General features: G+C 64.6%; 202 protein-coding genes, 4 tRNA genes and 3 rRNA genes (2 of these 209 running past the window's edge). 135 read left to right on the forward strand and 74 right to left on the reverse strand.

Annotated features, from left to right (window positions below):
• From sdhC to N0B28_RS08860, 12 genes are all read left to right on the forward strand, one after another.
• Nucleotides 1-290 carry the 3' portion of a succinate dehydrogenase, cytochrome b556 subunit gene (gene sdhC, locus N0B28_RS08805; protein WP_088515660.1) on the forward strand. It extends 97 nt beyond the left edge of the window, so the window shows 290 of its 387 coding nt (coding positions 98-387); the start codon falls outside the window, past its left edge; the stop codon is at nucleotides 288-290.
• On the forward strand, nucleotides 284-652 hold the full coding sequence (gene sdhD, locus N0B28_RS08810) for a succinate dehydrogenase, hydrophobic membrane anchor protein (RefSeq protein WP_043863140.1): 369 nt from the start codon (nucleotides 284-286) through the stop codon (nucleotides 650-652). The genes sdhC and sdhD overlap by 7 nt, the downstream gene beginning before the upstream one ends.
• Before the next feature lie 3 nt (nucleotides 653-655).
• Nucleotides 656-2,428: a succinate dehydrogenase flavoprotein subunit gene (gene sdhA / locus N0B28_RS08815; protein ID WP_043863139.1), complete on the forward strand. Its 1,773-nt coding sequence runs from the start codon at nucleotides 656-658 to the stop codon at nucleotides 2,426-2,428.
• Between the two features lie 11 nt (nucleotides 2,429-2,439).
• Nucleotides 2,440-3,144, forward strand: a complete 705-nt coding sequence (locus tag N0B28_RS08820; RefSeq protein ID WP_043863138.1) for a succinate dehydrogenase iron-sulfur subunit — start codon at nucleotides 2,440-2,442, stop codon at nucleotides 3,142-3,144.
• Nucleotides 3,145-3,388: 244 nt separating this feature from the next.
• Entirely contained in the window at nucleotides 3,389-6,220 is a 2,832-nt protein-coding gene (locus N0B28_RS08825; RefSeq protein WP_043863137.1) for a 2-oxoglutarate dehydrogenase E1 component, read from the forward strand.
• Nucleotides 6,221-6,262: 42 nt separating this feature from the next.
• Nucleotides 6,263-7,480 carry a 2-oxoglutarate dehydrogenase complex dihydrolipoyllysine-residue succinyltransferase gene (gene odhB / locus N0B28_RS08830; RefSeq protein ID WP_054915668.1) on the forward strand — a complete coding sequence of 406 codons (1,218 nt, stop codon included), beginning with the start codon at nucleotides 6,263-6,265 and terminating at the stop codon, nucleotides 7,478-7,480.
• A gap of 94 nt (nucleotides 7,481-7,574) precedes the next feature.
• The gene (gene lpdA, locus N0B28_RS08835; protein WP_043863135.1) at nucleotides 7,575-9,011 is read left to right on the forward strand and encodes a dihydrolipoyl dehydrogenase; all 1,437 of its coding nucleotides are present in this window, start codon (nucleotides 7,575-7,577) and stop codon (nucleotides 9,009-9,011) included.
• Nucleotides 9,012-9,186: 175 nt separating this feature from the next.
• Nucleotides 9,187-10,353, forward strand: coding sequence for an ADP-forming succinate--CoA ligase subunit beta (sucC, locus tag N0B28_RS08840; protein WP_043863134.1), 1,167 nt, complete (start codon nucleotides 9,187-9,189; stop codon nucleotides 10,351-10,353).
• A complete protein-coding gene (gene sucD / locus N0B28_RS08845) occupies nucleotides 10,353-11,237 on the forward strand; it encodes a succinate--CoA ligase subunit alpha (protein ID WP_038613108.1) in 885 nt (294 codons plus the stop codon). The genes sucC and sucD overlap by 1 nt, the downstream gene beginning before the upstream one ends.
• A 348-nt stretch (nucleotides 11,238-11,585) precedes the next feature.
• A complete protein-coding gene (brnQ, locus tag N0B28_RS08850; protein ID WP_043863133.1) occupies nucleotides 11,586-12,899 on the forward strand; it encodes a branched-chain amino acid transport system II carrier protein in 1,314 nt (437 codons plus the stop codon).
• Between the two features lie 178 nt (nucleotides 12,900-13,077).
• Complete coding sequence (locus tag N0B28_RS08855) at nucleotides 13,078-13,818, forward strand: DUF599 family protein (RefSeq protein ID WP_054915669.1); 741 nt, start codon at nucleotides 13,078-13,080, stop codon at nucleotides 13,816-13,818.
• The gene (locus tag N0B28_RS08860) at nucleotides 13,815-14,216 is read left to right on the forward strand and encodes an MAPEG family protein (RefSeq protein WP_275731521.1); all 402 of its coding nucleotides are present in this window, start codon (nucleotides 13,815-13,817) and stop codon (nucleotides 14,214-14,216) included. Before N0B28_RS08855 ends, N0B28_RS08860 begins: the two co-directional genes overlap by 4 nt.
• 49 nt (nucleotides 14,217-14,265) lie before the next feature.
• Here the strand turns inward: N0B28_RS08860 and N0B28_RS08865 are convergent, their stop codons facing one another.
• A complete protein-coding gene (locus N0B28_RS08865) occupies nucleotides 14,266-14,547 on the reverse strand; it encodes a hypothetical protein (protein ID WP_043863130.1) in 282 nt (93 codons plus the stop codon).
• A gap of 177 nt (nucleotides 14,548-14,724) precedes the next feature.
• Between N0B28_RS08865 and N0B28_RS08870 the strand changes: the two genes are divergently transcribed.
• The 4 genes from N0B28_RS08870 (at nucleotide 14,725) to N0B28_RS08885 (ending at nucleotide 18,437) form a co-directional block, all read left to right on the forward strand.
• Complete coding sequence (locus N0B28_RS08870; protein ID WP_275732041.1) at nucleotides 14,725-15,183, forward strand: PaaI family thioesterase; 459 nt, start codon at nucleotides 14,725-14,727, stop codon at nucleotides 15,181-15,183.
• Nucleotides 15,180-15,641, forward strand: a complete 462-nt coding sequence (locus N0B28_RS08875) for a PaaI family thioesterase (protein ID WP_043863128.1) — start codon at nucleotides 15,180-15,182, stop codon at nucleotides 15,639-15,641. The genes N0B28_RS08870 and N0B28_RS08875 overlap by 4 nt, the downstream gene beginning before the upstream one ends.
• Before the next feature lie 109 nt (nucleotides 15,642-15,750).
• Nucleotides 15,751-17,655, forward strand: coding sequence for a molecular chaperone HtpG (gene htpG, locus N0B28_RS08880; RefSeq protein ID WP_054915672.1), 1,905 nt, complete (start codon nucleotides 15,751-15,753; stop codon nucleotides 17,653-17,655).
• A gap of 56 nt (nucleotides 17,656-17,711) precedes the next feature.
• Nucleotides 17,712-18,437, forward strand: coding sequence for a dienelactone hydrolase family protein (locus N0B28_RS08885; RefSeq protein ID WP_043863126.1), 726 nt, complete (start codon nucleotides 17,712-17,714; stop codon nucleotides 18,435-18,437).
• Nucleotides 18,438-18,497: 60 nt separating this feature from the next.
• Here the strand turns inward: N0B28_RS08885 and N0B28_RS08890 are convergent, their stop codons facing one another.
• Entirely contained in the window at nucleotides 18,498-19,358 is an 861-nt protein-coding gene (locus tag N0B28_RS08890) for a pirin family protein (RefSeq protein WP_054915674.1), read from the reverse strand.
• A gap of 113 nt (nucleotides 19,359-19,471) precedes the next feature.
• On the opposite strand from N0B28_RS08890, the gene N0B28_RS08895 reads away from it, so the two are divergent.
• From N0B28_RS08895 to N0B28_RS08905, 3 genes are all read left to right on the forward strand, one after another.
• Nucleotides 19,472-20,476 carry an amidohydrolase family protein gene (locus tag N0B28_RS08895; RefSeq protein ID WP_104572267.1) on the forward strand — a complete coding sequence of 335 codons (1,005 nt, stop codon included), beginning with the start codon at nucleotides 19,472-19,474 and terminating at the stop codon, nucleotides 20,474-20,476.
• Between the two features lie 60 nt (nucleotides 20,477-20,536).
• Entirely contained in the window at nucleotides 20,537-21,001 is a 465-nt protein-coding gene (locus N0B28_RS08900) for a DUF3859 domain-containing protein (protein WP_253087366.1), read from the forward strand.
• A gap of 140 nt (nucleotides 21,002-21,141) precedes the next feature.
• Nucleotides 21,142-22,767, forward strand: a complete 1,626-nt coding sequence (locus N0B28_RS08905; protein WP_275731523.1) for a methyl-accepting chemotaxis protein — start codon at nucleotides 21,142-21,144, stop codon at nucleotides 22,765-22,767.
• Between the two features lie 141 nt (nucleotides 22,768-22,908).
• Here N0B28_RS08905 and fabB read toward each other — a convergent pair whose 3' ends face one another.
• The 5 genes from fabB to N0B28_RS08930 form a co-directional block, all read right to left on the reverse strand.
• The gene (gene fabB / locus N0B28_RS08910) at nucleotides 22,909-24,129 is read right to left on the reverse strand and encodes a beta-ketoacyl-ACP synthase I (RefSeq protein ID WP_054915677.1); all 1,221 of its coding nucleotides are present in this window, start codon (nucleotides 24,127-24,129) and stop codon (nucleotides 22,909-22,911) included.
• 11 nt (nucleotides 24,130-24,140) lie between these two features.
• On the reverse strand, nucleotides 24,141-24,656 hold the full coding sequence (fabA, locus tag N0B28_RS08915) for a 3-hydroxyacyl-[acyl-carrier-protein] dehydratase FabA (RefSeq protein ID WP_043863120.1): 516 nt from the start codon (nucleotides 24,654-24,656) through the stop codon (nucleotides 24,141-24,143).
• A gap of 205 nt (nucleotides 24,657-24,861) precedes the next feature.
• Nucleotides 24,862-26,787 (reverse strand): ATP-binding protein, encoded by a 1,926-nt coding sequence (locus N0B28_RS08920; RefSeq protein WP_236176406.1) that lies wholly within the window; start codon nucleotides 26,785-26,787, stop codon nucleotides 24,862-24,864.
• Nucleotides 26,784-27,677 carry an ABC transporter substrate binding protein gene (locus tag N0B28_RS08925; protein ID WP_275731526.1) on the reverse strand — a complete coding sequence of 298 codons (894 nt, stop codon included), beginning with the start codon at nucleotides 27,675-27,677 and terminating at the stop codon, nucleotides 26,784-26,786. Before N0B28_RS08925 ends, N0B28_RS08920 begins: the two co-directional genes overlap by 4 nt.
• Nucleotides 27,677-29,788 carry a TonB-dependent receptor gene (locus N0B28_RS08930; RefSeq protein WP_275731528.1) on the reverse strand — a complete coding sequence of 704 codons (2,112 nt, stop codon included), beginning with the start codon at nucleotides 29,786-29,788 and terminating at the stop codon, nucleotides 27,677-27,679. Before N0B28_RS08930 ends, N0B28_RS08925 begins: the two co-directional genes overlap by 1 nt.
• 170 nt (nucleotides 29,789-29,958) lie before the next feature.
• Here N0B28_RS08930 and N0B28_RS08935 point away from each other — a divergent pair, with 170 nt between their 5' ends.
• The 15 genes from N0B28_RS08935 to N0B28_RS09005 all read left to right on the forward strand — a co-directional run bounded on the left by N0B28_RS08935 (nucleotide 29,959) and on the right by N0B28_RS09005 (nucleotide 44,411).
• Nucleotides 29,959-30,984: an NAD(P)H-dependent glycerol-3-phosphate dehydrogenase gene (locus tag N0B28_RS08935; protein WP_043863116.1), complete on the forward strand. Its 1,026-nt coding sequence runs from the start codon at nucleotides 29,959-29,961 to the stop codon at nucleotides 30,982-30,984.
• A 16-nt stretch (nucleotides 30,985-31,000) separates the two neighbouring features.
• Complete coding sequence (locus N0B28_RS08940) at nucleotides 31,001-31,348, forward strand: DUF4389 domain-containing protein (protein ID WP_078480467.1); 348 nt, start codon at nucleotides 31,001-31,003, stop codon at nucleotides 31,346-31,348.
• Complete coding sequence (gene sixA, locus N0B28_RS08945; protein ID WP_275731530.1) at nucleotides 31,345-31,800, forward strand: phosphohistidine phosphatase SixA; 456 nt, start codon at nucleotides 31,345-31,347, stop codon at nucleotides 31,798-31,800. The genes N0B28_RS08940 and sixA overlap by 4 nt, the downstream gene beginning before the upstream one ends.
• 26 nt (nucleotides 31,801-31,826) lie before the next feature.
• Nucleotides 31,827-32,270, forward strand: a complete 444-nt coding sequence (locus N0B28_RS08950) for a hotdog fold thioesterase (RefSeq protein WP_043863113.1) — start codon at nucleotides 31,827-31,829, stop codon at nucleotides 32,268-32,270.
• Nucleotides 32,271-32,351: 81 nt separating this feature from the next.
• On the forward strand, nucleotides 32,352-32,699 hold the full coding sequence (locus N0B28_RS08955; RefSeq protein WP_043863112.1) for a hypothetical protein: 348 nt from the start codon (nucleotides 32,352-32,354) through the stop codon (nucleotides 32,697-32,699).
• Between the two features lie 92 nt (nucleotides 32,700-32,791).
• Nucleotides 32,792-33,586: an alpha/beta hydrolase gene (locus N0B28_RS08960; RefSeq protein ID WP_054915681.1), complete on the forward strand. Its 795-nt coding sequence runs from the start codon at nucleotides 32,792-32,794 to the stop codon at nucleotides 33,584-33,586.
• Complete coding sequence (locus N0B28_RS08965) at nucleotides 33,583-34,434, forward strand: alpha/beta hydrolase (protein WP_054915682.1); 852 nt, start codon at nucleotides 33,583-33,585, stop codon at nucleotides 34,432-34,434. Before N0B28_RS08960 ends, N0B28_RS08965 begins: the two co-directional genes overlap by 4 nt.
• Before the next feature lie 115 nt (nucleotides 34,435-34,549).
• Complete coding sequence (locus tag N0B28_RS08970) at nucleotides 34,550-35,359, forward strand: DUF4892 domain-containing protein (RefSeq protein ID WP_123752246.1); 810 nt, start codon at nucleotides 34,550-34,552, stop codon at nucleotides 35,357-35,359.
• 11 nt (nucleotides 35,360-35,370) lie between these two features.
• Nucleotides 35,371-36,423: an AI-2E family transporter gene (locus tag N0B28_RS08975; RefSeq protein ID WP_043863108.1), complete on the forward strand. Its 1,053-nt coding sequence runs from the start codon at nucleotides 35,371-35,373 to the stop codon at nucleotides 36,421-36,423.
• Between the two features lie 193 nt (nucleotides 36,424-36,616).
• Nucleotides 36,617-36,706: a K(+)-transporting ATPase subunit F gene (gene kdpF / locus N0B28_RS08980; protein ID WP_043863107.1), complete on the forward strand. Its 90-nt coding sequence runs from the start codon at nucleotides 36,617-36,619 to the stop codon at nucleotides 36,704-36,706.
• Between the two features lie 8 nt (nucleotides 36,707-36,714).
• Nucleotides 36,715-38,409, forward strand: a complete 1,695-nt coding sequence (kdpA, locus tag N0B28_RS08985; protein WP_054915683.1) for a potassium-transporting ATPase subunit KdpA — start codon at nucleotides 36,715-36,717, stop codon at nucleotides 38,407-38,409.
• Between the two features lie 10 nt (nucleotides 38,410-38,419).
• Entirely contained in the window at nucleotides 38,420-40,471 is a 2,052-nt protein-coding gene (kdpB, locus tag N0B28_RS08990) for a potassium-transporting ATPase subunit KdpB (RefSeq protein WP_043863105.1), read from the forward strand.
• Nucleotides 40,472-40,485: 14 nt separating this feature from the next.
• A complete protein-coding gene (gene kdpC / locus N0B28_RS08995; RefSeq protein WP_275731533.1) occupies nucleotides 40,486-41,046 on the forward strand; it encodes a potassium-transporting ATPase subunit KdpC in 561 nt (186 codons plus the stop codon).
• Between the two features lie 15 nt (nucleotides 41,047-41,061).
• Complete coding sequence (locus N0B28_RS09000) at nucleotides 41,062-43,716, forward strand: sensor histidine kinase KdpD (protein WP_043863104.1); 2,655 nt, start codon at nucleotides 41,062-41,064, stop codon at nucleotides 43,714-43,716.
• Nucleotides 43,713-44,411, forward strand: a complete 699-nt coding sequence (locus N0B28_RS09005) for a response regulator (RefSeq protein WP_043863103.1) — start codon at nucleotides 43,713-43,715, stop codon at nucleotides 44,409-44,411. The genes N0B28_RS09000 and N0B28_RS09005 overlap by 4 nt, the downstream gene beginning before the upstream one ends.
• A 16-nt stretch (nucleotides 44,412-44,427) precedes the next feature.
• On the opposite strand, the gene N0B28_RS09010 is transcribed toward N0B28_RS09005, so the two are convergent.
• Complete coding sequence (locus N0B28_RS09010) at nucleotides 44,428-45,447, reverse strand: patatin-like phospholipase family protein (RefSeq protein WP_078480475.1); 1,020 nt, start codon at nucleotides 45,445-45,447, stop codon at nucleotides 44,428-44,430.
• Between the two features lie 160 nt (nucleotides 45,448-45,607).
• Between N0B28_RS09010 and N0B28_RS09015 the strand changes: the two genes are divergently transcribed.
• From N0B28_RS09015 to N0B28_RS09025, 3 genes are all read left to right on the forward strand, one after another.
• Nucleotides 45,608-45,886 carry a hypothetical protein gene (locus N0B28_RS09015; protein WP_043863101.1) on the forward strand — a complete coding sequence of 93 codons (279 nt, stop codon included), beginning with the start codon at nucleotides 45,608-45,610 and terminating at the stop codon, nucleotides 45,884-45,886.
• A gap of 14 nt (nucleotides 45,887-45,900) precedes the next feature.
• Nucleotides 45,901-46,668 carry a CHAD domain-containing protein gene (locus tag N0B28_RS09020; protein ID WP_100634710.1) on the forward strand — a complete coding sequence of 256 codons (768 nt, stop codon included), beginning with the start codon at nucleotides 45,901-45,903 and terminating at the stop codon, nucleotides 46,666-46,668.
• A gap of 84 nt (nucleotides 46,669-46,752) precedes the next feature.
• The gene (locus N0B28_RS09025; RefSeq protein ID WP_275731536.1) at nucleotides 46,753-47,556 is read left to right on the forward strand and encodes a thioesterase family protein; all 804 of its coding nucleotides are present in this window, start codon (nucleotides 46,753-46,755) and stop codon (nucleotides 47,554-47,556) included.
• Between the two features lies 1 nt (nucleotide 47,557).
• Here the strand turns inward: N0B28_RS09025 and N0B28_RS09030 are convergent, their stop codons facing one another.
• The 3 genes from N0B28_RS09030 to N0B28_RS09040 form a co-directional block, all read right to left on the reverse strand.
• Entirely contained in the window at nucleotides 47,558-47,764 is a 207-nt protein-coding gene (locus N0B28_RS09030) for a hypothetical protein (RefSeq protein ID WP_229590391.1), read from the reverse strand.
• An 84-nt stretch (nucleotides 47,765-47,848) separates the two neighbouring features.
• A complete protein-coding gene (locus N0B28_RS09035; protein ID WP_054915686.1) occupies nucleotides 47,849-49,327 on the reverse strand; it encodes a methyl-accepting chemotaxis protein in 1,479 nt (492 codons plus the stop codon).
• An 86-nt stretch (nucleotides 49,328-49,413) separates the two neighbouring features.
• Complete coding sequence (locus tag N0B28_RS09040; protein WP_043863097.1) at nucleotides 49,414-50,220, reverse strand: TatD family hydrolase; 807 nt, start codon at nucleotides 50,218-50,220, stop codon at nucleotides 49,414-49,416.
• Nucleotides 50,221-50,384: 164 nt separating this feature from the next.
• Between N0B28_RS09040 and N0B28_RS09045 the strand changes: the two genes are divergently transcribed.
• From N0B28_RS09045 to N0B28_RS09055, 3 genes are all read left to right on the forward strand, one after another.
• On the forward strand, nucleotides 50,385-51,806 hold the full coding sequence (locus N0B28_RS09045; protein WP_275731538.1) for a transglycosylase SLT domain-containing protein: 1,422 nt from the start codon (nucleotides 50,385-50,387) through the stop codon (nucleotides 51,804-51,806).
• Nucleotides 51,807-51,912: 106 nt separating this feature from the next.
• Nucleotides 51,913-52,344, forward strand: coding sequence for a DoxX family protein (locus N0B28_RS09050; protein WP_043863095.1), 432 nt, complete (start codon nucleotides 51,913-51,915; stop codon nucleotides 52,342-52,344).
• Nucleotides 52,345-52,706: 362 nt separating this feature from the next.
• Complete coding sequence (locus N0B28_RS09055; RefSeq protein WP_054915688.1) at nucleotides 52,707-53,015, forward strand: hypothetical protein; 309 nt, start codon at nucleotides 52,707-52,709, stop codon at nucleotides 53,013-53,015.
• Between the two features lie 4 nt (nucleotides 53,016-53,019).
• Here the strand turns inward: N0B28_RS09055 and greB are convergent, their stop codons facing one another.
• From greB to N0B28_RS09070, 3 genes are read right to left on the reverse strand one after another with little or no spacing between them, the layout of a single operon-like run.
• Nucleotides 53,020-53,517, reverse strand: a complete 498-nt coding sequence (gene greB / locus N0B28_RS09060; protein WP_043863093.1) for a transcription elongation factor GreB — start codon at nucleotides 53,515-53,517, stop codon at nucleotides 53,020-53,022.
• A gap of 36 nt (nucleotides 53,518-53,553) precedes the next feature.
• A complete protein-coding gene (locus N0B28_RS09065) occupies nucleotides 53,554-56,061 on the reverse strand; it encodes an ABC transporter permease (RefSeq protein ID WP_054915689.1) in 2,508 nt (835 codons plus the stop codon).
• On the reverse strand, nucleotides 56,062-56,745 hold the full coding sequence (locus tag N0B28_RS09070; protein ID WP_043863091.1) for an ABC transporter ATP-binding protein: 684 nt from the start codon (nucleotides 56,743-56,745) through the stop codon (nucleotides 56,062-56,064).
• A gap of 10 nt (nucleotides 56,746-56,755) precedes the next feature.
• On the opposite strand from N0B28_RS09070, the gene N0B28_RS09075 reads away from it, so the two are divergent.
• The 3 genes from N0B28_RS09075 to N0B28_RS09085 all read left to right on the forward strand — a co-directional run bounded on the left by N0B28_RS09075 (nucleotide 56,756) and on the right by N0B28_RS09085 (nucleotide 58,790).
• Nucleotides 56,756-57,361, forward strand: a complete 606-nt coding sequence (locus N0B28_RS09075) for an arylesterase (RefSeq protein WP_043863090.1) — start codon at nucleotides 56,756-56,758, stop codon at nucleotides 57,359-57,361.
• Nucleotides 57,362-57,417: 56 nt separating this feature from the next.
• Nucleotides 57,418-57,705, forward strand: coding sequence for a hypothetical protein (locus tag N0B28_RS09080; protein ID WP_275731541.1), 288 nt, complete (start codon nucleotides 57,418-57,420; stop codon nucleotides 57,703-57,705).
• Between the two features lie 113 nt (nucleotides 57,706-57,818).
• Nucleotides 57,819-58,790 carry a L,D-transpeptidase family protein gene (locus tag N0B28_RS09085; RefSeq protein WP_275731543.1) on the forward strand — a complete coding sequence of 324 codons (972 nt, stop codon included), beginning with the start codon at nucleotides 57,819-57,821 and terminating at the stop codon, nucleotides 58,788-58,790.
• Between the two features lie 122 nt (nucleotides 58,791-58,912).
• Here the strand turns inward: N0B28_RS09085 and oprI are convergent, their stop codons facing one another.
• Complete coding sequence (gene oprI / locus N0B28_RS09090) at nucleotides 58,913-59,164, reverse strand: outer membrane lipoprotei OprI (RefSeq protein ID WP_037058464.1); 252 nt, start codon at nucleotides 59,162-59,164, stop codon at nucleotides 58,913-58,915.
• 509 nt (nucleotides 59,165-59,673) lie between these two features.
• Here oprI and N0B28_RS09095 point away from each other — a divergent pair.
• The gene (locus tag N0B28_RS09095) at nucleotides 59,674-59,955 is read left to right on the forward strand and encodes a GNAT family N-acetyltransferase (protein WP_043863087.1); all 282 of its coding nucleotides are present in this window, start codon (nucleotides 59,674-59,676) and stop codon (nucleotides 59,953-59,955) included.
• 64 nt (nucleotides 59,956-60,019) lie between these two features.
• Here N0B28_RS09095 and N0B28_RS09100 read toward each other — a convergent pair whose 3' ends face one another.
• A complete protein-coding gene (locus tag N0B28_RS09100) occupies nucleotides 60,020-61,096 on the reverse strand; it encodes a 3-deoxy-7-phosphoheptulonate synthase (protein ID WP_043863086.1) in 1,077 nt (358 codons plus the stop codon).
• 283 nt (nucleotides 61,097-61,379) lie between these two features.
• Here N0B28_RS09100 and N0B28_RS09105 point away from each other — a divergent pair, with 283 nt between their 5' ends.
• The 3 genes from N0B28_RS09105 (at nucleotide 61,380) to cysB (ending at nucleotide 63,976) form a co-directional block, all read left to right on the forward strand.
• Nucleotides 61,380-62,288, forward strand: a complete 909-nt coding sequence (locus tag N0B28_RS09105) for a 5'-nucleotidase (RefSeq protein ID WP_275731546.1) — start codon at nucleotides 61,380-61,382, stop codon at nucleotides 62,286-62,288.
• 91 nt (nucleotides 62,289-62,379) lie between these two features.
• Nucleotides 62,380-62,877, forward strand: a complete 498-nt coding sequence (locus tag N0B28_RS09110; RefSeq protein WP_043863084.1) for a universal stress protein — start codon at nucleotides 62,380-62,382, stop codon at nucleotides 62,875-62,877.
• Nucleotides 62,878-63,001: 124 nt separating this feature from the next.
• Nucleotides 63,002-63,976 (forward strand): HTH-type transcriptional regulator CysB, encoded by a 975-nt coding sequence (gene cysB / locus N0B28_RS09115; RefSeq protein WP_043863083.1) that lies wholly within the window; start codon nucleotides 63,002-63,004, stop codon nucleotides 63,974-63,976.
• A 156-nt stretch (nucleotides 63,977-64,132) separates the two neighbouring features.
• Here cysB and N0B28_RS09120 read toward each other — a convergent pair whose 3' ends face one another.
• Nucleotides 64,133-64,867, reverse strand: a complete 735-nt coding sequence (locus N0B28_RS09120; RefSeq protein ID WP_054915690.1) for a phosphoadenylyl-sulfate reductase — start codon at nucleotides 64,865-64,867, stop codon at nucleotides 64,133-64,135.
• A 128-nt stretch (nucleotides 64,868-64,995) separates the two neighbouring features.
• Between N0B28_RS09120 and thrH the strand changes: the two genes are divergently transcribed.
• Nucleotides 64,996-65,613 carry a bifunctional phosphoserine phosphatase/homoserine phosphotransferase ThrH gene (thrH, locus tag N0B28_RS09125; RefSeq protein ID WP_043863081.1) on the forward strand — a complete coding sequence of 206 codons (618 nt, stop codon included), beginning with the start codon at nucleotides 64,996-64,998 and terminating at the stop codon, nucleotides 65,611-65,613.
• A gap of 65 nt (nucleotides 65,614-65,678) precedes the next feature.
• Here the strand turns inward: thrH and pabB are convergent, their stop codons facing one another.
• From pabB to N0B28_RS09145, 4 genes are all read right to left on the reverse strand, one after another.
• Nucleotides 65,679-67,022 (reverse strand): aminodeoxychorismate synthase component I, encoded by a 1,344-nt coding sequence (gene pabB, locus N0B28_RS09130; protein ID WP_123752240.1) that lies wholly within the window; start codon nucleotides 67,020-67,022, stop codon nucleotides 65,679-65,681.
• A gap of 108 nt (nucleotides 67,023-67,130) precedes the next feature.
• On the reverse strand, nucleotides 67,131-68,111 hold the full coding sequence (locus tag N0B28_RS09135; protein ID WP_043863079.1) for an alpha-L-glutamate ligase-like protein: 981 nt from the start codon (nucleotides 68,109-68,111) through the stop codon (nucleotides 67,131-67,133).
• Nucleotides 68,111-69,643, reverse strand: coding sequence for an inactive transglutaminase family protein (locus N0B28_RS09140; RefSeq protein WP_043863078.1), 1,533 nt, complete (start codon nucleotides 69,641-69,643; stop codon nucleotides 68,111-68,113). Before N0B28_RS09140 ends, N0B28_RS09135 begins: the two co-directional genes overlap by 1 nt.
• A gap of 5 nt (nucleotides 69,644-69,648) precedes the next feature.
• The gene (locus N0B28_RS09145) at nucleotides 69,649-70,185 is read right to left on the reverse strand and encodes an ATP-dependent zinc protease (RefSeq protein ID WP_043863077.1); all 537 of its coding nucleotides are present in this window, start codon (nucleotides 70,183-70,185) and stop codon (nucleotides 69,649-69,651) included.
• Between the two features lie 210 nt (nucleotides 70,186-70,395).
• On the opposite strand from N0B28_RS09145, the gene N0B28_RS09150 reads away from it, so the two are divergent.
• The 6 genes from N0B28_RS09150 to prpD all read left to right on the forward strand — a co-directional run bounded on the left by N0B28_RS09150 (nucleotide 70,396) and on the right by prpD (nucleotide 78,829).
• Nucleotides 70,396-71,112: a GntR family transcriptional regulator gene (locus N0B28_RS09150; protein WP_043863076.1), complete on the forward strand. Its 717-nt coding sequence runs from the start codon at nucleotides 70,396-70,398 to the stop codon at nucleotides 71,110-71,112.
• A complete protein-coding gene (gene prpB, locus N0B28_RS09155; protein ID WP_043863075.1) occupies nucleotides 71,109-71,999 on the forward strand; it encodes a methylisocitrate lyase in 891 nt (296 codons plus the stop codon). The genes N0B28_RS09150 and prpB overlap by 4 nt, the downstream gene beginning before the upstream one ends.
• Nucleotides 72,000-72,057: 58 nt before the next feature.
• Nucleotides 72,058-73,185, forward strand: a complete 1,128-nt coding sequence (gene prpC / locus N0B28_RS09160; RefSeq protein WP_043863074.1) for a 2-methylcitrate synthase — start codon at nucleotides 72,058-72,060, stop codon at nucleotides 73,183-73,185.
• Between the two features lie 194 nt (nucleotides 73,186-73,379).
• Nucleotides 73,380-75,968, forward strand: a complete 2,589-nt coding sequence (gene acnD, locus N0B28_RS09165; protein ID WP_100634720.1) for a Fe/S-dependent 2-methylisocitrate dehydratase AcnD — start codon at nucleotides 73,380-73,382, stop codon at nucleotides 75,966-75,968.
• A gap of 134 nt (nucleotides 75,969-76,102) precedes the next feature.
• Nucleotides 76,103-77,293: a 2-methylaconitate cis-trans isomerase PrpF gene (gene prpF, locus N0B28_RS09170; protein WP_275731549.1), complete on the forward strand. Its 1,191-nt coding sequence runs from the start codon at nucleotides 76,103-76,105 to the stop codon at nucleotides 77,291-77,293.
• Nucleotides 77,294-77,344: 51 nt separating this feature from the next.
• Complete coding sequence (prpD, locus tag N0B28_RS09175) at nucleotides 77,345-78,829, forward strand: 2-methylcitrate dehydratase (RefSeq protein WP_078480487.1); 1,485 nt, start codon at nucleotides 77,345-77,347, stop codon at nucleotides 78,827-78,829.
• Nucleotides 78,830-78,900: 71 nt separating this feature from the next.
• On the opposite strand, the gene acnB is transcribed toward prpD, so the two are convergent.
• Nucleotides 78,901-81,510, reverse strand: coding sequence for a bifunctional aconitate hydratase 2/2-methylisocitrate dehydratase (acnB, locus tag N0B28_RS09180; protein WP_054915695.1), 2,610 nt, complete (start codon nucleotides 81,508-81,510; stop codon nucleotides 78,901-78,903).
• A 406-nt stretch (nucleotides 81,511-81,916) separates the two neighbouring features.
• Here acnB and N0B28_RS09185 point away from each other — a divergent pair, with 406 nt between their 5' ends.
• Entirely contained in the window at nucleotides 81,917-82,384 is a 468-nt protein-coding gene (locus tag N0B28_RS09185) for a DUF1289 domain-containing protein (protein WP_043863069.1), read from the forward strand.
• Nucleotides 82,385-82,468: 84 nt separating this feature from the next.
• On the opposite strand, the gene N0B28_RS09190 is transcribed toward N0B28_RS09185, so the two are convergent.
• Complete coding sequence (locus N0B28_RS09190; RefSeq protein ID WP_043863068.1) at nucleotides 82,469-83,335, reverse strand: universal stress protein; 867 nt, start codon at nucleotides 83,333-83,335, stop codon at nucleotides 82,469-82,471.
• Nucleotides 83,336-83,494: 159 nt separating this feature from the next.
• Between N0B28_RS09190 and miaE the strand changes: the two genes are divergently transcribed.
• The 5 genes from miaE (at nucleotide 83,495) to N0B28_RS09215 (ending at nucleotide 88,975) form a co-directional block, all read left to right on the forward strand.
• Nucleotides 83,495-84,100, forward strand: coding sequence for a tRNA isopentenyl-2-thiomethyl-A-37 hydroxylase MiaE (gene miaE / locus N0B28_RS09195; protein ID WP_043863067.1), 606 nt, complete (start codon nucleotides 83,495-83,497; stop codon nucleotides 84,098-84,100).
• Nucleotides 84,101-84,291: 191 nt separating this feature from the next.
• Nucleotides 84,292-84,765, forward strand: a complete 474-nt coding sequence (locus N0B28_RS09200; RefSeq protein WP_043863066.1) for a MarR family transcriptional regulator — start codon at nucleotides 84,292-84,294, stop codon at nucleotides 84,763-84,765.
• Nucleotides 84,762-86,228, forward strand: coding sequence for an efflux transporter outer membrane subunit (locus N0B28_RS09205; protein ID WP_088515681.1), 1,467 nt, complete (start codon nucleotides 84,762-84,764; stop codon nucleotides 86,226-86,228). The genes N0B28_RS09200 and N0B28_RS09205 overlap by 4 nt, the downstream gene beginning before the upstream one ends.
• Before the next feature lie 18 nt (nucleotides 86,229-86,246).
• The gene (locus N0B28_RS09210; RefSeq protein WP_043863064.1) at nucleotides 86,247-87,449 is read left to right on the forward strand and encodes an HlyD family efflux transporter periplasmic adaptor subunit; all 1,203 of its coding nucleotides are present in this window, start codon (nucleotides 86,247-86,249) and stop codon (nucleotides 87,447-87,449) included.
• Nucleotides 87,446-88,975: a DHA2 family efflux MFS transporter permease subunit gene (locus N0B28_RS09215; protein WP_275731550.1), complete on the forward strand. Its 1,530-nt coding sequence runs from the start codon at nucleotides 87,446-87,448 to the stop codon at nucleotides 88,973-88,975. The genes N0B28_RS09210 and N0B28_RS09215 overlap by 4 nt, the downstream gene beginning before the upstream one ends.
• A 76-nt stretch (nucleotides 88,976-89,051) precedes the next feature.
• Here N0B28_RS09215 and lpxH read toward each other — a convergent pair whose 3' ends face one another.
• Together lpxH and N0B28_RS09225 are read right to left on the reverse strand one after the other, a co-directional pair.
• Nucleotides 89,052-89,774 (reverse strand): UDP-2,3-diacylglucosamine diphosphatase, encoded by a 723-nt coding sequence (lpxH, locus tag N0B28_RS09220; protein ID WP_043863062.1) that lies wholly within the window; start codon nucleotides 89,772-89,774, stop codon nucleotides 89,052-89,054.
• A complete protein-coding gene (locus tag N0B28_RS09225) occupies nucleotides 89,771-90,274 on the reverse strand; it encodes a peptidylprolyl isomerase (protein ID WP_043863061.1) in 504 nt (167 codons plus the stop codon). Before N0B28_RS09225 ends, lpxH begins: the two co-directional genes overlap by 4 nt.
• Before the next feature lie 236 nt (nucleotides 90,275-90,510).
• On the opposite strand from N0B28_RS09225, the gene N0B28_RS09230 reads away from it, so the two are divergent.
• Nucleotides 90,511-92,214 (forward strand): glutamine--tRNA ligase/YqeY domain fusion protein, encoded by a 1,704-nt coding sequence (locus tag N0B28_RS09230; protein ID WP_043863060.1) that lies wholly within the window; start codon nucleotides 90,511-90,513, stop codon nucleotides 92,212-92,214.
• Between the two features lie 10 nt (nucleotides 92,215-92,224).
• The gene (cysS, locus tag N0B28_RS09235; RefSeq protein ID WP_058541885.1) at nucleotides 92,225-93,607 is read left to right on the forward strand and encodes a cysteine--tRNA ligase; all 1,383 of its coding nucleotides are present in this window, start codon (nucleotides 92,225-92,227) and stop codon (nucleotides 93,605-93,607) included.
• Nucleotides 93,608-93,710: 103 nt separating this feature from the next.
• Here the strand turns inward: cysS and N0B28_RS09240 are convergent, their stop codons facing one another.
• The 3 genes from N0B28_RS09240 to N0B28_RS09250 form a co-directional block, all read right to left on the reverse strand.
• Nucleotides 93,711-95,099 carry a HAMP domain-containing sensor histidine kinase gene (locus tag N0B28_RS09240; RefSeq protein ID WP_054915700.1) on the reverse strand — a complete coding sequence of 463 codons (1,389 nt, stop codon included), beginning with the start codon at nucleotides 95,097-95,099 and terminating at the stop codon, nucleotides 93,711-93,713.
• Nucleotides 95,077-95,757, reverse strand: a complete 681-nt coding sequence (locus N0B28_RS09245; RefSeq protein ID WP_043863057.1) for a response regulator transcription factor — start codon at nucleotides 95,755-95,757, stop codon at nucleotides 95,077-95,079. The genes N0B28_RS09240 and N0B28_RS09245 overlap by 23 nt, the downstream gene beginning before the upstream one ends.
• Before the next feature lie 170 nt (nucleotides 95,758-95,927).
• Nucleotides 95,928-96,947, reverse strand: a complete 1,020-nt coding sequence (locus tag N0B28_RS09250) for a branched-chain amino acid aminotransferase (protein ID WP_043863056.1) — start codon at nucleotides 96,945-96,947, stop codon at nucleotides 95,928-95,930.
• Nucleotides 96,948-97,322: 375 nt separating this feature from the next.
• On the opposite strand from N0B28_RS09250, the gene N0B28_RS09255 reads away from it, so the two are divergent.
• On the forward strand, nucleotides 97,323-97,853 hold the full coding sequence (locus tag N0B28_RS09255; RefSeq protein ID WP_043863055.1) for a cysteine hydrolase family protein: 531 nt from the start codon (nucleotides 97,323-97,325) through the stop codon (nucleotides 97,851-97,853).
• On the opposite strand, the gene N0B28_RS09260 is transcribed toward N0B28_RS09255, so the two are convergent.
• The 5 genes from N0B28_RS09260 to N0B28_RS09280 all read right to left on the reverse strand — a co-directional run bounded on the left by N0B28_RS09260 (nucleotide 97,764) and on the right by N0B28_RS09280 (nucleotide 103,365).
• Nucleotides 97,764-99,437 carry an ABC-F family ATP-binding cassette domain-containing protein gene (locus N0B28_RS09260; protein ID WP_275731556.1) on the reverse strand — a complete coding sequence of 558 codons (1,674 nt, stop codon included), beginning with the start codon at nucleotides 99,435-99,437 and terminating at the stop codon, nucleotides 97,764-97,766. The genes N0B28_RS09255 and N0B28_RS09260 overlap by 90 nt on opposite strands.
• 165 nt (nucleotides 99,438-99,602) lie before the next feature.
• Nucleotides 99,603-100,685, reverse strand: a complete 1,083-nt coding sequence (locus N0B28_RS09265) for a hypothetical protein (protein WP_104572286.1) — start codon at nucleotides 100,683-100,685, stop codon at nucleotides 99,603-99,605.
• A gap of 151 nt (nucleotides 100,686-100,836) precedes the next feature.
• On the reverse strand, nucleotides 100,837-101,682 hold the full coding sequence (locus N0B28_RS09270) for a proline/glycine betaine ABC transporter permease (protein ID WP_043863053.1): 846 nt from the start codon (nucleotides 101,680-101,682) through the stop codon (nucleotides 100,837-100,839).
• A complete protein-coding gene (locus tag N0B28_RS09275) occupies nucleotides 101,679-102,689 on the reverse strand; it encodes an ABC transporter substrate-binding protein (RefSeq protein ID WP_275731557.1) in 1,011 nt (336 codons plus the stop codon). Before N0B28_RS09275 ends, N0B28_RS09270 begins: the two co-directional genes overlap by 4 nt.
• Before the next feature lie 61 nt (nucleotides 102,690-102,750).
• Nucleotides 102,751-103,365, reverse strand: a complete 615-nt coding sequence (locus N0B28_RS09280; protein ID WP_043863051.1) for a LysE family transporter — start codon at nucleotides 103,363-103,365, stop codon at nucleotides 102,751-102,753.
• Between the two features lie 247 nt (nucleotides 103,366-103,612).
• Between N0B28_RS09280 and N0B28_RS09285 the strand changes: the two genes are divergently transcribed.
• The 8 genes from N0B28_RS09285 to N0B28_RS09320 all read left to right on the forward strand — a co-directional run bounded on the left by N0B28_RS09285 (nucleotide 103,613) and on the right by N0B28_RS09320 (nucleotide 109,976).
• Nucleotides 103,613-104,467: a hypothetical protein gene (locus tag N0B28_RS09285; protein ID WP_078480494.1), complete on the forward strand. Its 855-nt coding sequence runs from the start codon at nucleotides 103,613-103,615 to the stop codon at nucleotides 104,465-104,467.
• Between the two features lie 18 nt (nucleotides 104,468-104,485).
• Nucleotides 104,486-105,832, forward strand: a complete 1,347-nt coding sequence (locus tag N0B28_RS09290; protein WP_275731559.1) for an endonuclease/exonuclease/phosphatase family protein — start codon at nucleotides 104,486-104,488, stop codon at nucleotides 105,830-105,832.
• Between the two features lie 122 nt (nucleotides 105,833-105,954).
• Nucleotides 105,955-106,179 carry an MbtH family protein gene (locus N0B28_RS09295; protein WP_043863048.1) on the forward strand — a complete coding sequence of 75 codons (225 nt, stop codon included), beginning with the start codon at nucleotides 105,955-105,957 and terminating at the stop codon, nucleotides 106,177-106,179.
• 10 nt (nucleotides 106,180-106,189) lie between these two features.
• The gene (locus tag N0B28_RS09300; protein ID WP_043863047.1) at nucleotides 106,190-106,909 is read left to right on the forward strand and encodes an alpha/beta fold hydrolase; all 720 of its coding nucleotides are present in this window, start codon (nucleotides 106,190-106,192) and stop codon (nucleotides 106,907-106,909) included.
• 117 nt (nucleotides 106,910-107,026) lie between these two features.
• Entirely contained in the window at nucleotides 107,027-107,578 is a 552-nt protein-coding gene (locus N0B28_RS09305; RefSeq protein WP_043863046.1) for a hydrolase, read from the forward strand.
• 13 nt (nucleotides 107,579-107,591) lie between these two features.
• Nucleotides 107,592-108,086: a DUF1543 domain-containing protein gene (locus N0B28_RS09310; RefSeq protein ID WP_054915705.1), complete on the forward strand. Its 495-nt coding sequence runs from the start codon at nucleotides 107,592-107,594 to the stop codon at nucleotides 108,084-108,086.
• A 78-nt stretch (nucleotides 108,087-108,164) separates the two neighbouring features.
• The gene (locus tag N0B28_RS09315; RefSeq protein ID WP_054915706.1) at nucleotides 108,165-108,833 is read left to right on the forward strand and encodes a hypothetical protein; all 669 of its coding nucleotides are present in this window, start codon (nucleotides 108,165-108,167) and stop codon (nucleotides 108,831-108,833) included.
• Nucleotides 108,834-108,896: 63 nt separating this feature from the next.
• Nucleotides 108,897-109,976 (forward strand): DUF1615 domain-containing protein, encoded by a 1,080-nt coding sequence (locus tag N0B28_RS09320; RefSeq protein WP_043863043.1) that lies wholly within the window; start codon nucleotides 108,897-108,899, stop codon nucleotides 109,974-109,976.
• A 15-nt stretch (nucleotides 109,977-109,991) separates the two neighbouring features.
• Here the strand turns inward: N0B28_RS09320 and N0B28_RS09325 are convergent, their stop codons facing one another.
• From N0B28_RS09325 to N0B28_RS09340, 4 genes are all read right to left on the reverse strand, one after another.
• Nucleotides 109,992-111,326 (reverse strand): SidA/IucD/PvdA family monooxygenase, encoded by a 1,335-nt coding sequence (locus N0B28_RS09325; protein WP_043863042.1) that lies wholly within the window; start codon nucleotides 111,324-111,326, stop codon nucleotides 109,992-109,994.
• A gap of 228 nt (nucleotides 111,327-111,554) precedes the next feature.
• The gene (pbpG, locus tag N0B28_RS09330) at nucleotides 111,555-112,478 is read right to left on the reverse strand and encodes a D-alanyl-D-alanine endopeptidase (RefSeq protein ID WP_275731563.1); all 924 of its coding nucleotides are present in this window, start codon (nucleotides 112,476-112,478) and stop codon (nucleotides 111,555-111,557) included.
• A 191-nt stretch (nucleotides 112,479-112,669) separates the two neighbouring features.
• Entirely contained in the window at nucleotides 112,670-112,858 is a 189-nt protein-coding gene (locus N0B28_RS09335) for a hypothetical protein (protein WP_043863041.1), read from the reverse strand.
• A 121-nt stretch (nucleotides 112,859-112,979) separates the two neighbouring features.
• Nucleotides 112,980-113,345 (reverse strand): hypothetical protein, encoded by a 366-nt coding sequence (locus N0B28_RS09340; protein ID WP_054915708.1) that lies wholly within the window; start codon nucleotides 113,343-113,345, stop codon nucleotides 112,980-112,982.
• A gap of 191 nt (nucleotides 113,346-113,536) precedes the next feature.
• Between N0B28_RS09340 and N0B28_RS09345 the strand changes: the two genes are divergently transcribed.
• Nucleotides 113,537-114,352, forward strand: a complete 816-nt coding sequence (locus tag N0B28_RS09345) for a shikimate 5-dehydrogenase (protein WP_043863039.1) — start codon at nucleotides 113,537-113,539, stop codon at nucleotides 114,350-114,352.
• Nucleotides 114,353-114,439: 87 nt separating this feature from the next.
• Here the strand turns inward: N0B28_RS09345 and N0B28_RS09350 are convergent, their stop codons facing one another.
• On the reverse strand, nucleotides 114,440-115,084 hold the full coding sequence (locus tag N0B28_RS09350; protein ID WP_043863038.1) for a DUF480 domain-containing protein: 645 nt from the start codon (nucleotides 115,082-115,084) through the stop codon (nucleotides 114,440-114,442).
• A 124-nt stretch (nucleotides 115,085-115,208) separates the two neighbouring features.
• On the opposite strand from N0B28_RS09350, the gene N0B28_RS09355 reads away from it, so the two are divergent.
• Nucleotides 115,209-115,718 carry a DUF1993 domain-containing protein gene (locus N0B28_RS09355; protein ID WP_043863037.1) on the forward strand — a complete coding sequence of 170 codons (510 nt, stop codon included), beginning with the start codon at nucleotides 115,209-115,211 and terminating at the stop codon, nucleotides 115,716-115,718.
• A gap of 66 nt (nucleotides 115,719-115,784) precedes the next feature.
• On the opposite strand, the gene sstT is transcribed toward N0B28_RS09355, so the two are convergent.
• A complete protein-coding gene (sstT, locus tag N0B28_RS09360; protein WP_275731564.1) occupies nucleotides 115,785-116,996 on the reverse strand; it encodes a serine/threonine transporter SstT in 1,212 nt (403 codons plus the stop codon).
• Nucleotides 116,997-117,238: 242 nt separating this feature from the next.
• Nucleotides 117,239-118,144 (reverse strand): transcriptional activator NhaR, encoded by a 906-nt coding sequence (gene nhaR, locus N0B28_RS09365; protein ID WP_043863167.1) that lies wholly within the window; start codon nucleotides 118,142-118,144, stop codon nucleotides 117,239-117,241.
• 115 nt (nucleotides 118,145-118,259) lie between these two features.
• Between nhaR and N0B28_RS09370 the strand changes: the two genes are divergently transcribed.
• Both N0B28_RS09370 and N0B28_RS09375 read left to right on the forward strand, forming a co-directional pair.
• Nucleotides 118,260-118,514 (forward strand): hypothetical protein, encoded by a 255-nt coding sequence (locus N0B28_RS09370; RefSeq protein WP_078480500.1) that lies wholly within the window; start codon nucleotides 118,260-118,262, stop codon nucleotides 118,512-118,514.
• A gap of 31 nt (nucleotides 118,515-118,545) precedes the next feature.
• Nucleotides 118,546-119,304 (forward strand): TerC family protein, encoded by a 759-nt coding sequence (locus tag N0B28_RS09375; protein WP_043863034.1) that lies wholly within the window; start codon nucleotides 118,546-118,548, stop codon nucleotides 119,302-119,304.
• 82 nt (nucleotides 119,305-119,386) lie between these two features.
• Here N0B28_RS09375 and N0B28_RS09380 read toward each other — a convergent pair whose 3' ends face one another.
• Nucleotides 119,387-119,560 (reverse strand): hypothetical protein, encoded by a 174-nt coding sequence (locus N0B28_RS09380; protein WP_167400240.1) that lies wholly within the window; start codon nucleotides 119,558-119,560, stop codon nucleotides 119,387-119,389.
• A gap of 156 nt (nucleotides 119,561-119,716) precedes the next feature.
• On the opposite strand from N0B28_RS09380, the gene N0B28_RS09385 reads away from it, so the two are divergent.
• Entirely contained in the window at nucleotides 119,717-120,454 is a 738-nt protein-coding gene (locus N0B28_RS09385; protein ID WP_275731568.1) for a peptidase C39 family protein, read from the forward strand.
• A gap of 18 nt (nucleotides 120,455-120,472) precedes the next feature.
• Here the strand turns inward: N0B28_RS09385 and N0B28_RS09390 are convergent, their stop codons facing one another.
• The gene (locus N0B28_RS09390) at nucleotides 120,473-121,756 is read right to left on the reverse strand and encodes an FAD-binding oxidoreductase (protein WP_043863032.1); all 1,284 of its coding nucleotides are present in this window, start codon (nucleotides 121,754-121,756) and stop codon (nucleotides 120,473-120,475) included.
• A 204-nt stretch (nucleotides 121,757-121,960) separates the two neighbouring features.
• On the opposite strand from N0B28_RS09390, the gene N0B28_RS09395 reads away from it, so the two are divergent.
• Nucleotides 121,961-122,037, forward strand: a tRNA-Val gene (locus tag N0B28_RS09395).
• Between the two features lie 157 nt (nucleotides 122,038-122,194).
• A tRNA-Val gene (locus tag N0B28_RS09400) sits at nucleotides 122,195-122,271 on the forward strand.
• Nucleotides 122,272-122,382: 111 nt separating this feature from the next.
• On the opposite strand, the gene N0B28_RS09405 is transcribed toward N0B28_RS09400, so the two are convergent.
• Nucleotides 122,383-122,601 (reverse strand): hypothetical protein, encoded by a 219-nt coding sequence (locus tag N0B28_RS09405; RefSeq protein WP_043859680.1) that lies wholly within the window; start codon nucleotides 122,599-122,601, stop codon nucleotides 122,383-122,385.
• A gap of 147 nt (nucleotides 122,602-122,748) precedes the next feature.
• Between N0B28_RS09405 and N0B28_RS09410 the strand changes: the two genes are divergently transcribed.
• On the forward strand, nucleotides 122,749-123,303 hold the full coding sequence (locus N0B28_RS09410; RefSeq protein ID WP_078480502.1) for an NAD(P)H-dependent oxidoreductase: 555 nt from the start codon (nucleotides 122,749-122,751) through the stop codon (nucleotides 123,301-123,303).
• 101 nt (nucleotides 123,304-123,404) lie between these two features.
• On the opposite strand, the gene phnX is transcribed toward N0B28_RS09410, so the two are convergent.
• Together phnX and N0B28_RS09420 are read right to left on the reverse strand one after the other, a co-directional pair.
• Nucleotides 123,405-124,232, reverse strand: coding sequence for a phosphonoacetaldehyde hydrolase (phnX, locus tag N0B28_RS09415; protein ID WP_054915714.1), 828 nt, complete (start codon nucleotides 124,230-124,232; stop codon nucleotides 123,405-123,407).
• Between the two features lie 49 nt (nucleotides 124,233-124,281).
• Nucleotides 124,282-125,388 carry a 2-aminoethylphosphonate--pyruvate transaminase gene (locus N0B28_RS09420; RefSeq protein WP_275731571.1) on the reverse strand — a complete coding sequence of 369 codons (1,107 nt, stop codon included), beginning with the start codon at nucleotides 125,386-125,388 and terminating at the stop codon, nucleotides 124,282-124,284.
• Nucleotides 125,389-125,500: 112 nt separating this feature from the next.
• Here N0B28_RS09420 and N0B28_RS09425 point away from each other — a divergent pair, with 112 nt between their 5' ends.
• From N0B28_RS09425 to N0B28_RS09510, 18 genes are all read left to right on the forward strand, one after another.
• Entirely contained in the window at nucleotides 125,501-126,361 is an 861-nt protein-coding gene (locus N0B28_RS09425; RefSeq protein WP_116053428.1) for a LysR substrate-binding domain-containing protein, read from the forward strand.
• 73 nt (nucleotides 126,362-126,434) lie between these two features.
• A complete protein-coding gene (locus N0B28_RS09430) occupies nucleotides 126,435-127,448 on the forward strand; it encodes an AraC family transcriptional regulator (RefSeq protein ID WP_043859675.1) in 1,014 nt (337 codons plus the stop codon).
• A gap of 82 nt (nucleotides 127,449-127,530) precedes the next feature.
• Complete coding sequence (locus N0B28_RS09435) at nucleotides 127,531-132,099, forward strand: NEL-type E3 ubiquitin ligase domain-containing protein (RefSeq protein WP_275731573.1); 4,569 nt, start codon at nucleotides 127,531-127,533, stop codon at nucleotides 132,097-132,099.
• A 136-nt stretch (nucleotides 132,100-132,235) separates the two neighbouring features.
• Complete coding sequence (locus N0B28_RS09440) at nucleotides 132,236-133,888, forward strand: AMP-binding protein (protein WP_275731575.1); 1,653 nt, start codon at nucleotides 132,236-132,238, stop codon at nucleotides 133,886-133,888.
• A gap of 9 nt (nucleotides 133,889-133,897) precedes the next feature.
• Nucleotides 133,898-134,665, forward strand: a complete 768-nt coding sequence (locus N0B28_RS09445; RefSeq protein WP_058541897.1) for an SDR family NAD(P)-dependent oxidoreductase — start codon at nucleotides 133,898-133,900, stop codon at nucleotides 134,663-134,665.
• A 14-nt stretch (nucleotides 134,666-134,679) separates the two neighbouring features.
• Nucleotides 134,680-135,873, forward strand: a complete 1,194-nt coding sequence (locus N0B28_RS09450; RefSeq protein ID WP_058541898.1) for an acetyl-CoA C-acyltransferase — start codon at nucleotides 134,680-134,682, stop codon at nucleotides 135,871-135,873.
• 8 nt (nucleotides 135,874-135,881) lie between these two features.
• Nucleotides 135,882-137,009 (forward strand): acyl-CoA dehydrogenase, encoded by a 1,128-nt coding sequence (locus N0B28_RS09455; protein ID WP_043860115.1) that lies wholly within the window; start codon nucleotides 135,882-135,884, stop codon nucleotides 137,007-137,009.
• A 14-nt stretch (nucleotides 137,010-137,023) separates the two neighbouring features.
• Nucleotides 137,024-137,797, forward strand: a complete 774-nt coding sequence (locus N0B28_RS09460) for an enoyl-CoA hydratase (RefSeq protein ID WP_043860114.1) — start codon at nucleotides 137,024-137,026, stop codon at nucleotides 137,795-137,797.
• A 72-nt stretch (nucleotides 137,798-137,869) separates the two neighbouring features.
• The gene (locus N0B28_RS09465) at nucleotides 137,870-142,447 is read left to right on the forward strand and encodes a hypothetical protein (protein WP_275731578.1); all 4,578 of its coding nucleotides are present in this window, start codon (nucleotides 137,870-137,872) and stop codon (nucleotides 142,445-142,447) included.
• A 130-nt stretch (nucleotides 142,448-142,577) separates the two neighbouring features.
• Complete coding sequence (locus N0B28_RS09470) at nucleotides 142,578-144,098, forward strand: aldehyde dehydrogenase family protein (RefSeq protein WP_043860112.1); 1,521 nt, start codon at nucleotides 142,578-142,580, stop codon at nucleotides 144,096-144,098.
• A 109-nt stretch (nucleotides 144,099-144,207) separates the two neighbouring features.
• A complete protein-coding gene (gene pqqA, locus N0B28_RS09475) occupies nucleotides 144,208-144,279 on the forward strand; it encodes a pyrroloquinoline quinone precursor peptide PqqA (RefSeq protein WP_020289857.1) in 72 nt (23 codons plus the stop codon).
• 122 nt (nucleotides 144,280-144,401) lie between these two features.
• Nucleotides 144,402-145,565, forward strand: coding sequence for an alcohol dehydrogenase-like regulatory protein ErcA (gene ercA, locus N0B28_RS09480; protein ID WP_043860111.1), 1,164 nt, complete (start codon nucleotides 144,402-144,404; stop codon nucleotides 145,563-145,565).
• A complete protein-coding gene (locus N0B28_RS09485) occupies nucleotides 145,549-147,231 on the forward strand; it encodes a NahK/ErcS family hybrid sensor histidine kinase/response regulator (protein ID WP_275731581.1) in 1,683 nt (560 codons plus the stop codon). The genes ercA and N0B28_RS09485 overlap by 17 nt, the downstream gene beginning before the upstream one ends.
• Nucleotides 147,232-147,481: 250 nt before the next feature.
• Nucleotides 147,482-147,886, forward strand: coding sequence for a TraR/DksA C4-type zinc finger protein (locus N0B28_RS09490; protein WP_043860109.1), 405 nt, complete (start codon nucleotides 147,482-147,484; stop codon nucleotides 147,884-147,886).
• 162 nt (nucleotides 147,887-148,048) lie between these two features.
• Nucleotides 148,049-149,656 (forward strand): methyl-accepting chemotaxis protein, encoded by a 1,608-nt coding sequence (locus N0B28_RS09495; protein ID WP_043860108.1) that lies wholly within the window; start codon nucleotides 148,049-148,051, stop codon nucleotides 149,654-149,656.
• Between the two features lie 117 nt (nucleotides 149,657-149,773).
• Nucleotides 149,774-149,983 (forward strand): hypothetical protein, encoded by a 210-nt coding sequence (locus N0B28_RS09500; RefSeq protein WP_058540601.1) that lies wholly within the window; start codon nucleotides 149,774-149,776, stop codon nucleotides 149,981-149,983.
• 535 nt (nucleotides 149,984-150,518) lie between these two features.
• Nucleotides 150,519-150,986: a hypothetical protein gene (locus N0B28_RS09505; RefSeq protein WP_043860106.1), complete on the forward strand. Its 468-nt coding sequence runs from the start codon at nucleotides 150,519-150,521 to the stop codon at nucleotides 150,984-150,986.
• Nucleotides 150,983-151,192 carry a hypothetical protein gene (locus tag N0B28_RS09510; RefSeq protein ID WP_235384112.1) on the forward strand — a complete coding sequence of 70 codons (210 nt, stop codon included), beginning with the start codon at nucleotides 150,983-150,985 and terminating at the stop codon, nucleotides 151,190-151,192. The genes N0B28_RS09505 and N0B28_RS09510 overlap by 4 nt, the downstream gene beginning before the upstream one ends.
• A gap of 9 nt (nucleotides 151,193-151,201) precedes the next feature.
• On the opposite strand, the gene N0B28_RS09515 is transcribed toward N0B28_RS09510, so the two are convergent.
• The 7 genes from N0B28_RS09515 to N0B28_RS09545 all read right to left on the reverse strand — a co-directional run bounded on the left by N0B28_RS09515 (nucleotide 151,202) and on the right by N0B28_RS09545 (nucleotide 158,371).
• Nucleotides 151,202-151,573, reverse strand: a complete 372-nt coding sequence (locus N0B28_RS09515) for a Na+/H+ antiporter subunit G (protein WP_043860104.1) — start codon at nucleotides 151,571-151,573, stop codon at nucleotides 151,202-151,204.
• Nucleotides 151,570-151,848 carry a K+/H+ antiporter subunit F gene (locus tag N0B28_RS09520; protein ID WP_043860103.1) on the reverse strand — a complete coding sequence of 93 codons (279 nt, stop codon included), beginning with the start codon at nucleotides 151,846-151,848 and terminating at the stop codon, nucleotides 151,570-151,572. Before N0B28_RS09520 ends, N0B28_RS09515 begins: the two co-directional genes overlap by 4 nt.
• The gene (locus N0B28_RS09525; RefSeq protein ID WP_043860102.1) at nucleotides 151,845-152,333 is read right to left on the reverse strand and encodes a Na+/H+ antiporter subunit E; all 489 of its coding nucleotides are present in this window, start codon (nucleotides 152,331-152,333) and stop codon (nucleotides 151,845-151,847) included. The genes N0B28_RS09520 and N0B28_RS09525 overlap by 4 nt, the downstream gene beginning before the upstream one ends.
• Nucleotides 152,330-154,015: a monovalent cation/H+ antiporter subunit D gene (locus N0B28_RS09530; protein WP_043860101.1), complete on the reverse strand. Its 1,686-nt coding sequence runs from the start codon at nucleotides 154,013-154,015 to the stop codon at nucleotides 152,330-152,332. The genes N0B28_RS09525 and N0B28_RS09530 overlap by 4 nt, the downstream gene beginning before the upstream one ends.
• Nucleotides 154,012-154,356 (reverse strand): Na+/H+ antiporter subunit C, encoded by a 345-nt coding sequence (locus N0B28_RS09535; protein WP_007986256.1) that lies wholly within the window; start codon nucleotides 154,354-154,356, stop codon nucleotides 154,012-154,014. Before N0B28_RS09535 ends, N0B28_RS09530 begins: the two co-directional genes overlap by 4 nt.
• On the reverse strand, nucleotides 154,356-157,274 hold the full coding sequence (locus N0B28_RS09540) for a monovalent cation/H+ antiporter subunit A (protein WP_054915726.1): 2,919 nt from the start codon (nucleotides 157,272-157,274) through the stop codon (nucleotides 154,356-154,358). Before N0B28_RS09540 ends, N0B28_RS09535 begins: the two co-directional genes overlap by 1 nt.
• Nucleotides 157,275-157,423: 149 nt before the next feature.
• On the reverse strand, nucleotides 157,424-158,371 hold the full coding sequence (locus tag N0B28_RS09545) for a DMT family transporter (protein WP_078480523.1): 948 nt from the start codon (nucleotides 158,369-158,371) through the stop codon (nucleotides 157,424-157,426).
• A gap of 84 nt (nucleotides 158,372-158,455) precedes the next feature.
• Between N0B28_RS09545 and N0B28_RS09550 the strand changes: the two genes are divergently transcribed.
• Entirely contained in the window at nucleotides 158,456-159,019 is a 564-nt protein-coding gene (locus N0B28_RS09550; RefSeq protein WP_058540604.1) for an XRE family transcriptional regulator, read from the forward strand.
• Nucleotides 159,020-159,026: 7 nt separating this feature from the next.
• Here N0B28_RS09550 and N0B28_RS09555 read toward each other — a convergent pair whose 3' ends face one another.
• Entirely contained in the window at nucleotides 159,027-159,584 is a 558-nt protein-coding gene (locus N0B28_RS09555) for a cysteine hydrolase family protein (protein ID WP_054915728.1), read from the reverse strand.
• A gap of 104 nt (nucleotides 159,585-159,688) precedes the next feature.
• Between N0B28_RS09555 and N0B28_RS09560 the strand changes: the two genes are divergently transcribed.
• The 4 genes from N0B28_RS09560 (at nucleotide 159,689) to N0B28_RS09575 (ending at nucleotide 165,315) form a co-directional block, all read left to right on the forward strand.
• On the forward strand, nucleotides 159,689-160,669 hold the full coding sequence (locus tag N0B28_RS09560; RefSeq protein ID WP_058540605.1) for a GlxA family transcriptional regulator: 981 nt from the start codon (nucleotides 159,689-159,691) through the stop codon (nucleotides 160,667-160,669).
• Nucleotides 160,670-160,746: 77 nt separating this feature from the next.
• Complete coding sequence (locus N0B28_RS09565) at nucleotides 160,747-162,186, forward strand: FAD/NAD(P)-binding protein (protein WP_104571782.1); 1,440 nt, start codon at nucleotides 160,747-160,749, stop codon at nucleotides 162,184-162,186.
• Nucleotides 162,187-162,291: 105 nt separating this feature from the next.
• Nucleotides 162,292-163,452 (forward strand): aminotransferase class V-fold PLP-dependent enzyme, encoded by a 1,161-nt coding sequence (locus tag N0B28_RS09570; RefSeq protein WP_078480526.1) that lies wholly within the window; start codon nucleotides 162,292-162,294, stop codon nucleotides 163,450-163,452.
• 54 nt (nucleotides 163,453-163,506) lie between these two features.
• Entirely contained in the window at nucleotides 163,507-165,315 is a 1,809-nt protein-coding gene (locus N0B28_RS09575; RefSeq protein ID WP_104571781.1) for an aminopeptidase P family protein, read from the forward strand.
• Nucleotides 165,316-165,358: 43 nt separating this feature from the next.
• On the opposite strand, the gene N0B28_RS09580 is transcribed toward N0B28_RS09575, so the two are convergent.
• A complete protein-coding gene (locus N0B28_RS09580) occupies nucleotides 165,359-165,640 on the reverse strand; it encodes a hypothetical protein (protein WP_043859840.1) in 282 nt (93 codons plus the stop codon).
• 181 nt (nucleotides 165,641-165,821) lie between these two features.
• Complete coding sequence (rhtA, locus tag N0B28_RS09585) at nucleotides 165,822-166,709, reverse strand: threonine/homoserine exporter RhtA (RefSeq protein ID WP_275731592.1); 888 nt, start codon at nucleotides 166,707-166,709, stop codon at nucleotides 165,822-165,824.
• 602 nt (nucleotides 166,710-167,311) lie between these two features.
• Between rhtA and N0B28_RS09590 the strand changes: the two genes are divergently transcribed.
• From N0B28_RS09590 to rrf, 5 genes are all read left to right on the forward strand, one after another.
• Nucleotides 167,312-168,848 (forward strand): 16S ribosomal RNA (locus N0B28_RS09590).
• Nucleotides 168,849-168,932: 84 nt separating this feature from the next.
• A tRNA-Ile gene (locus N0B28_RS09595) sits at nucleotides 168,933-169,009 on the forward strand.
• Between the two features lie 7 nt (nucleotides 169,010-169,016).
• A tRNA-Ala gene (locus tag N0B28_RS09600) sits at nucleotides 169,017-169,092 on the forward strand.
• A 224-nt stretch (nucleotides 169,093-169,316) separates the two neighbouring features.
• Nucleotides 169,317-172,207 (forward strand): 23S ribosomal RNA (locus N0B28_RS09605).
• Nucleotides 172,208-172,345: 138 nt separating this feature from the next.
• Nucleotides 172,346-172,461, forward strand: a 5S ribosomal RNA gene (rrf, locus tag N0B28_RS09610).
• Together the 16S, 23S and 5S rRNA genes with 2 tRNA genes alongside form the textbook arrangement of a ribosomal RNA operon.
• Before the next feature lie 125 nt (nucleotides 172,462-172,586).
• On the opposite strand, the gene queD is transcribed toward rrf, so the two are convergent.
• Nucleotides 172,587-172,943: a 6-carboxytetrahydropterin synthase QueD gene (queD, locus tag N0B28_RS09615; protein WP_043861143.1), complete on the reverse strand. Its 357-nt coding sequence runs from the start codon at nucleotides 172,941-172,943 to the stop codon at nucleotides 172,587-172,589.
• 51 nt (nucleotides 172,944-172,994) lie between these two features.
• A complete protein-coding gene (locus N0B28_RS09620) occupies nucleotides 172,995-174,077 on the reverse strand; it encodes a patatin-like phospholipase family protein (protein WP_043861142.1) in 1,083 nt (360 codons plus the stop codon).
• Nucleotides 174,078-174,233: 156 nt separating this feature from the next.
• On the opposite strand from N0B28_RS09620, the gene N0B28_RS09625 reads away from it, so the two are divergent.
• The 4 genes from N0B28_RS09625 to N0B28_RS09640 are packed head-to-tail and all read left to right on the forward strand — an operon-like array spanning nucleotide 174,234 to nucleotide 176,843.
• Nucleotides 174,234-174,542, forward strand: coding sequence for a PepSY domain-containing protein (locus N0B28_RS09625; protein ID WP_043861141.1), 309 nt, complete (start codon nucleotides 174,234-174,236; stop codon nucleotides 174,540-174,542).
• Entirely contained in the window at nucleotides 174,542-174,856 is a 315-nt protein-coding gene (locus N0B28_RS09630; protein ID WP_043861140.1) for a PepSY domain-containing protein, read from the forward strand. The genes N0B28_RS09625 and N0B28_RS09630 overlap by 1 nt, the downstream gene beginning before the upstream one ends.
• Nucleotides 174,856-175,524, forward strand: a complete 669-nt coding sequence (locus N0B28_RS09635) for a response regulator transcription factor (protein ID WP_043861139.1) — start codon at nucleotides 174,856-174,858, stop codon at nucleotides 175,522-175,524. Before N0B28_RS09630 ends, N0B28_RS09635 begins: the two co-directional genes overlap by 1 nt.
• Nucleotides 175,521-176,843, forward strand: coding sequence for a sensor histidine kinase (locus N0B28_RS09640; protein WP_043861138.1), 1,323 nt, complete (start codon nucleotides 175,521-175,523; stop codon nucleotides 176,841-176,843). The genes N0B28_RS09635 and N0B28_RS09640 overlap by 4 nt, the downstream gene beginning before the upstream one ends.
• 5 nt (nucleotides 176,844-176,848) lie before the next feature.
• Here N0B28_RS09640 and N0B28_RS09645 read toward each other — a convergent pair whose 3' ends face one another.
• The gene (locus N0B28_RS09645) at nucleotides 176,849-178,996 is read right to left on the reverse strand and encodes a methyl-accepting chemotaxis protein (protein ID WP_275731596.1); all 2,148 of its coding nucleotides are present in this window, start codon (nucleotides 178,994-178,996) and stop codon (nucleotides 176,849-176,851) included.
• Between the two features lie 265 nt (nucleotides 178,997-179,261).
• On the opposite strand from N0B28_RS09645, the gene N0B28_RS09650 reads away from it, so the two are divergent.
• Nucleotides 179,262-180,581 (forward strand): Na+/H+ antiporter NhaC family protein, encoded by a 1,320-nt coding sequence (locus tag N0B28_RS09650; RefSeq protein ID WP_054916515.1) that lies wholly within the window; start codon nucleotides 179,262-179,264, stop codon nucleotides 180,579-180,581.
• 30 nt (nucleotides 180,582-180,611) lie between these two features.
• On the opposite strand, the gene N0B28_RS09655 is transcribed toward N0B28_RS09650, so the two are convergent.
• From N0B28_RS09655 to N0B28_RS09665, 3 genes are all read right to left on the reverse strand, one after another.
• Entirely contained in the window at nucleotides 180,612-181,616 is a 1,005-nt protein-coding gene (locus tag N0B28_RS09655) for a FecR family protein (RefSeq protein WP_043861136.1), read from the reverse strand.
• A gap of 156 nt (nucleotides 181,617-181,772) precedes the next feature.
• Nucleotides 181,773-183,542, reverse strand: coding sequence for an acyl-CoA dehydrogenase C-terminal domain-containing protein (locus N0B28_RS09660; RefSeq protein WP_058540428.1), 1,770 nt, complete (start codon nucleotides 183,540-183,542; stop codon nucleotides 181,773-181,775).
• Between the two features lie 29 nt (nucleotides 183,543-183,571).
• Nucleotides 183,572-185,194 (reverse strand): acyl-CoA synthetase, encoded by a 1,623-nt coding sequence (locus N0B28_RS09665; protein WP_088514884.1) that lies wholly within the window; start codon nucleotides 185,192-185,194, stop codon nucleotides 183,572-183,574.
• Nucleotides 185,195-185,392: 198 nt separating this feature from the next.
• Here N0B28_RS09665 and N0B28_RS09670 point away from each other — a divergent pair, with 198 nt between their 5' ends.
• Both N0B28_RS09670 and N0B28_RS09675 read left to right on the forward strand, forming a co-directional pair.
• Nucleotides 185,393-187,192: a PAS domain S-box protein gene (locus tag N0B28_RS09670; RefSeq protein ID WP_275731599.1), complete on the forward strand. Its 1,800-nt coding sequence runs from the start codon at nucleotides 185,393-185,395 to the stop codon at nucleotides 187,190-187,192.
• Between the two features lie 14 nt (nucleotides 187,193-187,206).
• The gene (locus N0B28_RS09675) at nucleotides 187,207-187,833 is read left to right on the forward strand and encodes a response regulator (protein WP_088514900.1); all 627 of its coding nucleotides are present in this window, start codon (nucleotides 187,207-187,209) and stop codon (nucleotides 187,831-187,833) included.
• A 75-nt stretch (nucleotides 187,834-187,908) separates the two neighbouring features.
• On the opposite strand, the gene N0B28_RS09680 is transcribed toward N0B28_RS09675, so the two are convergent.
• Nucleotides 187,909-188,229, reverse strand: a complete 321-nt coding sequence (locus tag N0B28_RS09680; protein ID WP_043861132.1) for a DUF883 family protein — start codon at nucleotides 188,227-188,229, stop codon at nucleotides 187,909-187,911.
• A gap of 130 nt (nucleotides 188,230-188,359) precedes the next feature.
• Between N0B28_RS09680 and N0B28_RS09685 the strand changes: the two genes are divergently transcribed.
• Nucleotides 188,360-188,614 carry a hypothetical protein gene (locus tag N0B28_RS09685; protein WP_043861131.1) on the forward strand — a complete coding sequence of 85 codons (255 nt, stop codon included), beginning with the start codon at nucleotides 188,360-188,362 and terminating at the stop codon, nucleotides 188,612-188,614.
• A 13-nt stretch (nucleotides 188,615-188,627) separates the two neighbouring features.
• On the opposite strand, the gene N0B28_RS09690 is transcribed toward N0B28_RS09685, so the two are convergent.
• The gene (locus tag N0B28_RS09690) at nucleotides 188,628-189,116 is read right to left on the reverse strand and encodes an LEA type 2 family protein (RefSeq protein WP_123753239.1); all 489 of its coding nucleotides are present in this window, start codon (nucleotides 189,114-189,116) and stop codon (nucleotides 188,628-188,630) included.
• A 235-nt stretch (nucleotides 189,117-189,351) separates the two neighbouring features.
• Between N0B28_RS09690 and N0B28_RS09695 the strand changes: the two genes are divergently transcribed.
• The 3 genes from N0B28_RS09695 (at nucleotide 189,352) to zapE (ending at nucleotide 191,988) form a co-directional block, all read left to right on the forward strand.
• Nucleotides 189,352-189,597, forward strand: a complete 246-nt coding sequence (locus N0B28_RS09695; protein ID WP_229590274.1) for a hypothetical protein — start codon at nucleotides 189,352-189,354, stop codon at nucleotides 189,595-189,597.
• A gap of 28 nt (nucleotides 189,598-189,625) precedes the next feature.
• A complete protein-coding gene (locus tag N0B28_RS09700) occupies nucleotides 189,626-190,774 on the forward strand; it encodes a PQQ-dependent sugar dehydrogenase (RefSeq protein ID WP_043861128.1) in 1,149 nt (382 codons plus the stop codon).
• Nucleotides 190,775-190,878: 104 nt separating this feature from the next.
• Nucleotides 190,879-191,988, forward strand: a complete 1,110-nt coding sequence (gene zapE / locus N0B28_RS09705; protein ID WP_236176063.1) for a cell division protein ZapE — start codon at nucleotides 190,879-190,881, stop codon at nucleotides 191,986-191,988.
• Between the two features lie 6 nt (nucleotides 191,989-191,994).
• Here the strand turns inward: zapE and N0B28_RS09710 are convergent, their stop codons facing one another.
• Nucleotides 191,995-192,429, reverse strand: coding sequence for a YqaA family protein (locus tag N0B28_RS09710; protein WP_043861126.1), 435 nt, complete (start codon nucleotides 192,427-192,429; stop codon nucleotides 191,995-191,997).
• A gap of 10 nt (nucleotides 192,430-192,439) precedes the next feature.
• Complete coding sequence (locus N0B28_RS09715; RefSeq protein WP_043861125.1) at nucleotides 192,440-192,871, reverse strand: DUF411 domain-containing protein; 432 nt, start codon at nucleotides 192,869-192,871, stop codon at nucleotides 192,440-192,442.
• Nucleotides 192,872-193,139: 268 nt separating this feature from the next.
• Here N0B28_RS09715 and N0B28_RS09720 point away from each other — a divergent pair, with 268 nt between their 5' ends.
• The 3 genes from N0B28_RS09720 to N0B28_RS09730 all read left to right on the forward strand — a co-directional run bounded on the left by N0B28_RS09720 (nucleotide 193,140) and on the right by N0B28_RS09730 (nucleotide 195,288).
• Nucleotides 193,140-194,276, forward strand: coding sequence for a sterol desaturase family protein (locus tag N0B28_RS09720; RefSeq protein WP_043861124.1), 1,137 nt, complete (start codon nucleotides 193,140-193,142; stop codon nucleotides 194,274-194,276).
• Nucleotides 194,277-194,346: 70 nt separating this feature from the next.
• The gene (locus N0B28_RS09725; protein WP_043861123.1) at nucleotides 194,347-195,093 is read left to right on the forward strand and encodes an SDR family oxidoreductase; all 747 of its coding nucleotides are present in this window, start codon (nucleotides 194,347-194,349) and stop codon (nucleotides 195,091-195,093) included.
• 9 nt (nucleotides 195,094-195,102) lie between these two features.
• Complete coding sequence (locus N0B28_RS09730) at nucleotides 195,103-195,288, forward strand: DUF1289 domain-containing protein (protein ID WP_043861122.1); 186 nt, start codon at nucleotides 195,103-195,105, stop codon at nucleotides 195,286-195,288.
• A gap of 41 nt (nucleotides 195,289-195,329) precedes the next feature.
• On the opposite strand, the gene ppk2 is transcribed toward N0B28_RS09730, so the two are convergent.
• The 4 genes from ppk2 to N0B28_RS09750 form a co-directional block, all read right to left on the reverse strand.
• On the reverse strand, nucleotides 195,330-196,364 hold the full coding sequence (gene ppk2, locus N0B28_RS09735) for a polyphosphate kinase 2 (protein ID WP_043861121.1): 1,035 nt from the start codon (nucleotides 196,362-196,364) through the stop codon (nucleotides 195,330-195,332).
• A gap of 205 nt (nucleotides 196,365-196,569) precedes the next feature.
• On the reverse strand, nucleotides 196,570-197,931 hold the full coding sequence (locus N0B28_RS09740) for an LLM class flavin-dependent oxidoreductase (RefSeq protein ID WP_104572613.1): 1,362 nt from the start codon (nucleotides 197,929-197,931) through the stop codon (nucleotides 196,570-196,572).
• Nucleotides 197,932-197,948: 17 nt separating this feature from the next.
• Nucleotides 197,949-198,929 (reverse strand): aliphatic sulfonate ABC transporter substrate-binding protein, encoded by a 981-nt coding sequence (locus tag N0B28_RS09745; RefSeq protein WP_100632474.1) that lies wholly within the window; start codon nucleotides 198,927-198,929, stop codon nucleotides 197,949-197,951.
• Nucleotides 198,930-199,212: 283 nt separating this feature from the next.
• Nucleotides 199,213-200,136 carry a membrane protein gene (locus tag N0B28_RS09750; RefSeq protein WP_043861118.1) on the reverse strand — a complete coding sequence of 308 codons (924 nt, stop codon included), beginning with the start codon at nucleotides 200,134-200,136 and terminating at the stop codon, nucleotides 199,213-199,215.
• Between the two features lie 268 nt (nucleotides 200,137-200,404).
• Between N0B28_RS09750 and N0B28_RS09755 the strand changes: the two genes are divergently transcribed.
• A complete protein-coding gene (locus tag N0B28_RS09755) occupies nucleotides 200,405-200,692 on the forward strand; it encodes a hypothetical protein (protein ID WP_043861117.1) in 288 nt (95 codons plus the stop codon).
• Nucleotides 200,693-200,959: 267 nt separating this feature from the next.
• Nucleotides 200,960-202,156 carry an HPP family protein gene (locus tag N0B28_RS09760; RefSeq protein WP_043861116.1) on the forward strand — a complete coding sequence of 399 codons (1,197 nt, stop codon included), beginning with the start codon at nucleotides 200,960-200,962 and terminating at the stop codon, nucleotides 202,154-202,156.
• Here N0B28_RS09760 and N0B28_RS09765 read toward each other — a convergent pair.
• On the reverse strand, nucleotides 202,097-202,960 hold the full coding sequence (locus N0B28_RS09765) for a LysR family transcriptional regulator (RefSeq protein ID WP_054916507.1): 864 nt from the start codon (nucleotides 202,958-202,960) through the stop codon (nucleotides 202,097-202,099). The two genes, N0B28_RS09760 and N0B28_RS09765, sit on opposite strands and share 60 nt — an antisense overlap.
• 144 nt (nucleotides 202,961-203,104) lie before the next feature.
• Here N0B28_RS09765 and N0B28_RS09770 point away from each other — a divergent pair, with 144 nt between their 5' ends.
• The 4 genes from N0B28_RS09770 (at nucleotide 203,105) to N0B28_RS09785 (ending at nucleotide 207,930) form a co-directional block, all read left to right on the forward strand.
• Nucleotides 203,105-204,049 (forward strand): LysR family transcriptional regulator, encoded by a 945-nt coding sequence (locus N0B28_RS09770; RefSeq protein WP_043861114.1) that lies wholly within the window; start codon nucleotides 203,105-203,107, stop codon nucleotides 204,047-204,049.
• Nucleotides 204,050-204,134: 85 nt separating this feature from the next.
• Nucleotides 204,135-205,547 (forward strand): DOPA decarboxylase, encoded by a 1,413-nt coding sequence (locus N0B28_RS09775; RefSeq protein WP_275731603.1) that lies wholly within the window; start codon nucleotides 204,135-204,137, stop codon nucleotides 205,545-205,547.
• 206 nt (nucleotides 205,548-205,753) lie between these two features.
• A complete protein-coding gene (locus N0B28_RS09780) occupies nucleotides 205,754-206,923 on the forward strand; it encodes a p-hydroxyphenylacetate 3-hydroxylase oxygenase component (RefSeq protein ID WP_275731604.1) in 1,170 nt (389 codons plus the stop codon).
• A 62-nt stretch (nucleotides 206,924-206,985) separates the two neighbouring features.
• Nucleotides 206,986-207,930, forward strand: coding sequence for a p-hydroxyphenylacetate 3-hydroxylase reductase component (locus tag N0B28_RS09785; protein ID WP_043861111.1), 945 nt, complete (start codon nucleotides 206,986-206,988; stop codon nucleotides 207,928-207,930).
• Between the two features lie 58 nt (nucleotides 207,931-207,988).
• On the opposite strand, the gene N0B28_RS09790 is transcribed toward N0B28_RS09785, so the two are convergent.
• The 3 genes from N0B28_RS09790 to N0B28_RS09800 form a co-directional block, all read right to left on the reverse strand.
• A complete protein-coding gene (locus N0B28_RS09790) occupies nucleotides 207,989-208,378 on the reverse strand; it encodes a VOC family protein (RefSeq protein ID WP_275731605.1) in 390 nt (129 codons plus the stop codon).
• A 63-nt stretch (nucleotides 208,379-208,441) separates the two neighbouring features.
• Entirely contained in the window at nucleotides 208,442-210,388 is a 1,947-nt protein-coding gene (locus tag N0B28_RS09795) for a DNA topoisomerase III (RefSeq protein ID WP_275731606.1), read from the reverse strand.
• 123 nt (nucleotides 210,389-210,511) lie between these two features.
• A complete protein-coding gene (locus N0B28_RS09800) occupies nucleotides 210,512-211,789 on the reverse strand; it encodes a bifunctional O-acetylhomoserine aminocarboxypropyltransferase/cysteine synthase (protein WP_054916502.1) in 1,278 nt (425 codons plus the stop codon).
• Nucleotides 211,790-211,929: 140 nt separating this feature from the next.
• Here N0B28_RS09800 and N0B28_RS09805 point away from each other — a divergent pair, with 140 nt between their 5' ends.
• From N0B28_RS09805 to N0B28_RS09840, 8 genes are all read left to right on the forward strand, one after another.
• Complete coding sequence (locus tag N0B28_RS09805; protein ID WP_100632479.1) at nucleotides 211,930-213,693, forward strand: S8/S53 family peptidase; 1,764 nt, start codon at nucleotides 211,930-211,932, stop codon at nucleotides 213,691-213,693.
• Between the two features lie 169 nt (nucleotides 213,694-213,862).
• Nucleotides 213,863-215,332, forward strand: a complete 1,470-nt coding sequence (locus N0B28_RS09810; protein ID WP_043861106.1) for a SulP family inorganic anion transporter — start codon at nucleotides 213,863-213,865, stop codon at nucleotides 215,330-215,332.
• A gap of 164 nt (nucleotides 215,333-215,496) precedes the next feature.
• On the forward strand, nucleotides 215,497-216,300 hold the full coding sequence (locus N0B28_RS09815) for an EAL domain-containing protein (protein WP_100632481.1): 804 nt from the start codon (nucleotides 215,497-215,499) through the stop codon (nucleotides 216,298-216,300).
• Between the two features lie 201 nt (nucleotides 216,301-216,501).
• The gene (locus tag N0B28_RS09820; protein ID WP_043861104.1) at nucleotides 216,502-218,127 is read left to right on the forward strand and encodes a methyl-accepting chemotaxis protein; all 1,626 of its coding nucleotides are present in this window, start codon (nucleotides 216,502-216,504) and stop codon (nucleotides 218,125-218,127) included.
• A gap of 139 nt (nucleotides 218,128-218,266) precedes the next feature.
• On the forward strand, nucleotides 218,267-221,068 hold the full coding sequence (locus N0B28_RS09825; protein ID WP_275731607.1) for an ATP-binding protein: 2,802 nt from the start codon (nucleotides 218,267-218,269) through the stop codon (nucleotides 221,066-221,068).
• 5 nt (nucleotides 221,069-221,073) lie between these two features.
• A complete protein-coding gene (locus tag N0B28_RS09830; RefSeq protein ID WP_275731608.1) occupies nucleotides 221,074-223,446 on the forward strand; it encodes an ATP-binding protein in 2,373 nt (790 codons plus the stop codon).
• A 43-nt stretch (nucleotides 223,447-223,489) separates the two neighbouring features.
• Entirely contained in the window at nucleotides 223,490-224,137 is a 648-nt protein-coding gene (locus tag N0B28_RS09835; RefSeq protein ID WP_043861102.1) for a response regulator, read from the forward strand.
• A gap of 94 nt (nucleotides 224,138-224,231) precedes the next feature.
• Nucleotides 224,232-224,567 (forward strand): hypothetical protein, encoded by a 336-nt coding sequence (locus N0B28_RS09840; RefSeq protein WP_275731609.1) that lies wholly within the window; start codon nucleotides 224,232-224,234, stop codon nucleotides 224,565-224,567.
• Between the two features lie 12 nt (nucleotides 224,568-224,579).
• Here the strand turns inward: N0B28_RS09840 and fusA are convergent, their stop codons facing one another.
• Nucleotides 224,580-225,283, reverse strand: the 3' portion of a protein-coding gene (gene fusA, locus N0B28_RS09845) for an elongation factor G (RefSeq protein ID WP_078481078.1). It continues 1,402 nt past the right edge of the window; 704 of the gene's 2,106 nt are visible here — the last part of the coding sequence; its start codon lies beyond the right edge, outside the window — the gene reads right to left on this strand; it ends in the stop codon at nucleotides 224,580-224,582.

Raw genomic sequence — 225,283 nt, forward strand, 5'->3', positions numbered from 1 at the left:
CCGGCATCATCCTCTTTCTGGGCCTGGGCATCATGCTGTACGCATTGAGCCAATCCCTGAGTTCCGAGGAAGGTTTTGCCGAGGTGAAGGCATGCCTGACCAGTCCGCTGGCCAAATTCGTGGCGTGGGGCCTTCTGTCCGCCTTGCTGTATCACCTGGTTGCCGGTGTGCGCCATCTGATTATGGACATGGGCATCGGTGAGACGCTGGAAGGCGGCAAACTGGGCTCGAAAATCGTTATCGCCATTTCCGTGGTGGTGATCGTTCTGGCGGGAGTTTGGATATGGTAACTAATGTCACGAACCTGTCGCGTTCGGGCCTCTATGACTGGATGGCGCAGCGCGTTTCTGCGGTCGTTCTCGCGGCTTACTTCATTTTTCTGATCGGCTACCTGGTGGCGCACCCTGGCATCGACTATGCCCAGTGGCACGCCCTGTTCTCCCATAACGCGATGCGGATCTTCAGTCTGCTGGCCCTCGTTGCCCTGGGCGCTCACGCCTGGGTCGGCATGTGGACCATTGCCACCGACTACCTGACGCCGATGGCGCTGGGCAAGTCGGCGACTGCAGTTCGTTTCCTGTTCCAGGCGGTATGTGGTGTCGCGATGTTCGCGTACTTCGTCTGGGGTGTGCAGATTCTCTGGGGTATCTGATTCATGGCTAACATTCCAACGATTTCCTTCGACGCCATCATCATTGGTGGTGGCGGTGCCGGCATGCGCGCTGCGCTGCAGCTGGCTCAAGGCGGCCACAAGACCGCCGTGATCACCAAGGTGTTCCCGACCCGTTCGCACACCGTATCGGCCCAGGGTGGCATCACCTGCGCCATCGCTTCGGCCGACCCGAACGATGACTGGCGCTGGCACATGTACGATACCGTCAAGGGTTCCGACTACATCGGTGACCAGGACGCTATCGAATACATGTGTCAGGAAGGCCCGGCTGCGGTGTTCGAGCTGGACCACATGGGTCTGCCGTTCTCGCGTACCGAAACCGGCCGTATCTACCAGCGTCCGTTCGGTGGCCAGTCCAAGGACTACGGTAAAGGTGGCCAGGCCGCCCGTACCTGCGCCGCTTCCGACCGTACCGGTCACGCGCTGCTGCACACCCTCTATCAGGGCAACCTGAAAGCCGGCACCACCTTCCTCAACGAGTGGTACGCGGTTGACCTGGTCAAGAACCAGGACGGCGCCTTCGTCGGCGTGATCGCGATCTGCATCGAAACCGGCGAGACCGTCTACATTCGCGCCAAGGCCACCGTACTGGCCACCGGCGGTGCAGGGCGTATCTACGCCTCCACCACCAACGCCCTGATCAATACCGGCGACGGTATCGGCATGGCCCTGCGTGCCGGTGTGCCGGTGCAGGACATCGAGATGTGGCAGTTCCACCCGACCGGCATCGCCGGCGCAGGTGTACTGGTTACCGAAGGCTGCCGTGGTGAAGGTGGTTACCTGATCAACAAGCACGGCGAGCGTTTCATGGAGCGCTACGCGCCAAACGCCAAGGACCTCGCCGGTCGCGACGTTGTGGCCCGCTCCATGGTCAAGGAGATCATCGCCGGCAACGGCTGTGGCCCGAACGGCGACCACGTGATGCTCAAGCTCGACCACCTGGGCGAGGAAGTGCTGCACAGCCGCCTGCCAGGCATCTGCGAGCTGTCCAAGACCTTCGCGCACGTCGACCCGGTCGTTGCACCCGTACCCGTCGTTCCAACCTGCCACTACATGATGGGCGGCGTTGCCACCAACATTCATGGCCAGGCGATCTCGCAGAACGCCGACGGCGAAGACACCATCATCGAAGGGCTGTTCGCGGTCGGTGAAGTGGCTTGCGTATCGGTTCACGGCGCCAACCGCCTGGGCGGCAACTCGCTGCTCGACCTGGTGGTGTTCGGCCGTGCGGCCGGCCTGCACCTGGAAAAGGCCCTGAGCGACGGTATCGAATACCGCGACGCCAGCGACACCGATGTGGAAGTCGCGCTGAACCGTCTGAACAAGCTCAACGAGCGTACCGACGGCGAAGACGTGGCAACCCTGCGTCGCGAGCTGCAAAGCTGCATGCAGAACTACTTCGGCGTGTTCCGCACCGGCGAATACATGCAGAAGGGTATCGAACAGCTGGCTGGCCTGCGCGAGCGTATCGCCAACGTCAAGATCAACGACAAGTCCCAGGCCTTCAACACCGCGCGTATCGAAGCGCTGGAGCTGCAGAACCTGCTGGAAGTCGCTGAAGCCACTGCAATCGCTGCTGAAGTGCGCAAAGAGTCCCGCGGTGCCCACGCCCGTGAAGACTTCGAAGACCGTGACGACGAAAACTGGCTGTGCCACACCCTGTACTTCCCGGGTGAAAAGCGGGTTGCCAAGCGTGCAGTCAACTTCTCGCCGAAAACCGTTCCGACGTTCGAGCCTAAAGTCCGGACTTACTAAGGGTGGCCACTATGTTGAAAGTCGAAGTTTATCGCTACAACCCCGACACCGACTCGGCACCTAAGACCCAGGTGTTCGAAGTCGATACCGGCGGCAAGGACCTGATGGTTCTGGATGTGCTGGCACTGATCAAGGAACAGGACGAAGGCTTCTCCTATCGTCGTTCGTGCCGCGAAGGCGTGTGCGGTTCCGATGGCATGAACATCAACGGCAAGAACGGCCTGGCCTGCATCACCCCGCTGTCGGCGGTGGTGAAGAAGAACAAGCTGGTCGTGCGTCCGCTGCCCGGCTTGCCGGTCATCCGTGACCTGGTCGTTGATATGAGCATCTTCTACAAGCAGTACGAGAAGGTGAAGCCGTTCCTGCAGAACGATACCCCGGCGCCGGCGATCGAACGCCTGCAGTCCCCGGAAGAACGCGAGAAGCTGGACGGTCTGTACGAGTGCATCCTGTGCGCTTGCTGCTCGACTTCCTGCCCGTCGTTCTGGTGGAACCCGGACAAGTTCCTGGGCCCGGCCGCTCTGCTTCAAGCTTATCGCTTCCTGGCCGATAGCCGTGACACCAAGACCCAGGAGCGCCTGGCGTCCTTGGATGACCCGTTCAGCGTATTCCGCTGCCGCGGGATCATGAACTGCGTAAACGTTTGCCCCAAAGGTCTGAACCCGACCAAGGCAATCGGCCACGTACGTAACATGCTGCTGCAAAGCGGCACCTGATTCAAAAGTGTTGTACCCGTAGCACACCGAAGTGCGGGCCCTTGCCCGCACCGAGGTGCAACTTGAGCAAAGGCCAAAAGCCCGAGCTTTTACCTATGAAGATATGAGACCAGCAGGGGCGTCCGGGCTGGTACCCGGTAAATCTGCGGAACTCTCGGTGGCTTGGTTCAGTCGCTGCATACGGACTCAACTCAGCTTGCTGTGGTTCTTGCCGATCGAGGCCCCTAACCGAGGGTGACCAAGCATGCAAGAAAGCGTGATGCAGCGCATGTGGAACAGCGCCCACCTTTCAGGTGGTAACGCTGCCTATGTGGAAGAGCTCTACGAGCTCTACCTGCACGACCCTAACGCTGTGCCAGAAGAGTGGCGCACTTACTTTCAGAAGTTGCCCGCCGAAGGCAGCACTGCCACCGATGTATCGCACTCGACGATCCGCGACCATTTCGTACTGCTGGCAAAGAACCAGCGCCGCGCCCAACCGGTTTCCGCCGGTAGCGTGAGCAGTGAACACGAGAAGAAGCAGGTTGAAGTGCTGCGACTGATCCAGGCCTACCGTATGCGCGGCCACCAAGCCGCGAAGCTCGACCCCCTGGGGTTGTGGCAGCGCCCTGCGCCAGTAGACCTGTCGATCAATCATTACGGCTTGACCAATGCCGATCTTGATACGACCTTCCGTGCCGGCGACCTGTTCATCGGCAAAGAGGAAGCGAGCCTACGCGAAATCTTCGAGGCGTTGCAGCAGACATATTGCCGCACCATCGGCGCCGAGTTCACCCACATCGTCGACTCCGAGCAGCGCAGCTGGTTCCAGCAGCGTCTGGAGAGCGTGCGTGGGCGTCCTGAATTTTCCGCAGACATCCAGAGCCACCTGCTCGAGCGCGTTACCGCGGCAGAAGGCCTGGAGAAATACCTGGGTACCAAATACCCGGGCACCAAACGTTTCGGCCTGGAAGGCGGCGAAAGCCTGATTCCGATGCTGGACGAGCTGATCCAGCGCTCCGGTTCCTACGGTACCAAGGAAGTCGTGATCGGCATGGCCCACCGTGGTCGCCTGAACGTACTGGTCAACACCTTCGGCAAGAACCCGCGCGAGCTGTTCGACGAGTTCGAAGGCAAGAAGAAGGTCGAGCTGGGTTCCGGTGACGTGAAGTATCACCAGGGCTTCTCGTCCAACGTGATGACCGCCGGCGGTGAAGTTCACCTGGCCATGGCGTTCAACCCTTCGCACCTGGAAATCGTCTCGCCAGTGGTGGAAGGTTCGGTGCGTGCCCGTCAGGACCGCCGCAACGACAGCGTTGGCGACAAGGTACTGCCGATCTCGATCCACGGCGACGCGGCCTTCGCTGGCCAGGGCGTGGTCATGGAAACCTTCCAGATGTCGCAGACCCGCGGTTTCAAGACCGGCGGCACCGTGCACATCGTGATCAACAACCAGGTTGGTTTCACCATCAGCAACCCGCTGGACTCGCGTTCCACCGAGTACTGCACCGACGTCGCCAAGATGATCCAGGCGCCGATCCTGCACGTCAACGGCGACGATCCGGAAGCGGTGCTGTTCGTGACCCAGCTGGCGGTCGACTACCGCATGCAGTTCAAGCGTGACGTGGTCATCGACCTGGTCTGCTACCGTCGTCGCGGCCACAACGAGGCCGACGAGCCGAACGGCACCCAGCCGCTGATGTACCAGCAGATCAGCAAGCAGCGCACCACCCGTGAGCTGTACGCCGATGCGCTGACCCAGGCCGGTCGTCTGGATGCCGAGCGCGTCCAGGCCAAGGTCGACGAGTACCGCAATGCGCTGGACAACGGCCTGCATGTTGTGAAAAGCCTGGTCAAGGAGCCGAACAAGGAGCTGTTCGTCGACTGGCGTCCATACCTGGGCCACGCCTGGACCGCGCGTCACGACACCCGCTTCGACCTCAAGACCCTGCAGGAGCTCTCGGCCAAGTTGCTGGAGCTGCCGGAAGGCTTCGTGGTTCAGCGCCAGGTCTCGAAGATCTACGAAGATCGCCAGAAGATGCAGGCCGGTGGCTTGCCGATCAACTGGGGCTACGCCGAAACCATGGCGTACGCCACCCTGGCCTTCGAAGGTCACCCGATCCGCATGACGGGTCAGGATATCGGTCGCGGCACCTTCTCTCACCGCCATGCGGTGTTGCACAACCAGAAGGACGCCAGCACCTATATCCCGCTGCAGAACCTGTTCCCGGGCCAGCCACGTTTCGACCTGTACGATTCGTTCCTGTCCGAAGAGGCGGTACTGGCGTTCGAATACGGCTACTCGACCACCCAGCCCAATGCGCTGGTGATCTGGGAAGCCCAGTTCGGCGACTTCGCCAACGGTGCCCAGGTGGTTGTCGACCAGTTCATCACCAGCGGCGAGCACAAGTGGGGCCGTCTGTGCGGTCTGACCATGCTGCTGCCACACGGTTATGAAGGGCAGGGGCCTGAGCACTCCTCGGCGCGTCTGGAGCGTTACCTGCAACTGTGTGCCGAGCACAACGTTCAGGTCTGCGTACCTACCACGCCGGCTCAGATCTACCACCTGCTGCGTCGTCAGGTCATCCGTCCGCTGCGCAAGCCGCTGATCGTGCTGACACCCAAGTCGCTGCTGCGCCACAAGCTGGCCATCTCGACCCTGGAAGAACTGGCCGAAGGCTCGTTCCAGACCGTCATTCCGGAAATCGACAGCCTCGATCCGGCCAAGGTGACGCGCCTGGTGCTGTGCAGCGGCAAGGTCTACTACGATCTGCTGGAAAAACGCCGTGCCGAAGGCCGTGAAGACATCGCTATCGTGCGTATCGAGCAACTGTATCCGTTCCCTGAAGACGATCTGGTTGAAATCCTTGCGCCTTACACCGGTCTGAAGGACGTGGTGTGGTGTCAGGAAGAGCCGATGAACCAGGGCGCGTGGTACAGCAGCCAGCACCACATGCGTCGCATCCTGAGCCGTCACAACAAGGACCTAGTCCTTGAGTACGCCGGTCGTGACGCCTCGGCAGCACCTGCCTGTGGTTACGCTTCGATGCACGCCGAACAGCAGGAAAAACTGCTGCAAGCTGCCTTCACCGTTTAATGCCATCGCGCACCAGAAACCGAATTTAAGGAACCACTGATAATGGCTATCGAGATCAAAGCCCCTACTTTCCCGGAATCGGTTGCCGATGGCACCGTTGCCACCTGGCACAAGAAACCGGGCGAAGCCGTCAAGCGTGACGAGCTGATCGTCGACATCGAGACCGACAAGGTCGTCCTGGAAGTGCTGGCCACCGCCGATGGCGTGCTGGGCGACATCGTCAAGGGCGAAGGCGAGACCGTGCTGTCCGACGAAGTGCTGGGTTCGATCAATGAAGGCGCTGCACCAGCTGCTGCTCCGGCCGCCGCTGCCGCCGCACCTGCCCAGGCTGCCGCTCCGGCCGACGCTGGCGAAGACGACCCGATTGCTGCGCCTGCCGCACGCAAGCTGGCCGAAGAAAACGCCATCGACCTGGCCAGCGTCGCTGGCACCGGTAAAGGCGGTCGCATCACCAAGGAAGACGTCGTCGCTGCCGTCGCCAACAAGAAGGCCGCTCCGGCTGCCGCTGCTGCCAAGCCGGCCGCTGCTGCCGCTGCCCCGGTTGTCGCCACTGGCGACCGTACCGAGAAGCGTGTGCCGATGACCCGCGTGCGTGCCACCGTGGCCAAGCGTCTGGTCGAAGCACAGTCGAACATGGCGATGCTGACCACCTTCAACGAAGTCGACATGACCGAAGTCATGGCACTGCGTTCGAAGTACAAGGACCTGTTCGAGAAGTCCCACAACGGCGTGCGCCTGGGCTTCATGTCGTTCTTCGTCAAGGCTGCCACCGAAGCGCTGAAACGCTTCCCGGCTGTCAACGCCTCGATCGACGGCAGCGACATCGTCTACCACGGCTACGCCGACATCGGTGTTGCCGTGTCCAGCGACCGCGGCCTGGTGGTACCGGTACTGCGTAACGCCGAGCAGATGAGCCTGGCCGAAATCGAAGGCGGCATCGCCACCTTCGGCAAGAAGGCCCGTGACGGCAAACTGTCGATCGACGAGATGACCGGCGGTACCTTCACCATCACCAACGGTGGTACCTTCGGTTCGATGATGTCGACCCCGATCGTCAACCCGCCGCAGGCTGCAATCTTGGGCATGCACAACATCATCCAGCGTCCGATGGCCGTCAACGGCCAGGTCGTGATCCGTCCGATGATGTACCTGGCACTGTCCTACGATCACCGCCTGATCGATGGCAAAGAAGCCGTGACGTTCCTGGTGACCATCAAGAACCTGCTGGAAGACCCGGCTCGTCTGCTGCTGGACATCTGATAAACAGCTGCAGGCTGCAAGCGACAAGCTTCGAGCAGAAGCGTGTTCGCCTTGCCGCCTGCAGCTTGCCGCTTGACGCTAAAAGGAATCTTTTATGACCCAGAAATTCGACGTGGTAGTGATTGGTGCAGGTCCTGGCGGCTATGTAGCCGCGATCAAGGCTGCCCAGCTCGGCCTGAGCACTGCCTGTATCGAGAAGTACGTTGACGGCGAAGGCAAACTGGCCCTCGGCGGTACCTGCCTGAACGTGGGTTGCATTCCGTCCAAGGCGCTGCTGGACAGCTCCTGGAAGTACAAGGAAGCCAAAGAGAGCTTCAACGTGCACGGCATCTCCACTGGCGAAGTGAAGATGGACGTGGCTGCGATGGTTGGCCGCAAGGCTGGCATCGTCAAGAACCTGACCGGCGGCGTTGCCACCCTGTTCAAGGCCAACGGCGTCACTTCGATCCAGGGCCACGGCAAACTGCTGGCCGGCAAGAAAGTCGAAGTCACCAAGCCTGACGGCAGCACCGAAATCATCGAAGCCGAGAACGTGATCCTGGCCTCCGGTTCGCGTCCGATCGACATTCCGCCGGCTCCGGTCGACCAGAAAGTCATCGTCGACTCCACCGGCGCCCTGGAATTCCAGACCGTGCCAAAACGCCTGGGCGTGATCGGCGCCGGCGTCATCGGCCTGGAGCTGGGTTCGGTATGGTCGCGCCTGGGTGCCCAGGTGACCGTGCTCGAAGCCCTGGACACCTTCCTGATGGCAGCCGACACCGCTGTTGCCAAGGAAGGCCTGAAGACCCTGACCAAGCAAGGTCTGGACATCAAGCTGGGCGCTCGCGTGACCGGCTCGAAGGTCAACGGCGACGAAGTCGAAGTGACCTACACCGACGCCAACGGCGAGCAGAAGATCACCTTCGACAGGCTGATCGTTGCAGTCGGCCGTCGCCCTGTGACCACCGACCTGCTGGCTGCCGACAGCGGCGTGACCATCGACGAGCGCGGTTTCGTGTTCGTTGACGACTACTGCGCTACCAGCGTACCGGGCGTCTACGCCATCGGTGACGTGGTACGTGGCATGATGCTGGCGCACAAGGCCTCGGAAGAGGGCATCATGGTCGTCGAGCGCATCAAGGGCCACAAGGCCCAGATGAACTACGACCTGATCCCATCGGTTATCTACACCCACCCGGAAATGGCCTGGGTCGGTAAAACCGAGCAAGCCTTGAAGGCTGAAGGCGTTGAGGTTAACGTGGGCACCTTCCCGTTCGCGGCCAGCGGCCGTGCGATGGCGGCCAACGACACCGGTGGTTTCGTCAAGGTCATCGCCGATGCCAAGACCGACCGCGTTCTGGGTGTACACGTCATTGGCCCAAGCGCTGCCGAACTGGTGCAGCAGGGTGCAATCGCAATGGAATTCGGCTCCAGCGCCGAAGACCTGGGCATGATGGTCTTCTCCCATCCGACCTTGTCTGAAGCGCTGCACGAAGCCGCTCTGGCCGTGAATGGCGGTGCCATCCACGTAGCCAACCGCAAGAAGCGTTAAACAATAAGAAACCACGGCGGACGGCCCGTCGTGAGTCTTGCGTGCATGGCTCACCGCGGAAAGTCCGCCGGACTCGAACTCCCGGAGCATACCGGGGGCAAGCGGTCACAGGTGGCGCGGCACTCCACAGGAGCGCAGCGCCGAAGCGCAGTACCTAACGAAGACGGTAAAAAGCATGAATCTTCACGAGTATCAGGGTAAGCAGCTGTTCGCTGAATACGGCCTGCCAGTTTCCAAGGGTTTCGCAGTCGACACCCCTGAAGCTGCAGCAGAAGCCTGCGACAAGATCGGTGGCACCGAGTGGGTTGTAAAAGCCCAGGTTCACGCCGGTGGTCGCGGTAAAGCGGGCGGCGTAAAGCTGGTTCGCAGCAAAGAAGACGCCAAGGCGTTCGCTGCCCAGTGGTTGGGCAAGCGTCTGGTTACCTACCAGACCGATGCCAATGGTCAGCCAGTCACCAAGATCCTGGTTGAATCGTGCACTGATATCGCTAAAGAGCTGTACCTGGGCGCTGTCGTTGACCGTTCGAGCCGTCGTATCGTGTTCATGGCCTCCACCGAAGGTGGCGTGGACATCGAGAAAGTCGCTCACGACACTCCGGAAAAAATCATCAAGGCCACTATCGATCCACTGGTTGGCGCTCAGCCATTCCAGGGTCGCGAGCTGGCATTCCAGCTGGGTCTGGAAGGCAAGCAGGTTGCTCAGTTCGCCAAGATCTTCGTCGGTCTGGCCAAGCTGTTCAAAGAGCACGACCTGGCACTGCTGGAAGTGAACCCGCTGGTGATCAAGGCCGACGGCGATCTGCACTGCCTCGATGCCAAGATCAACATCGACGCCAACGCCATGTACCGTCAGCCCAAGCTGAAAACCTTCCACGACCCGTCGCAGGACGATCCTCGTGAAGCCCACGCTGCCAGCTTCGAGCTGAACTACGTGGCCCTGGAAGGCAACATCGGCTGCATGGTAAACGGTGCCGGCCTGGCCATGGGTACCATGGACATCGTCAACCTGCACGGCGGCAAGCCAGCCAACTTCCTCGACGTAGGTGGTGGCGCTACCAAAGAGCGCGTGACCGAAGCGTTCAAGATCATCCTGTCCGACAGCAATGTCGCGGCCGTACTGGTCAACATCTTCGGCGGCATCGTTCGTTGCGACATGATTGCCGAAGGCATCATCGGTGCAGTGAAAGAAGTTGGCGTTAAAGTGCCGGTTGTTGTTCGTCTGGAAGGCAACAACGCTGAACTGGGCGCCAAAGTACTGGCAGAAAGCGGTTTGAACATCATTGCGGCAACCAGCCTGACCGACGCTGCTCAACAAGTTGTCAAAGCTGCGGAGGGCAAGTAATGAGCGTCCTGATCAATAAAGACACCAAAGTCATCTGCCAGGGCTTCACCGGCTCGCAGGGTACCTTCCACTCCGAGCAAGCCATCGCCTACGGCACCAAGATGGTTGGCGGCGTGACCCCAGGCAAAGGCGGCACCACTCACCTGGGCCTGCCGGTGTTCAACACCGTGAAAGAAGCAGTAGCTGCTACCGGCGCCGACGCGTCGGTCATCTACGTACCGGCTCCTTTCTGCAAGGACTCGATCCTGGAAGCAGCGTTCGGCGGCATCAAGCTGATCGTGTGCATCACCGAAGGCATTCCTACCCTGGACATGCTCGATGCCAAGGTCAAGTGCGACGAGCTGGGTGTTACCCTGATCGGCCCTAACTGCCCAGGCGTCATCACCCCGGGCGAGTGCAAGATCGGCATCATGCCAGGTCACATCCACTTGCCAGGCAAGGTCGGTATCGTGTCGCGTTCCGGCACCCTGACCTATGAAGCCGTGAAGCAGACCACTGACGCCGGTTTCGGTCAGTCCACCTGCGTCGGTATCGGTGGCGACCCGATCCCGGGTTCGAACTTCATCGACATCCTGAAGCTGTTCCAGGAAGACCCGAAGACCGAGGCGATCGTGATGATCGGCGAGATCGGCGGTTCGGCTGAAGAAGAAGCGGCTGCCTACATCAAGGCAAACGTCACCAAGCCAGTGGTTTCCTACATCGCCGGTGTGACTGCCCCAGCGGGCAAGCGCATGGGCCATGCTGGCGCCATCATTTCGGGCGGCAAGGGTACTGCAGACGAGAAGTTCGCAGCCCTGCAGGACGCCGGTGTAAAAACCGTGCGTTCGCTGGCCGACATCGGCAAGGCCCTGGCCGAGCTGACCGGTTGGGAAGTGAAGAAGTAAGCTGCGGCTGACCTTCCACGCTTCGGCAAAGGCCACCCTCGGGTGGCCTTTGTGCTTTCTGGTGTACGCTGCCCCCTGTAGGAGCCGGCCTTGCCGGCGAAGCAGACAGCGCGTTCTTGCATAAAAGTCGGTCATCCACGCGACATGCATATTCGCTCATCGGACAAGCACCCCTCTGGCAGTGCGTTTTGCGGCCAGATTCGTTAACCTGTGCCCTCATTTTGTGCCAGCACCCCAAAAGGGAGCTACACGCTAAACGGGTCTGCTCCATCCGGGCAGGCAGCATTTCCCTCACCCAAGGGGAAGTCCCTCTCTAAATCCCGATTTCAGAAGTGTGGTATTTCCTTAATGAAAGTCTTGAAAGGCCAGGACATCCTGGCGCTTGGTTTTATGACGTTCGCGTTATTCGTGGGCGCAGGCAACATCATTTTCCCGCCTATCGTCGGCCTGCAATCGGGCCCCTACGTCTGGTTGGCCGCCCTGGGCTTTCTGGTCACTGCCGTGGGCCTGCCCGTGATCACCGTGGTGGCACTGGCCAAGGTCGGTGGCGGCATGGACGCGCTGAGCAGCCCGATCGGCAAGGTGGCCGGTGGCCTGCTGGCGGCTGCCGCGTACCTGGCCGTAGGCCCGCTGTTCGCCACCCCGCGTACCGCGACCGTGTCCTTCGAGGTAGGTGTGGCACCGCTGACCGGCGAGAGCCCGACCGCGTTGTTCATCTATAGCCTGGTGTACTTTGCCGTGGTGCTGGCCGTGTCCATGTACCCGGGCAAGCTGCTCGATACTGTCGGGCGCTTCCTGGCCCCGCTGAAGATCATCGCGCTGGCCGCGCTGGGCATCGCCGCGTTCATGCTGCCGGCCGGGACCATGGGGGTGGCGCAACCTGAATATGTCGCCGCGCCGTTCTCCCAGGGCTTCATCAATGGCTACCTGACCATGGATACCCTGGGCGCGCTGGTGTTCGGTATCGTCATCGTCAACGCGATCCGCTCGCGTGGCGTCGACTCGCCGCAACTGATCACCCGCTATGCCATCATCGCCGGCCTGATTGCCGGTGTCGGCCTGGCGCTGGTGTACATCAGCCTGTTCCGCCTGGGTGCGGGCAGCCACGAGATCGCCGCCGGTGCGAGCAATGGCGCGGCGGTGCTGCATGCCTATGTACAGCACACTTTCGGTTCGCTGGGCAGTGGCTTCCTGGCTGTACTGATCGCGCTGGCCTGCCTGGTCACCGCCGTGGGCCTGACCTGCGCCTGCGCCGAGTACTTCAGCCAGGTACTGCCGTTGTCGTACCGTATGCTGGTGGTGCTGCTGGCCGGCTTCTCGCTGGTGGTGTCGAACCTGGGCCTGACCAAGCTGATCGCGTTCTCGATCCCGGTGCTGACGGCAATCTACCCGCCCTGCATCGTGCTGGTGGCGCTGAGTTTCTGCGGCAACCTGTGGAACTCCCAGACCCGCATCATGGCCCCGGTCATGGCGGTGTCGCTGCTGTTCGGCGTGATCGACGCGCTCAAGGGCGCCAACCTCGCTGGCTGGCTGCCGGAGTCGCTGGCGCACCTGCCGCTGAGCGAGCAGGGCCTGGCCTGGCTGGTGCCTTCGGTGGCGATGCTGGCTGTTGCCGTGGTGCTTGACCGCATGCTCGGCAAGCCGCGCGAAGCGGTCGCCTGAGTGTCGGCCGCGGCAGGCGAGGGCCACAAGCCATGATCGCCTGCCGGGCCAGCCTCTGAAGAGCCCCGCATCCATTCGGATGCGGGGCTTTTTCGTCTCGGGGCCACGTGTCTTTTTGCCGCTGGCAGCGTCGAAAGGCGGACAATGCACCATCCTGTGCCATTTCTTCGGGAGCGCCATGAGCTTCATCCAGAACAACCTGATCAACCTGTTTGCCGCCTGCTGGTTCGTTGCCTGCTGGGGCGGCTACACCCGCTACGCCAGCTGGAAGGCCCGTGATACCGCCTGCCTGGCCAGCGTCATGCACCTGTACCGCGAGGACTGGATGCGCCGCATGCTGCTGCGCGACAACCGCATCGCCGACGCCAGCGTGATCGGCAACCTGGAGCGCAACGCATCGTTCTTCGCCTCCAGCACCCTGATCATCCTGGCCGGTATCCTCACCGTGCTGGGCGCCTCGGACCGCGCCTGGTCGCTGCTGGCCGACCTGCCGCTGGTACAGCAGACATCCCAGGGCATGTCCGAAATCAAACTGTTATGCCTGGCGATGGTTTTCGTGTACGCCTTCTTCACCTTCAGCTGGTGCATGCGCCAGTACAACTTCGCCGCCGTGCTGGTGGGCTCGGCACCGATGATCGGCGAGCGTCAGGTCAGCGAGCAGGAGCGCAAGGCCTTCGCTCTGCGCGGGGCGCGGGTTATCTCGCTGGCGGCCAACCAGTTCAACTTCGGGCTGCGCTCGTACTATTTCGGCATGGCCTTGCTCAGCTGGTTCATCAGCCCCTGGCTGCTGGTGCTGATGAGCACCGGGGTAGTACTGGTGCTGTACCGCCGCGAGTTTCATTCCGACGTGCTCGACGTGATGGTCTATACCCCTACAGAGGCGCCATTGCCTGAGCCGAACAAGGAACCGGTCGCATGAGTATTCCGTTCTGGTGTGTGTTGATCAGCGCACTGCTGATCTATGTGGCGCGGGTGCCGGTGGCGCGTGCGATGAAGCAACAGGGCAGCTACGACAACCACCTGCCGCGCAGCCAGCAGGCGCAACTGACCGGCATGGGCGCCCGGGCGGTGGCGGCGCACCAGAACAGTTTCGAAGCATTCATGTTGTTCGCCGTAGGTGTATTGATGGCGCACACCACCCAGACCCAGGGTTTTCTGATCGATACCCTGGCGATCATCTTCGTGATCGCGCGGAGCATCTACCTGCCGCTGTATTGGTATGACTTTGCGTGGCAGCGCAGCCTGGTCTGGTCGATCGGGCTGATCTGTTCATTGTTGCTGATGCTCAGCCCGACCTTTCGCCAACTTCTGGCCTGACATGAAAAAACCCGACCTGAGTCGGGTTTTTTCATTAAAGCGCAGTTGCTTACTTGGCAGGTTCTGCCGGGGCGGCTTCTGGTGCTGGCGTCACAGGAGCGGCCTGGTTGTTTTCTTCTGCACGCTTTTGTTCGGCTTCAGCACTGTCTTTGGCGGCTTCGGCGTTTTCTTTGGCGGCGTCGTTCATCTTATCCTGAGCGTCGTCCATTTTCTTCTGGGCTTGCTCGGCATGTTCTTGAGCGTCCTGGGCTTTGTTTTCGCTGGCTTTATCGCAAGCAGCGAGGCCCAGGGCGGCGGCCAGCATAACGGCAAAGGCAATGGGTTTACGCATGGGGTGTTTCTCCTTGTGGAATAGAGTTGCTTGAATTATCTGAGTTCAAGTAAGCGACATAAGTTCCGCGTCGTTTGCACATATATAAGTGCCGGATCCATATAGACTTTCCCTCAGGCTTATGCAGCACCTGAGTTATTGCACAAGGAGCTGACCGTGAATGAACCGTCACCGTTGATGGCCCAGGCCGAACGTTTTCTTTCGGCGCTGCGCCATTGCCAGTTGTTGAAGATGCGCGTAGAGCGCGCCGATGCCGACGGCATCACGCTGTGCCTGCCGTACTCGCCGCAGATCGTGGGCAACCCGCAGAGCGGCGAGATCCATGGCGGTGCAATCACCACGCTGATGGACACTGCGCTGGGCATGGCCACCCTGTGCGCCCTGGCCGAGTTCGAGGTGTGCCCGACCCTGGACTTGCGCATCGACTACATGCACCCGGGGCAGGCCGACAAGGCGGTGTATGGGCAGGCGCAGTGCTACCGGGTCACCCGCGACGTGATCTTCATCCGCGGCTGCGCCTACCAGGACGACCCCGACCAGCCGATTGCCCAGGTGGTGGGCACCTACATGCGTCTGGGCAAGGACATCAAGGGCGGCCTGGGCTTTGGCCGGCAGCTCAAGGCGGTGGCGCAATGATTCCCGCGGACGTGCATGCACAGCTGCGCCAGGCGCATGCCCAGGGCAACTACGCGCCATTGCTGCAACTGATCCCCTACGCCAGCCTGATCGGCATCCAGTGCAGCCGTGACGGCGACGACCTGCTGTTCTGCCTGCCGGCCAGTGCCGACAATATCGGCAACCCGTTGCTGCCGGCGATCCATGGGGGGGTGATCGCCGGGTTCATGGAACTGTCGGCGGCGCTGTACCTGCTGATTTTCAGCGAAAGCGCGAGCATTCCCAGGATCATCGACTTTTCCATCGATTACCTGCGCGCCGGCCTGTACCGCGATACCTATGCGCGGTGCCAGCTGTGGCGCCAGGGGCGGCGGGTGACCAACGTCGCGATCACCGCCTGGCAGGGCGACCCGGACCAGCCCATCGCCACGGCCCGTGCGCATTTCAAGATCAAAGAACTGCCCGTGCCCTTGAAATAGATATGCCAGCCCCCATCTGCTGTTCATCCCGCCACGAAAGGCCGGACGCTGCCCCGCGGGGGCCGTCGGCCCGAGTGACTACTGCCATCAGATCGGAGTGTTGAAGACCATGAGTGTGGAAACTCAAAAAGAAACCCTGGGCTTCCAGACCGAGGTGAAGCAGCTGCTGCACCTCATGATCCATTCGCTGTACTCGAACAAGGAAATCTTCCTTCGCGAATTGATTTCCAACGCCTCCGACGCCGTCGACAAACTGCGCTTCGAAGCCCTGGCCAAGCCCGAGCTGCTCGAGGGCGGCAGCGACCTGAAGATTCGCGTGAGCTTCGACAAGGCGGCCAACACCGTCACCCTGGAAGACAACGGCATCGGCATGAACCGCGATGACGTGATCACCCACCTGGGCACCATCGCCAAGTCCGGCACTGCCGACTTCATGAAGAACCTCACCGGTGACCAGAAGAAAGACTCGCACCTGATCGGCCAGTTCGGTGTGGGCTTCTACTCGGCGTTCATCGTCGCCGACCAGGTCGATGTCTACAGCCGCCGCGCCGGTACTCCGGCGAGCGAGGGCGTGCACTGGTCGTCCAAGGGCGAGGGCGAGTTCGAAGTCGCCACCGTGGACAAGGCCGAGCGCGGTACGCGCATCGTGCTGCACCTGAAAAAAGGTGAAGACGAATTCGCCGATGGCTGGCGCCTGCGCAACATCATCAAGAAGTACTCCGACCATATCGCCCTGCCGATCGAACTGCCCAAGGAAGCGACTGCCGCCGAAGGCGAAGAGCAGCCGGCCGTGGAGTGGGAAACCGTCAACCGTGCCAGCGCGCTGTGGACCCGTCCGCGTACCGAGATCAAGGACGAGGAATACCAGGAGTTCTACAAGCACATCGGCCACGATTTCGAAAACCCGCTGGCCTGGAGCCACAACAAGGTCGAAGGCAAGCTGGAGTACACCTCGCTGCTGTACGTGCCGGCCCGTGCGCCGTTCGACCTGTACCAGCGTGAAGCGCCACGCGGCCTGAAGCTGTACGTGCAGCGCGTGTTCGTGATGGACCAGGCCGAATCGTTCCTGCCCTTGTACCTGCGCTTCATCAAGGGTGTGGTCGACTCCAACGACCTGTCGCTGAACGTGTCGCGCGAGATTCTGCAGAAAGACCCGATCATCGATTCGATGAAGTCGGCGCTGACCAAGCGCGTGCTGGACATGCTCGAGAAGCTGGCCAAGAACGAGCCCGAGCAGTACAAGGGCTTCTGGAAGAACTTTGGCCAGGTGCTCAAGGAAGGCCCGGCGGAAGACTTCGCCAACAAGGAGAAGATCGCCGGCCTGCTGCGCTTTGCCTCCACCCATGACGACAGCGGCGAGCAGAGCGTGTCCCTGGCCGACTACCTGGCACGTGCCAAGGAAGGTCAGGACAAGATCTATTTCCTCACCGGCGAGTCCTACGCGCAGGTACGCAACAGCCCGCACCTGGAAGTCTTCCGCAAGAAAGGCATCGAAGTGCTGCTGCTGACCGACCGCATCGACGAGTGGCTGATGAGCTACCTGAGCGAGTTCGACGGCAAGGGCTTCGTCGACGTGGCCCGTGGCGACCTGGACCTGGGCAAGCTGGACTCCGAGGAGGACAAGAAGGCTCAGGAAGAAGTGGCCAAGGACAAGGAAGGCCTGGTCGAGCGTCTGAAAGCTGCGCTGGGCGATACCGTCAGTGAAGTGCGCGTGTCGCACCGCCTGACCGATTCGCCGGCGATCCTGGCCATCGGTGAACAGGACATGGGCCTGCAGATGCGCCAGATCCTCGAAGCCAGCGGGCAGAAGGTGCCGGACTCCAAGCCGATCTTCGAATTCAACCCGGGTCACCCGCTGATCGAGAAGCTGGACAACGAGCAGAGCGAAGACCGTTTCGCCGACTTCTCGCATATCCTCTTCGATCAGGCCGCCCTGGCGGCGGGCGACAGCCTCAAGGATCCGGCGGCGTATGTGCGTCGACTGAACAAGCTGCTGGTCGAACTGTCGGCGTAAGCAGTTGCAGGAAAGCCCGCTTCGGCGGGCTTTTTTCATTGTGCAAGGAGGGGTTCATGAGCAACGTGACGATCGAGTCGCTGGTGTACAAGCTTGACGGCAAGGTGTACGAAAGCCGCCTGGTGTATACCCACGGCGCCAAGGAACAGCCGGGCCTGGTGATGGCGCCGAACTGGATGGGCATCGGCGAGGGCGCCGAGCGCATTGCCAGGGAGGTGGCGGCCCAGGGCTATGTGGTGCTGCTGGCTGACCTGTATGGGCAGACGCTGCGCCCATCCAACATGGATGAAGCGGGGGCGGCGATGATGCCGCTGAAAAATGATCGGGTCGAGCTGCGCAAACGCATGAAGGCGGCGCTGGATCAGTTGCTGGGGCAATCGAAGGCAGTGCTTGCGCCGGGCAAGCTGGCCACCTTCGGCTTCTGCTTCGGCGGTTGCTGCGCACTGGAGCTGGCCCGTGAAGACCAGCGTCTGCGCGCTGCGGTGTCGTTCCACGGTACGCTGGACACGCCGCTGCCGGCCCAGGAGGGCAAGGTGTCGGCAGCGTTGCTGGTGTTGCACGGTGCAGCCGACCCGCTCGTGCCGCGCGAGCAACTGCCTGCCTTCGAGGCCGAGATGGATGCGGCCAAGGCTGACTGGCAGCTGGTGAGCTACGGAGGCGCGGTGCATTCGTTCACCGACCCCGCAGCGAACGTGCCAGGCAAGATGAAGTACGACGCCAGGACGTCCAAGCGCGCGTTCCAGGCGATGCACACCCTGCTGCGGGAAGTGTTCCAGGCCTGATGGCCTCTTCGCTGGCAAGCCCGCTCCTGCCTCTGTAGGAGCCGGCCTTGCCGGCGAATCTCAAGGCAACTCGATTCGCCCGATCTCGCCCGGTACCACCGGCCAATCCCCGGCCGCCCAGCGTGCCCGTGCCTGCTCGATCAGCGCCGGGTCACTGGCGACGAAGTTCCAGTTCATCCGCCGCGGCCCGTCCAGTGCGTCGCCGCCAATGATCACCAGGTGGCATTCGCTGTCGGCGTACAGGCTCATCGCTTCGCCTTCGGGCAGCACCACCAGGCTGCACGGCTCCAGTGGCTGATCATCAAGGCTCGCCTCACCGTCGAGTACATAAACCGCCCGTTCAGCGTGTTCGGCGGGAATCAGCAGCGTGCTCGCCGCTTGCATGCGCACCTCGGCATACAGGGTCGCTGACAACACCGGCACTGGCGAGGTCAGGCAAAACCCCGTGCCCGCGATCATGCGGATACTCACCCCCAGCGCATCGCTGCTCGGCAAGCTGGCCGCCGGGTGATGGCTGTAGTGCCCCGGCCCCTGTTCGTGATCCTTTGGCGAGGCCAGCCACACCTGCAGCCCGTGCAGGCGCTTGGGCTGACCCAGCAGCTCCGGCGGGGTGCGCTCGATATGCGCCACGGCGCTGCCGGCGGTCATCCAGCTCACCTCGCCGGCACTCACGCGCTGATCCGAGCCCAGGCTGTCCTTGTGCTGCAACTGGCCTTCGAACAGGTAGGTGAGGGTGGACAGGCCGATGTGCGGGTGCTGGCGAATGTCCATGCCACGCCCGGGCGGGTAGTCGGTCGCCAGCATGTGATCGAAGAACACGAACGGCCCGACGCTGCGCCGCCGTGCCGAAGGCAGCGGGCGCAGGATGGGTTGGCCTTCGACGGATTCGGCGCGCGGGCGGATTACCAGGGGAGGGTTCATCAGGGGCACCAGGGCGATGGAAATAATTGGAAGCATAACCTGCCCGGTGCCCGGGCTGAACCGTTGCGCCCGGCGGCAGGTCTACCCTGGGTCAATTGCACAAGGGGATTGCGATGTGGGCCAGGACGCTGGGGTGCCTGTTGCTGTCGGTGACGCTGTCGGGCATGGCCCAGGCGCGGGAGTACCGCTACAGCGACGCGCACCTGCATTATGTCGATTTCTTTCAGGAAAGCGCCGGCATGGACGAGTTGCTCAAGGCCATGGATGCGGCGCGTATCGATCAGTCGATGATCTCGGGTGTGGCGGTGGCCAAGAAATGGCATGAAGACGAGCCCAAGCGCCCGCGCTACTACGCCGGCGATGATGCCGCAGCCTACTGGTACAGCGCCACCGACATCTATGTGGCAGCGGCGCTGCAACAGTTGCCCGAGCAGCAGCGCCAGCGCTTTCACCCGTTTCTGACCGGCTTCAACCCGGTGGACAAGAACGCGGCCACCCATATCGAGCGCATGCTCGAGCTGTTTCCCGGCCTGTGGCAGGGCATCGGCGAAGTCTTCACCCGCCACGACGACCTGACGGCGTTGACCAGCGGCGACACGCCACGGGCCAACAACGAAGCGCTGGGCCTCATCTATCAGCTGGCGGCCAGGCACGACATGCCGGTGCTGATCCACTCCAACATCACCTCCAAGCGCGAACGCAACCCACTGTACCTGGAAGAGATCGAGCAGCCCCTGCGCGAGCACCCCGATACCCGTTTCATCTGGGCCCACGCCGGCACCAGCATGGAGATTCACCGCCACCAGACCCAGCTGGACTTTCTGCTGCCGACCCTGACGCGCATGCTCGAGCGTTATTCGAACCTGTACATCGACCTGTCGTGGAGCGTGCTCGAACCCTACCTGCTGGACGACAAGGGCGTGCCACGGCCCGAATGGGTTGCGCTGGTGGAGCGCTTCCCCGAACGTTTCATGCTCGGTTCCGATGTGGTCGGCCGCTTCGCCAGCCTGGGCGAGCAACTGCACGGGTTCGACCGGTTCCTGGATGCCTTGCCCGAGGCCGTGGCGCACAAGGTGGCCAAGGACAACTTTCTCGCGGTACTGCCCAGGTCACGCTGATGTCATCAGCCTGTCATGCAAGCCCCATAGCCTGCCGCCATCAACCTGATGGAGAGCAGTATGTCGAAGAGTCGTTTGGGCGCCCTGGCCGCGCTGATGCTGGTGAGTGCGGTGGCCGGTGCAGAGGTGCGGGTGCAGGGGCCGGTGGAGTACGGCGTGTTCCAGACCCGCCACCAGGACTTCCAGCCCGGTGAACGGGTATTGACCCAGACCAACCAGACCCTGGAGCACACCGACCGGGTGCCGGCCCGTCTTGGCAGCAAGTTCGGCCTGCGCTATCGCCTTGAAGGCAAGGTGGCCGAAGATACGCCCCTGACGCTGCTGTACCTGACCCCCGGGGTGATCACCCCCGACGGTCAGCGCCACGACAAGTTCGAGGTGGTGCAGAAACTGGTGCCGGGGGCCGCGCAGGATGTCATGGCCTATGAATTTACCGAGCACCACGAAGTGGTACCGGGCCAGTGGCACTTCATGGTGTTCCAGGGGGACCGCCTGCTGGCCGAGCAGCGCTTCATCGTGCAATGAGGCATGCGCCGCCTGCGCTCGCAATGACAAGGCGTTTTGATATCACTTTTTCGTCTTACGCAAAAATCTCAAGGGCCGATACCTTCTAATAAGCACGTCAGCTGCATGACCGATGCAGCGCTTTTGGAGGGAACCGGAAGATGAGCTTGAGACGTTTGAACATTGCGCCGCGGGCAGGTCTGGGGTTTGGTCTGGTAGCGTTGCTGGTGTTTGCATTGGGGGCCTTCTCGCTCCTGCAGATGAGCAGCATGCGCCAGCAGTCCGAACAGATCGACAGCAACTGGCTGCCCAGTGTGATCTCTGTGGGGCAGATCAGCCAGGACATGTTCCGGATACGGGCGCTGACCCTGCGCCTGCTGCTCAACAGCGACAACGCCGCGCAGCAGCAGACCCATTCACGCATCGAGCAGATCAAGGGCGAACTGGGCAAGGAACAGCAACGCTACCAGGCCCTGATTGCATTGCCCGAGGAGCAGGCGCTGTTCGACCGCTACCTCAAGCTCGAGCAGCAGTACCTGGGCTATCAGGCACGGGTAGCGCAGATGGCCCTGCAGGGCCAGACAACGGAGGCGGTGGCGCTGGTCAACGGTGAGATGAACCAGCTGGCCGATCAGCTCACCACCACCCTCAACGAGCTGATCGCCCTCAACAACCATCACGCCAACATGGCCACCGAGCTTGCCGGCACGGTGTATGAGCGTGCCCGCCTGTGGGTGGTCGGCCTGCTGGTGGCCGCACTGGTGCTCACCGTTGTGCTGGCGCTGACGTTGACCCGCAGTATCGTGCGCCCGCTGGCGCAATCGCTGCAGGTGGCCGAGGTGGTCGCCACCGGCGACCTGACCCCGCAGATCAACGTGGAGGGCAGTGACGAGCCGGCGCGCTTGCAGGCGGCCCTCAAGCAGATGCAGCAGAGCCTGCGCGATACCATCGGGCGTATTTCCGATTCGTCCAACCAGCTGGCCTCGGCGTCCGAAGAGCTCAGCGCAGTGACCGAGGACGCTACCCGCGGCCTGCACCAGCAGACCCAGGAAATCGAGCAGGCCGCCACCGCCGTGAACCAGATGACCGCCGCGGTGGAAGAGGTGGCGAGCAATGCGGTGGCCACCTCCCAGGCCTCGACCAAGTCCGATCGCATTGCCCGTCAGGGGCGCGAGCAGGTGCGCCTGACGGTGGCGTCGATCGAGGCGCTGGCCGATGGCGTTACCGCCAATGCCGCGGAAGTCGGGCAGTTGGCCGAGCAGGTGCACGGCATCACCAAGGTGCTGGATGTGATCGGTTCGATCGCCGAGCAGACCAACCTGCTGGCCCTGAACGCGGCCATCGAGGCGGCGCGGGCGGGGGACGCCGGGCGCGGTTTTGCAGTGGTGGCCGACGAGGTACGGGCACTGGCCCATCGTACCCAGCAGTCGACACGGGAAATCGAACAGATGATCGGTGGCATCCAGGAGGGTACCGACCGGGCGGTGGAGGGCATGCAGCAGACCAACCAGCGTGCCCAGGGCACCCTGGATGGCGCGCATGCGGCGGGTACGGCGCTGGAAGAGATTGCCACGGCCATCAGCCTGATCAACGAGCGCAACCTGGTGATCGCCAGTGCGTCCGAGCAGCAGGCACAGGTGGCGCGGGAGGTGGACCGCAACCTGACCAACATCCGCGACCTGGCGCTGCAGAGCTCGGCGGGGGCCAACCAGACCAGCGCGGCGAGCCAGGCGTTGTCGCAGCTGGCCATCGAGCTCAATACGCTGGTGGGCAGGTTTTCGGTGTAACGCCTTTGGCCGGCAAGGCCGGCCCCTACAGGCATCGCGTGCCCTGTAGGAGCCGGCCTTGCCGGCCAATTGCCCCGAAAGCCGCAAACAAAAACGCCCCGAACCTGTCGGGGCGTTTCTACAGCAGGGGCGAGCCCTTGCTTACTTGCCAGCCCAGCGCTTGAGCACCAGGGTGGCATTGGTGCCGCCGAAACCGAAGCTGTTGCTCATCACGGTGTCGATCTTGGCATTTTCGCGGGTTTCGCGCAGAACTGGCAGGTCGGCCACTTCCGGGTCCAGCTCGTCGATGTTGGCGGAGCCGGCAATGAAGTTGCCTTCCATCATCAGCATGCAGTAGATCGCCTCGTGAACGCCGGCAGCGCCCAGCGAGTGGCCCGACAGGCTCTTGGTGGAGCTGATGGCCGGGGCCTTGTCGCCGAACACTTCACGCACACCCTTCATTTCGGCAACGTCACCGACCGGGGTCGAGGTGCCGTGGGTGTTCAGGTAGTCGATCGGGGTGTCGACGGTGGACAGCGCCTGCTGCATGCAGCGGATCGCGCCTTCGCCACTTGGGGCAACCATGTCGTAACCGTCGGAGGTCGCGCCGTAGCCAACGATTTCGGCGTAGATCTTCGCGCCACGGGCCAGAGCGTGCTCCAGCTCTTCGACCACTACCATGCCGCCACCGCCGGCGATGACGAAACCGTCACGGTCGGCATCGTAGGCGCGCGAGGCTTTTTCCGGGGTGTCGTTGCGCTTGCTGGACAGTGCGCCCATGGCGTCGAACAGGAACGACTGGCTCCAGTGCTCTTCTTCACCGCCACCGGCGAACACCACGTCCTGCTTGCCCATCTGGATCTGTTCCATCGCGGTACCGATGCAGTGCGCGCTGGTGGCGCACGCCGAGGCGATGGAGTAGTTCAGGCCCTTGATCTTGAACGGGGTGGCCAGGCACGCCGACACGGTGCTGCTCATGGTGCGGGTAACGCGGTATGGGCCGACGCGCTTGACGCCTTTTTCGCGCAGGATGTCCAGCGCTTCCATCTGGTTCAGGGTCGAGGCGCCGCCGGAACCGGCGATCAGACCGGTGCGCGGGTTGGACACCTGCTCTTCGCTCAGGCCCGAGTCCTTGATCGCGTCCTGCATCGCCAGGTAGGCGTAGGCGGCTGCGTGGCCGACGAAGCGATAGACCTTGCGGTCGATCAGCTCTTCGAGGTTGAGGTCGATGGAACCGGAAACCTGGCTGCGCAGCCCCATTTCCTTGTATTCCGGGTTGAAACGGATGCCCGGACGGCTTTTACGCAGGTTTTCGGAGACGGTCTCTTTGTCATTGCCCAGGCACGATACGATGCCCAGACCTGTGATTACGACGCGGCGCATGCGAATAACCCTTAGAAATTTTCAGTGGAGGTAAATACACCGACCCGAAGGCCTTCGGCGGTGTAGATCTCGCGGCCGTCGACGCTGACCGAGCCATCGGCGATGGCCATGTTCAGCTTGCCTTTCAGGACGCGCTTGATGTGGATGTTATAGGTGACTTTCTTGGCGGTCGGCAGTACCTGACCGAAGAACTTCACTTCGCCCGAACCCAGGGCCCGGCCACGGCCTGGCAGGCCTTGCCAGCCCAGGAAGAATCCGACCAGCTGCCACATGGCATCCAGGCCCAGGCAGCCTGGCATCACCGGGTCGCCTTCGAAATGGCAGGCGAAGAACCACAGGTCTGGACTGATATCCAGCTCGGCGACCAACTCACCTTTGCCGTACTTGCCACCCTCTTGGCTGATGTGCGTGATGCGATCCACCATCAGCATGTTAGGGGCGGGCAGTTGCGCGTTACCTGGGCCGAACAGCTCACCGCGACTGCAGCGCAGCAGGTCTTCCCGGGTAAAGGCGTTTTGTTTGGTCATGCGAGCTCCTCAATAGTCACCGTGCGGCACGGGGTAGATCTTCCCGACCGACCCAAAAGCCTCAGGCTTGGGGCGGCAGCCTACACATAGACTATTGCGTTGTAGTGAAAGTCACAGCACAGGGGACGAAGATGTACACTTGTGCACTGAAATTTTTATGACAAGCCCGGCAAGGGCCCGGTTCAGTCTGTAAGACTGCCGCACTTTAGCATTTATCGCCAGTCACAGATGCCTGTGCGGGCAGCCAGCGTTGCAGAATCTGCTGCAGATCAATGCGTTTGAACGGCTTGGTCAGGTAGTCGTTCATGCCGGCGGCCAGGCAGCGTTCGCGATCGCCCTGCAGCGCGTTGGCAGTCAGGGCGATGATCGGCATGGCTGCGGCATGGGGGATCTGGCGGATGCGCCGGGTGGCCTCGTAGCCGTCGATGACCGGCAGGCGGCAATCCATCAGCGTGGCGGCAAAGCGCTGGCGGCTGGCCAGCGCCACCGCCTGGGCGCCATCGGCGGCCAGGCACACCTCGAACCCCAGGCTGCGCAGCATGGCCTGGGTCACGGCCTGGTTCACCGGGTTGTCCTCCACCAGCAGGATGCGCCGGCCCTGGCCAGGGTCACTGTTGTCGGCCCTGGGCGCAGGCAGCGTGGGGTTCTGCTGCATGCATAGCGCCAGCGGCATTTCCAGGGTAAAGGTCGAGCCCCTGCCTTCACGGCTTTCGGCACGCAGCGTGCCGCCCATGCGCTCGGTCAGGGTGCGGGCGATAGACAGCCCCAGGCCGGTACCGCCGTAACGTCGTGAAATAGAACTGTCGGCCTGCTGGAAGGCAACGAACATGGTTTCCAGGCGCTCGCTGTCGATACCGATGCCGGTATCGCGCACCGCACAGGTGAACCAGATCAGTTGTCGGTCCAGTACCTGCCAGCGCGGTTCGATCTGCACGCTGCCGTGTTCGGTGAACTTCAGCGCGTTGCCGATCAGGTTCACCAGCACCTGGCGGATGCGGGTCGGGTCGCCGGCCACGCGCAACTGTTCCATGCCCGGCGGCAGTGGCGCCAGCAGCAGCAATCCGCGCTGCTGGGCGACATGCTGGAACGACTGCGTGCAACTGCCCAGCAGCTCGGCCAGGTTGAACTCGATGTGCTCCAGCTCCAGCGTCGTGCGCTCGATCCGCGAGAAGTCGAGGATGTCGTTGATCACCTTGAGCAGATGGCCGGTGGACTCGCTGGCCACGGCCGCGTACTCGCTCTGTTCTTCGCTCAGCGCGGTGGTCTGCAGCAGTTGCAGCATGCCCAGCACCCCGTTCATGGGGGTGCGCAGCTCGTGGCTCATCATCGCCAGGAAGTCCGACTTGGCCTTGTTCGCCTGTTCCGCTTCCTCGCGGGCCTGGATCAGCTGGGCGATGGCCTGTTGCTGCTCGTGGCTGGCCTGTGCCAGGCCGCTGGCCAGGTTGTTGATGTGGCGGGCCAGGTGGCCCAACTCGCTGTCGTCGACCACCGGCAGCGGCGCATTGAAGTCGCCTTTCTGGATGGCCTTGACCGCGTGCCCCATGTCGCTGATCGGACGCGACAGGCTGCGCGCCAGGCGCCGTGCGAGGATGAAGGTGAACAGCAGGGCGAACAGGGCCAGGATCGCGGCCTTGATCACGATTTCCTGCTGGCGCTGGTTGAAGGCGTCATCGGACATGCCCACGATCACCCGGCCCAGGTAATCGTCCTTGCGGGTCGAGGCCGAGCCGCCGTTGTGCAGGAAATCGCTGTCCAGAAAGATCCGCTGCAGGCGGATAGGCGCCTGGAACACCTCGACCTGCTGGGGGCGGTTCTCGTGCTCGTCGGCCTGCTCGACATACACCAGGATGTGGTTTTCGCTGTCCTGCACTTCGAGAAAGCGCACATGCGGGATGGTCAGGGTGGCGCGCATCAGGCTCTCGAGCACTTCGTCATTGCCCGAAATGACCCCGTACTCCGAGGCCGGTGCCAACTGGTTGGCGATCAGCTGGCCGGTATGGTTGAGCTCCTGGCGCAAGTCCTGGATGCGTACGAAGGTGAAGAAGCTGATCAGCAGCAACGTCAGCAGCAGGGCCGGCCCCAGGCTGATGATCTGGGTGCGGGTACTGATATCCCAGGTCAGTTTTTTCATCGGTGCTTCTCTCCTGCGGCCACGGCCTGCTGTGCGGCCACCGGGTCTACCGCCTCGATGCCCAGGGCTCGGGCCACCTGCTGGTTGCCGGCCACGCGAAATCGCTCGGGGTACAACGTCCGCGGCCAGGCCGCCGGCGGCTGGTCGAGCAGGCGGTCGAGCACCGCCAGCCAGTCATGCTGGTCGCTCAGGGTACTGGCCAGCCCGCCGGCGCGCACGAACCCGGCATTCGGACCGATCAGCGGGACCTGGCGTGCATAGCTGCTCAGCAGCAGGTGCTTGGCCGTGGTGGCGTTGTACAGCAGTGGGTCGTCCAGGCCCAGTAGCACATCGCTGTTTTTGAGCACGGCCTGCAGCGGCCGATTGTCACGCGGGTCGGGCCAGGCCTGGGCGATGATCTCAAGGCGCAGCGCCTTGGCCGCCTGGCGCAGCTCGTCGAGCAGGAACCGGCTGTTCTCGGTATATAGCACACCAATGCGCCTGGCCTGGGGCAGCAGGTAGTGGGCCAGGCGCAACTGGCGCGCGGGCGGCGGGTCGCTCCACAGCAGGCTCAGGTAGGACGGGCGTCGGTCGCCCAGGTGCCGGCTGGCCTGTACTCGGCTGACCCGCAAGGCCAGCGTCGGCGGGCCTTCGGCCTGTTTCAGGCGCCAGTCCAGTGCGGCCAGGTCGAGCAGAATCAGGCGCGTGCCCGGCTTGAGCCTGTGCCCGGCAGGCAGTTCTGACACGGCGGTGAAGCGCACGTGATCGGTGGGGCGCTGCGCGCGCAGGGCGGTGACGAAGTCGCGCACGCCTGCATTGCCCTGGGCGGCGGTAACCAGAATGTCTGCGGCCGCCAGTGCGCTCAGCGGCCACGCCAGCATCAGCACCAGGCAAGCGTGCAGCAGGCGCATCAGAACTCCAGCTCCGCGCTCAGGTACAGCACCTGCCGGCTGTCGTAGCGGTTCTGCCAGTTGCTGGTGGGCTCGTCATCCAGGCGTTGCTGAAGCATCCCGGCCAGCTCCAGGCTGGCGTTGCGGATGGGGATGCGCCTGGCCACGCGCAGGTCGATACGCTCGAAGCGGTACTGGTTGAGGGCGTCGTCGCCGTAGTAGAACACTGCGCTCGACCAGCCTCGGCCCCAGTCGCGCAGCCAGCCGGCCGAGCCGCTGTTGCGTGCGCTGAGGTGGCGGTCATCGGGGTTGCTGGCCCAGGCATCCACATAGGCGTAGGTCAGGCGCAGGCGGTCGGCACTGCGCAGTTGCCAGTCCAGTTGCGCCTCGCTGCCGGTGAAACGCGCCTTGTTGGCGTTGCTGGCGATGGGCCGGTTGTTGCGCAGCGGTTCGCTGACCATGCCGGTGAGCTGGTCATGGAACAGCTTGATGTCCAGTCTCAGGCCGATTTCGCTGAAAAAGCCGTTGTAGCCCAGCTCCTGCGAGCGCATGCGTTCCTGGTCGAGGTCGCCCGGGCCGCGGGTGGTGACGAAGTACTCGGCGTGGCGCTGGCCGAAGGCGGCCGGGCGCAGGTTGTCGACGCGGTAGCTCCAGTTGACGTTGTTCTCGAACATGTCCGGCGAGCGTACCGCCTCCGAGTACACCGCACGCAGGCCGTGGCGCGGGGTGATCAGGTAGTTCACGGCCAGGCGCGGGGCCAGCGAGCTGCCCGCCAGCCGGGTATCCTCGAACATAGCGCCGCCCTGCACGATCCAGTGTTCGTCGGCGCGCCACTCGAGCTGGCCGAACAGGCGCCAGGTGGTGTCGTCGAGGCTGCCATCGTAGTAGGTCTGCGAGTCGGCCCGGTCGTAGCGGTAGGCGACGCCGCTGACCAGGCGCAGGCTGTCGCTCAGGCTCAGGGTGTCCTGCAGCTCCAGGTCCAGGCGGCTTTCGCGGGTACTCTGGTCGATGTCGCCGCACACCGGGTTGGCACCGCCGTTGTGCCACTGCTGGCGGACCTCGCGGGCCAGCGCCTGCTCCTGGTCGCTGCCGGGAGGAATCGGCGCGTCGATGTTGCGGGCCAGGCGTTCGGTATAGCCCGGGTTGAGCCGCCACAGCTGCGCCAGTTGCGGGCTGAAGGCGATGGCCGCATCGCACGCGCGCCACACCTGCTGGCGATCCCAGTGCAGCGCCGAACCCTGCAGGTACAGGCTGTGCCGCGGGTCCAGGTCGATGTTCCAGCGTACCGAGGCGGCGTAGTCCTTGGCATTCACGTCGGCGTTCGCCCCTGCGCCGCTAACGCCGGGGAACACCGGGGTATAGGCATAGGGGCGCTGCTCGCTGCCTTCCTTGGCGGAAAACTGCCAGTCCAGGCTCTGCTCGGCGTTCAGCGCATGGCTGGCGCTCAGGCTCAGGCGGGTCAGGCGGCGGCCATCGCGGTAGTGCTGGCCCTGCGCGTTGTGGTCAAAGCCGTCGTCCTGCTGGCCCGACAGCGACAGGCGCAGGTCGCCGCCTTCCCAGCCCAGGCCCTGGCTGGCGTACCAGTCGTCGATGCCGCGCTGGCCGCGGATCACCTTGAGCCGCGTGCCATGGCTGTCGGCCGGGCTGCGGGTGAGGATGTTGACCACCGCCATCAGTGCATTGGCGCCATAGCTGACGGTGTTGGGCCCGCGGAACACCTCGATGCGCTCGATATCCTCCAGTGCCAGCGGGATATCGCCCCAGTCCACCGTCGCCAGCCCCGCGCGGTACACCGAACGGCCATCGACCAGCACCTGCATGCGCCGCGCATCGTTGACGCTGCTGCCGTGGTAGTTGGCCGCCGGCTGGTTGCCCGCGCCGTAGCCGACCATCATGCCGGGCACCAGGCGCAGCAGTTCGGGTACGTTGCGCGCGCCGCTGGCGCGGATCAGCTCACTGTCGAGCACGCTCATGCTGCCGGGCACCGCCGCCGGCGACTGCCTGAGGCGGGTGGCGGTCAGGATCTGCGGCAGCGCCTGGCTGTCGACGAACAGGTCGTCCGCCACCGCCGGACCGCCCAGCAGGGCAGTCAGCAGAACCAGCGGGCGCGAGGGGGGAGGGCCAAGATGCACGGCGCGGCCTTGATGGCGGGTATCGAGCGGGCATGTTAACCGAGTAGCCGGCTTTTTCCAGCGATCAAACCCGCATTGCTGCGGTCCAATCGCACATCTGGCGCTGGCCGTGGCCTTAACGCTCCGTATAATGCGGGGGTCGCCACTTTATTGGTTTTAACGGATTGGATATGACTGAACAGCAGCCTGTTGCAGTTCTTGGAGGCGGGAGCTTTGGTACCGCCGTGGCGAACCTGCTGGCCGAGAATGGTGTCGAGGTACGGCAGTGGATGCGCGACCCCGAGCAAGCCGAGGCCATGCGCAACAACCGCGAAAACCCGCGCTACCTCAAGGGCGTGAAGATCCACCCGGGCGTCGAGCCGGTCAACGACCTGCTGGCCACCCTGCAGGCCTGCGAGCTGATCTTCGTCGCCTTGCCGTCCAGCGCCCTGCGCAGCGTGCTGGCGCCCCATGCCGAGCTGCTGAGCAACAAGCTGCTGGTGAGCCTGACCAAGGGCATCGAGGCGCACACCTTCAAGCTGATGAGCCAGATTCTAGAAGAGATCGCCCCACAGGCGCGCATCGGCGTGCTCTCCGGGCCCAACCTGGCCCGCGAGGTGGCCGAGCACGCGCTGACCGCCACCGTGGTCGCCAGCGAGGACGAGCAGCTGTGCCAGCGGGTCCAGGCCGTGCTGCACGGGCGTACCTTCCGTGTCTATGCCAGCAACGACCGCTTTGGCGTCGAGCTGGGCGGCGCCCTGAAGAACGTCTATGCCATCATCGCCGGCATGGCGGTGGCGCTGGGCATGGGCGAGAACACCAAGAGCATGCTGATCACCCGCGCGCTGGCCGAGATGACCCGCTTCGCGGTCAGCCAGGGCGCCAACCCGATGACGTTCCTGGGCCTGGCCGGTGTCGGCGACCTGATCGTCACCTGCTCCTCGCCCAAGAGCCGCAACTACCAGGTCGGCCATGCCCTGGGCCAGGGGCTGAGCCTGGACGAGGCGGTCAACCGCCTGGGCGAGGTGGCCGAAGGGGTCAACACCCTCAAGGTGCTCAAGGCCAAGGCCGAGCAAGTGCAGGTGTACATGCCGCTGGTAGCCGGCCTGCATGCCATCCTGTTCGAAGGCCGGACCCTGAGCCAGGTGATCGAGCTGCTGATGCGCGGCGAGCCGAAAACCGACGTCGACTTCATTTCCACCAGCGGTTTCAACTGAATTACAGGAGCAGGGCATGAACGAGTCCCCAAAACAGGCGCAGCGCGAATCGATCATCTTGCGTGTGCTGTGGATGCTGGTGTTCCTACTGGTATGGCAACTGGCCGAGCTGCTGCTGGGTGGCCTGGTGGTGGTGCAACTGGTGTACCGGCTGATCTACGGCGCACCCAGTGCCAGCCTGATGAACTTCGGCGACAGCCTGAGCCAGTTTCTGGCCCAGATCGGTCGCTTCGGCAGTTTCCACACCGACCAGAAGCCCTGGCCGTTCGCCGACTGGCCCACCCCGCGCGCGCCGGAAGGCGAAACCGCCCACAGCGTGCCGCCTGCGCCACACCCGGCGCGTGACGAAGAGCCCAAGCTGTGAGGCTGTGGGTACTGCGCCACGGTGAAGCCGAGCCCCGCGCCAACAGCGACGCCGAACGCCGGCTGACCGACCACGGTCGCGAGCAGGTGCTGCGCAGTGCCGCCCAGTTGCTCGGCTGCGCGCCGCAGGTGATCCTGGCCAGCCCCTATGTACGCGCGCAGCAGACCGCTGCGCTGGTCCACGAGGCGCTGGGTTTGGACAAGCCGGTGCAGACCGTGCCCTGGCTCACTCCCGAAAGCGACCCGCAGCAGGTCATCGCCGAGCTGGGCAGGCTGGGGGTGGAGCAGGTGCTGCTGGTCAGCCATCAACCGCTGGTGGGCACGCTGGTGTGCCTGCTCGAGCATGGCCACCGCAAGGACCCCGCACCCATGGGCACCGCCAGCCTGGCCGAACTCGACGGCGACCACCCCCTGGCCGGGCTGATGACACTGCGCAGTCTCACTCCCACCTGATCGCCAACCACGACAAGGAATGCTGCATGAGCCTCTGGAAAACCCAACCCGATATCGACCAGCTCAACGCCCGCCAGAAAGGCACCATCGGCGAAGTGCTGGATATTCGCTTCGAAGGCTTCACCGACGACTCCCTGAGCGCCAGCATGGTCGTCGACCAGCGCACCCACCAGCCGTTCGGCCTGCTGCACGGCGGCGCCTCGGTGGTGCTGGCCGAGAGCGTCGGCTCCATGGCCAGCTACCTGTGCATCGACACCACGCGGTTCTATTGCGTGGGCCTGGAGATCAACGCCAACCACCTGCGCGGTGTGCGCAGCGGGCGCGTCACGGCCACTGCCCGGCCCGTGCACATTGGCCGCAGCACTCATGTGTGGGACATCCGCCTGAGCACCGAAGACGGCAAGCTCAACTGCATCTCGCGCCTGACCATCGCCGTCATCGCGCTGGGCGACAACCCACCGGCGACCTGATATTTCTACCAGTTGTTGCCCATGCCCTGCCTTGCTAGCGTGCCCCCAGGACCCATCGGGGGCGCGAACAGGAGTTTGGCGATGAACACACCGGATCCGGAAATGGCAGGCTCGGCCTACTTCTACGACATCGTGCGCCAGGTCGAGCGTGCCCAGGCGCTGGATTTTGCCGAGTACAACGTGCTCAAGGACAGCGCCGAGGCCAAGCTCGACGAGTTGATGCGACGCCTGGAGGGGCTGCGCGAGCTCAGGCAATTGCGCGAGACGGGCCGCCTGATGGGGCATCAGTTGCAGGCCACCTGCCTGGCACTGCGCCGGGCCGAACTGAGCCGCGAGCACAAGCGCAAGGCACGCGATGCGCTCGAGTACCAGTTGCTGTACCTGCAGGCCTGCCTGCGCCGTTCGATCGCCAGCTTCGACGCGAATTGACCTGATCGTCGTGCTCCCTGGCCTGTACGGATGTTGCCGGGTGTTGCCGCGGCGGGGAAAATGGCCCGATTCCCCTTCGCGGACAGGCGACCATGACGCAGCAGATCTTCTTCGCCCATGCCAACGGCTTCCCCTCGGCCACCTACGGCAAGCTGTTCGCTGCGCTGGCCCCCGATTATCACGTCACCCACCTGCCGCAGCACGCGCACGACCCGCGCTTTCCGGTCAACGACAACTGGCAGAACCTGGTCGATGAACTGATCCATCACCTGGAGCAGCAGCCCGAGCCGGTGTGGGGGGTAGGGCACTCGCTGGGCGGGGTGCTGCACCTGCACGCGGCGATGCGCTGCCCGCAGTACTACCGTGGGGTGGTGATGCTCGATTCGCCGGTGCTGACCCGAGCCGACGAGTGGCTGATCCAGCTGGCCAAGCGCTTTGGCTTCATTGACCGCATCACCCCGGCCGGCCGCACCCTGGGACGCCGCGAGGCGTTCGCCGACCGCGAGAGCGCCCGGGCCTACTTCACCGGCAAGGCGCTGTTTCGCCAGTTCGACCCCGACTGCTTCGAGGCTTATCTGGAACATGGCCTGCAGGACGAGGGCGAGCAGTTGCGCCTGCGCTTCGACCCGGCCACCGAGATCAGCATCTATCGCAGCCTGCCCCACGTAAGCCCCGGCCCGGCCCGCCAGCTGACGCTGCCGCTGGCGATGGTGCGTGGCAGCCAGAGCCGCGTGGTACGCCGCCACCACGCGTATGCCGTGCGCAGCATGCCCAGGGGCGAGTTCCACAGCCTGCCGGGTGGGCACATGTTTCCGCTGGAGCGCCCGCATGACACCGCGAGCCTGATCAAGGGCCTGTTCGATCGCTGGCAGGAGGCGGTGCAATGAGTGGCGTGGAGGAAGTGCGCCTGAACCTGGGGCACATCGAACTGGCAGCGCACCTGTTCGGCCCGCAGCAGGGCATCCCGGTTATCGCCCTGCATGGCTGGCTCGACAACGCCAACACCTTCGCGCGCCTGGCGCCCCGGCTGCATGGGCTGCGCATCGTGGCGCTGGACCTGGCCGGGCATGGCTATTCAGACCATCGGCCGGTGGGCGCCGGCTACGCGCTGTGGGACTACGCCCACGACGTGCTGCGGGTAGCCGAGCAACTGGGCTGGCAACGGTTTGCCCTGCTCGGGCACTCGCTGGGGGCGATCATCTCGGTGATCCTGGCCGGTGCCTTGCCCGAGCGGATCACCCGCCTGGCGCTGATCGACGGGGTGATCCCGCCCGGCGCCGGCCCCCAGGACACGGCCGAGCGCATGGGCATGGCCTTGCAGGCGCAGTTGCGCCAGGGCGGCAAGGGCAAGACCGTCTACCCGACCCTGGAGCTGGCGGTGCAGGCGCGCATGCAGGGCATGGTCGCGGTCACCCGCGAGGCCGCCGAGCTGCTGGCCCAGCGCGGCCTGATGCCGGTGCCGGGTGGCTACACCTGGCGCAGCGACAGCCGCCTGACCCTGCCGTCGCCGCTGCGCATGAGCGAAGAACAGGCGCTGACCTTCGTGCGCCGCATCGCCTGTCCGACCCAATTGGTGGTGGCCGCCGACGGCATGCTGGCGCGCAACACCCCCCTGCTCGAGCAGCTACCCTTCAAGCTGGAACAGCTGCCGGGCGGGCACCACCTGCACCTGAACGACGAGTCGGGCGCCAGCCTTGTTGCAGACTGTTTCAATCGCTTCTTTGCCATTTCTTGACTTGCGGCGGGCAACTGTCGAGGCTTGGCGGGTTGAACAGGGAGACAACCATGACCAAGCGCGACACCGTTGCACCTTTTTTCGCCATCGAGGCCCTTAGCGCCATGGCCCGCCAATGAGTATTTCGCGTCTGATTCGAACAGGCCTTGCCGGCCTGGCCGTGCTTGCCAGCACACCACTGATGGCCGATCAACTGCCGATTCCGGTGGATGCCAAGGTAGTGGGCCAGACCAGTGCGCAGGAACTGGAGCAGGAACAGGAGCGGGTGTACCCCCTCGGTTCGCTGCGCAAGATCAGCAATGTGGTACGCATGGAGGGCAAGGTCGAGGGCCGCGGCAAGGTCAGCTATGCCACCTACCAGCTGCCGGCCGAGCGCAGTGCCAACGAAGCCTTTACCGCCGCCCGCGAATCCTTGCAGACCGCAGGTGGCTATCCGCTGTTCTGGTGCCAGGGGCAGGACTGCGGTGAAAGCAGCCTGTGGTCGGCGCAGCTGGCCGGGCGATTCAACCTGACCGGTGCCGACAATCAGCAGGCGTTCATTCTGTTGCGCCGCTCCGGCGCCTCCAGCGACACCCTGGTTGCGCTGTACAGCATCACCAAGGGCAATCGGCGCGCGTACCTGCATGTCGAGGAGTTTGTGGCCAACGCACCGCTGGGCGAGGTGTTGCCCACGCCGGCCACCGTGCAGCGCGAACTGCTGAGCACCGGCAAGCTCGACTATGCCGACCTCAAGGGCGAACCGCAGCCGGCCTGGGTCAACCTGCTGTCGCGCAGCCTCAACCTGAACAGTACCTTGCGCGTGACCCTGACCGGCGCCCAGGCCGAGGCCTGGCGCGAGCAACTGGTCAAGGCCGGGGTGCGCGCAGCACGGCTTGAAGTGGGTACGCAGCCGGCTGCCGGGCTGCATGTCGAACTGATCCGCTGACCGGGGCCGCTATGCTCAACAACGATCGCCTGCTGGTGCAGATCATCCTTATCGGCCTGCTGGGGGCCGGTCTGTGGGTCATGGCCCCGTTCATTTCCGCGCTGCTGTGGGGGGCGATCCTGGCCTATGCCAGCTGGCCGCTGATGCGCCTGCTCACGCGCGTGCTCGGCGGGCGCGAAACCCTCGCGGCGAGCGTACTGACGGGCGTATGGATGCTGCTGGTGGCATTGCCGCTGGTGTGGCTGGGCTTCAACCTGGCCGACCATATTCGTGATGCCACCGCGTTCGTGCGCGACGTGCAGGTCGACGGCCTGCCCGATGCGCCTGCCTGGCTGGGCGGCATACCCTTCGTGGGGGAGCGCCTGGTCGGCTTCTGGGACACCCTCGACCAGCAGGGCGCGGCCATGCTGGCGGCGATCAAGCCACACCTGGGGCAGGTGGGCAACTGGTTGCTGGCCCGCAGTGCGCAGATCGGCGGCGGGATTCTCGAACTGACCCTGAGCCTGGTGTTCGTGTTCTTCTTCTACCGTGACGGGCCGCGGCTGTCGGCCTTCGTGCTGCGCCTGCTGAACCGCCTGATCGGCGAGCGCGCCGAATACTACCTGGACCTGGTGGCTGGCACCGTGCAACGGGTGGTCAACGGCGTGATCGGCACCGCAGCGGCGCAAGCCCTGCTGGCGCTGATCGGCTTCCTGATCGCCGGGGTGCCGGGCGCGCTGGTGCTGGGCCTGGTGACCTTCCTGCTCAGCCTGATCCCCATGGGGCCGCCGCTGGCCTGGGTGCCGGCCACCGCATGGCTGGCGTGGCAGGGCCAGTACGGCATGGCGGTGTTCCTGGGGATCTGGGGCACGTTCATCATCAGTGGCGTGGACAACGTGCTCAAGCCCTACCTGATCAGCCGGGGCGGCAACCTGCCGCTGGTGATCGTGCTGCTGGGGGTGTTTGGCGGGTTGCTGGCGTTCGGCTTCATCGGCCTGTTCATCGGCCCCACGCTGCTGGCAGTGGCCTACAGCCTGCTGCTGGACTGGACCCGCAGCGAGCCGCAGCACCCGCCGCGGGCCTGATCGCACCGGCCTGGCTGGCCGGGCCGCCCTTGCCAGGCGCCGGCCCTGCCGGCCAACGGGGCGTCCCAGCCATGCCGATTCGCTCTCTTTACGCATTCTTTATACCCAACCCTCGCTAGCCCTCTCGCCCCTTTACGCCCCCCCTCCCGACAATCACCGTCAGCGGCACCGTGCCGCGGGACGGAGATTCTTCATGAGCATTCTGGACGGGGTGTCACTGCTGCTGGCAGTGGCGTTGTTTGTGTACCTGATGGCCGCGCTGCTGCGCGCCGATCGCGGTTAGGAGCAGCCATGCACAGTTACGATTACGCATTGCTGCTGGCCTTTTTCGCCCTGGTGCTGCTGCCGGCGCCCTGGCTGGGCCGCTTCTACTACAAGGTGATGGAAGGCCAGCGCACCTGGCTGAGCCCGCTGCTGGGGCCGGTGGAGCGAGGCTGCTACCGGCTGGCCGGGGTCGACCCTGCCACCGAGCAGAGCTGGAAGACGTACGCCCTGGCGCTGCTTGCCTTCAACCTTGCAGGCTTCGGGCTGCTGTTTGCCGTATTGCTGCTGCAAGGGCACCTGCCGCTGAACCCGCAGCACCTGCCCGGCCAGGAGTGGTCGCTGGCGTTCAACACCGCCGTCAGCTTCATGACCAACACCAACTGGCAGTCCTACAGCGGCGAAGCCTCGCTCAGCTACCTGAGCCAGATGCTCGGCCTCACCGTGCAGAACTTCGTCAGCGCCGCCACCGGCCTTGCCGTGCTGGTCGCGTTGTGTCGTGGCATTGCCCGACGCTCGGCCAGCACCCTGGGCAACTTCTGGGTCGACATGACCCGCGCCACCCTCTACGGGCTGCTGCCGCTGTGCCTGCTGCTGGCGCTGCTGCTGGTATGGCAGGGCGTGCCGCAGACCTTCACCGATTATGTGCATGCACTGACCCTGCAGGGCGCCGACCAGGTGATCCCGCTGGGCCCGGCTGCCAGCCAGATCGCGATCAAGCAGCTGGGCACCAACGGCGGCGGCTTTTTCGGGGTGAACTCGGCGCACCCGTTCGAGAACCCCAGCGCCTGGAGCAACCTGTTCGAGGTGGCCTCGATCATCCTGATTCCGGTGGCCCTGGTGTTCACCTTCGGCCACTACGTCAAGGACCTGCGCCAGAGCCGCGCGATCATCGCCTGCATGCTTGCGCTGTTCGTGATCGGCGGCGCCACCGCGCTGTGGTCGGAGTACCAGCCCAACCCCACCCTGAACAGCCCGCTGGTGGAACAGACCGCCCCCCTGGAAGGCAAGGAGAGCCGCTTCGGCACCACCGCCAGCGTGCTCTGGAGCGTGACCACCACCGCGGCCTCCAACGGCTCGGTGAACAACATGCACGACAGCCTCAACCCGCTCAGCGGCATGGTCGCGCTGGTCAACATGATGGTCGGCGAGGTGATTTTCGGCGGCGTCGGCGCCGGGCTCTACGGCATGCTGCTCAACGTGCTGATCGCGGTGTTCCTGGCCGGGCTGATGATCGGTCGTACCCCTGAATACCTGGGCAAGAAGCTGCAGGCCCGCGAGGTGCAACTACTGGTCGCCACGCTGCTGGTGATGCCGGTGGGCGTGTTGGTGCTCGGCGCGCTGGCCACCAGCCTGCCGGGGCCTGCCGCCGCGGTCAGCAACCCGGGCCCGCACGGCTTCAGCCAGTTGCTGTACGCCTACACCTCGGCCAGTGCCAATAACGGCTCGGCGTTTGCCGGGCTGGGCGCCAACACCACCTTCCACAACCTGATGATCGGCCTGGGTATGTTGATCGGGCGCTTCGGCTACATCCTGCCGGTGCTGGCCCTGGCCGGCAGCCTGGCGCTGAAGAAGAGCGCGCCGGTGGGCCAGAACAGCTTCCCGACCCATGGCCCGCTGTTCGTCACGCTGTTGCTGGTGACCATCCTGCTGATCGGTGGCCTGACCTTCCTGCCGGCCCTGGCCCTGGGCCCGGTTGCTGAATACCTGAGCCTGGGCTTGTGAGGAGCCGACCATGAACCTGCCTGTTTCCGAAGTGAAGGCGGCCCCGTCCGCCACTGCCCGCACCACCTTCGCCGCGCTCTGGCGTCCGGCCCTGGTGCAGGCATTCGTCAAGCTCGACCCGCGCCAGCTCAAGCGCGCCCCGGTGATGCTGGTGGTGGAACTGACCGCTATCTTCACCACCCTGCTGTGCCTGCTGCCCAGCGACGTACCCACCGGCGTATCGGTGCAGATCGCCGTGTGGCTGTGGTTCACCGTGCTGTTCGCCAACTTCGCCGAGGCCCTGGCCGAAGGCCGTGGCAAGGCCCGCGCCGACAGCCTCAAGGCCGGCAGCCAGGGCCTGAACGCGCGGCGGCGCATGGCCTCGGGCGAGTTCGAGGTGGTGCCGGCCAGTGACCTGCGCAAAGGCGATGTGGTGCGTGTGGATGCCGGGGAGATGATCCCCGGTGACGGCGAGGTGATCGAAGGGATCGCCGCGGTCAACGAGGCGGCGATCACCGGCGAGTCCGCACCGGTGATCCGCGAGTCTGGCGGCGACCGCTCTGCGGTCACCGGCAACACCCGGCTGGTGTCCGACTGGCTGCTGGTGCAGATCACCAGCAACCCGGGCGAGTCGACCCTGGACCGCATGATCGCCCTGGTCGAGGGCGCCAAACGCCAGAAGACGCCCAACGAGGTGGCCCTGGACATCCTGCTGATCGGCCTGACGCTGATCTTCCTGGTGGTAGTGGTCACGCTGCAGCCCTTCGCGCACTTTGCCGGCGGCAGCATCCCGATGGTGTTTCTGGTGGCCTTGCTGGTGACCCTGATCCCCACCACCATCGGCGGCCTGCTGTCGGCCATCGGCATCGCCGGCATGGACCGCCTGGTGCGGCTCAACGTGATTGCCCGTTCGGGGCGTGCAGTGGAAGCGGCCGGCGATGTGCACGTGCTGCTGCTGGACAAGACCGGCACCATCACCTTCGGCAACCGCCGTTGCAGTGCGGTGCACGCCGCCCCCGGCATCACTGCCCGCGAGCTGGGCGAGGGCGCCTTGCTGGCCTCGCTGGCCGACGACACCGCCGAAGGCAAGTCGATCGTCGACTACCTGCGCCAGTTGCATGACTTCACCCCACCCGACGCTGCACACCTGGTGCCGGTGGCCTTCAGCGCCGAAACCCGCCTGTCGGGCGTCGACTTCGGCGCCCAGCGCTACCGCAAGGGCGCGGTGGATTCGGTACTGGCGTTCGTCGGCATGCAGCGCCTGGACCTGCCGGCCGCCCTGGCCCGTGAAGTCGACCGCATTGCCCAGAGCGGCGGTACACCGTTGCTGGTGTGCGTGGACAAACGCCTGCTGGGCGTTATCCACCTCAAGGACGTGGTCAAGCCCGGCATTCGCGAGCGCTTCGCCGAGCTGCGCAAACTGGGCATTCGCACCGTGATGGTGACCGGCGACAACCCGCTGACCGCGGCGGCGATTGCCGCCGAGGCCGGGGTCGACGACGTGCTGGCCGAGGCCACGCCGGAGAAGAAGCTGGCACGCATTCGCCAGGAACAGAACGACGGGCGCCTGGTAGCCATGTGCGGCGACGGCGCCAACGACGCCCCGGCGCTGGCCCAGGCGGATGTCGGCATGGCCATGAATGACGGCACCCAGGCGGCCCGCGAGGCGGCCAACATGGTCGACCTGGACAGCGACCCGACCAAGTTGCTGGATGTGGTACAGGTGGGCAAGGAGCTGCTGGTGACCCGTGGCGCGCTCACCACCTTTTCCATTGCCAACGACGTGGCCAAGTACTTCGCCATCCTGCCGGCGCTGTTCGCTGCGATCTACCCGCAGCTGGGCGTGCTCAACCTGATGCAACTGGCCAGCCCGCAGAGCGCCATCGTCTCGGCGATCGTGTTCAACGCGCTGATCATCGTGGTGCTGATCCCGCTGGCGCTGCGCGGGGTACGGGTGCAGGCCGCCAGCGCTGCCCACCTGCTGCGGCGCAACCTGCTGATCTACGGTCTGGGCGGGCTGCTGGTGCCGTTCGTGGGGATCAAGCTGATCGATCTGGCGCTCAATGCGCTGCACCTTGTGTGAACTGGGAGATGAACATGACGACGCTAGTACGCCCGGCCCTGAGCCTGATTGTGCTGATGACCCTGATCACCGGCGCGGTGTACCCGCTGGTGGTCACCGGGGTCGCCCAGGTGGCGTTCCCCGAGCAGGCCAACGGCAGCCTGCTGCGCGACGACAGTGGCCAGGTGCGCGGCTCGCGCCTGCTGGCCCAGCCGTTCAGTGGCGCGGGCTGGTTTCAGCCGCGGCCCTCGGCGGCCGACTATGCCACGGTGTCCAGCGGTGCCAGCAACCTGGCGCCGAGCAACCCGGCGTTGGCCAAACGCGTGGGCGAGCAGGCCCAGGCGCTGTATGTGCCGGCACAAGGCCCGGTGCCGCTGGCGCTGCTGACCACCTCCGGCAGCGGCCTGGACCCGCACCTGCCGCCAGCAGCCGTGGCCTATCAGCTGGCGCGGGTGGCAGCGGCGCGGCAATTGCCGCTGCCCACCTTGCAAGCCCTGGTGGAGCAGTCCACCCTGCACCCACTGGTGGGGCCGCCGGTGGTCAATATCCAGGCCCTGAATGCGGCCCTCGACCAGCTCGCACCTGCTTCGAAATAAGGACGTGTGTCGACCATGAGTGATTCTGAACGCGCCGATGCGTTGTTGGCCGAGTTGCCGCGCGAGGGGCGCGGCCGGCTCAAGGTGTTCCTGGGCGCAGCGCCCGGCGTAGGCAAGACCTACGCCATGCTGCAGGCCGCCCATGCGCAGTTGCGCCAGGGGGTGAGGGTGCTGGCGGGCATCGTCGAAACCCATGGGCGCAGCGAAACCGAGGCGCTGCTGGGCGGTTTGCCGCAACAGCCGCTGGTGCGCTCCGAGTACCGTGGCGTGCAGTTGGAGGAAATGGACCTGGACGGCCTGCTCAAGGCCGCCCCGCAACTGGCGCTGGTGGACGAGCTGGCCCACAGCAACGCACCCGGCAGCCGCCACGCCAAGCGTTGGCAGGACGTGCAGGAGCTGCTGTCGGCCGGTATCGACGTGTACACCACGGTCAACGTGCAGCACCTGGAAAGCCTCAATGACCATGTGCGCGGCATCACCGGCGTGCAGGTGCGCGAAACGCTGCCCGACTGGGTGCTGCAGGAAGCCTTCGAACTGGTGCTGATCGACCTGCCGCCGCGCGAGCTGCTCGAACGCCTGCGCGACGGCAAGGTGTACGTGCCGGAGCAGGCGCGGGCGGCGATCGATGCGTTCTTCACCCAGACCAACCTGACGGCCCTGCGCGAGCTGGCGATGCAGACCGCCGCCGCCCAGGTCGATGCCGACCTCGCCCACGGCTACCGCAGCCTGGGCCAGGATGCGCCGGCGCTGCGTGGGCGCCTGCTGGTGGGGGTGGATGGCGATGCCCAGGCCGAGCGCCTGGTACGTCATGCCAGCCGCGTGGCACAGCGCCGCCACCTGCCCTGGAGCCTGGTGCACGTGGACAACGGCCGCCTGCGCGACGAAACCGCACGCCAGCGCCTGCAGGCCGCCCAGCAGCTGGCCGAGCGGCTGGGCGGCGAAGTGGTGGTGCTGCGCGCCGGCGAGGTGGCCAACACCTTGATCCAGCATGCGCTGGAGCGGCGTGCGAGCCTGGTGCTGGTGGGCCAGTCGCGTGATCGGCTGCGTCGGCGCTGGTTCGGTGCCGGTGTGGCGGCGCGCCTGTTGCGCGAGGCCCACGGGCTGGAAATCAACGTGCTCGACCGCGACGCACAGCCAGAACCGGTCAGCGCGCCGGTGGCGCGAGCCTGGGCCTGGCGCCACTACCTGCTGGCGCTGCTTGCCACCGTGCTGGCCAGTGCACTGGCCTGGGGCGTGGCCGGGGTGCTGGCGCTGCCCAACATCTCGCTGGTGTTTCTGGCAGCAGTGCTGCTGGTGGCGGTGCGCAGCAGCTTGGGCCCGGCGCTGGTGTGCGCCGCGCTGTCGTTTCTGGCCTACGACTTTCTGTTCATACCGCCGAATTTCTCGCTGAGCATCCAGCGCGAGGAGGACGTGCTGACCCTGGTGTTCTTTCTGCTGATGGCCGCCCTGACCGGCAACCTGGCGGCGCGCCAGCGGCGTCAGTTGCAGGCGCTGCGCGAAACCCAGGAGCAGACCGGCCAATTGCTGGACCTGACCCGCCGGCTGACCGCGGCCACCGACCGCCAGGCGGTGTTCAATGCCGCCAGCCACCACCTGGAGGGCTGGACGGACGTGCAGATGTGCCTGCTCGAACGCGATGCCGAAGGTCGCCTGCAGGTGGCCAGCGGCGGTGCCCTGCAGTTCAACGACACCGAGCGGGCGGCCGCCGACTGGGCCTGGCAGCATGACCAGGCCGCCGGCCTTGGCAGCGACACCTTGCCCAACGGGCGCTGGTGGTGGTGGCCGCTGTCGGTGGAGGAAGGCCCGCTGGCCCTGCTGGGGGTACGCCCGCGCGAGGGCCAGGTGCTGACGGCCCAGCGCCGGCGCCTGCTCAAGGCCCTCAGCCAGCCATTGGCCCAGGCCCTGGCCCGGGCGCGGCTGGCCGATCAGCTGGAGGCGGCGCGCCTGCACGGCGAAACCGAACAGTTGCGCAGTGCCTTGCTGGCCTCGGTGTCCCACGACCTGCGCACCCCGTTGACTGCCATGCGCGGCAGCATCGACAGCCTGCTGGCACTGGGTGAGGCAATCAGTCAGCACGACCGTCGCGAGCTGCTCGAAGGCACCCGCGACGAGGCCGAGCGCCTGGACCGTTACATCCAGAACCTGCTCGACATGACCCGCCTGGGGCATGGCGGGCTCAAGCTCGCGCGCGACTGGGTGGCGCCGACCGACATCGTCGGCAGCGCCCTGAGCCGCCTGCGAGTGGTGCTGGCCCCGTTGCAGTTGCGCACCGAGGTGCCGGCAGAGCTGCCGCTGCTGTTCGTGCATGCCGCACTGATCGAGCAGGCCCTGATCAATGTGCTGGAGAACGCGGCGCGCTTCTCGCCGGCCCACGGGCGCCTCGAACTGCGGGTGAGTGTGGAAGGCGAGCAGCTGTGCCTGGCCGTCGCCGACGAGGGCCCGGGGATTGCGCCGCAGGACCGGGCGCGCATCTTCGACATGTTCTACACCGCTGCGCGCGGGGACCGGGGCGGGCAGGGCACGGGGCTGGGGCTGGCGATCTGCCAGGGCATGATCGGCGCCCATGGCGGGCAGATCCGTGTAGAGGACGGCATCGATGGCCGTGGCACCTGCATCACACTATGCTTGCCGCTTCCGGCCCAACCTGAACTGGACAGCGAGACCCCATGAGCCAGACCGCGACCGTGCTGGTCATCGACGACGAACCGCAGATCCGCAAGTTCCTGCGCATCAGCCTTGGCTCGCAGGGCTACAAGGTGCTGGAGGCGGGCACCGGTGCCGAGGGCCTGAGCCAGGCGGCGCTGGGTCGGCCGGAGCTGGTGGTGCTCGATCTGGGGTTGCCCGACATGGACGGGCAGCAGGTGCTGCGCGAACTGCGCGAATGGAGCCAGGTGCCGGTGCTGGTGTTGTCGGTGCGGGCCAGCGAAGTGCAGAAGGTCGAGGCGCTGGACGGCGGGGCCAATGACTACGTGACCAAGCCGTTCGGCATCCAGGAGTTTCTGGCGCGGGTGCGCGCGTTGCTGCGCCAGGTGCCCCAGGCGGTGGCCGAAGAGTCGGCGCCGCGCTTCGGCCCGTTGACCGTGGACCTTGCCTACCGGCGCGTGACCCTGGCGGGCGAGGAGGTGGCGCTGACCCGCAAGGAGTATGCGTTGCTGGCGCAACTGGCGCGTCACCCGGGGCGGGTGATCACCCAGCAGCAGTTGCTCAAGGATATCTGGGGCCCCACCCATGTGGAGGACAGCCACTACCTGCGCATCGTGGTGGCGCATGTGCGGCAGAAACTGGGGGACGACCCGACGGCGCCGCGGTTCATCGTGACCGAGCCGGGGGTGGGGTATCGGTTGATCGGGCCGGAGCAGGCTTGAGGGCCTCTTCGCCGGCCTAGCGCCTTTCGGCCTCATAGTTGTCCAGCGTATCGCGTGCAATCTCGCGTCCCAGCGCGATCAGCTCCGGCGCCTTGTAGAACTCGAAGAACCGGCACACCCGCTTGGGCACGTTGATCAGTACATCCGGCGGGTAGCCGGCGATCTTGTACTGCGCCAGCGACGTCTGCATCACCTCGAAGCTCTGGTTGATCAGGTCCAGCAGCGAAGCCGGGCCCACGTTGTCGACAATGAACGAGCCGGCCGCCGATTTCGGCGCGCCGTCAGTCTCGGGCGCCGCCGAGGGCTGCTGCGCCTCGGGCTCGGCCGCATCGCTGAGCCACGGGTTGGGCGCCGCCTGCTCGATGCGGATCAGCCCTTCGGCGGCCTTGCGCCGGAACGGCAGGTGCGAGCCCAGCGAGTTGATCAGGTTGTCGAAGCGCAACTTGAACGCCGCCGGCCGCTCGATCACCGGCAACTGGTAATGCTTCTGGTTGGTGGAGTTGAGATTCACCGCCACGATCAGGTCGCAGTGGCTGGACACCACCGGGATGATCGGCAACGGGTTGAGGATGCCGCCATCGACCAGCATGCGGTTGCCCTGCACCACCGGGGTGAACAGGCTGGGGATCGCCGCCGAGGCGCGCATGGCCTGGTGCAGGCAGCCTTCCTGGAACCAGATCTCCTGCTGGTTGGTGAGGTCGGCCGCCACTGCGGTGTAGGGGATGCGCAGGTTCTCGATGTTGACCTCGCCGACGATCTTGCGGATCTGCCCGAACACCTTCTCGCCGCGAATCGCGCCCAGTCTGAAACTCACGTCCACCAGGCGCAGCACATCCAGGTAATCCAGGCTCTCGATCCAGCGTCGGTAGTCGTCGAGCTTGCCGGCGGCGTAGATGCCGCCGATCACTGCGCCCATCGAACAGCCGGCAATGCAGGCGATGTCGTAGCCGCGCCGCTCCAGCTCCTCGATCACGCCGATGTGTGCATACCCTCGGGCGCCCCCCGACCCCAGCACCAGTGCTACGCGTTTGCTCATGGTCGTTCCTTGCGGCTGTTCTGCTCGTGGGCCTAACAATGCACCCATTCAGGGCTGTGCTTCAATCGTGACAAGCGCTGGGCTACGCTGAGCAGGGCACTTTTCAGCGTGCGTGCCGTCGAAGTGCCACCCCGAACATTTTCCTTTTGAGGTAACACCGATGAAAGCCTGGATCTGCCTGCCCCTGATTGCCCTGGTACTGAGCGGCTGCGCCGGCAAGACGGCGTACCGGGACAGCTGCGCCAATCAGCTGGATTCGGCCTGGAAGGAGCTGGACCTGGCCAAGGCCGAGGGCTTCGCCGGCACGGTCAGCTATTCCAAGGCCCTGTCGCTGCTGACCGGCGCCAAGACCCAGCAGCAGTTCGAAGCCTTCGAAGGCTGCAGCAACAAGGCCGAGAAGGCACGCTTCTACATCCGTGAATCGCGCGCCGGGCGCTGAGGGAGGACCAGGCCATGTCGGCAATGCTCGACCATGTGATCGCCCAGGTGCTGACCCTGCACGTGCGCCTGCTGGCCTGTCAGGCACGCCTGGCGGCCCATACCGACAGTGAGGCGCTGCATGACCTGCGTACCAGCGTGCGTCGCCTGCGCAGCCTGCTGCGGCCCCTGCGCGGGCTGCCGGGGGTGGACAAGCTGGAGGATGCTGCCGCCGAGCTGGGGCGCCTGACCACGCCGCTGCGCGATCGCGAGGTGCTGGCCGCGCAGTTGCTCGAACGCGGGCTGCCCGAGGTGGCCCGCCAGCAGCTTGGCGACCCGGCCCGCACCTTTGCCCGGGTGGCGGCCAGCGCCGAGCTTGCGCGGCTGCTGGCGATCATCGATGCCTTCCCGATGTTCCTGCGCGCGGCTCAGCGCCAGGGCCTGGTACGCCGCCTGGAGGCGCGGGTGGGCAAGCGCCTGCACAAGCAGTGGCGCAACCTGCAGGCTGCCATGAACGACCCGGCGCACGACCGCCACCGCCTGCGCCTGCTGATCAAGCGGGTGCGTTATGGCGCCGAGGCCTATCCACAGCTCGAACGCCTGCGCCCGGCCCTGCGCCGCGGGCTCAAGCGCGCCCAGGGCGATCTGGGCGACTGGCACGACCTGTTGCAGTGGCTGTTGCAGGCCGAGCAGCAGCCTGGCCTGGCGCCCTGCGTGGCGCACTGGCAGGCGCAACAGGCGGCGGCCGAGCAACGTGCCGACCGCACGCTGGAGACACTGCTGAGCGAAATCCAACGTCGATAAGTCGCGTGTTTGGCGCAAATGCGGCCTGTGCGCGGCGCGGCGGCTGGTTAACATCGCCACATTTGCCCACTGGTCGAGGTCCCGATGAATTTTTCCCAACTGCTCACCGCCGTGCGCCTGCAGCCCCAGGCGGTGACCATCCCGGCCGAATGGGCCCAGGGGCGTGCCTGTTTCGGCGGGCTGATGGCGGCGCTGGTGTACGAGGCCATGCACGCCAAGGTCGCCCCGGACCGTCCGGTGCGCTCGCTGGCCATCACCTTCGTAGGGCCGGCCGAGCCTGGGGTGCCGATCCGTTTCGAGGTGGAGCTGTTGCGTGACGGCAAGGCGGTCAGCTCGCTGCTGGGGCGCGCGGTACAGAATGGCCAGGTGGTGACCCTGGTACAGGGCAGTTTCGGTGCCGGGCGCGATTCGGTGGTGCAGGTGTCAGGGCTGGCGCCGGTGCCGATGAAAAGCCTTGGCGAGTCCAGCCCCGAGTTGCCCTTCATCAAGGGCGTGACCCCCGAGTTCATTCGCCACCTGGCCATGCGCTGGGGCATTGGCGGCTTGCCGTTCAGCGATAGCCGGTCGCGCGAAATGGGCGGCTGGGTGCGCCTGCGCGGTGAGGATGTGGTCGAGGAGCCGGTGACCGAAGCCCACCTGCTGGCGCTGGTCGATGCCTGGCCACCGGCGTTGATGCCGCACCTGAGCAAGCCCGCTGCCGGCAGCACCCTGACCTGGACCATCGAGTTCGTGCAGCCGGTGGCCAGCCTGACCACCCTGGACTGGTGCCAGTACTGCGCCCAGATCGACTACGCGCGTGACGGCTACGGCCATGTGGCGGCCGCCTTGTGGAACGGGGCCGGTGATTTGCTTGCCATCAGCCGCCAGACGGTGACCGTGTTCGCCTGAATCACTGGCGCTGGCGCTCCACCGCCACACCGGCCAGCATGCCGATGACGCCGACGGCCAGGGTGCCCAGGTCGGCGTCGAGCGCGCCGCTCAATACCAGCAGCGCGCCGATGGCCAGCAGCGGCAGTGCAATCAGCTGCAGCGCGATGTTGGTGGGGGTACGAGGGGCGTGATGCCAGTGGGGCAGGTGAAACAGGTGCTTGTTCATCACGGTTCTCCTCAAGGTGCAAAACGGATAACCCAAGCGTAGTTTGGCCCCCGCCAGGGGGCCAATTGCGCGCGGCTATCGGGTTTATAGCTTGAGTTGACCGATGGCCTTGTTCAGCTCGCCGGCCAGGGTGGCCAGTTCGCTGCTGGTGGTGGCCGAGTCGACGGTCTGCTGCACGGTCTCTTCGGTCACGTCGCGGATGCTCACCACTGCGCGGTTCATCTCTTCGGCCACCTGGCTCTGCTGTTCGGCCGCCACGGCGATCTGGGTATTGCTCTCGCGCATCTGCGCCACCGCGCCGGTGATCTCCGCCAGAGCCTCGCCGGCTTCCTGGGCCTGCTTGACGCAGTCGTCGGCCTTGAACGAGCTCTCGGTCATGAACTCCACCGCATCGCGGGTGCCGGCCTGCAGGGCAGAGACCATGGTGGTGATTTCATCGGTGGAGCTCTGCACGCGCTTGGCCAGGTTGCGCACCTCGTCCGCCACCACCGCGAAACCGCGGCCCAGGTCGCCGGCACGGGCCGCCTCGATCGCCGCGTTGAGGGCCAGCAGGTTGGTCTGTTCGGCGATGCTGTGAATCACCCCGACCACGCTGTTGATCTTCTGGCTGTCCTCGGCCAGTTGACGAATCATCTCGGCTGTCTGCTGCACGCCGGTGGAGAGCCCCGAGATCGACGACTGCACGCGGCTGACCACGTCCTTGCCGCTGCCGGCCAGGGTGTCGGCGCTTTGCGACAGGTCGCGTGTGGCACCGGCATGCTGGGCGATGTGGTAGACGGTGGCGGTCATTTCGTTGATGGCGGTGGCGGCCTGGTCGGTTTCGCTCTGCTGGCCGAGCATGCCGTGGCGCACCTCGTTCATGCTGGCGGCCAGGCGCGCGGCGCCGGCATCCAGCTGCGCGGCGGTTCGCGCCACGGTGTTGACCACGCGGTGGTAGGTGGTCTGCATGGCGTTGAAGGCGCTGGCCATCTGGCCGATCTCGTCGCCGCAGGACAGCGGCACCCGTGCCGACAGGTCACCGGTCTTCTCGACGTGCAGCATCACGTCCTTGAGGATGTTGAGCTGGCTGAGCAGGAAGCGGATCAGCAACTGCGAGGCGCACAGCATGGCCAGCATCAGGATCAGTACGCACACCGCATAGTTGACGAAGCGGTCGGTGAACACCTGCGCCATGCTCGGGGCCTGGGCCAGTACCGCGATCTGCTGGCCATCGCGCTGGATGACCTGCGCGCCGATCAGCGGGTCGCTGCCCAGCAGCGGCATGCCGTTCAGCTCGACCCAGCCCTGGGCAGTGGCCAGGGCCGGCAACGCCTGGCCATCGAAGGTGGGCGCCTGCCCGGGTGTGAAGCTGACCCAGGTGGCGTTCTGCGGCAAGGCCTGGCCGGCGGGCCAGGCGGCCAGCAGGCGGGCTTCGGATTGCACACGGGCCTGGGCCGTCTCGGCCCTGGCGCGGGTTTCCAGGTGCACCGCATACAGCACCACGAACAGGGTTGTGACGAAGGCGACTGCGTTCACCGCCCAGAACTTGTACTTCAGTGAGATATTGCTGAGCCAGGCACCCATGGATAGGTCTTCTCTGATTGAGCGGAAACAATTTGGCAAGGTGCCATCAGTGTGCCAGCCAATTCAAAGACAAATCTTGATATGCGTCAAACTATGTCGGGGAGCCCGAAGAAGCGCCGGGCGCAGTCGCTGGTGTGCGCAGCCACTTGCTCGGGTGTCTCGCCCCGGTGCAGGGCCACTTCGCGCAGCACTTCGGGCAGGTAGGCCGGTTCGTTGCGACCGCTTTTGGGTTTGGGGCGCAGGGTCCGGGGCAGCAGGTAGGGGGCGTCGCTCTCCAGCATCAGGCGGCCAGTGGGGATGCTGGCAACCAGCGGGTGCAGGTGGGTGCCGCGACGTTCGTCGCAGATCCAGCCGGTGATGCCGATGTGCAGGTCCAGGTCCAGGTAGCTGAACAGGGCGCTGCGCTCGCCGGTAAAGCAGTGCACCACGGCGGCGGGCAGGCGGTCGCGGTAGTCCTTGAGAATCTGCAACAGGCGTTCGTTGGCATCACGCTCGTGCAGAAACACCGGCATCTGCAGCTGCACCGCCAGTGCCAGTTGTTCTTCCAGGGCCTTTTCCTGTTGCGGGCGCGGCGAGAAGTCGCGGTTGAAGTCCAACCCGCATTCACCCACCGCGTGCACCCGTGGCTGTTCGAGCAGCGCGCGCAGATGGCGCGCGGTGTCGCTGTTCCAGCTGCTGGCATCGTGGGGGTGTACACCGGCCGTGCTGAACAGGCGCCGGGCCTGCGGGTCGAGTTGCTCGCACAGGTGTAGCGCGGCTTCGCTGCCGGCCAGGCTGGTACCGGTCACCAGCATCTGATGCACCCCGGCGGCCTCGGCACGCTGCAAGATGGCCTCGTGCTTGCCGTCGAAACTTGGGTTGGTCAGATTGACGCCGATGTCGATGAGTTGCATGGTGCTACCTCAGGTTGTGCGGCAAAAGCGCTTGGCAGCGCCGAAAAATACCAATAACGCCAAGAACTTCAAGAAGTTGTCGCGGTCTTTTGCGGTCAATTGTCACGGACCGACCGCTCATTATGGCGTCAAATACTCAATCGCGGCCCTTTGCCGGAGACCGGATGACGCGATCACTTTGGCTTTTTTTGCTGTGTGTGGGCCTGCTGTGCGCCGGCCCGGCCCACGCACGCCTGCCTGGCCCGCAGCAGGCGGTGCCTGCGGCCAAGGTGCGCGACCTGGCGCAGATCCGTGAAAGCCGGGTGTTGCGCGTGCTGGTCAACCAGAGCCGCAACAGCTCCGGCGAGGTCAAGGGCCAGCCGGTGGGCATCGAATACCATCGGCTGATCGCCTTCGAGCACTACCTCAACGGGCGTGCCCGTGACGGTCAGCAGATCCGCCTGAAGATCATCCCCAAGGCCAAGGACCAGTTGATCGGCGCATTGCAGCGTGGCGAGGGCGATCTGGTGGCGCCCGGCGAGCTGATCGATTTGAGTTCCACCCGCGGGGTGATGGCCAGCGACCCGGTGCTGGAGAATGTGCCGCTGGTGCTGGTGGGGCGCAAGGGCGAACGGACCTACCAGCGCGTCGAGCAGCTTGCCGGCCGCACCGTGACCCTGACCAGTTCGAGTGCGGCAGGCGATACCCTCCACGAAATCAACCAGCGCCTGGCCCTGCGCAAGCTGGCGCCGCTCAAGGTGGAATGGGCGGACCCCAGCCTTGCGGTGGAGGATGTGCTGGAAATGGTGCAGGCCGGCATCTTCCACCTGACCGTGGTCGAACAGCCGATTGCCCGGCGCTGGGCGCAGGTGATGCCCAAGCTGCTGGTGCAGCGCAAGGTGCAGCTGGCCCAGCCCGCGGCGATGCATTGGTACGTGCGCCGCGACGCGGCGATGCTGCACGCCAGTGTCGATCGCTTCCTCAAGGGGTATCACGCCCCGGCCGATCAGGATGTGGCGTTCGAGCGTATCTACCGGCGCCTGTACAAGGTGCATTACCCGCTGGCCCAGGCCAACCGCCAGCGCCTGGAAAAACTGCGGCCGGTGCTGCAGCGTCACGCCCAGGCCCAGAACCTGGATTGGCTGAACCTGGCGGCACTGGCGTTCAAGGAGTCGGCCCTCGACCCGGCGGCCAGGGGCGCAGGTGGCGCCCATGGGCTGATGCAGATCACCCCCGGTGCGGCGCAGCGGGTGGGGATCAGCGATATCGACAATGTCGATGGCAATGTACAGGCCAGCGCGCGCTACCTGGCACTGATCCGGCGCAAGTTCTTTTCCAGCAACCAGCTCAACGAACGCGAGCGCATGGCGTTCGTGCTGGCCGGCTACAACCTGGGGCCGGAGCGGGTTCAGGCCATGCGGGCCGAGGCGCGGCGACGCGGCCTGAACCCCAACCAGTGGTTCTTTCAGGTAGAGCGTGTGGCGCTCGAGCAGGTGGGAATGGGGCCGGTCAGCTATGTTAATAGCGTCAACAAGTACTTTCTGGCATTCGACCGCGAACGCGACGCGCTGGAAGCCCGGGGACGAAAAGTGGCCTCACGCAAGTAATCGAAAATTACGATTGGTATGTGCAGATAATCGCGATTTTAACATTTGAAAATATGATTAAGATGGCGACCTCTACCACACACCTGCATCGCTTAAGGAAGACAGCATGAACGCCATCAACTCCGTATTGTTCACCCGCGCCGGCTGGGGCATTACCGTACTGCGCATCTTCATCGGCATCATTTTCATGGCCCATGGCTCGCAGAAGCTGTTCGGCCTGTTTGGTGGCGGTGGGCTGGCAGGCACCGCGCAGTACATGGAAAGCCTGGGGCTGACCCCGCCGACACTGATGGCGGCGCTGTCCGGTGGTGCCGAGTTCTTCGGCGGGCTGGCACTGGTCATCGGCCTGCTGGCACGCCCGGCGGCCCTGGCGCTGGTGGGGTTGCTGCTGGTGGCGATTTTCTCGGTGCACATCGGCAACGGTCTGTTCATGGCCAACAACGGCTATGAGTTCGCCCTGGCGCTGCTGGGTGGCGCGATTGCGGTACTGGTGGAAGGGGCGGGCAGGGCGTCGGTGGACCGCATGATCGCCAAGTGAGCCTTGGCGTTGTGGCACAAAAAAGGGCCTGCATTGCAGGCCCTTTTTTGTGCCCGACCCGGCTGCTTGCTTCTGCGGCAACGCAGGCGCCTTCAGGGGCGCCGGCAAGTGCAGGAACCGGCGTCGCCGTCGAATGCGAGAAACTCGCTTGTTTTTCCGGCGTCCGGGTCGTTTATCAGACGATGGCATTGTTGACAGCCGGGCCGGCGCTTCTCTAGGATGCTGGCTTGCGCCGATTTAAACAGCTACTTGCGGGGCGCAGGAAGACCACCAGCAGGTCGTCCGAATACCGCTAAAGCGCTGGTTCGGTGACGCCTCGCACCGCAGCCCAGCGGGATCTGCGAGGCACAGAGAAGTACACCATGAGTTGCCCACGTACCAGCGTTTGCCTCACCCCTCTCCCTACCAGTCAGGCGGCTCGCACGCCGCGCATTCTGCTGAGCGGCAAACACCAGCCGACCCTGCTGCGCTACCTCGATGGCTGGCCCCGCCCCAAAGGCCGCGCCACGGCGTTCCTGATCCAGTTCGCCGACTCCTGCGAAACCCTCGCCCGGTTCGGCAACGACCGTTTCGACCTGGCCGTGGTGCAGGCGCCCTCGAGGGCCGATGCCGCCGAAGTGATCCACCACTTGACCCGCGTCGCCCGCCAGGGCTTGATCACCCGCGCCTGATCGCTCAGGGGTACTCGATCTCGACGATGTACACCGTCTGTTCGCCAGTCGGTGTCTGCACCCGCACTTCAGCGTCCAGCGCCTTGCCGATCAGGGCGCGGGCCAGGGGCGAATCGATGCTGATCAGGCCCAGTTTCAAGTCCAGCTCGTCGGGCCCGACGATGCGGTAGCGCGATTGTTCGCCGTCTTCGTTCTCGACCGTGACCCAGGCCCCGAAGTACACCTTGTTCGGGTCGCTGGGCCGCTCGCTCACCACTTTCAGGTTTTCCAGGCGCTTGGTCAGGAAGCGCACGCGGCTGTCGATTTCGCGCAGCATCTTCTTGCCGTAGGTGTACTCGGCGTTTTCCGAACGGTCACCTTGCGCTGCTGCCTCACTGACCGACTGGGTCACCTGGGGCCTGCGCACATGCCACAGTTCATGCAGCTCGGCGCGCATGCGCGCCTCGCCCTGTGGGGTGATCAGTGCGGTGCCGGCAGTGCGGGGCGGGCGGTATCGGCTCATGGGCTTCCAGGCTCGGGTAGGTAGCCGCCGAGTCTATCAGCCCTCGCGAAGCACTGTCAGCGGGCTGGCATTGAGCGCCCGGCGCGTGCCGAATACCCCCGCACCCCCCACCAGCAACGCACCGATCACCGGCAACAGCAGCAGCCACGGGTGCGGGCTCCAGTGCAGGTCGAATGCGTAGCGGTACAGCAGCAGGCTGATCAGTTCGGTGCCCAGCGCCGCGAGCAGGCCGCTGGCAGCGCCCAGCAGGCCGAACTCGATGCGCCGGGCCTTGACCAGCAGGCTGCGGCTGGCGCCCAGTGCCCGCAGCAGCGCACCCTGGTGGATGCGCTCGTCCAGGGTGGCCTGCAGCCCGGCGAACAACACGGCCAGGCCCGCCGCCAGCACGAACAGCAGCACATACTGTACCGCCAGGGTCACCTGGGCCAGGATGCTGCGCAACTGCTCCAGCAGCGCATCGACCTGCAGGATGGTGGCTGCCGGGAACGCTCGCGACAGGGCCACCACCTGCTGGTCGTGGCCTGGGGCCAGGTAGAAGCTGGTGAGATAGGTGGTCGGCAGGTCCTGCAGGGTGCCGGGCTGGAAGATCATGTAGAAGTTGGGCTGGAAACTGTCCCAGTTGACCGTGCGCAGGCTGCTGACCTGTACCTGGCGCTCCAGGCCACCGATGCTGAAGGTCAGGGTGTCGCCCAGCTTGAGCTTGAGGCTCTCGGCCAGCTGCGCCTCCACCGACACGCCGGGCAAGGCATCGGCCGTTGGCTGTGCCTGCCACCACTGGCCGGCGCTCAAGGTGTTGCCCTGGGGCAGGTCGGCGGCCCAGGTCAGGCTCAGGTCGCGCTGGACGGCGCGGTCACCGGTGGATTCCTTGCTGACGATCTCGCGCACCGGCTCGCCATTGATGAGCGTCAGGCGCCCGGGAATCACCGGGAACAACGGCGCGGCATGGACCGAGAATTCGTTCAGGCGCTGGGCGAAGGTGTCCTTGTCGTCCGGCAGGATGTTGAGCACGAAATAGTTGGGAGCATCCTTGGGCAGCTGGTTCTGCCAGGTGTCGAGCAGCTCGGTGCGCAGCAGGGCGATCAGGGCCATGGCCAGCAGGATCATGCCGAAGGCCAGCGACTGGCCTGCCGCCGCCAGCGGATGCTTGAGCAGTTGCCCCAGGCCCAGGCGCCAGGCCAGCGGGGCGCCGGCCAGCAGCCGGCGCAGGCTGCGCAGGCCGAGCAGCAGCAGACCGCCCAGCACCAGCGCGGCCACCAGACCACCGCCGAGCAGGGCGAAGGTCAGCAGCAGGTCCAGGCTCAGGCGCCACATGATGAGGCCCAGGGCCAACAGCGCTGCGCCATACACCAGCCAGCTGCTTGCCGGCACCGGCAGCAGGTCGCGGCGCAGTACACGCAGCGGCGGCACCCGGCCCAGCGCTGCCAATGGCGGCAGGGCGAAGCCGGCCAGCGCCACCAGCCCGGTGGCGATCCCGGCCAGGGCCGGGGCGATGCCACCTGGCGGCACCTGCGAAGGCAGCAGGCCCTGTAGCAGGGCGAACAGACCCAGTTGCGCCAGCCAGCCGAGCAGTGCGCCCCCCAGGGCTGCCACGCTGCCCAAAATCGCCAGTTGCAGGCAGAACAGGCTCAGCGCCTGGCGCCGGGACAGGCCCAGGCAGCGCAGCAGGGCGCTGGCATCGAAGCGGCGCATGGCAAAACGGCTGGCCGACAGCGCCACGGCCACGCCGGCCAGCAGCACCGCCACCAGGCTGGCCATGTTCAGGTAGCGTTCGGCCTTGCCCAGTGCACCGCCGATCTGCTGGTTGCCGTCACGCGAGTCGCGCAGTTGCTGGTGGGCGGCAAGCCCCGCCTTGGTAGCCTGGGTGTAGCTTGCCAGGGCCTGGGGCTCGCCGCGCCACAGGTCGCGGTAGGTGACCCGGCTGCCGGGCTGCACCACGCCGGTGGCATCCAGGTCGGCCAGGTTCATCAGCACCCGCGGGGTGAGGCTGTAGAAGTTGCCGGCGCGGTCCGGCTCATAGGTCAGCACGCGGCTCAGACGCAGGGTCTTCATGCCCACGTCGACGCTGTCACCGATCTTGAGGTTCAGCGCCGCCAGCAGGCGCGACTCGACCCAGGCTTCGCCCGGCGCCGGACCACCGCCGGCCACCTCCGGCCCGTAGGCCTCGGCGGCACTGCGCAGCTCCCCGCGCAGCGGGTAACCCGTGCCGGCAGCCTTGACACTGGAGAGCTGGATACCGTTGTCGGTGGCGATCACGCTGGAGAACTCGACCACTTTCGCATGGGCCAGGCCCAGCTGTTCGCCGTTGCGGATCTGTTCCGGGGTGGCCGGGGCGCTGCCCTGCAGCACCAGGTCGGCGCCAAGGAACTCGGTGGCACGCAGCAGCATGGCGCCGTTCAGGCGGGCGCCGAAGTAGCCGATGGCGGTGCTGGCGGCCACGGCCACCAGCAGGGCGAAGAACAGCACGCGCAGTTCGCCGGCGCGTGCATCGCGCATCAGTTGACGCAACGCCAGGCGCGGCAGGCGCAGAAACGACAGGTGTGCCATCTAGGGCTCCAGCGGGGTGACCAGGTGGCCGGCTTCCAGGCGAATCAGCCGGCCGCAGCGGTGCGCCAGGCGTTCATCGTGGGTGACCAGGACGAGGGTGGTGCCGCGTTCCTTGTTCAGTTCGAACAGCAGGTCGCTGATGCGTTCACCGGTGTGGCTGTCGAGGTTGCCGGTGGGCTCGTCGGCGAACAGCACCGCAGGCTCGGCGGCAAAGGCGCGGGCAATTGCCACCCGCTGCTGCTCGCCGCCGGACAACTGGCGTGGCGAATGGCTCAGGCGCTGGCCCAGGCCGACCCGTTCGAGCAGGCTGCGGGCGTGTTCGCGGGCATCGCGGCGTCCGTCCAGCTCCAGGGGCAGCATCACGTTCTCAAGGGCATTGAGGCTGTCGAGCAGCTGGAACGACTGGAACACGAAGCCGACATGCTCGGCGCGGACCTGGGCGCGCTGGTCTTCGTCGAGCGGGCCCAGGTCGTGCCCGGCCAGTGTCACCGAGCCTGCACTGGGCAGGTCGAGGCCGGCCAGCAGGCCGAGCAGGGTGGACTTGCCCGAGCCGGAGGCGCCGACAATGGCCAGGCTGTCGCCCTGTTTCAATTCCAGGCTCAGTTCGTGCAGGATGGTCAGGTCGCCTTCCGCGCTGGGGACCACTTTGCTAAGGTTGCGCGCAGTCAAGATGCTGGGGCCCATGGAGAATCCAATGCGAGTGTGGTTATTGAGTGCAGGCCTGGCCTTGCTGTGCATGGCCCAGGGCGCATCGGCAGGAACGGTGTTGATCGTTGGGGATAGTATCAGTGCCGCTTTTGGCCTGGATACCCGTCAGGGGTGGGTTGCCCTGCTCGAACAGCGGCTCAAGGCCGAGGGTTTCGATGACAAGGTGGTCAATGCCTCGATCAGTGGCGACACCAGTGCCGGGGGCCAGGCGCGGCTGCCTGCGCTGCTTGCAGAGCACAAGCCCAGCCTGGTGGTGGTGGAGCTGGGTGGCAATGACGGGCTGCGCGGGCAGGCACCGGCGCAATTGCAACAAAATCTTGCCTCGATGATCGATCGCTCCCGTGATGCCGGTGCCAGGGTGCTGCTGCTGGGCATGCGCCTGCCACCCAACTATGGCAAGCGCTACACCGATGCGTTCGCACAGGTGTATGCCGATCTTGGCAAGGAAAAGGACGTGCCGCTGGTGCCGTTCTTTCTCGAAGGGGTAGGTGGCGTGCCCGAGCTGATGCAGGCCGATGGCATCCATCCGGGGCAGGGCGCCCAGGCGCAGTTGCTGGAAAATGCCTGGCCATCAATAAAACCGCTGCTTTGACGCTTTTATACTGATCGGCTTTCGGCTAATGTTGCGCCCCCGATTTGGAGCCCCCGATGCCGCGTCCCGCCTGGTCCCTGTATGCCTATCAATTGATCGAGCCTGACGAACAGCTTGACCTGTTCGCCTGCCAGGAGAGTCGCGTCCACCTGATCGCCCGCCAACTCGAACTGGGCGGCTCCGTCGACCGTACCCTGTGTGGCACCCTGCTGCCGGCGCAACCGCGCTGGTCGGGTGTGGAGCGCAGCATCTACAGTGACCAGCGCCTGTGCCGCCTGTGCCGGGCGATCCTCGAGGCGCAGCGGCGCGGCACGCGTCCGGTATGGCCCGAGCTGCAGGCCTGACGTCGGATCTTTTACGTTTGGCAAGGGTTCTGTGCCCGGATGCCTCCCGATCCCGCAGGGGGCGGTGTACAATTGCCCGCTTGACCCACCTGAATTAGCGAAGGATTTCCCGGATGTTGCCGCGCTTTCCCGCCGTCACCCGTTGCCTGTCCCTGGCCGCCCTGCTGGCGGCGGGCCCTGTTGCCGCTCTGGAGTTCCCCCTGCCGCCGCCGGGCGAGGATGTCATCGGCCAGGTCCAGGTGATCAAGGCCAAGTATGAGGACACCTTCGCCGACATCGGTACCGCCAACGACCTGGGCTACCTGGAAATGGTCGCGGCCAACCCGGGCGTGGACCCCTGGTTGCCAGGCGCCGGCACCGAGATCGTGCTGCCGACCCGTTTCATCCTGCCGCCGGGCCCGCGCGAAGGCATCGTGATCAACCTTGCCGAGTACCGCCTGTACTACTACCCCAAAGGCGAGAACGTGGTGCACACCTTCCCGCTGGGCATCGGCCGCGAAGGCTGGGGTTCGCCTATTGCCAACACCAAGGTCACGGCCAAGACGCCGAACCCGACCTGGACCCCACCGGCCTCGATCAAGGCCGAGCACGCCGCCGACGGTGATCCGTTGCCCAACGTGGTGCCGGCCGGCCCGGACAACCCGCTGGGCCCGTTCAAGTTCACCCTGGGCGTACCGGGCTACCTGATCCACGGTTCCAACAAGAAGTTCGGCATCGGCATGCGTACCAGCCATGGCTGTTTCCGCATGCTCAACAACAACGTGCTGCAACTGGCGAGCATGGCCCCGGTGGGGACTTCGGTGCGCATCATCAACGAGCCGTACAAGTTCGGCCTCAGTGGTGGCAAGGTCTACCTCGAGGCGCATACTCCGCTGGATGACAAGGGCGACCCGTCGGTGGTCGACAAGCACACGGCAGTGATCAATGCCCTGCTCAAGCGCGAAGACCTGGCCAACAACCTGCGCATGAACTGGGACATGGTGCGTGACGTGGTGGCGGCCGAAGATGGTATCCCGGTAGAGATCGCGGTGCCGGGTGACGCCAGTACGCCGATGGTATCGAGCGTTCCGCTCGAAATGCAGTAACCCGCCTGTGTTTGCACGAGGCCCGCTTCATGCGGGCCTCGTCGTATGCGCAGGACGGTTCTGCAGACAATAAAAAAGCCGACCCACAGGTGGGTCGGCTTTTTAACAATCCCGAGGGATTATTACTTGCGGCTGGCTTTTTCCAGCATACGCAGAGCGCGCTCGTTAGCTTCGTCAGCAGTTTGCTGAGCTTTCTGAGCGGCGGCCAGAGCGTCATCAGCCTTGCGGTAGGCTTCATCGGCACGAGCTTGTGCACGGGCTGCTGCGTCTTCGGTTGCAGTCAGACGGGCTTCGGTTTCTTTGGAGACGCTGCTGCAACCGGTGGCCAGTACTGCGGCCAGAGCCAGAGCAGAGAATTTCAGAACGTTGTTCATCGTGTTCCCCTTCAAGGACTTTCTATTAAAGAGCCATCTCTCAACAAAGAGAAACTGGCCGGCGTACATAGTACCCATTACTTGTAGTAAGTAAACTGACCGAGCGCAAGAACCGGAAAAAAATTGCGCGGTTGCGCAGGCCGCCCCGGCGGGGGTGTGAAAAGAATGCAGGCGCTTTTGTAGCGGCGCTGAAACACCGCTGTAAATGCGTCTTTGTAGTGAACTAAAAGTGACTCCAAGTGTCATTGTTCGTCTTACCACTACATCATCCGGCTACTGTTGGCAGTGTGGCTCGCTGCCGTGTTCGCATGCTGCAAGTGCAGGTTTTTTACGATCAAGTACCTTGAGCATCTGTGCACTGGGCGCCTACTATTTGTGGGTGCTCAGTTGCCAGAGAACAACCAGGCTGTTCTCGCTGTCCAAAGGGGCACGGGGTGGCGTAGAGGTTCCTTCGCCGGACAAACATCGGTAAGGTAAGGGTCTGACGAGAAGACCCGCGAGGAGTAGTGATGAGCGAGGCGTTGTCCATCCACCATGACCAGGCTGGTCATCAGTTCGAGACCAATGTGGACGGTCATCGTGCCTACCTGACCTACATGGACCTGGGTAAGCAGACATTGGATATCTACCGCACGTTCGTGCCCAATGCGCTGCGTGGGCGAGGCATCGCTGCGGCGCTGACCGAAAAGGCCCTCGCCTATGCCGAGGACATGGGCTACACCGTGATCCCCTCGTGCTCCTATGTCGAGCGCTACATGGAACGTCATCAAAAGCATTCCAACAAGGCCTGAGCCTGCTGACACCCTGTTGAAAACGAAAACGCCGGGCATTGCCCGGCGTTTTCGTTGATGGCTTTCAGCCGCGGTTGCGCTTGGGCAACACGTCCTTGAGCTTGGCGCGCATGCTGCGCACGGACTTCTCGGTGGCTTCCCAGTCGATGCAGGCATCGGTGATCGACACGCCGTACTGCAGTTCGGCAAGGTCCTTGGGGATGGCCTGGCAGCCCCAGTTGAGGTGGCTTTCGACCATCAGGCCGATGATCGACTCGTTGCCTTCGAGGATCTGGTTGGCCACGTTGTCCATCACCAGCGGTTGCAGGGCCGGGTCCTTGTTGGAATTGGCGTGGCTGCAGTCGACCATGATGTTCGGCTTGATCCTGGCCTTGGCCAGGGCCTGCTCGCACAGGGCGACGCTGACCGAATCATAGTTGGGCTTGCCGTTGCCGCCGCGCAGCACCACGTGACCGTAGGCGTTGCCCTTGGTGGTGACGATGGATACGCCACCTTCCTGGTTGATGCCCAGGAAGCGGTGCGGGCTGGAAACCGATTGCAGTGCGTTGATCGCCACGGTCAGGCCGCCGTCCGTACCGTTCTTGAAGCCGACGGCCGACGACAGGCCCGAGGCCATCTCGCGGTGGGTCTGGGATTCGGTGGTGCGCGCGCCGATCGCCGACCAACTGATCAGGTCCTGCAGGTACTGCGGGGAGATCGGGTCGAGGGCTTCGGTGGCGGTGGGCAGGCCCATTTCCGCCAGGTCCAGCAGCAGCTGGCGACCGATGTGCAGGCCGTCCTGGATCTTGAACGAGTCATCCAGGTACGGGTCGTTGATCAGGCCCTTCCAGCCCACCGTGGTGCGCGGCTTCTCGAAATACACGCGCATCACCAGATACAGGGTGTCGGCGACTTCGGCCGCCAGCACCTTCAGGCGCTCGGCGTATTCGTGTGCGGCCTTGAGGTCATGGATCGAGCAGGGGCCGATCACCACGAACAGGCGGTGGTCCTTGCCGTCGAGGATATTGCGTACCACTTCGCGGCCCGCGGTCACGGTCTGCAGGGCGGTGGCGCTGAGTGGAATGTCCTTCTTGAGCTGATCGGGGGTGATCAAGGTCTCGTTGGAGGCAACGTTAAGGTCGTCGATCGGTAAATCAGCCATCGTGTTACTCGTCAGGTCACGGGTGCCGGCCGCCAGCTACCCGCGCGGCGGAGCAGCATGATTGAACGCGGCGGGGTGCCGAACCTTAGCGCGTTACACCGTGATTCGACAATGGGCAGGGCCCGCTTTCCTGCCGCTTTGGCCCATTGGTATGGGGTTTTCTGATCAAAAGTGCCGTCACCCGACACGCTCGCAGGTTGCGGGCGGCAGCGCCCGGCCTGATAGTGTGTCGATTATTTGACCTTATGGCGCCCGATGCAGGGCAGTGCGGAGCAGAGCGGCGATGAGCAAAGGCCTTGGCGACAAACTGGTGGTAGCCATTTCATCACGGGCACTGTTCGACCTCAGCGAGAGCCATCGGCTGTTCCTGGCCGAGGGGGTCGAAGCCTACCGCCAGTACCAGATCGAGCACGAAGACGAATACCTGCAACCGGGTGATGCGTTCCCGTTGGTGGAAAAGCTGCTGGGCCTCAACGCCAGCCTCGGCCAGGCCCGGGTCGAGGTGGTGCTGGTGTCACGCAACAGCGCCGACACCGGGCTGCGGGTGTTCAATTCCATCGAGCATTATGGTCTGGGTATCTCGCGGGCAGCCTTCGTTGGCGGGCGCAGTCCGTATCCGTACCTGGCCGCCTTTGGTTGCCACCTGTTTCTGTCCACCGATGCAGAAGATGTGCGCCGCGCACTGGACGCCGGCTTTGCCGCTGCCACCATCCTTTCCGGCGGGGCACGGCGTGCGGCCAGCGCGGAGCTGCGTATCGCCTTCGATGGCGATGCAGTGGTGTTTTCCGACGAGTCCGAGCGCGTCTATCAGCTAGGCGGCCTGGAGGCGTTCCAGGCCAGCGAGCGCGAGTCGGCCCGCGAGCCGCTGCGCGACGGGCCGTTCAAGGCCTTCCTGGCGGCGCTCAACGTGCTGCAGAAAGAGTTCCCCAGTGGCGCCTGTCCGATTCGCACCGCACTGGTGACGGCGCGCTCGGCGCCGGCCCACGAGCGGGTCATCCGCACCTTGCGCGAATGGGACATTCGCCTGGACGAGTCGCTGTTTCTCGGCGGCCTGGACAAGTCGGCGTTTCTCGAGGCGTTCGCGGCCGATGTGTTCTTCGACGACCAGGCAGGGCACTGCGAACGCGCCAGTGCAGTGGTCGCCACCGGCCATGTGCCCCACGGCATCAGCAACGAACGTACCCCCGGCTAGGCCGTCTGGCAGGGCGCCGGACGGCTCTGCGCGTCGTTTCGGCGCTGCTAAGCTGAACCTTGCCCTGCCGTATCGGCAGCTAGGAGGTCAAATGATCCGTTCGATGCTGTGTGCCACCGACCTCGGTTGTTACTCCCCTTATGTCATGCAACACGCGCTGGCGCTGGCACGCAGCTTCAGCGCCGAACTGTACGTGGTCCATGCCGTGGAACCGATGGGCCAGTTCGCCGAATCGCTGCTGGAAAGCTACCTTGATGAACATACCCTGTCCCATATGCGCGGTCGGGCGCTCAATACCGTGATGGCGAACATCGAACAGCGGGTGCTGGAGAACTTTCAGGATGAACTGGGCGAGAAGGAAGACCTGGCGCTGATCCGCGCGGTGCGGGTACGCCAGGGCGACCCGGCCGACGTGATCCTGGAGCAGGCCCAGCGCCTGAGCGTCGACCTGCTGATCGTCGGCAGCCACAGCCAGGGCGCCGGTAGCGAGATCCCCTTGGGGCGCACGGCGGTACGCGTCCTTCAGCTGTCGCCGGTGCCTGTGTACATGGTGCCCCTGGCGCAGTACCTGGGGCGGCGCAAGTCATAGGGGAGGCGGTGTAGGACGTTGTAAGAAAGCTGAAGAAATAGTTCTAGATTTATTCTTCAAACCACTAATATAGTTATAACTCGTCGCTGCTGCCGGTGACGCCCAGTTGATTTGAGGGATACCTATGAAGCTTCAACAATTGCGCTACATCTGGGAAGTGGCGCACCACGACCTCAACGTCTCCGCGACAGCGCAGAGCCTGTATACCTCCCAGCCGGGGATCAGCAAGCAGATTCGCCTGTTGGAAGACGAGCTGGGTGTGGAAGTGTTCGCCCGCAGCGGCAAGCACCTGACCCGCGTGACCCCGGCAGGTGAGCGCATCATCACCACCGCCGGCGAGATTCTGCGCAAGGTCGAGAGCATCAAGCAGATCGCCCAGGAATTCTCCAACGAGAAAAAGGGCACCCTGTCGATCGCCACCACCCACACCCAGGCACGCTACGCCCTGCCGCCGGTGATCAGTTCGTTCATCAAGCAATACCCTGAAGTGGCGCTGCACATGCACCAGGGCTCGCCGATGCAGATCGCCGAGATGGCGGCTGACGGTACCGTCGACTTCGCCATCGCCACCGAGGCCCTGGAGCTGTTCGGTGATCTGGTGATGATGCCGTGCTACCGCTGGAATCGTTGCGTGGTGGTGCCGCAGGGTCACCCCCTGACCAAGCTGCCCAAGCTCACCCTGGAGGCGTTGGCCGAATACCCGATCGTGACCTATGTGTTCGGCTTCACTGGCCGCTCCAAGCTCGACGAAGCCTTCAGCCATCGCGGCCTGACCCCCAAGGTGGTGTTCACCGCGGCCGATGCCGACGTGATCAAGACTTACGTGCGCCTGGGCCTGGGCGTGGGCATCGTGGCCAAGATGGCGGTGGACACCAAGCTCGACAACGACCTGGTGGTGCTCGATGCCAGTGAGCTGTTCGAGTCCAGCATCACCAAGATCGGTTTCCGTCGTGGCACCTTCCTGCGTGGTTTCATGTGCGACTTCATCGAGAAGTTCGCGCCCCACCTGACCCGTGAAGTGATGGCCAAGGCCATCCAGTGCCACAACAAGCAGGAACTCGAAGAGCTGTTCGCTGGCGTCGAACTGCCAGTGCACTAAGCCCTTGCAGTGCCTTCAGGCCGCCAGCACGGTGGTCTGAAGGCGCTCCTGCAGATAGCCCCGCGAGCAGGTAGCCCAGCCACTGGCCACGATGCCCTTACTGCTGACGCAATGTCTGGCAGGTGGGGCCAGGTGCTGCGCTCAGGGTGTGCATGTTCAGCCCTTGGTAATCAGGTTGCCGGCGTGCAGCCCGCATTCCTTCTGAGTCGACTCCTCCCACCACCAGCGGCCTTCGCGCTCGTGCTGGTTGGGCAGTACCGGGCGCGTGCAGGGTTCGCAGCCGATGCTGATGAAGCCGCGTTCATGCAGGCTGTTGTAGGGCAGCTCGAGCATGCGGATATAGCCCCAGACTTCCTCGCTGCTCATCTGCGCCAACGGGTTGAACTTGTACAGGGTGCGCTCGGGGGTGGAGAAGGCGCTGTCGATTTCCAGCGCGGCCACCTGGCTGCGGGTGCCCGGGCTCTGGTCGCGGCGCTGGCCGGTGGCCCAGGCGCTGACGGTGCTCAGCTTGCGGCGCAGCGGCTCGATCTTGCGGATGCCGCAGCATTCGCCGTGGCCGTCCTTGTAGAAGCTGAACAGGCCCTTTTCCTTCACGAAGGGGTCGAGTGCACTGCGATCAGGGGAAAGGATCTCGATCGGCAGCTTGTACTGCTCGCGCACCTGGTCGATGAACCGGTAGGTTTCCGGATGCAGGCGGCCGGTGTCGAGGCTGAACACCTTGACGTTCTTGTTCAGCTTCCAGGCCATGTCCACCAGCACCACGTCTTCGGCGCCACTGAAGGAGATCCACAGGTCGTCGCCGAAGTGTTCGAAGGCGAGCTTGAGGATGTCCTGCGGGGACTTGTTGGCATAGGTCGCGGCGAGGGCGGCGACGTCGAAGGGTTGGCTCATCAGGCGGCTTCCGGTCATTGAATGGCGCTTGGCGCTCGTAATGGGCGAATGTTAACAAAAATTGCCGGGTTAGACGGCGCGCCTGTAGAGTGCGCCTTCCATTTTTAGCGTTGTTCGAGGAGTGAGCTGTGGAAATTGCCTGTCTCGACCTGGAAGGTGTACTGGTCCCGGAGATCTGGATCGCCTTTGCGGAAAAAACCGGAATCGAATCGTTGCGGGCCACCACCCGCGACATTCCCGATTACGACGTGCTGATGAAGCAGCGCCTGCGCATCCTGGATGAGCATGGCCTGAAGCTTTCCGACATCCAGGCAGTGATTGCCACGCTCAAGCCGCTGGACGGCGCCATCGAGTTCGTGGACTGGTTGCGCGAGCGTTTCCAGGTGGTGATCCTGTCCGACACCTTCTACGAATTCTCGCAGCCGCTGATGCGCCAGCTGGGTTTCCCGACCTTGCTGTGCCACCGCCTGATCACCGACCAGAGCGATCGTGTGACCGGCTACCAACTGCGCCAGAAAGACCCCAAGCGCCAGTCGGTGCTGGCATTCAAGAGCCTGTACTACCGGGTGATCGCGGCGGGTGACTCGTACAACGACACCACCATGCTGGGCGAGGCGGATGCAGGCATCCTGTTCCATGCGCCGGAAAACGTGATTCGCGAGTTCCCGCAGTTCCCGGCGGTGCATGATTTCGAGGCGCTGAAGAAAGAGTTCATCAAGGCCTCGAACAGGTCGTTGAGCCTGTAATACCGCCTTCGCCGGCGAGGCCGGCTCCTGCACGCTGTAGGAGCCGGCCTTGCCGGCGAAGCGTTCTAGAGGCCCTGCAGGGTCTGGAGCAACACCCTGACCTTGGTGATCGACTCCTCGTACTCCGCCTCCCACTGCGAGTCCGCCACCACCGCACCGCCCCCCCAGCAGCACACCTGGCCGTCCTTCACCAGCAGGCTGCGGATGGCGATCGAGCTGTCCATCTCCCCGCGCACGTCCACATACAGCAGCGAGCCGCAATACAGTGCACGTCGGCTCGGCTCCAGTTCGTCGATGATCTGCATCGCCCGAATCTTCGGCGCCCCGGTGATCGAGCCGCCGGGGAAGCTGCCGGCTATCAGGTCCAGCGCATCCTTGCCCGGTGCCAGGCGTCCGGTCACGCTGCTGACCATGTGGTGCACGTTGGGGTAGCTCTCCAGGCTGAACAGCTCCGGCACCTGCACCGAGCCGGTAGCGCAGCTGCGCCCCAGGTCGTTGCGCAGCAGGTCCACGATCATCAGGTTCTCGGCGCGGTCCTTGGTGCTGGCCAGCAGCTCGGCAGCATTGGCGGCATCCTGCACGGGGTCGCTGCTGCGCGCACGGGTGCCCTTGATCGGGCGGGTTTCGACCTCGCCCTGGCTGACCCTGATGAAGCGCTCGGGCGAGAAGCTCAGCAGCGCGCTGCCATCGGCCAGTACCTGATAGCCGGAGAAGGGCGTAGGGCAGGCAGCCCGCAGCGCCTGGTAGGCCGCCCACGGGTCGCCCTGGCAGGGTGCGCGAAAGCGTTGGGTAAGGTTGATCTGGTAGCAGTCGCCGGCATGGATGTACTGCTGCACCCGCTCGAACGCCTGACGGTAATCCTCGGCTGCGAGGTCGCCGCGCATTGGCGCCGCAAGCCTGAATGCGCCGGTTGCCGTCGGGGCGTCGTGCTCGAACAGTGCCACCAGGCGCTCGCGTTCGGTGGCGGGCAGCGCCGGATGAAACACCAGCTGGCTGCGCTGCAGCTGATGGTCGCTGATCAGTGCCCAGGCATACAGCCCCAGGCTTGCGTCACCCAGCCCCAGGTCGTCGCAGGCAATGGCGGGCAGGCGCTCCAGGCGCCGGCCGAAGTCGTAGCTCAGGTAGCCGATCAGGCCGCCGGCGAACGGCAGCTCGACACCTGCCGGCAAGTGCGCGCGCCCAAGCCCGGCCAGTTGCTCGCGCAGGCGCTGCAGGTAGTGCTGGCCGTCTTCTTCGGCGTCCGGGGTCAGCGTGCACAGTGGCCAGGCGCTGAGCAGGTCGAAGCGCCCACGCACGGCGCCAGGCCGCGCGCTGTCGAGCAGCACGGCGCCAGGTGCCTGGCGGATACGGGCAAAGTAGGCGGTCGGATCGGCCTGGTAGGGCAGGGGGTGAAGTGTGCAGGTCGGCATTCGGGTGAACAGCTGTCGAGGCGGGGCGAGCATTGTAGCCCTGTGCAGGCGATGCTCCTAGCGGATCGGCGACCGCCCTGTGCGCGGCTGCGCCAGGGCGGTGGCAGATTACTGCGCCGGGATGTGGCCGAACAGTTCCTGGGCGAAGCGCACGCGCTCTTCGACGCTTTCCTTGATGCCATTGCTGGCCAGTTCCTCAAGGTGTGCCTCGACGGCGTGGGTGCGCAGGGTCAGGCCGCAATCGTTGGCGATCTGGATGTTCAGGCCGGGGCGGGCGTTGAGTTCCAGGATCAGCGGGCCCTTGTCCTGGTCCAGTACCATGTCCACGCCGATGTAGCCCAGGCCGCACAGTTCATAGCAGCCGGCGGCCAGCTTCATGAAGCCGTCCCAGTTGGGCAGTTGCACGCCGTCCACCGCATTGGTGGTGTCGGGGTGCTTGCTGATGATGTTGTTCAGCCAGGTACCGCGCAGGGTCAGGCCGGTCGCCAGGTCCACACCCACGCCGATGGCGCCCTGGTGCAGGTTGGCCTTGCCGCCGGACTGGCGCGTGGGCAGGCGCAGCATGGCCATGACCGGGTAGCCCATGAGCACGATGATGCGGATGTCCGGTACGCCTTCGTAGCTGATGCTCTTGAAGATCTGGTCCGGGGTTACCCGGTACTCGATCAGCGCGCGGTCGCGATGGCCACCCAGCGAATACAGCCCGGTGAGGATGCTCGACACCTGGTGCTCGATTTCCTCGTGGGTGATGATCTTGCCGGACACCGTGCGGTAGCGGTTCTCGAAGCGGTCGGCGATCACCAGGATGCCGTCACCACCGGCGCCCTGCGCCGGCTTGATGACGAAATCGCTGCGCCCGCCGATGATCTCGTCGAGCTTGTCGATGTCCTTTTCGGTGGAGATCACCCCGTACATTTCCGGCACGTGGATGCCGGCCTTGATCGCCCGCTCCTTGGTGATGATCTTGTCGTCGACGATCGGGTACAGGTTGCGCTTGTTGTACTTGAGCACGTAGTCCGCGTTGCGCCGGTTGATACCCATGATGCCCCGGGCTTCCAGGGCCTTCCAGGTTTTCCATAGGCCGAACATCAGGCGTCAGCCTTCACGAAGGCCTTGAAGCGCACCAGCTCCGTCAGGCGGTAGCCGCGGTAGCGGCCCATCGCCAGCATGAAGCCCACCAGAATCAGCAGCACCGCCGGGAAGGTGAACACGAAGTACACCAGTTCGGGCACGCTCATCAGCAGGTGCGCGACCGAGGCGGCGAACAGGGTGCCGATGGCGACTTTCATGGCATGGCCGCCGCCGCGTTCCTCCCAGGTGATCGACAGGCGTTCGATGGTCATGGTCAGAATCACCATCGGGAACAGTGCCACCGACAGCCCGCGCTCCAGGCCCAGCTTGTGGCTGAACAGGCTGATGGCCGCGATCAGCACCACCACGAAGGTCAGTACCACCGACAGGCGCGGCAGCATCTGCAGCTTCAGGTGTTCGAGGTAGGAGCGCAGGGTCAGGCCCAGCGCGGTGATCACCGTGAACAGGGCGATACCGAAGCCCAGCTGGGTCTCACGGAAGGCCAGGGCGATCAGCACCGGGGTGAAGGTACCCAGGGTCTGCAGGCCGATCAGGTTGCGCAGCACCAGGATCACCAGCACGCCGATCGGGATCATCACCATGATCATGAAGGTCTGCTGGGTCTGCAGCGGCAGGCCGTACAGCGAGTATTCGAGGAAGTCGGCGTCGGTGTTCTCGTCGGTCAGCTTGGCCAGGCGGATGGCGTTCATCTCGCTGTTGTTCAGGCTGAAGCTGACGTTGACCTTCTTGCCGCCATCGACGGTGATCAGCGGGTCATCGCCGGTCCACCACAGCAGGCGGTCGGCCGGCAGGCCCTGCTCGCCGGTGTCCGGGTTGAAGTACAGCCAGTCGTTGCCGTTGAAGCTGCGCAGCCACAGTTCCGGGCTCTGCGGCTGGTCGGCCAGCAGGCGGATGGTGTGCACCTTCTCCACCGGTACGTGGGCGATCGACAGCAGCAGGTCGATGACCTTGGCCTTGTTCAGCGAAGAGGCATCGCCGGCCAGCAGCAGCTTGACGTTGTCGTCGTTGGGGTTGTTGACCCGCTTGATGGTCTCGCTGACGAAGGTCTCGACGTCGGCCGAGTGCTGGCGGATAGGTGCCATCAACGCTTCGGCGGCGATCTTCTCCGGCCCTTCGACCGGCTGGCTGTCACGGAAGGTCGGGCCCTTGATCTTGACCTTTTCGCTGCTGTAGCGCTTGGTCAGTACCAGGCGGTAGTAGAGGGTCTGGTTGCCCTTGGCGCGCCGCGCCGACCAGGTCACCTTGCGGTTGCCATCGACACGGTTGACGCTCACGCCGTAGTTGTTGGAGATGAAGCTCTCATTGAGGCTGACGTAGTCGTTGCTCAATGGCGGCACGAACATCTGGATCTTGATCGGGTCCTTGGGGCTGGCGACGAACTCGACCTTGGCATCGATGTTCCACAGGTCGTCGGTTTCGTCTTCGGTCACCGGGATGCCGAGCATGAAGATCTGGTACGCCGTGATCGACACACCCAGCAACACCAGGAGGGTGATCAGGACTTTCAGATGAAGGGTAAGAGAGCGCATCGAAATTACTCTGCGGTATGAGCGTCAGTGGCGCAGGCAGGTTTGCCGGCAGCGTATTTAAGGCTTGGGTCGACCAGCGCGTCGAAGTGCTTGAGCGCCTCGGAGCCGATCAGTAGCGGGTACTGGAAGGCACTGCGGTCGGTCAGGTTCACTTCGATGCTGCGCAGGGCCGTACCCATGCAGATATTCAGCGCGATCACCGGGCGGGAGGTATAGGCCTTGCCTTCGTCCGGGTTGTAGTCACCGGCGCGTCGCTTGATCTTGCTGACACGAGCCAGTGGTCGTTCTATCGGATGCGAATGGGCTGCGTCAATTGCCAGATAGAAGCGCACCCACGATTCGCCGTTGCGCTTGAAGCGCTTGATATCGCGCGCGCTCAGCGAGGCGGTCTTGGCCCCGGTGTCGAGCTTGGCCGCAACCTCGAGGTCGATATCGACAAGGCGGGCATATTCATTGAGGCCATAGACAGTCTTGTCTGCCGCCTGGCTCAGGGCAGGCAGCCCACAGAGGCTGAGTAACAGTAGAAAGGGTGTGAGTCTCATAAATCCTGACGCGATGCTGTGGGGGTTTGCCCCCTCAGAGGCGGCGGCATTCTACCACGCTGGTGTGTCGATGCCAGCGGCTGGAGTCAGACAACACCGACAGACACGAAGTTCGTTCTTAGACGATTGTCGACAATATTGAATTTGTCTTTGACTGGGGTGGCTTAATTAGCTAATTTTGGCCCTACAGATTTTCAAGGTGTCGACAATATGCTGGATGCAGCCCAAGCCTCCGCCCCCCTTCAGGAAGATTCGGAGACGCTTTCCGAAAACGTCTTCCGGCGTATCCAGGCCGCGATCGTCAAGGGCGAGATCGCCCCCGGCAGCAAGATCTCCGAGCCGGAGCTGGCGCGTACCTACGGCATCAGCCGCGGCCCGCTGCGCGAGGCCATCCACCGCCTGGAAGGCCAGCGCCTGCTGGTGCGGGTGCCGCACGTAGGGGCGCGGGTGGTGTCGCTGAGCCATGCCGAGCTGATCGAGCTGTACGAGATTCGCGAGTCCCTCGAGGGCATGGCCTGCCGCCTGGCTGCTCAACGCATGAGCGTAGCCGAGATCGACGAGTTGCGCCGGGTGCTCGACACCCATGAGCGTGATGCCGCGTTCCAGGCCGGGGTGGGCTACTACCAGCAGGAGGGCGACTTCGACTTCCACTACCGCATCATCCAGGGCAGCGGCAACCGCACCCTGGTGCAGATGCTCTGCGGCGAGCTGTACCAGCTGGTGCGCATGTACCGCATCCAGTTCTCCGCCACGCCCAACCGCCCGCACCAGGCGTTCGCCGAACACCACCGGATTCTCGATGCCATCGCCGACCGTGACGGCGAGCTGGCCGAATTACTGATGCGCCGCCACATCGGCGCATCCAAGCGCAATATCGAGCGTCATTACAAAGACGCCACCGCCCCTAGCCCACGAGGTGAGTCATGAGTCAGAAAAGCAGTCCCGGCCAGCGTTTTCGCGATGCAGTCGCCGCCGAGCACCCGCTGCAGGTCGTCGGCGCCATCAATGCCAACCATGCGCTGCTGGCCAAGCGCGCCGGGTTCAAGGCCATCTACCTCTCCGGTGGCGGTGTGGCGGCAGGCTCGCTGGGCCTGCCCGACCTGGGCATCACCGGCCTGGATGACGTGCTGACCGACGTGCGCCGCATCACCGACGTGTGTGACCTGCCGCTGCTGGTGGACGTGGACACCGGGTTCGGTTCGTCGGCGTTCAACGTGGCGCGCACGGTCCGCTCGATGATCAAGTTCGGCGCCGCCGCCATTCATATCGAGGACCAGGTGGGCGCCAAGCGCTGCGGCCATCGTCCGAACAAGGAAATCGTCTCGCAACAGGAGATGGTCGACCGCATCAAGGCGGCCGTGGACGCGCGTACCGACGACAGCTTCGTGATCATGGCGCGTACCGACGCCCTGGCGGTAGAAGGCCTGGAGGCCGCGCTGGATCGCGCTGCGGCGTGCATCGAGGCCGGTGCCGACATGATCTTCCCCGAGGCCATCACCGAGCTGTCGATGTACAAGACCTTCGCCAACCGCGTGAAGGCGCCGATCCTGGCCAACATCACCGAATTCGGCGCCACGCCGCTGTACACCACCGAAGAGCTGGCCTCGGCCGACGTGTCGCTGGCGCTGTATCCGCTGTCGGCGTTCCGCGCCATGAACAAGGCGGCCGAGAACGTCTACACCGCGCTGCGCCGCGACGGCACGCAGAAAAACGTCATCGACACCATGCAGACTCGCATGGAGCTTTACGATGCCATCGACTACCACGTGTTCGAGCAGAAGCTCGACGCACTGTTCGCTCAGAAGAAGAGCTGAACCGCAGCACACCGCAATTAGCCGATTCCCATAACAAATTCAAAAGTGGAGAAAACCAATGGCCGAAGCAAAAGTACTCAGTGGTGCCGGCCTGCGTGGTCAGGTGGCCGGGCAAACCGCACTGTCGACCGTGGGCCAGGCCGGCGCCGGCCTGACCTACCGTGGCTATGACGTTCGCGACCTGGCCGAGCACGCGCTGTTCGAAGAGGTCGCCTACCTGCTGCTGTACGGCGAGCTGCCGACCCAGGCCGAGCTGAGCGAGTACCAGCACCAGCTCAAGGCGCTGCGCGACCTGCCCCAGGCGCTCAAGGAAGTGCTCGAGCGCATTCCGGTCACCGCCCACCCGATGGATGTGATGCGTACCGCCTCCTCGGTGCTCGGCACCCTGGAGCCGGAGCTCAACTTCGGCCTGCAGCACGAGAAGACCGACCGCCTGCTGGCGCTGTTCCCGGCGGCCATGTGCTACTGGTACCGCTTCAGCCACCATGGCGTGCGCATCGACTGCACCAGCGACGAAGACACCCTGGGCGGGCACTTCCTGCACCTGCTGCACGGCAAGAAGCCGAGCGAGCTGCACGTCAAGGTGATGAACGTTTCGCTGATCCTGTACGCCGAGCACGAATTCAACGCCTCGACCTTCACTGCCCGGGTGTGTGCCTCGACCCTGTCGGACCTGTACTCGTGCGTGACGGCGGCCATCGGCTCGCTGCGCGGGCCGCTGCACGGTGGTGCCAACGAGGCCGCGATGGAAATGATCGAGCGCTTCAAGACCCCGCAGGAAGCCGTTGCCGGCACCCTCGGCATGCTCGAGCGCAAGGACAAGATCATGGGCTTCGGGCATGCCATCTACAAGGAGTCCGACCCGCGCAACGAAGTGATCAAGGGCTGGGCGAAGAAGCTCGCCGACGAGGTGGGCGACACCGTGCTGTACCCGGTGTCCGAAGCCATCGACAAGACCATGTGGGAACAGAAGAAACTGTTCCCCAATGCCGACTTCTACCATGCCTCGGCCTACCACTTCATGGGTATCCCGACCAAGCTGTTCACCCCGATCTTCGTCTGCTCGCGCCTGACCGGCTGGGCGGCGCATGTGTTCGAGCAGCGTGCCAACAACCGCATCATCCGCCCGAGCGCCGAATACACCGGCGTCGAACAGCGCAAGTTCGTGCCAATCGAACAACGCTGAGACTGGCGTGCAGTACCGATGAAGGCGCTGGCCTTGCCTTTGGAGAGGCCGGCGTTGCTGTTGTAGGAGCCGGCCTTGCCGGCGAAGGAAGCACTGCGGTGTCTCTTCTACCGTTTCGCCGGCAAGGCCGGCTCCTACAGGTTTCCCATCGTTGCTGCGCACCGCCGACTTATCCGTGATTGAGTCCCGCGTCCATGAATACTGAATTTCGCAAGCACCTGCCGGGCACCACGCTCGACTACTTCGACGCCCGCGCCGCCATCGACGCCATCAGCCCCGGCGCCTACGACAAGCTGCCCTATACCTCCCGCGTACTGGCCGAAAACCTGGTGCGCCGCTGCGACCCGGCAACCCTCGATGCCTCGCTCGGCCAACTGATCGAGCGCAAGCGCGACCTCGACTTCCCCTGGTACCCGGCCCGCGTGGTGTGCCATGACATCCTTGGCCAGACCGCACTGGTTGACCTTGCCGGCCTGCGTGACGCCATCGCCGACAAGGGCGGCGACCCGGCCCAGGTCAACCCGGTGGTGCCGGTGCAACTGATCGTCGACCACTCGCTGGCCGTGGAGTGCGGCGGCTTCGACCCGCAGGCGTTCGAGAAGAACCGCGCCATCGAAGACCGTCGCAACGAAGACCGCTTCCACTTCATCAACTGGACCAAGAAGGCGTTCAAGAACGTCGATGTGATCCAGCCCGGCAACGGCATCATGCACCAGATCAACCTGGAGAAGATGTCGCCGGTGATCCACGCCGAGCAGGGCGTGGCCTATCCCGATACCTGCGTCGGTACCGACAGCCACACCCCCCACGTGGATGCCCTGGGCGTGATCGCCATCGGCGTCGGCGGCCTGGAGGCCGAGAACGTGATGCTGGGTCGTGCGTCCTGGATGCGCCTGCCGGAAATCGTCGGCGTGCAGCTCACCGGCAAGCCGCAGCCAGGCATCACCGCCACCGACGTGGTGCTGGCGCTCACCGAGTTCCTGCGCAAGGCCAAGGTGGTAGGCGCCTACCTCGAGTTCTACGGCGAGGGCGCCCGTGCGCTGACCCTGGGCGATCGCGCGACCATCTCCAACATGGCCCCCGAATACGGCGCGACGGCGGCGATGTTCTCCATCGACCAGCAGACCATCGATTACCTCAAGCTCACCGGTCGTGAAGACGCCCAGGTCAAGCTGGTGGAAACCTACGCCAAGGTCGCCGGCCTGTGGTCCGACAGCCTGGTCAATGCCGAATACGAGCGTGGCCTGCAGTTCGACCTGTCGAGCGTGGTACGCAACATGGCCGGCCCGTCCAACCCGCATGCGCGGGTGGCCACCAGCGAGCTGGCTGCCAGGGGCATTGCCGGGCAATGGGAAGAGGTGCCGGGGCAGATGCCCGACGGCGCGGTGATCATCGCTGCCATCACCAGCTGCACCAACACCAGCAACCCGCGCAACGTGATCGCTGCCGGGCTGCTGGCGCGCAATGCCAACAGGCTGGGGCTGACGCGCAAGCCGTGGGTCAAGTCGTCGCTGGCGCCAGGCTCCAAGACCGTGGCCCTGTACCTCAAAGAGGCGGGCCTGGAGGATGAGCTGGAGCAGCTGGGTTTTGGCATCGTGGCGTTTGCCTGCACCACCTGCAACGGCATGTCCGGCGCTCTGGACCCGGTGATCCAGCAGGAAATCATCGACCGCGACCTGTACGCCACCGCCGTGCTGTCGGGCAACCGCAACTTCGACGGGCGTATCCATCCGTATGCCAAGCAGGCCTTCCTGGCCTCGCCGCCGCTGGTGGTGGCCTACGCCATTGCCGGCACCATCCGTTTCGATATCGAGAAGGACGTGCTGGCCGTGGTGGACGGCAAGGAAATCCGCCTCAAGGACATCTGGCCCAGCGACGAAGAGATCGATGCAGTGGTCAAGGCTGCGGTCAAGCCGGAGCAGTTCCGCCAGGTGTACATCCCGATGTTCGCCGTGCACGAAGACACCGGACCCAAGGTCGACCCGCTGTACGACTGGCGCGCCATGAGCACCTACATCCGTCGCCCGCCGTACTGGGAAGGCGCGCTGGCAGGCGAGCGCTCGCTCAAGGGCATGCGCCCGCTGGCGGTGCTGCCGGACAACATCACCACCGACCACCTGTCGCCGTCCAACGCGATCATGCTCGACAGCGCCGCAGGCGAGTACCTGGCGAAGATGGGCCTGCCCGAAGAGGACTTCAACTCCTACGCCACCCACCGTGGCGACCACCTGACCGCGCAGCGCGCAACCTTCGCCAACCCCAAGCTGTTCAACGAGATGGTGCAGGAGAACGGCAAGGTCAAGCAGGGTTCGCTGGCGCGTATCGAGCCGGAGGGCAAGGTGACGCGCATGTGGGAGGCCATCGAGACCTACATGCAGCGCAAGCAGCCGCTGATCATCGTGGCCGGTGCCGACTACGGCCAGGGGTCGTCACGTGACTGGGCGGCCAAGGGTGTGCGCCTGGCCGGTGTCGAGGCCATCGTGGCCGAGGGCTTCGAGCGTATCCACCGTACCAACCTGGTGGGCATGGGCGTGTTGCCGCTGGAGTTCAAGCCGGGCACCGACCGCAAGACCCTGGGTATCGATGGCAGCGAGACCTATGACGTGGTGGGGCAGCGGACACCGCGGGCCACCTTGACCCTGGTGATCACGCGGCGTGACGGCGAGCGCCTGGAGGTGCCGGTGACCTGCCGTCTGGACACGGCGGAAGAGGTGTCGATCTACGAGGCGGGCGGTGTACTGCAGCGCTTTGCCCAGGACTTCCTCGAGTCGTCGGTGGCTTGACGTACACCTGACCTGTAGGAGCCGGCTTTGCCGGCGAAGGGAGCGACGCAGGGTGCATTGATGTACCAGCCCCTTCGCCGGCAAGGCCGGCTCCTACACAGGATTGTGTTGTATTCCAGAGGACACATGTTTCCATGCCACACCTACCCCAGATCAGAATCCCCGCCACCTACATCCGTGGCGGCACCAGCAAAGGCGTGTTCTTCAACCTCGAAGACCTGCCCGAAGCCGCCCAGCTCCCCGGCGCCGCGCGCGATGCGCTGCTGCTGCGGGTTATCGGCAGCCCCGACCCCTACGGCAAGCAGATCGACGGCATGGGCGGGGCCACCTCCAGCACCAGCAAGACGGTCATCCTGTCGCGCAGCATCAAGCCCGGGCACGACGTCGACTACCTGTTCGGCCAGGTCGCCATCGACAAGGCCTTCGTCGACTGGAGCGGCAACTGCGGCAACCTCTCGGCGGCAGTCGGCTCGTTCGCCATCAGCGCCGGCCTGGTCGACGCCAGTCGCATCCCGCGCAATGGTGTGGCTGTGGTGCGCATCTGGCAGGCCAACATCGGCAAGACCATCATCGCCCACGTACCGATCACCGAAGGCGAAGTGCAGGAAACCGGCGACTTCGAACTCGACGGCGTGACCTTTCCCGCCGCCGAGGTGCAGCTCGAATTCCTCGACCCGGCCGCCGACGAAGACGGCGCGGGCGGCTCGATGTTCCCCACCGGCAACCTGGTCGACGACCTGGTGGTGCCCGGTGTCGGCACCTTCAAGGCAACCCTGATCAACGCCGGCATCCCGACCATCTTCATCGACGCCCAGGCCCTGGGCTACACCGGCACCGAGCTGCAGGACGCAATCAACGGCGACCCCGAGGCCCTGGCGCGTTTCGAAACCATTCGTGCCCACGGCGCCGTGCACATGGGCCTGATCGAGCACGTCGAGCAGGCCGCGCAGCGCCAGCACACGCCCAAGGTGGCGTTCGTGGCAGCGCCGGCCGCCTACCAGTCCTCCAGCGGCAAGTCCGTGGCAGCGAGCGATATCGACCTGCTGGTGCGTGCGTTGTCGATGGGCAAGCTGCACCACGCCATGATGGGTACGGCAGCGGTGGCCATCGGCACCGCGGCGGCCATCCCCGGCACCCTGGTCAACCTTGCTGCCGGTGGCGGCGAGCGCAGCGCCGTGCGCTTCGGTCACCCCTCGGGCACCTTGCGTGTGGGCGCCGAGGCGCGCCAGGTGAATGGCGACTGGACCGTTACCAAAGCAATCATGAGCCGCAGCGCTCGCGTGCTGATGGAGGGTTGGGTACGCGTACCTGGCGATACCTTCTAGAGGCAGCGGTGCTCGGCTCTCCTTTCACCCCATGTGAACAGAGAGACGACCATGAGTGCCAATGTTGACCTGAACGACCGCCCCGACTACGACCGGGTCCTGCAGGACATTGCCGACTATGTCCTGCACTTCAGGGCCGAGCCGGGGGAGGCGCTGGACACGGCGCGCAACTGCCTGATGGACACCCTGGGTTGCGGCCTGCTGGCGCTGCGCTTTCCCGAGTGCACCAAGCACCTGGGGCCGCTGGTGGAGGGTACCGTGGTGCCCCATGGCGCGCGGGTGCCCGGCACCGCGTACCGCCTCGACCCGGTCAAGGCGGCCTGGGACATCGGCTGCATCGTGCGCTGGCTGGACTACAACGATACCTGGCTGGCCGCAGAATGGGGTCACCCCTCCGACAACCTCGGCGGCATCCTCGCGGTGGCCGACCACCTCTCGCAAAAGCGCGTGGCCAACGGCGACGCGCCGCTGACCCTGCACACGGTGCTCGAGGCCATGATCATGGCCCACGAGATCCAGGGCGTGCTCGCGCTGGAAAACGCTTTCAACCGGGTGGGCCTGGACCACGTGTTGCTGGTCAAGGTCGCATCCACGGCGGTGTGCGCCCGGCTCATGGGCGCCAATCGCGAGCAGTTGCTGGCGGCCCTGTCCCAGGCCTTTGTCGATGGCCAGGCGCTGCGCACCTACCGCCATGCCCCCAATGCCGGCTCGCGCAAGTCGTGGGCGGCCGGTGATGCGTCGAGTCGCGGGGTGCGCCTGGCGGACATCGCCCTGCGCGGCGAGATGGGCATCCCCGGCGTGCTCACCGCGCCGCAGTGGGGCTTCTATGACGTGCTGTTCAGCCATACCAACAAGGACCTGGCGCTCAAGCCCGAGGGCAAGCGCGAGTTCAGCCTGTCGCAGCCGTTCGGCAGCTACGTGATGGAGAACATACTGTTCAAGATCAGCTTTCCGGCCGAGTTCCATGCGCAGACCGCCTGCGAGGCGGCGGTGACCCTGCATCCGCAGGTGCGCAATCGCCTGCATGAAATCGAGCGCATCGTGATCACCACCCATGAGTCGGCGATTCGCATCATTTCCAAGGTCGGCACGCTGGCCAACGCAGCGGACCGGGACCACTGCCTGCAGTACATGACGGCGGTGCCGCTGATCTTCGGCAATCTGGTGGCCGAGCATTACGAAGATGATTTCCATGCGGCGCACCCGACCATCGACCGCTTGCGCGAGAAGATGGTGATCGTCGAAGACCCGCGTTTCAGTCGCGAGTACCTGGAGGCCGACAAGCGCTCGATCGCCAACGCGGTGCAGGTGTTCTTCACCGACGGCTCGAGCACCGAGCAGGTGGTGGTGGAGTATCCCATCGGGCACCGGCGCCGACGCGCCCAGGGCATCCCGCTGCTGGAGGACAAGTTCAAGGCCAACCTGGCGACGCGGTTTACTGCGCAGCGTTCGGCCGAGATCCTTGCGTTGTGCAAGGATCAGGCGAGGCTTGAGGCGACGGCGGTGCATCGGTTCATGGATCTGTTCGTGATCTGAGGGGCGAAGCTTTTCAGAAGGCAACAAAAAGCCCCGCCAATTGGCGGGGCTTCTTTTCACGCTAAGTCAGCTTACGCTTGAACGACCGGGATATTGGCGTTCGCAGCGGCTTCACGGAACTCGGCGATCTGGTCGAAGCTCAGGTAGCGGTAGATGTCGGCAGCCATGCTGTCGATATTCGCCGCGTACTCCATGTACTCCTCGACGGTTGGCAGCTTGCCCAGGATCGAGGCAACGGCAGCCAGTTCGGCGGAGGCCAGGAACACGTTGGCACCATCGCCCAGACGGTTAGGGAAGTTACGGGTCGACGTCGATACAACGGTCGAGTTCGGCTCTACGCGTGCCTGGTTACCCATGCACAGCGAGCAGCCCGGCATTTCCATGCGCGCGCCAGCCTTGCCGTAGATGCCGTAGTAGCCTTCCTCGGTCAGCTGGTGAGCGTCCATCTTGGTCGGCGGCGACAGCCACAGACGGGTTGGCAGCTGACCCTTGACCTTGTCCAGCAGCTTGCCGGCAGCGCGGAAGTGACCGATGTTGGTCATGCACGAGCCGATGAACACTTCGTCGATCTTCTGGCCCTGGACGCTGGACAGCAGGCGAGCGTCGTCCGGGTCGTTAGGAGCGCAGAGAACCGGCTCCTTGATATCGGCCAGGTCGATCTCGATGACTTCGGCGTACTCGGCATCGGCGTCGGCCGACAGCAGCTCGGGCTTGGCCAGCCAGGCTTCCATCGCCTGTGCACGGCGCTCCATGGTGCGCGCATCGCCGTAGCCTTCGCTGATCATCCAGCGCAGCAGGGTGATGTTCGACTTCAGGTACTCGGCAATGGCTTTTTCAGGCAGCTTGATGGTGCAACCGGCAGCCGAACGTTCGGCCGAGGCGTCGGACAGTTCGAATGCCTGTTCCACGGTCAGGTCGTCCAGGCCTTCGATTTCCAGGATGCGGCCGGAGAAGGCGTTGATCTTGCCCTTCTTCTCGACGGTCAGCAGGCCTTTCTGGATGCCGTAGTAAGGGATGGCGTGAACCAGGTCACGCAGGGTGATGCCTGGGTTCAGCTTGCCCTTGAAGCGCACCAGTACCGACTCCGGCATGTCCAGTGGCATCACGCCAGTGGCAGCGGCGAAGGCGACCAGGCCGGAACCGGCCGGGAACGAGATGCCGATCGGGAAGCGGGTGTGCGAGTCACCACCGGTACCGACGGTGTCCGGCAGCAGCATGCGGTTCAGCCAGCTGTGGATGATGCCGTCGCCTGGACGCAGGGACACGCCGCCACGGGTGCGGATGAAATCCGGCAGGGTGTGGTGGGTGGTCACGTCGATCGGTTTCGGATAGGCCGCGGTGTGGCAGAACGACTGCATGACCAGGTCGGCCGAGAAGCCCAGGCACGCCAGGTCTTTCAGTTCGTCACGGGTCATCGGACCGGTGGTGTCCTGGGAGCCGACGGTGGTCATCTTCGGTTCGCAGTAGGTGCCAGGACGAACGCCCTTGCCCACTGGCAGGCCGCAGGCCTTGCCGACCATCTTCTGGGCCAGGGTGTAGCCCTTGCCGGTGTCGACAGGTGCTTCAGGCAGCTTGAACAGGTCGGTCGGGCCCAGGCCCAGCTCGGCGCGCGCCTTCTCGGTCAGGCCACGGCCGACGATCAGCGGGATACGGCCACCGGCGCGGACTTCGTCCAGCAGCACGGGGGTTTTCATCTCGAAGGTGGTGATGACTTCGTCGGTACCGTGCTTGCACACCTTGCCGGCGTGCGGGTACAGGTCGATCACGTCGCCCATGTGGATGTTCGACACGTCGAATTCGATCGGCAGGGCGCCGGCGTCTTCCATGGTGTTGTAGAAGATCGGGGCGATCTTGGAGCCGAAGCAGAAACCGCCAGCGCGCTTGTTCGGCACGTAAGGGATGTCGTCGCCGAAGAACCACAGCACCGAGTTGGTCGCCGATTTACGCGAGGAACCGGTACCGACCACGTCACCGACGTAGGCGATCGGGAAGCCTTCGTTGCGCATCTGCTCGATCTGCTTCATCGGGCCGATGGCGCCTTGTACGTCCGGCACGATGCCGTCGCGGGCCATTTTCAGCATGGCCAGGGCGTGCAGCGGGATGTCAGGGCGCGACCAGGCGTCCGGGGCAGGGGACAGGTCGTCGGTGTTGGTTTCGCCGGTGACCTTGAAGACGCGCAGGCTGATCTTGTCGGCCAGGGTCGGACGCTTCTTGAACCACTCGCCGTCAGCCCAGGACTGCAGTACCGCCTTGGCGTGAACGTTGCCGTTCTTGGCTTTTTCGGCCACGTCGTGGAAGGCGTCGAACATCAGCAGGGTGTGCTTGAGCTGTTCGGCGGCAACGGCGGCCAGTTCGGCGTCGTCCAGCAGCTCGACCAGGGTGGCGATGTTGTAGCCGCCCTGCATGGTGCCCAGCAGTTCAACGGCGCGCTGCTTGCTGATCAGCGGGGAGGTGGCTTCGCCCTTGGCGACCGCCGACAGGAAACCGGCCTTGACGTAGGCGGCTTCGTCCACTCCTGGTGGTACGCGGTTGGTGATCAGGTCGACGAGGACGGCTTCTTCGCCAGCGGGGGGATTCTTCAGCAGCTCGACCAGGCCTGCGGTTTGTTCGGCGTTAAGCGGCTGGGGCACGATACCCTGGGCGGCACGCTCTTCGATGTGTTTGCGGTAGGCTTCAAGCACAGTTATTACCCTCATCAGTGGTCCCAAATGGGTGTCCGGGACGCTCATCCAGAATGGCCGGCACCCATGCGCAATACGGCTTTTTGAGCCGCGTAGCCAGGGTTGCAGGACATCCTTACAGAAGCTGCTTTCAAAGTTTTACGCCTGTAGAACGGAGGCTGATGAGGGCTGGCGCGGTGCATTCGATGTTCGAATACCCCGAGCCAACGCCGTTCTACCGGATCAACTGTGCTCGTGACGCTTTGAAAACAGCTTCTAACGGACATTGCTGCCTTAAAAAGGCCGGATGATTCTACGGTAAAAACGCGCCAAAGGTAAGGCGATTGCAACGACTTTACGGCGTGACCCCCGTTAGACAAAGGGCTAACATGGCCGTCTGTTCCATCGCCATGCCGTTGAATCTTTCATGTCCAATCAGTCAATAAAAACGCCTTGTGTCGGCCTGTGTTCCACGGTTTACGGGGACCTGGTGTGTCGCGGGTGCAAGCGTTTTCACCATGAGGTGATCCACTGGAACGGCTACAACGACGATGAAAAGCGTGCGGTGTGGCTGCGCCTGGAACACCTGCTGGTGCAGGTGATGGCGGCCAAGCTGGAGGTGTTCGACGCCGACAAGCTGCGCGGCCAGCTGGAGCTGCGCAAGATTCGATTCGTGCCGCATCAGTCCGAGTACTGCTGGGCTTATCAGCTGATTGCGCGGGGCGCGCGGGTGATTCGCGAGCTGGAAGCGTACGGGATGGTGCTGTTGCCGGAGTTTCGCGACTGGGAGCTGCCCGAGCTGCGCGATGCCATCGATCGGGAATTCTTTCTGTTGTCCGAGGCGCACTATCAACGCTACATCGCGCCGGGCTTTCTCAAGGATGCGCTGGGTTAAGCGGTGTTCCCATCGCGGGTCACGCCCGCGCCCACTGGATCATCGCTTACCCTGTGGGCGCGGGCTTGACCCGCGATGGGGTCTTCAGCCTCTGGCCAGCTCGTCCAGGTGCTTCACCTGGTCCTCGGTCTTGAGCACCAGCACATCGCATTCCAGCGAATCGAGCACCACCTCGGCGGTGTTGCCGATCAGCGCACCGGTGATCCCGCTACGCCCCACCGTACCCATCACCGTCACCACGGCTTCGTACTTTTTAGCCGTGTGCGGAATCAGCACGTCCGCCGGGCCTTCGGCCACATGCAGGCGATCGTCGGCGATATCGAATTCGGCCTGGAACGCAGCGCATTCGTCGCGGTACTTCTTCTCGATGGTGTCCTTGAGCTGGTACACCGGGTCCGCCGCCGAGAGCATGGGCGAGGGGTGGGCGCTGATCACGTGCAGGTTGCCCTTGGCCACGCTGGCAATGGCATAGCCGTGGTCGATGATGCTGGCGTGCAGCTTGCGATGCTCCTGATCGTCGTTGCCCACGTCCACCGCCGCCAGAATCACGCCACCGGTCCAGGGGCGCTCGGTCTTGACCATCAGCACCGCGCACGGGCACTGGCGCAGCAGTTTCCAGTCCGAAGGCGTCAGCAGGAACTTCTTCAGCGCGTTTTCCGGTCGGTGTTCCTTGATCACCAGCTCACAGCCTTCGGCTTTCTGCACGTCGATGATCGACTCGTGCAGGGTGTCGTGCCAGGCCTGCTCATAGGTGACATTGTCGTAGCCATCGTCGTGCAACTGGCTGGCGAGCAGGCTGAGCAGGGCACTGTGGTCCTGCTTCTTGTCGCACATCAGCAGGTGCAGGCGTGCCTTGGTGACGCCGGCGATCAGCTTGGCGCGGGTCAGGGCCTTGCTGTGGGCGTGGTCGGGGTCGAGCACCACCAGGATGCTGCGAACTTCTAAAAGCATGAGGGAGAACTCCTTCGACAATGGCATGCGATGCCTGACTATAGTCGGCGCCCCGGATGCGGTGGATGTTGATATGCATCAAGCATAGTCACTGGTGATCGCCACTGCCGCCGGTATAATCGCCGGTCTTGTCGACACCCCATGCCCGTTTGTGAGCCTATGTCCCTTATTCCCGAAATCGAAGCCTTCCTCGCCTGCCGCACCCCGGATGCCTGGGTCGATGCCGCCCTGGCCGACCAGGAGACGATGCTGATCGACCACAAGAACTGCGAGTTCAAGGCCGCCAGCACGGCGCTGAGCCTGATTGCCAAGTACAACACGCATGTCGACCTGATCAACATGATGTCGCGCCTGGCCCGCGAGGAGCTGGTGCATCACGAGCAGGTGCTGCGCCTGATGAAGAAGCGCAAGGTGGCCTTGCGCCCATTGTCGGCAGGGCGCTATGCCTCGGGGCTGCGCAAGGTGGTGCGCGCGCACGAGCCGGTGAAGCTGGTGGACACGCTGGTGGTCGGCGCGTTCATCGAGGCGCGCAGCTGCGAGCGCTTTGCTGCGGTGGTGCCGCACCTGGACGAGGAACTGGGCAAGTTCTACCACGGGCTGCTCAAGAGCGAGGCGCGCCATTACCAGGGGTACCTGAAGCTGGCGTACCAGTATGGCGAAGCGGCGGATGTGGAGCGCACCGTGGAGCGGGTGCGCGAGGTGGAAGCCGAACTGATCACCACGCCGGACGTGGAGTTTCGCTTCCATAGCGGCGTGCCGGCCTGAAGCATCGCGGGCCAAGCCCGCTCCCACAGGCTGATGGACCCATCCTGTGGGAGCGGGCTCGACCCGCGATACGGGCGCCGCAATACCTCCTTTTGTCGACCAAATAGAAAGCAAGCTAATTAATGCTTGGCCATTCGCTGCCTGAGCAGTAATATCTGCGGCATCCACTGCCTAAGCAGGTATCTCCCTTCATGCAGCACTTCACCCCCGAAAACTTCCAGTCCTGCACCATCGGCATGCTCCTGGGGCGCGCCGCACTGGTGAAGGACCGCATTCTGGACAGCCACCTGCAGGACTTCGGCGTCACCGCCGCGCAGTTCAAGGTGCTGATCATCGTGTCCCAGTACGGGGTCGATACCCCCGCCGAACTGTGCCGTTTCCTCAGCCTGGACAGCGGGTCGATGACGCGCATGCTCGATCGCCTGGAGCAGAAGGGCCTGATCGCCCGCAGCCGCTGCCCGCAGGACCGCCGCCAGGTACGCCTGGAGCTCACCGCCGATGGCGATGTGCTGGCCGGCCAGTTGCCCCAGATCGGTGCCTCGGCGATGAACGAGCTGGTTGGCGTGCTGGCCCCGGACGAGCTCAAGACCCTGGAAAAGATCCTGACCAAGGTGCTGCTGGCGGCCGGCGATGCCGTCACCGCTCTGCGCGTGGAGGCCCAATGAAACCACGAGCCCTGCGTGCCGGTGCAAGCCTGCTGGTGCTTGCCCTGAGCCTGGCCGGTTGCGCCAACTACAGTGGCCTCGATACCCAGGGCCGGCGCCTCGGCGCCGCCGACCTGCAGGCTGGCAAGACCCTCGGCGGCGTTGCCCTGTCGCCTGCGGCCTGGCCCAAGGGCGACTGGTGGACCCGCCTTGGCGACCCGCAACTGGACAGCCTGATCGGCGAGGCCTTGCGCGACAGCCCCGACATGCAGGTTGCCAGCGCCCGTGCCCATCAGGCCAGCGCCGCAGCCTACGCTGCCGACGCCGAGCGCATGCCCACGCTGGATGCCAGCGCCGGGGTCAGCCGCTCGCGCCTGGCCCGTGACCAGGACCCGACGGGGCAGGGCGGCAGCTACTCCACCCTGCGCAGCCTGAGCGCGACCTTCAACTACACCTTCGATCTCTGGGGTGGGCAACGCGATGCCTGGGAAGCCGCCCTGGGCCAGGCCCGTGCCGCCGAGGTGGACCGCCAGGCTGCACAACTGACCCTGGCCGCCGACGTTGCCCGTGCCTACAGCCAGCTGGGCCAGGCGCACATCGTCAACGACCTGACCCAGGAAGACCTCAAGCGTACCCGCCAGATGCTCGAACTCAGCCAGCGCCGGCTGGCCTCGGGTATCGACAGCCAGTACCAGCTGCAGCAGACCGAAAGCCTGGAGGCCAGCTCCCAGGAGCAGGCCATCAATGCCCAGAAGCAGCTACGCAGCGCGCAGATCGCGCTGGCGGTGCTGCTGGGCAAGGGCCCCGACCGTGGCCAGCAGATCGCCCGCCCCAATGTGCTCAAGCCTGCTGCGGTGGCGCTGCCCTCGGTGCTGCCGGCCGAGTTGCTGGGCCGGCGTCCGGACCTGGTGGCCGCGCGCTGGCGGGTCGAGGCGGCGAGCAAGTCGATCGATGCGAGCAAGACACGCTTCTACCCCAACCTCAACCTGAGCGCCGCCGCCGGCACCCAGGCACTGCTGGGTGATGCGATTTTCGGCGCGCCGAGCCGCTTCTTCAACATCGCCCCGACCGTGTCGCTGCCGATTTTCGACGGCGGGCGCCTGCGCGCTGACCTCGATGCCCGTGATGCCGACTACGACCTGGCCGTGGCGCAATACAACAAGAGCCTGGTGCGTGCACTGGGCGAGGTCAGCGACAGCATCGACCAGCTGCATGCACTGGGCCAGCAGATTGCAGCCAAGCAACGTGCCACCGACATCGCCCAGCAGTCCTACGACACCGTGATGCAGCGCTATGGCTCCGGCATCGGCAACTACCTGGATGTGCTGAGCATCGAACAGCAGCTGCTGCAGTCGCAGCGTCAGCTGGCCGAACTGAACGCCGAACAGATCGACCTGTCGATCCAGTTGATGCAGGCGCTGGGGGGCGGCTACCAGGCCGACACCCAGGCCGCCGCATTGCCCTCGACTTCCCGCAATCAATAAAACGCCAAGGTATTTCTCATGGCCACTGCATCCTCCCCGGACACTGCCCCTACCGAGCAGGACCTCAACAATCAGCGCAAGCGCAAGACGCTGCTGCTCGGGCTGCTGGTGCTCGTACTCGTGCTTGGCGCCGGTGTGTGGGCCTGGCACGAGCTCTACGGGCGCTGGAGCGAAAACACCGACGACGCCTATGTGAACGGCAACGTGGTGGAAATCACCCCGCTGGTCACCGGCACCGTCACCAGCATCGGCGCCGACGATGGCGACCTGGTGCACGCCGGCCAGGTGCTGATCCAGTTCGACCCGAGCGACACCGAGGTCGGCCTGCAGAGCGCCGAGGCCAAGCTGGCCCGCGCCGTGCGCCAGGTGCGTGGGCTTTACAGCAACGTCGATGGGCAGAAGGCCCAGGTGGCGGCGCGCAAGGCCGAGCTGCAGAAGGCCCAGGAAAACTACAACCGACGCAAGACCCTGGCCGCCGGCGGGGCGATCTCGCAGGAGGAGCTGTCCCACGCCCGTGACGACCTGGCATCGGCACAAAGCGCGCTGAGCAATGCCCAGCAGCAGCTCAACACCACCACCGCGCTGGTCGACGACACCGTGGTCTCCTCGCACCCCGAAGTGCAGGCTGCCGCCGCCGACCTGCGCCAGGCCTACCTGGACAATGCCCGCACCACCCTGGTGGCGCCGGTCACCGGCTATGTGGCCAAGCGCACGGTGCAACTGGGCCAGCGCCTGCAGCCGGGCACCGCGACCATGGCGGTGATTCCGCTGGATCAGCTGTGGATCGACGCCAACTTCAAGGAAACCCAGCTGCGCAACATGCGTATCGGTCAGCCGGTGGACATCGTTGCCGACCTGTACGGCAGCGACGTGAAGTACAGCGGCACCATCGACAGCCTGGGCGCCGGTACCGGCAGCGCCTTCGCCCTGCTGCCGGCGCAGAACGCCACCGGCAACTGGATCAAGATCGTCCAGCGCGTGCCAGTGCGGATCCACATCAACCCCGAGCAACTGGCCGAACACCCGCTGCGGATCGGCCTGTCGACCCAGGTCGACGTCGACCTGCACGACCAGAGCGGCCCGGTGCTGGCGCAACAGCCGCCGCAGAAAGCCTCGTTCGCCACCCAGGTGTACGACCGCCAGCTGGTGGAGGCCGATACCCTGATCGCGCGCCTGATCCATGACAACAGCGCCGCCAGCGGCAAGACTGCGCAGCGATGAGCGGGCAGGCTTCGTTCACCCCGCCAAGCCTGCTGCTGACCACCATCGGCCTGTCGCTGGCGACGTTCATGCAGGTGCTCGACACCACCATCGCCAACGTCGCCCTGCCTACCATCTCCGGCAACCTGGGGGTGAGTTCGGAGCAGGGCACCTGGGTCATCACCTCGTTCGCGGTGAGCAACGCGATAGCCTTGCCGCTGACCGGCTGGCTGAGCCGGCGCTTCGGCGAGGTGAAGCTGTTCATCTGGGCCACGCTGCTGTTCGTGCTGGCGTCGTTCCTGTGCGGTATCTCGCAATCGATGCCCGAGCTGGTCGGCTTTCGCGTGTTGCAGGGCGTGGTGGCCGGGCCGTTGTACCCCATGACCCAGACCCTGCTGATTGCAGTGTACCCCCCGGCCAAGCGGGGTATGGCCCTGGCGCTGCTGGCGATGGTCACGGTGGTGGCGCCGATTGCCGGGCCGATACTCGGTGGCTGGATCACCGACAGCTACAGCTGGCCGTGGATCTTCTTCATCAACGTGCCGATCGGCCTGTTCGCTGCCGCCGTGGTGCGTCAGCAGATGCGTACCCGGCCGGTAAGCACCAGCCGCCAGCCGATGGACTACATCGGGCTGCTGAGCCTGATCGTCGGGGTGGGGGCATTGCAGATCGTGCTCGACAAGGGCAATGACCTGGACTGGTTCGAGTCCAATTTCATCGTCATCGGCAGCCTGATTTCGGTGGTGTTCCTGGCGGTGTTCATCATCTGGGAACTGACCGACAAGCACCCGGTGGTGAACCTGCGCCTGTTCGCCCACCGCAACTTTCGCATCGGCACCATTGTGCTGGTGGGCGGGTATGCGGGGTTCTTCGGCATCAACCTGATCCTGCCGCAATGGCTGCAGACCCAGATGGGCTACACCGCCACCTGGGCGGGGCTGGCGGTGGCGCCGATCGGCCTGCTGCCGGTGCTGATGTCGCCGTTCGTGGGCAAGTACGCGCACAAGTTCGACCTGCGCGTGCTGGCGGGGCTGGCGTTCGTGGCAATCGGTGCCAGCTGCTTCATGCGGGCCGGGTTCACCAACGAGGTGGACTTCCAGCACATCGCCCTGGTGCAGCTGTTCATGGGTATCGGCGTGGCGCTGTTCTTCATGCCCACCTTGAGCATCCTGCTTTCGGACCTGCCGCCGCAGCAGATCGCCGACGGCTCGGGGCTGGCGACCTTCCTGCGGACCCTGGGCGGCAGCTTTGCCGCGTCGCTGACCACCTGGATCTGGATTCGCCGGGCCGACCAGCACCATGCGTACCTGAGCGAAAGCATCAGTACCTATGAGCCGGCCACCCGTGAAATGCTCGGCCACCTGGGCGGGGCGAACGGGCAGTCGTATGCGCAGCTGGAGCAGATGCTCAACAGCCAGGCGTACATGATGTCGACGGTGGATTACTTCACGTTGATGGGCTGGGTGTTCGTCGGGCTGGTGCTGCTGGTGTGGCTGGCCAAGCCGCCGTTCGCGGCCAAGGCCGGGCCGGCGTCGGCCGGGCACTGAAAAAGGCTTCGCCGGCAAGGCCGGCTCCTACAGGATTACGCAAAACCTGTAGGAGCCGGCCTTGCCGGCGAAGGGGTCAGGCAAAGTCGAAGGGTGCCAGCTGGAACCCTTGTTCATCCACCTGCAGCGCCCACCCCTGGCGATCCCAGTCGCCCAGCACGATACGCCGCGCCGGCGCATCGCCCACCATCAGCTTGTGGATCGCCGGGCGATGGGTGTGCCCATGCACCAGGGTGCGCACGCCATGCTGCTGCATCACCCGCGGTACCTCCTCGGGCGTCACATCGACAATGTCATTGGCCTTCATGCGCGTCTGCGCGCGGCTTTCGCTGCGCAGCTTGCGCGCAAGCTTGTGCCGCGTGCGCAACGGCAGGTGGCGCAGCACCCACAGGCTCACGGGGTTGCGCAGGTAACGGCGCAGCTTCATGTAGCCTTCGTCACGGGTGCACAGGCTGTCGCCATGCATCAGCAGCACCGGTTCGCCGCCCAGCTCGACCACGCTGGGGTCGGGTAGCAGGGTGGCGCCTGCGGCCTTGCAGAACGCCTGGCCGATGAGGAAGTCGCGGTTGCCGTGCATCAGGAACACCTGGGTGCCCGTGTCGCTCAGCGCACGCAGGGCCTGGCAGATCGACGCCTGGTAGGGCGTCATGGCATCGTCGCCGATCCAGGCCTCGAAAAAGTCCCCGAGAATGTACAGCGCTTGCGCGCTGCGGGCACGGGTGGCCAGCAGATCAAGAAACGCCCGGGTAATGTCCGGGCGTTCTTCTTGCAGGTGCAGATCGGAGATCAGCAGTATCACCCAATGATCTCGGCTTTCTCGATGATCACGTCTTCGGCTGGCACGTCCTGGTGGCCGGCTTTGGAACCGGTGGCAACGGCCTTGATCTTGTCGACCACGTCGGTGCCTTCGGTGACTTTGCCGAACACTGCGTAACCCCAGCCCTGCACGTTCTTGCCGCTGTGGTTGAGGAAGCTGTTGTCGGCAACGTTGATGAAGAACTGCGCCGAGGCCGAATGCGGCTCCATGGTACGGGCCATGGCGATGGTGTACTTGTCGTTGCTCAGGCCGTTGTCGGCTTCGTTCTGGATGCTCGGGCGCTTGTCTTTCTTCTCTTTCATGCCCGGCTCGAAACCGCCGCCCTGGATCATGAAGTTGCCGATGACGCGGTGGAACACGGTGTTCTCGTAGTGACCGGCTTTGACGTACTCGATGAAGTTGGCCACGGTGATCGGGGCTTTCTCGGCGTTCAGCTCGATGACGATGTCACCGTGATTGGTGGTCAGTTTGACTTGGGTCATGCTCAAATTCTCGCTTTTCAGGCATTCAAGAAATGGGTGCGCAGGATCGCGTAGTAACCCTGACGCACAGTTTACAGGCCACGATACGCACGTCACGGCAGTTTTTTTGCCCGGCCAGCCGAATATAGCGCCAGTTTGTCGGCGCTGCCCTGTCGGCAGCTCGGGCGCTTGGGCTATGATAAGCGCTTTGATTCAGTCGGCCTACCCGGGCCGTGTACCGGTATTTCAAGGATCCTATGAGCAAGCCCACCGCTGACAACGCTCCCAACGCCGCTGCCAAAGGCGCGCCCGCCGTCCCTGTGAACTTCCTGCGTCCGATCGTGCAGGCCGACCTGGATTCGGGCAAGCACACCAGCATCGTCACCCGTTTCCCGCCGGAGCCCAACGGCTACCTGCACATTGGTCACGCCAAGTCGATCTGCGTGAACTTCGGCCTGGCCCAGGAATTCGGCGGTGCCTGTCACCTGCGCTTCGATGACACCAACCCGGCCAAAGAGGACCAGGAGTACATCGACGCCATCCAGCGTGACGTCAAGTGGCTGGGCTTCGAGTGGACCGGCCCGGTGCGCTATGCCTCCCAGTACTTCGAGCAGTTGCACGCGTGGGCGGTCGACCTGATCAAGTCGGGCAATGCCTATGTGTGCGACCTGACCCCGGAGCAGGCCCGCGAGTACCGCGGCAACCTGACCGAGCCGGGCAAGAACAGCCCGTTCCGCGAGCGCAGCGTCGAGGAAAACCTCGACCTGTTCGCGCGCATGAAGGCCGGCGAGTTCCAGGATGGCGAGCGCGTGCTGCGCGCCAAGATCGACATGGCCTCGCCGAACATGAACCTGCGCGACCCGATCCTGTACCGCATCCGCCATGCCCATCATCACCAGACCGGCGACACCTGGTGCATCTACCCGATCTACGACTTCACCCATGGCCAGTCGGACGCCATCGAGGGCATCACCCACTCGATCTGCACCCTGGAGTTCGAAAGCCATCGTCCGTTGTACGAGTGGTTCCTCGACCACCTGCCGGTGCCGTGCAAGCCGCGCCAGTACGAGTTCAGCCGCCTGAACCTGAACTACACCATCACCAGCAAGCGCAAGCTCAAGCAACTGGTGGACGAGCAGCACGTACAGGGCTGGGACGACCCGCGCATGTCCACGCTGTCGGGCTTCCGCCGTCGTGGCTACACCCCGGCGTCTATCCGCAATTTCTGCGAGATGGTCGGCACCAACCGTTCCGACGGCGTGGTCGACATGTCGATGCTCGAATTCAGCATCCGTGACGACCTGGACCGCACCGCGCCACGGGCCATGTGCGTACTGCGCCCGCTGAAGGTAGTCATCACCAACTACCCCGAAGGCCAGGTCGAGCAGCTCGAACTGCCGCGTCACCCCAAGGAAGACATGGGCGTGCGTGCACTGCCGTTCGCCCGCGAGATCTACATCGACCGCGACGACTTCATGGAAGAGCCGCCCAAGGGCTACAAGCGCCTGGAGCCGGCCGGTGAAGTGCGCCTGCGTGGCAGCTACGTGATCCGCGCCGACGAGGCGATCAAGGATGCCGAGGGCAACATCGTCGAGCTGCGCTGCTCGTACGACCCCGACACCCTGGGCAAGAACCCCGAGGGCCGCAAGGTCAAGGGTGTGATCCACTGGGTGCCGGCCGCGGCCAGCGTCGAGTGCGAAGTACGTCTGTATGACCGCCTGTTCCGTTCGGCCAACCCCGAGAAGACCGACGACGGCGGCAGCTTCCTTGACAACATCAATCCCGATTCGCTGCAGGTGCTGAGCGGTTGTCGTGCGGAACCTTCGCTGGGCCAGGCCCAGCCCGAAGACCGCTTCCAGTTCGAGCGCGAAGGCTACTTCTGCGTCGACCTGAAAGACTCCACGCCGGGTAAGCCGGTGTTCAACCGCACCGTGACCCTGCGCGATTCGTGGGGCAGCTAAGGAACTCTACGTGCTAAGCATCTACAACACCCTGAGCAAGACCAAGGAAGTTTTCGTTCCGCTCGATGGCAACAAGGTTCGCATGTACGTGTGCGGCATGACCGTGTACGACTTCTGCCACCTGGGCCATGGGCGCAGCATGGTCGCGTTCGACCTGGTCACGCGCTGGCTGCGCTACAGCGGCTACGACCTGACCTATGTGCGCAACATCACCGACATCGACGACAAGATCATCAACCGCGCCAACCAGAACGGCGAATCGTTCGAAGCGCTGACCGCGCGCATGATCGACGCGATGCACGAGGACGAGCGCCGTCTGAACATCCTGCCGCCGGACCAGGAGCCGCGTGCCACCGACCACATCGCCGGCATGCACGCGATGATCCAGACCCTGATCGACAAGGGTTATGCCTACGCGCCGGGCAACGGCGACGTGTACTACCGCGTCGGCAAGTTCGTCGGCTACGGCAAGCTGTCGCGCAAGAAGATCGAAGACCTGCGCATCGGTGCCCGCATCGAGGTCGACGAGGCCAAGCAGGACCCGCTCGACTTCGTGCTGTGGAAGGGCGTCAAGCCCGGCGAGCCGAGCTGGGAATCGCCGTGGGGCCCGGGCCGTCCGGGCTGGCACATCGAGTGCTCGGTGATGTCGACCTGCTGCCTGGGCGAGAGCTTCGACATTCATGGTGGCGGCAACGACCTGGAGTTCCCGCACCACGAGAACGAGATTGCCCAGAGCGAGGCGGCCACCGGCAAGCAGTACGCCAAGGCGTGGATGCATTGCGGCATGATCCGTATCAATGGCGAGAAGATGTCCAAGTCGTTGAACAACTTCTTCACCATTCGCGACGTGCTCGACAAGTATCACCCTGAGGTGGTGCGCTACCTGCTGGTGTCGAGCCACTACCGCAGCTCGATCAACTACTCCGAGGACAGCCTGCGCGAAGCCAAGGGCGCACTGGAGCGCTTCTACCATGCGCTGCGCGGCTTGCCGCGCGTGGCCGCGCAAGGTGGCGAGTCGTATGTCGAGCGTTTTGCCGCGGCCATGAACGACGACTTCGGCACGCCTGAAGCCTGTGCGGTGCTGTTCGACCTGGTGCGCGAGATCAATCGCGTGCGCGAGGCCGAGCCTGAGGTGGCCGCTGGCCTGGCGGGCCGTTTGCGCGAGCTGGCCGAGCTGCTGGGCGTGTTGCAGCTGGAGGCCGACGACTTCCTGCAGGCGGGCGCCGAAGGCAAGGTCGATGCGGCTGAAGTGGAGGCGTTGATCCAGGCGCGTCTGCAGGCACGTACCGACAAGAACTGGGCCGAATCGGACCGCATCCGCGACCAGCTGACCGCCATGGGCGTGGTGCTGGAAGACGGCAAGGGCACGACGACCTGGCGTCTGGCTGACTGATCGCGCTGCCCTCATCGCGGGTCGAGCCCGCTCCCACAGGTTGATCACTGATCTAGAGCACAGTGATCAACCTGTGGGAGCGGGCTCGACCCGCGATGAGGCCCTAACTGGCCACCTTCGGCCGACACTGCAACACCAGCCGCGCCCCGCCCAATTCGCTGTCTCCTACCTCCAGCTCAAACCCATGCAGGTCGACGATCGCTGCAACGATCGAAAGCCCCAGCCCGAACCCGTTGTGCCGATGACCTTCCTCGCTGCGGTAGAACCGCTTGAGCACGGCCTCGCGCTCGTCCGCCGGAATCCCCGGCCCGCTGTCCTCCACCTCGATCAGCACGCCCTGGGCGTCTTCACGGGCTCGCATCCGCACCTGACCACCGGCCGGGGTGAACTTGATGGCATTGCCCAGCAGGTTGGCCAGGGCCTCGAACAGCAGCTCGCGGTCGCCCTTGAGCGCCGGCAACTGGTCGGGCAGCACCAGGGTCAGGCGAATTTCGCCGTCCTCGGCCAGCGGCAGGTAGAAGTCATGCAGCTCTACCAGCAGGGCACGCGGGTCCAGCTCGACGAAGCCGGCACGGCGCTGGCGGTCTTCCAGTTCGCTGATGCGCAGCAACCCGCGAAAACGCGCCATCAGGGTGTCGGTTTCGCTGATGGCCTGGTCCATCTGGTCGGCCTGGATCGAGTCGTCGCCGACCTGCTGGCGGATCCGGTACAGCTGGGCCCGCAGGCGCGTCAGCGGGGTGCGCAGGTCGTGGGCAATGTTGTCGCACACGCCTTTGACCTCATGCATCAGCCGCTCGATGCGGTCGAGCATGGCGTTGACGATGGCTGCCAGCATGTCCAGTTCGTCACGGCGCGACGACAGCGGCAGACGGTGGGTGAGGTCGCCGGCCACGATCAGCTCGGCACTGGCCTGGATCGCCCTTATGCGCTTGAGCGGGCGGCGACGCAGCAGGTACCAGCCGGCGATGCCGGGAATGATGGTCAGCGACAGCCCCCACAGCAACGCATGCAGAATGATCCGCGTGACCACGAACAGCGAACCGTTGTCGCGTACCAGCACCAGCCAGCGGCCATCGCGCACCTTGAGCGCCACGGCATCACAGCTGTCTTTTGGCATGCGCGGGTCGTCGGCGTCCAGGCAGCGGCTGAGCTCGTGGATCCTGCCATCCAGGCCCAGCTCGGGCGGGATCTGGCGGATCTGCCCGCCCAGTGGGTTGAACTGCGCGTCGAACAGCCCGTAGGCATCGAAGCTGCGTTCGTCGAAGGCCTGGCTGGCGATCAGGGCGTCGTCGAGCTGCTTGCCGCTCATGTGTGCGAACAGGTGCTGGCGCTGCAACAGGGAATGGCGGGTGAGCTTGTTCAGGTAGCCGGACACCTCGAAGTACAGCACCCCCATGAGGATGCTGCTCCAGGCCACGAACAGAAAGCTGTACAGCGCCAGCAGGCGGCTGGTGGACGAACTCCAGCCCTTAGACGGGTTCGGCAATGGCATAGCCGGAGCCCCGCACGGTGCGAATCAGCGGGGTTTGCCCGGCGGCGTCGATCTTCTTGCGCAGACGCCCGATGTGCACGTCGATCAGGTTGGTGCCGGGGTCGAAGTGGTACCCCCAGACTTCCTCGAAGATCATCATGCGGGTGATGACCTGGCCGGCGTGGCGCATCAGGAATTCCAGCAGCTTGTACTCGGTGGGCAGCAGGTTGAGGGTCTGCTCGCCGCGCCGGGCCTCGTGGCTTATCAGGTCCAGCTCCAGGTCGGCGACCTGCAGGCGGGTCTGGGCCATCGGCACGCTGTTGCGGCGCAGCAGCACTTCCACGCGCGCCGCCATCTCGTCGGAGGCAAACGGCTTGGTCAGGTAGTCGTCACCACCGGCGCGCAGGCCGCGCACGCGTTCGTCGACATCGGAGAGGGCGCTGATCATCAGGATCGGCGTGGCGATCTTGAGGTTGCGCAGGGTGGTGACGATGGTCAGGCCGTCGACTTCGGGCAGCATGCGGTCGAGGGTGATCAGGTCGTAGCCGCCGGCGATTGCCTTGGCCAGGCCTTCACGACCGTTGTCGGCCCAGTCGACCTCAAGGCCGTGGCTGGAGAGTTCGGCGACGATTTCCTGGCCGGTGACGGCATCGTCTTCGATAGTCAGTACGCGGGGCATGCTCTTACCTGGGCGGCGTGTGGAGACTCGATTGTGCCAAAGAATAGGCGGTGCCCGGGTTAAAGAAAAATTCATCTTGAAAAAGGGCTGCTGCGCAGCCAGTCACGGGTCGAGCCCGCTCCCACAAGGTTGCGATGAACCTGTGGGAGCGGGCTTGACCCGCGATGCATTCAGGCGACCTTGACGATCCAGCCCGCCGGCGCTTCGACGTCACCGCTCTGGATACCGGTCAGCTCGGCGTAGAGCTTCTGGGTTACCGGACCGACTTCGGTCTCGCTGTGGAACACGTGCAGCTTGCCGTTGTACTGGATGCCGCCGATCGGGGTGATCACCGCAGCGGTGCCGCAGGCACCGGCTTCGATGAAGCGGTCCAGCTGGTTGATCAGCACGTCGCCCTCGATCACCTTCAGGCCCAGGCGCGATTCGGCCAGTTGCATCAGCGACAGGCGGGTGATGCCCGGCAGCACCGACGCGGATTTCGGGGTCACGAACTCGTTGTTGGCGGTGATGCCGAAGAAGTTGGCCGAACCCACTTCCTCGATCTTGCTGTGGGTCAGCGGGTCGAGGTAGATGCAGTCGGCAAAGCCGGCCTTCTTGGCCTCATAGCCTGGTTGCAGGCTGGCTGCGTAGTTGCCACCGACCTTGGCGGCGCCGGTGCCCTGGGGCGCGGCACGGTCGAAATCGGAGATCAGGAACTTGTGCGGGGTCATGCCGCCCTTGAAGTACGAGCCAACCGGGATGGCGAAGATCGAGAAGATGAACTCCGGCGCGGTGCGTACGCCGATGTTGTCACCCACGCCGATCACGAACGGACGCAGGTACAGGGCACCCTTGCCGTGCGGCGGTACGAAGCGTTCGTTGGCCTGGACCACCTGCTTGCAGGCCTCGATGAACTGTTCGGTCGGCACCCGCGGCATCAGCAGGCGATCGCAGCTGCGCTGCATGCGCAGGGCGTTCTGGTCGGGGCGGAACAGGTTGATCGAGCCATCCTTGCAGCGGTAGGCCTTCATGCCTTCGAAGCATTGCTGGCCGTAGTGCAGCGCGGTGGAGCCTTCGCTGATGTGCAGTACGTTGTCTTCGGTCAGGGTGCCCTTGTCCCACTCGCCATCACGGAAGTAGGAAAGGTAGCGCTTGTCGGTCTTGATGTAGTCAAAGCCCAGCTTGTCCCAGTTAATGCTCTCGTTACTCATGGCACCCTCGATCGGTTGGCAAATGCCTGTATGGTCAGGCCACGCATATTGCGCAAGCAGCCACGATAATACATCCCGTGCAGATCGGAAACGGGCAGATGCCGATTGCGCCGGTGCCCGGCCGCCAGCGCTTCAGATCCGGCGTGACGAGCGTGAGTGGTTGCGCCGCCAGGGGCTTGACCGACGCAGGGCTCGTGGAGCATTGTGCGTGACATGAATATCGACCTGTTGACCTCGACCCGCACCACCACGACCGCCATCGGCGGGCGATGGGTGGCTGTGTAAAGCGAACGCAGCAGGTCACCCAAGGCCCCGCCAGCAATGGACGGGGCCTTTTGGTTGGCGCGTCCGGCTGGCATCTTAAGGAGAGACACCATGCCCGTACGGCGCGCGTTACTGATTCTGGATATGCAGGTCGGCCTGTTCCATGGCCCCGAACAGCCCTGGCAGGGCGAGCGGATACTGGCCAACATCAACCGCCTGATCGGCACCGCACGGGCGGCCCGGGCGCCGATATTCGTCGCGCGCCACACCGGCCCGCAGGGTTCGCCGATCGAGGCCGGCAGCACACCCTGGCAACTGCTCCCGGCGCTGGAGGTAGACGAGCAATACGACCGCGTGTTCGACAAGTTCCGGCCCAGTGCCTTCTGGAACACGCCGCTGCGTGAGTGGCTGCAGCAGGCGGGCGTTGAAGAGCTGGTGGTGGTCGGCATGAAAACCCAGTACTGCGTCGATACCAATTGCCGCGTTGCTGCCGAGCTGGGCGTGCGCCCGGTACTGGTCAGCGACGCGCACACCTGCATGGATACCCCCGGCCTAGGCGCCGAGGCCATCGTCGCCCATCACAACCTCACCCTGGGCAGTGGCTTTGCCACCTTGTGCGTCACCGAAGCCGTTCAGTTCTGATTGCGGCATGCACAGCTGCCCCTGCAACTGCAGGTGTTGCAGGAACACCAGGTCATGGGACGCCACCAGCAGGGTCCCCTGATACTGGCAGAGCATCTGTTCCAGGGCCTGCAACGATGGCAGGTCGAGGTGGTTGCTGGGTTCGTCGAGCAACAGCAATTGCGCTGGCTGGTCGCTGTAGAGTACCGCGGCCAGCGCTGCCTTGAGCCGTTCGCCGCCACTGAGCAGGCCGCTGGGCAGGGTGATGCGGTCTGCATCCAGGCCCAGTTGCGCCAATCGGGTGCGCACGCTGCTCTGGTCGAGTTGACGGCACGCCTCGCGCACATGCTCCAGCACGCATACGCTCGGGTCGAGCAGGCTGCACTGCTGGTCCAGGTACGCCACGCTGGCGCGGGTCTCGCATTCACCCTTTCTGGGCGGCAGTTGCCCGGCCAGCACCTTGAGCAACGTGGATTTGCCGCTGCCGTTGGCGCCGGTGAGGGCAAGGCGCTGGCCGACGTACAGCACCAGGTCGAGCGCGTGCGGATGCTCGATGTGGGGTAGCTCAAGGTCACGCAGCCAGGCGATCTGGCTGCCTGGCGGCAACTGACGTGCCGGCGCGTGCAGTACCACCGGCTGCTGCGGGTCCAGGCGTTGAGCGGCTTCACGCACCTGGGTGTCCATGGCCTGGCGCGTGGCCAGGTGGTTGCGCTGCTGCCTGCCTGCGGTGGCCTCGCTGCGTTGCTGTTGACGGTCTAGCAGGATCTTCGCCTGGTTGCTGTGCCTGGCCTCGTGGCCGGCTCTGGCCTGGTGGCGTTCGAGGCGCTCGTGTTGACGCTGCAGGTCGCGGGCCTGGCGCTGGCGTTCGAGCTTCAGACGTTCGAGATTGCGCTCGGCCAGTTCGGTGTCGCGGGCCTTGCAAGCGGTGAATGCGCTGTAGTCGCCCCCGTAGCTGTGCAGGCCCGAGGGCGACAGCTCGACGATGCGCTGCATGCTGGCGAGCAGCGTGCGGTCGTGGCTGATGACCAGCAGCCCCTTGTTCCAGCGTTCGAGCATGATCATCAGCGCGGCGCGGCTGGGGGCGTCCAGGTGGTTGGTGGGCTCGTCGAGAATCAGGTAGTCGGCGTCGCCGAGAAACGCACCCAGCAGTGCCACGCGCATGGCCTGGCCGCCGCTCAGCGTTTCGGCGGGGCGATCCCAGCGCAGCATGCCGAGCTGCTCGCGGGCCAGGTGGCTGTGCAGTTGCTCGCGTATGTTCCAGCGTTCGCCGACAGTCTCGAAGTCGCTCGCGGCGGTACTGCCAGCCTCGATGCGTTGGAGCGCTTCTATCACCTGGCGTACCTGGGCCAGGTCGGCGACCGTGGTGCGGGAGGTGATCGGCTGTTGAGCGAGGTAGTGCACGCGCCCCTGGCGCAGGCAGCGGCCATCGCTGGGCTCGAGCTGACCGGCCATCAGGCGTGCGAGTATGGATTTGCCCACGCCGTTGCGCCCCACCAGGCCGGTGCGGCGCTGGTCGAAACGTTCGGTGAGGTTGGAAAACAGCAGCCTGCCGTCTGGCAGTGCATAGGTGACGCTGTCCAGCGTCAGGGATGACGTGTTCGTCATGCGAACCTCCAAGGATGCCTGGTGCTTCCCCCGGTGAAGGGGCTGAAGACGGGCCGTCTGAAACGACGGTGGCATCAATGGCGCATTGGACGAATACCTCGGGATGCGGGAAAAGGCCTGTAGTCTAAGGGGATAGCGGCAGTCGGTAAAGGCCCTCCAGTGCCATTACCGGTCGAGTTTTTCATAGCCTATCGCGCCCGAGACGGGTTGTGCCCGGCTGATATCGAAGGCGTGTTCGAGTAGCGGCCTGGCTTGCTCCCATTGCGCGGCGCCCGTACCGTCGCGCCCTGTTACCGAGAGTGCGATCAGCTGTGCACTGAGGTGCTTCAGATCAAGTGGCTGGGCGTCATTGGCCGTTTCCGGCAGCCTGTCTGCCACCTTGTGGCGGCTCGAGTCCTGTTTGGCATAGTTGCCGAACTGTTCGACGCCCTGCACCCCTGCCAGCCGAGAGACGTGCTCATCATGCAGGGGGAAGCGCCGTACATGGCTGTCGGAGAAGGAGTCCTGCAGCAGGTGCAGCAACGAGCCCAACGCCAGGTTCTGGATGGTGCTGGCAGCATGCTCATTGTGCGAATCGTCACAGCGCGACTCTGTCCAGCCGTGTCCTCGCAGCATTGCCTTGAGTGCGGGCATACGCGTGCAGTTCCTGCTGAAAAGGTCTTCGGGCTGCCATAGCAGCCGTCGGGTGTTGCTGTGGGTGAGCGACTGGCTGAACTGCTCGCCACCTTCGGGGCTCATCAGTTGCGGCACGCTGCGAAAGTAGCGGTTCTTGGGGATTTCTCCGGTGGAAACACGGAATGTGAATTCGGCCCACATCATGATTCTGGCGCGTGTTTGTGTCGTGGTTTCCAGAGCGCTTGAGGCCATGGCGTGAAGGTACTGCATGTCGCCGCAGTGGGTGCGATACATGAGGTCCCAGGTGGGATTGATCTGTGTTGAACGCTTGCAGGAGTCTTTGAACGACAGGTAGAAATCCACTGGTACACCCGTCTTCATGAAACCCAGCGGATCATCGTTCCAGCGTGCGCCCGCGATGAGGCTTTCGATGAAGTTCTGATCCGCTTTAAGGGCATCGGGAATCGCTGCCTGCCTGATCGATGCCAGGGTCAGGTTTTCGTGTACCGCCTCGCTGAAGACACGAGTGTAGGCACCATTGTTCACCTTGCCGTAGGGTGACAGTTGGAAAGCGCTGGCCGATGCACTGACCAGGCACAGTGTTGCGGCGGACAGGATACGGTAGGCTCGCACGCTCGAACTCCCTTTCAGTGTGCCGGCAGGCTTTTGAGCAGCGTAGACGAGTTGCGTTTAGTGCGCGCGGGCTGAACGGCCCCTTTGGTCTATCCGGCAACGAGTACTTTGAAAGGGCGGTGCAGGTCAACGCTGTTGCACCAGGAAGGCTTCACCGCGGCTTGCCATACGCCTGGGTGATGCGGTCGATCACGATCGCCAGCGCAACGATGGCCAGCCCGGCCTCGACCCCCTTGCCCACGTTCAGTGTCTGGATGCCGGCCAGCACGTCCTCACCCAGGCCGCGCGCGCCGATCATCGAGGCCACCACCACCATCGACAGCGCCATCATCACCGACTGGTTCAGGCCGGCCAGGATGCTCGGCAGCGCCAACGGCAATGCCACCCGGCGCAAGCGCTGCCAGCGGTTGGCGCCCAGCCCCTGAGCGGCCTGGGTCAGCGACGGGTCCACCTGCGACAGGCCCAGTTCGGTGAGGCGTACCAGCGGCGGCAGGGCATACACCAGGGTGGCGAAGATCGCCGGCACCTTGCCCAGCCCGAACAGCATCAGCACCGGGATCAGGTACACGAAACTGGGCAGGGTCTGCATCACGTCCAGCACCGGCATCAGCAACCGGCGTGCCAGTGGCCGGCTGGCCAGCAAGATGCCGAACGGAATGCCGATCAGGAGGCACAGGCCGGTACTCACCAGCACCAGCGCGCAGGTCTGCAGCAGCTTGTCCCACAGGCCGACCACCCCGATCAGAAACAGCAGGCCGCTCAGCAGCAGCGCCCGCCGCACACTGCGTGTGGCGTGCCAGGTCAGCAGTGCCACCAGCGCCAGCAGCAACCACCACGGCGTGGCGCGCAGCAGGTTTTCCAACCCTACCAGCAGTTGCAGCAGCCCGTCCGAGACCGCCCGAAGCTGGTCGCCGTAGGCCAGCACCAGCCAGTCGACGAAGCGATTGACGCTGTCTGCGAACGAAACGTGCAGCGCCTCGGGAAAGCCCGTACTCACAGGGCCGACTCGACCCTGGTCGCCACCTCGGCGGGCAGCCAGGCCTTCCAGATGCTCGGGTTCGCCTTCAGAAAGGCCTGCGCTGCAGCGTCCGGCGCCTGGCGCTGCTCGCTCATCGTTGCCAGGGCGCTGTTGAGGGTGGCGATCGGCAGATCGACCTTGGCGAAGAATGCCACCAGCTCCGGGTACTGCTGGCGAAACGGCGCCGATACGCCGATCGACAGCCTGGCCGGCAGCGAGCGGGTGCCTTTGGGCTCGGGGTTGCCGGGGTCGGTGAGGGTGGCCCAGGCCTGGGCGTCGAATGGCGGCTCTTCAAGGCGCACCAGCTCGTAGCGGCCCATCAGCGGGGTGGGCGACCAGTAGTAGAACAGCACCGGCTTGCCACGGCGGATGGCGGAGGTGATTTCGGCGTCCAGCGCCGCGCCCGAGCCGCTGCGAAAGTTCACGTACTGCCCGTCCAGCCCGTAGGCCTTGAGCTTCTGGCTGTTGACGGTCTCGGAGGTCCAGCCGCTGGGGCTGTTGAGAAAGCGGCCCTTGTCGGGTGACTCGGGGTCCTTGAACAGTGGGGCATGGCGCTTGAGGTCCTGGACGGAACGCAAGTCCGGGGCCAGTGCCTTGAGGCCGCGCTGTTCATCGCCCTTGATCACGTAGGCGGGCACGTACCAGCCTTCGTCGGCGCCCTTAACCGTGTCCCCGATGCTGAACACCTGGCCGGCCTGCTCGGCCCTGGTCCAGGCCGGGCTGCGGCCAGCCCACTCCTCGGCGATCACCTGGATGTCGTTGCGCGCCAGCGCCACCTCCATGCTCACGGTGCTGCCGGGCAGGGTGTCGGTGGGGTAGCCGTAGCCTTTCTCGACGATAAAGCGCAGCAGTTGCGTGGTCAGGCTGCCGCTTTCCCAGGTGATGTCGCCAAAGTGGATGGGGGCCGCAGCGGGCGCCGCCAGGCTCTGGGAGGCTAGGCCCAGTGCCAGCAGGGCGCCGCCGATCAATTGTGTCAGTCGCTTCATGTCGTCTCACTTGCCGCGCCGCTTCAAGGTCAGGCAAGTGTAGTAGACCCGCGCCAGGGGTTTAGCGCAGTACCGCCAACTTGATGCTGAAGCCCACCAGGCACATGCCGGCCAGGCGTTCGAGCAGGTTCGAGACCTTGGGGTTGGCGCGCAGGCGGGCGGCCAGGTTGTGGGTCAGCAGCACGGCCACCAGGCCATACAGGAAGGTCAGCACGGCAATGGTCACCGCCATGAAGCCGAACGTCACGAAGCCCTGATGCCGGACCGGGTCGACGAACAGCGGAAAGAACGCCATGTAGAACATGATCGCCTTGGGGTTGAGCAGGGTGATCATCATGGTCTGGCGCAGGTAGTGCTTGGACTTCATCGGCCGTACCGGCGTGCTGCCGGGTTTGGCCAGGGCCATGCGCAGGCCCAGGTAGGCCAGGTACGCTGCACCCAGCCATTGCACGGTATGGAACGCTGCCGGGTAGGTGGTGAGCAGCGCTGCCACACCGGCCACGGCCAGCCACAACAGCACCTGGTCACCCAGGATGACGCCGAAGGTGGCGCCCAGGCCGCCTTTGATGCCGCCCTTGCCGGTGGCAGTGATCAGCGCGAAATTGCCCGGCCCCGGGATCGCCAGCAGCACCAGGAAGGCAATCACGAAGGCACCGTAGTCCGTTACGCCAAGCATGGGGAAACTCCGTGTTACCTATCAGGATTCGAGTGCATACGATACGCCTGCGCTGCGCCGGTGCGAACCCCGTGTTGTGCATCTGGCCCGAACAATCGCACAGCGATGTGCGCCTGCTGCCAGCCCGGCAGGTCACACCCGGGCCCGTGCAACTTCCGGTTTCTCACGTACACGCTGGGCTTTGCCCGGCTGATCCGGCCGGGCTGCGCTGTTCTACTGGGGGCTCTTTGTACCTCTGGAGCAGGCGATGCAACTTTGTTACGCAGCCAACATGCACGGCATCTTCAACCGTGCTTTCCCTACCGAGTCGCAGCCTGTGGCTGGCGGTTGCCGGGTAGTCGTACACCGGGGCGTGCTCTATTGCGCCTACAACGCCGACGGCAACGTGGCCGAATTCGTCGCGAAAGTGAGTGGCATCGACGTATGGACGACGCCGGCGGTGCTGCCACTGATGGTGACCCCGAGCAGGTCACTGGCGCTTTTTGTGTTCAAGGACAAGGTCCATGCGTTTCGAAGCGATGACCAGGGTGAATACACCCTGGCCTCCTACAACGACACGCTCATGGGGTTCGAGCCCATGACGTTGAGTCAGCCCATGCACGGCTCGCCGTCGCTGGTGGAGTTTCAAGGGCGGTTGCATGCCTTCTATCGGCACGGCCACACGAGGCAGATCGAGTGCCTGAGCAGTGAAGACCTGGAAAACTGGGGCAATGGCCCGGTGCTCAGGGCCAGGGGGGTAGCGGTGACCACCCCCGACGACCCGATCGCCATTGTCTACCAGGGCCTGATCCACCTGTTCTACAAGGATGGCGATGGTCGGACCCTGTTGGTGAAGTACGACGGCAAGCAGGCCTGGACCGAGCCACGGGTGTTCATCGAGCAGGCCTACCCGTTCATGCCGGGTGTGACGGTTCACGCGGGGCTGCTCAAACTCGCCTTCACCCGCAGCATTGCCAATGCCGACGGTCGCGCGCTCTATCAATACGCCTATGACGGCAATGCCCTCAGCCCGGCAACGGTCAGCAGCAACCTGGCCGCTACCGAGCGGGTGGGGCTGGGCGTGCTCGATGGCGAGCTGTTTGCGCTGTTCCAGAAGGCCTGACCCGGTGGAGGTGTTCCCATGCCCGTTGACCGTGTCATTGGCCTGTACATCGACAACAACCTGGTGCCCGACATGCAGGCCGTTGCGTTCGAAGAGCAGGTCGACGTGGTGTTCATGGACGCGGTGGCGCTGCTCGCCGCCGCCAGGCCCCGGGACTGCGTGCATACCCTGGTCTACCTGAACTACATCGTTTCGGCCCGCCTGATACGCAGCAGCAACCATGAGGCACAGGCCGGCTATGGGGCATGCATGACCACCCTGTTGCGCCGCTGGTACAGCGACACCACGGTGCTGCAGCATCTTCAGGCCTCGCCAGGGCTGTATCGTCATGGCGTGATGATCGGGCTCTACCGTGTGCACCATGCCCTGGTCATGAATGGCCTAAGGAGCGTACAGGGGCCACACCTGCTGGATCCTGGCGACCCCTTGCGCATGCTCCAGCATGGGGTCATGGCCATCTTCGGCCCGTGGCATGCGCACATTCGCCTGCATGGGCGCATTCGTGATTACTACCACAGCCGATTGAACACTGCAGGGCCCTCGGCACAGATCGAAATAGGTCGCAGCGCGCGCACTGAGGTGCCGATACGGGTGGCCACCTGGAACCTGCAGGGCGCATCGGTCAGCACCGAGAGCAAATGGTTGACCGGGGTCTTGCCGCTGCTGCGCAGCAACGATGTGGTGGTTCTGCAGGAGGTCGGCGTTGCCCCGCATTCTGCGGTGTTCAGCCGCACCGAACGGGTGGCCGACCAGTTCGGCAGTCACCACGACATCCATGTCTACAGCTGGCAGGCCGGCACCCGCAGCCGGCCCGAGCGCTACCTGATCTACTTCCTCGATGTGCAGCGGTTGCGGGTGAACCTGGCGATCGTGATGCCTGACCCCGGCGAGTTCATGGTCAGCCAACTGGCCATCATCTCGGACGGGCAATTGCCGGTGGCGGGCCCGCCCCTTTACCGCCCGGCCATGGGGGTGCGTGTGAGGCGACGAGCGCTGGCGGGCAACACGCCGGAGCTGGCTATCTTCAACCTGCATGCCATTTCCGGCGGGGGCGTCAACGCCGCGCGCATGTTGAGGGAGATCAGCTGGCACACCGATACGCCGTTCGCGCTGCTGGGGGATTTCAACCGCGATCCGCGACCGACCACTCCCCCGGTGCCGACGCGTGGCAACTGGGTGTCGCCCGAAGACATCGCCCGTATCGAGCTGGCGGGCGGCAGTACCCACCCCAGCGTGGCGCCGAGCAACATGCTGGACTATGCGGTGACCAATGGCACCTCGCAGGTGCCGGCGCCGGGGAACGTCTCTGCGCCGGGGGCATCGGACCACCGCTCGGTGCATTACAACCTGACCTTCAACTGCTAGCGCCGGCAGGTGCCGCGGGATTTTCCCAGCGTCGCTAATTTATCCGCACGCCGCTTCGTCTCCTCCAGTAGCGCCCGTACGCCTCCCGCGCCACGAGCCTCATTCAACCAAGGAGACAGGCAATGACTTCCGTATTCGATCGCGACGATATCGTGTTCCAGGTTGTGGTCAACCACGAGGAACAGTACTCCATCTGGCCGGACTACAAGGCTATCCCCAACGGCTGGCGCACCGTCGGCAAGAGCGGTTTGAAGGCTGAGTGCCTGGCGTACATCGATGAGGTATGGACCGACATGCGCCCGCTGAGCCTGCGCCAGAAGATGGCCGAAACCGCTGCGGCGCAGTGAGGGGCGGCACGTGTCGTCACTGACCCTGTTGTGCCTGCCGTACTCGGGTGCCAGCGCCATGGTCTTCAGCCGCTGGCGGCGCAAGGTGCCCGCCTGGTTGAACGTGCGCCCGGTGGAGCTGCCAGGGCGGGGTGCACGCCTTGGCGAGCCGTTGTACACCGACATGCAGGCCCTGGCCCGGCAACTGGCCGCCGAACAGAGCCTTGTCGCCCACCAGCCCTACGCGGTGCTGGGGCACAGCCTGGGGGCGCTGCTGGCGTTCGAGCTGGTGCACGAGCTGCAGGCGCTGGGCTGCCCGCCACCGGTGGCGTTGTTTGCCAGCGGTACGGCGGCGCCGACCCGTCGTGAAGGCTACGACGACGAAAGCTGGCGCGAACCCAAGAGCGACCCGCAACTGATCGAAGAGTTGCGCACCCTGGGCGGTACTTCGGAGGAAGTGCTGGGCAACGAGGAACTGATGAGCCTGACCCTGCCGGTGTTGCGCGCAGACTTTCTGTTGTGCGGACGCTACGCCTATCGGCAGCGCCCGGCACTGCGTTGCCCGCTGCATGTGCTCGGGGGCGAGGAGGATCGCGCGACCCAGGAACAGTTGCTGGCCTGGCGTCAGGAGAGCCAGGGTGATTTCTCGCTGGCGCTCTTCCCCGGCGGGCACTTCTTCATCCATGAGCATGAAGAGCAGGTGCTGGGCGTGCTCAGCCAGGCCCTGGAGCCGCACCGCCTGACCGCATGAGCCTCGCGTGGTAGCATCCGACCGGGCCCGGGCAGCCATCGCGCTGCCCGGGTTTCTGTCCGCAAGCCGCCTGGCGGTGACACCCATCGCCCCGGCGCCCGCCATGGAGCGCACGCAATGCTGATCGACCCTACCCAGGCCACGCTGCTGGTCATCGACGTTCAGGAAAAACTCATCGGCGCGGTCAGCGACCCTGCCGGCACGCTGGCCCGCACCCGCTGGTTGCTGGCGGCGACGGCCGAACTGGGGTTGCCCACGGTGATTTCCGAACAATATCCCAAGGGCCTCGGGCACACCGTCGGGGCACTGCTCGAGGCGGCGCCCGCTGCCGAGGTGGTGGAAAAGGTGCACTTTTCCTGCGTGGCTGCCGACTGCCTGCCCGCCAGCCTGCTGGCCCGCCACCAGGTGATTGTGTGCGGCATGGAAACCCACGTGTGCGTGCTGCAGACAGTGCTCGGCCTGCTGGCGCTGGGCAGGCAGGTGTTCGTGGTGGAGGACGCCTGCGACAGCCGCAGCCTGCTCAGCAAGAGCGCCGGCCTGCAGCGCATGCGTGATGCCGGCGCGCAGATCGTGACTCGCGAGATGGTGCTGTTCGAGCTGCTGGGCAGCGCCGGCCACGAGAAATTTCGCCACATCAGCAAGACCTTCCTGGTCGGCGAGCAACCTTGAGGGTGGGCGGATCATGTTGTTCGTGGTGATGCTGGGGGGCAAACACCCCCGGGCCCGCATCGAAGTGCACGATGTGGTGTTCGTGGTGGCCCCGACCCTCGAAGCGGCCTACCCGCAATTGCGCGAGCAATGGTTCGGCAGCGCCAGGGGCGTGCACGTCGATTCCTGGCTGGAGGTCGACGGGGTCGACGGCTACAAGCTGCACTGGTCGGACATGCAGCCGGCTGCCGGCGAGCCACGCCTGTATTTCATCAACCTGGGCGGCTACGAGCCCGGTGCGTTCGGCGAGGCGCACCAGTACCTGTTGGTGGTGGCCACCAGCAAGGCCCAGGCCAAGGCCATCGGCAAGCAACGCATGGCACGTCACTGGAGCCAGGCGCACACCGATGCAGTGATGGACGTGGATGACTGCATCGCCATCGACCAGCTCGGTGGCCGATACGTGCGCCTGATTGCAGGCGAGCATGCCCCGCTGGTGCAGCGCAGCGACTACATCGTGCTGGGCTGATGGGCGAGCTTGATGGCTATTTGCCGTTAGCCTGGATTACAGTACGCGCTTCATTTTCTGCCCTTACAGGATGTTCCGATGCGTTCACGTGCACTGTCTGGCTTCTGCTGCGCACTCACCCTCAGCGCTCTGCCGAATCTGGCCCTGGCCCAGGCCACGGTGGCCCAGGTGTTCAATGGCGAGATGCTGGGCACCAACCTGCGTTTCTTCGAGTCGGTAGCCGGTGTTGCGCGTACCTCGTTCGGCGACACCCATACTTACAAGGTGCAAGGCTGCGAAATCACCGCCACGGCCGGCGGCGGCACGGTCAGCGAGCTGCGCATGGAGCTCTCGTCCACCTGCAAGGCAGACCTGAGCACGTTCATCGGCGACTTTGCGCCGCCGGCCGCGCAGCCCCTGACGTTCGGTGCAATGGCCGGGTCTTCGGGAGGCGGGCTGGAGTTCTACGCCAGTTGCCTGAGCATGTGCGGCAATGCCGCCGACCCGTCGGTGTACGCGCTCTGGCAAGGACCGCGGGCAGTGGGGTTTACCGAAGTGCTGCTGGAGGTGGTGCTGGTGGATGATGAGGCCAGCGCGGCGGCCGGTCACTGGAGCGAGGCCATGCAGAAGGCCAAGGGTGACGACTTTGTGGTGGACACCCGCTTCAACTGCGAGCGCACCTTCGATGAAGTGGCGCAGGCCAGCTTCGACAAGGTCAAGGTCAATGCGGTCACCATCGGCACCGAGTTGACCAAGCCGGGCTGCTGACGGTTTGCACGGGCCGGCCCCGGCTGTGTACTGTGGGGCCCTCGACCGATAGCCGGGGGCTGTATGCCTTTACGCGGATGGATGGTGCTGGCCACGCTGGCGCTGCTGTTGCAGGGGTGCGCCGGCCAGCGTGGGGCGCAACAGACCACGCCGGCCCAGGTGCGCGCCACGGTGGTTGCACTGATGCCAGCCGCCACTGGTGACCGTGAAGGGTGGGCGGCGGACATTCAGACGGCGTTTGCCGCACAGAAGCTCGACCCCAGCCGCAGCAACCTGTGCGCGGTGCTGGCGGTGACCGAGCAGGAGTCGACCTACCAGGCCGACCCGCAGGTGCCCGGCCTGGGGCGCATTGCCCGCGCCGAGATCGACCGGCGTGCGGCGCGTCTGCATGTTCCGCAGCGGCTGGTGGAGGCCGCGCTGCAAACCCACTCGCCCGATGGCAGAACCTACAGCCAGCGACTGGCGGCGGTGCGCAGCGAGAAGCAACTGAGTGCACTGTTCGACGACCTGATCGGTTCGCTGCCGCTTGGGCGTACCTTGCTCGGCGACCTGAACCCGGTGCGCACCGGGGGGCCGATGCAGGTCAGCATCGCGTTCGCCGAACGCCACGCCCAGGACTACCCCTATGCCTACAGCGGCACCCTGCGCCAGGAAGTGTTCACTCGGCGCGGCGGGCTGTACTTCGGCATCGCCCATCTGCTGGGTTACCCAGCCAGCTACGAGCAGCCGCTGTATCGGTTTGCCGACTTCAATGCAGGCTGGTACGCAAGCCGCAACGCGGCGTTCCAGCATGCGGTCAGCCAGGCGTCGGGCGTGGAACTGGCGCTGGACGGCGACCTGATCGCGCCAGGGGCGATTTTTCCGGGGGCCACCGAACAGGCGGTACGGCGCCTGGGTGACAGGCTCGGCCTGCGCAACCCGACCATTCGCAGTCAGCTGGAGGAGGGGGACAGCCTGGCATTCGAGCGCACGCGGCTGTATCAGCGGGTGTATGCACTGGCCGAGGCGGCTGCGGGCAAGCCGTTGCCGCGGGCGCAGTTGCCAGGCATCGAACTCAAGAGCCCCAAGATCACCCGAAAGCTGACCACGGCATGGTTTGCCAAACGGGTGGATGAGCGCTATCGGCGCTGCATGCAGCGCTGATAGCACGGGGCAGGTTCAGGCGCTGGCCAGGGTCGCGCTGGCGCGGGCGTTGCTGGCGCGCTGGCCCAGGCTCTGGTACAGCGACTGGCCGATCTCGGCTGCGCGCACCGGCAGTACCGACAGCAGGGTATCGCTCAGGCCGTGTGACGCTTCGCAGAAGCCCTGCAGGTAGACCGCCGCGTTGAGCTCCGGGCTGGCCAGCACGCGATAGTCGCGGTCCACTTCGAAGTCCTTGAGGTGCTGTTGCAGCGGCGCCAGCAGCTCGCGATGGGAGCGGCGCTCATAGCCGGTGGCAAGAATCACCGCGTCGTACACGTGGGTCTGCTGGATGCCGGTGGCCAGGTCGCGCAGGGTCAGCTCGATGCCCTTGTCGGTGCTGACGGCGGCCTCGATGTTGCGTCGGCACAGAACGGCGTGACGGTACTGATGGGCGACTTTCTGACGGTAGAGCATGCCGTAGATGCGTTCGATCAGGTCGATGTCCACTACCGAGTAGTTGGTGTTGTGGTACTCGGAGATCAGCTTGGCACGCTCGGCCTGGGGCTGGTTGAACACCAGGTCGGTGTAGTCGGGGGTGAAGACCTCGTTGACGAACGGGCTGTCATCGGCCGGCTTGAGTGCCGAGCCGCGCAGGATCATGTCGGCCTTGACCGACGGGTAGCTGTCGTTCAGGTCGATCAGGGCCTCGGCGGCGCTTTGCCCCGAGCCGATGATCGCGATGCGCATGGGCTTGCCCTGGGTGCACGGCAGTTGTTCCAGGCTGTTCAGGTACTGGGAGTGGTGGAACACGCGCGGATCGTCCTTGAAGGGCGCGAATACCGGCGGGATCTTCGGCGTGCCGCCGCTGCCCACCACCACCGAGCGTGCCCGGCGCAGGCGTTCATGGCCCTGGGCGCTGCGGGAGATCACGCGCAGGTGGTCGATACGCCCGTCCAGCAGTTCAGGTTCCACGCGCAGGATCTCCTCGCCATACACCGCCTGGGTGGCGAAGTGCTCGGCGGCCCAGCGCAGGTAGTCGTTGTACTCCAGGCGGCAGGGGTAGAAGGTGCCAAGGTTGATGAAGTCGGCCAGGCGCTTCTTCTGGTGCAGGTAGTTGACGAAGCTGTAGGGGCTGGTGGGGTTGCGCAGGGACACCAGGTCCTTGAGGAAGGAAATCTGCAGTTCACTCTGGGTGGCCAGGGTGTTGCCGTGCCAGCGGTAGTCGCTCTGCTTGTCGATGAACAGCGCATCGAGGGCATGGCCGTTGGTCTGGGCGAGTTCTTCCAGGGCGATGGCCAGGGCCAGGTTGGAGGGGCCGAAGCCGACGCCGATCAGGTCGTGGATTGTTTCGGATGATGCAGTCTGGCTCATGGGTGCGATTCCTTGGAGGGTCGAGTGGGGGGCGTGTGTGGCGCGCGCCCCGAATCCTGCGCAAATACACCGATAGAACGAGCTGTCAGAGCCAGAATTTACTCGACCTCTTCGGCATGCACAGGCGGTCGGCCAGTTGAAGTTCTCGCACATTGAAGCGCAGCAGGGGAGTGGGGCTTGGCAGTAAAGCCCGAAGGCTGCCGCGCAAGGCGCGGCAGCCTCGGCGGGTCAGTCGACCGCAGGGCGGTTCTGGCTGCGTTCGGCCTTGTAGCGGATCGCGACGGCCGGGGCGGGTTTGGCGTCGCCGGTTTCCAGCCATTGGCGCATGCGGCTGGCATCGGCGAAATGGGTGTACTTGCCGAAGGCATCGAGTATCACCATGGCCACCGGGCGATTGTCCATCCGCGTCAGCAGCACCAGGCAATGACCGGCCTCGTTGGTGAAGCCGGTCTTGGTCAGCTTGATGTCCCAGTTGCTCTTGTTGACCAGGTGGTCGGTGTTGCGAAAGCCCAGGGTGTAGTTGGGTTTCTTGAAGGCCACGGTCTTTTCGCGGGTGGTGCTCAGCTCGCTCAGCAGCGGGTAGCTGCGCGCGGCCAGCAGCAGCTTGCTCAGGTCGCGGGCGGTGGACACGTTGCTGGTCGACAGGCCGGTGGGTTCCACATAGCGGGTATGGCTCATGCCCAGGGCCTTGGCCTTGGCGTTCATGGCCTTGATGAAGGCGGCGTAGCCACCGGGGTAGTGGTGCGCAAGGGTCGCGGCGGCCCGGTTTTCCGAGGACATCAGGGTAATCAGCAGGGTGTCGCGACGGTTCAGCTCGCTACCCAGGCGAACCCGCGAGTACACGCCCTTCATTTCCTTGGTCTGGGCGATGGTGATGGTCAGGAGTTCGTCCATGGCCTGCTTGGCATCGAGCACCACCATCGCGGTCATCAGTTTGGTGACCGAGGCGATCGGCACCACACGGTCCGGGTTGCTCGCATAGAGCACCTTGTTGGTCTGCAGGTCGATCAGCAGTGCACTGCCCGAGGCCAGGTGCAGCTTGGCAGGGTCGCGCTGGACCTGGGGGGCCGGTTGGGCAACAGCGTTCGACGTGACGCTGGCAGTGCCAGTGAGCATCAGCAGCAGGCTGAGAATAGACAGGGAGGTTTTCACGTTGGTGCTCACTAAATGTAGGTATGTCGTTGGCTGTGCACAGGTTTTTTATTACAAGCCGTTACATTCTAGGAGTATGGTCGAGTCTGTGTCGATTGCCCCGTAAACATTGGGCGAACTATGAAATTTATTTAACCCTGGGCTTCGTTTGCAGCGGCTGGATCGGCGTGCCGAACCAGCCGAGCGGGACCTTAGCGGGACTTGAGGTAGCCGGCGGTGACGGCCTTGAGCAGCTCGTGACCTGCCTCGGCCGCCTTGGCGGGCGTCTGCGGCAGCTTGTACTGGCCGCTGAGGATGATCGCCAGGGTCATCTGCTGCGCGGCGGCAAGGGGGTGTTGGGCTGGGTCGAGCGGGGCTGGAAATCCTTTTTCAGCGGTCATGCGAACTCCTGAGTTCAGGCTGTGAGGGTATGCCAGCCTAGGCCTGAACGGCGATCAAGCCAATGCGGGCGGTTTCCCCGACAGCCAGCGCCCTGCCCGCAGGCAGGGCGCTGGGCCGGTGCTACCAGCGGGGCGGTCCGTAGTACACCGGTGGCGGGCCGTAGTAGCGCTCGCGGTAATACGGCGGCGGTACCGGTACGTAGCGCTCCACTACCGGATACGGCGGGTACGGCTGGTAGTACACCGGCGGCGGCGGGGCCTGGACATACACCGGCGGGGGACCGTAGTAGGCCGGCTGGCGCTCGACGTAGACGGTACGGTCGTGATTGCCGGACACCACCGCACCCACCACGGCACCGACGACGGCCGCGCCAAGCACCGGGCCGGCACCGCCGTGCCAGCCGCCGCCACCACCGTGGGCGGCCGCTTGCCCGCAGACGGCCAGGGCGCCAACCAGCAGGGCGATTCTCGGGATGTGACGGTTCATGAAGACTCCTCGGTTTGCAGCCCCGGCGCTGGTGCTGTCGAGACACCCAAGACGTGGCGCGGGGATACCCATAAGACCGCAGCCCCGGAAAAATGGCACGGGCGTTGAGTAAAGGTTGTGTAAGCCCCGATCAACGGTTCGGTGGGCAGTGAGTGCATACTGGTGCCCCTGCCGTTTTCAGGAGCCAATCGATGACCCCCAGCAAAGACACCGTTTTGTGCATGTCCCTGGCCGGGCGCCCCGGTACCTTCGGCGTGCGCTTTCATAACCATCTGTACCAGCAGCTGGGGCTGGATTACTACTACAAGGCCATGACCACCACCGACCTGCCGGCCGCCGTGGCCGGCATTCGCGCGCTGGGTGTGCGTGGGTGCGGTGTGTCGATGCCGTTCAAGGAGGCCTGCATCGCGTTGCTCGATGAACTGGACCCCTCGGCGGCGGCCATCGATTCGGTGAACACGCTGGTCAACACCCAGGGGCATCTCAAGGGCTTCAACACCGATTACCTGGCGGTGCGTCAACTGATCCACCAGCATCGCCTGGACCCTGCATGGAGCGTGGCGCTGCGCGGCAGCGGCGGCATGGCCAAGGCGGTGGCGTGCGCGCTGCGCGATGCCGGTTTCAGCGACGGCACGATCGTTGCGCGCAATCGCGAGGCCGGCGAGCGGCTGGCCCGCACCTGTGGCTATCGCTGGCAGGCCGAGCCACACGGTGTGCGGGCCCGGTTGCTGGTGAACGTGACGCCGATCGGCATGGCGGGCGGGGCCGAGGCGCAGCAACTGGCCTTCGAGCACGAGCAGATCGAGGCGGCGCAGGCGGTGTTCGACGTGGTGGCGATGCCGGCGCAGACGCCCTTGATCGTGGCCGCCCAGGCTGCTGGCAAACCAGTGGTTACCGGGCTGGAGGTGATTGCGCTGCAGGCGCTGGAGCAGTTCGTGCTGTATACCGGGGTGCGCCCCGATTCACGGCAGATCGCCGAAGCGGTGGCGTTTGCGCGGGGCGATTGAGCCCTGCAGGCAGGTTCGCGCCAGGCAGTGAGCGGGAGCGACTGAACGCGCTCCCGCAACGTGTTGCTCGACCCTGTGCCGAGCTGGCTACTCCAGCTGCGCCAGGCGTTCTTCCAGCGCCGCGATACGCGCCTCCAGTGCCTCGATGCGCTCGGCCGACACGCCGCCGACAGGGCGTTCCGCGCCTTGCTGGCGTGCCGCCAGAATCGCTTCGATGTCGGCCGGGTCGCCGAAGGCATGGGTGTAGCGGTCTTCGCGCTGGCCGGGCTGGCGCGGCAGGTGCAGGGCAAAGCCCCGGGCTACCAGGCGCTCCAGCTGATGCAGCACCTGTTCGGCATCCTCGAATTCATGCATGCGGTTGCTGCGCGTCAGCAGCTCGCTGACCGTCTGCGGCCCGCGCAGGAACATCAGCCCCAGCAGCACCTGTTGCGCCGGTACCAGCTCCAGCGCCTTGTCGACGCGGTGCTCCCAGCGGTCGGCCCGGCTGCCCATCTGCAGGCGCGCCAGGCCCTGGCTTTCGAGGGCACGCAGGCTCTGGCCGACCTGGCCCTGGGTCAGGTTCATCACCGGCTCGCGGCTGGTCTTCTGGTTGCAGGCCAGCACCACGGCGTTGAGGGTGAGGGGGTAGGTTTCGGGGCTGGTGGCCTGCTTTTCGATCAAGGCGCCGAGGATACGGATTTGCGTGCTGTCGAGGCGCTGCTCGTCAACGGGGGTGTCCAACTCAGTGCTCATCGCGCGTTCCCTATGCTGTGGAAGGCAACTAGCCTAATCCTTGCAGAATAAAAGACAAGCCGCCGGGCGCCGCCAAGCGTGTCTATAATCGGCCACGCTCAATCCATCACCCAGCGAGACTGTCATGACCATTTCCCTGTACGCCGCCTCTGTTCCCGTTTTCAAGCAGATGCTCAATGCCCTGAGCGATGTGCTGGGCAAGGCCCAGGCGCACGCCGAGGCGAAGAATATCGACGCCAATGTCTTCCTGCAGGCGCGCCTGTACCCCGACATGTTCCCGCTGGTTCGCCAGGTGCAGATTGCCGTGGACTTCGCCAAGGGGGTTTCGGCCCGCCTGGCCGAGGTCGAACTGCCCAAATACGACGACACTGAAACCACCTTTGCCGAGCTGCAGGCGCTGATCGCCAAGGTGTTGGCCTTCGTCGAGCAGATCGAAGCGAAGCAGATCGACGGCAAGGAAGGCATCGAGATCATCACCCGTCCGGGTACGCCGAAAGAAAAACGCTTTACCGGCCAGAGCTACCTGCTGACCTACGGCCTGCCGCAGTTCTTCTTCCACGTGACCACGGCCTACGCCATCCTGCGCCACAATGGCGTGGAAATCGGCAAGCGCGACTACATGGGCGCGTTCTGATTACCCAGGCATGAAAAAAGCCCGGCAAGGTCAACGCCTTGCCGGGCTTTTTCATGCCTGCCAGGATCAGCTCGCCTGGCGTTCCTCGGCCTCGCACGCGGCGGCCGTGAACAGCACGTCGGTGGACGAATTGAGCGCCGTTTCGGCCGAGTCCTGCAGGATGCCGATGATGAAGCCTACCGCCACCACCTGCATGGCCACCTCGCTGGGAATGCCGAACAGGCCGCACGCCAGCGGAATCAGCAGCAGCGAGCCGCCCGCCACACCCGAGGCGCCGCATGCGCACACGGCGGCGACCACGCTGAGCAGGATGGCCGTGGGCAGGTCGACGCTGATGCCCAGGGTATGCACCGCCGCCAGGGTCAGCACGGTGATGGTGATGGCCGCGCCGGCCATGTTGATGGTCGCACCCAGCGGGATCGACACCGAGTAGGTGTCTTCATGCAGCCCGAGCTTTTCGCTCAGGGCCAGGTTGACCGGAATGTTGGCGGCCGAGCTGCGGGTGAAGAACGCGGTGATTCCGCTTTCGCGCAGGCACAGCAGCGTCAGCGGGAATGGGTTGCGACGGATTTTCCAGTACACGATCAGCGGGTTCATCACCAGCGCCACGAACAGCATGCAGCCGATCAGCACCGCCAGCAGGTGCAGGTAGCCCAGCAGGGCCCCCAGGCCGGATTCGGCCAGGGTCGCCGCCACCAGGCCGAAGATCCCCAGAGGCGCGAAACGGATGACCATGCGCACGATCAGCGTTACGCCCTTGGACAGGTCGTCGACCACGGTGCGGGTGGTTTCACCGGCATGTCGGATAGCCACGCCCAGGGCGATCGCCCAGGCCAGGATGCCGATGAAGTTGGCCTCCATCAGCGCAGTCACCGGGTTGGCCACCACGCTCAGCAGCAGGCCTTGCAGCACTTCGCTGATGCCACCAGGCGGGCTCATCGCCACATCATGAGTGGCCAGCACCAGCTGGGAGGGGAACAGCATGCTGGCGACCACCGCCACTACCGCTGCGGAAAAGGTGCCGAAAAGATAGAGCACCAGAATAGGGCGGATATGGGTTTCCTGGCCGTGCCTGTGGTTGGCGATGGAAGCCATCACCAGGATGAACACCAGAATGGGTGCCACCGCCTTGAGTGCACTGACAAATATCTTGCCGATAAATGCCAGGTTCAGCGCGGCGGCTGGCCAGAGCAGCGCCACGGCAATGCCGGCCACCAGGCCGATCACGATCTGCAGTACCAGACTGGTACGGTTCAACAGGTTCAGAAGTGGGGTCATGACAGGTGTTTCTCGTTCTTGTGCAAGGTCCGGGAGGCCCGGATAGCGTAGCAAAGGCATGCCGCGGGCAAGCCCTGCGGCGAAAGGGGCGGGACTTTAGCACAGCACGCGGGCCCTGACCGCAGCACACTGCCTGGCGGTAGGTGGGGCGTGTTGTCGCGATGCGTCGGCGCGTCCTTCTATCGACGGTTCGGGCCGTGGAATGTTTAGGCCCGGGATGTGATGTCGGTGCCGTGTGTCTCTCAGGGCGCAGGCCAGTTGAACAGCTCGCGGCGGGCACCTTCGGTGATCGCGACGATGCCCGGGTGCTTGACCTTGCGCTCTACCGAAATGGCATAGAACGACTCGGTGACGGCATCGGTCTGGCCGATCAACTCCACCCCGTACTGGCGGCAGACCTCGTCGGCGATCACGCTGGGGGCGATGAAGATGCCGCTGCCCGACTGCCCGAATGCCTGCATCAGCGCACTGTCATCGAATTCGCCGACGATGCGCGGCTGCAACTGTTGCTCGGCGAACCAGCGAAGCAGCCGGCTGCGCACCACCGTCTCCTGGCCGGGAATGAGCATCGGTGCATGCTGCAGGCCGACAGGAAAGGGCGCCGGATGCAGGGCAGCCAGTGCCGGGGTGGCGAAGAAACTGATGCCGCACTCCCCGAGCTTCTGGCTGTAGCCCTTGATGTCCAGATGGCTGGGCATCGGGCTGTCGGAAATCACCATGTCCAGGCGCTGTACTGCCAAATCTGCCAGCAGGCGCTCGAGCTTGTCCTCGCGGCAGGTCAGGCGCAGCGGGTCGGGCAGCTCCATGGTCGGCGCCAGCAGCCGGTACACGATCGACTTGGGCACCACGTCGGCCACCCCCACGCGAAACAGAATCTGCTGCTCATCGGGCTGGGCGCGCAGCACTGCTTCCAGTTCGCCGCCAATCTGGAACATCTGCTCGGCGTAGGACAGGGCCTGGCGCCCGGTCTCGGTCAGTTCGAGCTGGCGTCCCACACGGCGAAACAATTCGATACCGTAGCTATGCTCAAGCAGGCTGATCTGCCCGCTGATGGTCTGCGGGGTGAGATTGAGCTGCTCGCCGGCACGCACGATGCTGCCGGTCTTGGCCACGACCCAGAAGTAATGCAGTTGTCGGTAGTTGAGCATGTGCATCTCCGATTCGTAAAAACCGAAGTATAACTGCTGAAAATACGAATTTTCCGGATGTTTCAGTCTCTTTAGAATGCGTCGCTATCAAGGCAAGACCTTCAGAGAGGAACCCATGCTGTATTTCAAATCGATTGGCACACCCCTGGTGATGGCGCTGGCGCTGCTGGCCATGAGCGGTTGCGAGCAGGCGGAAAAATCTGCCCAGCAGATGCTCAACCAGGCTGCCCAGTCGGCCAAGGAAGCGATCGACAAGACCAACGATGCCGCCCAGCAGGCGCTCAGCGACGCGACCGGTTCGCCCCTGGCGAAAAAGCCCGATGAGTCCCAGGACAAACCCGAGCGCGACGACAGCGCCCGGGAAATCTGATTTTTTACCCACACTGATTCAGGATTGATTCATGGAATACCTGTTGGAACTTGCTGCAAGCCCGACCGCCTGGGTGGCCCTGGCTACCCTGGTGGCCATGGAGATCGTGCTGGGCATCGACAACCTGATCTTCATCTCGATTCTCACCAACAAGCTGCCTGAGCAGTTCCGCTCCAAGGCACGGCGCATCGGTATCAGCATGGCGCTGGTGATGCGCCTGGGCCTGCTCAGCACCGTGGCGTGGATCGTGCAGCTTACCGAGCCGGTGGTGGACGTGTTCGGCCATGCCTTCTCGTGGAAGGACATGATCCTGATCGCCGGTGGCCTGTTCCTGCTGTGGAAGGCGACGTCCGAGATTCACCATAGCGTCGACCCGCGTGCCAAGGAAGAGACCAAGGCGTCGTCTACCGTGACCCTGGGCTTTGCCGCGGCGATCGGGCAGATCCTGGTACTGGACATCGTGTTCTCGATCGACAGCATCATCACGGCCGTGGGCATGACCGAGCACTTGCCGATCATGATCATCGCGGTGATCAGTGCGGTGATCGTGATGCTGGTGGCCGCCGACCCGCTGGCCCGGTTCATCAACGACAACCCTACCGTGGTGATGCTGGCCCTGGGCTTCCTGATCATGATCGGCATGACCCTGATCGCCGAAGGCTTCGGTGCCCACGTGCCCAAGGGTTATGTGTATGCGGCGATGGCGTTCTCCACCGCGATCGAGGTGCTCAACATCATGTCGCGCCGGGCTCGCGAGCGGCGCGAGGCGCTGCAAGCGAAACCTGACTGACCGCTTCGCCAGCGACGTCGGCTCTGCAGGACGCACCTGCAGACGCCGGCGTTGTCGGCGAAGGTTGTTATGCAGTGTCGCGTCAGTGCGCGTTGGCGTGGCGGCGAGCGTGCCGCTGTGCCTCGGATGCAGCCCTGGTCGGCTGCGGATGGTGCAGATGGTGGCGGCGCGCGATGCGCAACACCCCCCAGAGCATGGCTGCGGCTACCACCAGCCACGTGCCTATCAACAGAAAGATTCCCATCGTCAGACTCATTGCGTGCCTCCTTCGACTGGGCAAGCTGCACTCGCCATTCGGACACAAGCTCAGTCTAGCCCATCGTCTGTGACAGACGGTTGACCAGTGGTCCAGCGCCTTGGTTCAGTTCGCTCTAAGCGTGCCGCGGGCTATACCGCAGGCCTGCGCCAGCCTATGATCGCAAGCCAGGGCCGGGCGTCGTCTGCCCGGCATCAGCACAAGCGAGTGTCCATGTTGCCCACCGCCCCCAAACGTCGCGTGTCCCATCGTCTGCTGCTGGCTTGCCTGCTGGCCGCCAGCCTGGCCGGTTGCGCCAGCCAGCCTTCATCCCAGCTCAACAGCCTGCCCCAGCGCGTGGAACTGGGCGCGGTGCCGTTCTACCGTGGTAACGCCAACCAGAGCGCGCCGATGGCGCTGGCCGCGATCCTCTCGCAGCAGGGGGTGCGCATCACCCCCGGCCTGCTCAAAGGGCCCTTGCAACTGCCACAAGGTGTCGACAGGCTGCAGGCCTCGGTAGCGACCGTGGCACGCCAGTACGGCATGGTGGTGTACCCGCTCGACGGCACCCTGCCGGCGTTGCTGACTCAGGTGGCCGCGGGCAATCCGGTGCTGTTGCGCTATCAGGAAGGTTCGGCGTTCTGGAGCGAGCCGCGCTATGCCCTGCTGGTGGGCTATGACCGCTACAAGTCGCGGGTGCTGCTGCGTGCGGGCAACAATCGGCGGTTGCTGATGGACTTCGACGATTTCGCCGCAGCCTGGAAGAAGGAGGGGAGCTGGGCGGTGCTGGTGCAGCCGCCCGGCCAACTGCCGGCCCAGGTGGACCGCCAGCGCTGGCTCAAGGCCGCCAATGAACTGGCCCAGGCAGGCCAGGAGCAGGCGGCCCGCCAGGCCGTCAATGCCGTGGGGCAGTGACGGCCCGGGGTTGCCGGCTTACACGCCCAGGCGGTCGCGCAGGCTGTAGTACCACGCGCCCAGGGCACTGAACGGTACGCGCAGCATCTGGCCACCCGGGAACGGGTAGTGCGGCAGTTCGGCGAAGGCGTCGAAACGCTCGGCCTGGCCGCGCAGGGCCTCGGCCAGCACCTTGCCGGCCAGGTGGGTGTAGGTGACGCCGTGGCCGCTGCAGCCCTGGGAGTAGTAGATGTTGTCGCCCAGACGACCTACCTGCGGCAGGCGCGACAGGGTCAGCAGGAAGTTGCCGGTCCAGGCGTAGTCGATCTTCACGTCCTTGAGCTGCGGGAAGGCCTTGAGCATTTTCGGGCGGATGATCGCCTCGATGTTGGCCGGGTCACGCGCGCCGTATACCACGCCACCGCCGAAGATCAGGCGGTTGTCGCCGGTCAGGCGGTAGTAGTCGAGCAGGTAGTTGCAGTCTTCCACGCAGTAGTCCTGCGGCAGCAGGGTACGTGCCAGCTCTTCGCTCAGCGGCTCGGTGGTGATCACCTGAGTGCCGCATGGCATCGACTTGGCGGCCAGTTCCGGTACCAGGTTGCCCAGGTAGGCGTTGCCCGCCACGATGATGAACTTGGCGCGCACCTTGCCCTGCGGGGTATGCACGACCGGGTTGGCACCGCGCTCGATGCGGATGGCCGGGGACTGTTCGTAAATCTTGCCACCCAGCGATTCCACTGCGGCGGCTTCGCCCAGGGCCAGGTTGAGCGGGTGGATATGGCCGCCGCTCATGTCCAGCATGCCGCCGATGTAGCTGTCGCAGGCGACCACTTCACGGATGCGACGCTGGTCCATCAGTTCCAGCTGGGTGTGGCCGTAGCGTTCCCACAGGCGTTGCTGGGATTCCAGGTGGCCCATCTGCTTTTTGGTCAGGGCGGCGAACACGCCACCGTCCTTCAGGTCGCACTGGATGTTGTACTTGGCCACGCGCTCGCGGATGATGCGCCCGCCTTCGAAGGCCATCTGGCCGAGCAGCTGTGCCTGTTTGGGGCCGACGGTACGTTCGATCACGTCGATGTCGCGGCTGTAGCTGTTGACGATCTGACCGCCGTTGCGGCCAGAGGCACCGAAGCCGACCTTGGCGGCTTCAAGCACGGTGACGCTGAAACCGTTCTCGAGCAGGAACAGGGCACTGGACAGGCCGGTGTAACCCGCACCGATCACGCAGACGTCGGTCTGTACTTCTTCCTGCAGGCTCGGGCGCTGCGGGACGGGGTTGGCCGATGCGGCGTAATACGACTGGGGGTAGGGGGTGTTGGCCATGTGCGGGCACCTCAGGGTTTGTAGTTGTATGTTCTATATTTTTTACGATTGTGCAGATCGTATCAACAATAATAAACACCCGCCAGCCAGACGGTAAAAATCGCGCAAACCCGGGCTGGGGTAAAAAATATTAGTATTCAGTGGCTTAGCGTGAAAAAAAGTATTGACACGCTGCGTCGATTGCGTAGAATGCCGCCTCACAGCAGGCACATAGCTCAGTTGGTTAGAGCACCACCTTGACATGGTGGGGGTCGTTGGTTCGAATCCAATTGTGCCTACCAAACATCACCGCCCCTGCTGGCGGTACACGAAAAAGGCGATCCGAGAGGGTCGCCTTTTTCGTTTGGGCCGTTTTCATGGGCGCGGCAAAGCTGCTGATTTTTTTGTACATTTCGCTTTACGAGGGGGCTCGAACCTGAGTAGAATGCGCCCCGCAGCAGGCACATAGCTCAGTTGGTTAGAGCACCACCTTGACATGGTGGGGGTCGTTGGTTCGAATCCAATTGTGCCTACCAAACATCACCGCCCCTGCTGGCGGTAACACAAAAAGGGCGACCCGCAAGGGTCGCCCTTTTTGTTTGCCTGAAGCAAAGGGCGCGGCCGGATTGCTCGGGCCGCGCGGTGCATCAGGGGATACGGGTGATCTCCACGCCGCTCTGTACCAGCTCGAAGCGATCCTCGCCCAGGTGGTTGACCCGATCGCCGATGGCCAGGCGATAGCTGGTGATCGGCAAGGAGTCGGCACTTCCATCGGCCTGCAGGGTGGCTTCCTGAAATTCATGAACGGGGTAGATGCGTCCTTCAGCATCCCGAGCATGAAATTGTCCGACCAGTACTGCTGTCATTTGGCGTGTGCCCTCTGAAATGTTCTCTATGGGCCATAGACCACTGTTTTGCCTGGGAAGTTTAGTCCCCCTGGAAAAAAACCTGTGGGCCGCGCCGTAGCGTCTATAACTACCACTTCTCTATGTCGATCAGGTTGGAGCGTGGTCATGAGCCAGGTCTATTCGGTTGCGGTGTTGGTAGGCAGCTTGCGCAAGGAGTCGATCAACCGCAAGGTCGCCAGGGCGCTTGCAGAGCTGGCACCGGCCAGCCTCAAGCTGGGTATCGTCGAAATTGGCGAGCTGGCGTTGTACAACGAGGATATCGACACCGACCCGCCCGCAGCCTACAAGGCCTTTCGCGACAAGGTGCGTGCCAGCGACGCGGTGCTGTTCGTGACCCCCGAGTACAACCGCTCGGTGCCCGGGGTGCTCAAGAACGCCATCGACGTCGGCTCGCGCCCGTATGGGCAGAGCGTGTTCAGCAAGAAGCCGGGGGCGGTGATCAGTGTGTCGCCGGGGGCGGTGGGGGGCTTTGGTGCCAACCACCACCTGCGCCAGTCCCTGGTGTTTCTCGATGTGCCCTGCATGCAGCAGCCAGAGGCCTATGTGGGTGGGGCGGCGACGCTGTTCGACGAGCATGGCAAGCTTTCGGAGAAGACCCGGCCGTTTCTGCAGAGCTTCATCGACAGTTATGCGGCGTGGGTGGTGCGGCACCTGGCATAGGGCCCAGGCGCGCCCTTGGCTGGCGAGGGCGGCTCCTGGCCTGCAGGAGCCGCCTTGCCGATTGCAGGAGCCGGCATTGCCGGCGAAAGCCCCAACGCGGTCTACACCCCCTGCGGCATCTCACCCTGCGCCAAACGCCGATTGATATCCTCCACCACCTGCGGCAGGTCATTGATGGTGTCGATCAGGTAGTGCGGGCGTGACCCTTCGAACAGCGCATGAATGCGCGCACGCTCGCTGGCCAGTTGCTCGGCATCCAGCGCCAGGTAGCCTTCATGGGTCAGCCCCAGCGCGTTGCCCGAGCACACCAGCGCCACGGTCCACATGCCGGCACGACGCCCTTCCAGAATGCCCGGTACGGTGTCGTCCACCTTCACGCACGCCGCCACATCGTCGATACCCAGCGCAATCACGTTGGCCAGCGCCTGGGCCGGCCACGGGCGACCGTTGGGGGTCTGGTCGGTGGCCACCACATGGTCGGCCACATAGCCATTGCGCCCGGCCAGTTCCACCACCTTGTCCATCACCACCTTCGGATAGCCTGAGCACGAACCGATCTTCAGGCCCTGCCGGCGCAGGGCGCTGATGGTCTGCAGTGCGCCGGGGATCAGCGCCGAATGGGTGGCGATCTTTTCGATCTGCAGCGGCATGAAGCGGTTGTAGAGCGCCGTCACGTCATCATCGCTCGGCACGCGGCCGAACACCGCGCGATAGCGCTCGGCAATCTGCGGCTGGTCGCACAGCGTGCGGATATGGTCCCACTTGCCCATGCCCATGGGGCCACGGGCCTCCTCGATGGACACCTGTACATCGAATTCGGCAAAGGCCTCGACGAAGATCTGCGTGGGGGCGAACGAGCCAAAGTCGACCACGGTTCCGGCCCAGTCGAGAATGGCCGCTTGCAGTTTTGTGGGGTTGCTGTAGTTCATCATTGCGTTCCTTGTTCGGTATACCGCAGAAAAGGGGGATAAAACGGAATCAGATGTGCAGCACTTCCATTTCCCGCAGCGCATCGGCCACGGCCTGGACCGCGGCGCGCATCTCGTGGGGGCCGACGCAGCCGATGCAGCCCACGCGGAATGTCTCGACCTGGGTCAGCTTGCCGGGATAGAGGATGAACCCCTTGGCCTTGACCCGTTCGTAGAAGTCCGCGAACTGGTAGCGCGGGTCACGCGGGGCGTGGAAGGTGACGATGATCGGGGCCTGGATGGTGGCGGGCAGAAAGCTGCGCAAGCCGATGGCCGCCATGCCGTCGAGCAGGGTCTTGCAGTTGCTTGCATAGCGCTGGTGGCGCGCCGCCAGGCCGCCTTGCTCGTGGTACTGCAGCAGCGCCTCGTGCAGCGCCGCCACCACGTGGGTGGGCGGGGTGAAGCGCCACTGGCCGGTGCGGGCCATGTAGGCATGCTGGTCATGCAGGTCCAAGGCCAGCGACGGCGAGTTGCCCTCGGCGCCAGCCAGTGCGGCCTTGTCGGTGAACACGAAGCCCATGCCTGGTACGCCTTCGAGGCACTTGCCGGACGCCGCGATCAGGGCGTCAAAAGGCACCTGGGCCGCGTCGATCGGCAGGGCGCCGAACGAGCTCATGGCGTCGATGATCAGGCGCTTGCCATGATCGGCGACGACCTGGGCGATCTGCGCCAGCGGGTTGAGGATGCCGGTACTGGTTTCACAGTGAATCAGCGCCACGTGGGTAATGCTGGCATCGGCGCGGATCAGGCGTTGGACATCGGCGGCAGTAGTGGGCTGGTCTTCGGCGGTCTCGAAGGTGGTGAATGCGCGGCCCAGCACCTGGCAGATCCTGGCCAGGCGCTGCCCATAGGCGCCGTTGACCAGCACCAGCACCTTGCCGTCACGGGGCACCAGCGTGCCGATGGCCGCCTCCACGGCGAAGGTGCCGCTGCCTTGCAGGGGCACGCAATGGTGGCTGGCGTGGCCATTGACGATGCTCAGCAACTGCTGGCACAGGTTGGCGGTCAAGGTGTTGAATTCGCGGTCCCATGAGCCCCAGTCGAGCATCATCGCCTGCCGCGTGCGTGCCGAGGTGGTCAGGGGGCCTGGCGTCAGCAGGACGGGGGGGTGGGTCATGGCGATGCTCCTCGCAAGCGGTGGGCTGAAACTACGGTGCCTACGTTGCAATTGCGCGCTTCATCAATCAAATTGTTTGTCGTTATGCCAACCATAAGTCAGGCCGATAGATATGAACCTGTTCCAGCTTCGCGCTTTCGATGCGGTGGCCCGCGAGGGCAGCTTTACTCGCGCTGCCGCGCGCCTGTTCATCAGCCAGCCAGCGGTTACCGGGCACATCAAGGCACTCGAGGAGCATTACCAGATCACCCTGCTGCGGCGCACTGCGCGGCGTGTGGAGCTGACCGAGGAGGGCACCCGCCTGGCCGCCATCACCCGCGCGATGTTCGGCCTGGCCGAGGAGGCGCAGGTGATGCTCGAAGCCAACCGCCAGTTGCTTACCGGGCGCCTGGAAGTTGCCGCCGACGGGCCACACCAGGTCATGCCGATGCTGGCCCAGCTGCGCGTGCGCTACCCCGGCATCACGGTCAACCTGCGCCTGGGCAATGCCCAGGAAACCCTGGCGGCGCTGCTGTCCGAGCATGCCGACGTGGCCGTGCTGACCGAGGTCGAACCGCGCAAGGGCCTGCACCTGCAGGCCCTGGGCCCGTCGCGTATCTGTGCCTTGCTGCCGGCCGGCCATCGCTGGGCCAGCCGCCCCGAGTTGCCCCTTGCCGAACTGGACCAGCAGATCATGGTGCTGCGCGAACCCGGCTCGATCACCCGGCGCACCTTCGACCAGGCCTGTGCCCGGGCCGGGGTGCAGCCACGGGTGCTGCTGGAGCTCGACAGCCGCGAAGCGGTGACCGAGGCGGTGGCCGCGCAGCTGGGGCTGGGTATCGTCTCGTCGATGGAGACCAGCCACGATCCGCGGGTGGTGGCCCGGCCCATAGAGGGGCCAGGGCTGGTCAACCAGCACATGCTCGGTTGCCTGGAGCGGCGCCGCGAGTTGCGCCTGATCCAGGCCTTTCTCGGGCTGGCGTCATCGGCATGACACGGCGTTGGCGTTTTGCCGTCGGCCCCCTAAGATGGCCGGCACACACCACCTGCAACACGAGTGAGGGTCGATGAAGGAGAAAGACACCATCTCCATGCAACTGGTGCGCGAGGCCCTGTTGCAAAGCAGCGCACCCGGCGCGGCGGCTGCGGCGTTGCTGCAGCGGGTGGGGATCGACCCGCAGCAACTGGAGCAGCCCCAGGCCCGCGTGCCGGCCAGTGCCTATGCCCGGCTGTGGCGGCTGCTGGCGCGTCGCTGCAACGACGAGTTCTTCTGCATGGACCCGCGCGGGCTGCGCAGCGGCAGCCTGGCGTTCATCTGCCGCTCGTCCATGGCCCAGCCGACCCTGGGCGCGGGCCTGGAGTGCGCGCTGGGGTTTCTGTCGCTGATGCTCGAGCACCTGCACCCGGTGCTGGTGCGCCAGCAGAGCCTGGCTGAAATCGTGATCGGCGAACCCGCCGAGGCGCCGCGCCGACCCTTCACCTATTTCACCTTCTGGATGATCGTGCATGGTGTGGCCTGCTGGCTGGCGGGTCGGCGCATTCCGATTCTGGCCATCGAATTGCGCTGCGCCGAGCCGGACTACTGCGATGACTACCGCGTGATGTTTTCACAGAACCTGCAGTTCGAGCGCCCACGCACGCGGCTGATTTTCGCTGCCGATTGCCTGGACCTGCCGCTCAGGCGCACACCCGAAGAGCTGCAGCGTTTTCTGGCCGAGGCGCCGGCCAACATTCTGGTGAAGTACCGCGACCCCACCAGCCTGGCGCGGCGTATCCGCGACGACCTGCGCCAGTTGCCCGCCAGCCAGTGGCCGGATGCCGAGGCACTGGCCCAGCAGCTGTGCCTGTCGGCCTCCACCCTGCGTCGACGCCTGGCCGAGCAGGGCCAGACCTACCAGGCCCTCAAGGACAGCGTGCGCCGCGAGCTGGCCATCGGCTGGCTGGCCGATGCGCAGGTCAGCTACGTGGAGATCGCCGAACGCCTGGGGTTTGCCGACACCAGTTCGTTCTACAAGGCCTTTCGCAAGTGGTCGGGGTGCAACCCCGGGCATTACCGCAGCCTCGTGCTGGGTTCGGGCTGAGGCCGCGAGGCAAGCCTTCCCGCTCCCTTGCCGGCGGGGCTGTTCCTAGTCTGGGTGCCCACCCCTTGATGGAGCAGGCGCCATGAGCCCGACCTCGAGCACCCGCAAAACCACCGGCACCACAGACGATCCCACCATCCTCGATCAATTCATCGCCGAACGCCTGCCGGGTTGGCTGCGCACGGCATCCAGGGAACAGGCGCGTGCAGTGAGCGCTGCATTGATCCGGCATCAGGCGTCGCTTGAAGCGTTGACCGAGTTGTTCCAGCTCCTGCAGTCGCCCGACGTGTTCGCTGCGCCCCTGCTGGACAAGGCCTTGCGCGACACCCTGGGGCTGCAACTGGACACGCGTGCGGCGCACTGGAAGGAAGTGCGCCTGCGTCAGTACCGCCCGGGGCTTTCGGTCACGCCCATGCCTTATCTGGAGGCGATCGAGATCCAGAGCCCGCTGTTGCAGCGTGCCCTGCAGAACTTCAGCGAGACTGCCGGCGGCTACTGGGGATTCTTTCGCGGCACGGCGATCGTGTCTGCGGGTCAGGCACTGGGCGTCGCGCCCGAGCGGTTTGCCGGCCTGTGCCGCACGCTGGACCTGGGCCAGAAGTATCAGGCTCATCTGGACAGTGTGCTCGACCCGCCGGATGACGCACTCAAGCGCCAGCGCCATGCGCTGCTGGCCCGCGAACAGCGCGATCAGCTGGATGTGGCCGCCCAGGTCGGCTACCTGAAAAAGGACATCGACGAGGTGGCCTACCGCATGCTGCGCCAGGTGGTCGACGGGGCGAGCCAGGTGACCTACGCCGAGCACCCGGTAAGGGTGCGCAGCATCGAGGTGCTGGGGCAGCAGGTACAGGGCGCGGTCGCCTTTCTGGCCCGTGGCGAACCCCTGGAGGGGGCGATACGCTGGACCGAGGCCGGCCTGGTGCGCCAGGTGGTGGTGTTTCTGCCTGGCGATCCGCAGCGCCCGCTGCGTCAGTATCCGACCTGGTATGCCTGTGCAACCGATCTGGGCCTGGCCTTGAAATCGGCTGATTACCTGAGCTATTTCCAGGGCCTGATCAGCCAGCAGGAGCGTGCAGCTTTCGGCGCGGCGTGGCAGGCGCAGCGAGACGCGGCGCGCCCGGACCTGGAACTGCTCGATTACCCGCTGGCCGGAGAGTTGTTCGCCAGCCTTGCGCAATGGCGTATCGCCCGGCTCAAGGCCGACGCAGCGGTGCTTGCCGTGCCTACGGCCAGGGTCGACGATGCGCTGGCCGAAGCACGTCGCGAGGCCTACCTGGCCGCAGGTGAAACCCTGCTCGGCATAGCGGCCTCGTTCGTCCCCGGGGTTGGCCAGATCATGCTGCTCAGTAGCGTCGGGCAGTTGCTGGGCGAGGTCTACGAGGGCGCCGTCGACTGGAGCAAGGGCCAGCGCAAGGAGGCCCTGGCGCATCTGACCGGCGTGGCCGAAAACGTGCTGGCCAGCGTTGCAACAGGGGCGGGTGTGGCGGGCCTGGTGGCGGTGGCCAAACGTTCGGCCTTCGTCGACGGCCTTATGCCGATAGTGCGCAGCACGGGCCAATACAGGCTGTGGAACGAAGACCTGGCAAGCTACCGTCATGCCCACCCTTTGCCTGAAACCCTGGTGCCGCGCGGCGATGGCTTGTATGAGGATGCAGGCGCGCTGTGGCTCAGGCATGAAGGGCAGACCTATCAGGTTCAGCAGCGCGATGGGCGCTGGGTTATGGTGCACCCGCAGCGTGCCGAAGCCTACTCGCCCGGCCTGGAAACCAATGGCGAAGGCGCCTGGCGCCTGCCTGGCGAGCATGCGCTGCAGTGGGCGGGCAATGCCCTGCTGATGCGGCGCCTGGGCCCGCTGGCCGAAGGGCTGAGCGATGCGCAGATCGACCAGGTCATGGTCATTGCCGGTATGGACGAGGCGCGCCTGCGCGGCCTGCACGTGGAGAACCGGGGCATGCCGGTTCGCCTGCGCGATACCCTGGTCCGTTTCGGTATCGATACGCGCATCTCGAGATTCTTCGAGCGTCTGCACCGGCAAACCGATGCCCAGGGCCTGGACCCTGTGCTCCATGCCTTCTGCAGGGAGCATCTGCAGGGTGTCGAAGACGCGGGGCAGGACTCGGAGCTCGATCACATCTGGGAGCAGATGCCGCGCTTGCGCTTCGAACTGTTCGAGCACCTTGAGGCGGCCACGCTGACCGCTGCCGATAGCCGTGTGAGCCTGTTGCAACGTGACTTTCCCGGGCTGGCGCGACGCTATGCCCAGGCGCTGGCAGAGCAGGCCGATGCCACGCAGCGCCAGATGATGGATCAGACTCGCCGCATTCCCCTGGCGGTCGCCGAGCAGGCACGCCACACCTTGCGTGAGGCGCGATTGAGCAGGGCGCTGGAGGGGTTGTGCCTGCAGAACGTGCACAGTGACGACAGCGTGGGCCTGGCCTTCGGCTTGCTGCGACGCATGCCGGCCTGGCCCGACGGGCTGAACCTGGAGCTGCGCGAAGGTTCGTCCAGCGGGCGGGTGATCGAGCGCCAGTTGTCACTCAGCGATACCCGCCAGACCCGCGTGCTGGTGCGTCGCGACGGGCAGTTTTCGGTGTACGACACTGAAGGCTACGAGCTCGACGACGAGATCCCGGCGCCCCAGGGGCTGTTCGAGGCGATTGCCTGCTGCCTGACGCGCGAGCAGCGTCGCGCCCTGGGCTGGACGCGTCATGACAGCGCGGCACAAATGCGCGAGGCCCTGGCTGCGCGGGCCCTGGCCAATCCCTCCGAGGCCGCGCAACTGATCGGGCAGGCGCGCTCGGCCGGGCGCTTCAGCCCGCCCCAGCGCTTGCCCGACGGTCGCATCGGGTATCCGCTCAGTGGCCGGGGCAGTGCGACACGACGGTCCCTGGTCAGTGTGGTGCGTGTACTGTTCCCGGGCTATGACCAACTCCAGATCGATGTGCTTCTGACCGAACTGCAGGGGGGCTCGGTTGAACCGATGACGGCACTGATGCGCCTGCTGGACCAGTACCAGCGCCTCGATGCGAGCCTGCAGCTGTGGTGTCGGCAGGTCTTTGGCCAGTCCCGCGAGTGGCGACGCCTGGTGGCCGATGAGCTGCGCCGGTGCTGGCGACGACAGACCGATCGCGTGACCAATGGGGGTGGCACGCTGATCGGCTATCGCCTGAACCTGGTGGCGATGCCGGTGGGGCATCTGCCGCCGCTGGGGGCCGGTATCGATTTTTCCCACGTGATAGACCTGAGCCTGGTGGGCATGGGGCTGACCGAGCTGTCGAACAGCTTCCTGCAACGCTTTGTCGGCGTGCGCTGGCTCAACCTGGCCAACAACCGCTTCGGGCGCATACCGCCTGCCTTGAACGGCATGAACTGGTTGCGTGAGGTGAACCTGAACCTCAACCAGATCAACCTGCGCAACACCGGGGTCAATACCCTTGCGTCCCTGCATCGGCTTGAAGTGCTGAACCTGGACAACAATCCCATCGAGATCCTGCCGAACATGGCCGGCATGTACAACTTGCGCCACGTGTGGTTGCGCAGCACGCGCCTGCAGCTGTTCCCGACCGGGTTGCTCGAATGTCCGTTTCTGGATGTGGTCGACTTGCGCGACAACCTCATCACCCAGTTACCGGAGACGTTCTTCGTGCCCGAGTCGCTGAACATCTACCTGCTCCAGCGTAACCCCCTGCCGCAGGCCACCTGGGACCGCATCAACGATCTGCAGCAGTTGCTGCCCGTGGTGGAGGCTGCGGCCGGTGTCATGGTACGTGCTGAAACGACTGCGCAAGCCCGCGCACTGTGGCTGGAGCTGGCGAACGAGGCGCAGCTGGATGTGCGCAGCCGTTACTGGGACAGCCTGATTGCAGAGCCTGGCGCCGCAGACTTCTTCCAGTTGCTGACCGAACTGACCGGGTCGGCGGATTTCCAGCATACCCGGGCCGAACTGGACCAGCGCGTGTGGCGCATGCTCGAGGCGATGGCGCAGCACACGGCGCTGCGCGAGGAACTGTTCGAGCTGGCGGCCAGCCCGACCACGTGCGTGGACAGCGTGTCGTCCACCTACAGTGCGCTCGAAGTGCGGTTTCTGCTGTTTCAGACCGTGCGCGCAGACAGCCCGAACGAGCAGCAGGGCGAAGCGTTGCTCGCCTTCGCGCGGCGTCTGTTTCGTCTTGAACAGGTCGAACAGTTCGCGCGTGCCGACATCCAGGCCAGGACGCAGGAGGCGCGTGGGGTGGACGAGGTCGAGGTGAGCCTGGCCTATCGCACCCGTCTGGCCGCTGCACTGGACCTGCCCGGGCAACCGCGCAACATGCAGTTCGCCGAAGTGGCCGCCGTGGCACCGGCACAGATACACGAGGCCCAGCGGGTGGTGCTGGCTGCCGAGCAGACCGACCAGCTGGCAACGTTCATCAGCGGCCGGGATTTCTGGCTGGCCTACCTGCGCCAGGCTCACGAAGGCGAGTTCGAGCAGGTCGAACAACCGTTCTGGGATCGACTCGAGGTGCTGGCCGCGCAACAGGGCACGCTGCAGGAAGGGGTGTACCTGACGCGAATGAACGCATTGCGCAGCGAACGCGAGGCGGCAGTGCAGGCGCTGGCATTGCGCCTGACCCAGGCGGCGCTGGAGGCTGCCACGCCGCCTGCGGGCTAGCGCCGGGGGCTGTGCAGGCAGTGGCCAAACCAGTCATCCAGATTGACAGCTTTGGCCATTGTCGCTGCGCGCTGGTGGCGCGACTATCGTCAGATCATTCGTTCTATTCCAACAATAAGAAACGAGGAGTCTGGCAATGCGTGATTATCACGACGCGCAGCGTGCTTTCGATTACCTGCACACTGCCGATGCCGTGCTGGCGGGCAACCTGGGTGCGCTCAACGCCTGCGTCGAGTGTTGCGACCGGCACGCCGCCGAGGGCGGCGTGGCCTTGTACTGGGAGCGCCACGACGGGGCCTGCGCGCAGTACACCTTTGCCGACCTGCAGCAGCGCGCCGCACGCCTGGCCAATGTGCTCAAGGCGCAGGGCGTGGGGCCGGGCGACCGGGTGGCGGGGCTGCTGCCGCGCACCGTCGAGCTGCTGGTCACGGTGCTCGCCACCTGGCGCCTGGGGGCGGTCTACCAGCCGCTGTTCACTGCCTTCGGGCCCAAGGCCATCGAGCACCGCCTGCACAGTTCCGGCGCCCGCGTGGTGGTCACCGACCGCACCAACCGCCCGAAGCTCGACGAGGTCGAAGGCTGTGCGCGGATCATTACCGTCGATGCCCAGGCCGGCAGCGGCGACCTGGATTTTCACATTGCCCTGGACGCTGCCAGCGCCGACTGCGCGCCTGTGCTGTTGTCCGGGGAGGCCCCCTTCCTGCTGATGTTCACCTCCGGCACCACCGGCCCGGCCAAGCCGCTGGAGGTGCCGTTGCGGGCCATCGTGGCGTTTCAGGGCTACATGCGCGACGCCATCGACCTGCGCCCCGAAGACAACTTCTGGAACCTGGCCGACCCCGGCTGGGCCTACGGCCTGTACTACGCCGTCACCGGGCCGCTGGCGCTGGGCCAGGCCACCACCTTCTTCGACGGCCCGTTCAGTGTCGAAAGTACCTGCCGGGTGATCGACAAGTACGCCATCACCAACCTGGCCGGGTCGCCCACGGCCTATCGCATGCTGATCGCCGCCGGCCAGGCCTTCGCCGAGCCGATCAAGGGCCGCCTGCGGGTGGTCAGCAGCGCCGGCGAACCGCTCAACCCGGAAGTGATCCGCTGGTTCGCCGAACACCTGCAGGTGACCATCCACGATCACTATGGTCAGACCGAACTGGGCATGGTGCTGTGCAACCACCACGGCCTGCGTCACCCGGTGCACCTGGGCTCGGCCGGCTTTGCCATCCCGGGTCATCGCATCGTTGTGCTTGATGAGCAGCAGCACGAACTGCCGCCCGGCCAGCCCGGCATCCTCGCGGTGGACCGCGAGCAGTCACCGCTGTGCTGGTTCGGTGGCTACCACGGGGTGCAGACCAAGGCCTTCGTCGGCAAGTACTACCTCAGCGGCGACACGGTGGAGCTGAACCAGGACGGCAGCATCAGCTTTGTCGGGCGCAGCGACGACGTGATCACCACCTCCGGGTACCGGGTCGGGCCGTTCGATGTGGAAAGCGCGCTGATCGAGCACCCGGCGGTGATCGAGGCCGCCGTGGTCGGCAAGCCGGACCCGGAGCGCACCGAACTGATCAAGGCGTTCGTGGTGCTGGCCAGCGGCGTGGAGGGCACGCCGGAGCTGGCCGAAAACCTGCGCCAGCATGTGCGCCAGCGCCTTTATGCACATGCCTACCCGCGCGAAATCGAATTTGTCGGCGAGCTGCCCAAGACCCCGAGCGGCAAGCTGCAGCGTTTCATCCTGCGCAATCAGGAAATAGCCAAACAACACACCGCGCCGGCGCCCGTCGCCAGCGCCTGAGGACCCCTTATGCAAATTGCCAACAAGAACTTCATCGTCAGCGGCGCCGCCTCCGGGCTGGGCGCCGCCACCGCCGAGATGCTGATCGGCGCCGGTGCCCAGGTGATGCTGGTGGACCTTAACGCCGAGGCCGTTGCAGCCAAGGCGCAAGCCCTGGGTGACAAGGCCCGTTTCGCCGTGGCCGACATCAGTCAGGAAGCCCCGGCCAAGGCCGCCGTGGACGCGGCCGTCAGCGCCTTTGGCAGCCTCCACGGGCTGGTCAACTGTGCCGGCATCGTCGGCGCCGAGAAGGTCCTGGGCAGGCAGGGGCCGCACGGCCTGGACAGCTTCAGCCGGGTGATCAACGTCAACCTGATCGGCAGCTTCAACCTGCTGCGCCTGGTGGCAGCGGCCATGGCCGAGGGCGGTGCCGACGCCGACGGCGAGCGCGGGGTGATCATCAATACCGCCTCCATCGCCGCCTATGACGGGCAGATCGGCCAGGCGGCCTACGCTGCCTCCAAGGGCGCGATTGCCAGCCTGACCCTGCCGGCCGCCCGCGAACTGGCGCGCTTCGGTATCCGCGTGATGACCATCGCGCCGGGCATCTTCGAAACCCCGATGATGGCCGGCATGACCCAGGAAGTACGCGACTCGCTGGCGGCCGGCGTGCCGTTCCCGCCGCGTCTGGGCCGCCCGCAGGAGTACGCGGCGCTGGCGCGTCACATCATTGAAAACAGCATGCTCAACGGCGAGGTGATCCGCCTCGACGGTGCCTTGCGCATGGCTGCCAAGTAATTCAGGAGAACCGCATGAGCATGTCCCATGATCCCATCGTAATCGTCAGCGCCGTGCGCACGCCCATGGGCGGCCTGCAGGGCGATCTCAAAAGCCTGACTGCACCGCAACTGGGCGCTGCCGCCATTCGCGCAGCCGTCGAGCGTGCGGGCGTGGCTGCCGACAGCGTCGACCAGGTGCTGTTCGGCTGCGTGCTGCCAGCCGGTCTCGGCCAGGCCCCGGCACGCCAGGCGGCCCTGGGGGCCGGCCTGGACAAGGGCACCACCTGCACCACCCTGAACAAGATGTGCGGCTCGGGCATGCAAGCCGCGATCATGGCCCATGACCTGCTGCTGGCCGGTACTGCCGAGGTGGTGGTGGCCGGCGGCATGGAGAGCATGTCCAACGCCCCGTACCTGCTGGACAAGGCGCGCAGCGGCTACCGCATGGGCCACGGCAAGGTCATCGACCACATGTTTTTCGACGGCCTGGAAGATGCCTACGACAAGGGTCGCCTGATGGGCACCTTTGCCGAGGACTGCGCCCAGGCCCAGGGCTTCAGCCGCCAGGCTCAGGACGACTTTGCGATTGCCTCGCTGACCCGTGCGCAACAGGCGATCGAGAACGGCAGCTTTGCCGCCGAGATCGTGCCGGTGGAGGTGACCGAGGGCAGGCAGACCCGCCTGGTCAGCCACGACGAACAGCCGCCCAAGGCCCGCCTGGACAAGATCGCGCAGCTCAGGCCGGCGTTTCGCGAAGGCGGTACGGTCACGGCAGCCAACTCCAGCTCGATTTCCGACGGTGCGGCGGCGCTGGTGCTGATGCGCAGGTCCCAGGCCGAGCAGCGCGGCCTCAAGCCACTGGCGGTGATCCACGGGCATGCGGCGTTCGCCGACGAGCCTGCACTGTTCCCCACCGCGCCGATCGGCGCCATCGATGCGCTGCTCAAGCGCACCGGCTGGAGCCTGGCCGAGGTCGACCTGTTCGAAATCAACGAGGCGTTCGCGGTGGTCACCCTGGCGGCGATGAAGCAGCTGGACTTGCCTCACGACAAGGTCAACATCCACGGCGGCGCCTGCGCCCTGGGCCACCCCATCGGTGCATCGGGCGCACGTATTCTGGTGACCCTGCTTGCCGCGCTGCGCCAGAAGGGCCTGCGCCGCGGCATCGCGGCCATCTGCATCGGCGGTGGCGAAGCCACGGCCATGGCTGTCGAGTGTCTGGACTGAGGTGCACCATGCTAGTCAACGATGAACAACAGCAGATCAGCGACGCCGTTCGCCAGTTTGCCCAGGAGCGCCTGCGGCCCTTTGCCGAGCAGTGGGACCGCGAGCACCGCTTCCCGCGGGAGGCTATCGAGCAGATGGCCGAGCTGGGCCTGTTCGGCATGCTGGTGCCGGAGCAGTGGGGCGGCAGCGACACCGGCTATGTCGCCTACGCCATGGCCCTGGAGGAAATCGCCGCCGGCGATGGTGCCTGCTCGACCATCATGAGCGTGCACAACTCGGTGGGCTGCGTGCCGATCCTCAAGTTCGGCAGCGAGCAGCAGAAGCAGCAGTTTCTGACGCCGCTGGCCACGGGCGCGATGCTCGGTGCCTTTGCCCTGACCGAGCCCCAGGCGGGCTCCGATGCCAGCAGCCTGAAAACCCGTGCGCGCCTCGAGGGCGATCACTATGTGCTCAACGGCTGCAAGCAGTTCATCACCTCGGGGCAGAATGCCGGCGTGGTGATCGTGTTCGCGGTGACTGACCCGGCAGCCGGCAAGCGCGGCATCAGTGCCTTTATCGTGCCCACCGACTCGCCTGGCTACCAGGTGGCGCGGGTGGAGGACAAGCTCGGCCAGCATGCCTCCGATACCTGCCAGATCGTCTTCGAGAACGTGCGTGTGCCGCTGGCCAATCGCCTGGGCGAGGAGGGCGAGGGGTACCGGATCGCCCTGGCCAACCTGGAAGGCGGGCGCATCGGTATTGCCGCGCAATCGGTGGGCATGGCGCGGGCCGCGTTCGAGGTGGCACGTGACTATGCGCGCGAACGCGAGAGCTTCGGCAAGCCCCTGATCGAACACCAGGCGGTGGCGTTTCGCCTGGCCGACATGGCCACGCGCATCGCCGTGGCCCGGCAGATGGTGCATCATGCCGCCGCCTTGCGTGATGCCGGGCGCCCGGCGCTGGTGGAAGCCTCGATGGCCAAGCTGTTTGCTTCGGAAATGGCCGAAAAGGTCTGTTCCGATGCCTTGCAGACCCTGGGCGGTTATGGCTATCTGAGCGACTTCCCGCTGGAGCGGATCTACCGTGACGTGCGGGTTTGCCAGATCTACGAAGGCACCAGCGACATTCAGCGCATGGTCATTGCGCGCAATCTTTGAAGGGAGCAGCTTGCATGAGTTTCGAAACCATTCTGTTGGACATCCGTGGCAAGGTCGGCCTGATCACCCTCAACCGGCCCCAGGCGCTCAACGCCCTCAACGCGCAGATCGTGCGCGAGCTGAACCAGGCGCTGGACCAGCTCGAAGCCGACCCGAACATCGGCTGCGTGGTGCTGACCGGTTCGGAGAAAGCCTTCGCCGCCGGTGCCGATATCAAGGAAATGGCCGAGCTGAGCTACCCGCAGATCTACATCGACGACCTGTTCAGCGACAGCGACCGCATCGCCAACCGCCGCAAGCCGATCATCGCCGCGGTGTCCGGCTTCGCCCTGGGCGGTGGCTGCGAGCTGGCACTGATGTGCGACTTCATCCTGGCCGCCGACAATGCCAAGTTCGGTCAGCCTGAAATCAACCTGGGCGTGTTGCCGGGCATGGGCGGCACCCAGCGCCTGACCCGCGCGGTGGGCAAGGCCAAGGCCATGGAGCTGTGCCTGAGCGGGCGCATGATGGGGGCCGAGGAGGCCGAGCGTGCCGGCGTGGTGGCGCGTATCGTGCCCAAGGAGCAACTGCTCGAGGAGGCCCTCAAGGTGGCGGCACAGATCGCCAGCAAGTCGGTGCCGGTGGCGATGATGGTCAAGGAGAGCATCAACCGTGCTTTCGAGGTGAGCCTGTCCGAAGGCGTGCGTTTCGAGCGCCGGGTATTCCATGCCGCGTTTGCCACCGAAGACCAGAAGGAAGGCATGGCGGCGTTCATCGCCAAGCGCGAGGCCCAGTTCAAGGACCGCTGAGCAACATCTACCACCTGCCCGGCAGGGCGTGACGCTGTACTGCGGCTTCTTTACTCACAAGGAAGTCGCATCATGGATGCAGCAGATACGCTTTTCGGGCAGTTGGCCACACACGCTTCGCTGTGCGGCCCCATCGGCCGCCAGATGGTCACCCGGCCCTCGTTGCACGCCGTGGCTGCGCAGGTGTGCGCGCAGCAATGGCAGGTGCGCGGGATCAAGGGCCCGGCGCCATCGGCCTTGACCCTGGTCAGGGGGCGGCCGGGGCAGGGCGCGCGGCTCGATTCGCTGGCCGATGCCCTGATACGGCGCTATTGCGAACGCACCTGCCTCAACCTGGCCAGCGGGCTGGACTACCTTACCCTGCAGCGCGGCGCCGAGTATCCGCAGGCCGCCGATGTCGACCTGCACGCGGTCGAAACCCTGCTCAATGAATGCGGGCCGTTGCTGCTCGATGAATACAAGCGTGTGCTCAGCCGTTACTGGGGCCAGGCCGAGCCGGGCCAGACCGGGCGCTGGGACTGGCTGGCCGATTACCTCAAAAGCCGTTTTTCCAGCGCCTGCGAACTGGCCCGAGGGGCTGGCGTGCTGGACGGGCTGGAGCTGGCCACGGCGACGATGGTCGGCATCTATCCACGGGCGACGCAGCGCGCGCAGTTCGGCAACGGCGCGGATGTACGCGTGTCGCTGCTGTGCCTGGATGCCGAACCCGGTGGCGGGCTGGACCCTGAACTGGCCAGCGCGGTGCTGATCGAGCGCCAGGTGCTCGGCCAGTTGCGCACTGTCGTGGTGCTCTACACCCTGGCGGGTGGGCTGTATCGCTTCGATTCGCGCCACGCACTGCTGGAGGCATTGGCCAGGGGCTGGGGCGCGCAGGCTTCGGGCACCTTCAAGCTCAACCTGTACCAGACCGAACTGTCGATTTTCCAGGCCCAGGCGCGGTTGTTGTTCGAACAGCAATTGCGCCTGATCGATGCCATCGCCGCCGCACCTCTCGATTCGCAGGTCGACCCGGTGCAGACGCTGGTCGCGCGCCTGGACGAAGCCATCTCGCTGGTGCAGGTATGCGATGTGAGCGAGCGCCAGACCCTGGCCAGCCTGCGCGGGCTGTTGCCGACGTGGTTGCGCGACGCTGACGAGGCGCCGCGCCTGCAGTACACCGAGATGCTGGTGCGCCTGGCGCGGGCGCAGCAGCGCAGTGGCGGGCAGTCGTTCCTGCATGACCTGCCCGGCATGCCGGAGTACGCCTGGGCCCAGTGGCAGGCGGCGGTGCATGCCGGGCACCCGGGCTTCACCCGTGCCGAGCTGGAAGATGTCGAGCTGGTCAACCGCCAGGTGATTGCCGGCGCCGGCGGCAGTGGGGGGGATTTTGCCCCGGCGGGCAGCATTCGCGAGGTGACGCTGAACCTGGCCCAACTGGCGGTGGGCAACCTGGGGCTGCTCAGGGCAGGCAGCGTCACCTTGCGCAGCCGCAGCGGCGCAGTGCTGCCGACATGGCTGGATCTTGCATTCATCAAGGCCCAGGTCACCCGCCTGGACGTGGGCCAGACCTACCCGGACCTGTTGCAGCACAGCCTGCTGGATGACCCTGTGCAGTCGGCCAGTCGCCAGCAGCTGTTCGTCGATCAGTTGCGCGAACAACTGCCGATGCTGGTGCTGGAGTATTGCCTGCGTCAACGCGAAGGGGTCAGTGCACTGAGTGCCCGGCGTGTCACGGCACTGTGCCGTGGCGAGGAAACCGACGCGGTGCTGCGTCCGTTGGGCCTGTTGCGCGAGGCCGGTGCACACCCCGATGTCGCGCTCAATGCGTACCTGGTCGAGGGCCGCGACCCGCGCCAGGGGCCGTGCCTGCTGTATCGCCCACTGCACCGCGAGCCGCTGCAGGAGTTCAGCTCGCGCCAGGCCCTGTTCGAGCGGTTGTGCGAGCCCGGCGCGCTGCACGACGATCTGCTGGCGCGGCTGCCTGCCAAGGCACAGCCGGTGTACGCGCGTGGCGGGCTGGAGCAGCCGCATACGGTGCGCTTTCTGCCCGGCTCGGACTTCGCTCCCCTTCAGGTGCCGGCCCCGGCGTCGTTCAGCGACGCGCTGATCGACGGCGACCCGCTGGTGCATCTGTACCGTAGCTGCGCCCAGGAACTGGTGGCCCGCGCCCGGGCCGGCTCGCAGTCATCCAGCGAACAGCGCTGGGCGGCCTATGCCGAACTGGGCTGGCTGATGTTCAACACGCTGTTGCCACTGTGCAATGGCCCGGTTGCGGTGGCCGGCTGGCTGGTGCAACTGACGGTGGGCCTGCGCGATACCTTGCAGCAACACCAGAGCGAGGGTGACGGGCAGCTGGCGGGATGGTTGTTCAACCTGGCGCTGACGTTGCTGGCGAGCAGGACCGACACCACCCGGCTCAAGCTCTCAACCCCTGCGCAGAGGGGCGAGTCGCCGCTGGCCCAGGTGCTGGAGCCCGAGTTCGGCCATGCCCTCGCTTCGCCCTCGGGCCAGGCGTTGGACAGCCTGGATTTCAGCTGGGCAGCGGCGGCGGACCGACTGAGCGGCGAACAGCGCGCGCGGCTGGTGCCCCTGCAGCGCGTGCAGGGCCGCGAGGGGCTGGGAGCACCGATCAGCCACGGGCCCTGGCAGGGGTTGTACCTGCATGAGGACCGTCTGTGGGTGGGTGTCAGCGGGCAGGTCTACCCCGTGGTGGAGGAGGATGCCGGCCTGCGAATCCGCGACGCGCAACAGCGTCCCGGGCCCTGGCTGCGGCACGCCGCCGATGGCAGCTGGCAGTTCGACCTGGGCTTGCGCTTGCGTGGCGGCATGCCGCTGAATCGGCGCATCCAGCAGTTGCGCCTGGCCAACCAGGCTCGCGTGGAGGTTCTGCAGAAGGAACTGGACGACTACCAGCCGGTGCGCCAGGCCAGCGCCTTGCAGCTCAAGCGCGATCTGGACGAGGTGGTGAAACAGGAGCCGCAGCCCTCGGCCGAGCGATTGCAGCGCTATGTGGATGATCTGCGACGGCACGGGCAGGGGCTGGCCAAGGCGCGGGAAAGCCATGCGCAACTGAACCAGCTTAAAACCCTGGCAAACTTTCGCGCCCAGCAGGGCAACTACCTGTTCGAGGAGTCCAGCATTACCGTGCAGTTGCTGTACGCCTTGCGAAGCCTGTTCATGCATAACAAGGACGGCATAAACAACCTTCGCGGCGGCCAGGGTCAGGACCGTCTGCGCGAACTGGTGCTGGAAGGCACTTCGCCCACCTATCGGCAACTGGTGGTGCTGCTCGAAGGGGCCAAGACCCTGACCGAGCAGATCATCGACTGCTATCAGGCCCTCGATCGCCTGACCGGGCAGCTGCGCCAGATCCTGCCCGGCGGCCCGGCCCAGGCAAGCAGGATCGAGGCGATGCGCGGTGAAGAGCTGGCAGTCCAGGCCTGGCGTTCGTCCCAGATCAACATGCTGGGGGTGTTGGTGCTGCAGGCAGACCGCGGGCACGCCGGAGGCGAGGGTATCTACGAGACGGTGTTGTCTGCCCGATTGGGCTTGCAGCTGGAGCTCGAGATGGGCGGGGCGTTCACCGATCAGGAACGGGTGCAGATGCTCGACAGCAGTGTGCGCCACTATGCCAGTGCACTGCAGGGCACCCAGCTGTACAAGGCCTCCAGCGCGGTTTTGCAGGGGGCGGCACAGGTGGAGGAGTACCAGCAGGTGCTGCAGGCCCTGCATGATGCTGCCCAGAAGCGACTGGCCGGGCTGATTCGCGACCTGCCACGCCAACCTTCGGCGCCACCGGCCTCAGGCAGCCGCTCGCGCACGTTGATACGCACCCGCAACCGCGGCGTGGTGGTGGGGCAGCAGCGTCGGCTGGCCGGGGCCGACAGCGACGTGGTGGTGGTGATCGACCCGGTGGAACAGCGCGAGCTGGCCCGCTACGAGGAAACCGCCGAGGCCGGTATCTGGCAGCCGGTGGAGCGCCCCCGCCCAGCACCTGCGCGCGCCACCCAGGCACAGTTGCCGGGCTTGCTGGAGCGCTCCACGCGGTTGCTGAACGACTCGGCGCAGCAGCTCAGGCGCGCCGTCGCCCAGGCCAGGACCGCCATGCTTCCGGTGGAGATGGAAGAAATCCTGACGCACCAGGCGCGCCCGCTTGACGAGCTGGCCCGGCAGATCGAACAGGCATTGACTGCCGGCAACGACACCGACCGGTCTGCTGCCGGCCAGGATGCGGCGCTGCAAGCCAAGGCCCTGCTCGAGCAGGCCAAGCACCTGCGTGATGAAGGGCGGCGTCTGCGTGTGCAGATGACCCTGGCACAGTTGCCGACGGTCAGTCGGGTGGCCTACCTCAAGGCCCAGGGCGAGGTCAGCCTGCACAGGCTCCAGCCGCGCAAGCCCACGCGAAAACGCAAGGGTCATGCCCAGGATTTCCTTCAGGAGTACGAAATCCACGACAAGGCGGGGCAGTTGCTGTGGGTGGCGCACTTTCATTACGCGACCCTGGACGCAGAGCCTGGGCTGTACACCGCGGCGCATCTGAAAACCGCCGCACAGCGGTTCGAGGGGGGGCAGTACCAGTTGCCGGCAGACGCCGACAATGAGCGCGTGATCCAGATCTACCGCAGCCAGATCGACAGCCGCTCGGCCCGGGCGCTGTTCCTGGACCTGTAGCGGCGCCCGCGCCTACTACCAAATGACGAGTTGTCCTCTGCCAAAGGGCGATTCGTCAGCCGCCCCGGGCTGCCTAAGATCCGTACACCGCCTGTCGTCATGACAGGCCCGGATCAACAGAGGCCCGAACATGATCTATGCAGCTCCCGGCACCGAAGGCGCCCTTGTCAACTTCAAACCGCGTTACGGCAACTACATCGGCGGCGAGTTCGTTGCCCCGCTGAACGGCCAGTACTTCACCAACAGCTCGCCGGTGAACGCCCAGGTCATCGCCGAATTTCCACGTTCCAGCGCCGAAGACGTCGAGCGCGCCCTGGACGCCGCCCATGCCGCTGCCGATGCCTGGGGCCGTACCAGCGTGCAGGACCGCTCGCGCATCCTGCTCAAGATTGCCGACCGTATCGAGCAGAACCTCGAAGTGCTGGCCATTGCCGAAACCTGGGACAACGGCAAGGCCATTCGCGAAACCCTGAATGCCGACGTGCCGCTGGCCGCCGATCATTTCCGTTACTTCGCCGGCTGCATCCGTGCCCAGGAAGGCAGCGCCGCCGAGATCAACGAAAACACCGCCGCCTACCACTTCCATGAACCGCTGGGCGTGGTCGGGCAGATCATTCCATGGAACTTCCCGCTGCTGATGGCCGCCTGGAAGCTCGCCCCGGCCCTGGCCGCCGGCAACTGCGTGGTGCTCAAGCCGGCTGAACAGACCCCACTGTCGATCACCGTGTTCGCCGAGCTGGTGGGCGACCTGCTGCCGCCGGGCGTGCTCAACATCGTGCAGGGCTTCGGGCGCGAGGCCGGTGAAGCGCTGGCCACCAGCAAGCGCATCGCCAAGATCGCCTTCACCGGTTCCACCCCGGTGGGCTCGCACATCATGAAGTGCGCTGCCGAGAACATCATCCCCAGCACCGTGGAACTGGGCGGCAAGTCGCCGAACATCTTCTTCGAAGACATCATGCAGGCCGAGCCGAGTTTCATCGAGAAAGCCGCCGAAGGTCTGGTGCTGGCGTTCTTCAACCAGGGCGAAGTGTGCACCTGCCCATCGCGTGCGGTGATACAGGAATCGATCTACGAGCCGTTCATGGCCGTGGTGATGAAGAAGATCGCCCAGATCAAGCGTGGCAACCCGCTGGACACCGAAACCATGGTTGGTGCCCAGGCGTCCGAGCAGCAGTACGACAAGATCCTCTCGTACCTGGACATCGCCCGCGAAGAGGGTGCGCAGGTACTGACCGGTGGCGCCAGCGAGCGCCTGGCCGGCGACCTGTCGACCGGCTACTACATCCAGCCGACCCTGCTCAAGGGCCACAACAAGATGCGCGTGTTCCAGGAAGAGATCTTCGGCCCGGTGGTGGGCGTGACCACCTTCAAGGACGAGGCCGAGGCCCTGGCCATTGCCAACGACACCGAGTTCGGCCTGGGCGCCGGGCTGTGGACCCGCGACATCAACCGTGCCTACCGCATGGGCCGTGGCATCAAGGCCGGGCGCGTGTGGACCAACTGCTACCACCTGTACCCGGCGCACGCCGCGTTCGGCGGGTACAAGAAGTCCGGCGTGGGTCGTGAAACCCACAAGATGATGCTCGACCACTACCAGCAGACCAAGAACCTGCTGGTGAGCTACGACATCAATCCGCTGGGCTTCTTCTGACGCCCGATGGCTGTGGGAAAATTTGTTCCAAAGTAGCATTCGACCTGCGCCGGCAACGGTGTATTAATAGACGCACCGCAATCCTGTGGTGCCAGAAGAGGATGGACCTATGTGGAAAAAACCCGCGTTCACTGATCTGCGTATCGGCTTTGAAGTGACCATGTACTTCGCCAGCCGTTGATCCCTCTTGCGCCGGTGCCCCAAGGCACCGGCGCTGCCTTGTGCATCCCCCCTATCGTCTGATTGCAAAACCCTCCTGATGCTTTAGGCTGGCGCTACCTTAAAAGAACAAGAAGGCGTCGCATGAGCCCGAACCTGAGCCAGTTGCGTAAATTCGTCTCTCCGGAAATCATCTTCGGTGCCGGCTGTCGGCACCATGTGGCCAATTACGCCAGGACCTTCGGCGCGCGCAAGGTACTGCTGGTCAGTGACCCTGGCGTGATCGCCGCCGGCTGGGTCGGCGACATCGAGGCCAGCCTGCAGGCGCAGGGCATCGATTACTGCCTGTACAGCGACGTGTCGCCCAACCCGCGGGTCGAAGAGGTCATGGCCGGCGCCGAGCGCTATCGCAGCGAACAGTGCGACGTGATCGTGGCCGTTGGCGGCGGCAGCCCGATGGACTGCGCCAAGGGCATCGGCATCGTGGCGGCCCACGGCCGGCACATCCTGGAGTTCGAAGGGGTCGACACCATCCGAGTGCCGAGCCCGCCGCTGATCCTGATCCCGACCACCGCCGGCACCTCGGCCGACGTGTCGCAGTTCGTGATCATCTCCAACCAGCAGGAACGCATGAAGTTCTCCATCGTCAGCAAGGCGGTGGTACCCGATGTGTCGCTGATCGACCCTGAAACCACCCTGAGCATGGACCCGTTCCTGTCGGCCTGTACCGGCATCGACGCGCTGGTGCATGCCATCGAGGCGTTCGTGTCCACCGGCCATGGGCCGCTGACCGACCCCCATGCCCTGGAGGCAATGCGCCTGATCAACGGCAACCTGGTGCAGATGATCGCCAACCCGCAGGACATCGCCCTGCGCGAGAAGATCATGCTCGGCAGCATGCAGGCCGGGCTGGCCTTCTCCAATGCCATCCTCGGGGCGGTGCACGCCATGTCCCACAGCCTGGGCGGGTTTCTCGACCTGCCCCACGGTCTGTGCAATGCGGTGCTGGTCGAGCATGTGGTGGCCTTCAACTACAGCGCCGCCCCCGATCGCTTCAAGTTGATCGCGCAGACCCTGGGTATCGATTGCCGCGGGCTGAACCACAATCAGGTCCGCCAGCGCCTGGTCGAGCACCTGATCGCGCTCAAGCACGCCGTGGGCTTTCACGAAACCCTGGCCTTGCATGGGGTGGGCAGCAGCGACATTCCGTTCCTGTCGCAGCATGCGATGGACGACCCGTGCATCCTCACCAACCCGCGGACTTCGAGCCAGCGTGATGTCGAGGTGGTGTATGGCGAGGCCCTCTGAACCTGGCGCGAATGCGCTGGCCGGGCTGCTGGGGCTGAGCAACCACACTGTTCGCAAAAGCCACTACCCGGAACTGGCGGCGCGCCTGGACGAGCTGGAAACCGAGCGCAAGCGCTATTCGTGGCTGTTCGAGCATGCGGTGCACGGCATCTTCCAGGCCAGCCTCGACGATGGCCTGCGCGCCGCCAACCCGGCGCTGGCGCGCATGCTGGGGTATGCCGACCCCCAGGCGGTGCTGTTTTCCCGGCGTGACCTGGCCAGCCACCTGTTCGTGGGCGGCCAGGCCGAGTTGCAGGACATTGCCCAGGTGCTGCAGCGCGAGCAGGCCCTGCTGGGTTACGAAACCCAGCTGCGACGCAAGGACGGCAGCAGCATCGATGTGCTGATGAACCTGTTGCTGCGCCCGGACGAGGAGGGCGTGGTCGAGGGGTTCGTCGCCGACATCACCGAGCGCAAGCTGGCGCAGGAGCGTCTGCAGCAACTCAACGACGAGCTGGAGCAGCGCGTGGCCGAGCGTACCCGCCAGCTGATGGAGGCACGCGATGCGGCCCAGGCGGCCAACCGCAGCAAGGACAAGTACCTGGCCGCCGCCAGCCACGACCTGCTGCAACCGCTCAACGCTGCACGCCTGTTGATTTCGACCCTGCGCGAGCGCCAGTTGCCGCAGGCCGAGCAATTGCTGGTGGAGCGCGCGCACCAGGCGCTGGAAGGCGCCGAAGACCTGTTGAGCGATCTGCTGGATATTTCCCGGCTCGACCAGGCGGCAATCAAGCCTGACCTTGACCTGTACCTGCTGGACGATGTGCTGGCGCCGCTGGCCTCGGAGTTCCAGCCGGTGGCGGCTGCCGAGGGCCTGGGCCTGCGTTTGCGCAGCGGGCGCCAGGTGATCCGCACCGATGTGCGGCTGCTGACGCGGATCCTGCGCAACTTCCTCAGCAACGCCTGCCGCTACACCGAACAGGGGCGCATCCTGCTGGGGGCGCGGCGGCGTGGCGACTGCCTGCGCCTGGAGGTCTGGGATACCGGGCGCGGCATTGCTGCGCAGCGCCTGCAATCGATCTTTCTCGAATTCAACCAGCTCGATGTGGGCCGCGCCGCCGATCGCAAGGGGGTGGGCCTGGGCCTGGCGATCGTCGAGCGCATTGCGCGGATCCTCGATTACCCGGTACGGGTACGCTCTTGGCCGGGGCGCGGTTCGGTGTTCAGCATCGATGTGCCGCTCTCCACCGAACGTCGTTGCCCGCCGGTGCTGGCGCCAGCACCGCTGCCGAGCGTCGGCAACCCGCTGCCGGGGCGCCGCCTGCTGGTGCTGGACAACGAACTGAGCATCCTGCAGAGCATGGCCGCCCTGCTGGCCCAGTGGGGGTGCGAGGTGCTGACCGCGACCGACCGCGAGACGGCATTTCAGGTGTTGCAGGGGCGCGCGCCGGAACTGGTGCTGGCGGACTTTCACCTGGACCACGGGGTGACCGGCTGCGAAGTGGTGCGCGACCTGCGTGAGCATTTCGCGGTGACCATACCCGCCGTGATGATTACCGCCGATCGCAGCGACCAGAGCCGCCGTGCGATGCAGCGCCTGGGCGCGCCATTGCTCAACAAGCCGGTCAAGCCGGGCAAGCTGCGTGCGGTGCTGAGCCAGCTGCTGGGCGAGGCGGGCGTGCGATAAACAGCGAGACTACCCCCGCGGACGAGTTTTTTTGCTATAAAGGCCGCCCTCAGGGGAGCGTTGACGCTCGTTCGAGGGGCATTTCGGACAAAACCACCTTCATTTGTATTGCCCCTTGCGAAACTCGGCCTTAGACTGCCGCCCCCTGTAAATTGAGTGCCGGATGGTGCTTGAAGAATTGCGCCGCCGGCGAGCTGTTCGCCGGTAGCACCCGATCGCCTAAATGCACGTATTTTTTATAGAGAAATCAATGACAAAGGAAAAGTTGCTGGCCATGCCGGCCGATGACTACATGAACGCTGAGCAGCATGCCTTTTTCACCGAGCTGTTGCAGTCGATGAAAGTGGAGATCCATGAGCGCATCGAGAAAAGTCGTGTAGCCATCGAAAGCCTGGACACCCCTGCTGATCCTGCCGACGCCGCCTCGGTCGAAGAAGAGCGTCACTGGCTGGTCAACACCATCGACCGCGACCAGCGCCTGCTGCCCCAGCTGGAAATTGCCCTGGGCCGCATCAAGGACGACAGCTTCGGCTGGTGTGAAGACAGCGGCGAGCCGATCGGCCTCAAGCGCCTGCTGATCAGCCCCACCACCAAGTACTGCATCGAGGCGCAAGAGCGCCACGAGCAGCTCGACAAGCACCAGCGTCAGGCCTGACGCCCGCTGTCGTACCAGCAAGCCCCGGGTTCACAGCCCGGGGCTTTTGCGTTTCTTTGCCTTGCATCAAGCAGGAGGGTCTTACATCCAACGAAGCATGGATAATGGCCTTGTAGTGGCGTTTAATGGGGGCACAATAACGACACTGCGGGAACCATTGTTATGATGCGAGAAGGATCTCTGCCTGGCACGCTGGTGCCGCTGCAAGGTACGTCCACTGGCGCCCGGCGCTGGTCGGGCACGGCGCTGCAAAGCCTGGTGCTGGTGGTGTTGCTCAGTGCCATGGCGTTTGCCGATGTGTCCTTCTACCTGTGTCTGCCATTGGCCTTGCTGGCCCTGTGGCTGCCGTTGATGCGCAAGCGGCCGGCCGAGGTGGTGAGCGAGCAGGACCCGCTGGGCGACCTGACCCGTGACCTGGCCCAGGCCACCAGCCACAACGCGCTGTCTGCCGCTGGCGTTGCCCATGCGGTGCAGCAACTGGCCGACAAGCTGCAATCGCAACTGGTGTCGGCGGCGCAGATCGTCAGCAGTGCCGAAGTCATGATCGGTACCGAGAAAGCCACTTCGCAGCTCAGCCAGCAGGCCCTGGGTGCGGCCCGCGAGGCCCACCACAGCAGTGCTGCCGGCAGAACGGTGCTGGCCGAGTCGATCCAGCGCATGCACCAGCTCAGCGCCCGTGCCAACGACAGCCGCGAACTGATCGAGGCGCTGCACCAGCGCAGCGAAGACATCGCCCGGGTTACCCTGGTGATCCAGACCATCGCCAGCCAGACCAACCTGCTTGCATTGAACGCGGCCATCGAGGCCGCGCGCGCCGGCGAACATGGTCGTGGCTTTGCCGTGGTGGCCGATGAGGTGCGTGGCCTGGCCGGACGTACCGCCAGTGCCACCGAGGAGGTCGGCCTGATGGTGGCCGATATCCAGCAGCGTACCGCCCAGGTGGTGGAGCAGATCCGTGAGTTGTCCGATGACCTGCACCAGGGGGTGGACCAGGTCGAGCACACCGGCGAGCAACTGGACGCCATCGCCGGGCTCGCCGCTGGCGTCGAGCAGCAGATCGATGCGATCGCTGCCGGTACCGAGACCAACCGTACTCAGCTCGACAGCCTGTTCCAGGCCGTGGCGCAGATGCGCAGCGACCTGGTGGTGAGCGACCAGCAGACCCAGCGCCTGGCCCAGGCAGCCGTGCAGATGGAAGGTCAGGCCGAGCGTATCAGCGAGCGTCTGGCCGAGGTGGGGCTGGATGACTACCACCAGCGCGTATACGACCTTGCCCGCCAGGGGGCCCAGAAAATTGCCGAACGCTTCGAGGCCGACATCGCCCAGGGGCGCATCAGCGTCGATGCTCTGTTCGATCGCCAGTATCAGTTGCTGCCCGGTACCCGCCCGGCCCGTTACCGCACGCGTTTTGACGACTACACCGACCAGGTACTGCCCGCGATCCAGGAGCCGCTGCTGGCCCAGCATGAAGGCCTGGTGTTCGCCATTGCCTGTACCCAGCAGGGCTATGTGCCGACCCACAACAACGCCTTCAGCCAGCCACTGACCGGCGACGAGGCGACCGATACCGCGCACAACCGCAGCAAGCGCAAGTTCGACGACCGCACCGGTATCCGTTGCGGCAGCCATCAGCAACCGGTGCTGCTGCAGACCTATACCCGTGACACGGGCGAGTTGATGCATGACCTGTCGGTGCCGATCCAGGTACAGGGGCGCCACTGGGGTGGCTTGCGCCTGGGCTATCGACCCCAGCACAGCGTGATTTCCTGAGCCGGATTTGTTGCACTTGATGCAAAACAGCTATGCCGGGGATAGCTTTTTCCCGCAAGGGGCAGGGGTTTATCATCGCCTCATCGTTAGGCTGCTAATTAAATTCCGGAGGGAATCATGCAGTGCAAGGTCGATGTGGCGGTGATGATCGGCAGTGGCGTTCCCATTTCGCTGCGTTCGGTGGGCATGCGCGTGTGCTGGGTGGTGCTGGTCAACGGTGAGCGCAGAGGCACCGCGTTCGCCAGCCGTGACGAGGCACACGCCTGTCGCGCCGCCTGGCTGGCACAGTTCGATGTGCAGGGGCTGGACGCCTGTCAGGCCGGGTAGGCGCGGGGCCTGGCCTCGAGGGTCCTTGCCAGGGCGCAGGCCTCCCCGTGATGTCGGCGAAAGCCTTTCACCCGGCCCGTGGCAGACTCCGTGATATGGAAAAAACCGACGCCAGCCGGCACTACAATGTAGCGCGGCCGGGTTTTGCCGGATGCGCTCCCGATATTTTTTGATACTTCTAGTGTATTGCCCACTCGACGTGTTTCGGTGTTTTCGTGCATATTCGCTTCCCTGTGCAGTGAACATGTTCGTCCAGAGGTCCTTCGTTCTGGGATCTTTCTTTCAGCTATCGCATTTTTTCAGCGAGCACGCTGTCAGAGAAATCGGTTGCACTTTGGGAAATGGCTGTTTGTAGCCGCCGGTTATCAACTGGCAGGGCACGACGTGTTTTCCTTCGCAGCCTGGTGTCTGTGCGTACGAACAACCCTGGCACTGATCCACTAGTCTTTCAGACTTCAAATTGAAAACCGGGACCTTCGCGGCGCAGTGCCGCCTGCGAGGTGGCGGGGTGATGCTGGTTTTGAGGAATTAATCATTGGCAGTCAGTAATCTGGATATGCACGCCCTCTTCGTGTTGGGCGACCTGCGGGCCAAGTTGGTCAAACAGTTTCAATCGCGCTTCGTCTACGTGACCGAACAAAGTGCCGAAGGTATCTACCTTGCCGAGATCGATACCGAAGAGGCCCTGGTGGTCGATGACAAACAGCGGCTCGAACTGAAAGTGGGCGATCACTTTCGGGCGGCGGTATTGCCCAGCCGCGAAGGTGGCAAGTTGGAGATCCGCTTTCGCGACATCAAGCTGACCGTCTACGAACTGGGCGATTATGCGTTCGTGACCGTGCCCGAAGGGCATGGCATCGTGTTCCGCGAAGGGCAGACCGTGGTGATGGTGTTTGCTGCCCACGAGCAGATCAAGGAAGGCCTGACCAAGACCCTTAAGGCTGCCACGGCCAAGGCCGCCAAATGGCGCAAGGGCGAACTGACCTTCAAGGCCAGCGAGTGAGCAGTACCGCTGCGGCGTCGGGGCGTGCGCGCTTCCACGCCGAGCATCAGGCCCGCGCCCAGGCCCAGGCCCTGGAGTGGCTGGCACAACGCGCGGTGCTGCAGGGCGCCTGGTTGAACTGGGTGGCAGGGCAGCTGTATCAGCTGAGCCCGCCGGAATATGCGGCAATGGTGCGCCGCGAGCTGCAGGTGTTGGCAGCTCGATAGGGCCAGGAGTCAGTGCCCGGTATCGCGCCCGCGGCCACTGCTGACCTCTTCGGGCACGTCATCCCCGGCCATGCGCTTGCGAAACAACCCGGCCCGCGCCAGCAGCAGGGTGGTCACCGGCACGGTGATCGACAGCAGGATCGGGATCAGCCAGGCGTGCAGTACGGGCGAGTGCTTGAGGCCGGAAAAGTACAGGATCGAAGCCATGGCCACGCACCAGGTGCCGAAGGTCGACGCCAGGGCGGGCGGGTGCATGCGCTGGAAGAAGGTCTTCAGGCGCAGCAGGCCTACCGCGCCGCTCAGGGCGAACAGGCTGCTGACGACCAGCAGCACAGCCGTGACCACTTCAAGCCAGAACGGCAATTCGACGGTCGAGTTCATTCGATCACCTCGCCACGCAGCAGGAATTTGGCCAGGGCAAACGAGCCGACAAAGCCGAACAGGGCTATCAGCAGCGCACCTTCGAAGTAGGTGTCGCTGGCGTAGCGGATACCCAGCACCAGCATCATCAGCATGGCCAGAATGTACAGGTAGTCCAGCGCCAGTACCCGGTCCTGTGCCGAAGGGCCCTTGAACAGGCGCACCAGGGTCAGGGCCATGGCCAGGGCAAAGATGAACAGGCTGGCGAGAATGGCGTTGGCGAGCAGGCCAGTCATTCGAAAATCTCCATCAGCGGACGTTCGTAGGTGTGCTTGAAGTGGTCGATGAACTGCGTTTCATCGTCCAGATCGAAGACATGCAGCAGCAGGATGCTGCGGTCCAGCGCCAGCTCCGACCAGATGGTGCCGGGAATGACCGTGGTGATCATCGACAGCGCCGCCAGGCCATGGGCATCGCGCAGGTCCAGCGGAATACGGATGAAGCGCGAGCGTGGCGGCCGGCCACCGGCCTGCCATACGCTACGGGCAACCTGCAGGTTGGACATCACCACATCGCCCCCCACTCGCAGAATCAGCCGCACGATGGTGCCCGGCTTGCGTATGCGCACCGGTAGCGGACGCAGCGGCGCCATCAGGATGGGTGCCAGGATTGCCAGCAGTGCGCCAAGCAGCAGGTTGCCGGCACTCAGCGAGAGGTTGAGCAGCAACCACAACCCCCAGAGCGAAAGCGACAGCAGTGGCGCGGGAAACAGGCGCTTCATGGCTGCACCTGCCCGGCAATCGCCTCGCTGGTGGGGCCGGGCACCGGTCGCGTGCCGAGTACCGCATTGACGTAGCTGGCAGGGTCCTTGAGCCCGGCTGCCGTGTCCTGGGTGTAGCGCAGCAGTGGTTCGGCGCGCACGCTCAGCAGTACGCACAGCCCCAGCAGCAGCACGATGGGAATGCACTCATTGCGCCGTAGCAACGGCGAGGGGCGCTCCTGCGGGGTCCAGAAGCGCTGGATGCCGACACGGGTCAAGGCGATCAGCGATGCCAGGCCCGAGAGCACCAGCAAGGCCACCAGGCCCCAGCCGGCTGCGGACAGCGGCTGGTCGACCGGCACGCCCAGGCCGTTAGGGTTGAACAGGGCGCTGATCAGGCTCAGCTTGCCGATGAAACCGGACAGCGGCGGCATGCCGATGATCAGCAGCGCGCAGGCGATGAAACTCAAGCCCAGGAATGCCATGGTCCAGGGAATCACCTGGCCGATCACCGCCTTCTGTTCATCGTCCAGGTTGATGCCCTTGGGCGGCTGCAGCGATTCCAGGGGCGAGGGCAGCGCATCGGTGTCGTCTTCCAGCGGGATCTCGTTGGCCGAGCGCGAGCGCTCGATCAGCTCGGCCAGCAGGAACAGCGCGCACAAGGCCAGGGTGGAGCTCACCAGGTAGAACAGTGCGGCGGCGGTCAGCGCCGCCTGGCCGAAGCCGATGGCGGCCAGCAAGGTGCCGGCCGAGACCAGGATGCTCAGGCTGGCCATGCGCTCCAGGCGTTGCGCCGCCAGGATCGACAGCGCCGCGCAGCCCAGGGTGGCCAGGCCACCGATGACCAGCCACTCGCCGCCGAAGAACGCCGAAGCGCCGGCCTGACCGGAGAACAGCAAGGTCCACAGGCGCAGCACGGTATAGGTGCCCACCTTGGTCATGATCGCGAACAGTGCGGCAACCGGGGCGCTGGCCGACGAGTAGGCCGGGACCAGCCAGAAGTTGAGCGGCCAGATACCCGCCTTGGCCAGAAAGGCCGTGGCCAGAATCGCCGCGCCGGCATGCAGCAGGCCGCGGTCGGCCTCGGGCACCAGTGGAATCTTCAGGGCCAGGTCAGCCATGTTCAGGGTACCGGTGACCCCGTAGAGCATCGCCGCCCCCACCAGGAACAGCGAGGAAGCGAGCAGGTTGATGGCAATGTAGTGCAGGCCGGCCTTGACCCGCGCACGACCCGAGCCATGCAGGATCAGGCCGTAGGAGGCGGCCAGCAGCACTTCGAAGAACACGAACAGGTTGAACAGGTCGGCCGTCAGGAAGGCGCCGTACAGGCCCATCAGCTGGATCTGGAACAGGGCGTGGAAGCTGGCGCCTGCGCGGTCCCAGCGCGCGGTGGCGAACACCAGCGCGCTGACCCCGACGATGCCGGTGAGTACCAGCATCAGTGCCGAAAGGCGGTCGAGTACCAGCACGATGCCGAAAGGTGCCTGCCAGTTGCCCGGCAGGTACACGCCAATCGAGCTGGCCTGGCCCTGCTCCTGCACCCACAGCAGCAGGCAGATCGAAATACCCAGCCCGGCCAGGCTGGAGATCAGGTTGATGCGGGCCTTGAGCGGCCGGCGCTTTTCGCCCAGCAGCAGCATCAGTGCGGCGGTCAGCAGCGGCAGCAGAATGGGCGCGACGATCAGTTGGTTCATCACACTCATTCTTTAGGCTCCCGGCCATCCACGTGGTCGGTGCCGGTCAGCCCGCGCGAAGCCAGCAGCACCACCAGGAACAAGGCGGTCATGGCGAAGCTGATGACGATGGCCGTCAGTACCAGTGCCTGGGGCAACGGGTCGGTGTAATGGAGCAGGTCCTGGGGTACGCCGTCCTTGATGATCGGCTCCTTGCCGATGAACAGGCTGCCCATGCTGAAGATGAACAGGTTGACGCCGTACGACAGCAGACACAGGCCCATCACCACCTGGAAGGTTCGTGGGCGCAGGATCAGCCACACGCCTGACGCGGCGAGCACACCGATGGCAATTGCAATCACTTCTTCCATCAGGCGGCTCCCGGGTTGACGGTGGGTTTGGGCTGGCTGCTCGGCCGGTGGCTGCGCACCGACTGGTGGGCCAGTGCGGTGAGGATCAGCAGCGTGGACCCGACCACCACGGTAAAGATGCCCGTGTCGAAGAACAGGGCGCTGGCGACATGGATGTCGCCCAGTATCGGCAGGTCAAGGTGCGCGGTATGCGTGGTCAGGAACGGGTAGCCGAGCAGCATCGCCCCGGCCCCGGTGAGGGTTGCCAGCAGCAGGCCGGTGCCCATCCAGCGCAGCGGACGCAGGCTCATCTGGGCTTCCACCCACTGGGTGCCGGCGACCATGTACTGAAGGATGAACGCCACCGACATCACCAGGCCGGCGACGAAGCCGCCACCGGGCTGGTTGTGGCCGCGCATGAACAGGTACATCGAGATCACCAGCGCGATCGGCAGCAGCAGTCGCACCAGCGCGGCGGGCACCATCATGAAGCCCAGCGCGGTATCGGCGGCCTGACGCGGGTTGACCAGGTCGGTGACCACGTCCGGCGCCAGCAGGCGCTGCTGGGCAGGTAGCTGGATGCTCTCCTTGGGCGGGCGGAAGCGGCGCAGCAGGGCAAACACGCTCAGTGCCACGGCCACCAGTACGGTGATTTCACCCAGGGTATCGAAGCCGCGGAAGTCAACCAGCATCACGTTGACCACGTTGGTGCCGCCACCCTCGGGCAGCGCCCGGCTCAGGTAGAAGGAAGAAATCACGTTGGGTGTCGGGCGGGTCAGCATTGCGTACGACAGCAAGGCCATGCCACCGCCGACCAGCACCGCCAGCAGCAGGTCGCGCAGGCGGCGTGCCACAGCGCGCTCCTTGCTGCCGGGCAGGGGCGAGATGTCTTCGATACGCCGTGGCAGCCAGCGCAGGCCCAGCAGGATCAGCACCGTGGTGACCACTTCGACCACCAGTTGGGTGAGTGCCAGGTCCGGCGCCGAGAACCAGACGAAGGTGATGCAGGTCATCAGGCCGCAGACGCTGACCATGGTCAGGGCCGCCAGCCGGTGGTACTTGGCCTGCCACGCAGCGCCGATGGCACAGATGATCGCGATCAGCCAGAGCATCACGAATACACCTGAGCCCGGGATCTTGGGCCGGTCGCCCCAGCTCAACCCGGTTTGCAGCATGGGCAGCACGCCGGCGAGCAGGGCGATGAGCACCAGCATGAACAGCTGCTTCTGCAGGCGGCGGGTGGTGAACAGGCGCTCGAAGCGGCGCGCCACACGCATCAGCAGCACCTGGCCGTGTTCGAAGAGGCGCTTGCCATTGAACAGCTCGATCAGCGGCGGGTAGAGGAAGCGCCCGCGCTTGAGCTGATTGCGCAGCACCAGGTAGAGCACCACGCCGCCGCACATGGCGATCAGGCTCATGATCAGTGGTGCATTCCAGCCGTGCCAGATGGCCAGGCTGTACTCGGGCAGCGTGCCACCCACCACCGGCAGTGCGGCAGCGGCCAGCAGCGGGCCCACCGACTGGGCAGGGAAGATACCCACCACCAGGCAGGTCAGCACCAGCAATTCGACCGGCGCGCGCATCCAGCGCGGCGGCTCGTGGGGGGTATGGGGCAGGTCGGTGGCCGGCGGGCCGAAAAACACGTCGACGGTGAAGCGCAGCGCATAGGCGACGCTGAAGGTGCCCGCCAGGGTCGCGATGATCGGCAAGGTGGTTTCGACCCAGGCCGTGGAACTGATGAACACGGTTTCGGCGAAGAACATTTCCTTGGACAGAAAGCCGTTCATCAAGGGTACGCCGGCCATCGAGGCACTGGCGACCATGGCCAGGGTGGCGGTGAACGGGATCAGCCGGAACAGCCCGCTGAGCTTGCGGATATCGCGGGTGCCGCTTTCATGGTCGATGATGCCGGCGGCCATGAACAGCGAGGCCTTGAAGGTGGCATGGTTGAGAATGTGGAACACCGCCGCTACCGCTGCCAGCGGGCTGTTCAGGCCCAGCAGCAGGGTGATCAGGCCCAGGTGGCTGATGGTCGAGTAGGCCAGCAGGCCCTTGAGGTCGTTCTGGAACATGGCCGCATAGGCGCCCAGCAGCAGGGTGCAGGCCCCTGCGCCGCTGACGATCCAGAACCATTCTTCGCTGCCGGCCAGCGACGGCCATAGCCGGGCCAGCAGGAACACCCCGGCCTTGACCATGGTGGCCGAGTGCAGATAGGCCGAGACCGGCGTGGGCGCGGCCATGGCGTGGGGAAGCCAGAAGTGGAAGGGGAATTGAGCGCTCTTGGTCAGGGCGCCGAGCAGGATAAGGGGAAGCAGAATGGGGTAGAGGGCATGACTGCGAATCAGGTCACCGGCGGCCAGGACCTTGTCCAGGTCATAGCTGCCCACCACATGGCCGAGCAGCAGTACCCCCGCCAGCAGGCACAAGCCACCGGCCCCGGTGACCATCAGCGCCATATAGGCGCCGCGCCGTGCATCGGCACGGTGGTGCCAGTAACCGATCAGCAGGAACGAGAACAGGCTGGTCAGTTCCCAGAAGAACACCATCTGGATCAGGTTGCCAGAGATCACCAGGCCCAGCATGGCACCCATGAACGCCAGGAAAAACGCGAAGAAACGCGGAACCGGGTCCTGGGGTGACATGTAGTAGCGCGCATACAGCGACACCAGGGTGCCGATGCCCAGCACCAGCAGCGAGAACAGCCAGGCGAACCCGTCCATGCGCAGCACGAGATTGAAGCCCAGGCTCGGCAGCCACAGAAATTCTTCACGGATGACGCCGCCATCGGCAATTTGCGGGTACAGGAGTGCGACCTGCACGGTACCGACCAGCGCGACAAGGCCGGCCAGAAGTGATTCGCTGTTACGCGCGTTGTGCGGCAGTACAGCCGCCAGACAGCTGCCAACAAACGGCAGAAGCAGTAGAACTATCAAGGACATAGATTTCTAATCTGCAGAGGTTTGTAAGGGATCATACGTGGCGCCCCGTCGATCACCAACACGCAAGCTGTCGCAGAATCCTACTTTTGCGCCTCATCAACGCGTTTTTTTATAACAGTTTTTTACAAGAATTGTGCCGCTATTGCAGATTACCGGTCCGTTTGTTGCACCTGTTGATCGTCATCACTGGCGCCGAGGGGCTCGCCACGACGTTTGATCTTCAGTTCGCTGACCACCACCGCGATCACGATCAGTAGCCCGCCGAGCAGTGCGATGCCCGGCAGACGCTCGCCCGCCAGGCGGCCGACGATACCGGCCCATACCGGCTCTGCAGCGTAGATCAGCGTAGCCCGGGTGGGCGAGACTGATTGCTGGGCCCAGTTCATTGCCACCTGGATCACCGCACTCATGGCGCCCAGGCCGACGGCACTACCCAGCAGCAGCCAGGAAAAGTCCGGCAGGGCTTCCCGGGTGGGCACCACCATCATGAACGACAGCGCCGACGCGGTAGCCAGTTGCACCACGGTCACGCGGCGCACGTCGACCTTGCCGGCATAGTTGCTGATCAGAATGATCTCGGCTGCGATTGCCACGGCGCCGATCAGCGTGGCGATTTCGCCGGGGCTGAACTGCAGCGAGCTGCCACTGGGGCCGGCCACCAGCATTAGTCCGGCGAACGCCAGGCCAATGCCCAGGCTCGGCATCAGCCCCGGGCGCCGGCCCAGCACCAGCCACTGCAGCAGCGGTACAAAAGGTACGTACAAGGCGGTGATGAATGCCGACTGGCTACTGGTGATGGTTTGCAGGCCCACGGTCTGCAGGCCGTAGCCCAGCATGATCGAGGCGCCGATCAGCACGCCGGCCTTGACTTCGAACCAGGTCAGGCCGGACAGCGCACGCGCACTGAACGCTCCGACAAACAGCGCCGCCGCTGCAAAGCGCAGGCCGACGAAGAACATCGGGCCGCTGACGGTCATCACGTTATGCACCAGCAGAAAAGTGGCGCCCCAGAGCATGGTGATGAACACCAGCACCAGTTCGGCCTTGCTCAGGCGCAATGAAAGGAAGAGGGATCGGGCAGTGGTCGGCGAGGTCATGGGCTTGCACACGTGGGGCGAGCGACGCACAATGCGTCGGAAGGTGGGCAGTATACTGCGCATGCCATGTGAGTGAGCAATATAGTGCACAAAGATTCCAGTCAGCGGGCCTCCGTGCTTCAGCACGTGAGCCAGAATATCCGGCGCCTGCGCCATGCGGCAGAGCTGAGCCAGAGCGCCCTTGCAGAAAAATCCGGTGTCAGCCGACGCATGCTGGTGGCAATAGAAGCGGGTGAAAAGAATGTCAGCCTGACCACCCTCGACCTGATCGCCGAGGCCTTGTCGGTGGCGTTCAGCGACCTGATCCAGGCACCTGACAGCCGTGACCCTGATCGCATCAACGAACTGGCCTGGGCCGGTGTGCACCCCGGCAGCAAGGCCGTGTTGCTGGCAAGTTCCAGGGCCAGCCGCGAGGTGGAGTTGTGGGAGTGGCGCCTGGAGCCGGGCGAGGTGTACCCGGCCGAGGCCGATTTCGACGGCTGGAGCGAACAGATCTACGTGTTCGAGGGGCGCCTTACCCTGGTGATAGAAACGCAGGAATATGTGCTGGCGGCTGGCGATTTCTACAGCTTCGCCAGCAACCGCATGCATGCCTACCGCAACGATGGCGACGTGGCGACGCGCTTCGTGCGCAACGTGGTGATCTGAAGGCCTGTCAGCGCCGATTGGCGTCAAGCCACTCCTGGGTGGAGACCACCTGCGCGTAGGCGAAGGCCAGCGACGCCATGTACGCCGCGTGGGCCTGGGCCGCCGGTACGACCACGCCGTTGAATTCCAGGTCGCGGGTGGCGCAGGCATCGTGCACCACCGTGGTGCCATAGCCCATGTCCGAGGCGGCCCGGGCGGCGGCATCGATGCACATGTGGCTCATGCTGCCGACCAGGGTCAGGCCGGTAATCTTGTGCTGGTCGAGCAGGGCCTTGAGGTCGGTGCCCAGAAAGCTGTTGACGTTGTGCTTGAGCACCACCGGCTCGCCCTCGCGAGCGGCTGCTTTCGGATGAATCTGCGCGCCTTCGGAGCCCGGAGTGAAGAAAGGTGCATCGGCGGACTCGAACTCATGACGTACATGGACCACCAGGTCGCCGTTTTCGCGGGCGGCCTGGATGATCCGTGCGGCGTTGTCGGCGGCCGCATCGGCGCCGTGCAGCGTCCATTTGCCGCCGGGGAAGTAGTCGTTCTGGATGTCGACGATGATCAGTGCCTGTTTGCTCATGGTGCAGTCCTTCAGGAGAATGGTTGTGACGTGCTGATAGTTATAGGCTTGTGCGACAGGCTTGCGCATTGGCGCGACCGACAAATTGGCGGGAAAAACTGACAATGGATGCAATCGGCGATCAGGTCGAGATCGGTATTCTGGTTTACCCAGGTGCCCAGATGGCGGCAGTGCACGGCCTGACCGACCTGTTCGCGGTAGCCAACCGCATGGCCGCCGACCTCGGGGCGCGACGCAGCCCGCTGCTGCGGGTGTGCCACTGGGCCGAGGTGCCGGGACAGCCGCTGGCGGTGAGCTTCGACAGTCACCCGCAGGCGCATCACCGCCCACGAGTGATGATCATCCCGCCCAGCCTGACCGAGGAGCCGGGCCCCGAACTGATCGAACGTTTCTGCAACGACCTGCGTCAGTGGCACCGCGAAGGCGCGCTGCTGGTGTCGGTGTGTGTCGGGGTGTTCTTCATTGCCGCCAGCGGCCTGCTCGACGGTCGCTCCGCCACAACTCACTGGAATTTTGCCCAATCGCTGGCCGAGCGCTTTCCCCTGGTCAAGGTCGAGGCCAACCTGCCGTTGCTGGAAGATGGCGACATCATTACCTCGGCCGGATTGATGGCCTGGACCGAGTTGGGGCTCAAGCTGGTCGAGCGCTTCCAGGGGCAGACCCTGGCGGCTGAGACGGCGCGATTTCTCGCGGTGGCGCCAGTGCATGCCATGCCTGGGCCGGGCAGCGTGTTCAGCCCGCGCCTGGACCATGGCGACGAAGCGGTGCTCAAGGTGCAGCACTGGCTGCAGAGCACGGGGGCGCGGGAGGTCAACCTGGCCTTGATGGCCGACTGCGCAGGGCTCGAGCAGCGCACCTTCCTGCGGCGTTTTCGCAGCGCCACCGGCCTCAAACCCACCGAGTACTGTCAGCAGGTGAGGGTAGGGCGCGCTTGCCGGATGCTCGAGTTCACCAACCGCAGCATCGACCAGATCGCCTGGGGTGTTGGCTACCAGGACCCTGGTGCGTTTCGCAAGGTCTTCCACAAGGTCACAGGGCTTGCGCCAGGCGAGTACCGCAAGCACGTGGTCGGTCCTGCGGGCTGATCCTCCTTTGGTACCGCACCGCTGCCCTTGCGGTGGATTGCTGCTTATTATCCGGTCTCCCGGGAAAGGAGATACCGATGCACGAACAACAACCGGCACCTGCCTGCGACGACATGGCGGATGTACTGATCATCGGGGGTGGCCTGAGCGGCGCCTTGTTGGCGGCGCAATTGCTGCGTCGCCCCGGACGCCGGCGCCTGCTGGTGGTCGAGCCGCGTGGGGAGCTGGGGCGTGGCGAAGCCTACAGCGCTACCGAAAACGGTCATACCCTCAATGGCAATGCGGCGCGCATGAGCGTCGATCCGGACAATCCCGATGACCTGACCCACTGGCTGCAACAGCAGATCGATGCCGGGCAGTGGCCCGAATCCGCCGAGCAGGGCGTGCCGGTGGCCGAATTGTTCCCGCCGCGAGGTCTGTTCGGTCGCTATGCCCGCCAGCGTCTGGCAGAGGCCGAGCGTGTCGGCGCCAAGGCCGGCTCCACGCTGGAGCATGTGTGTACCGAGGTGGTTGACCTGCAGGTGCACGATGACAGGGTTCAGGCGCAATTGCAGGATGGGCGCCGGGTGCAGGCGCGCCAGGCGGTGCTGGCTACCGGCATGTTTGCCGCGGCGCGCACGGCGCAGGTGGGTGAGAACAGCCTCAACGCCGCAGCCATCGACCCCTGGGACGTGGCCGCCATGCGCACGATCGACCCGCAAGGCACAGTGTTGATCATCGGTTCCGGGCTGACCATGGTCGACACCCTGGTGTCGTTGCAACTGGCCGGGCATCGTGGGCCTGTCGAGGTATTCTCGCGCCACGGGTTGTGGCCCCACGAGCGCCGTCAGCCACCGCCCTGGGAGGATTTTCTCGAGGCGGACCCTTCGCTGCGCAGCCCGCGCCAGTTGCTGCGTGCGCTGCGCCGGCAATGCAGGCTGGCGTTGGCCCAGGGCATCGACTGGCAGGCCCCGCTGGACACTGTGCGGGTGCATATCCCCAGGCTGTGGAGCCAGGCCAGTGACCGCGAACGCCGCCAGTTCGTGCGCCATGTGCGGCCCTGGTGGGAAAGCCATCATCACCGTTCGCCGCCCCAGGGTGCAGCGCTGCTGGAGCGGTTGCGCCAGGAGGGGCGCCTGCATATTCATGCGGCCTCCCTGCAGAGGGTCGAACCGGCTACCGGAGCCGGGGTGGGGGTGCGTCTGCGGTTTCGCGGCGAGGCCCAGGCGACGCGGGTTGAGGGTGCCGCACTGGTCAACTCCACCGGTATCGAATATGACTGGCGGCGCGTGGCACGCCCGCTACCGCAAGCGTTGTTGCAGCGCAGGCTGATCCGGCCAGGGCCGCTGGCCCTTGGAATTGATGCCGACCCGCAGGGCGCAGTGGTCGATGCCGATGGCGCGGTCAGTACGCGCCTGTTTGCGATGGGCCCGCCGCTGCGTGGCCTGTGGTGGGAAAGTACTGCCGTCACCGATGTGGCGTTGCAGGCCAAGGGATTGGCTGCTCGTCTGACGCGGGAGCCTGAGTCATCACCGTAATGATATTTTTGTTATATAAATATGAAAATTGATAATTAATTGTTCTATGCGTGTTCGTGCACTATAGATGCACGACTACTCCACGCATTCAGGAAGCGCCTGGCCATGACCACACTCCCGCTGTATTTCGACTACGCCGCCACGACACCCGTCGACGAGCGAGTCATTCAGGTAATGGTGGAGTGTCTGGGGGTATCCGGGCGTTTTGGCAATCCGGCTTCCAGCTCCCATCGGTATGGTCAGCAGGCACGCCTGGCGGTCGAGCAGGCACGGTCCCAGGTCGCCGGCCTGGTAGGGGCGCGGGCCGACGAGATCATCTGGACGTCGGGTGCCACCGAATCCAACAACCTGGCCCTCAAAGGGCTGGCTCAGGGCCGCACAGGTGGGCATGTCATCACCAGCCGCATCGAGCACAAAGCCGTGCTCGATACTGCCCGACAGCTCGAGCTGGCAGGCATCGAGGTGACGTGGCTGAGCCCCGATGCCCAGGGGTTGATCACTGAACAGGCGGTATCGGCGGCGCTGCGTGACGACACCTTTCTGGTATCGCTGATGCTGGTCAACAATGAACTGGGCACCCTGAACGATGTGCAGGCCATCGGCGAGCGGGTGCGCCGCCACGGCGCATTGCTGCATGTGGATGCCGCCCAGGGGGCAGGCAAGGTGCCTATCGACCTGTCACGCTGGCCGGTGGACCTGATGTCGTTTTCGGCGCACAAGGTGTATGGGCCCAAAGGGATCGGTGCGCTCTACGTCGGCAAGCGCGCCGCGCCGCTGCTGCAGGCACAGATTCACGGTGGCGGGCACGAGAACGGATTGCGCTCGGGCACCCTGGCCACTCACCAGATTGCCGCCATGGGCGCTGCCTTCGCACTGGCCGGGCAGGTGCAGCAGCAGGAAGTTGCACGTATGCACCGGTTGCGTGAGCGGCTGCTGGAGCAGTTGGCCGATATTCCCGGCCTGGGGCTCAACGGCAGCCCTGTCCAGCGCATCCCTCATACGTTGAGCCTGACCTTTGGCGGTGACGGTATCGATCTGCAGGCGCTGGCCCGTACGCTGGCGTTTTCCTCGACGTCGGCCTGCAATTCGGCCAGCAGTGCGCCTTCGCATGTGCTGCTGGCGCTTGGGCATGACGAGCGTGCGGCACGGCAGACGTTGCGTCTGAGCCTGGGGCGCTATACCCGCGAAGAGGATATCGACGCCGCTGCCGGTGCCATCCACGCAGCGTTACACAATGTGCCTTTCTGGGCGGTTGCCCACGGTTGAGTGCTGCTTCATTATCGTCCACCAGAACATTGGTCGCGGTGGTGGCACAACATAATGAACAGTCAGCCTGGAATGCAGGAAGCAGTAACCGCGCGCGTGGCGCGCATGCGTGCAGTGATGAACCGCGAAGGGGTCGATGCACTGCTGGTGCCCTCGGCAGACCCGCACCTGTCCGAATACCTTCCAGGCTACTGGCAGGGGCGCCAATGGCTGTCCGGGTTTCATGGCTCGGTGGGTACGCTGGTGCTGACGGCCGATTTTGCCGGGCTGTGGGCCGACAGTCGTTACTGGGAGCAGGCCGAAAAGGAGCTGGCGGGTAGCGGCATCGCGTTGATGAAGCTGATGCCGGGTCAGCCGGGGGCCCTTGACTGGCTGGCAGAGCAGGCGCCCGCAGGCGGCACGGTGGCAGTAGACGGTGCGGTGATGCAACTGGCGTCGGCGCGGCAGCTGCAAGATCGCCTCAGGGTGCGCAATGTGCGCCTGCTCAGTGACAGGGACCTGCTGGCACAGGTGTGGCTGGAGCGGCCTGCGTTGCCAGGCAGCCCGGTTTACCAGCACCTGCCGCCGCACGCGAGCGTCAGCCGTGCCGACAAGCTGGCGCAACTGCGCACAACGCTCAAGGAGCGCGGCGCAGATTGGCATTTCATTGCGACGCTGGATGACATCGCTTGGCTGTTCAACCTGCGTGGCAGCGACGTTTCATACAACCCGGTATTCGTTTCCTTCGCATTGATCGGTCAGCATCAGGCCATTCTGTTCGTGGCATCGAGCAAGGTCGACAGCGCTGTGCGCGAGGCACTTGAGTCTGACGGGGTGCAACTGCGCGAGTATGAAGCAGTGGGCAGCGCGCTGGCAGGCATCGAGGCGGGCAGTGTCCTGCTGGTAGATCCGGCACGGGTGACCAGCGGGTTGCTGGCCAACCTCGGTGCCCAGGTGCAACTGCTCGAAGGCATCAATCCAAGCGTTCTGTCCAAGTCGAGAAAGAGCGAGGCGGACCTCGTTCATATCAGGCAGGTGATGGAACAGGATGGTGCGGCGTTGTGCGAGTTCTTCGCGGACTTCGAAGCCGCACTGGGGCATTCGACCCTTACCGAGGTCAGTGTTGACACCTTGCTCGGCGCAGCCCGGGCTCGACGTCCCGGTCATGTGTCCCCAAGCTTTGCCACCATTGCCGCCTTCAACAGCAATGGGGCCATGCCGCATTACCGCGCCACCGACGCCTCGCATGCGCTCATCGAAGGTGATGGGCTGTTGTTGATCGATTCAGGTGGGCAGTACCTGGGAGGGACCACCGACATTACCCGTATGGTGCCCATCGGCACGCCAAGCCTGGAACAGAAGCTGGATTGCACGCGGGTGCTCAAGGGCATGATTGCACTATCCAGGGCGCGTTTTCCGCGGGGCATTGCCTCGCCTTTGCTCGATGCGATTGCCCGAGCACCGTTATGGGCCGAGCATGTGGATTACGGGCATGGCACCGGCCACGGCGTCGGCTACTTCATGAACGTGCACGAAGGGCCACAGGTGATCGCCTATCAGGCCTCGCCTGCGCCGCACACAGCCATGCAGGCCGGCATGATCACCTCCATCGAGCCGGGCACCTATCGGCCTGGGCAGTGGGGCGTGCGCATCGAGAACCTGGTGTTCACCCGGGATTCGGGCAAGAGTGGGTTTGGTGACTTTCTTGAATTCGAAACGCTGACCTTGTGCCCTATCGACACACGATGCCTGTTGCCTGAGCAACTGGGCAGCGAAGAACGCGAATGGCTCAATGATTACCACCGCACGGTGCGTGAACGGCTTTCGCCACTGCTGGCAGGTGCTGCTCTGCACTGGCTGGAACAAAGAACCGAAGCTGTCTGATCGGGCACATGAAAAAGGGCAACCTGCGGGTTGCCCTTTTTCGTTACTTGCAGATGACGATCATGCTTCGGCTGGTGTAGCCGGCGGGGTTGAGACCGAAGGGGTAGTCCCCTGGCTCGTCTTCGCCATCGCCAGACTTGGCGACGACTTTGTAGCCTTTGGTGCCGCAGGAACTGGCGGCCTTGGCGTAGCACTTGTTCCATGAAGACGACAGGCCCGAGCAGTTGATGTGCATGCCCTTCTTGCCGTGTTTGACCTCAGTTTTGGCGTTCGCCGCACAGCCAGCAATGGCCAGAATGGCTAGGATGAGCAAAATTCGTTTCATTCCTGTCCTTACAAAGAGTGTCGGGTCTGCAAGCCCGAGACGGTTACCTGCGCCTCTTCCTGATGCCTCTCGCGTCCTTGTCTTAAGTTAAAACTTCAAGCAGTGCATTGAATTACAGCTTAAACAGGGTGCCATGGCGACACAATGACAAAAACAGGTTCAAATGGAAATATTTCTCAAATCAGTCGGCTGGGACCAGTGGTGGGCTTTCCCTGCGCATGGACAGTGTGGCACCCACCGAGGCAGCAATGATCGCGGCGATGGCCAGCCATTGCGCCATGCTCAACACTTCGTTGAGAAACAGTAGTCCCGACAATGCGCCGAATGCCGGTTCGATGCTCATCAGTGTGCCGAAGGTTCGGGCGGGCAGGCGTGTCAGGGCCACCATTTCCAGGCTGTACGGCAATGCTGTCGACAGAATGGCTACGCCAATCGCCACGGGTAGCAGGGCAGGGTTGAGCAGGGCGCTGCCGGCATGAACGATGCCGATCGGCGCAACGAACAGTGCGGCAACCATGACGCCAAGTGCGGCGGTCTGAATGCCGTGCTCGGCCCCGGCTTTCTGCCCATATAGAATGTAGAGTGCCCAGCACACGCCGGCGCCCAGTGCGTAGCCGGCGCCTACCAGGTCGATGGCCGCCCCGGTCTGCCCGATGGGTATCAGCAGCAACAGGCCGACCACTGCCAGCCCGATCCATACGAAATCCATGGCCCTGCGCGATGCGTACAATGCCACGGCCAGCGGGCCGGTGAACTCCAGGGCAACGGCGATACCCAGCGGGACACTGCGCAAGGACATATAAAAGAGAAAGTTCATGCCGCCCAATGCCAGCCCATAGATGATGACCGACTTGAGGGTGCTGGAGGTGAAGCGCGCGCGCCAGGGGCGCAGCAGCACCAGCATGATGAGGCTGGCGAAAATCAGGCGCAGCGTTGTGGTGCCTTGCGCACCTACCAGCGGGAACATGCTTTTTGCCAGCGAGGCGCCGGACTGGATGGATGCCATTGCAATTAGCAGCAGGCCAATGGGGAAGAGGCTGGAGGCCAGGCTGCGGGGGTGGGTGTTCATTGTTGGAGTTGCTTCCTTATATAGAGAGAGGCGTGTGGCCTGGCGTCTATGATGCGCAAGGAGGCGAAGATGAGCAATATAGTGCGCAACTTTCTTTGTTCATCGCATATCGCCAATTAACCCTTGACGCACGATTTAATTTCTCTATAATTCGCCCCACTTCCGGCGCAGTCGGAACGAAAAACTCCTTGAATATCAACGAGTTGGACGTTTCAGGTCAGGCTGGAGGTGCTTCGATCGAAAGATCGGCAGCGGTGAAAAAGGTGGTTGACAGCAGGTTGTAACGCTGTAGAATTCGCCTCCCGCTACGAGAGATCGAAGCGAGTCAAGTGTTTGAAGTGAAACGAAAAACTTCAAAATAAACGCTTGACAGACTCTGAGGAAAGCGTAGAATGCGCGCCTCGGTTGAGACGAAAAGTTCTTGACTAACCGCTCTTTAACAATTGAATCAAGCAATTCGTGTGGGTGCTTGTGAGCTCAGACTGATAGTCAGAAAGATTATCAGCATCACAAGTGACTGCACGAAAATCGAAAGATTTGAAAGTAAGTCATTTGAGAATGCTGAGCCAAGTTTAGGGTTTTCTCAAAACCCAAGCAGTATTGAACTGAAGAGTTTGATCATGGCTCAGATTGAACGCTGGCGGCAGGCCTAACACATGCAAGTCGAGCGGATGAGAAGAGCTTGCTCTTCGATTCAGCGGCGGACGGGTGAGTAATACCTAGGAATCTGCCTGGTAGTGGGGGACAACGTTTCGAAAGGAACGCTAATACCGCATACGTCCTACGGGAGAAAGCAGGGGACCTTCGGGCCTTGCGCTATCAGATGAGCCTAGGTCGGATTAGCTAGTTGGTGAGGTAATGGCTCACCAAGGCTACGATCCGTAACTGGTCTGAGAGGATGATCAGTCACACTGGAACTGAGACACGGTCCAGACTCCTACGGGAGGCAGCAGTGGGGAATATTGGACAATGGGCGAAAGCCTGATCCAGCCATGCCGCGTGTGTGAAGAAGGTCTTCGGATTGTAAAGCACTTTAAGTTGGGAGGAAGGGCAGTAAGCGAATACCTTGCTGTTTTGACGTTACCGACAGAATAAGCACCGGCTAACTCTGTGCCAGCAGCCGCGGTAATACAGAGGGTGCAAGCGTTAATCGGAATTACTGGGCGTAAAGCGCGCGTAGGTGGTTCGTTAAGTTGGATGTGAAATCCCCGGGCTCAACCTGGGAACTGCATCCAAAACTGGCGAGCTAGAGTAGGGCAGAGGGTGGTGGAATTTCCTGTGTAGCGGTGAAATGCGTAGATATAGGAAGGAACACCAGTGGCGAAGGCGACCACCTGGGCTCATACTGACACTGAGGTGCGAAAGCGTGGGGAGCAAACAGGATTAGATACCCTGGTAGTCCACGCCGTAAACGATGTCAACTAGCCGTTGGAATCCTTGAGATTTTAGTGGCGCAGCTAACGCATTAAGTTGACCGCCTGGGGAGTACGGCCGCAAGGTTAAAACTCAAATGAATTGACGGGGGCCCGCACAAGCGGTGGAGCATGTGGTTTAATTCGAAGCAACGCGAAGAACCTTACCAGGCCTTGACATCCAATGAACTTTCCAGAGATGGATTGGTGCCTTCGGGAACATTGAGACAGGTGCTGCATGGCTGTCGTCAGCTCGTGTCGTGAGATGTTGGGTTAAGTCCCGTAACGAGCGCAACCCTTGTCCTTAGTTACCAGCACGTTATGGTGGGCACTCTAAGGAGACTGCCGGTGACAAACCGGAGGAAGGTGGGGATGACGTCAAGTCATCATGGCCCTTACGGCCTGGGCTACACACGTGCTACAATGGTCGGTACAGAGGGTCGCCAAGCCGCGAGGTGGAGCTAATCTCACAAAACCGATCGTAGTCCGGATCGCAGTCTGCAACTCGACTGCGTGAAGTCGGAATCGCTAGTAATCGCGAATCAGAATGTCGCGGTGAATACGTTCCCGGGCCTTGTACACACCGCCCGTCACACCATGGGAGTGGGTTGCACCAGAAGTAGCTAGTCTAACCTTCGGGAGGACGGTTACCACGGTGTGATTCATGACTGGGGTGAAGTCGTAACAAGGTAGCCGTAGGGGAACCTGCGGCTGGATCACCTCCTTAATCGACGACATCAGCTGTCTCATAAGCTCCCACACGAATTGCTTGATTCATTGAAGAAGACGATTAGGTTAGCAACCTTCGATTGGGTCTGTAGCTCAGTTGGTTAGAGCGCACCCCTGATAAGGGTGAGGTCGGCAGTTCGAATCTGCCCAGACCCACCAATTTGCTGGGGCCATAGCTCAGCTGGGAGAGCGCCTGCCTTGCACGCAGGAGGTCAGCGGTTCGATCCCGCTTGGCTCCACCACCCCGCTTGCCAGTTTGTCAAAGCTTAGAAATGAATATTCGCGTCGAATATTGATTTCTGAACTTTATCAGAATCGTTCTTTAAAAATTTGGGTATGTGATAGAAAGATAGACTGGACAGCACTTTCACTGGTGTGTGTTCAGGCTAAGGTAAAATTTGTGAGTAATTACAAGTTTTCGGCGAATGTTGTCTTCACAGTATAACCAGATTGCTTGGGGTTATATGGTCAAGTGAAGAAGCGCATACGGTGGATGCCTTGGCAGTCAGAGGCGATGAAAGACGTGGTAGCCTGCGATAAGCTTCGGGGAGTCGGCAAACAGACTTTGATCCGGAGATCTCTGAATGGGGGAACCCACCTGGCATAAGTCAGGTATCTTGTACTGAATACATAGGTGCAAGAGGCGAACCAGGGGAACTGAAACATCTAAGTACCCTGAGGAAAAGAAATCAACCGAGATTCCCTTAGTAGTGGCGAGCGAACGGGGACTAGCCCTTAAGTGGCTTTGAGATTAGCGGAACGCTCTGGAAAGTGCGGCCATAGTGGGTGATAGCCCTGTACGCGAAAATCTCTTAGTCATGAAATCGAGTAGGACGGAGCACGAGAAACTTTGTCTGAATATGGGGGGACCATCCTCCAAGGCTAAATACTACTGACTGACCGATAGTGAACCAGTACCGTGAGGGAAAGGCGAAAAGAACCCCGGAGAGGGGAGTGAAATAGATCCTGAAACCGTATGCGTACAAGCAGTGGGAGCCTACTTTGTTAGGTGACTGCGTACCTTTTGTATAATGGGTCAGCGACTTATATTCAGTGGCGAGCTTAACCGAATAGGGGAGGCGTAGCGAAAGCGAGTCTTAATAGGGCGTTTAGTCGCTGGGTATAGACCCGAAACCGGGCGATCTATCCATGGGCAGGTTGAAGGTTAGGTAACACTGACTGGAGGACCGAACCGACTACCGTTGAAAAGTTAGCGGATGACCTGTGGATCGGAGTGAAAGGCTAATCAAGCTCGGAGATAGCTGGTTCTCCTCGAAAGCTATTTAGGTAGCGCCTCATGTATCACTGTAGGGGGTAGAGCACTGTTTCGGCTAGGGGGTCATCCCGACTTACCAAACCGATGCAAACTCCGAATACCTACAAGTGCCGAGCATGGGAGACACACGGCGGGTGCTAACGTCCGTCGTGAAAAGGGAAACAACCCAGACCGTCAGCTAAGGTCCCAAAGTTATGGTTAAGTGGGAAACGATGTGGGAAGGCTTAGACAGCTAGGAGGTTGGCTTAGAAGCAGCCACCCTTTAAAGAAAGCGTAATAGCTCACTAGTCGAGTCGGCCTGCGCGGAAGATGTAACGGGGCTCAAACCATACACCGAAGCTACGGGTATCACTTAGGTGATGCGGTAGAGGAGCGTTCTGTAAGCCTGTGAAGGTGAGTTGAGAAGCTTGCTGGAGGTATCAGAAGTGCGAATGCTGACATGAGTAACGACAATGGGAGTGAAAAACTCCCACGCCGAAAGACCAAGGTTTCCTGCGCAACGTTAATCGACGCAGGGTTAGTCGGTCCCTAAGGCGAGGCTGAAAAGCGTAGTCGATGGAAAACAGGTTAATATTCCTGTACTTCTGGTTATTGCGATGGAGGGACGGAGAAGGCTAGGCCAGCTTGGCGTTGGTTGTCCAAGTTTAAGGTGGTAGGCTGAGATCTTAGGTAAATCCGGGATCTTAAGGCCGAGAGCTGATGACGAGTTGCCATTAGGCGACGAAGTGGTTGATGCCATGCTTCCAAGAAAAGCTTCTAAGCTTCAGGTAACCAGGAACCGTACCCCAAACCGACACAGGTGGTTGGGTAGAGAATACCAAGGCGCTTGAGAGAACTCGGGTGAAGGAACTAGGCAAAATGGCACCGTAACTTCGGGAGAAGGTGCGCCGGTGAGGGTGAAGGACTTGCTCCGTAAGCTCATGCCGGTCGAAGATACCAGGCCGCTGCGACTGTTTATTAAAAACACAGCACTCTGCAAACACGAAAGTGGACGTATAGGGTGTGACGCCTGCCCGGTGCCGGAAGGTTAATTGATGGGGTTAGCTAACGCGAAGCTCTTGATCGAAGCCCCGGTAAACGGCGGCCGTAACTATAACGGTCCTAAGGTAGCGAAATTCCTTGTCGGGTAAGTTCCGACCTGCACGAATGGCGTAACGATGGCGGCGCTGTCTCCACCCGAGACTCAGTGAAATTGAAATCGCTGTGAAGATGCAGTGTATCCGCGGCTAGACGGAAAGACCCCGTGAACCTTTACTATAGCTTTGCACTGGACTTTGAATTTGCTTGTGTAGGATAGGTGGGAGGCTTTGAAGCGTGGACGCCAGTCTGCGTGGAGCCATCCTTGAAATACCACCCTGGCAACTTTGAGGTTCTAACTCAGGTCCGTTATCCGGATCGAGGACAGTGTATGGTGGGTAGTTTGACTGGGGCGGTCTCCTCCTAAAGAGTAACGGAGGAGTACGAAGGTGCGCTCAGACCGGTCGGAAATCGGTCGTAGAGTATAAAGGCAAAAGCGCGCTTGACTGCGAGACAGACACGTCGAGCAGGTACGAAAGTAGGTCTTAGTGATCCGGTGGTTCTGTATGGAAGGGCCATCGCTCAACGGATAAAAGGTACTCCGGGGATAACAGGCTGATACCGCCCAAGAGTTCATATCGACGGCGGTGTTTGGCACCTCGATGTCGGCTCATCACATCCTGGGGCTGAAGCCGGTCCCAAGGGTATGGCTGTTCGCCATTTAAAGTGGTACGCGAGCTGGGTTTAGAACGTCGTGAGACAGTTCGGTCCCTATCTGCCGTGGACGTTTGAGATTTGAGAGGGGCTGCTCCTAGTACGAGAGGACCGGAGTGGACGAACCTCTGGTGTTCCGGTTGTCACGCCAGTGGCATTGCCGGGTAGCTATGTTCGGAAGAGATAACCGCTGAAAGCATCTAAGCGGGAAACTTGCCTCAAGATGAGATCTCACTGGAGCCTTGAGCTCCCTGAAGGGCCGTCGAAGACTACGACGTTGATAGGTTGGGTGTGTAAGCGCTGTGAGGCGTTGAGCTAACCAATACTAATTGCCCGTGAGGCTTGACCATATAACACCCAAGCAATTTGCGTCGAACGACCAGATTGCGGTGTTGTGAAGACACAGTAAGCCGAAGATTTGTAGCTCACAAACATCACATACCCGATTCGCTGGAGTGTCTGAACAAGACCTTCTGGCAACAGAATTTCTTGACGACCATAGAGCATTGGAACCACCTGATCCCATCCCGAACTCAGTAGTGAAACGATGCATCGCCGATGGTAGTGTGGGGTTTCCCCATGTGAGAGTAGGTCATCGTCAAGATTAAATTCCGAAACCCCTATCTGCATCTGCAGGTAGGGGTTTTGTCTTTGTGGGCCGAAAGTTTCTTGCAAGGCGGGCATAAAAAAACCACCTTGGGAGGTGGTTTCAGACATGTCACTGTCAGCTCAGTCGCCGTAATACTCGCAGCCACTGGTGCAGGTCTCATGGATACGCACCTTGCTCAGTTCTGGCAGCAACGGCTTGACCTGGTCCCAGATCCATTTGGCAATCACTTCGCTGGTCGGGTTCTCCAGGCCAGGGATGTCATTGAGGTAGTTGTGGTCTAGCTGCTCGTACAGCGGCTTGAAAATCGCCTTGATCTCCGAGAAGTCGCGAATCCAGCCGGTATGCGGATCCAGCTGGCCGGTCAGGTGCAAGGCAACCTTGAAGGAGTGGCCGTGCAGGCGCCCGCATTTGTGCCCGGCGGGCACATTCGGCAAGCGGTGGGCCGATTCGAAGGTGAACTCTTTGAAAATTTCCACGGTATCTTAGAACTCTGAAAACCAATGCTGACCGGCAGTTTAACAGCAAGCCTACTTCAACGGTTGCAGATGCTGGTGCAGCTTGCCGGTTTCCACCAGTTCCAGGAACTCGTCGCCCAGCCGCTGGCTTTCGCTCATGGCGGTACGCCAGTAACGTTGGCGGTTACCGGCATCGCCCATGAAGCGCTTGAAGTCGCTGCGATCCGGCAGCTTGCCGTAGGGCAGGCGGGCCAGGTACTGCGGCGAGGGTGCCAGCAACAGCACGTTCTGCAGGTACTGCGCATTGCTGCGCCGCCAGGGCAGGGCCTTGTCGAACCACCCCGGCACCACCTTGTGGGTGAAGTGAGGGTAAAGCACGATGTCCTCGCCGCTGTAGGGCAGGTCGAGGTGATAGTCGAGCAAGCCACCATCCCGGTAGGTGCCCGCCCCGACCCCCGGAATGTCCCGCACGCCTTCCATCACCATGGGAATGGAGCCTGAAGCGAGCAGGGCATGACGCAGGTTGTCGACCGCCAGCGGCAGGCAGCGCGAAGGGAAGTCCGTGAGGGGGTTCAACGGCGGTGCGCAGCGTGCGTCATGCAGGATCACGCGTTCGAAGTGCCGGGCCAGCCGCGAACGGCTCACGAGGTTGTCGGCAATCACCGACGACAGGCCTACGCCCAGTCGGCCTCGATGATCGTGCTGAAGCAGGCCGTGGCTTCTGACCAGCATGATGTTGAGCCGATAGTGGGGGTTGTCGAGAATGCGAGCATCCTGGCCCTCCAGCAGGTCATCGAGCATGCGACGACAGCTCTGGCTGACCTGGGCCTGGGTCACGCCCTTGGCGAAATCCTGCTCGGTATACAGATGGCCCAGGCGCAGCAGGGCCTGGGCGGGGTCGGGCAGGCAGGCACTGGCGAAGCGCCAGGAGCCGATCGATGCCCCGATCAGCGAGCGCGCGCGCGGTGCTGTGGGCAGCCACTGGCCGAACAGCGCCAGGTCGATACCCTGGATACCCAGCGCCTTGGGGCCGCCTGCAGCGCCCGGTAGCACCCCCACGTCTGCAGCCTGCAGACCGCGTTCGTGTACATGGGCAAACGCCCGCGTGCCGGCCTTGAGTGTCAGCGCTGGAAACTTGATCTGGATTGAGCTCATAAGGGCCTCGTTGTCCTGGATCAACGATTATAGAGAAGCGTGGACGGAACAGGGGCGCGCCTGAGCTATCATGGCGCCAGTTGTTTTCAGTTTCAGTTAAGTTCGGTTCGGTATTCTGAACCCGTAAGCAAGATTGATCCTAAATGGAGAGACACGATGAAAACATTGACTGCCCTGTTCGCCACCGCCGCCCTTGCCCTGAGCGCCAACGTTGCGCTGGCTAAAGACATCCCCACCAATGAAGTCGTGCAGCTGGTCCAGGCCAAGACCATCCTGTCGCTGGATGACCTCAACGCAAAAGCGCTGGCCAAGCATCCGGGTGCCACCATCAAGGACTCCGAGCTCGAGGACGTGTACGGCCGTTATGTGTACAAGGTCGAACTGCGTGACGCGCAGAACGTCGAATGGGACGTGGACCTTGATGCCAAGACCGGTGAAGTACTCAAGGACGCCAAGGACACCTGATGACTGCACGCAAGCGAACGGCACCGTGGCTGTTCCTCGCATTGCTGGTCTTCTGTACGCCGGCCCTGGCCCGCGACCTCGATCAGGATGAAGCCCTGGAGCTACGTCAGAAGGGCATCATCCTGCCGCTGGAGCAATTGTTGAACTCCGCCCTGGGGCGTTACCCCGGGGCGAAGTTGCTTGAGGCGGAGCTGGAAGAGAAGCACAACCGCTACGAGTACGAAGTCGAGCTGGTCACCCCGCAAGGGGTCGTGCGTGAAATCAAGTTCGATGCACGCACGGGTGTGCTGATCAAAGATGAGGAAGATGACTGATGCGCCTGTTACTGGTCGAGGACAACGTCCCGCTGGCCGATGAACTCACCCAGAGCCTGCAGCGCCAGGGCTACGCCATCGACTGGCTGGCCGACGGCCGAGATGCGGTGTACCAGGGTAGCAGCGAGCCCTATGACCTGATTATCCTGGACCTGGGGCTGCCCGGCCTGCCCGGCCTCGAGGTGCTGGCCCAATGGCGCGCCGGCGGGCTGTCGACCCCGGTGCTGATCCTGACCGCACGGGGTTCCTGGGCCGAGCGCATCGAGGGCCTCAAGGCCGGTGCCGACGATTACCTGAGCAAACCCTTTCACCCCGAAGAGCTGCAACTGCGCATCCAGTCGCTGCTGCGCCGCGCCCGTGGCCTGGCCAACCAGCCGACCCTGCAGGCCGCCGGCCTGCACCTGGACGAAGGCCGCCAGTGCGTGAGCCGCGACGGGCAGGACGTGCAACTGACCGCCGCCGAGTTTCGCCTGCTGCGCTACTTCATGTTGCACCCGCAGCAGATCCTTTCCAAAAGCCACCTGGCCGAGCACCTCTACAACGGCGAAACCGAACGCGACTCGAATGTGCTCGAAGTACACGTCAACCACCTGCGCCGCAAGCTGGGGCGCAGCGTGATCGAAACCCATCGCGGCCAGGGCTATCGCTTTGGCGGAGTGGTCGAGTGAAGTCGATCCAGGCGCGCCTGAGCCTGGGGCTGGTCGGTGTACTGGTGGTGGTCGGCCTGGCCCTGGCGCAGATCAGCCTGTGGCTGTTCGAGGTCGGGTTGCAGCGCTACCTGGAGACGGGGTTGCGCAAGGAAAGCGAAAACCTGCTGGTGGCGCTGGTGCGCGGCCACAGCGGCCTCGAACTGGACGAGCGACGCCTGTCGTCGGCGTACCAGCGGCCGTTTTCCGGCTACTACTTCCGTATCGATTTCGAAGGGGGCAGTTGGCGTTCCCGCTCGCTCTGGGACATGGACATGCCCCGTCCGCCAACTCCCGGCCTGCACGCGGGCCTGGAGCTGGGCCCGGCTGGCCAGCAACTGCTGGTGCTGCGTGCCGACTACCGGCGCCTGGGCCAGGCGATCTCGATCAGCGTGGCGCAGGACTATACCCCCGTGCGCGACGGCTTCCGGCGCATGCAGCAGCTCGGCCTTGGCCTGGGGCTGGTGGCGCTGCTGTTGATTCTGGTGCTGCAACGCATCACGGTCACACGCTCCCTGCGCCCACTGGAACGCACGCGCGAACAGATCGCCCAACTGCAGCAGGGCAAGCGCTCGCAGCTCGACAGTGAGGTGCCTGTCGAACTTGAGCCCCTGGTGGCGCAGATCAACCACCTGCTGGCACACACCGAAGACAGCCTCAGGCGTTCACGCAACGCGCTGGGCAACCTGGGGCATGCCCTGAAGACCCCCCTGGCGGTGCTGATGAGCCTGGCGTCGAGCGAGCGCCTGAACGACCTGCCCGAGGTTCGCGCCCAGTTGCAGGCTCAGCTGGAGCAGATCCAGCAACGTCTGAGCCGCGAACTCAATCGCGCCCGGCTGGCCGGCGATGCCCTGCCGGGGGCGCATTTCGATTGCGCCACCGAACTGCCGGGCCTGCTATCGACCCTGGGCATGATTCACGGCGATCACCTGCTCATCCGCCATCAGGTGCCCGATGGGCTGTCCTTGCCCTGGGACCGCGAAGACCTGCTCGAGCTGCTGGGCAACCTGCTGGACAACGCCTGCAAGTGGGCCGACAGCGAGGTCTGCCTGAGCATCGAGCAAGAGGGCGGGGTGTATCGCTTGTGGGTGGACGATGATGGCCCGGGCATCCCCGAAAATGCCAGGGCCGGGGTGCTGGAGCGCGGTGCGCGGCTCGACGAACAGGTCGATGGCCATGGGCTTGGCCTGGGCATCGTTCGCGATATCGCCGAAGCCTGGGGTGGGCAGATGAGGTTGCTGGAAAGCCCGCTGGGCGGGCTGCGGGTGAGCATCGAGCTACCCCGCAGGGCAGCCCGATAACACCATCAGACGCGGAACTGGTCCATCAGCCCCTGCTGCTGGTTGGCCAGGCTGTTCAGCGACTGGCTGACCCGCGCCGACTCATTGGCCTGCTCCGAGAGTGACTCGGTCACATCGCGAATGGTCGCCACGTTGTTGTTGATTTCCTCGGCCACCGCGCTCTGCTCTTCGGCGGCACTGGCAATCTGCAGGTTCATGTCGCTGATCACGGTGACGGCCTCGCCGATCTGGCGCAGCGCAGTCACCGCCTGACCGACCTGGTCGACGCTACCCTGGGCCTGGCGGTGGCTGCTGTCCATGGCGCCCACCACCTCGCGGGTGCCGGCCTGCAGTTGCTCGATCACCTGACGGGTCTCCTCCACCGACTCCTGGGTGCGTCGGGCCAGGTTGCGCACCTCGTCGGCCACCACCGCAAAGCCGCGCCCGGCTTCCCCGGCACGGGCCGCCTCGATGGCGGCATTGAGCGCCAGCAGGTTGGTCTGCTCGGCGATGGAGCGGATCACTTCCAGTACCGAACCGATCTTCTCGCTGTTGTCGGCCAACCCTTCGACCTGGGCCATGGCGGTGTTCATGTCGGCTGCCAGGGTATCGATGCTGGTGGTGGTGCGGTCGATCACCGCCAGGCCCTGACGGGTCGCCTGGTCGGCGTCACGCGCCGCCTGGGCCGCTTGCGCAGCACTGCGCGCCACATCCTGGGCGGTGGCGCTCATTTCGTGGGACGCCGTGGCCACCTGGTCGACCTGACGGTACTGCTGCTCCATGCCGGCGCTGGTCTGCGAGGCAATCGCCGAGGACTGGTCGGCAGTGTCGCGCGCCGCCTGCACCGAGCGTTTGACCTCGGCGATGATCGGCTGCAGCTTGTCGAGGAAGCGGTTGAACCAGCCGGCCAGTTCCCCCAGCTCGTCGCGCTTGTCGTAGTTCAGGCGGCGGGTCAGGTCGCCTTCGCCGCTGGCGATGTCCTTGAGCATGGCGGCCACGCCCAGGATGGGGCGGGTCACACTGCGCGCCATCACCCAGATCAGCAGCAGCCCCACGATCGCGGCCAGCACACCCAGGCCAAGCTCGATCAGGGTGCCACTGGTATTGCGCTGGTCGAGCTCGTTCTTGAGGGCCTCGGCCGGGCCGGTCAGGGCACTTTGCGGCACATCCAGCAGCACGCCCCAGGGCTTGCCCCCCGGAATCGGTGCAAACGATGCCAGCACCTTCAGGCGCTCGTCCTTGTGGAGGCTCTGCAGGGGCGTGCCGCTGCTCAGCAGGCCTATCAGCTCCTTGCCGCTGGTGCTGTCGACCTGGTCGAAGCGTTGCGCCAGCTTGCCCGCATCCGGGCTGTAGCCGGCCAGCAGGCCGACCGGGCTGATGATGCCGATGCGGGTCTGGCCCTGGTACAGGTTCTGGCTGGCCTGCTGGCTCAGCGCCTGCAGGCTGTTCAGGTTGATGTCGATCGACAGGGTGGCGACCACCTTGTCGGCCACGATCAGCGGGAACACGATGCTGGTCATCAGCACCCGCTGACCGGCGATGTCATAGAAGTAGGGTTCGATCACGCAGGTCTTGCGCGTGGTACGCGGGCACACCGACCAGGTGTTGGCCGGCTCGCCGCTGGGGCCGATGCTGGTGTCGGTCATGTCCTTTTCGGGCAGCGCCATCGAGGTCAGCTTGCCGGGCGTGGGCTGCGACCAGTACAGGGCAAAGCGGCCGGCCTCGTTGCTGCCCAGCTCGGCCTGGTTGGCGAACAGGGCATCCTTGTTGTCCAGGGCGTTGGGCTCGAACACCAGCGACAGCCCCAGCAGGTCGGGGTTGGCCTGCAGCGCGGCGCGCACCTGGCGGGTCATGTCCTCGCGCAGGTCGAAGGCGTCCAGAAAGCGCTTTTCGGCCTGCTCGCGCAAAAACAGCACCTGGCGCGCAAAGCCTGCACCGTACTGGTAGGCATCCATGAACTGGCGGCGGATGCTCAAGGCCTGGACTTCGCCCTGGGACTCGATACGCGACTGGGCCGCTTCGGTCAGCATCTGCATGCTGCTGGCCTTGACCAGCTCGGAGTTGTGCTCCATGCGGTACAGCGAAAGGCCCACCAGCAGCGTAACGATGCTGGCCAGGCAGAGCCCGGCCAGCAGGGTGATTTTCCACTGGATGGAAAGTTGTCTCGACGACATGACGAAGTCCTTTGATCCAAAAAAAGATTGAGGCTGACGACTGTAACGGCCAGGCGCAGTTTTTCTTTATTCAAACGTTCAATTGAAATGCGTCGTTTTCAGTCATGCATGCGACCCGCGTGCAGCCGTCTAGCCCCGTACTTTGACAAGTGGCGGGTGCTGCTTCAGAGTGTGCGCCCTCCCATTAAAACACCTGTCGTTCGGCCACTGCGCTCGCAGTCTGTCGCCGCAGCGCAAGCTTTGTCTGGTTTCTAGAGGTCATGAAATGAATGCAGTAATTGCCGCGGTCGGCATCATGCTGATATTGAGCCTGGCCCGTGTGCACGTGGTCATCGCCCTCATCATCGGCGCGCTCGCCGGCGGCCTGGTGGGCGGCCTGGGTATCGAAGGCACGCTCAAGGCGTTCAACGGCGGCCTGGGTGGCGGTGCCACGGTGGCATTGTCGTATGCGCTGCTGGGCGCATTCGCCGTGGCCATCGCCAAGTCCGGGCTGGCCCATGCGCTGGCCGATCGCGCCCTGTCGATGTTCCATGGTCAGCGCAATGCCGAAGGCGGCAAGATCAAGTGGCTGCTGATCGGCCTGTTGCTGGTGGTGGCGATCTCGTCGCAGAACATCCTGCCCATTCATATCGCCTTCATTCCGCTGCTGGTGCCGCCGCTGCTGTACGTGCTGACTCGCCTGCAGATCGATCGGCGCCTGGTGGCCTGCGTGATGACTTTCGGCCTGATCACCCCCTACATGTTCCTGCCAGTGGGGTTCGGCAACATCTTCCTCAATCAGATCCTGCTGGCCAACGTCAGCCGTAGCGGGGTGGACGTCAGCGGCGTCAACGTGACCCAGGCCATGGCGATACCGGCGGCGGGCATGCTGTTCGGGTTGCTGCTGGCGGTGTTCTTCAGCTACCGCAAAAAGCGCGTGTACGACGTGGCAAAGATCGAGCAGGTCGAGCAGGTGGCCGTCAGCTACAACCCGTTGACGCTGATGGTGGCCGGCTGTGCGATCGCCGCGGCGTTCATCATCCAGCTGTGGCTGGACTCGATGATCATCGGTGCGATGGCGGGCTTTCTGATCTTCTCGCTGTCGGGCATCGTGCGCTGGAAGGACACCGATGACCTGTTCACCGAAGGCATGAAGATGATGGCCATGATCGGCTTCATCATGATCGCCGCGTCCGGCTTTGCCGAGGTCATGAAGGCCACCGGCGAAGTGAAGACCCTGGTGGAGGCCTCGGCCGGCTGGATCGACCACAGCAAGGCGGTCGGGGCGCTGCTGATGCTGCTGGTGGGCCTGCTGGTGACCATGGGTATCGGTTCGTCGTTCTCCACGGTGCCGATCCTGGCGGCGATCTTCGTGCCGCTGTGCGTGCAACTGGGCTTCGACCCGCTGGCCACCGTGTGCATCGTCGGCACTGCCGGCGCGTTGGGTGATGCCGGCTCACCGGCGTCGGACTCGACCCTGGGCCCGACCTCGGGCCTGAACGTCGACGGCCAGCACCATCACATCTGGGACACGGTGGTGCCGACCTTCCTGCATTACAACCTGCCGTTGCTGGCGTTCGGCTGGGTAGCGGCGATGGTGCTGTAGCGCGCCAGGGTGCAGAGCTGGGCGCGAGGCTCAGCTTTTTCGCGGGGGCGGCGAGATGCGGTTGAGCACCGTATCGCCGTTCTTGTTGCGCGTCAGGTACACCGGCAGCACCTTGGGCATGTTGCTCACCAGGCGATTGACCTCGGTGGTGTTGTAGATGCCGCTGATGCGGATGCTGCCGGTACTGGCGTCCGCCAGCAGCAACGGCGTTTCCAGGTAGCGGTTGATCAGCGGCAGGGCCTGGTCCAGTGGCAGATTGTCGAGGATCAGCTTGCCGCCGCGCCAGGCCAGGCTGGTGTCGTGGGCATAGGTCTGGCTGAGGGCCGGCTCGTAGTCGCCGCGACGGTAGCTGGCCTGCATGCCGGGGCCCAGGCGATAGCCGCTGTCCGGGTCGCTGCTGTTGCTGCTGACCAGCACCGAACCTTCCACCAGGGTGACCTTCACCTGGTCCTGATACTTCCACACGTTGAACTGGGTACCGGTCACCCGGGTCTGGCCCTTGCCGGCACGCACCACGAACGGGTGCTGGGTATCGTGCTGCACCTTGAAGAAGGCCTCGCCGTTGACCAGCGTCACCCGTCGTTCGTCCTTGTAGTTGGCGTAGCGCAGGGTGGTGTTGAGGTTCAACTCCACCTCGCTGCCATCCGGCAGCACCGCGCGGGCGATGGCATTGCCGCTTTCAACGCGCTCATAGCTGTTGGGCAGCCAGCCCTGTTCCCAGCCCACCCAGGCGCCAATCGGCAGCGCCACCAGCGCCACGGCCGCAGCCGAGGCCAGCCGACGCAGGGCGCGCCCGCGGGGCCTGGCTGACAGGGTGATTACCGGGGCAGCAGGGCGGGGCAGGTGGTCGGCGGTCTGCCAGATCTCCTGCATGGCCTGGAATTCTTGCTCGTGCAGTGGGTCGGCTGCGCGCCATTGCGCGCAGGCGGCACGTTCCTGTTCACTGCAGTCCTCAGCATGCAGGCGCATGCACCAGTGCGCAGCGGCATCGGTGATGGCATCAAGTTCGGCTGCGCTGAGGCTGGTTTGGTTCATTGATACTCCCGGTTTTGGCCATTCTACCCTTGGCAGGTGGCCAACGAGAACCGAGTTCATCGTGAATGACTATCAGTTGTAAGAAATATTTGAACGAAAAACCACGCAAATGCGTGGTTTTTATCGTTTAAGCACCCGCCTGGAGCGTTGCGCGGCTCAGAACAGCTCGGCTGGCAACTGGTACAGCGGCGCACTGCCTGCGCGGATGCTGGCCTGCAACGACAGTACCCTGGGCAGCAGGCGCTCGACGTAGAAGGTAGCCGTGGCCAGCTTGGCCTCGTAGAACGCCGGCTCCTGCTCGCGCCGTTCGCGGGCAGTGGCCGCCATGCGCGACCACATGTAGGCGTAGGCCACATAGCCGAACAGGTGCAGGTACTCCACCGACGCCGCGCCCACCGCGTTGGCATCACCGGTGGCCTGCTCGCGTACCCACTGGCTCACGCTTTCCAGCTGCGCCAGGGCATGCAGCAGCGGTTCGCACAGGGGCGGACGGGTTTCACAGAAGCTGCGGATCTCGTTGGCGAACAGCGCCAGCGACTGTCCGCCATCGGCCACCACCTTGCGCCCCAGCAGGTCCAGCGCCTGGATGCCGTTGGTGCCTTCGTAGATCTGCGCGATGCGAACATCGCGCACCAGCTGTTCCTGGCCCCATTCGCGAATGTAGCCATGCCCGCCGAACACCTGCTGGCCCAGTACGCAGCTTTCCAGGCCCATGTCGGTGAAAAACGCCTTGGCCACCGGTGTCAGCAAGGCCACCAGGCGCTGCGCGGCCTCGCGCTCCTCCGGCTGCTCGGCGTACTTGGCGATATCCAGCTGCAGGCCGACATAGGTGGCGAACGCCCGGCCGCCTTCGGTCAGGGCGCGCATGCTCAGCAGCATGCGCCGTACATCGGCATGCACGATGATCGGGTCGGCCACCTTGTCGCTGGCCAGCGGCCCGGTGGCGGCGCGGCTTTGCAGGCGGTCCCGGGCGTAGCGTGCGGCGTTCTGGTACGACGCCTCGGCGCAGCCGATGCCCTGGATGCCGATGGACAGGCGCTCGTAGTTCATCATGGTGAACATCGCCGCCAGGCCGCGGTTGGGTTCGCCCACCAGGTAGCCCACGGCGCCATCGAAGTTCATCACGCAGGTGGCCGAGGCCTTGATGCCCATCTTGTGCTCGATCGATCCACAGCTCACCGCGTTGGTTTCACCCAGGCTGCCGTCCTCGCCCACCAGGCGCTTGGGCACCAGAAACAGCGAGATGCCCTTGGGCCCGGCCGGCGCGTCGGGCAGCTTGGCCAGCACCAGGTGCACGATGTTCTCGGTCAGGTCCTGGTCGCCGCCGGTGATGAAGATCTTGGTGCCGCTGACCCGGTAGCTGCCATCGGCCTGGGGTTCGGCCTTGCTGCGGATGATCCCCAGGTCGGTACCTGCATGCGGTTCGGTCAGGCACATGGTGCCGGCCCACTGCCCGCTGTACAGCGCCGGCAGGTAGGTGGCCTTCAATGCCTCGCTGGCGTGCGCGTCGATGGCCAGGCAGCAGCCGGCGCTCAGCGCCGAATACAGGCTGAAGCTGCAGTTGGCGGCGTAGAGCATCTCCTCGAACTGCACCGCGAGCATCTTGGGCATGCCCAGGCCGCCGTACTCGGGGTTGCCCGCCAGCCCGACCCAGCCGCCTTCGCGGTAGGTCTGCCAGGCCTGCACGAACCCCTGCGCAGTGGTGACCCGACCCTGCGCGAAGTGCACGCCTTCCTCATCGCCGCTGCGGTTGAGCGGGGCGATCAGCTGGCCGGTGATCTTGGCCGCCTCTTCCAGTATCGCATCGGCGGTATCCGCGTCGACGCTGGCCGCCAGCGCCGGCAGGCGTGCCCACAGGGCCGGGCCCTGGAACACTTCGTGAAGAACAAAACGCATGTCGCGCAGCGGTGCATTGAACTCAGGCATAACGGTTTCCGAATAAAGGTGAAAAAAGGTCAGAGCGCCTTGGCCCAGTCGCGCAACAGGTACTTCTGGATCTTGCCCGTGGAGGTTTTCGGCAGTTCGCTGAACACCACGGTCTTGGGCAGCTTGAAGCCGGCCAGATGCTCGCGGCAGAAGGCGATGATGTCCGCTTCGCGGGTACCTTCGAAACCGGCCTTGAGGGTGACGTAGGCACAGGGGGTTTCGCCCCATTTTTCATCCGGGCGGGCGACCACCGCAGCCTCGAGCACGGCCGGGTGGCGGTACAGCGTGTCTTCGACCTCGATGGTCGAGATGTTCTCGCCTCCGGAAATGATGATGTCCTTGAGCCGGTCCTTGATCTCCACATAGCCGTCGGCATGCCACACTGCCAGGTCGCCGGTATGGAACCAGCCGCCTCGGAAGGCTTCGGCGGTGGCCTCGGGGTTCTTCAGGTAGCCCTTCATCACGGTGTTGCCGCGCATGAAGATCTCGCCCAGCGTGTTGCCGTCGCGGGCCACCGGTTCAAGCGTTTGCGGGTCGGCCACCATGAGCCCCTCGAGGGTAGGGTAGCGCACGCCCTGGCGCGACTTGATGCGGGCCCGCTCCTCCAGCGGCTGCGCGTCCCATTCGGCATGCCAGGCACACACCGTCACCGGGCCGTAGACCTCGGTCAGGCCGTAGACGTGGGTCACCTTGATGCCCATTTCCTCCACCGCGCCGATCACCTTGGCGGGTGGCGCCGCCCCGGCCACCATCGCGTTCACGGGGTGGTCGATGGCGGCCTTGGCCGAGTCGGGCATGTTGATCAGCGCATTGAGCACGATCGGTGCGCCGCACAGGTGGGTGACCTGGTGCTCGCGAATCAGGGTCAAGATCTTCTGCGGGTCGACCCGGCGCAGGAACACATGGGTGCCGGCCAGGGCCGTCACGGTCCACGGGTAGCACCAGCCATTGCAGTGGAACATCGGCAGGGTCCACAGGTACACCGGGTGGTTGCCCATGGCCCAGGTCATCTGGTTGCCCAGTGCGTTCAGGTAGGCGCCGCGGTGGTGGTAGACCACCCCCTTGGGGTTGCCGGTGGTGCCGGAGGTGTAGCTCAACGAGATCGCCTGCCACTCGTCCTCGGGCCAGTGCCACACGAACTCGGGGTCGCCCTCGGCCAGGAAGGCTTCGTAATCCAGGTCGCTGACGGCGCGGCCCTCGCCGTACTCCGGGTCGTCCACATCGATCACCAGCGGCGGGTGGGCCATCAGGCCCAGCGCTGCTTCGATCACCTTGTGGAATTCGCGGTCGGTGATCAGCACCTTGGCTTCACCGTGCTCGAGCATGAACGCGATGGCCTCGGCATCCAGGCGCACGTTCAGGGCGTTGAGCACCGCACCGATCATCGGCACACCGAAATGCGCCTCGAGCATGGCCGGAATGTTGGGCAGCATCACCGCCACCGTATCGCCCAGCCCGATGCCGCGGCCGGCCAGGGCGCTGGCCAGGCGGCGGGAGCGCTGGTAGGTTTCCTGCCAGTTGCGGCGGATGGCACCATGGATCACCGCCGGGTAATCGCCATAGACCGCAGCCGTGCGTTCGATGAAACTCAGCGGGGAAAGGGCGACATGGTTGACGGGGGCGGGCTGCAGGCCCTGGGAGAAGATCGACATGAACGGTTCCTGTGCAGGAGGCAGCCGCGATCAGGCGCTGGCTGAAACCTCCGATGGCTGATTGTTAGCTCTGATCAGGTTTCTGGAAGGCGGTACGCAGACCGACTTCGGTGTTTCATTTTTACGCTGTTCTCCATATTACTTGGAAGATAGACTATAGCAATATGGTATAAATACTATAAAAAGCCGGAGCCCCAAGTGACCTTTCCTCCCTCGGCCTTGCTCGACAAGGACCCGCAACCCACCGTGCTGCTCGATGCCGCCGCCCAGGTGGTGGCCGCCAACCCGGCGGTGCAGGCGTTGTTCGACACCTGGCCCAAGCCGCCCGTGGGCAGCCTGCTGCCCGCCAACTACAAGGCGCTGGTGAGCGCCTGCCTGCACCAGCAGCGGGCGATTGCCGAGGTCGAGGCCCTGGTGCACCAGCGTATCCTGTTGTGGACCTTCGTCCCGCTGGAGGGCGGCCTGCAGGTGCTGGCCCGCTGCCGCGACGCCACGGTGGAGCGCCTGGCCGAGCGCGAGGCCAGCCAGGCACGTCGGTTGTACCGCCTGATCACCGAAAACACCACCGACCTGATCTCGCGCCATACCCCCGACGGGTGTTTCCTGGATGCTTCGCCGGCCTCCTATCGCCTGCTGGGCTACTGGCCGGAAGAGCTGCGCGGGGTGGCGGTGCAGTCGCTGTTTCACCCCCAGGACCGCCAGCAATCGCTGCTGCAGGCCTCCCAGGCGCTGGAGCAGGACGGCTACCAGACCATGACCTGCCGCGTGCGCCATCGCGATGGCCGCGACCTGTGGTTCGAGATCGCCAGCCGCGCCATCCGCGAAACCTACACCGGTGCGGTGGTCGAGATCGTCAGCGTGTCACGTGACATCACCGTGCGCATCGAAGCCCAGGAAAACCGCCGGCGCCTGGCCGAGGTGGTCGAGGCCAACACCGACCTGGTGCTGTTCACCGACCCCGCGGGCCAGCTCACCTACCTCAACCGTTCCGCCCGGCGAGCACTGGGCCTGCTGGAGGTGCAGGCCGTGCCGCCCCTGCGCGAGCTGCTGGACGAAGAAGCCCTGCAACGCCTCGACGAAGAGGGCTGGGCCTGCGCCGAGCGCGAAGGGGTGTGGCAATGCGAGGCGCGGCTGGCGCCCTACAACGGCTCGGCGCCGTTCCCGGTGTCGCTGGTACTGCTGGCGCACCGGGCCGCAGGTGGCGAGCGCTACTACTCGCTGGTGGCTCGCGACATGACCGAGCGCGAGCTGCGTGAACGCCAGCAGCGCCGGCACCAGGATGAACTGGCGCACACCGCGCGGCTGGTCACCCTGGGCGAGCTGGCCTCCGGCATCGCCCACGAGATCAACCAGCCGCTGGCAGCGGTGGTCAACTATGCCAGTGCCAGCCAGCGCTACCTGCTGGCGGTGGAGCGTGACCCGCAGGCGGCCGGGCGGGTCGCCCAGGGCCTGCAGCGCATCACCGAGCAGGCCACCCATGCCGCCGAAGTGATCAAGCGCCTGCGCTCGTTCCTGCGCAAGGAGCCGCGCCGCTTGCAGGCGCTCAACGTGGCCGATGTATCGCGCGAGGCCGTGCGCCTGTGTGCCTGGGAGGCGGCGCAGGCCCAGGTGACCATCGAGCAGCACATGGTGTACAACCTGCCGCCGGTATACGCCGACCGTGTCTTGCTCGAACAGGTCCTGCTCAACCTGTTGCGCAACGCCATCGACGCCAACCGCGAGCAGCATGCCGGGGCGCCTTCGCGCGTGCTGATCAGCGCCGACCAGCAGGCCGGTTGGCTGCGTATCCAGGTGGCCGACCAGGGCCCCGGGGTGGCCGCCGAGCAGCTGGACGGTATCTTCACCCCGTTTACCACCAGCAAGCCCGAAGGGCTGGGGCTGGGCTTGAGCATGAGCCGCAGTATCGTCGAAGGGTTCGGCGGTACCTTGCAGGCGCACCCGGGTGATACCGGCGGATTGATTTTGTGCTGTCGGCTGGCGCCGGTGGCCAGTGCATGAACAAGGGGATTTCCATGCAGGAACCGAAGGTCTACGTGGTCGACGACGACCAGGGCATGCTCGACTCCACCGTCTGGCTGCTGGAGTCGGTGGGCCTGCAGGCGCTGCCGTTCACCAGTGGCCAGGCTTTTCTGGAGGCCTGCGATGCGGCGTTGCCGGCGTGCGTGCTGCTGGATGTGCGCATGCCCGGCATGGGTGGGCTGAGCGTGCAGGAAGCCTTGCGCGCCCGGGGCGTGCAGGTGCCGGTGATCTTTGTCAGCGGGCATGCCGATGTGCCGATCGTGGTACGCGCCTTCAAGGCCGGGGCCATCGATTTCATCGAGAAGCCCTACAACGACCAGTTGTTGCTCGACAGCGTGCAGGATGCCCTGGGGCGCTCGTCACGGGTTCAGGTCAGCAGTCGCCAGCGCGATGAAGTGCAGGGGCGCATCGACAGCCTCACCCCGCGTGAGCGCGACGTGTTCGTGCCCCTGGTGCAGGGCTATACCAATCGGGAGATTGCCGAGCAGTTGCAGGTCAGCGTGAAGACCGTGGACCTGTACCGTTCGCGGGTGATGAAGCGCATGCAGGCCGAACACCTGCCGGACCTGGTGGGGATGGCGATTGCGTGTGGGGTGGTGGACCCCTTGAAACTGCGTTGAATGCATCGCGGGGCAAGCCCGCTCCCACAGGTACAGTGCAAGCCTGTGGGAGCGGGCTTGACCCGCGATTGGGTGTCAGGAGCGACGTCCCAGCAACAGCCCGACCACCAGCCCGAAGCCGGCCGAAATCGCCACGGTCTGCCACGGGTGGCCGCCAATGTAATCCTCGGTGGCATCCACCGCCGGCTTGGCCTTTTCACGCACGCCGCCCACCGCATCCAGGGCCTGCTTGAGCTTGAGGCCCACCTGTGCGCGCAGGGTCTCGGCTTCTTCGCCCACCAGGGTGGAGCTGTCCTTGAGCAGCTTGTCAGACTCTTCGATCAGCGCCTGCAGCTCGCTGAAGGCCTGGTCCTTGATTTGTTCGGCATCGGCTTTAAGGGTGCTTTTCCTGGCCATGTACGCTTCCTCGTTGAATGATGGTCACTGTATCAATGGATGCCTGAGCGCGCCGAAAGTTGCAGCGCCTTGGCGGCGCTCGGTGGCTACAGTGTAAGATAACCCCCATTTTCAAGTGGCAGGAATCACCATGAGTTTCAATCTGGCCAACATGAGCTTCGCCGAGCGGGCACAGATCGAGGACGAGAAGTCGCGACTGTTCGAGCTCTGGCAATCGAACCTGGGCAAGGCCAAGGCCGAAGCCGCGCGGCTGATCAGCGAGAAGCCGCGGCGCAAGGGCAAATGGGCCGAGTGGGTGCGCGCCGAGCTCGACGGCATGTCGCCGCCGGAGTTCGCCAACATGGTGCGCAGCGAAGTCAACAAGCTGATGGCGGCTGCCAAGTAGCCGACCCCCAGCGCTACCACGCCGTATCGGTGGGCTTGGGCAGCGCCAGCCGCCCGCTGTCGGTGAAGCGCATCGTGCCGAAGGCGCCCCCGGCCAGCTTGCCGCGCAGCACATAGGGCATGCCATCCAGGTTGCTCACCCGGCTCAGGCCCACGGCCTGGCGCAGCATCGAGAAGGCGGTGATGCTCACCGGAATGCTCAGTACCGCTTCGTCATAGCGCCCGATGCTGCCGTGCTGATCGCTGACCCCGGTTGCCAGCGGCTGGCCATTGACCTCCAGGTTGAGCGCCACGCCGTTGTAGTCGATGGGCGTTTCATTGGGGTTCTGCACCCGCAGTTTCACCGCCATGCGCATTTCCAGGTCCTGGCCGGGCAGCGGCTCGATGCCGATCACGCTGATGGTCAACGGGTCGCGCCCCTGCAGCAACGCGCAGGCGCTCAGGCTCAGGGCCAGCAGCAGGCCCAGGCCGGCACGCAGGGTATGACGCAGGAAACAGGGCATGGGGCTTGGCTCCGGACAAATGTCTCTGCAGTGTGGCAAATGCCCGGCGCGGTTGAAAGTGGCGCAAGCAGCGTAACAATCTGAATCATCTCTGGCCCGGCAACGGGTTTCGTCGCGAACCTCTCGCGCCGTAGGCTATCCAACGCCTGGGGCCACTGACGTTGTGCAGGAGATGAACGCGATGAACCGATGGTTGCCGGCACTGACCGGCGCAGCACTGAGCCTGATACTGGGCATGCCTGTTCAGGCCGCCGACGCGGGCAATCCCTACAACGACCCGGTGCGCCGCGCCAACCCCAATTCCCAGCAGGGCACCGTGCGTTCCACGCCACCGCCGCGCGGGCCTTCCACCCAGCCGCTGCCGCGCCCACCCACCCTCGACAATGGCGGCATCGGCAACGGCCAGAACCTGCGCCGTGAACAGGTACCGCCGCGCCTGGACCCCTCCCGCCCGCCGCGCGAATCGACGCGTACGCCCTGATCGCTTGGCCCACTGCAAGGAACCCTGCATGTCTTCACGTACCTGGCTACTCTCCCTCTGCGCTGCGGCGCTGTTGCCGCTGACCGCCACCGCCGCCCCTGAGCGCACCTTCCCCAGCGAAGAAGGCCAGCTCACCGTCAGTACCCTGGCCGAGGGGCTGAAGAACCCCTGGGCGCTGGCGTTCCTGCCCGACGGGCAGGGCATGCTGGTGACCGAGCGCCAGGGCAACCTGCGCATCATCAGTGCCGACGGCAAGGTCGGTTCGCCGTTGAGCGGCGTGCCGCAGGTGTGGGCCAAGGGGCAGGGCGGGTTGCTCGACGTGGCGCTGTCGCCGCAGTTCGAGCAGGACCGCATGGTCTACCTCTCGTATGCCGAAGGCGGGGGTGATGGCGACACGGCCGGTACTACCGTGGGGCGCGGCCGCCTGTCGAGCGACAACCTGCGCCTGGACGACTTCAACGTGATCTTCCGCCAGCAGCCCAAGCTGTCCAGCGGCAACCACTTCGGTTCGCGGCTGGTGTTCGACCGCGACGGCTACCTGTTCATCGCCCTGGGCGAGAACAACCAGCGGCCCACCGCGCAGGACCTGGACAAGCTGCAGGGCAAGGTGGTGCGCATCCTGCCCGACGGCCAGGTGCCCAAGGACAACCCCTTTGTCGGCCAGAGCAACGTGCGCCCCGAGATCTGGTCGTATGGCCATCGCAACCAGCAGGGCGCGGCATTGAACCCGTGGACAGGCGAACTGTGGACCAACGAGCACGGGCCTCGCGGCGGCGACGAGATCAACATTCCCAAGCCGGGCAAGAACTACGGCTGGCCCCTGGCGACGCACGGCATCAACTACTCGCTGCTGCCGATACCCGAGGCCAAGGGCAAGCGCGTCGAGGGCGCGGTGGACCCGCTGCACGTGTGGGAGAAGTCCCCGGCCATCAGCGGCATGGCGTTCTACGACAACCCGCGTTTCAAGGCCTGGGACCACAACCTGTTCATCGGCGCGCTGGCCGCCCAGGAGCTGATCCGCCTGCAACTGGATGGCGACAAGGTGGTGCATGAAGAGCGCCTGCTGGGGCAGTTGAATGCGCGTATTCGCGATGTGCGGGTGGGGCCGGACGGCTTTCTCTATGTGCTGACCGACGAGAGTGACGGTGCGCTGCTGAAGGTGGGCCTGACGCAGTAAGCGGTGGCGCGTGCTTCGCCGGCAAGGCCGGCTGCTGCAGGCGAAGCACGCCCCGCAAACCTCACTGATGCTACCCTTGGCCTTTTTCCGCACAGGCCCCCGGCATGTCCAGCCTCACCCCGCTGTCGTTGTACCAGCAATCCATCGAGCTCAATGGCTTTGTCCCCGACGCTGCGCAGCAGCATGCCGTCGACTGCCTTCAAGCCTGCTTCGAGGCTCTTGAGCGCGGCGAGGTGGCGCGTGGGGTATACCTGTGGGGCCCGGTCGGGCGCGGCAAGACCTGGCTCATGGACCAGTTCCACCGCTGCCTGCAGGTGCCCGCCCGCCGCCAGCACTTTCACCACTTCATGCGCTGGGTGCATCAGCGCCTGTTCCAGCTCAACGGCACCGCCGACCCCTTGCAGGCCCTTGCCCACGGCCTGGCCGAAGAGATCCGCGTGCTGTGCTTCGACGAACTGTTCGTCAACGACATCGGTGACGCCATCATTCTCGGTCGCCTGTTCCAGGTGCTGTTCGACAGCGGCGTGGTCATCGTCGCCACCTCCAACCAGCCGCCGGCGCAGCTTTACGCCGACGGTTTCAATCGCGAACGCTTCGTGCCGGCGATTGCCGCCATCGAGCGGCACATGCACGTGGTGGCGGTGGACGGCGGCCAGGACCATCGCCTGCATCCCGGTGCCGAACTGCAACGCTACTGGGTGCGCCAGCCGGGCCAGCCCAGCGCGCTGGCCCGGGTGTTCGAGCAGTCGAGCGCGGGTGAACCGGTCACCTGCGAGGACCTGAGCCTGGGCTACCGCACGGTCAAGGTGGTGCGACGCAGCACCTCGGCGGTGTGGTGCACTTACAACGAACTGTGCGAGCAGCCCCTGGCCGCCATGGACTTCATGGCCCTGTGTGATCGCTTCAAGGTCATTCTGCTGGGCGAGGTGCCTGCACTCGGGGCCCGGCAACGACCGGGCAGAATCGCCCGCGGCACCGAGGACGGCGCCGAGCGGGTAGTGGCGGGGGATCGTGAACTGCCGCAGCTGTCGATTCACGACGACAGCGTGCGGCGCTTCATCGCGCTGGTCGATGAATGCTATGACCGCCGCGTGGCGCTGTACGTGGAGGCCGAGGTGGCACTCGAGGCGCTGTATACCGAAGGCTACCTGGAGTTCCCATTCCGTCGCACCCTCAGCCGGCTGCGCGAGATGCAACTGCAACGCTTCTGCTGAAGCCGCTCAGCTGTGCACCCAGCCCAGGGTCAGCAGCACCAGCACCAGGTAACGCCCGGCCTTGGCCACGGTCACCAGCAGCATGAAACGCCAGAATGGCTCGCGCATGATCCCGGCGATCAGCGTCAGCGGGTCGCCGATCACCGGCATCCAGCTCAACAGCAGCGACCACTGGCCATAGCGCTGGTAGCGCTGCTGGGCCCTGTCCAGCTGGGCCTGGCTGAACGGAAACCAGCGCTTGTCGCGCAAGTGCTCGATACCCCGGCCCAGCAGCCAGTTGACCACCGAGCCCAGTACATTGCCGGCGGTGGCAATCGCCAGCAGCAGCAACCAGGCATCAGGTTCGTGCAGCAGCAGCCCGACCAATACCGCCTCGGACTGCAACGGCAGCAGGGTGGCGGCGCCAAAGGCGCTGAGGAACAGCCCCCAGCCGCTCAGCATGGCGCCGTGCTCACGGGTAGTTGGCGACCACTTCGTCGGTGCCGTCGCGGGTCAGGCCGATGACCTGGTAGGCATCCTTGTGATCGCCCATTTCCATGCCTGGCGAGCCCATCGGCATGCCCGGCACGGCCAGGCCGCGCAGGTCGGGACGCTTGGCCAGCAGCTGGATCTGCTCGGCCGGCACATGGCCCTCGACGAACTTGCCGTCGATCACCCCGGTGTGGCACGACGCCAGGCGCGGCGCCACGCCCAGGCGCTGCTTGACTGCACTCATGTTCGGCTCCACATGGTCATTCACGCTAAAGCCGTTGTCGCGCAGGTGGCTGATCCATTCCTTGCAGCAACCGCAGTTGGGGTCGCGGTACACATCGATGGTCTGGCCGGCCTGGGCCAGCGCACTCATGGCCAGCAGGCCGAAGGCAACGAAATTCTTTTTCAGCATCGTGGATCTCCGGGGCCGCCGTCAGGGCAACCCGCGTCTCGAATGATCGGTGGTCGGTCAGTGCAACAGGGTAACCGGGCTCATGGCTGGAGCATAGCCGGGTGAAGCTGTCGCCAGACTGAGCGCTGCATTACAGATTTGTAAGGTAGGACACTGCCTGCGTGACCTGTGGGAGCACTCGCTCCTCTAACCCCAAACGATGGCGTCGTGCCTGGTCAGGGCGACCATCGGTGATGGAGTACCACAGTCAATCAAGGAAACATGACCCATGCAGGCACTCAAGGCCTACTTCAAGCGTCACGGGCACGAGCCGTTCCGGTTCGGTGAAGGGCGTATCAGCGGCTACCTGTCGGCCATGCTCGGCTTGCTCAGCCTGCTGGCGGTGCTGTGCTTTCTGTTCCCGCAGTGGCTGACCTTCGGCGAGTTCCGCAAGGTCTACAGCGAGCAGTTCGCCCGCACCCTGCTGCTGGCCGGGCTGGTGCTGGCGTTCAGCCTGGGCACCCTCAACATCCTGCTCAACCGGCGCAAGCGCCTGGGCTTCACCGGCATCAGCGCGGCGGGCCTGGCCGTGTTTCTGGGCGGCACCAACATTCAGACCGAAACCATCGGTCAAACCCCGTATTCCCTTGGCCTTGACTGGTTCGTGCTGGCGCTGCTGGTTTCGGCGATCATCTTCATCCCGCTGGAAAAGCTCTACGCCAAGGACCCGCAGCAGAACATCCTGCGTCCGCAATGGCGTACCGACCTGAGCTACTTCTTCGTCAGCCACATGCTGGTGCAGTTCATCCTGATCTTCGTCACCGCCTCGTCCACCTGGCTGGCCGGCTGGGTGGTGTCCGAAACGCTGCAGGCCAAGGTGCAGAGCCTGCCGATCGTGGTGCAGTTCGTGCTGGCGGTGTTCGTCGCCGACCTGGGGCAGTACTGGCTGCACCGCCTGTACCACGTGGTGCCGTGGATGTGGCGCTTCCATGCGGTGCACCATTCCAGCACCGCGATGGACTGGCTGGCCGGCTCGCGCATCCATTTCGCCGAAATCCTGCTGACCCGCACCGGCGTGCTGGTACCGCTGATCCTGCTGGGCTTCTCGCCGCAGGCGATGAATGCCTACGTGATCCTGGTGGGTGTGCAGGCGGTGCTGGCGCATGCCAACGTGCGAATCGACGGCGGCTGGCTGAACTACGTGCTGGTGATGCCGCGCTACCACCACTGGCACCATGCCCGGCACAAGGACTACATCTACAAGAACTACGCGATCCACCTGCCCCTGGTCGACATGCTGTTCGGCACCTTCAAGTTGCCGCGCAAGGAATGGCCGACCCGCTACGGCGTGTTCGGCAAGGACCTGCCCGAAGGCATCGTGCGCCAGCACCTGTACCCGCTGCAAAAGCCCGAGCCCAAGGCCTGATAGCCCTTTGCCCGCTGCCCCATGCTGCGTTAGCCTTGCCGGGTGAACGGCATTGGGGCCAGGAGTATCCATGGACAACGTGATCATCATTACCGGCGCCGGTCGCGGCATTGGCGCGGCCACTGCGCTGGCCGCTGCGCGGGCCGGCTACCGCATCTGCATCAACTACCTTGCCGATGACGCCTCGGCCCATCGCGTGCTGGAGCAGGTGCGCGCGCTGGGTGCCGAGGCGATCACGGTGCGCGCCGATGTCAGCGTCGAGGATGAAATCATCCAGCTGTTCCAGCGTGTCGACAAGGAACTGGGCCGGGTCACGGCGCTGGTCAACAACGCCGGCACCATCGGCCACCAGAGCCGGGTGGAAGAGATGTCCGAGTTTCGCCTGCTCAAGCTGATGAAAACCAACGTGGTGGGGCCGATGCTGTGCGCCAGGCATGCGCTGCAACGCATGTCGACCCGCCATGGCGGGCCGGGCGGTGCCATCGTCAACGTGTCATCGGTGGCCGCGCGGTTGGGTTCGCCCAACGAGTATGTCGACTACGCCGCCTCCAAGGGCGCGCTGGACACCTTCACCCTGGGCCTGGCCAAGGAAGTGGCGGGCGAGGGCGTGCGTGTCAATGGCGTACGGCCGGGCTACATCTTCACCGACTTCCATGCCCTCAGCGGCGATGCCGAGCGGGTCCGCAAGCTGGAACCGGGCATCCCCATGGGCCGTGGCGGGCAGGCGGCCGAAGTGGCCGAAGCGATCCTGTGGCTGCTGTCGGACAAGGCCTCCTACACCACCGGCAGCTTCATCGACCTGGGCGGTGGGCGCTGAGCGCGCAGCATGGCCAAGGATATCGACAACCCGTGCATCTCGGCGTGCAAGCTCAGCGGCGAGCTGTGCGTGAGCTGCGGGCGCAGCAAGGACGAGATCAAGCAGTGGAAGCGCATGAAGCGGCCCGAGAAAATGGCCACGGTGGAGCGGGCGGCCAAGCGCCTGAAGGCCCTGAAGAAGAAAAACAAGCGCTAGGCCGCAGGTAGCGCGCCATCCTGACGCGCGCCCAGCGGTGGTCAGTGGGTGTTGACCAGGTCCTCTTCCTCCAGCCCGCGCGAGGCGCGGCCGACCAGCAACGGGTCGGGCTGGTGCGCGACTTTCGGGTCCTTGTCGGGGTAGTCCAGCGTGTGCAGGAAGTGGCGGATGCAGTTCAGGCGCGCGCGCTTCTTGTCGTCCGACTTGATCACGGTCCACGGTGCATCGGCAGTATCGGTGTGGAAGTACATCGCCTCCTTGGCGGCGGTGTACTCGTCCCACTTGTCCAGCGACTTGATGTCGATGGGCGAGAGCTTCCAGTGCTTGAGCGGGTCGTCACGGCGCGAGATGAACCGGCGCAGTTGCTCTTCGCGGTTCACCGAGAACCAGAACTTGAACAGCAGGATGCCGCTGTTGCACAGCATGCGTTCCAGCTCCGGGGTCTGACGCATGAACTCCAGGTACTGCATCGGCGTGCAGAAGTCCATCACCCGCTCGACGCCGGCGCGGTTGTACCAGGAGCGGTCGAAGAAGACCATTTCACCGGCGGTGGGCAGGTGCTGGATGTAGCGCTGGAAGTACCACTGGCCCTTCTCCTGGTCGGAAGGTTTTTCCAGGGCCACGATACGTGCGCCACGCGGGTTCAGGTGCTCCATGAAGCGCTTGATGGTGCCGCCCTTGCCGGCGGCATCGCGGCCTTCGAACAGCACCACGATGCGCTGGCCGGTGGCTTTTACCCAGTTCTGTACCTTCAGCAGCTCTATCTGCAGCTCATGCTTGGCCTTTTCGTACTCGGCGCGGCGCATGCGGTTGCGGTAGGGGTAATTGGCGGGCAGGGCGGCAGACACGCTGTCTTCGTTGGAGCCGCGACGCGGCGCACTGGCGACCTGCAGCGCGGCAGGCTCGTGGCTGATGGCACTGATTTCGATTTCGGCAGGGATCACCTGAGCAGGCTTGCGCGGGGCGCGTGGGCGGCGCGAACGAGTGACGGCCGCTTTGGGCGTGGCCGGCGAACTGCTGTCGTTGGACGAGGCGGATGGCAGGGGCAGGGGGTGTACGGTGGATTCTTCGCTCATGGTGGGCCTGTTTTGCGTTCTGATTTCCTCTATCTAGTGTAGGAGTGTGATTTTGCGATCTGTTGATCCTGGTCAATAGCGTGGAGGCAAGTGGCCATATATCACGCGGTAACGGTGGTGCTGCAATCGCGGGTCAAGCCCGCTCCCACAGAAACCGTCGAACCTGTGGGAGCGGGCTTGACCCGCGATTGCAGACGGCACGGTCTCAGATCTGCACCAACCGCCCCGCATGCTCGGCCGGCAACCGGTCCCCACGCCCGAACAGCTTGTGGCGCAAGGTGCCCGCCTCATACTCGGTGCGATAGCGCCCGCGCCGCTGCAGTTCCGGCACCACCGTGTCGACCACCGCCTGCAGGTCATCCGGCACCACCGCGTAGGTGAGGTTGAAGCCGTCGATGCCGGTGGCATCCAGCCATTGCTCCAGCTGGTCGGCAATCTCCACCGGCGACCCCAGCAGCACCGGGCCACGCCCGCCCAGGCTGACGAACTCCGCCGCCTCGCGCACGGTCCAGCGCCGGTTCGGGTCCGACCTGGTAAAGGCGGCCAGCGCCGTGCGCCCGGCATCGTTCTCGATGTACTCGATCAGCGCATCCGGCTCCAGGTTGGAAAAATCGATGCCGGTCCAGCCCGACAGCAAGGCCAGCGCCGCCTCGATATCCACGTACTGGCGGTACTCGTCCAGCCTGGCCTGGGCCGCTTCGCGCGTGTCACCCACGATCAGCAGCGCCTGCGCGTATATCAGCACCTCGCCTTCCTGGCGCCCGGCCTCACGCGTGGCCTGGCGAATGCCGTCCACATAGCTGCGCAGTACCGTCTGGGTCGGGCCGCTGATGAACACGCATTCGGCATGGGTAGCGGCAAAGCGCTGCCCGCGTGCCGAGGCGCCGGCCTGGAACAGCACCGGGGTGCGCTGGGGCGATGGTTCGCTCAGGTGCACGCCAGGCACCTGGAAGTGCGCACCGGCATGCCCGATCGGGTGCACCCGCGCAGGCTCCACGAACACCCCGCGGGCCCGGTCGCGGACCACCGCATCGTCGTCCCAGCTCTTCTCCCACAGCTTGTAGAGCACCTGCAGGTACTCCTCGGCCAGCTCGTAACGCTCGTCGTGGGCCAGCTGCCGGGCCAGCCCCAGGTTGCGCGCGGCGCTGTCCAGGTAGCCGGTGACGATGTTCCAGCCCACCCGCCCGTCGCTCAGGTGATCGAGGGTCGACATGCGCCGGGCGAACGGGTACGGGTGCTCATAGGTGAGGCTGAAGGTGATGCCGAAGCCCAGGTGCTCGGTGACCCCGGCCATGGCCGGCACGATCAGCAACGGATCGTTCACCGGTACCTGCACGCCGCCGCGCAGGGCTGCGTCGTGGCTGCCCTGGTACACGTCGTACACGCCCAGCACATCCGCGATGAACAGCGCGTCGAAACGTCCGCGCTCCAGCAGCCTGGCCAGCCCGGTCCAGTAGCTCAGGCGATTGAAATCGCTGCTGGTGTTGCGTGGGTGGCGCCATAGCCCCGGCGACTGGTGCGTGGCGGCGTTCATGCTGAAGGCGTTGAAACGGATGGGCTTGGACATGCTCGAATCGCTCGCGGTCAAGGCAGTACGGAGACGGGGTACACGGCGTCGGCGACCTTGAGCGGCTTGGGAATCAGGCCCAGGCCCTGGAAGGTGTCCGCCAGCTTCTGCTGTTCGGCCGTGATCTCGGGGGTGATGGCCACCGCGTTGTAGTTGCGACGCTCGCTGGCCACTTCCAGCACGTCGGCGCCGATACCCAGTTGCGGAGCCAGCAGGGCCGCCACTTCCTTGGGTTTTGCGTTGGCCCAGTTGCTGACCTTGCCCAGCTCGGTGAAGAAGGTCTTGAGCACACCACGGTTCTCGTCGGCAAAGGCTGGCGAAGACAGGTAGAAGGTGCGGTTGTTGGTCAGCCCGGTGCCGTCGCGCAGGGTCTTGAGGCCGGGTTGTTTTTCCGCTGCGGCGAGGAAGGGGTCCCACAGGGTCACGGCCTTGACGCTGCCCGATTGCAGGGCGGCCACGGCATCGGCGGCGTTGTTGACGTAGGCCGGGTCGATGTCCTTGTAGCTCAGGCCGGTGTCCTGCAGGGCCACGGCCAGCAGATACTGGGCATTCCAGCCGCGACCGGTGGCCACGCGCTGGCCCTTGAGGGCGGCGATATCGGCGACCTTGTCCTGCTCGCGCACCACAATGCCGATGCCGCGCGGGTAGGGCTGTTCGGCGGCCAGGTACACCACCGACTTGCCCGACGCCTGGGCGAACACCGAGGGCGCATCGGCGGCGTGCCCCAGGTCGATGGCGCCGGTGCTCAGGGCCTCGAGCAACTGCGGGCCGGCGGCGAACTCGTACCAGCTGACCTTGATGCCTTGCGGCGCCAGGGCTTTTTCCAGGGCGCCGGAGCCCTTGAGAATGTTGACGCTGTTGAACTTCTGGTAGCCGATACGCAGGTTCTTGGTTGGCTCGGCGTAGGCGGCCGGGCCAGGCAGTACCAGGCTGGCGAGCGCGGCAAAGGCACCGCCAAGCAGCACGCGGCGCAGGGTCGAAGGAGGTTTGTTGGACATGGTGAGGGCTCCGCAGGCGGGTTCGTCAGGTGTTTTCTGGTAGGGCCTGAAAGTAAAGGCTGACGCCCGCGGAGTGCAATTTTTTTATTACTTTTAGTTAGAACAAATAGTTATTTTTATATCCTTTTTGAATTTATCGGCCGTGCCAGTCGCCCACAAAAAAGCCCCCGACGGGTCGGGGGCTTTGTGTGTGCATCAATGCATGAACAAGGCGATCAGAATGATGATCGGGATAGGCACACCGAGGAAGAACAGCAGTATCGAGCGCATGGTGAATCTCCTGTCAGAGGGTACGGGCAGTGGTGGGGTCGACGCGCACCGGGTCGGCCGTCAGGAACACGGCGGCATCACGGCGACGGCCACCCCAGATGGCGAACAGGCTGGCGAAGAACGCGCCGCACAGCAGGGCCACGAACATCCACAGCGCAGAGGCGGCAGCGGCCTTGCGTGCGGCGTCGGCCAGTTGCTTGGCCTCTTCGATGGCCTGGCGGGCTTCGGCGAACACGGTGTCGATGCGCTGTTCGGCTTCTGCCTGGCTGATCTGGGTGCGCTGGGCAATCACGTTGGCCAGGTAGGCACGGTCTTCGGCGTTCAGCTGGCCGTCGGCCAGGCCACGCACGAAGATGCGCGCGGCAATGCCGTGGGCCGCGTCATCGGTGACCGCCACCGGGCGTTCGTCACGGAACAGCATGTCGATGAAGTAGGCCGAATCGTCATTGCTCGCCTTGCTGCTGTTGGCAGCCGCGCCGGCACCAGCCGCAGCCACGCCAGAGGCCGCCATCGCGCCGGCCTGGACGCCGCCGCTCACCACCGAGCTCACCGAACCCACCACCAGCACCGCAGTTACCAGCGTGGCAAAGGCCCAGGCCAGGAAACCGTGGGCGGTATCGCGGAAATACACTTCATCGCCATGCAGGTTGGCCCATTTGACCCGCAGCCGCCCGGCGATGTAGCCGCCCAGGCCCGAGGCAATGATCTGCGTCAGCGCCAGCCACACGATGCTCGAAATACCCAGTTGCTTGGCCGTGGCGCCATCACCCGGCCACGGCGAGACAGCCGAGAACCCCAGGCCGAAGCCCAGCACGATAAGGATCAGCGACAGTGCGGCGGCACCGGTGGCACCGGCGAAGATGGCCGCCCAGGACACCCCTGAGTGGCTGGAGGTGTCCCCCGCGGGGACGGCGTAGGTATCGGCACTTGTAATCATTGTTGGTGCTCCAGTCATGAAATGGGTCTTCCCCCTCCTGTAGAGCAGTTGCTGTGCCAAATGCTACGAAATATTTATCCTTTCAAAATCAATCAGTTGTAAAACCGAACCGTCCTAAGGCCATGCAGCCTGCATGAGTGCCCGTTTTGCCTCATGCAAATTGCAACCTTGCGCCCGACGGGGATTCCCCACACCCCGCCTGGTGGCTTACCCTAGCCGCCGGTTGGCGCCAGTGGGCGTCACGCATTCCTGCCGTTGGAGCTCTAGCATGTATCAAGACACCGCCACCGTGACCGTCAGCGCCGAATACGCAGGCAAGGAGACCGAGGCCGTGGACAATGCCAATGTGTTGATCGGGTTGAAGGTCGATGGCGAAACCCGCTTCACGGTCGAGTTCAACGGCAAGCTGGACGCCCCGCAGGACCCCACCCATATCTGCGTCACCCTGAGCAACGGCCTGTCCTATCACGGCGAGATCACCGATGGCAGGGCCGATGAAGTGGGTGGCTACATCGCCTTCGACTGCGATGGCATCGACCCGGCACTGCTTGGCTGATTCGGCCGTTCAGGCCCGGTCAGCGGCAGGAGCGCAGCCTTGCGTTCCTGCCATAACCCTCCCGCCGGCTCATCCAGCAAAATAATTGCACTCAAGCTGCATTTTTTTGCGTTGGAGCCCATCCCCGCTTTTGTTCAGACTGCGCGCATCCGAACCCCCGGATTTCCATCTCCAGGGACGGAGCCCTTTGCGTATTGCCCCCTCGCGATACAAAGCCCCCTCGTCTTGGGCGGGCTTCTTTTATTTCAACAGGTACCAGGTCGTCGCATGTCCACCCGCCGTCTGAACAACTGGCTCGATCGCTTCATCCCCGCCGCGTTGCATATCCCGCCCAAAGAGTGGCTGCGGGCCGGCCTTGGCGCCGTGCTCGGCCTGCTGGTGGCCGGCGGGCTGTGCAGCGTGCTGTTCGGCAACGCCGTCACCCTGCACCTGATGGCCCCGCTGGCTGCGTCGGCGGTGCTGCTGTTCGGGGTGTCCTCGGGCGCACTGTCGCAGCCCTGGCCGCTGCTGGGCAGCTACAGCTGCGCGATGCTGGTGGGCCTGGTGCTGCACCACTGGCTGGGCGCGAGCCTGGTGGTGGTGTGCATGGCGCTGGTGCTGGTGGTGCTGCTGATGTGCCTGCTGCGCTGCCTGCACCCGCCGGGCGCGGCACTGGCGGTCAGCCTGGCGATGGCCGACCCGTCGCTGGCGAGCCTGGGTGCCCAGGTGGTCGAGCCGGTGCTGCTCAATGCCCTGTGCCTGCTGCTGGTGGCAGTGGTGTACAACCGCCTGACCGGCGTGCGCTACCCCAAGATCGTCGCCCCGCGGCCCGACCTGCACCGTACCCAGGATGCGCCCGTGAGCGAGCGGGTAGGGGTGAGTGCCGGCGACCTGGACCGCGCATTGAATGAACTGGGCGAGTTCGTCGACGTGACCCGTGATGATCTGGAGCGCATCATCCTGGCCACCGAGCGCCATGCCTTGCAGCGCAGCCTGGGCGGCATGACGGCTGCCCGGGTGATGTCGCGCGACGTGCAGTCCGCCAGCCCGGACACCACGCTTGAGCAAGCCTTCAAGATGCTGGGCGAGCATCGCCTGAAGATCCTCCCCGTGCTCGACGAGGCGCGCCAGCTGGTGGGTATCGTCAGCGTCGGCGACCTGCTCGATTCGGCAATGGCCGCACGCCGTTTCAGCTGGCGCGCGCTGTTCGGCCGGCGTCGCCCGGTGCGCCTGGAACAGGTCATGACCAAACCGGTACGCAGCGTGAACAGCGACGAACCGGCGGTGGCCCTGATCCCGCTGCTGTGCGACCAGGGCCTGCATTGCCTGCCGGTGCTCGAAGCCGGGCAACTGGTGGGGGTGGTCACCCAGACCGACCTGATCGGCGCGCTGCACCAGCAACTGCTGCAGCGCGAGCAGGCCGGTCTAGATCAGCGGGTCCCAGCGCTGGGACCAGTCACTGTCCCCCGCGACCACGCCGCGTAACAGGCCAAACGCCTGTTGTAGCGCTGCCGAGTCGCGCTCGCGGGCGTACACCAGGTAGGTCGGGTAGGTGAACTCCGGCGCCTGCAATACCCGTTCGAGCACGCCGCAGTCCAGGTAGCTCTGCACCACGCGGGCGCGAAAGTAGCCGCTGCCGCCGTGTTCGAGGATGTACTGCAAGGCCATCGGGCCGAGGTTGAAGCTCAAGGCAGGGCGCGCGTGCTCGGGCAGCGCCGCGTCATGCTGGCGGCGGAACGCCTCGCCCCAGTCGATGTAGATATACGGCTCGGGCTGGCCGGCACGGCGCACGCACACCAGCTTCTCTTCCAGCAGTTGCTCCACCTGCACCCCCGGGCCGTACCCCGGCTGGTACACCAGCGCGGCATCCAGCAGGCCCATGTCCAGTTTGCGCAGCAGCGTGTCGCTGTCGCCCACCTCGCTGCGGATGGCATGGCTGGGCACCTCCTGATGCAGTACGCGAACCCAGTCCAGCAGCAGCGGGTTGCACAGGCTGACTTCGCCGCCGATGTGCAACACCTGGTAGCCGCCGGCGGGCAACGGCAGGTCGCGCCGCGCCGCCTCCCAGGTGTGCACCAGCTGGTTGGCGTAGGCCACGAAGCCCTTGCCGTCGGCGGTCAGGCTGGCGCCGTTGCGGCTGCGCACGAACAATTGGCAGCCGAGCAACTGCTCGAGCTTCTGCACCCGTGCGCTGATCGCGGTCTGGGTCACGTGCAGGTGCTCTGCGGCGGCCACCAGGCTGCCGCTGCGCACGATTTCGATGAAGGTACGCGCCAGGTCGATATCCATGGGGGCCTCGTGTTCTACCAGCGCACAGTCTAGAGCTTTCAGTGCCCTTGTAGGAGCCGGCGTTGCCGGCGAAGGCCACGCAACGGATTTTGCGTCAGGCACAAAACCCCTTAGCCTAGGGCGACTACACCGCCGGAGCGCGCATTGAACCCCACCTTCGCCTCGTTGAGCCTTGCGCACCTGCGTACCCTCGACACACTGTTGCAGCTCAAGAACCTCAGCCATGCCGCCGAGCGCCTGGGCAGCAGCCAGTCGGTGCTCAGCCGCCAGCTGGCGCACATGCGCGAAGCCTTCGACGACCCGCTGCTGGTTCGCCAGGGCCGCGGCTATGTACTCAGCGAACGGGCCCAGGCGCTGGTGCTGCCCCTGCGCCAGGTACTGGGCGAGCTCGACGCCCTGCGCCAACCCGAGGCCTTCAGCCCGCAGCGCTGCGAGCGGCGCTTCTGTCTGGCTGCCTCCGACTACATCGCCGAACACATGCTGCCGTTGCTGGTCAGCCGCCTGGCCGAGCAGGCGCCGGGGGTGTCGATCGACTACCGCAGCTGGTCGCCGGACCAGTTCGAACGCCTGGCCAGCGGTGAAATCGACCTGGCCACCACGCTGTTCGACAGCGCCCCGGCCAACCTGCACGGGCGCATGCTCGGCGAGGATCGCGCGGTGTGCCTGATGCACCGCGAACACCCGCTGGCCCGGCACGCCGAGCTGAGCCAGGACGACTACCTGGCCTGGGGGCACGTGCGCATCTGTGGCGGCGGCGACAAGGACAGCTTCATCGACCGCCACCTGCGCGGCCAGGGCCTTGCCCGGCGCATAACCCTGCAGGTGCCGTTCTTCTCGGCGGCGGTGCAGGTGGTGTGCGCCAGCCAGACACTGGTCACCGTGCCCGAACACATCGCCCGCCAGCTCAGCCGCCTGCACCCGGTGGTGTGGTGCCCGCTGGCGTTCGTCGAACACACCCAGCGCTACTGGGTGGTGTGGCACCAGCGCCTGCAGGCTTCGGCCGAGCACCGCTGGTTTCGTGCGCAGGTGTTCGAGCTGTGGCAGCAGTCGCAGTTCGGCGTCACCGGCAGCTATGTGGATTCGCCATAGCAGCTATGCGCGGCGCGGCGTGTTTCAGCGGCCAGCCAGCGCCTAGACTCGCTGGCACTGCAATCACCCCCACAGGAGCCAGCGCGTGAGCCCAGAAGAATTTCGCCAGCAAGGTCACCAACTGATCGACCGCATCGCCGATTACCGTGCCAATGTCGCCAGCCTGCCGGTCATGGCCCAGGTCGAGCCGGGCTACCTGAAGAATGCCTTGCCCCAGGCCGCGCCACAGCAGGGCGAACCCTTCGAGCAGATCCTCGCCGACGTGGACCAGCTGGTGATGCCCGGCCTGTCGCACTGGCAGCACCCGGACTTCTTCGGCTACTTCCCCTCCAACGGCACGCTGTCTTCGGTGCTGGGCGACTTTCTCAGCACCGGCCTGGGCGTGCTCGGCCTGTCGTGGCAGTCGAGCCCGGCGCTGAGCGAGCTGGAGGAGACCACGGTCGACTGGCTGCGCCAGATGATCGGCCTGTCCGGTGCCTGGAGCGGGGTGATCCAGGACACCGCCTCCAGCAGCACGCTGGTGGCGCTGATCTGCGCCCGCGAGCGCGCCAGCGACTACGCGCTGGTCAAGGGTGGCCTGCAAGCGCAGGCCCGGCCGCTGATGATCTACACCAGCGCCCAGGCCCACAGCTCGGTAGACAAGGCCGCGCTGCTGGCCGGCTTCGGCAAGCACAACATCCGCTACATCGAAGTCGACGAAGCCTTCGCCATGCGCCCTGAAGCGCTGGCAGCGGCCATCGAGCAGGACCTTGCCGCAGGGCTGCAACCGTGCGCGGTGGTCGCCACCACCGGCACCACGGCCACCACCGCCCTCGACCCGCTCGAACCGATCGGCCGCATCGCCCGCGCCCATGGCCTGTGGCTGCATGTGGACTCGGCCATGGCCGGTTCGGCGATGATCCTGCCCGAATGCCGCTGGATGTGGACCGGCATCGAGCAGGCCGACTCCATCGTGGTCAATGCGCACAAATGGCTGGGGGTGGCGTTCGACTGCTCGCTGTATTTCGTGCGTGACCCGCAGCACCTGATCCGTGTGATGAGCACCAACCCCAGCTACCTGCAGTCGGCGGTCGATGGCGAAGTGAAGAACCTGCGCGACTGGGGCATCCCGCTGGGGCGCAGGTTTCGTGCATTGAAGCTGTGGTTCATGTTGCGCAGTGAAGGCGTGGAAGGCTTGCAGCAACGCCTGCGCCGCGACCTGGGCAATGCTCGCTGGCTTGAACAGCAGGTAGGTGCGGCCCCGGGCTGGGAGGTGCTGGCGCCGGTGCAGTTGCAGACCCTGTGCATTCGTCACCAGCCTGGCGGGCTGGAAGGCGAGGCACTGGACCGCCACACCCGCGCCTGGGCCGACCGGCTCAATGCCTCGGGCGCGGCGTATGTGACCCCGGCGACGTTGAACGGGCAGTGGATGGTGCGGGTGTCGGTGGGCGCGTTGCCCACCGAGCGCGAGCATGTGGCAAGGCTGTGGGAGCGGTTGCAGCAGGTGGTCAAGGGCTGATCCCTGCGGCCCCTTCGCTGGCAAGGCCGGCTCCTACCGATAGTAGGCGCCGGCCTTGCCGGCGAAGAGGCCCATGAAAAGTACAACCTTGCCTCTGGAAGGTGCATTTTCCCCCCGTCACACCCATCCCATACTGGCCCTGCATCCGCCGCCAGCTGCCCACCTCGCAGCCCGGCCCGGACATCCAATAATAAGCAGGGCCCTCCATGAAAAAGCCAAACCCGCTGCTTGAAGACCTCAAGCCACTGTTGCCGACAATCGCCGCCAACGCTGCCCGTGCCGAGCAGGATCGCCAGGTACCCGCCGAAAACATCGCGCTGCTCAAGGGCATCGGCCTGCACCGCGCCTTCCAGCCCAAGCTGTATGGCGGCCTGGAAATTTCCCTGCCCGAATTCGCCGACTGCATCGCCGCGCTGGCCGGTGCCTGTGCCAGTACCGCCTGGGCCATGAGCCTGCTGTGCACCCACAGCCACCAGCTGGCGATGTTCCCGGCCCGGTTGCAGGAAGAGATCTGGGGCACCGACCGCGACGCCACTGCCAGCAGCAGCATCGCGCCGTTCGGGCGTATCGAGGAGGTCGAGGGCGGCCTGCTGTTCAGCGGCGAGATGGGCTGGAGCAGCGGCAGCGACCATGCCGAATGGGCCATCGCCGGCTGCCGCCGCGCCAACGCCGAAGGCACCCAGGACTACTGCTTCGCCGTGCTGCCGCGCAGCGACTACGTGATCCGCGACGACTGGCACGCTGCGGGCATGAAGGGCAGCGGCACCAAGACCCTGCTCATCGACAAGGCCTTCGTGCCCGAGTACCGCATCCAGAAAGCCAAGGACATGATGGAAGGCAAGTCCGCCGGCTTCGGCCTGTACCCGGACAGCAAGGTGTTCTATTCGCCGTACCGGCCGTACTTCGCCAGTGGCTTTTCCACGGTCAGCCTGGGGGTGGCCGAGCGCATGCTCCAGGCCTTCCGCGAGAAGACCGCCAACCGCGTGCGCGCCTACACCGGTGCCGCGGTTGGCGCAGCCACCCCCGCATTGATGCGCCTGGCCGAGTCCACCCACCAGGTGGCCGCCGCGCGGGCCTTTCTCGAAAAAACCTGGCAGGAGCACGCCGACCACAGCGCCCGCCACCAGTACCCCAGCCGCGAGACCCTGGCGTTCTGGCGCACCAACCAGGGCTACGCGGTGAAGATGTGCATCCAGGCCGTGGATCGCCTGTTCGAAGCCGCGGGTGGCACCGCCTGGTTCGAGGCCAACGAGATGCAGCGCCTGTGGCGCGACTCGCACATGACCGGCGCCCATGCCTACACCGACTACGACGTCTGCGCGCAGATCCTCGGTCGCGAGCTGATGGGCCTGGAGCCCGACCCGAGCATGGTGTGAACACCGCGCCCTGCCCATAACAACAACGTACGGCTGCCCTGGCGGCAGCCGGGGAGTCTTGCATGTCTACTGAACCTGCCGTGGCCTTCGACAGCCGCGCGTTCCGCCGCGCCCTGGGCAACTTCGCCACCGGCGTCACCGTGGTCACCGCCGCCGATGCCGCGGGCAACAAGGTCGGGGTCACGGCCAACAGCTTCAATTCGGTCTCGCTGGACCCGCCGCTGATCCTCTGGAGCCTGGACAAGCGCTCCAGCAGCCTCGCGGTGTTCGAGGCCGCCAGCCACTTTGCGGTGAACATCCTGGCCGCCGACCAGATCGAGCTGTCGAACAACTTCGCCAAGCCACGGGAGGACCGCTTTGCCGGCATCGAGCACCGGGCGGGCGAGGGGGGCGCACCGCTGCTGGCCGATTGCGCCGCGTGCTTCCAGTGCGAACGCCATCAGCTGCTCGACGGCGGTGACCACTGGATCATGCTGGGCAAAGTGGTAGCGTTCGACGATGGCGGGCGTTCGCCGTTGCTCTACCACCAGGGTGCGTACTCGATGGTGCTGCCGCACACCCGCATGACCCGACGCGAAGAGGGTCAGGCCCCCAGCAGCCATTTTCAGGGGCGCCTGAGCCACAACCTGTACTACCTGATGACCCAGGCGCTGCGTGCCTACCAAGCCAGTTACCAGCCGCGCCAGCTGTCCAGTGGCTTGCGCACCAGCGAGGCGCGCATGCTGATGGTGCTGGAGAACGATGCGGGGTTGAACCTGGCCGACCTGCAGCGCGAGGTGGCGATGCCGGCGCGAGAGATCGACGAGGCGGTGGCCAACCTCAAGCGCAAGGGGCTGGTGTGCGACAGCGAGGCGGCCGGGCATGTGCGCCTGAGCGTGGCCGGCATCGACCAGACCGAGGCCCTGTGGACGATTGCGCGCGAGCAGCAGGACACGGTGTTTGCCGCGTTCAGCGACGAGCAGATCGAGACGTTCAAGACGGTGCTCAAGGCGGTGATTCGCGCGTGAGCCAAAGGCTTTGCCAAGGACGGCCCCTGTAGGCGCCAGCCTTGCTGGCCAAGCGCTTTCAACCCATTGGCGAGCACAGCTCCACCAGCACCCCGGCCGGGCAGCGCAAGTAGGAAACCGTCTGGCCCCAGGGCTTGCTCTGCGGCGCCCTGATTTCCTCGGCGCCGTTGACCAGGGCATTGGCGTGGGCCGCCGCGACCTTCTCGGTCACCAGCGCGATCTCCATGCCCAGGGGCTTCTGGCTGTTGCTGGCGGCAATGAAACCTTCCGGGAAATTCGACTCGCCCAGTTCCAGCGACGCGAAGGCCAGGGTGGTTGGCCCGGTGTCCAGCTCGCCGTAATCGCCGGACTCATGCAGAAAACGACGCTTCAGGCCGAAGGCATTCTCGAAGAAGCTCAACGATGCCTCGACATCGGGTACATAAACGATGGTGTAGCCCAGTTTCATACACATTCCTTGTCGGTGGTTTCTGTAGGGGCCGGCCTTGCCGGCGAAGCAGCCGGCACGGGCCTAAGCCCCGGTTTTTTTCGCCTTGGTGGCACGGGGTCGCTTGCCGGCCGTGGCGCTGCTCTTGCGCTTCTTCTTCCACGGCGCGCCGCCGCGCCCGGCCGGCACCGGCGGCCCTGAAATGCGCAGGCTCATGCCCGAGCAGCGCTCCACCTGCTTGCTCATCCACGCCGACTGCTTGGCCACGAACGCTTCCAGGCTCATTTCGCCGCTCTGCACCATGTCCAGCGCCTGCTCCCAGATCGCCGTGGTGCCAGGGTCGGCAATCGCCCTTGGCACCGCGTCGATCAGGCTGAACGCCGCCGGCGTGGCCGACAGCGCCTTGCCCTGCTTGACCAGGTAGCCCCGGTCGAGCAGGCCCTGGATGATCCCGGCGCGGGTCGCTTCGGTGCCGATGCCGGTGGTGTCCTTGAGCTTCTGCTTAAGGCGCGGGTCGTCCACCAGCTTGGCGACGTTCTTCATCGCCTTGATCAGGTCGCCTTCGGTGAAGGGCTTGGGCGGTTGGGTCCACAGGTCCTTGAGGTTGACCCCGGCCACCTCGCACAGCTGACCCTCGTGCAATGCCGGCAGCACTTGCGCCACCGGCGCTTCGCGGCCCTTGGGCGGGGTCAGGGCTTCGGGCAGCGCGCGGCGCCAGCCCGGCTCGACGATCTGCTTGCCCACCGCACGCAGCGCCTGCCCGGCGCAATCGAAGTCGGCCTGGGTGCGGTCGTATTCATGGTTGGGCAGAAACTGCGCCAGGTAGCGGGCACGAATCAGCACGTACACCGACTTGTGCTTGGGCGGCAGGCGCGCCGGGTCGAGCGCGGCGGCGGTGGGGATGATGCCGTGGTGGGCGCTGACCTTGGCGTCGTTCCACGCGCGTGAGCGGCGTTGCCCCTGCAGGTGCGGCTGCAAGGGCGCCAGGCTCGGGTCGGCGCGCCCCAGCGCGGCAAGAATCGCCGGCGCCTCGGCGTGCTGGCTCAGGGGCAGGTAGCCACAGTCGCTGCGCGGGTAGGTGATGACCTTGTGGGTTTCGTACAGCGCCTGGGCGATGTCGAGGGTTTCCTGGGCGCCCAGGCCGAATTTCTTCGAGCACAGCTCCTGCAGGGTGCCCAGGTCGAAGGGCAGCGGCGCTGCCTCGCGCACGCGCTCGGTGGTCAGCGTCAAAAGGCGCGCCGTGGGCGCCGCCTGGATGGCCGCAGCCGCCTGCTGCGCGAACGCCTGGTTCAGGCAGCGGCCCTGGTCGTCGCACAGCTCGTCGGGCGCACGCCACTGGGCATTGAACACCTCGCCGGCGCTGCGCAACTGCACATCGATGGCCCAGAACGGCACCGGCACGAAATCGGCGATGCTGCGGTCGCGGTCCACCACCAGGCGCAGTGTCGGGGTTTGCACCCGGCCCACCGGCAACACGCCCTGATAGCCGGACTGGCGGCCGAGCAGGGTGAACAGCCGGCTCATGTTCATGCCGATCAGCCAGTCGGCACGCGAGCGGCCCAGGGCCGAGTGGTACAGGTTGAAGGTGGCGGCGCCGGGCCTGAGGGCGGCCAGGGCCTTGCGGATCGAGGCGTCGTCCAGCGCCGACAGCCACAGGCGCTGGATCGGCCCGCGATAGCGGCAGTGCTCCACCAGCTCGCGGGCGATCATTTCGCCCTCGCGGTCGGCGTCGGTGGCAATCACCAGTTCGGCCGCCTCGCCGAGCAGGCGCTTGACCGCCTTGAACTGCGCGGCCGTCCTGGGTTTTACCAGCATTTTCCATTGCGCCGGAATGATCGGCAGGTCGGCCAGCGACCAGCGCTTGTAGCGGGCATCGTAGGCGTCGGGCGGGGCGGTTTCGAGCAGGTGGCCGATGCACCAGGTCACCGTGACGCCCGTGCCGACCCAGCAACCGTCGCCGCGGCGGCTGGCGCCAAGGACCTTGGCGATGTCCTTGGCCTGGGAGGGTTTTTCGCAGAGGTACAGGCGCATGGCCGGGTGAGCTCTTGGTCGGGCTGTGATGGGCCCTAGAATGCGCAGGATTGGCGATGCAGGCAAGGTTTATCTGTATGGATATACAGATGAATGTGTAGCGCTTGCCTGCCCGCCGATGCCTCAGCCGCGCGACGCTTCCAGTGCCTGGGCCAGGTCGGCCAGGATGTCGTCGCTGTGTTCGATGCCGATCGACAGGCGCACCATGTCACGCGGCACGCCGGCCTTTTCCAGCTCTTCGTCGTTCAACTGGCGATGGGTGGTGGAGGCCGGGTGGCAGGCCAGCGACTTGGCATCGCCGATGTTCACCAGGCGCACCACCAGCTTGAGTGCGTCGATGAAGCGTGCACCGGCCTCCTGGCCGCCCTTGATCCCGAACGACAGGATCGACGCCGGCTTGCCCTCGGTGTAGCGCAGCGCCAGCGCGTGCTCGGGGTGGTCCGGCAGGCCGGCGTACTTGACCCACGCCACCTGCTCGTGACCCTGCAGGTAGTGGGCCACCTTCAGGGCGTTCTCGGTGTGACGCTCCATGCGCAGGGCCAGGGTCTCCAGCCCCTGCAGGATCAGGAAGGCGTTGAACGGCGACAGCGCCGCGCCGGTGTTGCGCAGCGGCACCACGCGGCAGCGCCCGATGAACGCCGCCGGGCCGAAGGCCTCGGTGTAGGTCACGCCGTGGTAGGACGGGTCGGGGGTGTTGAGCAGGGCGAAGCGCTGCTTGTGGTCGGCCCACGGGAAGTTGCCCGAGTCGATCACGATGCCGCCGATGCTGGTGCCGTGGCCGCCGATGTACTTGGTCAGCGAGTGCACCACCACGTCGGCGCCGTGCTCGAACGGGCGGCACAGGATCGGCGTGGCCACGGTGTTGTCGACGATCAGCGGCACGCCATGGCGGTGCGCGGCATCGGCCAGCGCGCGCAGGTCGACGATGTTGCCGGCCGGGTTGCCGATCGACTCGCAGAACACCGCCTTGGTCTTGTCGTCGATCAGCGCCTCGAGGGCGGCGATGTCGTCATGGGCGGCGAAGCGGGTCTGGATGCCGAAGCGCGGCAGGGTATGGGCCAGCAGGTTGTAGGTGCCGCCATACAGCTTGGCCACCGAGACGATGTTGTCGCCGGCCTCTGCCACGGTCTGGATGGCGTAGGTGATCGCCGCCATGCCCGAGGCCACCGCCAGTGCGCCCACGCCGCCTTCCAGCGCGGCCATGCGCTGTTCCAGCACATCGTTGGTGGGGTTCATGATGCGGCTGTAGATGTTGCCGGCCACCTTGAGGTCGAACAGGTCGGCACCATGCTGGGTGTCATCGAAGGCGAACGAGGTGGTCTGGTAGATCGGCACCGCAACCGCTTTGGTGGTCGGATCGGGGCTGAAGCCCGCATGGATCGCCAAGGTTTCCAGCTTCATGATGCAGTCGTTCCTTGAAAGTCGTGGAGGCCGAAGCATGCGCGGGGCGCAAACGCGGGGTCAAGCCTTGCCCCGCTGAACGATGACCTGCGCCAGCCGGTCGGATGGTCATTGCCTGCCACCCTGCAACGGAGTCGCCCATGCTGCCCCACCTGATTGCACCCGGTTTCGCCCTGCTGGCCCTGGCCAGCACCCTGGCCATCGCCGCCGAGCCCTTGCGCATCACCGGCCTGCAGCGCTGTGGCGATGTGCTGAGCGCGGTGCAGCAGCAGTGGTGCGTGAGCACCCGCGGCCTGGCGCAGGGCACGCCCGGGGTGCATCTGGACGGGCACGTGCTGCCCGCCGCCCGTGTCACCCGCGATGGCGATACGCTGCGCCTGAACCTCGATACGGCGCGGTTGGACAGCGGCCCGTTGTGGCTGCAGGACGCGGGCGGCCAGGCCAGCAACCCGGTGTGGCTGTCGCTCAAGGCCAGCCATGTGGTGCCCGCCGGGCCGGGCGAGGTGGCGAAGAACATGGACGGCCTGACCACCTATGTCGACCTGGTCAGCCTGCTGATCGAAGAGCGCCACGACGGCCTGCAGGAGGCCCGGCGCCTGGCCGACAAGTACGGCGCCAAGGTGGTGGGGGCGATCGCGCCGCTGAACGTCTACCAGCTGCGCCTGCCGGTCAGTGACCTGGTGCAGCGCGATGCCATGGTGCTGCGCCTGGGCAGCGAGGTCAGCGTGGACGCCGTGGTGATCGAGGAGTCCGCGCCGGAAAAGGGCGAGGAGCGCGAATCCGCAGATGCGCAGGCCCGGCCCGGCGGCGAGGAGTGGGCCGCCAACCGTTTCATGGACGCGGTCAACTTCTACCAGCGGCGCATCCCTGCCCGCGATGCGGCGGTACCGGTCAGCCCGGTTCGCATCGGCGTGATCGAGCGCGACGTGGATTTCGACGCCCCCGATTTCGCCGATTACCTGGGCCCGTGCCGCGGCGAGCGACCACGCACCTGCCTGTACGCGCGTGACGCCGACAAGCCCGACGGGCATGGCAGCACGGTGGCCGGGGTGCTCGCCGCGCGCTGGGAGCAGGGCGGCAATACCGGTTTTCTGCGCGGGCTCGACCCGGCCAGCCCCGGCTTCGAGGTGATCGTGGAGCGCAATTCCGACGCCGGCATCACCGCCAACATCGCCGCCTCGGTCAACCTGGTGGAGGACGGCGTGCGGGTGTTGAACTGGAGCTGGGGCATCCACCGGGTGGGGGCGAAGAACGTCGAGGGCGACGAGGTCGACTCGCTGGTGCGCTCGGGCCTGGCCATGAGCGGCTATGAAGAGCTGCTGGAGGAGTTCTTCCTGTGGCTGCGCAAGGAGCACCCGGACGTGGTGGTGATCAACTCGGCGGGCAATGGCGCGTCGTACTCGGGTACCGACGAGTACCGCCTGCCGTCCTCGTTCGTCACCGAGCAGTTGCTGGTGGTGGGCGGGCACCAGCGCAGCGAGCGCCCGGTGGCGGTGGATGATCCGGCCTATGTGGTCAAGCGCGCCGCCTCCAACATCGACGCGCGCGTGGACATCACCGCCGCCGCCTGCGTGCAGGCGTCCACTGCGCAGGCCGACCAGCGCGGCGAGGTGCACTGCGGTACCTCCTATGCCACGCCGATGGTGGCCGGGGTGGTGGCGGCCATGCTCTCGATCAACCCGCGCCTGCAGCCCGAGCAACTGCGCCTGTTGCTGCGCCGCAGCGCCATGACCCTGGGCGGCGAGGGCGACTTCGAGCCGATGGACGCCGAAGACCTGACCGCGCCGATCCTGCCGTCCGAGCGCAACTACCAGCTCAATGACAAGGACGTCGGCCGCTCGGCGCGGCTGGACATGCACAAGGCCCTGGACCTGGCGGTGCAGAGCCGCGACCGGGTGCGATGAGGGTGTCGCCTTCATCGCGGCTCCAGCCCGCTCTGCACAGTCCTGTGGGAGCGGGCTTGCCCCGCGATGGCTGCGACGCCGTTTGTGTTTGAGGTAAGCTAGCCAACCTTTTGCACCCCCTCGATACCCTGTCACCCCCGCAGGCGATGCCCTGCCGATTGGAACCCCGATGCAGCCCACACGCAAACCCTTCCGCCTCGCCCCCGTGCGCGCCGACGTGCTCGCCGGCCTCACCACCGCCTTCGCCCTGGTGCCCGAGTGCATCGCCTTCGCCCTGGTTGCGCACCTGAACCCGCTGATGGGCCTCTACGGCGCCTTCATCATCTGCACCCTGACCGCGCTGTTCGGCGGGCGCCCGGGCATGGTTTCCGGCGCCGCCGGCTCGATGGCGGTGGTGATCGTCGCGCTGGTGGTGCAGCACGGCGTGCAATACCTGCTGGCCACGGTGCTGCTGGGCGGGCTGGTGATGCTGCTGTTCGGCCTGCTGCGCCTGGGCAAGCTGGTGCGCCTGGTGCCGTACCCGGTGATGCTCGGCTTCGTCAACGGCCTGGCCATCGTGATTGCCCTGGCCCAGCTCGAACACTTCAAGTCCGGCCAGGCCTGGCTTGCCGGCAATGCGCTGTACCTGATGCTCGGCCTGGTGGCACTGACCATGGCCATCGTCTACGTGCTGCCACGCCTGACCCGCGCCGTGCCGCCGGCGTTGGTGGCGATTCTCGGCGTGGGCCTGCTGGTGTACCTGTTCGACCTGCCCACCCGCACCCTGGGCGACATGGCGCACATTGCCGGCGGCCTGCCGGGCCTGGCCCTGCCCGAGGTGCCATGGACCCTCGACACCCTGCGCATCATCGCGCCATATGCAGTACTGATGGCCATGGTCGGCCTGCTCGAAACCCTGCTCACCCTCAACCTCACCGACGAAATCACCGAGAGCCGCGGCCACCCCGACCGCGAATGCGTGGCGCTGGGCGCGGCCAACATGGTCTCGGGCCTGTGCGGCGGCATGGGCGGCTGCGCGATGATCGGGCAGACCGTGATCAACCTCGGCTCCGGCGGGCGCGGTCGGCTGTCGGGCGTCGTGGCCGGGGTGATGATCCTGATGTTCGTGCTGTTTCTCGCGCCGCTGATCGAGCGCATTCCGCTGGCGGCACTGGTGGGGGTGATGTTCGTGGTGGCGCAGCAGACCTTCGCCTGGGCATCGCTGCGGGTGCTGCACAAGGTGCCGGTGAACGACGTGCTGACCATCGTGGCGGTCACCGTGGTCACGGTGTTCACCGACCTGGCGGCTGCCGTGATGTTCGGCATCATCATCGCCGCCCTGAACTTTGCCTGGCAGCAGGCCCGCGAGCTGTACGCCGACAGCGACGTGCACGCCGACGGCAGCAAGCTGTACCGCGTGCACGGCACCCTGTTCTTTGCGTCGGTCACCACCTTTCTGAACCAGTTCACCCCGGCCGACGACCCGGCCGAGGTGACCCTGGACTGCGCCCACCTGCGGGTGGTCGACTACTCGGCGATCGCTGCCATCAAGACCCTGCGCGAGCGCTATGCCAAGGCCGGCAAGCACCTGCGCGTGGTGCACCTGACCGAGCGCTGCAAGCAACTGCTCAGGCGTGCGGGGGAGCAGCACACCGCCTGAGCCCACGCGCATTTTTAAGGATCTGCTGATGGTCCGCGCTGCGGCATGTGCCTGAACATTGGCCTGTCACGGGAGTGACGTTCTCTGACGGCAAGCCTGTTGATTGGAGGAGTCTTTCGAAGCGGTGGATGGGCTATGGCACGCCTGCGTGGGAGGGGTGAGTGATGAATCAGTCGGCGCTTTACGTGGTCTCGACGCCCGTCGCGAGTACGTCGTTGCAGTCGGACCTCGGAAGGGCCCTGGAGCGGGATCAGTTCGAACTGCATTATCAACCGCTCTACCGCGTCGATCAGGGCCGCCCCTACATCGCGGGTGTCGAGGCGCTGCTGCGCTGGCGATCTGCCGGGCAACTGGTGCCGCCGCTGGCGTTCATCCCCACCCTTGAAGCCACCGGGCAGATCGTACCGGTTGGCGAGTGGGTGCTGCAGCGCGCCTGTCGACAGGTCCGCGACTGGCAACTGGCCGGGCAGGGGCAGCTGCACTGTTCGGTCAACGTCTCCAGCCTGCAGCTGGAGCAGGTCGGCTTCGCCGCCTCGGTGCGGCGCGTTCTGCAGGCCTGCGGGCTGCCGCCGGCGAGCCTGATCCTGGAAATCACCGAAAGCCAGTGGGTCAGCGACAGTGCCCAGGTCAAGGCCTGCCTCGATGAACTGGTGAGCCTGGGCGTGCGGCTGGCGCTGGATGACTTTGGCACCGGCTACTCAGCCCTGAGTTGCCTGCTGCGTTTTCCATTGAGCATCCTCAAGGTCGACAGGAGCTTCGTCAGCGGCCAGCCCCAGAGCGGCAAGCTGCACGCGATCTGTCGTGCAATCATCGGGCTGGGGTGCGAGCTGGGCTTCGAAGTGGTTGCCGAAGGCGTCGAGGAGGCTGACCACCTGGACTTCATCGTGGGCCAGGGCTGCCATTACGCGCAGGGTTACCTGCTCAGCCGGCCCTTGCCGCCGACGGAGTTGCAACGCCTGTTCAACTAGCGGCTGCCACCGCCACGCAAGGGGGCCTGGCCGCTCGGAGTGTGGGCGTATCTCGATCGCCGATCATCGGAGGGCGGTGTGCAGGCCCGTTTTCAGGCTTGCCTGATAGGCTATTTCAAACGCCCTCATTAAAGTCCCCACCAGCAACGACGCGGAGTCGGGTGCCTCCGATTTTCTGCTTGTTTCTATGAGGGATTGAACATGCTGCTTAGAAATTTCAGGCTGGGCCATCGAGCAATACTGGTGTTTTTCGTATTGAACGTGCTGGTCATTGTCCTGGGTGTGGTTTCCATCATGCAAATGGGCCGGGTGCGTGCCGCTGCCCTGGAAATCGAGAAGAACTGGATGGAAAGTGTGCGCCAGGGAGGCGCGATCGACGCGCTGGTGCTGCGCCTGCGGCTTGAAAGCTATCGCCTTCTCAGTACCGATGACCCAGCGATCAGGAAGATGTCCATCGAGACCATCACCGGTGCACGCAGCGAGCTCGACAAGGCGGTCACCGACTATCGTCACCAGGTGTCCAGCCCGGACGAACAAGCGGCCTACGACGATGTCAAGACAGGGATCGCCAACTACATAGGGCAACTGGACAGCTTTCTGGAACGGGTGCAGGCCGACCACGCCGCCGAAGCCACCGAGTACCTCAACCAGACGACTCGGCCGCTGGCGAACAGCCTGCAGGTCGTTATCGGCAAGATGATGGACATCAACCGCGAAGGTGCCCGCCAATCGGGGATCGAGTCCGAGGCCATCTATCAGAGCTCGGTGAAGACCGTGATCGTGATCATCAGCGTGGTCGTGGTGTTGAGCATCCTGATGGGGGTTCTGTTTGCGCGCAGCATCACCGTACCGTTGCTGGCGGTGCTGGGGATCAACCAGCGGATTGCCGAAGGCGACCTGCGCAGTGTCGTGCCGATGTCCGGCAAGGACGAGCTGACCGACCTGATGGCCTCGACCGCGAGCATGCAGGCCAGCCTGCGTGACACCATTCGTCTGATGGGCGACTCGTCGAACCAGTTGGCCGCAGCGGCCGAACAGATGCATTCGGTGGCCGAGGAATCGAGCCGCGGGCTGCAGCAGCAGAGCGATGAAATCGAACAGGCCGCCACCGCCGTGAACGAGATGACGGTTGCGGTCGAAGAGGTGGCGCGCAACGCAGCCTCCGCGTCGGAAGTCACCCAGCAATCCGCCAGTTCGACCCGCACCGGTTCCGAGCGGGTGACCCAGGCGGTTGTCGCCATCCAGAACCTGACAACGATTGTCGAGTCCACCAGCGGGGAAGTCGAAGGCCTTGCGAACAGGGCACAGAACATCAGCAAGGTGCTGGACGTGATTCGCGCGATTGCCGAGCAGACCAACCTGCTGGCCCTCAATGCTGCCATCGAGGCTGCCAGGGCCGGTGACCAGGGGCGCGGGTTCGCCGTGGTGGCCGACGAGGTGAGGGCACTGGCCCACCGTACCCAGGAGTCCACCAAGGAAATCGAGACCATGATCGCCGACATCCAGGCGGGGGCCGAGCAGGCGGTAACGGCGATGTCGCAAAGCCGCGTCAATGCACAGGACACCCTGGGGATCGCGCAGGAAGCCGGCGCCGCACTGGATGCGATTGCCCGTTCGATCACCGAGATCAACGACCGCAACTTCCTGATTGCAACCGCTTCCGAAGAGCAGGCGCAGGTGGCACGTTCGGTGGACCACAACCTGGTGAGCATTCGCGATCACTCGGTGCAGACCTCCGACGGCGCCAGCCAGACGGCCACTGCAAGCAACGAGCTGTCCAGGCTGGCGATTGCCATGGCCGACCTGACCCGGCGCTTCACCACGTGAAACCGCGCCCGTGCCCCAGCCACGGCATGCGCATTCGCGGCGGTACATCGAGCTGAGCCAAGCGCCCTGGCTGTGCTGGGGCGCATTTTTAAGGCTTGCCTGATAGTGCTGCGCAGCAAAGGGCACTTAAGCTGGCGCCATGAAATTGAAGCATTTCCTGCAACCCACCGACTCGTTCTTCTCCACCCCCAAGGCCGTGCGCCGGCTGCTGCGATTGTTCGCCCAGTTACTGGTGCTGGGCATGGTGGTGGGTGCGATCATTTCCCTGAGCTCGATTCTCAGGAACGAAGTTTCCCGTCGTCAGGGGCTCATGAGCGATGCCATCGCCAATGCACGGGTGTTCTTCACCCAGCGCGAGGCGCTGCTCAAGAGCCTCGCGCTGTCGGCGGTGGCGAAGCCACCTGGGCAACAGTTCGCGGTGGCGCAGCAGGTCGGCCACCGACAGCCCGGTGACGACCTCCGCTGGGACCTGCAGTTGTCCGGGCGCATGGTGGATTTCCTCACCACAAACCGCATCAACCTGCTGTACGTCGCCGATCAGGTGGCGGCCCGCGTGGTGTACCTGAACCGCACGGTCAGCTTCGATACGCCGATCCCTGGCGCGGTGCTGAGCCGCCTGCAGCGTATTGATCCCACCCTGCCCGAGGCGGACCAGGCGGTCTGGCTCAGCGATCAGCAGGCGTCGACGCCGCGGCTGTATCTGTTCGTGCGGGTGGATTTCCACCAGCCCCGATCGGGCTGGCTCGGCATGGAGATGGATGCCAGCGACGTGGCCAGCACGCTGCACGATGACGCGGCAGGGCAGTTCATGATGCTCAACCCCAGAGGCGATGTGATGATGCGCAGCGTGTCGAGCGTGTACCCGTCGCTGCCCTTGCCGAAGCTGGAGACAGGCCATGACTTCGGCTTCTCCGGGGAAGGCTTCTGGCCCGACCAGCTGGTGATGCGCAAGAAGCTGGGCTACTCGGATTGGAAGCTGTTCTATGCCATTGGGCTGGAGGCCTTGCTCAAGGTGTTGTGGTGGCCGTTGCTGGCTGCCAGCGCCCTGATCCTGCTGATCGGCGTGCTGGTGGGGCGCCTGGTGACGCGCGTCGAACGGCGCCTGATCACCCCGGCAACCCAGCGCATCGATGCACTGATCGAAAGTGAAGCGTTCAACCGCGCGATCATCCAGACCGCCCCGGTGGCGCTGTGCGTGCTGCGCCGCGCGGATGGCCAGGTGGTACTGGAGAACACCTTGTCGCAGCAGTGGCTGGGCGAGTGCAAGGAGCGCGAGCGCCTGTGCCATGGCTGGATCGAACAAGCCTTCAGCGACCGCGAAATCGTCCAGTCCGACGAGTTCCAGGCCGGCGACGGTCGCCACCTGCACCTGAGTTTCGTGCGCACCCGCTACAACGGCGAGGATGTGCTGTTCTGCGCCTTCAGCGATATCAGTACGCGCAAGCAGGCCGAGGCCGCGATGACCATGGCCAAGCAGATGGCCGATGCCGCCAATGAAGCCAAGACACTGTTCCTGGCGACCATGAGTCACGAGATACGCACGCCGTTGTATGGCGTGCTCGGAACCCTGGAGCTGCTGGCCCGTACCGAGCTGAGGGGGCCGCAGAAAGACTACCTGCACGCCATCGAGAGTTCCTCGGCAGCGCTGCTCAACCTGGTGTGCGATGTTCTCGATGTGGCCAAGATCGAAGCCGGTCAGTTGGCCCTGGAGGCCAGCGAGTTCTCGCCGCTGGAGCTGATCCACGACGTGACCCAGAGCTACGCCGGTGCTGCGCGCAGCAAGGGGTTGTATCTGTATGCCTTCGTCGACCCGCACATGCCGGCGCTGTTGCGCGGCGACATAACGCGCATCCGCCAGGTGCTGAACAACCTGCTCAACAATGCGGTGAAGTTCACCGAGAGCGGGCAGATCGTACTGCGTGCCAAGGTCGGCTCGATGACCGAGGAACGGGCCGACATCCTCTGGCAGGTCAGCGACAGCGGCCCGGGCATTGCCCCGGACGACCAGGCCTTGCTGTTCGAGCCGTTCTACCAGTCCTCGACCAAGACCAACGTGGTGCCCGGCACCGGCCTGGGCCTGTCCATCTGCCAGCGCCTGGCCGCCTTGATGAACGGCAGCATCCGCGTGGTCAGCGCCGTGGGCCTGGGCAGCAGTTTTACCTTGAGCATTCCGCTGGGGCGTTCGTACCCGATGCCGGCGAGCGATACACCGCGCCTGGCCGACGAGATGATCTACGTGCATTCCCCGGTGCTGGAAATGGCCGAATACGTCAGTGGCTGGCTACGGCGCTGGGGCGCGCAGACCCATATCGGGCTGCCACCCGAGATCCAGGCCGCGCATGACGTGCTGCTGGTGGAGGCCCACCCGCACACCGCGCACCCCGTCCTGCTGGAGTGGAGCGGGCCGCGTGTAGTGATCTGCCCGCAGGAGTGCGAGCCGCCGTCGCAGCAACGCTACTGGCGGGTCAAGCTCAACGACCTGAACGGGCTGCTGGCGGCCGTCAGCCAGGCCCAGGGCATCGCCCCCCCGGCGCCTGGCCGGATCGAGCACGAGATCACCCGGCAACTGGACCTGAGGGTACTGGTCGCCGAAGACAATGTGATCAACCAGCTGATCGTCAAGGACCAGCTGGAAGAGCTGGGGTGCAGCGTGGGCCTGGCCCGCGATGGGCATGAGGCCCTGGCGCTGTGGCAGAACGAGGTGTTCGACGTGGTGCTCACCGACATCAACATGCCGCGCATGAATGGCTATGACCTGGCCAAGGCCCTTCGTCGTCAAGGCTGCGTGGTGCCCATCATCGGTGCCACGGCCAATGCCATGCGCGACGAGGGCGATCGGTGCCTGGCGGTAGGCATGCAGCAGCTGCTGGTCAAACCCTTCGGCCTCGATGCGCTGTTCACCTGCCTGCAGCACTGCCAGCGTGAAGAGAGGCGAGAGTGACGTCGTTGGCCAGAAGCTCCCTACGCCTCGGTATCGGCTTGCTGCTTGGCATTGCCCTGATCTTCCTGCTGGCGATGACCCACGAGCAATGGGCAGCGCAGTACTGCGTCGATTGCGTCAGCTTCAACCGTGGGGCGAATTTACCGCTGCTGCGCATCGTGCTGGCATTCGCGTTGCTCAGTGCCCTGCTGGGGTGGCTGTACTACCACTATCGCCGGCAGGTCATCGCGCCGGCTCGCCAGGCCCGGAGCGAGCTGCTCGACAGCCAGGCGTTCAGCCTGGCGGTGATCGAAAGCGCACCTGCCGGGCTGATTGTCATCCGCCTGCACGACCACCAGGTGGTGGTGGAAAATCAGCGTGCCAAGGACAGTCGCGAAGTGGCGCAGTCCATCGTCGAGATGGCGCGCCAACCCGGCATCGAACTGTGCGGCGAGGCCAGCATGGTGCTGCAGGGTCGCTGTTTCCGGCTCAGTTTCTCCTCGACCCGCTACCAGGACCAGCAGGTGCTGCTGTGCGCGTTCACCGACGTCACCGAACACCTGGAACGCGCGGTAGCCTTGAGCCAGGCCAAGTCCATGGCCGACAAGGCCAGTGAAGCCAAGACCCTCTTCCTGGCGACCATGAGCCACGAGATCCGCACCCCGCTGTACGGCGTATTGGGCACCCTGGAGCTGCTCGGCCTGACCGGCCTCGACCAGCGCCAGATGGATTACCTCAGCATCATCCAGCGCTCGTCCTCCACATTGTTGCAACTGATCAGCGATGTGCTGGACGTGTCCAGGATCGAGTCGGGTCAACTCACCCTTGAGTCGGTGGCCTTTTCGCCATTGGGCCTGATCGAGGACGTGATGTCCGCGCACATCGCCAACGCGCGCGCCAAGGGCCTGCAGATCTATGCCTGCGTGGCACCGGAAATACCCGACCAGCTGGTAGGGGACGAGGTGCGCATCTGGCAGATCCTCAACAACCTGCTGGGCAATGCGATCAAGTTCACCGACATCGGGCGGGTTGTGCTGCGCTGTCGCGTGGCCAGGGGCGAAGGGCAAGACATCACGCTGGAGCTTCAGGTCACCGACACCGGCATCGGCATTTCCCCGGAGCAGCAGTTGCACCTGTTCGAGCCGTTCTACCAGGCCCGCGCGAACAACCTTGTCAGCGGCACCGGGCTTGGCCTGTCGATCTGCAGCCGCTTCAGTGCGTTGATGGGCGGCGAGGTGAAGGTGGTCAGCGAACAGGGGTTGGGCAGCAGTTTCACGGTGCGCCTGCCGTTCGTGCTGCCGGACACGCCGTTGCCGGCAGAACCTGGCATCGACCTCGGCGGCGTGCAGGTGTACGTGCGTGCGCCCGTGCTGGAGCTGGCCGAGAACATCGGCAGCTGGCTGCTGCGCTGGCATGCCACGGTTACGGTGCTCAGCGCCGCGCAGCACGAGGTGCACAGCGGGGCGCTGCTGGTCGAGGTACTGGGCAACGGCAAGTGGCTGCCGGACTGGAACGGCCGGCGCCTGTTGTGCGACTACGACGGCCCGCAGGTTCCCGAGCCGATGGAGGCGGGCTGGCGCGTCAGCGCCAATCATGTGCGGGCGATTGCCGGCGCCGTGCTGATGGAAAAGAACGGCGTCACCGAGCCCGCGCCGCCTGGCGCAGCCCCTGCCTTGCCGGCGCTTGGCCTGCAGGTGCTGGTGGCCGAGGACAACCTGATCAACCAGGCCATTCTCAAGGAACAACTCGAAGCCCTGGGCTGCACCGTGGAACTGGCCAGCGATGGCCAGCAGGCGCTGCAGCAGTGGCGCAAGTACCGCTTCGACGTGCTGCTGACCGATGTCAACATGCCGGTCATGAACGGCTACGAGCTGGCGCGCGCGATACGCCTGCAGAACGCCAAGGCGCCGATCATCGGCGTTACCGCCAATGCCATGCGCGACGAGGGCGAGCGTTGCCAGGCAGCGGGCATGACCTGCTGGGTGGTCAAGCCGCTGAGCCTGACCACCTTGCGCAACCTGCTGCTCAATGTCACCCCGGCGCTGGCGCACGAGGAGGCCGGGCGCCAGCCGTCGCTAGAGCTGTCGGTGCAACTGGCCGAGGGGGAGTCATCGGCAGCGGGCATCGTGTTGTCGCCGGCCATGCGCGACCTGTTTTTGAGTACCATGGAGAAGGACATCCGCGCCATTCGCCTGGCCCTGGCGGCCGGCGAGCAAACCGACGTCCTGCACAAAGTGCATGGTGTCAGTGGCGCACTGTCGGTGGTGCAGGCGCACGTGCTGGCCAGGCTGTTCGGTGAGCTTGAGCACCGCCTGCGCGCGCCCAGCCTGCAGCTCACCTTGATTGACGATATTCACCAGGCGCTCGACCGGCTCTGCGACTTGATGAGGTCGGTATGACCCGGGCCGAGACTTGCCACACTTTGTGCACACCGGAGCGATCATGCATAAAATCACCGTAGTCATCGCCGATGACCACCCGATCGTGCTGTTTGGCGTACGCGAACTCATCAAGTCCGACCCGCGCTTCGAGGTGGTTGGCGAAGCGGGCAGCTCCACCGAACTGATCAACGTGCTGCACGACAAGCAGCCCCAGATCCTGATCACCGACTACAACATGCCGGAGAGTTCCCAGTATGGCGACGGCCTGCGGCTGATCACCTACCTGACGCGCAACTTCCCCGCGCTGCGCGTGCTGGTGCTGACGATGGTGTCCAACAGCCTCATCCTCACGCGGCTTTACAATCTGGGCGTGGCGGGCGTGATCGACAAGCGCACGGTGAACGAAGAGTTGCTGCGCGCACTGGAAGCCTTGAGCCAGAACCGCATCTACAAGCTGGCGCCGGCGAACCGGAACTCGGTGATCGACAACGGCTACCAGATCGACGAGCGCATGGCTTCGCTTTCCACCCGCGAAGTGGAGATCCTGCGTCTGTTCGTGGCGGGCATGAGCCTGCGCGACATCGCGATCAATCAGAATCGCAGCCCCAAGACCATCAGCACGCAAAAGATCGCGGCCATGCGCAAGCTGGATGTGCGCAGCGACCAGGAGCTGATCTCGTACTGCCTGGAGGCCAACCTGTTCCAGTAGGCGTGCCCGCGTTTTCAGGTTTGCCTGATGGCACGGGACCCGGCTGTATCGTTCAATGGCGTCAAGCGACGGCAGCATTCCACAGGAGGCAATCATGGCGCCCGATCTTGAGCAGCGATACCCCGACAGCGTGCGGACAATCTTCATTTCACACAGCGAGACAGCGGATGTTCGCCAGTTCATAGGGCAGTACATCGACAGCCGTTGCCTGCGTTCCAGCCCCTCGGTGTGGAACATGGTCCTCGCCGTACTCGCGGACTACCCGGGTGAAGCACCGGTGCGCCTGTACGAGCTCAATGCCTGGCTTGACCACACACTGAGCAGGCGCCCCTTTTACCGGGCAAGTGCACACCTGCTGCGGCTGGTGGTCAGCAATCAGCACATCCCTGCACCCAGCGACCGGGTCGGCGGGGCGTCGACCGTGCAGTAATCGCGCGACGACCTAGCCCTGCTTTTTGATGATGGCATCGGCCACGCTCGCCGGCGCCTCGGCATACTTGGTGAACTCCATGGTGTAGCTGGCGCGGCCCTGGGTCATCGAGCGCATCTGCGTCGAATAGCCGAACATCTCGCCCAGCGGCACATCGGCGCGGATCACCTTGCCGGCCGGGGTGTCTTCGCCTTCCTGGATCAGCCCGCGGCGCCGGCTGAGGTCGCCGAGGATGTCGCCCTGGTACTCCTCGGGGGTCACCACCTCGACCTTCATCACCGGCTCCAGCAGCACCGCGCCGCCTTTCTGCGCCAGTTGCTTGGTGGCCATCGACGCCGCCACCTTGAACGCCATCTCGTTGGAGTCGACGTCGTGGTACGAGCCGTCGAACACCGTGGCCTTCAGGCCGATCAGCGGGTAGCCGGCCAGCACGCCGTTCTTCATCTGCTCCTCGATGCCCTTCTGGATCGCCGGGATGTACTCGCGCGGTATCACGCCGCCGACCACCTCGTTGACGAACTCCAGGCCTTCCTTGCCTTCCTCGGCCGGGGCGAAGCGGATCCAGCAGTGCCCGTACTGGCCGCGCCCGCCAGACTGGCGCACGAACTTGCCTTCGATCTCGCAGGTGTTGCGGATCTTCTCGCGGTAGGCCACCTGCGGCTTGCCCACATTGGCCTCGACGCCGAATTCGCGGCGCATGCGGTCGACGATGATGT

Source organism: Pseudomonas sp. SD17-1 (assembly GCF_029201585.1).
Classification (GTDB): Bacteria; Pseudomonadota; Gammaproteobacteria; order Pseudomonadales; family Pseudomonadaceae; genus Aquipseudomonas; species Aquipseudomonas palmensis.

Excerpts from the sequence above, each read along its gene's own strand:
- sdhD (WP_043863140.1), top strand. The coding sequence starts at position 284 with ATGGTAACTAATGTCACGAACCTGTCGCGTTCGGGCCTCTATGACTGG.
- sdhA (WP_043863139.1), top strand. The coding sequence starts at position 656 with ATGGCTAACATTCCAACGATTTCCTTCGACGCCATCATCATTGGTGGT.
- N0B28_RS08820 (WP_043863138.1), top strand. The coding sequence starts at position 2,440 with ATGTTGAAAGTCGAAGTTTATCGCTACAACCCCGACACCGACTCGGCA.
- N0B28_RS08825 (WP_043863137.1), top strand. The coding sequence starts at position 3,389 with ATGCAAGAAAGCGTGATGCAGCGCATGTGGAACAGCGCCCACCTTTCA.
- odhB (WP_054915668.1), top strand. The coding sequence starts at position 6,263 with ATGGCTATCGAGATCAAAGCCCCTACTTTCCCGGAATCGGTTGCCGAT.
- lpdA (WP_043863135.1), top strand. The coding sequence starts at position 7,575 with ATGACCCAGAAATTCGACGTGGTAGTGATTGGTGCAGGTCCTGGCGGC.
- sucC (WP_043863134.1), top strand. The coding sequence starts at position 9,187 with ATGAATCTTCACGAGTATCAGGGTAAGCAGCTGTTCGCTGAATACGGC.
- sucD (WP_038613108.1), top strand. The coding sequence starts at position 10,353 with ATGAGCGTCCTGATCAATAAAGACACCAAAGTCATCTGCCAGGGCTTC.
- brnQ (WP_043863133.1), top strand. The coding sequence starts at position 11,586 with ATGAAAGTCTTGAAAGGCCAGGACATCCTGGCGCTTGGTTTTATGACG.
- N0B28_RS08855 (WP_054915669.1), top strand. The coding sequence starts at position 13,078 with ATGAGCTTCATCCAGAACAACCTGATCAACCTGTTTGCCGCCTGCTGG.
- N0B28_RS08860 (WP_275731521.1), top strand. The coding sequence starts at position 13,815 with ATGAGTATTCCGTTCTGGTGTGTGTTGATCAGCGCACTGCTGATCTAT.
- N0B28_RS08865 (WP_043863130.1), bottom strand. The coding sequence starts at position 14,547 with ATGCGTAAACCCATTGCCTTTGCCGTTATGCTGGCCGCCGCCCTGGGC.
- N0B28_RS08870 (WP_275732041.1), top strand. The coding sequence starts at position 14,725 with ATGGCCCAGGCCGAACGTTTTCTTTCGGCGCTGCGCCATTGCCAGTTG.
- N0B28_RS08875 (WP_043863128.1), top strand. The coding sequence starts at position 15,180 with ATGATTCCCGCGGACGTGCATGCACAGCTGCGCCAGGCGCATGCCCAG.
- htpG (WP_054915672.1), top strand. The coding sequence starts at position 15,751 with ATGAGTGTGGAAACTCAAAAAGAAACCCTGGGCTTCCAGACCGAGGTG.
- N0B28_RS08885 (WP_043863126.1), top strand. The coding sequence starts at position 17,712 with ATGAGCAACGTGACGATCGAGTCGCTGGTGTACAAGCTTGACGGCAAG.
- N0B28_RS08890 (WP_054915674.1), bottom strand. The coding sequence starts at position 19,358 with ATGAACCCTCCCCTGGTAATCCGCCCGCGCGCCGAATCCGTCGAAGGC.
- N0B28_RS08895 (WP_104572267.1), top strand. The coding sequence starts at position 19,472 with ATGTGGGCCAGGACGCTGGGGTGCCTGTTGCTGTCGGTGACGCTGTCG.
- N0B28_RS08900 (WP_253087366.1), top strand. The coding sequence starts at position 20,537 with ATGTCGAAGAGTCGTTTGGGCGCCCTGGCCGCGCTGATGCTGGTGAGT.
- N0B28_RS08905 (WP_275731523.1), top strand. The coding sequence starts at position 21,142 with ATGAGCTTGAGACGTTTGAACATTGCGCCGCGGGCAGGTCTGGGGTTT.
- fabB (WP_054915677.1), bottom strand. The coding sequence starts at position 24,129 with ATGCGCCGCGTCGTAATCACAGGTCTGGGCATCGTATCGTGCCTGGGC.
- fabA (WP_043863120.1), bottom strand. The coding sequence starts at position 24,656 with ATGACCAAACAAAACGCCTTTACCCGGGAAGACCTGCTGCGCTGCAGT.
- N0B28_RS08920 (WP_236176406.1), bottom strand. The coding sequence starts at position 26,787 with ATGAAAAAACTGACCTGGGATATCAGTACCCGCACCCAGATCATCAGC.
- N0B28_RS08925 (WP_275731526.1), bottom strand. The coding sequence starts at position 27,677 with ATGCGCCTGCTGCACGCTTGCCTGGTGCTGATGCTGGCGTGGCCGCTG.
- N0B28_RS08935 (WP_043863116.1), top strand. The coding sequence starts at position 29,959 with ATGACTGAACAGCAGCCTGTTGCAGTTCTTGGAGGCGGGAGCTTTGGT.
- N0B28_RS08940 (WP_078480467.1), top strand. The coding sequence starts at position 31,001 with ATGAACGAGTCCCCAAAACAGGCGCAGCGCGAATCGATCATCTTGCGT.
- N0B28_RS08950 (WP_043863113.1), top strand. The coding sequence starts at position 31,827 with ATGAGCCTCTGGAAAACCCAACCCGATATCGACCAGCTCAACGCCCGC.
- N0B28_RS08955 (WP_043863112.1), top strand. The coding sequence starts at position 32,352 with ATGAACACACCGGATCCGGAAATGGCAGGCTCGGCCTACTTCTACGAC.
- N0B28_RS08960 (WP_054915681.1), top strand. The coding sequence starts at position 32,792 with ATGACGCAGCAGATCTTCTTCGCCCATGCCAACGGCTTCCCCTCGGCC.
- N0B28_RS08965 (WP_054915682.1), top strand. The coding sequence starts at position 33,583 with ATGAGTGGCGTGGAGGAAGTGCGCCTGAACCTGGGGCACATCGAACTG.
- N0B28_RS08970 (WP_123752246.1), top strand. The coding sequence starts at position 34,550 with ATGAGTATTTCGCGTCTGATTCGAACAGGCCTTGCCGGCCTGGCCGTG.
- N0B28_RS08975 (WP_043863108.1), top strand. The coding sequence starts at position 35,371 with ATGCTCAACAACGATCGCCTGCTGGTGCAGATCATCCTTATCGGCCTG.
- kdpF (WP_043863107.1), top strand. The coding sequence starts at position 36,617 with ATGAGCATTCTGGACGGGGTGTCACTGCTGCTGGCAGTGGCGTTGTTT.
- kdpA (WP_054915683.1), top strand. The coding sequence starts at position 36,715 with ATGCACAGTTACGATTACGCATTGCTGCTGGCCTTTTTCGCCCTGGTG.
- kdpB (WP_043863105.1), top strand. The coding sequence starts at position 38,420 with ATGAACCTGCCTGTTTCCGAAGTGAAGGCGGCCCCGTCCGCCACTGCC.
- kdpC (WP_275731533.1), top strand. The coding sequence starts at position 40,486 with ATGACGACGCTAGTACGCCCGGCCCTGAGCCTGATTGTGCTGATGACC.
- N0B28_RS09000 (WP_043863104.1), top strand. The coding sequence starts at position 41,062 with ATGAGTGATTCTGAACGCGCCGATGCGTTGTTGGCCGAGTTGCCGCGC.
- N0B28_RS09005 (WP_043863103.1), top strand. The coding sequence starts at position 43,713 with ATGAGCCAGACCGCGACCGTGCTGGTCATCGACGACGAACCGCAGATC.
- N0B28_RS09010 (WP_078480475.1), bottom strand. The coding sequence starts at position 45,447 with ATGAGCAAACGCGTAGCACTGGTGCTGGGGTCGGGGGGCGCCCGAGGG.
- N0B28_RS09015 (WP_043863101.1), top strand. The coding sequence starts at position 45,608 with ATGAAAGCCTGGATCTGCCTGCCCCTGATTGCCCTGGTACTGAGCGGC.
- N0B28_RS09020 (WP_100634710.1), top strand. The coding sequence starts at position 45,901 with ATGTCGGCAATGCTCGACCATGTGATCGCCCAGGTGCTGACCCTGCAC.
- N0B28_RS09025 (WP_275731536.1), top strand. The coding sequence starts at position 46,753 with ATGAATTTTTCCCAACTGCTCACCGCCGTGCGCCTGCAGCCCCAGGCG.
- N0B28_RS09030 (WP_229590391.1), bottom strand. The coding sequence starts at position 47,764 with ATGAACAAGCACCTGTTTCACCTGCCCCACTGGCATCACGCCCCTCGT.
- N0B28_RS09035 (WP_054915686.1), bottom strand. The coding sequence starts at position 49,327 with ATGGGTGCCTGGCTCAGCAATATCTCACTGAAGTACAAGTTCTGGGCG.
- N0B28_RS09040 (WP_043863097.1), bottom strand. The coding sequence starts at position 50,220 with ATGCAACTCATCGACATCGGCGTCAATCTGACCAACCCAAGTTTCGAC.
- N0B28_RS09045 (WP_275731538.1), top strand. The coding sequence starts at position 50,385 with ATGACGCGATCACTTTGGCTTTTTTTGCTGTGTGTGGGCCTGCTGTGC.
- N0B28_RS09050 (WP_043863095.1), top strand. The coding sequence starts at position 51,913 with ATGAACGCCATCAACTCCGTATTGTTCACCCGCGCCGGCTGGGGCATT.
- N0B28_RS09055 (WP_054915688.1), top strand. The coding sequence starts at position 52,707 with ATGAGTTGCCCACGTACCAGCGTTTGCCTCACCCCTCTCCCTACCAGT.
- greB (WP_043863093.1), bottom strand. The coding sequence starts at position 53,517 with ATGAGCCGATACCGCCCGCCCCGCACTGCCGGCACCGCACTGATCACC.
- N0B28_RS09065 (WP_054915689.1), bottom strand. The coding sequence starts at position 56,061 with ATGGCACACCTGTCGTTTCTGCGCCTGCCGCGCCTGGCGTTGCGTCAA.
- N0B28_RS09070 (WP_043863091.1), bottom strand. The coding sequence starts at position 56,745 with ATGGGCCCCAGCATCTTGACTGCGCGCAACCTTAGCAAAGTGGTCCCC.
- N0B28_RS09075 (WP_043863090.1), top strand. The coding sequence starts at position 56,756 with ATGCGAGTGTGGTTATTGAGTGCAGGCCTGGCCTTGCTGTGCATGGCC.
- N0B28_RS09080 (WP_275731541.1), top strand. The coding sequence starts at position 57,418 with ATGCCGCGTCCCGCCTGGTCCCTGTATGCCTATCAATTGATCGAGCCT.
- N0B28_RS09085 (WP_275731543.1), top strand. The coding sequence starts at position 57,819 with ATGTTGCCGCGCTTTCCCGCCGTCACCCGTTGCCTGTCCCTGGCCGCC.
- oprI (WP_037058464.1), bottom strand. The coding sequence starts at position 59,164 with ATGAACAACGTTCTGAAATTCTCTGCTCTGGCTCTGGCCGCAGTACTG.
- N0B28_RS09095 (WP_043863087.1), top strand. The coding sequence starts at position 59,674 with ATGAGCGAGGCGTTGTCCATCCACCATGACCAGGCTGGTCATCAGTTC.
- N0B28_RS09100 (WP_043863086.1), bottom strand. The coding sequence starts at position 61,096 with ATGGCTGATTTACCGATCGACGACCTTAACGTTGCCTCCAACGAGACC.
- N0B28_RS09105 (WP_275731546.1), top strand. The coding sequence starts at position 61,380 with ATGAGCAAAGGCCTTGGCGACAAACTGGTGGTAGCCATTTCATCACGG.
- N0B28_RS09110 (WP_043863084.1), top strand. The coding sequence starts at position 62,380 with ATGATCCGTTCGATGCTGTGTGCCACCGACCTCGGTTGTTACTCCCCT.
- cysB (WP_043863083.1), top strand. The coding sequence starts at position 63,002 with ATGAAGCTTCAACAATTGCGCTACATCTGGGAAGTGGCGCACCACGAC.
- N0B28_RS09120 (WP_054915690.1), bottom strand. The coding sequence starts at position 64,867 with ATGAGCCAACCCTTCGACGTCGCCGCCCTCGCCGCGACCTATGCCAAC.
- pabB (WP_123752240.1), bottom strand. The coding sequence starts at position 67,022 with ATGCCGACCTGCACACTTCACCCCCTGCCCTACCAGGCCGATCCGACC.
- N0B28_RS09135 (WP_043863079.1), bottom strand. The coding sequence starts at position 68,111 with ATGTTCGGCCTATGGAAAACCTGGAAGGCCCTGGAAGCCCGGGGCATC.
- N0B28_RS09140 (WP_043863078.1), bottom strand. The coding sequence starts at position 69,643 with ATGCGCTCTCTTACCCTTCATCTGAAAGTCCTGATCACCCTCCTGGTG.
- N0B28_RS09145 (WP_043863077.1), bottom strand. The coding sequence starts at position 70,185 with ATGAGACTCACACCCTTTCTACTGTTACTCAGCCTCTGTGGGCTGCCT.
- N0B28_RS09150 (WP_043863076.1), top strand. The coding sequence starts at position 70,396 with ATGCTGGATGCAGCCCAAGCCTCCGCCCCCCTTCAGGAAGATTCGGAG.
- prpB (WP_043863075.1), top strand. The coding sequence starts at position 71,109 with ATGAGTCAGAAAAGCAGTCCCGGCCAGCGTTTTCGCGATGCAGTCGCC.
- prpC (WP_043863074.1), top strand. The coding sequence starts at position 72,058 with ATGGCCGAAGCAAAAGTACTCAGTGGTGCCGGCCTGCGTGGTCAGGTG.
- acnD (WP_100634720.1), top strand. The coding sequence starts at position 73,380 with ATGAATACTGAATTTCGCAAGCACCTGCCGGGCACCACGCTCGACTAC.
- prpF (WP_275731549.1), top strand. The coding sequence starts at position 76,103 with ATGCCACACCTACCCCAGATCAGAATCCCCGCCACCTACATCCGTGGC.
- prpD (WP_078480487.1), top strand. The coding sequence starts at position 77,345 with ATGAGTGCCAATGTTGACCTGAACGACCGCCCCGACTACGACCGGGTC.
- N0B28_RS09185 (WP_043863069.1), top strand. The coding sequence starts at position 81,917 with ATGTCCAATCAGTCAATAAAAACGCCTTGTGTCGGCCTGTGTTCCACG.
- N0B28_RS09190 (WP_043863068.1), bottom strand. The coding sequence starts at position 83,335 with ATGCTTTTAGAAGTTCGCAGCATCCTGGTGGTGCTCGACCCCGACCAC.
- miaE (WP_043863067.1), top strand. The coding sequence starts at position 83,495 with ATGTCCCTTATTCCCGAAATCGAAGCCTTCCTCGCCTGCCGCACCCCG.
- N0B28_RS09200 (WP_043863066.1), top strand. The coding sequence starts at position 84,292 with ATGCAGCACTTCACCCCCGAAAACTTCCAGTCCTGCACCATCGGCATG.
- N0B28_RS09205 (WP_088515681.1), top strand. The coding sequence starts at position 84,762 with ATGAAACCACGAGCCCTGCGTGCCGGTGCAAGCCTGCTGGTGCTTGCC.
- N0B28_RS09210 (WP_043863064.1), top strand. The coding sequence starts at position 86,247 with ATGGCCACTGCATCCTCCCCGGACACTGCCCCTACCGAGCAGGACCTC.
- N0B28_RS09215 (WP_275731550.1), top strand. The coding sequence starts at position 87,446 with ATGAGCGGGCAGGCTTCGTTCACCCCGCCAAGCCTGCTGCTGACCACC.
- N0B28_RS09225 (WP_043863061.1), bottom strand. The coding sequence starts at position 90,274 with ATGACCCAAGTCAAACTGACCACCAATCACGGTGACATCGTCATCGAG.
- N0B28_RS09230 (WP_043863060.1), top strand. The coding sequence starts at position 90,511 with ATGAGCAAGCCCACCGCTGACAACGCTCCCAACGCCGCTGCCAAAGGC.
- N0B28_RS09240 (WP_054915700.1), bottom strand. The coding sequence starts at position 95,099 with ATGCCATTGCCGAACCCGTCTAAGGGCTGGAGTTCGTCCACCAGCCGC.
- N0B28_RS09245 (WP_043863057.1), bottom strand. The coding sequence starts at position 95,757 with ATGCCCCGCGTACTGACTATCGAAGACGATGCCGTCACCGGCCAGGAA.
- N0B28_RS09250 (WP_043863056.1), bottom strand. The coding sequence starts at position 96,947 with ATGAGTAACGAGAGCATTAACTGGGACAAGCTGGGCTTTGACTACATC.
- N0B28_RS09255 (WP_043863055.1), top strand. The coding sequence starts at position 97,323 with ATGCCCGTACGGCGCGCGTTACTGATTCTGGATATGCAGGTCGGCCTG.
- N0B28_RS09260 (WP_275731556.1), bottom strand. The coding sequence starts at position 99,437 with ATGACGAACACGTCATCCCTGACGCTGGACAGCGTCACCTATGCACTG.
- N0B28_RS09275 (WP_275731557.1), bottom strand. The coding sequence starts at position 102,689 with ATGAAGCGACTGACACAATTGATCGGCGGCGCCCTGCTGGCACTGGGC.
- N0B28_RS09280 (WP_043863051.1), bottom strand. The coding sequence starts at position 103,365 with ATGCTTGGCGTAACGGACTACGGTGCCTTCGTGATTGCCTTCCTGGTG.
- N0B28_RS09285 (WP_078480494.1), top strand. The coding sequence starts at position 103,613 with ATGCAACTTTGTTACGCAGCCAACATGCACGGCATCTTCAACCGTGCT.
- N0B28_RS09290 (WP_275731559.1), top strand. The coding sequence starts at position 104,486 with ATGCCCGTTGACCGTGTCATTGGCCTGTACATCGACAACAACCTGGTG.
- N0B28_RS09295 (WP_043863048.1), top strand. The coding sequence starts at position 105,955 with ATGACTTCCGTATTCGATCGCGACGATATCGTGTTCCAGGTTGTGGTC.
- N0B28_RS09305 (WP_043863046.1), top strand. The coding sequence starts at position 107,027 with ATGCTGATCGACCCTACCCAGGCCACGCTGCTGGTCATCGACGTTCAG.
- N0B28_RS09310 (WP_054915705.1), top strand. The coding sequence starts at position 107,592 with ATGTTGTTCGTGGTGATGCTGGGGGGCAAACACCCCCGGGCCCGCATC.
- N0B28_RS09315 (WP_054915706.1), top strand. The coding sequence starts at position 108,165 with ATGCGTTCACGTGCACTGTCTGGCTTCTGCTGCGCACTCACCCTCAGC.
- N0B28_RS09320 (WP_043863043.1), top strand. The coding sequence starts at position 108,897 with ATGCCTTTACGCGGATGGATGGTGCTGGCCACGCTGGCGCTGCTGTTG.
- N0B28_RS09325 (WP_043863042.1), bottom strand. The coding sequence starts at position 111,326 with ATGAGCCAGACTGCATCATCCGAAACAATCCACGACCTGATCGGCGTC.
- N0B28_RS09335 (WP_043863041.1), bottom strand. The coding sequence starts at position 112,858 with ATGACCGCTGAAAAAGGATTTCCAGCCCCGCTCGACCCAGCCCAACAC.
- N0B28_RS09340 (WP_054915708.1), bottom strand. The coding sequence starts at position 113,345 with ATGAACCGTCACATCCCGAGAATCGCCCTGCTGGTTGGCGCCCTGGCC.
- N0B28_RS09345 (WP_043863039.1), top strand. The coding sequence starts at position 113,537 with ATGACCCCCAGCAAAGACACCGTTTTGTGCATGTCCCTGGCCGGGCGC.
- N0B28_RS09350 (WP_043863038.1), bottom strand. The coding sequence starts at position 115,084 with ATGAGCACTGAGTTGGACACCCCCGTTGACGAGCAGCGCCTCGACAGC.
- N0B28_RS09355 (WP_043863037.1), top strand. The coding sequence starts at position 115,209 with ATGACCATTTCCCTGTACGCCGCCTCTGTTCCCGTTTTCAAGCAGATG.
- sstT (WP_275731564.1), bottom strand. The coding sequence starts at position 116,996 with ATGACCCCACTTCTGAACCTGTTGAACCGTACCAGTCTGGTACTGCAG.
- nhaR (WP_043863167.1), bottom strand. The coding sequence starts at position 118,144 with ATGCTCAACTACCGACAACTGCATTACTTCTGGGTCGTGGCCAAGACC.
- N0B28_RS09370 (WP_078480500.1), top strand. The coding sequence starts at position 118,260 with ATGCTGTATTTCAAATCGATTGGCACACCCCTGGTGATGGCGCTGGCG.
- N0B28_RS09375 (WP_043863034.1), top strand. The coding sequence starts at position 118,546 with ATGGAATACCTGTTGGAACTTGCTGCAAGCCCGACCGCCTGGGTGGCC.
- N0B28_RS09380 (WP_167400240.1), bottom strand. The coding sequence starts at position 119,560 with ATGAGTCTGACGATGGGAATCTTTCTGTTGATAGGCACGTGGCTGGTG.
- N0B28_RS09385 (WP_275731568.1), top strand. The coding sequence starts at position 119,717 with ATGATCGCAAGCCAGGGCCGGGCGTCGTCTGCCCGGCATCAGCACAAG.
- N0B28_RS09390 (WP_043863032.1), bottom strand. The coding sequence starts at position 121,756 with ATGGCCAACACCCCCTACCCCCAGTCGTATTACGCCGCATCGGCCAAC.
- N0B28_RS09405 (WP_043859680.1), bottom strand. The coding sequence starts at position 122,601 with ATGACAGCAGTACTGGTCGGACAATTTCATGCTCGGGATGCTGAAGGA.
- N0B28_RS09410 (WP_078480502.1), top strand. The coding sequence starts at position 122,749 with ATGAGCCAGGTCTATTCGGTTGCGGTGTTGGTAGGCAGCTTGCGCAAG.
- phnX (WP_054915714.1), bottom strand. The coding sequence starts at position 124,232 with ATGAACTACAGCAACCCCACAAAACTGCAAGCGGCCATTCTCGACTGG.
- N0B28_RS09420 (WP_275731571.1), bottom strand. The coding sequence starts at position 125,388 with ATGACCCACCCCCCCGTCCTGCTGACGCCAGGCCCCCTGACCACCTCG.
- N0B28_RS09425 (WP_116053428.1), top strand. The coding sequence starts at position 125,501 with ATGAACCTGTTCCAGCTTCGCGCTTTCGATGCGGTGGCCCGCGAGGGC.
- N0B28_RS09430 (WP_043859675.1), top strand. The coding sequence starts at position 126,435 with ATGAAGGAGAAAGACACCATCTCCATGCAACTGGTGCGCGAGGCCCTG.
- N0B28_RS09435 (WP_275731573.1), top strand. The coding sequence starts at position 127,531 with ATGAGCCCGACCTCGAGCACCCGCAAAACCACCGGCACCACAGACGAT.
- N0B28_RS09440 (WP_275731575.1), top strand. The coding sequence starts at position 132,236 with ATGCGTGATTATCACGACGCGCAGCGTGCTTTCGATTACCTGCACACT.
- N0B28_RS09445 (WP_058541897.1), top strand. The coding sequence starts at position 133,898 with ATGCAAATTGCCAACAAGAACTTCATCGTCAGCGGCGCCGCCTCCGGG.
- N0B28_RS09450 (WP_058541898.1), top strand. The coding sequence starts at position 134,680 with ATGAGCATGTCCCATGATCCCATCGTAATCGTCAGCGCCGTGCGCACG.
- N0B28_RS09455 (WP_043860115.1), top strand. The coding sequence starts at position 135,882 with ATGCTAGTCAACGATGAACAACAGCAGATCAGCGACGCCGTTCGCCAG.
- N0B28_RS09460 (WP_043860114.1), top strand. The coding sequence starts at position 137,024 with ATGAGTTTCGAAACCATTCTGTTGGACATCCGTGGCAAGGTCGGCCTG.
- N0B28_RS09465 (WP_275731578.1), top strand. The coding sequence starts at position 137,870 with ATGGATGCAGCAGATACGCTTTTCGGGCAGTTGGCCACACACGCTTCG.
- N0B28_RS09470 (WP_043860112.1), top strand. The coding sequence starts at position 142,578 with ATGATCTATGCAGCTCCCGGCACCGAAGGCGCCCTTGTCAACTTCAAA.
- ercA (WP_043860111.1), top strand. The coding sequence starts at position 144,402 with ATGAGCCCGAACCTGAGCCAGTTGCGTAAATTCGTCTCTCCGGAAATC.
- N0B28_RS09485 (WP_275731581.1), top strand. The coding sequence starts at position 145,549 with ATGGCGAGGCCCTCTGAACCTGGCGCGAATGCGCTGGCCGGGCTGCTG.
- N0B28_RS09490 (WP_043860109.1), top strand. The coding sequence starts at position 147,482 with ATGACAAAGGAAAAGTTGCTGGCCATGCCGGCCGATGACTACATGAAC.
- N0B28_RS09495 (WP_043860108.1), top strand. The coding sequence starts at position 148,049 with ATGATGCGAGAAGGATCTCTGCCTGGCACGCTGGTGCCGCTGCAAGGT.
- N0B28_RS09500 (WP_058540601.1), top strand. The coding sequence starts at position 149,774 with ATGCAGTGCAAGGTCGATGTGGCGGTGATGATCGGCAGTGGCGTTCCC.
- N0B28_RS09515 (WP_043860104.1), bottom strand. The coding sequence starts at position 151,573 with ATGAACTCGACCGTCGAATTGCCGTTCTGGCTTGAAGTGGTCACGGCT.
- N0B28_RS09520 (WP_043860103.1), bottom strand. The coding sequence starts at position 151,848 with ATGACTGGCCTGCTCGCCAACGCCATTCTCGCCAGCCTGTTCATCTTT.
- N0B28_RS09525 (WP_043860102.1), bottom strand. The coding sequence starts at position 152,333 with ATGAAGCGCCTGTTTCCCGCGCCACTGCTGTCGCTTTCGCTCTGGGGG.
- N0B28_RS09530 (WP_043860101.1), bottom strand. The coding sequence starts at position 154,015 with ATGAGTGTGATGAACCAACTGATCGTCGCGCCCATTCTGCTGCCGCTG.
- N0B28_RS09535 (WP_007986256.1), bottom strand. The coding sequence starts at position 154,356 with ATGGAAGAAGTGATTGCAATTGCCATCGGTGTGCTCGCCGCGTCAGGC.
- N0B28_RS09540 (WP_054915726.1), bottom strand. The coding sequence starts at position 157,274 with ATGTCCTTGATAGTTCTACTGCTTCTGCCGTTTGTTGGCAGCTGTCTG.
- N0B28_RS09545 (WP_078480523.1), bottom strand. The coding sequence starts at position 158,371 with ATGACCTCGCCGACCACTGCCCGATCCCTCTTCCTTTCATTGCGCCTG.
- N0B28_RS09555 (WP_054915728.1), bottom strand. The coding sequence starts at position 159,584 with ATGAGCAAACAGGCACTGATCATCGTCGACATCCAGAACGACTACTTC.
- N0B28_RS09560 (WP_058540605.1), top strand. The coding sequence starts at position 159,689 with ATGGATGCAATCGGCGATCAGGTCGAGATCGGTATTCTGGTTTACCCA.
- N0B28_RS09565 (WP_104571782.1), top strand. The coding sequence starts at position 160,747 with ATGCACGAACAACAACCGGCACCTGCCTGCGACGACATGGCGGATGTA.
- N0B28_RS09570 (WP_078480526.1), top strand. The coding sequence starts at position 162,292 with ATGACCACACTCCCGCTGTATTTCGACTACGCCGCCACGACACCCGTC.
- N0B28_RS09575 (WP_104571781.1), top strand. The coding sequence starts at position 163,507 with ATGAACAGTCAGCCTGGAATGCAGGAAGCAGTAACCGCGCGCGTGGCG.
- N0B28_RS09580 (WP_043859840.1), bottom strand. The coding sequence starts at position 165,640 with ATGAAACGAATTTTGCTCATCCTAGCCATTCTGGCCATTGCTGGCTGT.
- rhtA (WP_275731592.1), bottom strand. The coding sequence starts at position 166,709 with ATGAACACCCACCCCCGCAGCCTGGCCTCCAGCCTCTTCCCCATTGGC.
- N0B28_RS09620 (WP_043861142.1), bottom strand. The coding sequence starts at position 174,077 with ATGAGCTCAATCCAGATCAAGTTTCCAGCGCTGACACTCAAGGCCGGC.
- N0B28_RS09625 (WP_043861141.1), top strand. The coding sequence starts at position 174,234 with ATGAAAACATTGACTGCCCTGTTCGCCACCGCCGCCCTTGCCCTGAGC.
- N0B28_RS09630 (WP_043861140.1), top strand. The coding sequence starts at position 174,542 with ATGACTGCACGCAAGCGAACGGCACCGTGGCTGTTCCTCGCATTGCTG.
- N0B28_RS09635 (WP_043861139.1), top strand. The coding sequence starts at position 174,856 with ATGCGCCTGTTACTGGTCGAGGACAACGTCCCGCTGGCCGATGAACTC.
- N0B28_RS09645 (WP_275731596.1), bottom strand. The coding sequence starts at position 178,996 with ATGTCGTCGAGACAACTTTCCATCCAGTGGAAAATCACCCTGCTGGCC.
- N0B28_RS09650 (WP_054916515.1), top strand. The coding sequence starts at position 179,262 with ATGAATGCAGTAATTGCCGCGGTCGGCATCATGCTGATATTGAGCCTG.
- N0B28_RS09655 (WP_043861136.1), bottom strand. The coding sequence starts at position 181,616 with ATGAACCAAACCAGCCTCAGCGCAGCCGAACTTGATGCCATCACCGAT.
- N0B28_RS09660 (WP_058540428.1), bottom strand. The coding sequence starts at position 183,542 with ATGCCTGAGTTCAATGCACCGCTGCGCGACATGCGTTTTGTTCTTCAC.
- N0B28_RS09665 (WP_088514884.1), bottom strand. The coding sequence starts at position 185,194 with ATGTCGATCTTCTCCCAGGGCCTGCAGCCCGCCCCCGTCAACCATGTC.
- N0B28_RS09675 (WP_088514900.1), top strand. The coding sequence starts at position 187,207 with ATGCAGGAACCGAAGGTCTACGTGGTCGACGACGACCAGGGCATGCTC.
- N0B28_RS09680 (WP_043861132.1), bottom strand. The coding sequence starts at position 188,229 with ATGGCCAGGAAAAGCACCCTTAAAGCCGATGCCGAACAAATCAAGGAC.
- N0B28_RS09685 (WP_043861131.1), top strand. The coding sequence starts at position 188,360 with ATGAGTTTCAATCTGGCCAACATGAGCTTCGCCGAGCGGGCACAGATC.
- N0B28_RS09690 (WP_123753239.1), bottom strand. The coding sequence starts at position 189,116 with ATGCCCTGTTTCCTGCGTCATACCCTGCGTGCCGGCCTGGGCCTGCTG.
- N0B28_RS09695 (WP_229590274.1), top strand. The coding sequence starts at position 189,352 with ATGCCTGTTCAGGCCGCCGACGCGGGCAATCCCTACAACGACCCGGTG.
- N0B28_RS09700 (WP_043861128.1), top strand. The coding sequence starts at position 189,626 with ATGTCTTCACGTACCTGGCTACTCTCCCTCTGCGCTGCGGCGCTGTTG.
- zapE (WP_236176063.1), top strand. The coding sequence starts at position 190,879 with ATGTCCAGCCTCACCCCGCTGTCGTTGTACCAGCAATCCATCGAGCTC.
- N0B28_RS09710 (WP_043861126.1), bottom strand. The coding sequence starts at position 192,429 with ATGCTGAGCGGCTGGGGGCTGTTCCTCAGCGCCTTTGGCGCCGCCACC.
- N0B28_RS09715 (WP_043861125.1), bottom strand. The coding sequence starts at position 192,871 with ATGCTGAAAAAGAATTTCGTTGCCTTCGGCCTGCTGGCCATGAGTGCG.
- N0B28_RS09720 (WP_043861124.1), top strand. The coding sequence starts at position 193,140 with ATGCAGGCACTCAAGGCCTACTTCAAGCGTCACGGGCACGAGCCGTTC.
- N0B28_RS09725 (WP_043861123.1), top strand. The coding sequence starts at position 194,347 with ATGGACAACGTGATCATCATTACCGGCGCCGGTCGCGGCATTGGCGCG.
- N0B28_RS09730 (WP_043861122.1), top strand. The coding sequence starts at position 195,103 with ATGGCCAAGGATATCGACAACCCGTGCATCTCGGCGTGCAAGCTCAGC.
- ppk2 (WP_043861121.1), bottom strand. The coding sequence starts at position 196,364 with ATGAGCGAAGAATCCACCGTACACCCCCTGCCCCTGCCATCCGCCTCG.
- N0B28_RS09740 (WP_104572613.1), bottom strand. The coding sequence starts at position 197,931 with ATGTCCAAGCCCATCCGTTTCAACGCCTTCAGCATGAACGCCGCCACG.
- N0B28_RS09745 (WP_100632474.1), bottom strand. The coding sequence starts at position 198,929 with ATGTCCAACAAACCTCCTTCGACCCTGCGCCGCGTGCTGCTTGGCGGT.
- N0B28_RS09750 (WP_043861118.1), bottom strand. The coding sequence starts at position 200,136 with ATGATTACAAGTGCCGATACCTACGCCGTCCCCGCGGGGGACACCTCC.
- N0B28_RS09755 (WP_043861117.1), top strand. The coding sequence starts at position 200,405 with ATGTATCAAGACACCGCCACCGTGACCGTCAGCGCCGAATACGCAGGC.
- N0B28_RS09760 (WP_043861116.1), top strand. The coding sequence starts at position 200,960 with ATGTCCACCCGCCGTCTGAACAACTGGCTCGATCGCTTCATCCCCGCC.
- N0B28_RS09765 (WP_054916507.1), bottom strand. The coding sequence starts at position 202,960 with ATGGATATCGACCTGGCGCGTACCTTCATCGAAATCGTGCGCAGCGGC.
- N0B28_RS09780 (WP_275731604.1), top strand. The coding sequence starts at position 205,754 with ATGAAAAAGCCAAACCCGCTGCTTGAAGACCTCAAGCCACTGTTGCCG.
- N0B28_RS09785 (WP_043861111.1), top strand. The coding sequence starts at position 206,986 with ATGTCTACTGAACCTGCCGTGGCCTTCGACAGCCGCGCGTTCCGCCGC.
- N0B28_RS09790 (WP_275731605.1), bottom strand. The coding sequence starts at position 208,378 with ATGAAACTGGGCTACACCATCGTTTATGTACCCGATGTCGAGGCATCG.
- N0B28_RS09795 (WP_275731606.1), bottom strand. The coding sequence starts at position 210,388 with ATGCGCCTGTACCTCTGCGAAAAACCCTCCCAGGCCAAGGACATCGCC.
- N0B28_RS09800 (WP_054916502.1), bottom strand. The coding sequence starts at position 211,789 with ATGAAGCTGGAAACCTTGGCGATCCATGCGGGCTTCAGCCCCGATCCG.
- N0B28_RS09805 (WP_100632479.1), top strand. The coding sequence starts at position 211,930 with ATGCTGCCCCACCTGATTGCACCCGGTTTCGCCCTGCTGGCCCTGGCC.
- N0B28_RS09810 (WP_043861106.1), top strand. The coding sequence starts at position 213,863 with ATGCAGCCCACACGCAAACCCTTCCGCCTCGCCCCCGTGCGCGCCGAC.
- N0B28_RS09815 (WP_100632481.1), top strand. The coding sequence starts at position 215,497 with ATGAATCAGTCGGCGCTTTACGTGGTCTCGACGCCCGTCGCGAGTACG.
- N0B28_RS09820 (WP_043861104.1), top strand. The coding sequence starts at position 216,502 with ATGCTGCTTAGAAATTTCAGGCTGGGCCATCGAGCAATACTGGTGTTT.
- N0B28_RS09825 (WP_275731607.1), top strand. The coding sequence starts at position 218,267 with ATGAAATTGAAGCATTTCCTGCAACCCACCGACTCGTTCTTCTCCACC.
- N0B28_RS09835 (WP_043861102.1), top strand. The coding sequence starts at position 223,490 with ATGCATAAAATCACCGTAGTCATCGCCGATGACCACCCGATCGTGCTG.
- N0B28_RS09840 (WP_275731609.1), top strand. The coding sequence starts at position 224,232 with ATGGCGCCCGATCTTGAGCAGCGATACCCCGACAGCGTGCGGACAATC.